189 protein-coding genes and 5 tRNA genes (2 of these 194 cut by a window edge) are annotated in these 230,686 nt (G+C 64.2%); 102 read left to right on the top strand and 92 right to left on the bottom strand.

Features of this window, described 5'->3' with window-relative positions; genetic code table 11:
• On the top strand, positions 1-577 hold the 3' portion of the coding sequence (locus IM738_RS08120) for an IS5 family transposase (RefSeq protein ID WP_236965368.1). It extends 377 nt beyond the left edge of the window; 577 of the gene's 954 nt are visible here — the last part of the coding sequence; the start codon falls outside the window, past its left edge; it ends in the stop codon at positions 575-577.
• A 136-nt stretch (positions 578-713) separates the two neighbouring features.
• Here IM738_RS08120 and IM738_RS08125 read toward each other — a convergent pair whose 3' ends face one another.
• The 4 genes from IM738_RS08125 to IM738_RS08140 form a co-directional block, all read right to left on the bottom strand.
• The gene (locus IM738_RS08125) at positions 714-1,928 is read right to left on the bottom strand and encodes a tyrosine-type recombinase/integrase (RefSeq protein WP_236965369.1); all 1,215 of its coding nucleotides are present in this window, start codon (positions 1,926-1,928) and stop codon (positions 714-716) included.
• Between the two features lie 191 nt (positions 1,929-2,119).
• Positions 2,120-2,209 (bottom strand) — tRNA-Ser (locus tag IM738_RS08130).
• A gap of 40 nt (positions 2,210-2,249) precedes the next feature.
• Positions 2,250-3,167: an SPFH domain-containing protein gene (locus IM738_RS08135; RefSeq protein WP_236965370.1), complete on the bottom strand. Its 918-nt coding sequence runs from the start codon at positions 3,165-3,167 to the stop codon at positions 2,250-2,252.
• Positions 3,168-3,244: 77 nt separating this feature from the next.
• Positions 3,245-3,670, bottom strand: a complete 426-nt coding sequence (locus IM738_RS08140; protein ID WP_236965371.1) for an NfeD family protein — start codon at positions 3,668-3,670, stop codon at positions 3,245-3,247.
• Positions 3,671-3,833: 163 nt separating this feature from the next.
• On the opposite strand from IM738_RS08140, the gene IM738_RS08145 reads away from it, so the two are divergent.
• Both IM738_RS08145 and IM738_RS08150 read left to right on the top strand, forming a co-directional pair.
• Positions 3,834-6,128, top strand: a complete 2,295-nt coding sequence (locus tag IM738_RS08145) for an arginine/lysine/ornithine decarboxylase (protein WP_236965372.1) — start codon at positions 3,834-3,836, stop codon at positions 6,126-6,128.
• Positions 6,129-6,156: 28 nt separating this feature from the next.
• Positions 6,157-6,372 carry a YdcH family protein gene (locus IM738_RS08150; protein WP_236965373.1) on the top strand — a complete coding sequence of 72 codons (216 nt, stop codon included), beginning with the start codon at positions 6,157-6,159 and terminating at the stop codon, positions 6,370-6,372.
• A 19-nt stretch (positions 6,373-6,391) separates the two neighbouring features.
• Here IM738_RS08150 and IM738_RS08155 read toward each other — a convergent pair whose 3' ends face one another.
• Both IM738_RS08155 and fabI read right to left on the bottom strand, forming a co-directional pair.
• Positions 6,392-7,270 carry a DNA ligase gene (locus IM738_RS08155; RefSeq protein ID WP_236965374.1) on the bottom strand — a complete coding sequence of 293 codons (879 nt, stop codon included), beginning with the start codon at positions 7,268-7,270 and terminating at the stop codon, positions 6,392-6,394.
• A 30-nt stretch (positions 7,271-7,300) separates the two neighbouring features.
• Positions 7,301-8,098, bottom strand: a complete 798-nt coding sequence (fabI, locus tag IM738_RS08160; RefSeq protein ID WP_236965375.1) for an enoyl-ACP reductase FabI — start codon at positions 8,096-8,098, stop codon at positions 7,301-7,303.
• Between the two features lie 77 nt (positions 8,099-8,175).
• Between fabI and IM738_RS08165 the strand changes: the two genes are divergently transcribed.
• The 14 genes from IM738_RS08165 (at position 8,176) to IM738_RS08230 (ending at position 25,361) form a co-directional block, all read left to right on the top strand.
• Entirely contained in the window at positions 8,176-9,981 is a 1,806-nt protein-coding gene (locus tag IM738_RS08165; RefSeq protein ID WP_236966268.1) for an extracellular solute-binding protein, read from the top strand.
• Between the two features lie 2 nt (positions 9,982-9,983).
• Complete coding sequence (locus IM738_RS08170) at positions 9,984-11,009, top strand: microcin C ABC transporter permease YejB (protein ID WP_236966269.1); 1,026 nt, start codon at positions 9,984-9,986, stop codon at positions 11,007-11,009.
• A gap of 5 nt (positions 11,010-11,014) precedes the next feature.
• Positions 11,015-12,043 carry an ABC transporter permease gene (locus IM738_RS08175; RefSeq protein ID WP_236965376.1) on the top strand — a complete coding sequence of 343 codons (1,029 nt, stop codon included), beginning with the start codon at positions 11,015-11,017 and terminating at the stop codon, positions 12,041-12,043.
• A complete protein-coding gene (locus tag IM738_RS08180; protein ID WP_236965377.1) occupies positions 12,040-13,638 on the top strand; it encodes an ABC transporter ATP-binding protein in 1,599 nt (532 codons plus the stop codon). The genes IM738_RS08175 and IM738_RS08180 overlap by 4 nt, the downstream gene beginning before the upstream one ends.
• A 76-nt stretch (positions 13,639-13,714) precedes the next feature.
• Positions 13,715-14,500: a DUF2189 domain-containing protein gene (locus IM738_RS08185; protein ID WP_236965378.1), complete on the top strand. Its 786-nt coding sequence runs from the start codon at positions 13,715-13,717 to the stop codon at positions 14,498-14,500.
• 18 nt (positions 14,501-14,518) lie between these two features.
• A complete protein-coding gene (locus IM738_RS08190) occupies positions 14,519-14,740 on the top strand; it encodes a DUF2788 domain-containing protein (protein WP_077330709.1) in 222 nt (73 codons plus the stop codon).
• A gap of 188 nt (positions 14,741-14,928) precedes the next feature.
• Positions 14,929-15,522: a ribosome maturation factor RimP gene (gene rimP, locus IM738_RS08195; RefSeq protein ID WP_236965379.1), complete on the top strand. Its 594-nt coding sequence runs from the start codon at positions 14,929-14,931 to the stop codon at positions 15,520-15,522.
• Between the two features lie 78 nt (positions 15,523-15,600).
• Complete coding sequence (nusA, locus tag IM738_RS08200; protein WP_236965380.1) at positions 15,601-17,100, top strand: transcription termination factor NusA; 1,500 nt, start codon at positions 15,601-15,603, stop codon at positions 17,098-17,100.
• 31 nt (positions 17,101-17,131) lie between these two features.
• A complete protein-coding gene (gene infB / locus IM738_RS08205; protein WP_236965381.1) occupies positions 17,132-19,993 on the top strand; it encodes a translation initiation factor IF-2 in 2,862 nt (953 codons plus the stop codon).
• A 3-nt stretch (positions 19,994-19,996) separates the two neighbouring features.
• Complete coding sequence (gene rbfA, locus IM738_RS08210) at positions 19,997-20,371, top strand: 30S ribosome-binding factor RbfA (RefSeq protein ID WP_236965382.1); 375 nt, start codon at positions 19,997-19,999, stop codon at positions 20,369-20,371.
• 2 nt (positions 20,372-20,373) lie between these two features.
• A complete protein-coding gene (truB, locus tag IM738_RS08215; RefSeq protein WP_236965383.1) occupies positions 20,374-21,363 on the top strand; it encodes a tRNA pseudouridine(55) synthase TruB in 990 nt (329 codons plus the stop codon).
• Positions 21,360-23,180 carry a translational GTPase TypA gene (gene typA, locus IM738_RS08220; protein WP_236965384.1) on the top strand — a complete coding sequence of 607 codons (1,821 nt, stop codon included), beginning with the start codon at positions 21,360-21,362 and terminating at the stop codon, positions 23,178-23,180. Before truB ends, typA begins: the two co-directional genes overlap by 4 nt.
• Before the next feature lie 43 nt (positions 23,181-23,223).
• The gene (locus IM738_RS08225) at positions 23,224-24,240 is read left to right on the top strand and encodes a DMT family transporter (RefSeq protein WP_236965385.1); all 1,017 of its coding nucleotides are present in this window, start codon (positions 23,224-23,226) and stop codon (positions 24,238-24,240) included.
• Between the two features lie 20 nt (positions 24,241-24,260).
• A complete protein-coding gene (locus tag IM738_RS08230; RefSeq protein ID WP_236965386.1) occupies positions 24,261-25,361 on the top strand; it encodes an enoyl-CoA hydratase/isomerase family protein in 1,101 nt (366 codons plus the stop codon).
• Positions 25,362-25,406: 45 nt separating this feature from the next.
• Here IM738_RS08230 and smpB read toward each other — a convergent pair whose 3' ends face one another.
• Complete coding sequence (gene smpB, locus IM738_RS08235; protein ID WP_236965387.1) at positions 25,407-25,901, bottom strand: SsrA-binding protein SmpB; 495 nt, start codon at positions 25,899-25,901, stop codon at positions 25,407-25,409.
• A gap of 103 nt (positions 25,902-26,004) precedes the next feature.
• Here smpB and IM738_RS08240 point away from each other — a divergent pair, with 103 nt between their 5' ends.
• Together IM738_RS08240 and IM738_RS08245 are read left to right on the top strand one after the other, a co-directional pair.
• Entirely contained in the window at positions 26,005-26,448 is a 444-nt protein-coding gene (locus IM738_RS08240; RefSeq protein ID WP_236965388.1) for a type II toxin-antitoxin system RatA family toxin, read from the top strand.
• Positions 26,445-26,777, top strand: coding sequence for an RnfH family protein (locus IM738_RS08245; RefSeq protein WP_336886558.1), 333 nt, complete (start codon positions 26,445-26,447; stop codon positions 26,775-26,777). Before IM738_RS08240 ends, IM738_RS08245 begins: the two co-directional genes overlap by 4 nt.
• Here the strand turns inward: IM738_RS08245 and IM738_RS08250 are convergent.
• On the bottom strand, positions 26,771-27,346 hold the full coding sequence (locus tag IM738_RS08250; protein ID WP_236965389.1) for a DUF4124 domain-containing protein: 576 nt from the start codon (positions 27,344-27,346) through the stop codon (positions 26,771-26,773). The genes IM738_RS08245 and IM738_RS08250 overlap by 7 nt on opposite strands.
• Before the next feature lie 153 nt (positions 27,347-27,499).
• On the opposite strand from IM738_RS08250, the gene guaB reads away from it, so the two are divergent.
• Positions 27,500-28,969 (top strand): IMP dehydrogenase, encoded by a 1,470-nt coding sequence (guaB, locus tag IM738_RS08255; protein ID WP_236965390.1) that lies wholly within the window; start codon positions 27,500-27,502, stop codon positions 28,967-28,969.
• Between the two features lie 71 nt (positions 28,970-29,040).
• Entirely contained in the window at positions 29,041-30,657 is a 1,617-nt protein-coding gene (gene guaA / locus IM738_RS08260; RefSeq protein WP_236965391.1) for a glutamine-hydrolyzing GMP synthase, read from the top strand.
• A 103-nt stretch (positions 30,658-30,760) separates the two neighbouring features.
• Here guaA and IM738_RS08265 read toward each other — a convergent pair whose 3' ends face one another.
• Positions 30,761-31,783 (bottom strand): saccharopine dehydrogenase NADP-binding domain-containing protein, encoded by a 1,023-nt coding sequence (locus IM738_RS08265; RefSeq protein WP_236965392.1) that lies wholly within the window; start codon positions 31,781-31,783, stop codon positions 30,761-30,763.
• 171 nt (positions 31,784-31,954) lie between these two features.
• Between IM738_RS08265 and IM738_RS08270 the strand changes: the two genes are divergently transcribed.
• From IM738_RS08270 to IM738_RS08285, 4 genes are all read left to right on the top strand, one after another.
• A complete protein-coding gene (locus IM738_RS08270; protein WP_236965393.1) occupies positions 31,955-32,560 on the top strand; it encodes a TetR/AcrR family transcriptional regulator in 606 nt (201 codons plus the stop codon).
• Positions 32,561-32,686: 126 nt separating this feature from the next.
• The gene (locus IM738_RS08275) at positions 32,687-33,262 is read left to right on the top strand and encodes a 2'-5' RNA ligase family protein (RefSeq protein ID WP_236965394.1); all 576 of its coding nucleotides are present in this window, start codon (positions 32,687-32,689) and stop codon (positions 33,260-33,262) included.
• A 34-nt stretch (positions 33,263-33,296) separates the two neighbouring features.
• Entirely contained in the window at positions 33,297-34,670 is a 1,374-nt protein-coding gene (tadA, locus tag IM738_RS08280; RefSeq protein WP_236965395.1) for a tRNA adenosine(34) deaminase TadA, read from the top strand.
• Positions 34,671-34,698: 28 nt separating this feature from the next.
• Entirely contained in the window at positions 34,699-35,640 is a 942-nt protein-coding gene (locus IM738_RS08285) for an LD-carboxypeptidase (protein ID WP_236965396.1), read from the top strand.
• Between the two features lie 4 nt (positions 35,641-35,644).
• Here the strand turns inward: IM738_RS08285 and IM738_RS08290 are convergent, their stop codons facing one another.
• Complete coding sequence (locus IM738_RS08290) at positions 35,645-35,977, bottom strand: hypothetical protein (RefSeq protein ID WP_236965397.1); 333 nt, start codon at positions 35,975-35,977, stop codon at positions 35,645-35,647.
• Between the two features lie 388 nt (positions 35,978-36,365).
• Between IM738_RS08290 and IM738_RS08295 the strand changes: the two genes are divergently transcribed.
• Positions 36,366-37,310, top strand: a complete 945-nt coding sequence (locus IM738_RS08295; protein ID WP_236965398.1) for an adenylate/guanylate cyclase domain-containing protein — start codon at positions 36,366-36,368, stop codon at positions 37,308-37,310.
• 38 nt (positions 37,311-37,348) lie between these two features.
• Positions 37,349-39,871, top strand: coding sequence for a penicillin acylase family protein (locus tag IM738_RS08300; RefSeq protein ID WP_442908496.1), 2,523 nt, complete (start codon positions 37,349-37,351; stop codon positions 39,869-39,871).
• A 6-nt stretch (positions 39,872-39,877) separates the two neighbouring features.
• Here IM738_RS08300 and IM738_RS08305 read toward each other — a convergent pair whose 3' ends face one another.
• The 6 genes from IM738_RS08305 to IM738_RS08330 form a co-directional block, all read right to left on the bottom strand.
• Entirely contained in the window at positions 39,878-40,651 is a 774-nt protein-coding gene (locus IM738_RS08305) for an EF-hand domain-containing protein (protein WP_236965399.1), read from the bottom strand.
• A gap of 129 nt (positions 40,652-40,780) precedes the next feature.
• The gene (locus IM738_RS08310) at positions 40,781-41,548 is read right to left on the bottom strand and encodes an ABC transporter ATP-binding protein (protein ID WP_236965400.1); all 768 of its coding nucleotides are present in this window, start codon (positions 41,546-41,548) and stop codon (positions 40,781-40,783) included.
• Between the two features lie 16 nt (positions 41,549-41,564).
• Complete coding sequence (locus IM738_RS08315; RefSeq protein WP_236965401.1) at positions 41,565-42,686, bottom strand: succinylglutamate desuccinylase/aspartoacylase family protein; 1,122 nt, start codon at positions 42,684-42,686, stop codon at positions 41,565-41,567.
• A gap of 15 nt (positions 42,687-42,701) precedes the next feature.
• Positions 42,702-43,418, bottom strand: coding sequence for an ABC transporter permease (locus IM738_RS08320; RefSeq protein WP_236965402.1), 717 nt, complete (start codon positions 43,416-43,418; stop codon positions 42,702-42,704).
• Complete coding sequence (locus IM738_RS08325; protein ID WP_236965403.1) at positions 43,418-44,119, bottom strand: ABC transporter permease; 702 nt, start codon at positions 44,117-44,119, stop codon at positions 43,418-43,420. The genes IM738_RS08320 and IM738_RS08325 overlap by 1 nt, the downstream gene beginning before the upstream one ends.
• Before the next feature lie 24 nt (positions 44,120-44,143).
• On the bottom strand, positions 44,144-45,010 hold the full coding sequence (locus IM738_RS08330) for a transporter substrate-binding domain-containing protein (RefSeq protein ID WP_236965404.1): 867 nt from the start codon (positions 45,008-45,010) through the stop codon (positions 44,144-44,146).
• A 385-nt stretch (positions 45,011-45,395) separates the two neighbouring features.
• Between IM738_RS08330 and IM738_RS25905 the strand changes: the two genes are divergently transcribed.
• Positions 45,396-45,521 carry a hypothetical protein gene (locus IM738_RS25905; RefSeq protein WP_272907823.1) on the top strand — a complete coding sequence of 42 codons (126 nt, stop codon included), beginning with the start codon at positions 45,396-45,398 and terminating at the stop codon, positions 45,519-45,521.
• A 39-nt stretch (positions 45,522-45,560) separates the two neighbouring features.
• Here the strand turns inward: IM738_RS25905 and IM738_RS08335 are convergent, their stop codons facing one another.
• Positions 45,561-46,610, bottom strand: a complete 1,050-nt coding sequence (locus tag IM738_RS08335) for a LacI family DNA-binding transcriptional regulator (RefSeq protein WP_236965405.1) — start codon at positions 46,608-46,610, stop codon at positions 45,561-45,563.
• Between the two features lie 231 nt (positions 46,611-46,841).
• Here IM738_RS08335 and IM738_RS08340 point away from each other — a divergent pair, with 231 nt between their 5' ends.
• From IM738_RS08340 to IM738_RS08370, 7 genes are all read left to right on the top strand, one after another.
• Positions 46,842-47,534 carry an amino acid ABC transporter permease gene (locus tag IM738_RS08340; protein WP_236965406.1) on the top strand — a complete coding sequence of 231 codons (693 nt, stop codon included), beginning with the start codon at positions 46,842-46,844 and terminating at the stop codon, positions 47,532-47,534.
• A gap of 40 nt (positions 47,535-47,574) precedes the next feature.
• A complete protein-coding gene (locus IM738_RS08345; protein ID WP_236965407.1) occupies positions 47,575-48,258 on the top strand; it encodes an amino acid ABC transporter permease in 684 nt (227 codons plus the stop codon).
• A complete protein-coding gene (locus IM738_RS08350; protein WP_442908497.1) occupies positions 48,255-49,001 on the top strand; it encodes an amino acid ABC transporter ATP-binding protein in 747 nt (248 codons plus the stop codon). The genes IM738_RS08345 and IM738_RS08350 overlap by 4 nt, the downstream gene beginning before the upstream one ends.
• Before the next feature lie 150 nt (positions 49,002-49,151).
• Positions 49,152-49,946, top strand: coding sequence for a transporter substrate-binding domain-containing protein (locus IM738_RS08355; RefSeq protein WP_236965408.1), 795 nt, complete (start codon positions 49,152-49,154; stop codon positions 49,944-49,946).
• A 47-nt stretch (positions 49,947-49,993) separates the two neighbouring features.
• The gene (locus IM738_RS08360; protein ID WP_236965409.1) at positions 49,994-50,536 is read left to right on the top strand and encodes a VOC family protein; all 543 of its coding nucleotides are present in this window, start codon (positions 49,994-49,996) and stop codon (positions 50,534-50,536) included.
• A gap of 69 nt (positions 50,537-50,605) precedes the next feature.
• A complete protein-coding gene (locus tag IM738_RS08365) occupies positions 50,606-51,883 on the top strand; it encodes a ribulose-bisphosphate carboxylase large subunit family protein (protein ID WP_236965410.1) in 1,278 nt (425 codons plus the stop codon).
• Positions 51,880-53,226 carry a four-carbon acid sugar kinase family protein gene (locus tag IM738_RS08370; protein WP_236965411.1) on the top strand — a complete coding sequence of 449 codons (1,347 nt, stop codon included), beginning with the start codon at positions 51,880-51,882 and terminating at the stop codon, positions 53,224-53,226. Before IM738_RS08365 ends, IM738_RS08370 begins: the two co-directional genes overlap by 4 nt.
• A gap of 86 nt (positions 53,227-53,312) precedes the next feature.
• On the opposite strand, the gene IM738_RS08375 is transcribed toward IM738_RS08370, so the two are convergent.
• The 8 genes from IM738_RS08375 to mltG all read right to left on the bottom strand — a co-directional run bounded on the left by IM738_RS08375 (position 53,313) and on the right by mltG (position 60,169).
• The gene (locus IM738_RS08375) at positions 53,313-54,824 is read right to left on the bottom strand and encodes a tripartite tricarboxylate transporter permease (RefSeq protein ID WP_236965412.1); all 1,512 of its coding nucleotides are present in this window, start codon (positions 54,822-54,824) and stop codon (positions 53,313-53,315) included.
• A 15-nt stretch (positions 54,825-54,839) separates the two neighbouring features.
• The gene (locus IM738_RS08380; RefSeq protein WP_236965413.1) at positions 54,840-55,328 is read right to left on the bottom strand and encodes a tripartite tricarboxylate transporter TctB family protein; all 489 of its coding nucleotides are present in this window, start codon (positions 55,326-55,328) and stop codon (positions 54,840-54,842) included.
• Positions 55,329-55,457: 129 nt separating this feature from the next.
• Positions 55,458-56,081: an ankyrin repeat domain-containing protein gene (locus tag IM738_RS08385; protein ID WP_236965414.1), complete on the bottom strand. Its 624-nt coding sequence runs from the start codon at positions 56,079-56,081 to the stop codon at positions 55,458-55,460.
• 58 nt (positions 56,082-56,139) lie between these two features.
• Positions 56,140-56,952 carry a TatD family hydrolase gene (locus IM738_RS08390; protein WP_236965415.1) on the bottom strand — a complete coding sequence of 271 codons (813 nt, stop codon included), beginning with the start codon at positions 56,950-56,952 and terminating at the stop codon, positions 56,140-56,142.
• 58 nt (positions 56,953-57,010) lie between these two features.
• Entirely contained in the window at positions 57,011-57,382 is a 372-nt protein-coding gene (locus tag IM738_RS08395) for a PilZ domain-containing protein (protein WP_236965416.1), read from the bottom strand.
• A 43-nt stretch (positions 57,383-57,425) separates the two neighbouring features.
• Positions 57,426-58,463 (bottom strand): DNA polymerase III subunit delta', encoded by a 1,038-nt coding sequence (locus tag IM738_RS08400; protein WP_236965417.1) that lies wholly within the window; start codon positions 58,461-58,463, stop codon positions 57,426-57,428.
• Complete coding sequence (gene tmk / locus IM738_RS08405) at positions 58,460-59,152, bottom strand: dTMP kinase (protein ID WP_236965418.1); 693 nt, start codon at positions 59,150-59,152, stop codon at positions 58,460-58,462. The genes IM738_RS08400 and tmk overlap by 4 nt, the downstream gene beginning before the upstream one ends.
• Before the next feature lie 6 nt (positions 59,153-59,158).
• On the bottom strand, positions 59,159-60,169 hold the full coding sequence (gene mltG / locus IM738_RS08410; protein ID WP_272907824.1) for an endolytic transglycosylase MltG: 1,011 nt from the start codon (positions 60,167-60,169) through the stop codon (positions 59,159-59,161).
• Positions 60,170-60,268: 99 nt separating this feature from the next.
• Here mltG and ygfZ point away from each other — a divergent pair, with 99 nt between their 5' ends.
• Both ygfZ and IM738_RS08420 read left to right on the top strand, forming a co-directional pair.
• Entirely contained in the window at positions 60,269-61,207 is a 939-nt protein-coding gene (gene ygfZ / locus IM738_RS08415; protein WP_236965419.1) for a CAF17-like 4Fe-4S cluster assembly/insertion protein YgfZ, read from the top strand.
• A 16-nt stretch (positions 61,208-61,223) separates the two neighbouring features.
• Positions 61,224-62,069 carry an NRDE family protein gene (locus tag IM738_RS08420; protein ID WP_236965420.1) on the top strand — a complete coding sequence of 282 codons (846 nt, stop codon included), beginning with the start codon at positions 61,224-61,226 and terminating at the stop codon, positions 62,067-62,069.
• Positions 62,070-62,077: 8 nt separating this feature from the next.
• Here the strand turns inward: IM738_RS08420 and IM738_RS08425 are convergent, their stop codons facing one another.
• Positions 62,078-62,947, bottom strand: a complete 870-nt coding sequence (locus tag IM738_RS08425; protein ID WP_236965421.1) for a YbgC/FadM family acyl-CoA thioesterase — start codon at positions 62,945-62,947, stop codon at positions 62,078-62,080.
• A complete protein-coding gene (locus IM738_RS08430) occupies positions 62,948-63,931 on the bottom strand; it encodes an alpha/beta hydrolase (RefSeq protein WP_236965422.1) in 984 nt (327 codons plus the stop codon).
• A 227-nt stretch (positions 63,932-64,158) separates the two neighbouring features.
• On the opposite strand from IM738_RS08430, the gene IM738_RS08435 reads away from it, so the two are divergent.
• Entirely contained in the window at positions 64,159-65,295 is a 1,137-nt protein-coding gene (locus tag IM738_RS08435; RefSeq protein WP_236965423.1) for an iron-containing alcohol dehydrogenase, read from the top strand.
• 57 nt (positions 65,296-65,352) lie between these two features.
• On the opposite strand, the gene IM738_RS08440 is transcribed toward IM738_RS08435, so the two are convergent.
• The 5 genes from IM738_RS08440 to IM738_RS08460 all read right to left on the bottom strand — a co-directional run bounded on the left by IM738_RS08440 (position 65,353) and on the right by IM738_RS08460 (position 68,581).
• Complete coding sequence (locus tag IM738_RS08440) at positions 65,353-65,859, bottom strand: hypothetical protein (RefSeq protein WP_236965424.1); 507 nt, start codon at positions 65,857-65,859, stop codon at positions 65,353-65,355.
• Positions 65,860-66,009: 150 nt separating this feature from the next.
• Positions 66,010-66,606 (bottom strand): DedA family protein, encoded by a 597-nt coding sequence (locus IM738_RS08445; RefSeq protein WP_236965425.1) that lies wholly within the window; start codon positions 66,604-66,606, stop codon positions 66,010-66,012.
• Positions 66,603-66,962, bottom strand: a complete 360-nt coding sequence (locus IM738_RS08450) for a hypothetical protein (protein ID WP_236965426.1) — start codon at positions 66,960-66,962, stop codon at positions 66,603-66,605. The genes IM738_RS08445 and IM738_RS08450 overlap by 4 nt, the downstream gene beginning before the upstream one ends.
• A gap of 93 nt (positions 66,963-67,055) precedes the next feature.
• Positions 67,056-68,033: a YcjF family protein gene (locus IM738_RS08455; protein WP_236965427.1), complete on the bottom strand. Its 978-nt coding sequence runs from the start codon at positions 68,031-68,033 to the stop codon at positions 67,056-67,058.
• Positions 68,034-68,125: 92 nt separating this feature from the next.
• Positions 68,126-68,581: a hypothetical protein gene (locus IM738_RS08460; protein WP_236965428.1), complete on the bottom strand. Its 456-nt coding sequence runs from the start codon at positions 68,579-68,581 to the stop codon at positions 68,126-68,128.
• Between the two features lie 156 nt (positions 68,582-68,737).
• Here IM738_RS08460 and IM738_RS08465 point away from each other — a divergent pair, with 156 nt between their 5' ends.
• The 3 genes from IM738_RS08465 to IM738_RS08475 all read left to right on the top strand — a co-directional run bounded on the left by IM738_RS08465 (position 68,738) and on the right by IM738_RS08475 (position 70,423).
• On the top strand, positions 68,738-69,289 hold the full coding sequence (locus IM738_RS08465; RefSeq protein ID WP_236965429.1) for a septation protein A: 552 nt from the start codon (positions 68,738-68,740) through the stop codon (positions 69,287-69,289).
• Positions 69,289-69,567: a BolA family protein gene (locus IM738_RS08470; protein ID WP_236965430.1), complete on the top strand. Its 279-nt coding sequence runs from the start codon at positions 69,289-69,291 to the stop codon at positions 69,565-69,567. Before IM738_RS08465 ends, IM738_RS08470 begins: the two co-directional genes overlap by 1 nt.
• A gap of 76 nt (positions 69,568-69,643) precedes the next feature.
• Positions 69,644-70,423, top strand: a complete 780-nt coding sequence (locus tag IM738_RS08475) for a peptidylprolyl isomerase (protein WP_236965431.1) — start codon at positions 69,644-69,646, stop codon at positions 70,421-70,423.
• 76 nt (positions 70,424-70,499) lie between these two features.
• On the opposite strand, the gene IM738_RS08480 is transcribed toward IM738_RS08475, so the two are convergent.
• Together IM738_RS08480 and IM738_RS08485 are read right to left on the bottom strand one after the other, a co-directional pair.
• Positions 70,500-72,458 carry a di-heme oxidoredictase family protein gene (locus IM738_RS08480; protein ID WP_236965432.1) on the bottom strand — a complete coding sequence of 653 codons (1,959 nt, stop codon included), beginning with the start codon at positions 72,456-72,458 and terminating at the stop codon, positions 70,500-70,502.
• Positions 72,455-74,575, bottom strand: a complete 2,121-nt coding sequence (locus IM738_RS08485) for an RCC1 domain-containing protein (RefSeq protein WP_236965433.1) — start codon at positions 74,573-74,575, stop codon at positions 72,455-72,457. Before IM738_RS08485 ends, IM738_RS08480 begins: the two co-directional genes overlap by 4 nt.
• 213 nt (positions 74,576-74,788) lie before the next feature.
• Here IM738_RS08485 and IM738_RS08490 point away from each other — a divergent pair, with 213 nt between their 5' ends.
• The 4 genes from IM738_RS08490 to IM738_RS08505 are packed head-to-tail and all read left to right on the top strand — an operon-like array spanning position 74,789 to position 78,398.
• Entirely contained in the window at positions 74,789-76,132 is a 1,344-nt protein-coding gene (locus IM738_RS08490; protein WP_236965434.1) for a glutamine synthetase family protein, read from the top strand.
• Positions 76,133-76,142: 10 nt separating this feature from the next.
• Complete coding sequence (locus tag IM738_RS08495; protein WP_442908498.1) at positions 76,143-77,543, top strand: aspartate aminotransferase family protein; 1,401 nt, start codon at positions 76,143-76,145, stop codon at positions 77,541-77,543.
• Positions 77,544-77,566: 23 nt separating this feature from the next.
• Positions 77,567-77,752, top strand: a complete 186-nt coding sequence (locus tag IM738_RS08500; RefSeq protein ID WP_236965435.1) for a hypothetical protein — start codon at positions 77,567-77,569, stop codon at positions 77,750-77,752.
• 1 nt (position 77,753) lies between these two features.
• Positions 77,754-78,398, top strand: coding sequence for a GntR family transcriptional regulator (locus IM738_RS08505; RefSeq protein WP_236965436.1), 645 nt, complete (start codon positions 77,754-77,756; stop codon positions 78,396-78,398).
• A 21-nt stretch (positions 78,399-78,419) separates the two neighbouring features.
• On the opposite strand, the gene IM738_RS08510 is transcribed toward IM738_RS08505, so the two are convergent.
• Positions 78,420-79,118 (bottom strand): heparan-alpha-glucosaminide N-acetyltransferase, encoded by a 699-nt coding sequence (locus IM738_RS08510; RefSeq protein ID WP_442908516.1) that lies wholly within the window; start codon positions 79,116-79,118, stop codon positions 78,420-78,422.
• 66 nt (positions 79,119-79,184) lie between these two features.
• Positions 79,185-79,943: an alpha/beta fold hydrolase gene (locus IM738_RS08515; RefSeq protein WP_236965437.1), complete on the bottom strand. Its 759-nt coding sequence runs from the start codon at positions 79,941-79,943 to the stop codon at positions 79,185-79,187.
• Between the two features lie 105 nt (positions 79,944-80,048).
• On the opposite strand from IM738_RS08515, the gene IM738_RS08520 reads away from it, so the two are divergent.
• Positions 80,049-82,037, top strand: a complete 1,989-nt coding sequence (locus IM738_RS08520; protein WP_236965438.1) for a peptidase U32 family protein — start codon at positions 80,049-80,051, stop codon at positions 82,035-82,037.
• 6 nt (positions 82,038-82,043) lie between these two features.
• Here the strand turns inward: IM738_RS08520 and IM738_RS08525 are convergent, their stop codons facing one another.
• Both IM738_RS08525 and IM738_RS08530 read right to left on the bottom strand, forming a co-directional pair.
• Positions 82,044-82,529 carry a hypothetical protein gene (locus IM738_RS08525; RefSeq protein WP_236965439.1) on the bottom strand — a complete coding sequence of 162 codons (486 nt, stop codon included), beginning with the start codon at positions 82,527-82,529 and terminating at the stop codon, positions 82,044-82,046.
• 88 nt (positions 82,530-82,617) lie between these two features.
• A complete protein-coding gene (locus IM738_RS08530) occupies positions 82,618-82,989 on the bottom strand; it encodes a hypothetical protein (RefSeq protein WP_236965440.1) in 372 nt (123 codons plus the stop codon).
• A 130-nt stretch (positions 82,990-83,119) separates the two neighbouring features.
• Between IM738_RS08530 and IM738_RS08535 the strand changes: the two genes are divergently transcribed.
• Both IM738_RS08535 and IM738_RS08540 read left to right on the top strand, forming a co-directional pair.
• Positions 83,120-83,491: a hypothetical protein gene (locus tag IM738_RS08535; RefSeq protein ID WP_236965441.1), complete on the top strand. Its 372-nt coding sequence runs from the start codon at positions 83,120-83,122 to the stop codon at positions 83,489-83,491.
• A gap of 69 nt (positions 83,492-83,560) precedes the next feature.
• Complete coding sequence (locus IM738_RS08540; protein WP_236965442.1) at positions 83,561-84,475, top strand: hypothetical protein; 915 nt, start codon at positions 83,561-83,563, stop codon at positions 84,473-84,475.
• Between the two features lie 7 nt (positions 84,476-84,482).
• Here the strand turns inward: IM738_RS08540 and IM738_RS08545 are convergent, their stop codons facing one another.
• The 5 genes from IM738_RS08545 to IM738_RS08565 form a co-directional block, all read right to left on the bottom strand.
• Positions 84,483-85,007: a hemerythrin domain-containing protein gene (locus tag IM738_RS08545; protein WP_236965443.1), complete on the bottom strand. Its 525-nt coding sequence runs from the start codon at positions 85,005-85,007 to the stop codon at positions 84,483-84,485.
• Positions 85,008-85,130: 123 nt separating this feature from the next.
• The gene (locus IM738_RS08550) at positions 85,131-86,096 is read right to left on the bottom strand and encodes a DUF808 domain-containing protein (RefSeq protein ID WP_236965444.1); all 966 of its coding nucleotides are present in this window, start codon (positions 86,094-86,096) and stop codon (positions 85,131-85,133) included.
• 78 nt (positions 86,097-86,174) lie between these two features.
• Entirely contained in the window at positions 86,175-86,993 is an 819-nt protein-coding gene (locus IM738_RS08555; RefSeq protein ID WP_236965445.1) for a phytanoyl-CoA dioxygenase family protein, read from the bottom strand.
• A 4-nt stretch (positions 86,994-86,997) separates the two neighbouring features.
• Complete coding sequence (gene purL, locus IM738_RS08560) at positions 86,998-91,017, bottom strand: phosphoribosylformylglycinamidine synthase (protein WP_236965446.1); 4,020 nt, start codon at positions 91,015-91,017, stop codon at positions 86,998-87,000.
• Positions 91,018-91,202: 185 nt separating this feature from the next.
• Positions 91,203-91,853: a hypothetical protein gene (locus IM738_RS08565; protein WP_236965447.1), complete on the bottom strand. Its 651-nt coding sequence runs from the start codon at positions 91,851-91,853 to the stop codon at positions 91,203-91,205.
• Positions 91,854-91,969: 116 nt separating this feature from the next.
• Here IM738_RS08565 and map point away from each other — a divergent pair, with 116 nt between their 5' ends.
• The 3 genes from map to IM738_RS08580 are packed head-to-tail and all read left to right on the top strand — an operon-like array spanning position 91,970 to position 96,332.
• Positions 91,970-92,791, top strand: a complete 822-nt coding sequence (map, locus tag IM738_RS08570; RefSeq protein WP_236965448.1) for a type I methionyl aminopeptidase — start codon at positions 91,970-91,972, stop codon at positions 92,789-92,791.
• Between the two features lie 16 nt (positions 92,792-92,807).
• Positions 92,808-95,504, top strand: a complete 2,697-nt coding sequence (locus tag IM738_RS08575) for a [protein-PII] uridylyltransferase (protein WP_236965449.1) — start codon at positions 92,808-92,810, stop codon at positions 95,502-95,504.
• Between the two features lie 51 nt (positions 95,505-95,555).
• The gene (locus tag IM738_RS08580; RefSeq protein ID WP_236965450.1) at positions 95,556-96,332 is read left to right on the top strand and encodes an SDR family NAD(P)-dependent oxidoreductase; all 777 of its coding nucleotides are present in this window, start codon (positions 95,556-95,558) and stop codon (positions 96,330-96,332) included.
• A 120-nt stretch (positions 96,333-96,452) separates the two neighbouring features.
• Here the strand turns inward: IM738_RS08580 and IM738_RS08585 are convergent, their stop codons facing one another.
• From IM738_RS08585 to def, 4 genes are all read right to left on the bottom strand, one after another.
• Positions 96,453-99,611 carry an efflux RND transporter permease subunit gene (locus IM738_RS08585; RefSeq protein ID WP_236965451.1) on the bottom strand — a complete coding sequence of 1,053 codons (3,159 nt, stop codon included), beginning with the start codon at positions 99,609-99,611 and terminating at the stop codon, positions 96,453-96,455.
• Positions 99,612-99,621: 10 nt separating this feature from the next.
• Complete coding sequence (locus IM738_RS08590) at positions 99,622-100,767, bottom strand: efflux RND transporter periplasmic adaptor subunit (RefSeq protein WP_336886560.1); 1,146 nt, start codon at positions 100,765-100,767, stop codon at positions 99,622-99,624.
• Positions 100,764-102,182 (bottom strand): efflux transporter outer membrane subunit, encoded by a 1,419-nt coding sequence (locus IM738_RS08595; RefSeq protein ID WP_236965452.1) that lies wholly within the window; start codon positions 102,180-102,182, stop codon positions 100,764-100,766. The genes IM738_RS08590 and IM738_RS08595 overlap by 4 nt, the downstream gene beginning before the upstream one ends.
• A 311-nt stretch (positions 102,183-102,493) precedes the next feature.
• On the bottom strand, positions 102,494-103,033 hold the full coding sequence (gene def / locus IM738_RS08600; RefSeq protein WP_236965453.1) for a peptide deformylase: 540 nt from the start codon (positions 103,031-103,033) through the stop codon (positions 102,494-102,496).
• Positions 103,034-103,146: 113 nt separating this feature from the next.
• Here def and IM738_RS08605 point away from each other — a divergent pair, with 113 nt between their 5' ends.
• Complete coding sequence (locus tag IM738_RS08605; protein WP_236965454.1) at positions 103,147-103,470, top strand: hypothetical protein; 324 nt, start codon at positions 103,147-103,149, stop codon at positions 103,468-103,470.
• 91 nt (positions 103,471-103,561) lie between these two features.
• On the opposite strand, the gene ligA is transcribed toward IM738_RS08605, so the two are convergent.
• The 9 genes from ligA to IM738_RS08650 form a co-directional block, all read right to left on the bottom strand.
• On the bottom strand, positions 103,562-105,640 hold the full coding sequence (ligA, locus tag IM738_RS08610) for an NAD-dependent DNA ligase LigA (protein WP_236965455.1): 2,079 nt from the start codon (positions 105,638-105,640) through the stop codon (positions 103,562-103,564).
• A gap of 107 nt (positions 105,641-105,747) precedes the next feature.
• A complete protein-coding gene (locus IM738_RS08615; RefSeq protein WP_236965456.1) occupies positions 105,748-106,893 on the bottom strand; it encodes a cell division protein ZipA C-terminal FtsZ-binding domain-containing protein in 1,146 nt (381 codons plus the stop codon).
• A 34-nt stretch (positions 106,894-106,927) separates the two neighbouring features.
• Positions 106,928-110,449, bottom strand: a complete 3,522-nt coding sequence (gene smc / locus IM738_RS08620) for a chromosome segregation protein SMC (protein ID WP_236965457.1) — start codon at positions 110,447-110,449, stop codon at positions 106,928-106,930.
• A gap of 80 nt (positions 110,450-110,529) precedes the next feature.
• Positions 110,530-110,985, bottom strand: coding sequence for an aconitase X swivel domain-containing protein (locus IM738_RS08625; protein ID WP_236965458.1), 456 nt, complete (start codon positions 110,983-110,985; stop codon positions 110,530-110,532).
• 61 nt (positions 110,986-111,046) lie between these two features.
• Positions 111,047-112,339 (bottom strand): aconitase X, encoded by a 1,293-nt coding sequence (locus tag IM738_RS08630; RefSeq protein ID WP_236965459.1) that lies wholly within the window; start codon positions 112,337-112,339, stop codon positions 111,047-111,049.
• A 33-nt stretch (positions 112,340-112,372) separates the two neighbouring features.
• Positions 112,373-113,176 carry an IclR family transcriptional regulator gene (locus tag IM738_RS08635; protein ID WP_236965460.1) on the bottom strand — a complete coding sequence of 268 codons (804 nt, stop codon included), beginning with the start codon at positions 113,174-113,176 and terminating at the stop codon, positions 112,373-112,375.
• Between the two features lie 113 nt (positions 113,177-113,289).
• On the bottom strand, positions 113,290-114,279 hold the full coding sequence (locus tag IM738_RS08640; protein WP_236965461.1) for a Bug family tripartite tricarboxylate transporter substrate binding protein: 990 nt from the start codon (positions 114,277-114,279) through the stop codon (positions 113,290-113,292).
• 30 nt (positions 114,280-114,309) lie between these two features.
• Positions 114,310-116,025, bottom strand: coding sequence for a dihydroxy-acid dehydratase (gene ilvD / locus IM738_RS08645; protein WP_236965462.1), 1,716 nt, complete (start codon positions 116,023-116,025; stop codon positions 114,310-114,312).
• 59 nt (positions 116,026-116,084) lie between these two features.
• Positions 116,085-117,533, bottom strand: coding sequence for an FAD-dependent oxidoreductase (locus tag IM738_RS08650; RefSeq protein WP_236965463.1), 1,449 nt, complete (start codon positions 117,531-117,533; stop codon positions 116,085-116,087).
• A gap of 155 nt (positions 117,534-117,688) precedes the next feature.
• Between IM738_RS08650 and IM738_RS08655 the strand changes: the two genes are divergently transcribed.
• The 8 genes from IM738_RS08655 (at position 117,689) to IM738_RS08690 (ending at position 126,595) form a co-directional block, all read left to right on the top strand.
• Positions 117,689-118,723, top strand: coding sequence for a Bug family tripartite tricarboxylate transporter substrate binding protein (locus IM738_RS08655; protein WP_236965464.1), 1,035 nt, complete (start codon positions 117,689-117,691; stop codon positions 118,721-118,723).
• A gap of 47 nt (positions 118,724-118,770) precedes the next feature.
• A complete protein-coding gene (gene dapC / locus IM738_RS08660; protein ID WP_236965465.1) occupies positions 118,771-119,994 on the top strand; it encodes a succinyldiaminopimelate transaminase in 1,224 nt (407 codons plus the stop codon).
• 55 nt (positions 119,995-120,049) lie between these two features.
• On the top strand, positions 120,050-120,874 hold the full coding sequence (gene dapD / locus IM738_RS08665) for a 2,3,4,5-tetrahydropyridine-2,6-dicarboxylate N-succinyltransferase (protein ID WP_236965466.1): 825 nt from the start codon (positions 120,050-120,052) through the stop codon (positions 120,872-120,874).
• Between the two features lie 150 nt (positions 120,875-121,024).
• Positions 121,025-122,185 carry a PilT/PilU family type 4a pilus ATPase gene (locus IM738_RS08670; RefSeq protein WP_236965467.1) on the top strand — a complete coding sequence of 387 codons (1,161 nt, stop codon included), beginning with the start codon at positions 121,025-121,027 and terminating at the stop codon, positions 122,183-122,185.
• Entirely contained in the window at positions 122,185-123,354 is a 1,170-nt protein-coding gene (gene dapE, locus IM738_RS08675) for a succinyl-diaminopimelate desuccinylase (protein WP_236965468.1), read from the top strand. The genes IM738_RS08670 and dapE overlap by 1 nt, the downstream gene beginning before the upstream one ends.
• A 5-nt stretch (positions 123,355-123,359) precedes the next feature.
• Positions 123,360-124,253 carry a 50S ribosomal protein L3 N(5)-glutamine methyltransferase gene (gene prmB, locus IM738_RS08680; RefSeq protein ID WP_236965469.1) on the top strand — a complete coding sequence of 298 codons (894 nt, stop codon included), beginning with the start codon at positions 123,360-123,362 and terminating at the stop codon, positions 124,251-124,253.
• Positions 124,250-126,259: an ABC-F family ATP-binding cassette domain-containing protein gene (locus IM738_RS08685; protein ID WP_236965470.1), complete on the top strand. Its 2,010-nt coding sequence runs from the start codon at positions 124,250-124,252 to the stop codon at positions 126,257-126,259. The genes prmB and IM738_RS08685 overlap by 4 nt, the downstream gene beginning before the upstream one ends.
• Before the next feature lie 87 nt (positions 126,260-126,346).
• Positions 126,347-126,595: a GlsB/YeaQ/YmgE family stress response membrane protein gene (locus IM738_RS08690; protein ID WP_236965471.1), complete on the top strand. Its 249-nt coding sequence runs from the start codon at positions 126,347-126,349 to the stop codon at positions 126,593-126,595.
• 98 nt (positions 126,596-126,693) lie between these two features.
• Here IM738_RS08690 and IM738_RS08695 read toward each other — a convergent pair.
• The 7 genes from IM738_RS08695 to tolB form a co-directional block, all read right to left on the bottom strand.
• Positions 126,694-126,769, bottom strand: a tRNA-Lys gene (locus IM738_RS08695).
• A gap of 75 nt (positions 126,770-126,844) precedes the next feature.
• Positions 126,845-126,920 (bottom strand) — tRNA-Lys (locus IM738_RS08700).
• A gap of 44 nt (positions 126,921-126,964) precedes the next feature.
• A complete protein-coding gene (locus IM738_RS08705) occupies positions 126,965-127,771 on the bottom strand; it encodes a tRNA threonylcarbamoyladenosine dehydratase (RefSeq protein ID WP_236965472.1) in 807 nt (268 codons plus the stop codon).
• Complete coding sequence (locus IM738_RS08710) at positions 127,768-128,880, bottom strand: YeeE/YedE family protein (protein WP_236965473.1); 1,113 nt, start codon at positions 128,878-128,880, stop codon at positions 127,768-127,770. The genes IM738_RS08705 and IM738_RS08710 overlap by 4 nt, the downstream gene beginning before the upstream one ends.
• 68 nt (positions 128,881-128,948) lie before the next feature.
• On the bottom strand, positions 128,949-129,722 hold the full coding sequence (ybgF, locus tag IM738_RS08715) for a tol-pal system protein YbgF (RefSeq protein ID WP_236965474.1): 774 nt from the start codon (positions 129,720-129,722) through the stop codon (positions 128,949-128,951).
• A 25-nt stretch (positions 129,723-129,747) separates the two neighbouring features.
• Positions 129,748-130,302, bottom strand: coding sequence for a peptidoglycan-associated lipoprotein Pal (gene pal, locus IM738_RS08720; protein WP_236966277.1), 555 nt, complete (start codon positions 130,300-130,302; stop codon positions 129,748-129,750).
• Between the two features lie 89 nt (positions 130,303-130,391).
• Positions 130,392-131,702, bottom strand: a complete 1,311-nt coding sequence (tolB, locus tag IM738_RS08725) for a Tol-Pal system beta propeller repeat protein TolB (RefSeq protein WP_236965475.1) — start codon at positions 131,700-131,702, stop codon at positions 130,392-130,394.
• A gap of 175 nt (positions 131,703-131,877) precedes the next feature.
• On the opposite strand from tolB, the gene msbA reads away from it, so the two are divergent.
• Positions 131,878-133,695, top strand: a complete 1,818-nt coding sequence (gene msbA, locus IM738_RS08730) for a lipid A export permease/ATP-binding protein MsbA (RefSeq protein WP_442908499.1) — start codon at positions 131,878-131,880, stop codon at positions 133,693-133,695.
• Positions 133,696-133,742: 47 nt separating this feature from the next.
• Here msbA and IM738_RS08735 read toward each other — a convergent pair whose 3' ends face one another.
• The 9 genes from IM738_RS08735 to IM738_RS08775 all read right to left on the bottom strand — a co-directional run bounded on the left by IM738_RS08735 (position 133,743) and on the right by IM738_RS08775 (position 141,579).
• Entirely contained in the window at positions 133,743-134,360 is a 618-nt protein-coding gene (locus IM738_RS08735; protein ID WP_236965476.1) for an outer membrane beta-barrel protein, read from the bottom strand.
• 66 nt (positions 134,361-134,426) lie between these two features.
• Complete coding sequence (locus tag IM738_RS08740) at positions 134,427-135,977, bottom strand: Rne/Rng family ribonuclease (protein WP_236965477.1); 1,551 nt, start codon at positions 135,975-135,977, stop codon at positions 134,427-134,429.
• Positions 135,978-136,015: 38 nt separating this feature from the next.
• The gene (locus tag IM738_RS08745; protein ID WP_236965478.1) at positions 136,016-136,633 is read right to left on the bottom strand and encodes a Maf family protein; all 618 of its coding nucleotides are present in this window, start codon (positions 136,631-136,633) and stop codon (positions 136,016-136,018) included.
• A 100-nt stretch (positions 136,634-136,733) separates the two neighbouring features.
• Positions 136,734-137,201 (bottom strand): 23S rRNA (pseudouridine(1915)-N(3))-methyltransferase RlmH, encoded by a 468-nt coding sequence (gene rlmH / locus IM738_RS08750; protein WP_236965479.1) that lies wholly within the window; start codon positions 137,199-137,201, stop codon positions 136,734-136,736.
• Positions 137,198-137,986, bottom strand: coding sequence for a ribosome silencing factor (gene rsfS, locus IM738_RS08755; RefSeq protein ID WP_236965480.1), 789 nt, complete (start codon positions 137,984-137,986; stop codon positions 137,198-137,200). The genes rlmH and rsfS overlap by 4 nt, the downstream gene beginning before the upstream one ends.
• Positions 137,983-138,657 (bottom strand): nicotinate (nicotinamide) nucleotide adenylyltransferase, encoded by a 675-nt coding sequence (gene nadD, locus IM738_RS08760; RefSeq protein ID WP_236965481.1) that lies wholly within the window; start codon positions 138,655-138,657, stop codon positions 137,983-137,985. Before nadD ends, rsfS begins: the two co-directional genes overlap by 4 nt.
• Entirely contained in the window at positions 138,654-139,568 is a 915-nt protein-coding gene (gene hemF / locus IM738_RS08765; protein WP_236965482.1) for an oxygen-dependent coproporphyrinogen oxidase, read from the bottom strand. The genes nadD and hemF overlap by 4 nt, the downstream gene beginning before the upstream one ends.
• A 14-nt stretch (positions 139,569-139,582) precedes the next feature.
• Positions 139,583-140,857 (bottom strand): phosphoribosylamine--glycine ligase, encoded by a 1,275-nt coding sequence (purD, locus tag IM738_RS08770; RefSeq protein WP_236965483.1) that lies wholly within the window; start codon positions 140,855-140,857, stop codon positions 139,583-139,585.
• On the bottom strand, positions 140,854-141,579 hold the full coding sequence (locus tag IM738_RS08775; protein WP_236965484.1) for a YebC/PmpR family DNA-binding transcriptional regulator: 726 nt from the start codon (positions 141,577-141,579) through the stop codon (positions 140,854-140,856). The genes purD and IM738_RS08775 overlap by 4 nt, the downstream gene beginning before the upstream one ends.
• Before the next feature lie 89 nt (positions 141,580-141,668).
• Between IM738_RS08775 and IM738_RS08780 the strand changes: the two genes are divergently transcribed.
• The 3 genes from IM738_RS08780 to IM738_RS08790 all read left to right on the top strand — a co-directional run bounded on the left by IM738_RS08780 (position 141,669) and on the right by IM738_RS08790 (position 144,512).
• On the top strand, positions 141,669-143,210 hold the full coding sequence (locus IM738_RS08780) for a helicase HerA-like C-terminal domain-containing protein (RefSeq protein WP_236965485.1): 1,542 nt from the start codon (positions 141,669-141,671) through the stop codon (positions 143,208-143,210).
• Positions 143,207-143,710 carry a DUF1499 domain-containing protein gene (locus IM738_RS08785; RefSeq protein WP_236965486.1) on the top strand — a complete coding sequence of 168 codons (504 nt, stop codon included), beginning with the start codon at positions 143,207-143,209 and terminating at the stop codon, positions 143,708-143,710. The genes IM738_RS08780 and IM738_RS08785 overlap by 4 nt, the downstream gene beginning before the upstream one ends.
• 184 nt (positions 143,711-143,894) lie before the next feature.
• Positions 143,895-144,512, top strand: coding sequence for a GDSL-type esterase/lipase family protein (locus IM738_RS08790; RefSeq protein WP_236965487.1), 618 nt, complete (start codon positions 143,895-143,897; stop codon positions 144,510-144,512).
• A gap of 69 nt (positions 144,513-144,581) precedes the next feature.
• Here the strand turns inward: IM738_RS08790 and clpA are convergent, their stop codons facing one another.
• From clpA to icd, 3 genes are all read right to left on the bottom strand, one after another.
• On the bottom strand, positions 144,582-146,918 hold the full coding sequence (gene clpA, locus IM738_RS08795) for an ATP-dependent Clp protease ATP-binding subunit ClpA (RefSeq protein ID WP_236965488.1): 2,337 nt from the start codon (positions 146,916-146,918) through the stop codon (positions 144,582-144,584).
• A 92-nt stretch (positions 146,919-147,010) separates the two neighbouring features.
• Positions 147,011-147,376, bottom strand: a complete 366-nt coding sequence (gene clpS, locus IM738_RS08800; RefSeq protein WP_236966279.1) for an ATP-dependent Clp protease adapter ClpS — start codon at positions 147,374-147,376, stop codon at positions 147,011-147,013.
• Between the two features lie 235 nt (positions 147,377-147,611).
• A complete protein-coding gene (icd, locus tag IM738_RS08805) occupies positions 147,612-148,865 on the bottom strand; it encodes an NADP-dependent isocitrate dehydrogenase (RefSeq protein ID WP_236965489.1) in 1,254 nt (417 codons plus the stop codon).
• Between the two features lie 229 nt (positions 148,866-149,094).
• Between icd and IM738_RS08810 the strand changes: the two genes are divergently transcribed.
• Positions 149,095-149,508 carry a DUF192 domain-containing protein gene (locus IM738_RS08810; protein WP_236966280.1) on the top strand — a complete coding sequence of 138 codons (414 nt, stop codon included), beginning with the start codon at positions 149,095-149,097 and terminating at the stop codon, positions 149,506-149,508.
• A 98-nt stretch (positions 149,509-149,606) separates the two neighbouring features.
• On the opposite strand, the gene IM738_RS08815 is transcribed toward IM738_RS08810, so the two are convergent.
• The 3 genes from IM738_RS08815 to xseA form a co-directional block, all read right to left on the bottom strand.
• Positions 149,607-151,847, bottom strand: coding sequence for an NADP-dependent isocitrate dehydrogenase (locus IM738_RS08815; RefSeq protein WP_236965490.1), 2,241 nt, complete (start codon positions 151,845-151,847; stop codon positions 149,607-149,609).
• A 230-nt stretch (positions 151,848-152,077) separates the two neighbouring features.
• Positions 152,078-152,659 carry a superoxide dismutase gene (locus IM738_RS08820; RefSeq protein WP_236965491.1) on the bottom strand — a complete coding sequence of 194 codons (582 nt, stop codon included), beginning with the start codon at positions 152,657-152,659 and terminating at the stop codon, positions 152,078-152,080.
• Between the two features lie 130 nt (positions 152,660-152,789).
• Positions 152,790-154,088 carry an exodeoxyribonuclease VII large subunit gene (gene xseA / locus IM738_RS08825; protein WP_442908500.1) on the bottom strand — a complete coding sequence of 433 codons (1,299 nt, stop codon included), beginning with the start codon at positions 154,086-154,088 and terminating at the stop codon, positions 152,790-152,792.
• 347 nt (positions 154,089-154,435) lie between these two features.
• Here xseA and IM738_RS08830 point away from each other — a divergent pair, with 347 nt between their 5' ends.
• From IM738_RS08830 to adk, 6 genes are all read left to right on the top strand, one after another.
• Positions 154,436-155,077: a MotA/TolQ/ExbB proton channel family protein gene (locus IM738_RS08830; protein ID WP_236965493.1), complete on the top strand. Its 642-nt coding sequence runs from the start codon at positions 154,436-154,438 to the stop codon at positions 155,075-155,077.
• 55 nt (positions 155,078-155,132) lie between these two features.
• Positions 155,133-155,570: an ExbD/TolR family protein gene (locus IM738_RS08835; RefSeq protein ID WP_236965494.1), complete on the top strand. Its 438-nt coding sequence runs from the start codon at positions 155,133-155,135 to the stop codon at positions 155,568-155,570.
• 19 nt (positions 155,571-155,589) lie between these two features.
• Positions 155,590-156,693, top strand: coding sequence for a tetraacyldisaccharide 4'-kinase (gene lpxK / locus IM738_RS08840; protein WP_236965495.1), 1,104 nt, complete (start codon positions 155,590-155,592; stop codon positions 156,691-156,693).
• Positions 156,674-156,874, top strand: a complete 201-nt coding sequence (locus IM738_RS08845) for a Trm112 family protein (protein ID WP_236965496.1) — start codon at positions 156,674-156,676, stop codon at positions 156,872-156,874. Before lpxK ends, IM738_RS08845 begins: the two co-directional genes overlap by 20 nt.
• Positions 156,871-157,656 carry a 3-deoxy-manno-octulosonate cytidylyltransferase gene (gene kdsB / locus IM738_RS08850; RefSeq protein WP_236965497.1) on the top strand — a complete coding sequence of 262 codons (786 nt, stop codon included), beginning with the start codon at positions 156,871-156,873 and terminating at the stop codon, positions 157,654-157,656. The genes IM738_RS08845 and kdsB overlap by 4 nt, the downstream gene beginning before the upstream one ends.
• A gap of 127 nt (positions 157,657-157,783) precedes the next feature.
• Positions 157,784-158,440: an adenylate kinase gene (gene adk / locus IM738_RS08855; protein ID WP_236965498.1), complete on the top strand. Its 657-nt coding sequence runs from the start codon at positions 157,784-157,786 to the stop codon at positions 158,438-158,440.
• A 66-nt stretch (positions 158,441-158,506) separates the two neighbouring features.
• Here adk and IM738_RS08860 read toward each other — a convergent pair whose 3' ends face one another.
• Positions 158,507-159,469 (bottom strand): asparaginase, encoded by a 963-nt coding sequence (locus tag IM738_RS08860; protein WP_236965499.1) that lies wholly within the window; start codon positions 159,467-159,469, stop codon positions 158,507-158,509.
• Positions 159,470-159,581: 112 nt separating this feature from the next.
• Here IM738_RS08860 and lexA point away from each other — a divergent pair, with 112 nt between their 5' ends.
• From lexA to IM738_RS08875, 3 genes are all read left to right on the top strand, one after another.
• Positions 159,582-160,262, top strand: a complete 681-nt coding sequence (gene lexA / locus IM738_RS08865; protein WP_236965500.1) for a transcriptional repressor LexA — start codon at positions 159,582-159,584, stop codon at positions 160,260-160,262.
• A gap of 136 nt (positions 160,263-160,398) precedes the next feature.
• Entirely contained in the window at positions 160,399-160,773 is a 375-nt protein-coding gene (locus IM738_RS08870; protein WP_236965501.1) for a hypothetical protein, read from the top strand.
• Between the two features lie 78 nt (positions 160,774-160,851).
• Positions 160,852-161,859: a D-2-hydroxyacid dehydrogenase family protein gene (locus tag IM738_RS08875; RefSeq protein ID WP_236965502.1), complete on the top strand. Its 1,008-nt coding sequence runs from the start codon at positions 160,852-160,854 to the stop codon at positions 161,857-161,859.
• Positions 161,860-161,878: 19 nt separating this feature from the next.
• Here the strand turns inward: IM738_RS08875 and IM738_RS08880 are convergent, their stop codons facing one another.
• Entirely contained in the window at positions 161,879-163,921 is a 2,043-nt protein-coding gene (locus IM738_RS08880; protein ID WP_236965503.1) for a hypothetical protein, read from the bottom strand.
• 76 nt (positions 163,922-163,997) lie between these two features.
• On the opposite strand from IM738_RS08880, the gene IM738_RS08885 reads away from it, so the two are divergent.
• The 7 genes from IM738_RS08885 (at position 163,998) to IM738_RS08915 (ending at position 170,202) form a co-directional block, all read left to right on the top strand.
• The gene (locus IM738_RS08885) at positions 163,998-165,518 is read left to right on the top strand and encodes a 3-hydroxyacyl-CoA dehydrogenase (RefSeq protein WP_236965504.1); all 1,521 of its coding nucleotides are present in this window, start codon (positions 163,998-164,000) and stop codon (positions 165,516-165,518) included.
• A gap of 21 nt (positions 165,519-165,539) precedes the next feature.
• Positions 165,540-166,319: an oxepin-CoA hydrolase, alternative type gene (locus IM738_RS08890; protein WP_236965505.1), complete on the top strand. Its 780-nt coding sequence runs from the start codon at positions 165,540-165,542 to the stop codon at positions 166,317-166,319.
• Positions 166,320-166,436: 117 nt separating this feature from the next.
• Complete coding sequence (locus IM738_RS08895; RefSeq protein ID WP_236965506.1) at positions 166,437-167,156, top strand: Crp/Fnr family transcriptional regulator; 720 nt, start codon at positions 166,437-166,439, stop codon at positions 167,154-167,156.
• Between the two features lie 34 nt (positions 167,157-167,190).
• The gene (locus tag IM738_RS08900; RefSeq protein WP_236965507.1) at positions 167,191-168,276 is read left to right on the top strand and encodes a phosphotransferase family protein; all 1,086 of its coding nucleotides are present in this window, start codon (positions 167,191-167,193) and stop codon (positions 168,274-168,276) included.
• A gap of 50 nt (positions 168,277-168,326) precedes the next feature.
• Positions 168,327-169,586, top strand: a complete 1,260-nt coding sequence (locus IM738_RS08905) for an acyl-CoA dehydrogenase family protein (RefSeq protein ID WP_236965508.1) — start codon at positions 168,327-168,329, stop codon at positions 169,584-169,586.
• 404 nt (positions 169,587-169,990) lie between these two features.
• Positions 169,991-170,067, top strand: a tRNA-Pro gene (locus IM738_RS08910).
• Between the two features lie 58 nt (positions 170,068-170,125).
• A tRNA-Arg gene (locus tag IM738_RS08915) sits at positions 170,126-170,202 on the top strand.
• Between the two features lie 34 nt (positions 170,203-170,236).
• Here IM738_RS08915 and IM738_RS08920 read toward each other — a convergent pair.
• The 3 genes from IM738_RS08920 to IM738_RS08930 all read right to left on the bottom strand — a co-directional run bounded on the left by IM738_RS08920 (position 170,237) and on the right by IM738_RS08930 (position 172,769).
• Positions 170,237-171,004 carry a WecB/TagA/CpsF family glycosyltransferase gene (locus IM738_RS08920; RefSeq protein ID WP_236965509.1) on the bottom strand — a complete coding sequence of 256 codons (768 nt, stop codon included), beginning with the start codon at positions 171,002-171,004 and terminating at the stop codon, positions 170,237-170,239.
• 202 nt (positions 171,005-171,206) lie between these two features.
• A complete protein-coding gene (locus tag IM738_RS08925) occupies positions 171,207-171,779 on the bottom strand; it encodes a hypothetical protein (protein ID WP_236965510.1) in 573 nt (190 codons plus the stop codon).
• A 24-nt stretch (positions 171,780-171,803) separates the two neighbouring features.
• Positions 171,804-172,769 (bottom strand): glycosyltransferase, encoded by a 966-nt coding sequence (locus IM738_RS08930; RefSeq protein ID WP_236965511.1) that lies wholly within the window; start codon positions 172,767-172,769, stop codon positions 171,804-171,806.
• 651 nt (positions 172,770-173,420) lie between these two features.
• Between IM738_RS08930 and IM738_RS08935 the strand changes: the two genes are divergently transcribed.
• The 6 genes from IM738_RS08935 (at position 173,421) to IM738_RS08960 (ending at position 180,728) form a co-directional block, all read left to right on the top strand.
• Positions 173,421-173,981: a polysaccharide biosynthesis/export family protein gene (locus tag IM738_RS08935; protein WP_236965512.1), complete on the top strand. Its 561-nt coding sequence runs from the start codon at positions 173,421-173,423 to the stop codon at positions 173,979-173,981.
• A 2-nt stretch (positions 173,982-173,983) separates the two neighbouring features.
• Positions 173,984-175,084: a hypothetical protein gene (locus tag IM738_RS08940; protein ID WP_236965513.1), complete on the top strand. Its 1,101-nt coding sequence runs from the start codon at positions 173,984-173,986 to the stop codon at positions 175,082-175,084.
• Positions 175,085-175,096: 12 nt separating this feature from the next.
• Positions 175,097-176,695 (top strand): GumC family protein, encoded by a 1,599-nt coding sequence (locus IM738_RS08945; protein WP_236965514.1) that lies wholly within the window; start codon positions 175,097-175,099, stop codon positions 176,693-176,695.
• Positions 176,696-176,709: 14 nt separating this feature from the next.
• The gene (locus IM738_RS08950) at positions 176,710-177,570 is read left to right on the top strand and encodes a CpsD/CapB family tyrosine-protein kinase (protein ID WP_236965515.1); all 861 of its coding nucleotides are present in this window, start codon (positions 176,710-176,712) and stop codon (positions 177,568-177,570) included.
• Positions 177,571-177,720: 150 nt separating this feature from the next.
• Positions 177,721-179,232, top strand: a complete 1,512-nt coding sequence (locus IM738_RS08955) for an O-antigen ligase family protein (RefSeq protein WP_236965516.1) — start codon at positions 177,721-177,723, stop codon at positions 179,230-179,232.
• A complete protein-coding gene (locus IM738_RS08960; RefSeq protein ID WP_236965517.1) occupies positions 179,229-180,728 on the top strand; it encodes an oligosaccharide flippase family protein in 1,500 nt (499 codons plus the stop codon). Before IM738_RS08955 ends, IM738_RS08960 begins: the two co-directional genes overlap by 4 nt.
• A 347-nt stretch (positions 180,729-181,075) precedes the next feature.
• Here IM738_RS08960 and galE read toward each other — a convergent pair whose 3' ends face one another.
• The gene (gene galE / locus IM738_RS08965; protein ID WP_236965518.1) at positions 181,076-182,080 is read right to left on the bottom strand and encodes a UDP-glucose 4-epimerase GalE; all 1,005 of its coding nucleotides are present in this window, start codon (positions 182,078-182,080) and stop codon (positions 181,076-181,078) included.
• Positions 182,081-182,753: 673 nt separating this feature from the next.
• Between galE and IM738_RS08970 the strand changes: the two genes are divergently transcribed.
• The 3 genes from IM738_RS08970 (at position 182,754) to IM738_RS08980 (ending at position 187,714) form a co-directional block, all read left to right on the top strand.
• Positions 182,754-184,208: an undecaprenyl-phosphate glucose phosphotransferase gene (locus IM738_RS08970; RefSeq protein ID WP_236965519.1), complete on the top strand. Its 1,455-nt coding sequence runs from the start codon at positions 182,754-182,756 to the stop codon at positions 184,206-184,208.
• Positions 184,198-185,079: a hypothetical protein gene (locus IM738_RS08975; protein WP_236965520.1), complete on the top strand. Its 882-nt coding sequence runs from the start codon at positions 184,198-184,200 to the stop codon at positions 185,077-185,079. The genes IM738_RS08970 and IM738_RS08975 overlap by 11 nt, the downstream gene beginning before the upstream one ends.
• 226 nt (positions 185,080-185,305) lie before the next feature.
• A complete protein-coding gene (locus tag IM738_RS08980; protein WP_236965521.1) occupies positions 185,306-187,714 on the top strand; it encodes an AMP-binding protein in 2,409 nt (802 codons plus the stop codon).
• An 88-nt stretch (positions 187,715-187,802) separates the two neighbouring features.
• Here IM738_RS08980 and IM738_RS08985 read toward each other — a convergent pair whose 3' ends face one another.
• From IM738_RS08985 to IM738_RS09000, 4 genes are all read right to left on the bottom strand, one after another.
• On the bottom strand, positions 187,803-188,918 hold the full coding sequence (locus IM738_RS08985) for a polysaccharide deacetylase family protein (protein WP_236965522.1): 1,116 nt from the start codon (positions 188,916-188,918) through the stop codon (positions 187,803-187,805).
• A gap of 124 nt (positions 188,919-189,042) precedes the next feature.
• Positions 189,043-190,257, bottom strand: coding sequence for a glycosyltransferase family 4 protein (locus tag IM738_RS08990; protein WP_236965523.1), 1,215 nt, complete (start codon positions 190,255-190,257; stop codon positions 189,043-189,045).
• Entirely contained in the window at positions 190,254-192,212 is a 1,959-nt protein-coding gene (gene asnB, locus IM738_RS08995) for an asparagine synthase (glutamine-hydrolyzing) (RefSeq protein ID WP_272907834.1), read from the bottom strand. Before asnB ends, IM738_RS08990 begins: the two co-directional genes overlap by 4 nt.
• Entirely contained in the window at positions 192,212-193,108 is an 897-nt protein-coding gene (locus IM738_RS09000) for a glycosyltransferase family 2 protein (RefSeq protein ID WP_272907835.1), read from the bottom strand. Before IM738_RS09000 ends, asnB begins: the two co-directional genes overlap by 1 nt.
• Before the next feature lie 1,142 nt (positions 193,109-194,250).
• Between IM738_RS09000 and IM738_RS09005 the strand changes: the two genes are divergently transcribed.
• Positions 194,251-196,428, top strand: a complete 2,178-nt coding sequence (locus IM738_RS09005; protein WP_236965526.1) for a PKD domain-containing protein — start codon at positions 194,251-194,253, stop codon at positions 196,426-196,428.
• Between the two features lie 963 nt (positions 196,429-197,391).
• Positions 197,392-199,746, top strand: coding sequence for a PKD domain-containing protein (locus IM738_RS09010; RefSeq protein WP_236965527.1), 2,355 nt, complete (start codon positions 197,392-197,394; stop codon positions 199,744-199,746).
• Positions 199,747-200,005: 259 nt separating this feature from the next.
• Here the strand turns inward: IM738_RS09010 and IM738_RS09015 are convergent, their stop codons facing one another.
• The 3 genes from IM738_RS09015 to IM738_RS09025 all read right to left on the bottom strand — a co-directional run bounded on the left by IM738_RS09015 (position 200,006) and on the right by IM738_RS09025 (position 203,613).
• Positions 200,006-200,746 carry a methyltransferase domain-containing protein gene (locus tag IM738_RS09015; protein ID WP_236965528.1) on the bottom strand — a complete coding sequence of 247 codons (741 nt, stop codon included), beginning with the start codon at positions 200,744-200,746 and terminating at the stop codon, positions 200,006-200,008.
• A gap of 23 nt (positions 200,747-200,769) precedes the next feature.
• Positions 200,770-202,056, bottom strand: a complete 1,287-nt coding sequence (locus tag IM738_RS09020) for an ArnT family glycosyltransferase (RefSeq protein WP_236965529.1) — start codon at positions 202,054-202,056, stop codon at positions 200,770-200,772.
• An 84-nt stretch (positions 202,057-202,140) separates the two neighbouring features.
• Positions 202,141-203,613 (bottom strand): UbiA family prenyltransferase, encoded by a 1,473-nt coding sequence (locus IM738_RS09025; protein ID WP_236965530.1) that lies wholly within the window; start codon positions 203,611-203,613, stop codon positions 202,141-202,143.
• Between the two features lie 98 nt (positions 203,614-203,711).
• On the opposite strand from IM738_RS09025, the gene IM738_RS09030 reads away from it, so the two are divergent.
• The 10 genes from IM738_RS09030 to IM738_RS09075 all read left to right on the top strand — a co-directional run bounded on the left by IM738_RS09030 (position 203,712) and on the right by IM738_RS09075 (position 227,788).
• Positions 203,712-204,044, top strand: coding sequence for an EamA family transporter (locus IM738_RS09030; RefSeq protein WP_236965531.1), 333 nt, complete (start codon positions 203,712-203,714; stop codon positions 204,042-204,044).
• A gap of 349 nt (positions 204,045-204,393) precedes the next feature.
• Entirely contained in the window at positions 204,394-205,293 is a 900-nt protein-coding gene (locus IM738_RS09035; RefSeq protein WP_236965532.1) for an ExeA family protein, read from the top strand.
• Positions 205,294-205,380: 87 nt separating this feature from the next.
• A complete protein-coding gene (locus tag IM738_RS09040) occupies positions 205,381-211,830 on the top strand; it encodes a type I polyketide synthase (protein ID WP_236965533.1) in 6,450 nt (2,149 codons plus the stop codon).
• Positions 211,831-211,850: 20 nt separating this feature from the next.
• Positions 211,851-212,819, top strand: a complete 969-nt coding sequence (locus IM738_RS09045) for a glycosyltransferase family 2 protein (protein WP_236965534.1) — start codon at positions 211,851-211,853, stop codon at positions 212,817-212,819.
• 32 nt (positions 212,820-212,851) lie between these two features.
• Positions 212,852-217,489 (top strand): MupA/Atu3671 family FMN-dependent luciferase-like monooxygenase, encoded by a 4,638-nt coding sequence (locus tag IM738_RS09050; protein ID WP_236965535.1) that lies wholly within the window; start codon positions 212,852-212,854, stop codon positions 217,487-217,489.
• Positions 217,489-218,274: a 4'-phosphopantetheinyl transferase family protein gene (locus tag IM738_RS09055; protein WP_236965536.1), complete on the top strand. Its 786-nt coding sequence runs from the start codon at positions 217,489-217,491 to the stop codon at positions 218,272-218,274. The genes IM738_RS09050 and IM738_RS09055 overlap by 1 nt, the downstream gene beginning before the upstream one ends.
• Before the next feature lie 23 nt (positions 218,275-218,297).
• Positions 218,298-219,350 carry a glycosyltransferase 61 family protein gene (locus IM738_RS09060; RefSeq protein WP_236965537.1) on the top strand — a complete coding sequence of 351 codons (1,053 nt, stop codon included), beginning with the start codon at positions 218,298-218,300 and terminating at the stop codon, positions 219,348-219,350.
• Between the two features lie 170 nt (positions 219,351-219,520).
• The gene (locus IM738_RS09065; protein WP_236965538.1) at positions 219,521-220,768 is read left to right on the top strand and encodes a glycosyltransferase; all 1,248 of its coding nucleotides are present in this window, start codon (positions 219,521-219,523) and stop codon (positions 220,766-220,768) included.
• A gap of 28 nt (positions 220,769-220,796) precedes the next feature.
• A complete protein-coding gene (locus IM738_RS09070) occupies positions 220,797-226,853 on the top strand; it encodes a non-ribosomal peptide synthetase (protein ID WP_236965539.1) in 6,057 nt (2,018 codons plus the stop codon).
• A complete protein-coding gene (locus IM738_RS09075; protein ID WP_236965540.1) occupies positions 226,844-227,788 on the top strand; it encodes a hypothetical protein in 945 nt (314 codons plus the stop codon). The genes IM738_RS09070 and IM738_RS09075 overlap by 10 nt, the downstream gene beginning before the upstream one ends.
• A 141-nt stretch (positions 227,789-227,929) precedes the next feature.
• On the opposite strand, the gene IM738_RS09080 is transcribed toward IM738_RS09075, so the two are convergent.
• Positions 227,930-230,686: the 3' portion of a sensor domain-containing protein gene (locus IM738_RS09080; RefSeq protein ID WP_236965541.1), read on the bottom strand. The gene runs 276 nt beyond the window's last position; 2,757 of the gene's 3,033 nt are visible here — the last part of the coding sequence; its start codon lies beyond the right edge, outside the window; it ends in the stop codon at positions 227,930-227,932.

A 230,686-nucleotide genomic window follows, 5' to 3' on the forward strand; every position in this document is an offset into this window, starting at 1 on the left:
AGTGGGGGAGGTGCTGCAGGCGCGAGGCTTGAAGGTGGGCACCGGCACCATCGTGGACGCCACCATCATCGGCGCGCCCAGTTCGACCAAGAACGCCGACAAGCAGCGCGACCCCGAGATGCACCAAACCCGCAAAGGCCAGCAGTGGTATTTCGGGATGAAGATGCACATTGGCGTGGACAGCCGCACCGGGCTGGCGCACAGCGCTGTGGTGACAGCAGCCAACGTACACGACAAACACCCGCTGCCCGATCTGCTGCACGGCAACGAGCAGCGTGTGTATGGCGACAGTGCCTACGCCAGCCAGAAAGCGTTGATCGGATCGAAGGCCCCCAAGGCCAAGGACTTCACCAACCAGCGCGTGCGCAGGGGTGGCGATATCGACGAGGCCGAGCGCTCCAGAAACCACAACAAGTCCAAGGTCCGCGCCCGGGTCGAACACGTCTTCGCTGTGGTCAAACGGCTCTGGGGCTTTGCCAAGGTGCGCTACCGGGGCCTGGCCAAGAACGCCACGCGCTCGTTCGTTGTGCTGGGTCTGGCCAATATCTATTTGGCGCGTCAGCGCCTCATGGCATGAGTGCGTCCGTTGCGCACGACGGGTGCGCGAGCACGGCTGGTATGTCCAGGGAACGCGGTCGAATCGCGCCGCTTGCCCGCGTCGGCAACCCTTTGCGTAGCGGGCCACTCAATTCGGCTACTTGTTCAGCGCAGCCCTAAGCCCGTTTCCCCCTGAATGGCACCACATTGCCAGCCACGCAGCCATCCAGATAGTTGCTCCAGGCCTGCATCATCTGGGCTCGCGGCTGCAGGTACATCGCGTGGTTGTATGAAGCACTGACCTGATTGCGCTCCTGATGCGCCAACTGCAGTTCGATGTGCTCGTGCGGCCAGCCCTGTTCGTGCAGCAGGGTGGAGGCGATGCCACGGAAGCCGTGGCCGGTCATGCGCCCCGCGTAGCCCATGCGATCCAGCGCGCCCAGTATGGTGTTGTTGCTCATCGACTTTTGATGGTCGCGCTCACCGGGGAAGAGCAGGGGGCTGTGACCGGTCAGGGTGTGCAGGCTCCGAAGCAGGGTCACCGCCTGGGTGGAGAGGGGCACCACGTGCGGCGTCTTCATCTTCATGCGCGAAGCGGGAATGTCCCAGCGTCCGCCGTCGAGGTCAAATTCTTCCCAGCGCGCGCCAATCAGCTCACTGGTGCGCACGAAGGCCATGGCCATGAGCTTGATGGCCACGCGGGTGACGGTACTGCCGTTGTAGACCTCGATCTTGCGCAGCAACTCGGGCAGTTCCTTGCTGTCCACCCTGGCGTAATTCTCCTTTTTGCGCGAGGCGAGCACGTCGCTCGGGCGAATCTCCACGGCCGGGTTGCGTTTTGCCAGCCCGTGGGCGATGGCGTAGCGAAAGATCTGAGAACAGGTCTGCAGGGCGCGTTTGGCGATGTCGAGGGCGCCACGCTTTTCGATCGTTTTCATCATGGCAACCAGTTGTGGTGCCTCGATTTCCGCGTCTGGCCTCTTTCCAATGGCTGGAAAAACGTCAGCTTCCAGCCAGCGCCACACGTAGACGGTGTGGCTGTCGCTGCGTGCCGCCTTCCAGCTTTCCCACCATTTCGTGGCCACAGCTGCGAACGTGTCTTCGACGGCCAGGCGGCGGGCAATCTTGTCGGACTTTCGGGCGGCCATCGGGTCGACACCCGTAGCCAGCAGCTTTCTGGCCAAGTCCGCTTTGTCCCGCGCCTGCGCGAGGGAAACATCAGGGTAGACGCCCAAGGCCATGAGCTTTTGTTTGCCCTCATGGCGATAGGCCCAGCGCCATAACCGGGAGCCTTGAGGCGTGATGTGCAGTTGGAGGCCGCGTCCGTCAGACAGCTTGAAAGCCGACTCCCGTGGCTTGCTGGAGTTGATGGCGATGTTGGTCAGGGCCATGTTCACCCCCGTTGGTAACAGAAATACCAACACGGCACCTCCTGTGTACCACCAAAAATACCAACAGAAGCCGTTGGATGGCAAGAACCGTTACGGGACGTCCAGAAACAAAAAAGCCCCGGAACACTTGGGTATTCCGGGGCTTTCAGGGTGTCTTGCGAGACGTCTTGGGACGCTCTGGGACGCATTTTTGGCGGAGAGGGCGGGATTCGAACCCGCGGTGGGGATTAGCCCACACACGCTTTCCAGGCGTGCGACTTAAACCGCTCATCCACCTCTCCGCGAAGCCCTCGATTGTAGCAGGCTGCAGCACCCATTTCGTCAGTCGCCCGTTTTGATGGTGCCGACCATCTTCATCGCCGAACCGATCAACGCCGAGACCTCGCTCATGTTGCCGGGGATGATGAGGGTGGTGGTGGCGTCGGCCGCCACCTTGCCATAGGCGTCCACCGCGCGCTCGGCCACCTTCAGCTGCACGGCCTGTTCGCCACCCGGTTGGCGGATCGCGATGGCGATGCGTTCGATGGCCTGCGCGGTGGCGTCGGCCACCGCAGTGATGGCGGCCGCTTCACCCTGGGCACTGTTGATGGCGGCCTGCTTTTCACCCTCCGAGCGCGCAATGAAGGCTTCACGCTCGCCGGTGGCGATGTTGATCTGCTCCTGGCGGCGCCCTTCGGACGCGGCGATCAGGGCGCGTTTTTCGCGCTCGGCCGTGATCTGGGCCTGCATCGCGTGAAGAATCTCTTTCGGTGGCGTCAGGTCCTTGATTTCGTAGCGCAGCACTTTCACGCCCCAGTTGAGCGCCGCCTCGTCGATGGCCTGCACGATCTGCGCATTGATGATGTCGCGCTCTTCAAAAGTCTTGTCCAGCTCCAGCTTGCCGATCACCGAGCGCAACGAGGTCTGTGCCAGCTGGGTCACCGCCACGATGTAGTTGGACGAGCCGTAGCTGGCGCGCATCGGGTCGGTCACCTGAAAGTACAGGATGCCATCCACCTGCAACTGCGTGTTGTCACGGGTGATGCAGACCTGACTGGGCACATCCAGCGGTATTTCTTTCAGACTGTGTTTGTAGGCGACCTTGTCAATGAACGGCACGAGAAAGTTCAGACCCGGGGCCAGCGTGGCGTGGTACTTGCCCAGGCGCTCGACCACCCAGGCGTTTTGCTGGGGAACCACCTTGATGGCACGAACAATGAAGATGGCCGCGATGATGAAAAGAAAGAGTGCGATTTCCATGGAGGGTTTCCCTGTTGGCTTGTTCGTTGATGGGGTTGTCGGGCGGGGTACCCGGCATCAAAAAATGAATGGGCGCTTCAGGCCTTGGCGACCATCAGGCGATTGCCGATCAGTTCGCTCACCTTGTACAGGCCCGGTTCGGGCGGCGTGCCGGGAGCCCGGACCACGGTCCATTGTGCGCCACGGTATTTGACGCTGGCGGTACCGTCTGGCTGCCAAACGTCCACCTGGATGGTTTCACCCACATCGAGGTTGACGCTGCGCAGCGACCGGGCCGACGGGTCGCCGGGCCGCCGGCGCTTGTTGAGGTAAAGACCGACCACGGCGGCCGAGCCGATCACCGCCGCTGCCACCAGCTGGGCCGAAGGGCTCCAGCCCAGGTGGGCCGCCAATGCCCCAGCGGTGGCGCCGAGCGCCAGCATCAGCAGGTAAAAGCTGCCGGTGAACAGCTCCAGCGCGACCAGCGCGCCGCCGAGCAACCACCACAGTGTGGATTCCGCCATTCGATCTCCTCCGTTGACTGAAGCCCAGCGGGTGTCTGGGTTGCGCCACATTCTGCGACAAAAGCCGGACCTGTAAATACAGCGTCGATCGATTTCCGTACACTTCCCCGCTTCCTTGACCCACCAACGCCGCCGGGGCGTTCCCTCTGGCTGGAGATACCCGATGAAATTCCGCTTTCCCATCGTCATCATTGACGAAGACTTTCGCTCGGACAACTCGTCCGGCCTGGGTATCCGTGCCTTGGCACAGGCGATCGAGGCGGAGGGATTTGAAGTGGTCGGCGTGACCAGCTATGGCGACCTCTCGCAGTTCGCACAGCAGCAGTCGCGTGCCAGCGCCTTCATTCTCTCGATCGACGACGAAGAGTTCAGCGTCGGCCCCGATCTCGACCCGGTGGTGCTGAACCTGCGAAAGTTCATCCAGGAGGTGCGTCGCAAGAATGCCGACGTGCCGATCTACATCCACGGCGAAACCAAGACCAGCCGCCACCTGCCCAACGATGTGCTGCGCGAACTGCATGGCTTCATCCACATGTTCGAGGACACGCCGGAGTTCGTGGCGCGCCACATCATCCGCGAAGCCAAAAGCTATCTTGAAGGTATCCAGCCACCGTTCTTCAAGGCGCTGCTGGACTACGCCGAAGACGGCTCCTATTCCTGGCATTGCCCAGGCCATTCGGGTGGCGTCGCCTTCCTGAAGAGCCCGGTGGGCCAGATGTTCCATCAGTTCTTTGGTGAAAACATGCTGCGCGCCGACGTGTGCAACGCGGTGGAAGAGCTGGGCCAGCTGCTGGACCACAACGGCGCCATCGGTGCGAGCGAGCGCAACGCGGCGCGCATCTTCAATGCCGACCACTGCTTCTTTGTCACCAACGGCACCAGCACCAGCAACAAGATGGTGTGGCACCACACGGTGGCGCCGGGTGACGTGGTGGTCGTGGACCGCAACTGCCACAAGTCCATCCTGCACAGCATCATCATGACGGGCGCCATCCCCGTCTTTCTGAAGCCCACGCGCAACCACTACGGCATCATCGGCCCGATCCCGCAGAGCGAGTTCGAGATCGACGCCATCAAGGCCAAGATCCGCGCCAACCCGCTGCTGGCCGGCGTGGACGCCGATGCGGTCAAGCCTCGCGTGCTGACGCTGACCCAGTCCACCTACGACGGCGTGCTCTACAACACCGAAGCCATCAAGGAGATGCTCGACGGCTACGTGGCCAACCTGCACTTTGACGAGGCCTGGCTGCCGCACGCCGCCTTCCATCCCTTCTATGGCAACTTCCACGCCATGGGCAAGAAGCGCGCGCGCCCGAAGGAGTCGGTGGTGTACGCCACGCAGTCCATCCACAAACTGCTGGCCGGCATCAGCCAAGCCAGCCATGTGCTGGTGCAGGACTCGCAGAACATCAAACTCGACCGCCACCTCTTCAACGAAGCCTACCTGATGCACACCAGCACCAGCCCGCAGTACGCGATCATCGCCAGCTGCGACGTGGCTGCGGCGATGATGGAGCCTCCCGGCGGCCGCGCGCTGGTGGAAGAAAGCATCTTCGAAGCGCTGGACTTCCGCCGCGCCATGCGCCAGATCGACGCCGAGTTCGGCGACGACGACTGGTGGTTCCAGGTCTGGGGCCCCGATGAGCTGGCCGAAGAGGGCATGGGCGAGGCCGGGGACTGGGTGCTCAACCGCGAGCGGCCCGACAGCACCGGTGAACGACCGACCCAGCGCGACTGGCACGGCTTCGGTGACATGGCGCCGGGTTTCAACATGCTCGACCCCATCAAGGCCACCATCGTGACCCCGGGCCTGAATATGGACGGGCGCTTTGAAGAATCCGGTATTCCGGCGTCCATCGTCACCAAGTTCCTGGCCGAGCACGGCGTGGTGGTGGAGAAGACCGGCCTCTACAGCTTCTTCATCATGTTCACCATCGGCATCACCAAGGGCCGCTGGAACACGCTGCTGACGGCGCTGCAGCAGTTCAAGGACGACTACGCCAAGAACCAGCCGATGTGGCGCATCCTGCCCGAGTTCTGCCAGAAGCATCCGCGCTACGAGCAGATGGGCCTGCGCGATCTGTGTCAGCACGTGCACCAGCTGTACGCCCGCTACGACATCGCACGCCTGACCACCGAGATGTACCTGAGCGACCTCACGCCGGCCATGAAGCCGAGCGACGCCTTTGCACACATCGCCCAGCGCACCACCGAGCGTGTGCCGATCGACGACCTGATCGGACGCATCACCACCAGCCTGGTCACGCCTTACCCGCCGGGCATTCCGCTGCTGATCCCGGGCGAGGTGTTCAACAAGAAGATCGTGGATTACCTCAAGTTCGCGCGCGAGTTCAATGCGCTGTGCCCTGGTTTCGAGACCGACATCCACGGCCTGGTCGAGCAGCAGGACGCGGACGGCAAGAAACACTACTTTGCCGATTGCGTGAAGGCGGCGTAAGCTGGCGCTCCACATCCAAGGAGCGCCCATGTTTCCAGAGTACCGCGACCTGATCACCCGCCTCAAGGGCCACGACCACCATTTCACCCGCCTGTTCGACAAGCACAACGAGCTGGATCAGACGATCAAGAACATGGAGGCGCACATCCAGCCCGCGACGGTGACCGAGATCGAGCAGCTCAAGAAGGAAAAGCTGGCGCTCAAGGACCAGATTTACGCCTTGCTTCGTCAGGCAGCCGCCTGATCGGAGCACCTGCCTGCGGTCAGGGCTGTGGCCCTGAGGCCGCTGGCTGAAAATCCGGGCGCTCGCGCACAAACGTGGCGAAGCGTGGCAGGCCACTGTCGTTGAGTCCCCGATAGCGGTAGGTGACCCACACGCCCTCGGCAGGAGGTTGCTCGCGCTGGGCATCGGTGAACCCTGTGCCGAGCCGGAAGCGCCGACCTTCTGGTGTTTCCACCAGCAGCGCACCCAGCCGGCCGCTGTGGCGCCCTTTGCCGGGCAGATGGCCCACGACCCTGGCCTCCGCGTCGTCGTGCGTCTTGAGTTTGATCAGGTCGTCGCTGCGAATGCCCCGGTACGGGGAGTCGCCCCGGTGCAGCATCAAGCCTTCGCCACCCGCACGCACCATCTGTTGCAGCCGGGCACCCAGCTCGGCATGGGTGGTGACCTTCTCCTGCGGCACTGCCACGACCCACGGCCGGTTCAAGCGGCGCACCAGATCCTGGTAGGCTGTCAGGCGTTCGTCGAAGACCCCGGGGTGTGTGGGCAGATCGAACACCATGAAGCGGATGCGGCGCCAGGCGGCGTCGTTCGGAACCTGCTGGCGCACGGTGGACGTGGCTTCTCCGAACCGACCACGTCCGGCCCAGAGCTCGCCATCCATGGGCACGGCCGGCCAGCCCTCGGTGAACCAGGCGGGCGGGCTCAGCACTTCGCCACCTCGGCTCAGCAGGCGCTGGCCGTCCCAGTAGCCCCGCAATCCGTCGAATTTTTCACTGACCCAGTAGGCGCCGAGATCGAGACCCGGGTGGTACTTCTCCGCCAGCATGAGGGCCGGCGCGGCACCCGCCGCTCGAAGCGTGGGCGTGAGCAGCAGACCGGCGACAGCCAGCAGCCAGCCACGCCTGCGCAGAACGGGCATGTGTGTTGACCGGTCCGTTCTGCTGGTGGATCAGGCCACCGATTCGCTGTCGCGGCTGATGCCGGCGGTCTGGCTGAAGCCCCCGTCCACATAGGTGATCTCGGAGGTCACGCCCGAGGCCAGGTCCGACAGCAGGAAGGCGGCCACGTTGCCGACGTCGTCAATGGTCACGTTGCGGCGCAGGGGAGAAGCCGCGGCCACCATGCCCAGCAGCTTGCCGAAGTCCTTGATGCCGCTGGCGGCCAGGGTCTTGATCGGGCCGGCGCTGATGCCGTTGACGCGCATGCCACGCGGTCCGAGCGATTCGGCCAGGTAGCGCACGCTGGCTTCCAGGCTGGCCTTGGCCAGACCCATGGTGTTGTAGTTGGGAATGGTGCGCAGGGCACCGAGGTAACTCAGCGTGAGCAGCGAGGCCTTGGGCGCCAGGAAGGGCAGGGCGGCCTTGGCCATGGCGGGAAAGCTGTAGGCGCTGATGTCGTGCGCGATGCGGAAGTTCTCGCGCGTGAGGCCGTCGAGAAAATCACCGGCAATGGCTTCGCGTGGAGCAAAACCGATGCTGTGCACAAAACCGTCGAACTGGGGCCAGACCTGGGACAGGTCGGCAAACAGCTTGTCGATCTGCGCGTCGTCGCCGACATCGCAGTCGAAGATGAGTGTCGAATTGAAATCGGCGGCGAACTCGGTGATGCGGTCCTTGAACCGTTCGCCCACATAGCTGAAAGCCAGCTCCGCGCCTTGCGCGTGGCAGGCCTTGGCGATGCCATAGGCGATGGACCTGTTGGACAGCACGCCCGTGATCAGCAATTTTTTGCCGGCAAGAAAACCCATTGTTCTGACTCCAAAGAAAATTCCAGCAGAATTGTCGCATGCATGCCCGCCCCCCCCGACTCCGCCGCGCTCTTGCGATGTTGCTGCTCTCGGCGATGGGGATCCCCAGCTGGGCTGCCCATGGCTACGCCTTGTGGGGCGAGCTTCGGTACCCGCCGGACTTCCCGCACTTCGCCTACGTCAACCCCGGTGCCCCCAAGGGCGGCGAGTTGCGTCTGGTCAGCAACCTGCGCGTCTCCACCTTCGACAAGTACAACCCCTTCACCCAACGGGGCAATGCACCGGCGTACCTGTCGACATTGATGTTCGACTCTTTGCTGACCAGTGCACTCGATGAAACCGGGGCGGCCTATGGCTTGCTGGCGGAAGACGTGGCCCTGGCGCCCGACCGCTTGTCCGTCACGTTCCGCCTGCGGCGCCAAGCCCGGTTCCACAACGGCGCGCCTGTGCTGGCGGCCGACGTCAAGCACAGCTTCGACACCCTGATCGGGCCGCACACCTCGCCGGCGTACAAGACCATCCTGGACGACGTGGCCGGACTTGACGTCATCGACGAGCGCACCGTGCGCTACCGCTTCAAAAAGGTCAACCGCGAGTTGCCGCTCACGGTGGGGGGCCTGCCGGTGTTCAGTCGCGCCTGGGGCAACGAGAAAGACCCGAAGACCGGTCAGCGCAAAGGCTTTGACCAGGTGGTGATGGATGTGCCCATCGGCAGCGGTCCCTACAAGATCGGGCCTGTGCGCTTCGGCAAGGACATCACCTATGTCCGGGACGCCAACTATTGGGCGCGGGATTTGCCGGTGAGGCGGGGCACGGCGAACTTTGACCGCATCACGGTCAAGATCTACAAAGACAACACCGCCAGGCTGGAGGCGCTCAAAGCGGGCGAGTTCGACCTGATGCGGTTCTTTTCGGCGGGCGACTGGGCGCGCCGGGTGAACGGCAAACGCTTCGACAGCGGCGAACTGGTGAAGGCCGAGTTCACACACCGCCTGCCCACCGGTTTTCAGAGTTACGTGCTCAACACCCGCCGTCCGCCGCTGGACGACATTCGCGTGCGCCAGGCGCTGGGTCTGGCCATCGATTACGAGTGGATGAACCGGCAGATGTTTTACGGTGCCTACCAGCGGGTGCAGGGGCTGTTCGGCAACACCGATTGCGCGGCCGAGGGCGCACCCGGTCCTGCAGAGCTGAAGCTGTTGCAACCCTGGCGCGCCCAACTGCCGGCCACCGTGTTCGGCCCGGCCTACCTCTCGCCGCGCACCGATGGCGAGCACTCGTTGCGCGCCAACTTGCGCCAGGCGCAGGCGCTGTTGCGCGAAGCGGGGTGGGAGGTCAAGGACGGCGCATTGCGCAACGCCCAAGGGGCTTCTTTCAACATCGAGTACCTAGACAGCGCGGAAACGGGCGCACGTGTAGTGGCGCCTTGGGTCCGCAACCTCGAAAAACTGGGCATCGAGCTGAAGTTTCGCCCGGTGGACTTCGCGCTGTACCAGGAGCGCCTCCGAACTTTCAATTTCGATATCACATCGATTGCCTATGGCGGTACGCACAACCCAGGGCCTGAGTACGCCGACCTGTTCGGCAGCAAGGCGGCTGACACGGAGGACTCCAGCAACCTCATCGGTGTCAAGAGCCCGGCCGTGGATGCTTTGATCGCCCGCATGGTCGATGCCGAGACACGGCCGGACTTCCTGGCCGCCTGCCGCTCGCTGGAGCGAGTGATCACGCATGGTCACTACCTGGTGCCGCAATGGTCGTCCAGCACGCACCGCATGGTCTACAACGCAAAGCGCTTGTCACGCCCCGAAAAAATGCCGCCGTACGCCGCTGGTGAAGACTGGGCCATCGACACCTGGTGGTCCCGGACAGGAGCCCCATGATCATGTGGGTCTACATCCTCAAACGCCTCTTGCTCATGATCCCGACGCTGTTCGGGGTCTTGCTGCTGACCTTCGTGGTCATCCAGTTCGTGCCCGGCGGCCCGGTGGAACAGTACCTGGCCGAGGCGCGCACGGCGGGCGGCAGCAGCGCGGAAGGTGGGTCGGTGTACCGCGGTGCGCAGGGGGTGGACCCACAGCGGCTGGAGCAGATCAAGGCCTTGTACGGTTTCGACAAGCCTGCGCACGAGCGCTTCGTCCAGATGCTCGGTCAGTTCGCCCGCTTTGACCTGGGCACCAGCTTTTTCCAGAACAAGGCGGTGTCGACGCTGATCATCGAGAAGCTTCCGGTCTCGGTCAGCCTGGGCCTCTGGACGTTTTTCATCAGCTACCTGGTCGCCGTCCCGCTGGGCGTGGCCAAGGCAGTGAGGGCCGGTTCGAGGTTCGATCTGGTGACGACGCTGCTGGTGCTGATCGGCTACGCCATTCCCGGCTTTGTGCTGGGTGTGGCGCTGCTGGTGGTGTTTGGTGGTCAGTTGCAGTGGTTCCCGCTGCGCGGCCTGACCTCGTCCAACTGGGAGGAGCTGAGCTGGGGAGCGCGCATCACCGACTACCTCTGGCACATCACCTTGCCGGTGACCGCCATGGTGCTGGGCAGCTTTGCCGTGACAGCGATGCTGACCAAAAACGCCTTCCTCGAAGAAATCCGCAAACAGTACGTGATGACGGCCCGCGCGAAGGGGCTGTCGGAACGGCAGGTGCTCTGGAAACACGTGTTCCGCAACGCGCTGATTCCCATCGTGACCGGTTTCCCCGCCGCGTTCATCGGCGCGTTCTTCACCGGCGCACTGCTGATTGAAACCCAGTTCTCGTTGGACGGCCTGGGCCTGCTGGGCTACGAGAGCGTGATCCGGCGCGACTACCCTGTGGTGATGGGCACGCTGTTTCTGTTCACCCTGATCGGTTTGGTGACCAAGCTGATTTCCGACCTGTGTTACGTGTGGGTCGACCCCCGCGTGAAGTTCGATTGATCGCCATGGCCTCGATGTCCCCTTCGCGCCGCGCCTGGCAACGCTTCAAGCGCAACCGCCTGGGCTACTGGAGCCTGGTGGCGTTCTGCACGCTGGTGGTGCTCAGCCTGTTTGCCGAGCTGCTGTCGAACGACAAGCCGCTGATCGTTCGCTACGAGGGCCAGACCTACTTCCCCATGTTGCGGGACCACCCCGAAACCACGTTCGGCGGTGACTTCGAATCGACCACCGACTACCTGGACCCGTTCGTTCACGAGCAGATCACGAAGGGCGACAACTGGGCGCTGTACGCGCCCAATCCCTACGGACCGAAGACCCTGAATTACTTCGCGAAAGAGCCCAACCCGTCTCCACCCACCCGGGACAACTGGATGGGCACCGACGACCGGGGGCGCGATTTGCTGGCGCAACTGATTTACGGCTTTCGCGTGAGCGTGCTGTTTGCGCTGGCGCTGACGTGCGTCGGCACCGTGCTCGGGGTGCTCACCGGTGCCATTCAGGGTTTTCTGGGGGGGCGGACCGATCTGGTGTTTCAGCGTTTCCTCGAGATCTGGTCGTCCATGCCGGAGCTGTACCTGCTGATCATCTTCTCGGCCGTGCTGTCGCCCAGCATCGGTCTGTTGCTGGTGCTGCTCAGCCTGTTTGGCTGGATGGGCCTGTCGGACTACGTGCGCGCCGAGTTCCTGCGCAACCGCCAGCTGGACTATGTGCGCGCCGCGCGGGCGATGGGGCTGTCCAACCTGCAGATCGTCTGGCGCCATGTGCTGCCCAACAGCCTGACACCGGTGGTGACCTTCCTGCCGTTTCGCATGAGCGCGGCCATCCTGGCGCTGACCTCATTGGATTTCCTGGGTCTCGGCGTGCCACCCGGCACACCGTCGCTCGGCGAGCTGCTCAGCCAGGGCAAGAACAACATCGACGCCTGGTGGATTTCGCTCTCCACCTTCGCGGTGCTCGTGATCACGCTGTTGCTGCTCACCTTCATGGGCGACGCCTTGCGCGATGCGCTCGACCCGAGAAAGGCCGAGCGATGAGTGCCTTGCTGGAGGTCAGGAACCTGCGCGTGTCTTTCAGCGGGCAGGAGGTCGTGCACGGCATCGACTTCTCGGTGGCGGCGGGTGAGAAGCTGGCTCTGGTGGGAGAGTCCGGCTCGGGCAAGACCGTTTCGGCCTTGTCCTTGCTGCGGCTGATGCAAGGTGCGCAAGTCTCGGGCTCGGCGAGCCTGAACGGGCGGGATCTGCTGACGCTGAGCGAACACCAGCTGCGGGCCGTGCGGGGCGACCAGGTGGCCGTGATCTTCCAGGAGCCCATGACATCGCTCAACCCGCTCTACAGCGTGGGCGAACAGATCGCCGAGGTGCTGCAGCTCAAGAAGGGCCTGACCGCGACGCAGGCCAGGGCGTCCACGGTGGAGTTGCTGGCCTCGACCGGCATCCCCGAGCCGGCCCGCCGGGCGGGCGCTTTTCCGCATCAGCTGAGCGGTGGGCAACGGCAGCGGGCGATGATCGCCATGGCGCTGGCGAGCGCCCCCCAACTGCTGCTGGCCGATGAACCGACCACCGCGCTGGATGTGACGGTTCGGGCCCAGATCCTGGACCTGTTGTCCGACCTGCAGCAACAACATGGCATGGCGGTGCTGCTGATCACCCACGACCTGAACCTGGTGCGCCGGTTCGCCGACCGTGTGGCGGTGATGGAGCAGGGCCATCTGGTGGAGCAGGGTGTGGTGTCGCAGGTGTACGCCTCGCCGCAACACGCCTACACCCAGCGCCTCCTGGCCAGTGAAGCGCGGCGCGACGTGGTCGACGCCGTGGCCTCGGACGCAGCGCCGGTGCTGCAAGCCAGCGGTTTGCGTGTCAGCTACCCGGTGCCGCTGCCCGGCTTCAGGGGCTGGTTCCGGCAAGGCGCCTTTGTTGCACTGCAAGGTGCCGACTTCGCCATCGCGCCCGGGACCACGCTGGGCGTGGTGGGTGAGTCGGGCTCGGGCAAGTCGACCCTGGCGCTGGCCGCGCTGGGCCTGCTGCCGCATGAAGGCAGTCTTCGCGTGATCGGCTCCGGCTGGACCGAGGCCCAGGCCGCAGGGAAAACAAGAGCCCTGCGACAGCGCGTGCAGGTGGTGTTCCAGGACCCCTTTTCCTCGCTGTCGCCCCGGTTGACGGTGGAGCAGATCGTGGGGGAGGGGCTGACCGTTCACGAGCCGTCGCTGGGAACATCGCAGCGCCGAGCGCGCGTGCAGGCGGCACTGGCCGACGTCGGTCTGGTGCAAGACCCGGCGCAGGCGGGCGACTGGCTGCAACGCTATCCCCACGAGTTCTCCGGCGGGCAGCGCCAGCGGCTGGCGATCGCCCGTGCCCTGATTGTTCAGCCAAGCCTGCTGGTGCTGGACGAACCGACCAGCGCGCTCGATGTCACGGTGCAGCAGCAGGTGTTGGCACTGCTGCAACGCTTGCAGCGGGAACGCGGGTTGAGCTACCTGCTGATCACCCACGACGTGGCCGTGATCCGCGCCATGGCCCATGAGGTCCTGGTGCTCAAGGACGGACAGGTCCTGGAGCATGGCAGCGTTGAACAGGTCTTGAACCATCCCCGTCACGCGTACACGCAGGCGCTCGTGAAAGCGGCTGCCTGAGCTTGCACTACGATCGGCGCCGACGCTTCAGCAGGCGTGCCCGGTTCACACCAACACGCAACCCAGATCCACTCCCATGAAACACACCACCCTTCCCGTGGCGTCCCGACCCATCCCCGTGGACATGATGTCGCCGACCCGGTGGATCGAACTCGGCTGGGAAGACCTGCGGGCGAACCCGCTGCCCGGCCTGATCCATGGTCTGGCCCTGGCGGTCATCGGCTGGATTCTGTTGTGGGCAGCCCGGGACCGGTTCTGGCTGCTCGCGGGTGCGTTTTCCGGCTTTCTCATCGTGGCGCCGGTGCTGGCCACGGGTCTGTACCACGTCAGCCGAGAACGCGCCGCTGGCCGGCTCGCCGACCTGGGCGATGTGGTGGCGCTCTGGCGTTCGTTTGACGGCAGGCTGGTGCGTTTCGGCCTTCTGCTGGGGCTGGCGGGCACCGGCTGGGTGCTCACGTCGGCCGGCTTGATCACCTTGTGGTCACCAGTCCCGATCCACAAGCCGGCCGACTTTCTCCGCCATGTGGTGCTGGTCCGGGACGTGGGCCTTTTCGAGGCCTGGCTGGTTCTGGGTGCCCTGCTGGCAGCGCCGGTGTTCGCGTCCAGTGTCGTCGCCATCCCGATGCTGGTGGACAAAAGCGTGCCAGTGAGCATGGCCGTCTCCGCCAGCTGGCGCTCCGTGGCCGACCACCCGGGGCCGCTGGTGTGGTGGGCGGTGCTGATCGCAATGCTGGTGGGACTGGGCATGATGACCGCCTTGCTGGGGCTGATCGTGGTCATCCCTCTGATCGCACACGCCAGCTGGCACGCCTACCGCGACCTCACCGCACCAAAGTCCCCTGTGCCGGTGTCGGCTCATTGAGCCCACCGGGTCCCTGTCATGGAAAACACGATTTTTGGCCTGACCGAAGGGCAGATTGCCCAATTTGGTCTCACCTTCGGTGTCGGCGCCTTCATTCTTTACATGCTGTTCATCGTCCTCAACTTGGCGCTGGAAGCCAAGGCTGGCAAGTTCGGCACCTTCATTCTGTTTCTGGTTTTGTCCTTTGGCATGCTGGGTTTTGTGGCCAAAAGCGTCATCCAATGGGTGCTGGGCATCTGAACAGTGCGAATCCCTGGCCCCAATCTTGCAAAGGCGCTTCTAAACGGGTTACAATGTGAGCTTCACGACCAAATGGGCGGGTAACTACCGGCCCATTTTTTTTGGCCGAACGTTTTTGATCTTTCGCCGGACGCTTTTTGCGTTGGGGTGGTGGTTCACCGAAATTCAACAAGGCAGATACCGTACAGATGGGCTGGCAAGACACCGTAACGCAAACCGTGACAGGACTGGGTTTTGACCTGGTGGACCTTGAACGTTCCGCCGGTGGCCTGTTACGTGTCACGATCGATTTGCCATGGTCGCCGCCCGAGCCCGGTCAGCCGGTCCCGCCCGAGCAGTTTGTGACGGTGGAAGACTGCGAGAAGATCACCCGCCAGCTGCACTATTTGCTGGAGGTGGAGGGGCTGGAGTACAGGCGGCTGGAAGTGGGCTCCCCAGGCATTGATCGGCCGTTGCGTCATGAAATTGACTTCATCCGGTTTGAGGGTCGCGTGGTGGATCTGACGCTCAAGGCGCCGATCGGTGTCACCGATTCGACGGTGTCGGCCAGTCGGAAAAAGTTTCGCGGCACGCTGGAGCGTGCTGCTGATGGGGTGATGTGGCAGTTGGTGTGGAGTGATGAGCCCGAGCCCAAGCCAGGTCAGCGCGTGAGCAAGAAGCGCGTGCCGGCACCCCTGCAGGCGCTGACGTTTGTGCTGGACGATATCCAGCAGGCGCGTCTGGCCCCGATTGTGAATTTCAAGGGCCGCCAGTCGGCACCCGTCGGGCCCGGCCCGGTGTGATGTCAGCGCTGTGTGTGTTGTTGTGGCAATGAATGTTTGTGACTCTGAAAATAGAGCTTCGGAAAGGTGGCGAGTGATATGAACCGCGAAATGTTGATGCTGATCGATGCCATCTCACGCGAGAAAAACGTCGAGCGTGACGTCGTGCTGAGTGCTGTTGAGCTGGCACTGGCCTCGGCCACCAAAAAACTCTACAAGGGCGATGTGGACATCCGCGTGGCCATGGACCCGGACAACGGTTCTTACGAAACCTTCCGTCGCTGGTTGGTCGTGCCCGATGAGGCCGGCCTGCAGAATCCCGATGCTGAAGAGTTGCTCACCGATGCCCGCGACGAAATTGCCGACATCGAAGAGGGTGATTTCATCGAGAAGCCGGTGGAAAGCGTGCCGATCGGCCGCATCGGCGCCATGGCAGCCAAGCAGGTCATCCTTCAGAAGATCCGCGACGCCGAGCGCGAGATGCTGCTCAACGACTTCATGTCGCGTGGTGACAAGGTGTTTGTCGGTACCGTCAAGCGCATGGACAAAGGCGACCTGATCATCGAGAGCGGCCGCGTTGAAGGCCGCCTCAAGCGCGGTGAAATGATCCCGAAGGAAAACTTCCGCACCGGCGACCGCGTTCGCGCCATCATTCTGGAGGTGGATCTGACGCTGCGTGGCGCGCCCATCATCCTGTCGCGTTCTTCGCCTGCTTTCATGATCGAGCTCTTCCGCCAGGAAGTGCCGGAAATCGAACAAGGCCTGCTGGAGATCAAGACCTGTGCCCGTGACCCGGGTTCGCGCGCCAAGATCGCCGTGCTGTCGCACGACAAGCGCATCGACCCCATCGGCACCTGTGTCGGTGTGCGGGGTTCGCGCGTCAACGGCGTGACCAACGAACTCGCTGGCGAGCGCGTGGACATCGTGCTGTGGTCGGAGGACCCCGCTCAGTTCGTGATCGGCGCGCTGGCCCCGGCCAATGTGGTGTCCATCGTGGTGGACGAAGAGCGCCATGCGATGGATGTGGTGGTGGACGAGGAAAACCTCGCGATCGCCATTGGTCGCGGAGGCCAGAACGTGCGCCTGGCCTCCGAGCTGACCGGTTGGCGCATCAACATCATGACGGCCGATGAATCGGCCCAGAAACAGGCGGAAGAAGCCGATGGCATTCGCAAGCTGTTCATGGCCAAGCTGGACGTGGACCAGGAAATTGCCGACATCCTGATCGAAGAAGGTTTCACCAGCCTCGAAGAAGTGGCCTATGTGCCGCTGCAGGAAATGCTGGAAATCGAATCTTTCGACGAAGACACCGTCAACGAATTGCGCACGCGCGCCAAGGATGCGCTGTTGACCATGGAGATCGCACGCGAGGAAAGCGTCGAAGCGGTTTCGCAGGATCTGCGCGACCTGGAGGGTTTGACCCCCGAACTGATTGCCAAGTTGGCAGACGGTGGCGTGCACACCCGGGATGAACTGGCCGATCTGGCCACCGACGAATTGACCGATATGACCGGCCAGACGCCTGAAGAGGCAACGGCACTGATCATGTTGGCCCGCGCTCACTGGTTCGCCGGTGAGGAAACGCCTGCTTCCCATTGAACCGCGCAGGCCCGAGCGGAGAAAAACACCTATGACCAGTACCACTGTCGCCGAATTGGCTGCCGAGCTGAACAAGCCCACCCATACCCTGCTGGAGCAACTCTCCGCCGCAGGGGTGCCCAAAACCGAGGGGACCGATCGGGTCACCGAGTCCGACAAGCAAATGCTGCTGGGCCACCTCAAGGCCAGTCACGGCACGGCCAGTGCCGAGCGCAAGAAAATCACGCTGGTGAAGAAATCCACCACCGAGATCAAGCAAGCTGACGCCACCGGACGTGCCCGCACGATCCAGGTCGAGGTTCGCAAGAAGCGGACTTTCGTCAAGCGGGACGACGAAGTGGCCACGCCCGAGGCACCGGCAGAGCCAGCTGAGCCGGCCGTGCCGGTGATCGACGCTGCCGAGCTCGCTCGTCGCGAAGAAGAAGCGCGCCATCAGGCCGAATTGCTGCGCCGCCAGGAAGAAGATCTGGCCCAGAAGCGCCAGGAGCGCGAGGCTGAAGAGGCTCGCCAGGCCGCCGAGCAGGCTCGCAAAGCCGCTGAGGCTGCGGAAGCTGCTGCACGTGCTCAGAAGGAAGCGGCGGCCGCCGCACCTGCGCTGGACGCACCGGGCTCCGCCGTCGCACGCATCGCCGAACAGGCCGAAGCCCATCACGCTGCCCTTGAGCGAGAGTCGGCTGCCCGTGTGCTGGCGGACAAGAAGGCCGAGGTCAAGAAAGCCGATGACCTGCGCGCGCAAGACCTGCTGGACCGTCGCCGCAAGGCCGAAGCCGAAGCAGCCAACATCCGCGCGATGATGGCGGCACCCGCGAAGACGATGGTGGCCAAGAAGCCTGAGCCGGTGCCCGATCCGAAGGCCATCAAAGGAACGCTGCACAAGCCAGCGGGTACGCCGGGCGCCAAACCCGCCGGCACGACCGCTGCTGCGGCGGGTGCCGGTGGCAAGAAGGAAGTCAAGTCCGAAAACCTGTCGTCGACCTGGAAGGACGACGCGGCCAAGAAAAAAGAAATCAAGACCCGTGGCGACACGAGTGCAGGCCGTTCCAACTGGCGCGGAGGCCCGAGGGGTGGTGGCCGTCGCAACGATCGCGACAGCCGTGACAACTCGGCCAGCACATTCGTGGCGCCGACCGAGAACAAGGTCATCGAAGTGCACGTGCCGGAAACCATCACGGTGGCCGAACTGGCACACAAGATGAGCCTGAAATCGTCCGAGGTCATCAAGCAGTTGATGAAGCTGGGGCAGATGGTCACCATCAACCAGCCGCTGGACCAGGACACCGCCATGATCGTGGTGGAAGAACTTGGCCACACGGCCGTGATTGCCGCGCTGGACGATCCGGAAGCCTTCACCGAAGAGGAAGGCACTCAGCAAACGGCCGAATCGTTGCCTCGTGCGCCTGTGGTGACCGTCATGGGTCACGTGGACCACGGCAAGACCTCGCTGCTGGACTACATCCGCCGCGCCAAGGTGGCCGCCGGAGAAGCCGGTGGCATCACGCAGCACATTGGTGCCTACCACGTGGAGACCCCGCGCGGCATGGTGTCCTTCCTCGACACCCCGGGTCACGAGGCGTTCACCGCCATGCGTGCCCGCGGTGCACAGGCCACCGACATCGTGATTCTGGTGTGCGCGGCCGACGACGGCGTGATGCCCCAGACCAAGGAAGCCATCAAGCACGCGAAAGCGGCCGGTGTGCCTCTGGTTGTGGCCCTGACCAAGATCGACAAGCCCGGCATCAACCTGGAGCGCGTGCGCTCCGAGCTGGTCGCCGAAGAGGTCGTTCCCGAAGAGTTTGGTGGCGATGTGCCGTTCGTGGGCGTGTCTGCCAAGACCGGTGAGGGCGTGGACGCTTTGCTGGAGCAGGTGCTGCTGCAGGCCGAAGTGCTGGAGCTCAAGGCGCCGGTCGACGCCATGGCCAAGGGTCTGGTGATCGAAGCCCGCCTCGACAAGGGCCGCGGTTCTGTGGCCACGGTGCTGGTGCAGAGCGGCACGCTGAAAACCGGCGACGTGGTGCTGGTGGGCCAGACCTCGGGCCGCGTGCGCGCCATGCTGGACGAGAACGGCAAGCCGATCAAGTCGGCCGGCCCGTCGATCCCGGTGGAAATCCAGGGTCTGGCCGAGGTCCCGCAGGCTGGCGACGACTTCATGGTGATGACCGACGAGCGCCGCGCGCGCGAGATCGCCACCTACCGCGCCGGCAAGTTCCGCAACACCAAGCTGGCCAAGCAACAAGCCGCCAAGCTGGAGAACATGTTCACCGACATCTCGGCTGGCGAGGTCAAGGTGTTGCCGATCATCGTCAAGGCCGACGTGCAAGGCTCGCAGGAAGCGCTGGGCGCATCGCTGCTCAAGCTGTCGACCGACGAGGTCAAGGTGCAGCTGGTGTTCTCTGGCGTCGGTGGTGTCAGCGAAAGCGACGTCAACCTGGCCATCGCCTCCAAGGCGGTCATCATCGGCTTCAACGTGCGGGCCGATGTGGGCGCGCGCAAGCTGGCCGAAGGCAACGATGTCGATCTGCGCTACTACAACATCATTTACGACGCCGTCGATGAGTTGAAGGCCGCCATGTCTGGCATGCTGGCGCCCGAAAAGCGCGAAGAAGTCATCGGCTCGGCCGAGATCCGCACGGTGTTCGTGGCGACCAAGATCGGCACCATCGCCGGTTGTATGGTCACCTCGGGCATGGTCACCCGAAACGCGCACTTCCGCCTGCTGCGCGAGAACGTCGTGGTCTACACCGGCGAGATCGACACGCTCAAGCGCCTGAAGGACGACGTGCGCGAAGTCAAGGAAGGCTTCGAGTGCGGTATCAAGCTCAAGAACTACAACGACATCAAAGAAGGTGATCAGCTGGAGTTCTTCGAGATCAAGGAAGTGGCTCGCACGCTGTAAACCATGGCCCGCAAAGCGTCCTCCGTTCCCAACCGCGGCTTCCGCGTGGCCGACCAGATCCAACGGGATCTGGCCGAGTTGATCGCGCGCGAGTTGAAAGACCCGCGCGTGGGCATGGTCACGATCAATGCGGTCGAGGTCACACCCGACTATGCGCACGCCAAGGTGTTCTTCAGTCTGTTGACGGGTGATCCCGAGGAAACCCTGCAGGGTCTGAACACGGCCGCCGGATTCCTGCGCAGCGGCTTGTTCAAGCGCCTGCACATCCACACCGTGCCCACGTTGCACTTCGTGTTTGACCGCACCACCGAGCGGGCGGCCGACATGAATGCGCTGATCTCTAAGGCAGTGGCCTCTCGGTCAAAGGACGAAAACTGACCATGCAGGGCCAACGCACAAGGGTGCCGCGGCGCCCTTTGCACGGGGTGCTGCTGCTGGACAAACCGCTGGGATTCTCCAGCAACCAGGCTTTGCAAAAGGCCAAGTGGTTGTTGCGCGCGGAGAAAGCGGGCCACACAGGCACGCTCGATCCGCTGGCCACCGGCGTGCTGCCACTGTGTTTTGGCGCAGCGACCAAGTTCAGCCAGTTGCACCTGGACGCCGACAAGACGTACGAGACCACGGTGCGCCTGGGTGTGAAGACCTCGACCGGCGACGCCGAAGGCGATGTGATCGAAACCCGCCCTGTCACCTGCACCCCCGGGCAGGTGGTCGAGGTGCTGGACCGGTTCATGGGGCCGATCACCCAGATCCCGCCGATGCACAGTGCGTTGAAGAAAGACGGCAAGCCGCTTTATGAATACGCGCGTGACGGAGAGACGGTGGAGCGCGAAGCTCGGCACGTGGTCATCCACGATCTGGAGCTGTTGGACATGCGTCTTCAGGGCGACGAACCTGAGTTGCGCTTGCGTGTGACCTGCAGCAAAGGCACCTACATCCGAACCCTGGGCGAGGACATTGCCGGGGCGCTGGGATGCGGTGGGCACCTGGTGGCGCTGCGCCGTGTGGCCACCGGTCCTTTCAGCGAGGCGCAGTGCATCACGATCAACGCACTGGAGGCCGCCAGCGAGGCCGAGCGGCAAACGCATCTGCTGCCGCTGGAGTGCCTGCTCGACCGTCACACACGACTCACGCTGGGCACGGAAGATGCAAAGCGTTTCCTCAACGGTCTTCGCCGTCGCGGGGACTGGACCGATCAACCGCAGGTGGCAGTGTACGGGCCGTCCGACGCCGTCTCGCCACACGAACCCATCTCTTCCGTCTTGCTGGGCAGCGCCCGCACCGAAGGCGGCGAACTGATCCCGGGGCGGCTGCTGAGCCCCATCGAAATACAGCACATCCTGGAAACCTCACCGGAACTCACATCATGAGCAAACAAATCCGCAACATCGCCATCATCGCCCACGTTGACCATGGCAAAACCACCATGGTGGACCAGCTGCTGCGCCAATCGGGCACCTTCGCCGAGCACGAAAAAGTGGTCGACACGGTGATGGACAACAACGCGATCGAACGCGAGCGCGGCATCACCATCCTGGCCAAGAACTGCGCTGTGAGCTGGGAAGGCACGCACATCAACATCGTCGACACCCCCGGCCACGCGGACTTCGGTGGTGAGGTGGAGCGCGCGCTGTCCATGGTCGACGGCGTGGTGCTGCTGATCGACGCGCAGGAAGGCCCGATGCCGCAGACCCGTTTCGTGACCAAGAAGGCCTTGGCCTTGGGTCTCAAGCCCATTCTGGTGGTCAACAAAGTGGACAAGCCGGGTGCCCGTCCGCAACACGTGGTGAACGCCGCTTTCGACCTGTTCGACAAGCTGGGTGCGACCGACGAACAGCTCGACTTTCCCGTGGTTTATGCCTCGGGCATCAACGGCTGGACCTCGCTGGAAGAGGGCGCTCCAGGCGAACAGTGGGGCCCCGACATGTCGGCCCTGTTCAACACCGTGCTGCAACACGTGCCGGCCCAGAAGGGTGACCCTGACGCACCGCTGCAGCTGCAGATCTCCGCGCTGGACTTCTCCACCTTCGTGGGCCGCATTGGCGTCGGCCGCATCAGCCAGGGCACGATCAAGCCACAGATGGACGTGCTGGTGATGGAAGGTCCCGATGGCAAGTCCATCAAGGGCCGCGTCAACCAGGTGCTGACCTTCCAGGGTCTGGACCGCGTGCAGGCCTCCGAAGCCGGCCCGGGTGACATCGTGCTGATCAACGGCATTCCCGAGATCGGCATCGGTGTGACCGTGACCGACGTGACCACCCCCGCACCGCTGCCCATGCTGAAGGTCGATGAGCCGACCCTGACCATGAACTTCTGCGTGAACACCAGCCCGCTGGCCGGCCGCGAAGGCAAGTTCGTGACCAGCCGTCAGATCTGGGACCGCCTGCAGAAAGAGCTGCAATCCAACGTGGCGCTGCGCGTGCGGGAAACCGACGAAGACGGCATTTTTGAAGTGATGGGCCGTGGTGAACTGCACCTGACCATCCTGCTGGAAAACATGCGCCGCGAAGGCTACGAGCTGGCGGTGTCCAAGCCGCGCGTGGTGTTCCGTGACGTCGACGGCGTGCGCCACGAGCCCATCGAGCTGGTGACGGCCGACATCGAAGAGCAGCACCAAGGCGGCGTGATGCAGGCCCTGGGCGAGCGCAAGGGCGAACTGGCCAACATGGAACCGGACGGCCGTGGCCGTGTGCGCCTGGAGTACCGCATCCCGGCCCGTGGCCTGATCGGTTTCACCAACGAATTCCTGAACCTGACCCGTGGCTCGGGCCTGATCTCCAACATCTTCGACAGCTACGAGCCGCACAAGGGCGACATCGCCAGCCGCAAGAACGGCGTGTTGATCTCCATGGACGACGGTGAAATCTTCACCTACGCCCTGGGCAAGCTGGACGATCGCGGCCGCATGTTCGTGAAGGCCGGTGACCCGGTGTACGAAGGCATGATCGTCGGCATCCACAGCCGCGACAACGACCTGGTGGTCAACGCCACGCGCACCAAGCAGCTGACCAACTTCCGTGTGTCGGGCAAGGAAGACGCGATCAAGATCACGCCGCCGATCGACCTCAACCTGGAATACGGCGTCGAATTCATCGAGGACGATGAGCTGGTCGAAATCACACCCAAGTCGGTCCGTCTGCGCAAGCGCTTCCTGAAGGAAAGCGACCGCAAGCGCAACCGCGACTGATGACTCCTTCAACACGGCCTCGCGCCGTGTTGTTGTGTCAGCCATGCCATTTCGCACCCTGAGCCGCCTGAGTCACACCCAGGCGGTGTTCATGATGATCGCGGTGACCCTCATGTGGTCGATCGCCGGCGTGGTGTCGCGCCAACTCGAATCGGCCGCGCGTTTTGAGGTGACCTTCTGGCGCAGCGCGTTCACCGCGCTGTCGCTGCTGATCATCCTGCCGGTCTGGCGTGCGGCCGACCGGGCCTCTGGCGTGCTCGACGCGCGCGCAGAGCAGAGCCGCCTGCAACGCCACTGGGGGGTGTTGGCCGCCTCGCGCGCGTTCTGGGTCTCTGGCGTCTGCTGGAGCGTGATGTTCACCGCTTTCATGCTGGCGCTGACCTTCACCAGCGTGGCCAACGTGTTGATCATCATGTCGGTCGGCCCCCTGTTCACCGCCTTGTTGGCGCGCTTCGCCATCGGTCAGCAACTGCCGCTGAGAACCTGGACGGCCATCGTGGCGGCCGGTGCAGGCATTGCTTACATGTACGGCAGCCAGATGCTTGAGGCCTTCGCAGAACCCAGCGCCAATTCGTCGGGTCTGTTGATCGGCTCCGTCGCTTCGCTGTGTGTGCCCGTCGCGGGCGCGATCAATTGGACCGTCGTGCAACGCAGCCAGTCGCACGGGCAGCAGATCGACCTTGTGCCTTCGGTCTTGCTCGGCGCACTCATTTCTTCCCTGGTGACCTTGCCGCTGGCTGCGCCCTTTGCCGCCACGGCCAACGACGTGGCCTGGCTGGCCATGCTGGGTCTGGTGCAACTCGCCATTCCCTGCGCGCTCGCGGTCGTCTGCGCGCGTTCGCTCAAGGCCCCCGAGGTCTCGCTGCTGGCCTTGCTGGAGGTGATCTTCGGCATCGTCTGGGCCTGGCTCTGGGCCCATGAAACACCCGGGCGCGAAGTGCTGCTCGGTGGTAGTGTGGTGATCATGGCGCTGCTGCTCAACGAGTTGCTGGCCTGGCGCGATCGCAACGCCAACCCGATGCCGACCCAACCCGACGAAAGCGGCGCCACGCCGCATTGATCTCTCCAGGAAACACCGCCATGAGCCCGACGCCCGTTGAACAGCACGTCATCACCGAAGTCCGTGGCCGTGTCGGCTGCATCACCCTGAACCGGCCCAAGGCGCTCAACGCGCTCTCGCTGGGCATGATCCGTGACATCGCCGCAGCACTGATCGCCTGGCGCGACGACCCCCAGGTGCTGGCGGTGGTGGTTCGCGGCATGGGCCGGGAAGGCCCGTTCGGTGCCTTTTGTGCCGGCGGTGACATCCGCTTTTTCCATCAGGCGGCGCTGGCGGGCAACCCCGAACTGGACGATTTTTTCACCGAAGAGTACGCGCTCAACCACCTGGTGCACACCTATGCCAAGCCCTACATCGCCTTGATGGATGGCATCTGCATGGGCGGTGGCATGGGAATCAGCCAGGGCGCTAGTCTGCGCATCGTCACCGAACGCAGTCAGCTGGCCATGCCCGAAACCGGCATCGGGCTGTTCCCCGACGTCGGTGGGGGCTACTTTCTGAGCCGGTGCCCGGGTCGGGTCGGTGAATACCTGGCACTCACGGGGCTGGTGCTCAAGGGCACGCAGGCCATCGGTGTGGGGCTGGCCGACGCCCAGGTGGACAGTGGCCGTTTGCAGAGCCTGTGGGACAGTCTGGGGCAGACCCCCTACGAGACCGGTGAGGCTGTGCAACGCTGGTGCCAGAACCATGTGCAGAAACACGTGGAGCCCAGTGGCTTGCCTCTGGCTGAGATCGACCGGGTGTTCGCACTGGACAGTGTGGGCGCCATACTGAGTGCTCTGGAACTGGGCGACAGCGACTGGTCACAACAGACCGCCGCGGTGCTGCGCAAGCGTTCGCCGTTGATGTTGCACGTGGTGCTGGAACAGATCCGTCGCGCACGGCACATGGGGCTGACCGACAGCCTGCGCATGGAGCGCGACATGGTGCGTCGCTGCTTTCACCTGCGGCCCGGTACCGCCAGCGAAACCGTGGAAGGCATTCGGGCGCTGGCCATCGACAAGGACCACGCACCGAAATGGAATCCTGTGAGGTCAGAAGATGTGACGCCCGCCATGGTCGCTCCGTTCTTCGACAGCCCCTGGCCGGCCCACGCCCATCCGCTCCGGGCACTGGGCTGACCGACGAGGCACCTCCGGCTGTCGGCCGGCAGTGCAGGGGTCGTGTCAGCGGGTGCGGCTTTTCATCACCCGCTCGACTTCGCGCTTGCCCTCACGCTCCTTGATGGTGTCGCGCTTGTCGTGTTCGGCCTTGCCTTTGGCCAGCGCCATTTCGCACTTCACCTTGCCGTTTTTCCAGTGCAGGTTCAACGGCACCAGCGTGTAGCCCTTTTGTTCGATCTTGCCAATGAGGCGGCGAATCTGCTCACTGTGGAGCAGCAGCTTCTTGGTCCGCACCGAATCGGGGCTGACATGGGTGGATGCGGTGTTGAGCGGGTTGATCTGGCAGCCGATCAGAAACAGCTCACCTTCTCGGATGACCACATAGCCGTCGGTGAGTTGCACCTTGCCTTCTCGGAGGGCTTTCACCTCCCAGCCCTCGAGCACCATGCCGGCCTCGAAGCGTTCTTCAATCGCGTAGTTGAAGAGCGCTTTCTTGTTGTCGGCGATGCGGCTGTCAACGCCCTTGATGGGCGCGGTTTTGCTGGGTTTGGTGGCCATGAGGTGTCAGTTGCGGCCGTTTCAGGCCAATACAATGGCAGCGAAGTAGCTGCCGGGCGGCGTGCCGAATGTGGCGTGTTGCCTTGAGAGCTCGCCCGATTGTATGAAAACGATTCAAAAGTCTGTTTTGCTCTGGCACAGCGCGCACGAAATGTTCGCGCTGGTGACCGATGTACATCACTACCCGCAGTTTTTGCCGTGGTGCGATCACAGCGAGGTGGTCGAAAGCGACGCTGCCGGCATGGTGGCCAAAGTGGGCATGTCCATCAGCGGCCTTCGTCAGAGCTTCACCACGCGCAACACCCATGTCGACGACCGCCAGGTGCAGATGGAACTGGTGGATGGGCCCTTTTCCCACCTCGAAGGGGTTTGGGACTTCACCCCGCTGGGGGATGGCACGCAACGGGCCTGCAAGGTGGAGTTTCGCCTGACCTACGGCTTTTCCAGTCAAGCACTCGCGACGCTGGTCGGCCCTGTTTTCGATCGCATCGCGGGTAGCCTGGTGGACGCTTTCGTCAAGCGGGCCGACCAGGTGTACGGCGCATGATGGACGTCGTGCTGGTGTTCGCTTCCGCAGTGCGCGAGGTGCACGAAACGCATCTGGCGGTGCCAGAGGGCACGACGCTCAAGGACGCCCTACATCTGGCGGGGTGGCTGGAGCGCTTTCCCGCCATCGAGCAAACGCCGTTGACGGTCGGCATCTGGGGCCGGAAAGCCTCCAGAAGTACCCTGTTGAGACAGGGTGACCGGGTCGAGATCTACCGGGAACTGCGTGTGGACCCGAAAGTGGCTCGCCGTGAACGCTTTGTGGGCCAAGGCTCCCGGGGAGCGGGCTTGTTTGCCCAGCGCCGCCCAGGGTCCAAAGCCGGCTATTGAACGGTCGGTTGCTGGCCCGCTGCCTGGGGCATCGGGCCGCAGTCGGAGCGGATGATCTCTTCCAGCCGCTTGGCTTCAGCACCTCGGGTCTTGTCGTCCATGATTTCGCGCTCGCCCTTGGCGTTGGTGGTCGCGATGCGGACCCCGGAGTCGAACGTGGTCTTGGCACGTTTGGCGCGCTCACAGTTCTCTGCACGTGCCTTGGCCAACTTTTCGGTCTCGGCTTTTTTCTTGGCTTGAGCGGCTTCTTCTGCCTGCTTCTCGGCTTGCTTTTTCTTGGCTTCGAGCTGTTCGTCCCGGCCCGTCACCTTGGGCGCAGGTGCAGCAGCGGGCGCACCGGCTGCCGCGTCTGAGGCGGGTTCCGACGTCTTGACCTCGGTTCGTGCGCCCGGCCTCTTGAGGATGTTCTTGTCGGGGATGCTGGGAGGAGGCGCCGTGTCACTGAACACTTTGGCACCAGAGCCGTCAATCCATTGCCATTGAGCATGCGCCCCACCGCTGGACAGGAAGGTCAGCAGGGCAAATGCGGCCGGGCGCCAGAGTGAGAGAGGTGTATGACGATGAGACATCGGGTCAGTTTACCCGTTGACCACCTCCAGCGCATCCATGTCGTGCTCCCTGGCGGTGAACAAGTTGTGTTTTGTGCAAATGAAAGCCTCACCCCGACGGGCCCATGAGGCTGGTTGGCCCCGGGTACAATCGGATTTTTGGAGCTTTACCCCATGCGCCTACTCGGCAAAGCGCTCACCTTCGACGATGTTTTGTTGGTGCCAGCGTACTCCCAGGTCCTTCCCAAGGACACCTCCCTCGCCACCCAGTTCTCCCGCAACATCAAGCTGAACCTGCCCCTGGTTTCGGCCGCGATGGACACCGTGACCGAAGCACGGCTGGCGATCGCCATTGCCCAGGAAGGCGGCATCGGCATCATCCACAAGAACCTCACGGCGCAGGAGCAGGCCGCCCACGTGGCCAAGGTCAAACGCTACGAATCGGGGGTGTTGCGCGACCCCGTGGTGATCACACCCCAGACCACCATCCGTCAGGTGATGAAGCTGTCCGATGACCTCGGTATCTCCGGCTTCCCGGTGGTCGAGGCGGGCCGGGTGGTCGGTATCGTCACCGGCCGCGACCTGCGCTTCGAAACCCGCTACGACCTGCCGGTCAGCGAAATCATGACGCCGCGCGAGCGCCTGATCACCATGCCCGACGGCACCACGCCGGCCGAGGCCAAGACCCTGCTCAACAAGCACAAGCTCGAACGTCTGCTGCTCGTGAACGACGCCTTTGAACTCAAGGGCCTGATCACGGTGAAGGACATCACCAAACAGCTCAATTTCCCCAATGCTGCGCGCGATGCCGCCGGCCGCTTGCGCGTGGGCGCTGCGGTGGGGGTGGGTGAGGGTACCGAAGAGCGAGTGGAAGCGCTGGTGAAGGCCGGGGTGGATGCCATCGTGGTGGACACGGCCCACGGCCACAGCAAGGGCGTGATCGATCGCGTGCGCTGGGTCAAGCAGAACTACCCTCAGGTGGACGTGATCGGCGGCAACATCGCCACCGGCAGCGCCGCCTTGGCGCTGGTCGAGGCGGGTGCGGACGGCGTGAAGGTTGGCATTGGCCCGGGCTCGATCTGCACCACGCGCATCGTCGCCGGTGTGGGCGTGCCGCAGATCATGGCCATCGACAACGTGGCCACCGCGCTGCAGACCACCGGCGTGCCCATGATCGCCGACGGCGGCATCCGCTACAGCGGCGACATCGCCAAGGCGATTGCCGCTGGCGCCAACACCGTGATGATGGGCGGCATGTTCGCAGGCACCGAAGAGGCGCCGGGCGAGATCGTGCTGTACCAGGGCCGCAGCTACAAGAGCTATCGCGGTATGGGCTCCATCGGTGCCATGCAGCAGGGCAGTGCCGACCGCTACTTCCAGGAAAGCAGCACCGGCAACCCCAACGCCGACAAGCTGGTGCCCGAAGGCATCGAAGGCCGTGTGCCTTACAAGGGTTCGGTCGTGTCGATCATCTTCCAGATGGCCGGCGGCATCCGTGCCTCCATGGGCTACTGCGGTTGCCCGACCATCGAGCACATGCGTGCCAAGGCGGAGTTTGTCGAGATCACCTCGGCGGGCATCCGCGAAAGCCATGTGCACGACGTGCAGATCACCAAAGAGGCGCCCAACTACCGGGCGGAATAAGCGCCCATGCGCCAGTGGCCGTCCAGATGGACGGCCTTTTTGCTTTCTGAACAGCCCAGCCACACCACGCCATGCAACACCAGAAAATCCTCATTCTCGATTTCGGTTCCCAGGTCACCCAGCTCATCGCCCGCCGCGTGCGCGAGGCCCATGTGTACTGCGAAGTCCATCCCTGCGACGTGAGCAGTGACTGGGTGCGCGAGTTCGCTGCCGACGGCCAGCTCAAGGGTGTGATCCTTTCAGGCAGCCACGCCAGCGTCTACGAGGTGGACGACAAGGCACCCGACGCCGTGTTCGAGCTGGGCGTGCCCGTGCTGGGCATCTGCTACGGCATGCAGACCATGGCGCAGCAGCTGGGCGGCAAGGTCGAGGCCGGCAAGACGCGCGAATTTGGTTACGCCGAAGTGCGCGCCCGTGGCCATACGCCCTTGCTCAAGGACATCGCCGACTTCCACACGCCAGAAGGCCACGGCATGCTCAAGGTCTGGATGAGCCACGGCGACAAGGTCACCGAAATGCCGCCCGGCTTCAAGCTCATGGCCAGCACTGACAGCTGCCCCATCGCCGGCATGGCCGACGAGGCGCGTGGCTACTACGCGGTGCAGTTCCACCCTGAGGTGACACACACAGTGCAGGGCAGGGCGCTGCTGGAGCGCTTCGTGCTGGAGATCTGCGGCACGCGGGCCGACTGGGTGATGCGCGACCACATCGAAGAGGCGGTGCAGAAGATCCGCGACCAAGTGGGCGATGAAGAGGTCATCCTCGGCCTGTCGGGCGGCGTCGATTCGTCGGTGGCCGCGGCCCTGATCCACCGCGCCATCGGCGATCAGCTCACCTGTGTCTTCGTGGACCACGGCCTGCTGCGCCTGAACGAGGGCGACATGGTGATGGACATGTTTGTCGGCAAGCTGCACGCCAAGGTGATCCGTGTCGATGCGGCCGACCAGTTCCTCGGCCACCTCGCCGGTGTGAGCGACCCGGAAGCCAAACGCAAGATCATCGGGCGTGAATTCGTCGAGGTCTTCAAGGCCGAAGCCGCCAAACTCATTTCAAGTGGTGCATCAACAAAAGGTGCCAAGTGGTTGGCACAAGGGACTATTTATCCGGACGTGATTGAGTCCGGTGGCGCCAAGAGCAAGAAGGCCGTGACCATCAAGAGCCACCACAACGTGGGCGGCCTGCCGGAGCAACTGGGCCTGAAACTGCTGGAGCCGCTGCGCGATCTGTTCAAAGACGAGGTTCGCGAACTCGGCGTGGCGCTCGGCCTGCCGCACGACATGGTGTACCGCCATCCGTTCCCGGGCCCGGGCCTGGGTGTGCGCATCCTGGGTGAGGTCAAGAAGGAATACGCCGACCTGCTGCGCCGGGCCGATGCGATCTTCATCGAAGAGCTGCGCTCCACCATCGACCACCCCAGCGGCAAGAGCTGGTACGACCTGACCAGCCAGGCATTTACCGTGTTCCTGCCGGTGAAGAGCGTGGGCGTGATGGGCGACGGCCGCACCTACGACTACGTGGTGGCGCTGCGCGCGGTGCAGACCAGCGACTTCATGACCGCCGACTGGGCCGAGCTGCCGTACGCGCTGCTCAAGAAGGTCAGCAGCCGCATCATCAACGAGGTGCGAGGCATCAATCGCGTGACCTACGACGTGAGCAGCAAGCCGCCAGCGACCATCGAGTGGGAATGAGAGCGCCTGCGCGAAGGACCATATGGCGGTCGTAGCCGCCTCATGGCCTCGAGTTCGTGCTCGGCTTCGCCTGGGGCTGGCCCACTTTGGCGATGCCAGCGCCTTATCCAGCCAAGGGCACCCCGAACAGCTGCAGCGCCGAGCCGTGCAGTGATCTGATCAAGTCCAGTGGGTCGACAGCTTCAGCCACCGCGAGCGCGCCACTGCGCCGGTACGAGGGCGCCAGCAGGCGCAGAGCGACCTCGGTCACGATGGGTGCTGTGACGGCGTAGATGTCCTGCCCTCGCACGCCCACCGTCTTGGTCCGGCCGTTCTGCACAAGGCGGACCACCAGCTCGAATCGCTGCGCCGAACGCCCGAGGTCGTCCGTTGCCGTCGGCGGGGGCGTAGAGACATCACGGATGTCGGCCAGGGCCGAGCGGTTCAGCAATGAGCGGACCTCTCGGACCTTGAGGTGATGGGCCAGTGTGATGACTTCGCTGAAAGGCATGTCGATCATGGCCTGCTGGCCCAGTGGCTTGGAGAAGACCCAGTCCGGTAGCTCGGCCGAGGGCTGCAACGGCACCAGGTGCCCATCCTTCACGACCAGCCGCGGCGCCTTGTTGCGCTCGCCAGTCTTGCGTGTCCCTTCGGTGGGCCACCAACGGTCTAGCGCGATCGCGACCGTGATCTCGTCAATCTCACCCTTGGTGGCCAGTGCGCTGGCAAGAAGATCGGCAAGACCGCCGTAGAAGGCCGCTGCCGGTATCACCACCCGGCCGGCTTCGCGCGCCGGCGCATCGAGTTCGGCAAAGCTCGCCTGCGCGCTGGGCTGCTCCGCTGTCACGTCGATGTAGTGACAGCCGGCACGCAGCGCCGCGCGCGCCACCGGAAGCGCTGTGTCCAGAAAAGGGCCCGCGCAGTTGATGACCACCGCGCAGCCCGCAAAGGCCCGTTCAAGGCTGGCCAGATCGTCGAGCACGGCAACGCGCCGGAGAACGGCTGCCGGCATGGTTTGCCCGAGCCGGGCGGCGCTTCGCCCGACGGCCACCACCGAGAGCCCGCGGCGCAGCACTTCGTTGACGACAAATTGACCGGTGTGCCCTGTGGCGCCCATCACCGCGATGACAGTATGGCTGGAAATCATGGATGCTCCTTGGAATAGATACAGACCTGTCTGTTCTTTTAAGATAACAGACAGGTCTGTAGCATGTCAAGAATGCGCACACCAGTTGTTCCCTCCCCATCGCAAGACACATCGCCTTCGGCCCATTCGGGCAAGACATCGAAACCCCGGGCCAAGCCGCTGCTCCACCCCTTGGGCGCTGAGCAGGCCGAGCCAGCGCCCGACGTCCGGGCGCGCATCCTTGACACCGCTTCCCGGCTGTTTTATGAGCGAGGCGTGCGCGCGGTCGGCGTCGATCTGGTGGTGCTGGAGGCCGCGGTGGCCAAAACCAGTCTTTACCGCCATTTCCCCACCAAAGATGACCTCATCGTCGCGTTCCTTGAGCGGGAGGACCTTGAGTTCTGGGGGCACTGGGACAGCGTGGCCGAGCAGTTTCCCAACGATCCCGCCGGCGAGTTGGACGCCCACATGCGCTGGATCGGTGAACGCCTGGCCCGCTCGAACTACCGCGGCTGTCCCCAGATCAACGTTGCCGCCGAGTTCGCCGAGCAGGACCACCCCGCTCGCCGGGTGTCGTTGCGACACATGCATGCACTTCGGGGGCGCCTGCTGAGGATCGCCCAGCGGATGGACGTCGCCCAGCCAGACCAACTTGCCGCACAACTCGCGGTGCTCGTGAACGGCGCCTTTGTCAGCTCGGGTCTGCTCGGCCCCGACGAAGCCACCGGTGTGCTGAGAGCGGCGGTGAAGGCTTTGCTCGCCGCTGCGCGGACCGGCCAAGGGCCGCTGCCGCCATGAGTGGGGTGGGCTGGCAAAGCCCGGCTGTCTAACGAAGGGCGTTGTGCAGACTGATGGCAATACTGTACATAACAACAGCATTGATGCAGAATGCCGCCATGTAAACGCAACCCAAGGAGGTGCTGCATGGGTATCCGCCACGATCTCTATGTCATGGTGCTTGTGCCGCATGACGTCGCCCAACAGATCGGGTGCCTTCAACGGCAGCTGAAAGCCTCGCACCCAGGCCTGTCCAAACCCATGGACCCGGACCGCCTGCACTCAACGCTGATTCCGCTGGGGTCCTACGAGCAGCGCATTCCGCTTGAGGTCTTGCAGGTGGCCCGAAAGACCGGCGCCTTGCTCGATGAGATGCCGTTCAGGGTCAGTTTTGACACGTTGCAGTCCCGTGGTCCGCAGCGCGAGTTCGGAACGGTGGAGCTGGCGGGGCATGACAGCGGGGTACAGCCCCTGCGCCGTCTGCGCCGGCAAGTGGTGGGTGCTCTGCAACAAGCTGGCTGGCCTCCAGCGTGGATCCGGCACAACTATTACCCACACATCACCGTGGATTACCGCCATGAGCCGGTTGGCGTGCGTCGCATCCAGCCCTTGACTTGGGCAGTGACCGAGGTCCAACTGATCGACAGCCACTACGGCGAAGGTCGCCATGAGGTGCTGGCGCGCTGGCCGCTGCAGAATCGGCAGCCGTCGCTGTTCGACTGAGCGATGCCGCAGGCGAGTGCGGGACAATGGCGCCATGAACGACGCCGACTACATGGGCCTTGCACTCCAGGAAGCGCGTGCCGCCGCCATGGCCGGCGAAGTGCCGGTCGGGGCCGTGGTCGTTCATCACGGCCGGGTGGTCGGTGTCGGCCGCAATGCGCCGATCAGCGCGCTCGATCCCACCGCCCACGCGGAGATCGTCGCCTTGCGCGCGGCGGCCCAGGCCCTGGGCAACTACCGCCTGGACGACTGCGAGCTGTTCGTGACGCTGGAGCCTTGCGTCATGTGCAGCGGTGCCATGTTGCATTCGCGGTTGCGGCGGGTCGTGTTCGGCGCACCCGATCCCAAGACCGGCGCCGCTGGCTCGGTGCTCCACCTGTTTGACGAAGCACGGCTGAATCACCAGACCACCGTGCAAGGTGGTGTGCGGGCCGAGGAGTGCGGGGCGCTGCTCAGTGGCTTCTTCCGGGACCGGCGCGAGGCGCAGAGGCGCGAGAGCCACCCGCTGCGCGACGATGCCTTGCGCACGCCCGAGGAACGCTTCAGCGGTCTGCCGGGCTACCCCTGGGCCCCCCACTACCTCAGCGACCTGCCGTCGCTCGCCGGGCTGCGTTTGCACCACATCGATGAGGGGCCCGCCGATGCGCCCCGCACCTGGCTTTGCCTGCACGGCAACCCGGCCTGGAGCTACCTCTATCGCAAGATGATTCCGTTGTTCACGGCCGCCGGTGACCGGGTGGTCGCGCCGGACCTGATCGGTTTCGGCAAAAGCGACAAACCCAAGAAAGATGGTTTCCATGGCTTTGACTGGCATCGGCGGGTGCTGCTGGAGTTCGTCGAACGCCTGGACCTGAAGAATGTGGTGCTCGTGGTTCAGGATTGGGGGGGCTTGCTCGGTCTGACCCTGCCCATGGCCGCACCCGATCGCTACGACGGCCTGTTGGTGATGAACACCACCCTGGCCACCGGGGACACGCCGTTGTCGCCCGGTTTTCTGGCGTGGCGCGAGATGTGTGCCAAACAACCCGAGTTCGATGTGGCCCGCCTGTTCGCGCGCGGCAACGGGCACATGAGCGCTGCCGAATGTGCCGCCTACAGCGCGCCGTTCCCGGACCGCGGTCATCGCGCCGCCTTGCGTGCCTTCCCGGCCATGGTGCCCGAACAGCCCGCCGACGAGGGGGCGGCGGTGTCGCGAGAGGCGCGGCATTTCTGGCGCGACCAATGGATGGGTCAGACCCTGATGGCGATTGGCCAGCGGGACCCGGTGCTGGGTGAAACGGTGATGCGTGCACTGCAGCGCGACATTCGCGGGTGCGGCGAACCTTTGCTCCTGCCTGAAGCGGGACATTTTGTGCAGGAACACGGCGAACGCATTGCACGCGAAGCCTGTACGTTTTTTGCGCGATGATCCAGCCCATCGCTTTTCAAGTCACTCCATGAGCCACATCTACATTTACTCCCCCTCCAGCGCCGTGCGCGACAAAGCGGCCTTCCGCCGTGGCGTGGCCCGGCTCAAGACCCTGGGCCATGAGGTGGAGATCGACGAGGCCGCGCTGAGCAGCCACATGCGTTTTGCTGGCGACGACGCCACCCGCCTGGCTGCCATTACCCGAGCAGCCGCCAGCGGGGCAGACGTGGCGCTGATCTCGCGTGGCGGTTACGGCCTGACACGCATCCTCCCCGGACTGCCCTACAAGAAAATCGCACAAGCCATCGAGCGCGGTACCCGGTTTGTCGGTCTGAGCGACTTCACCGCCTTGCAGTGCGCGTTGCTGGCCAAGACCGGTGCGGTCACCTGGGCAGGGCCGGCGCTGGGCGAAGACTTCGGCACTGAAGAGACGCCGGACGACATCATGGAAGCCTGTTTCGACGACCTGGTTTGCGGGCAAGGAGAGGGCAGTGGCTGGCAACTGCCGAGATCCGATCTTCCGGCGCTGTCAGCCCGGCAGAAGAATCCATCCGCGGAGGGGCCTGAACTGAGGGTGCGCAACGCCACGCTCTGGGGCGGGAACCTCACGGTGCTCTGTGCATTGGTGGGCACTCCCTGGTTGCCCCAGGTCAAGGGCGGCGTGCTGTTTCTGGAGGACGTCAACGAACACCCGTATCGCATCGAGCGGCAACTGACCCAGTTGCTGCTGGCCGGGGTGCTTGATCAGCAGAAGGCCGTGGTGCTGGGCGCTTTCAACCGCTTCAAGCTGGTGCCTCACGACAAGGGCTTCAAGTTGCAAACGGTGGTGGACTGGCTGCGAACGCAGACCCGAACCCCGGTGCTCACGGGTCTCCCATTTGGCCACGTCGCCACCAAGGTGGTGTTGCCCGTGGGGCAGAAAGTTGAGCTGATGGTGCAGGGCAGGGATGCCCTCTTGTATTGGGGTTGAGGCTTCAGCGCCCCATGCGGTGTGATTCCATCAGGCTTTTGGGAATCAGCCCTTCAAACACAGGCGTCAGTCCCCTCAAAGCGTCCCCCGCTTTGGCTTCGCCGTGCAAGCTGCTGAGCACGGCCATCATCTCGGAACGGGCGAACCACAGCGCGTGTGCGTCGTGAACGTACAGCAACCGGTGCTTGAGGCGCGGGTTCATTTCAGCCCCCTCGGTTCCCAGCGTGGCCAACATGGCCTGCCGAACCGGTTCCAGCGATTCTGGTGAGTGCTTGCGCACCTCCGTGCCCAGCAGAGCGGAGATGCTGTGGCGTAAAGCGGGCTTGATCCAGCGCATTTTGAAACCCTCAACGACGTTTTGTCTATGCACGCAGAATACGCCCTGACGCGGGCTGCACGCAAGGCGCTGAACCTGGGTAAAGTCAAGAAAACAACAGGCAAATCAAGCGTTTAACAAGAGTGTTTAAGATAGTGCCTGCAGTGATTGAGTACCTTGGAGATACATTCCGACACGCATGACGTGCACCGGGTGGTGGCGGTAAGTCCTTTGAACGTAATGTTTCGACGTGGCTGAATTGACTGTGAAACCACGGGAAATTTCACGCTTTGCTGCTCGAAAGTGTGTGATAAACCACACAATCGTGTGTCGCGAACGGCAGCCATTTTTGTATCGAATGAGCCTGTTTCACCGCATGTTCCCAACACGGAAGACCTGACTGACCCCCATGGCCGAACTGACGATTGCCTTTGTGGACCTGACCGGGAGCGTGTCTGTATTTGAAACACTGGGCAACGACCGTGCCGCCAAGGCCGTCACCAAACTCACCCAGTGGATCGGTGCCGTGGGTCTTGAGCACAACGGCAAGGTGGTCAAGATGCTGGGCGACGGTGTCTTGCTGTCGTTCACCAACAACCGGCTCGCGGTGGAGTGCATGAGCCTGATCCAGCAAGAGCATGCGCAGCGGGTGGCGCAGTGGCCGAACCGGCTCAAGCTCATGATGCAGATCGGCATGGCCCGCGGGCAAGTCGTGCAGGTGGACGGCGACTGTTTCGGCGATGCGGTGAACGTGGCCTCACGTCTCAGCGACCTGGCGGGTCCGGAGCAGATACTGGTCAACGAAACCGTGATCCGCAAGCTCGGCAAAGGCCCGAACGTTCGCAGCCGCAGCCTGGGGCCCATCCGTATCAAGGGGCGGGTCGAACCGGCGGAGGTGTTCCGCATCGAGTGGCAGACCGAAATGCTGTCGGAGTTTCTGACGCTCCCAGCCGACCTGCACGCCTTGCGCAAGACCGCCGAGTCGGTGTTCGGTGGCATTGAACTGGGCTGGCTGGACGCCAGCCAGTCGTTCAATCTCACCGACCTCCCGTTGAAAATCGGCCGCGTGCCCGAAGCGAGTTTCGTGGTCAACGACCCCCGCGTGTCCCGCCTGCACGCGAGCATTGACATCCGGTCTGGCAACTACCTGCTGGAAGACACCAGCAGCTACGGCACCTGGGTGCGCTTCGCTGGCGGCGAGAACACGATCGCTCTTCGCCGGCAGGAATGCCTGCTGCACAGCGACGGCGAGTTCGCCATGGGCGCCCCTTTCACCGACATCAGCGCCCCCACCGTCAGCTTCCGGCTGGTTGACGGCCAGATGGTGCTGGGCCACGGCCTGCCGCGCTCCTGAGGGATGTCGTTCGGCGGACACCGCAGCGGCGCTGTGGCATGGCACCATGCGGGCACGACAAGGAGTCCGATGTGCGCTGGTTGAAACGTTCTGCACGGTGGTTCGCTGGCTTGCTGATGCTCGCCCTGGTGGCATTTGCGCTGTATGTGTGGCGCAGCCTGCCCCAGGTCGACGGTGAATTGAAGCTGACGGGCCTGCGGGCGGCGGTGAAGGTGCAGCGTGACGCCAGCGACGTCACCCACATTCTCGCCAGCGATCCTCGCGACGCCTGGATGGGGATGGGCTATGTGCATGCGCAGGAACGCGGCTGGCAACTGGAGTTCAACCGCCGCGTCATGCGCGGCACGCTGTCTGAGGTGTTTGGCCCCTCAACGCTCGACACCGACATGCTGATGCGCACGCTGGGCATCCGCGAAGCGGCCAAGGCGCAGGTGGCCGGGGCCAGCGACGAAGCCAGGCAGGCGCTGCAGTCCTACAGCGATGGCGTGAACGCGTTTTTTGCGCACCGGAAACAGGCGTTGTCGCCCGAGTTCCAGATCCTGCGCATCGACCCACGCAAGGAGGCTGCCGAGGGACGCTATTGGGATGCCGAAGACAGTGCTGGCTGGGCGCTCATGATGGCACTGGACTTGGGCGGCAACTGGGGCAACGAGCTGGCCCGCCTGTCGGCACTGCAGGTGCTGGACACGCAGGCCCTCTGGCAACTCTTTCCCGCCTATCCGGGCGAGACACCAGCGGCCACGGCCGATCTGAGCCGCTTGTACCGGGAGCTGGGGGTGTTTCGCGCGGCACCGCTCAAGACCTCGGCGGCCAGCGATGCCAGTGCGTCGGGCTGGCACACCCAGCTCGCCTCGGGTATCCAGGAGTGGACCCGATCGCTGGGCGACATCGAAGGCAAGGGCTCGAACAACTGGGTCGTTTCCGGGGCACGCAGCGCCAGCGGCAAACCCTTGCTTGCCAACGACCCCCATCTGGGCCTGAGCGCTCCCGCGATCTGGTACTTCGCCCGGCTCCAGGCACCCGATGTGGACGGCATCAAAGGCATGGACGTCATGGGCGCGACCTTGCCCGGCACGCCTTTCGTGGTGCTCGGCCGCACCAGCGAAGTTGCCTGGGGGTTCACCAACACCGGGCCGGATGTGCAGGACCTGTACCTGGAACAACTGAACCCCACCGATCCCCAGCGCTACCGCACGCCCGCGCCTCAAGGCCAGGACGCCTGGGCCGATTTCACCCAGCGCACCGAGATCTTCAAGGTCAAGGGTCAGGCCGACGTGACCCACGTCGTGCGCCGCAGCCGCCACGGTCCGGTGCTCAGCGACATTCCCGGGCGCACGCGCAACCTCATCGACACCGATCGCTACGCGGTGGCGCTGCGCTGGACGGCGCTGGAGCCGGACAACCGCAATGTGATGGCGACGCTGGCATCGAACCGGGTGCGTTCGGTCGACGAGCTCATCACGGCGTACCGCGACTTCCATTCTCCGATGCAAAACGCCGTGATGGCCGACCGCAGCGGCCGCATCGCCTACAAGGCGGTGGGCCGCGTGCCCCTGCGCGCGGCAGACAACGACATCCGGGGTGTCGCACCCGCGCCCGGCTGGGACCCGCGTTACGACTGGACGGGCTGGCTGCCATACGAGAGCACGCCGCAAGACGACGGCAGCAAGGGCTGGATCGCCACCGCCAACCAGCGCATCCACGCACCCGACTACCCCCACTTCCTGACCCAGGACTGGGCAGCACCCTACCGGCAGGAGCGCATTGAGTCGCTGTTGAATCAGACGCCGAAACACAGCATCGAGAGTTTCCAGACCCTGCACGGCGATCAGTTGTCGGCGGCCACGGTGAAGCTGCTGCCGTTCCTGATGAATGCGCCGTCGTCCCATGCCCTGGCCGTCGCAGCCAGGGCGGAACTGGAGGCTTTCAAAGGCGAGATGCTCGCCGAGCGAGCCGCGCCGCTGATCTACAGCGTGTGGGTGGATGAGTTCGCCCGGGCGGTGATCGGTGGTCGCTTGGGCAAGGACAAGTTCGAGGGCCTCTACGGCAAAAGGCTGTTTCGCAACGCGGTGGAAGACCTGCTGCTGCGCGACGACAAGGACTGGTGCGGCGTCCAGGGGTGCATGGCGGCCAGTGGTGCGGCACTGGACAGGGCGTTGGACCGCCTTCAAGCGCAGCAAGGCAGCGACGTGAAGCGCTGGCGTTGGGGCGAGGCGCATCCCGCCATTTCGATCCACCGCCCGTTCAGCAACGTGGCCGTGCTGGCACCCTTGTTTGAGGTGCGGCGCGCCACGGGTGGCGACCCGTTCACTGTCAACGTGGGTCAGTACCACCTGGACAAGGCGGACGCGCCGCTGGCCAACCGTCACGCGGCCAGCCTGCGAACCATTTACGACCTCAGCGATCTGGAGAATTCACGGTTCATCTACCAGACCGGCCAGAGCGGCAACGTCTTTTCGAGCCGCTACCGCGACATGAGCGAGGACTGGGTCGCGGTCAGGTACCGGCCTTTGCAGATGCAACCCCAACGCTGGGCCAGCAGCCTGAGCCTGCTGCCCTGAGCGTGCTCAGGCCGTGGCGTTGAGGGTGCTGGCGCTGCTACCGCCCAAGCCGGCCAACGCCGTCTCGTTGTAGCGGCGGGTCGCGGCCTCTGCCTGGGCGCTGATCTGGGCCACGAAAGCGCTCAATTCGGCGCCGGTGATTTCTCCGTCACCATTGGCGTCCACCGAGCTCATCATGGCCTGCAGCTGATCGTCGCTCACTGCTGTCTGCGCGACGGCGGTGTGCTCGGCATCGGGGGGGGCTGCGCTGGCAACGGCGGGTGTTGCGGCGGCCACCGCAGTGGCACCCGCGGTCCCTGCGATCGGTTCGTGGATGGTGCTGACCACCGTGGTGGTCGTGGTGGTGGTCGTGCTCACCATGCTGCCCTGGGAGAGCGCGACCTCGGGGGTGATGCCAAACTCCGCCATCGAGATGCTGCCATCGGCGTCGACGTCCAGCTCGGCAAAACGCGCTTCATCGCCACGGGAATGGACGAAGGCCTGGGTGTCCGCCGGTGGGGTGAACAGCTGCTGCAGCAGCTGGCCCACCTCGCTGCCATCGAGCGAGCCGCTGCTGTCCGCGTCGAGGGAGGTGTACAGCTCTTCCGCGCCTTCACCCGCCTCGACGCCCAGTTTGCCTGCGAGCTTTTCCAGGGCGGCTTTGAATTCGGGCTGGTCAACGCCGCCGCTGCTGTCGGTGTCCATCTTCTTCAGCATCTTGTCCTGCAAGTGCGTGGACAAGGCCGAGCTGATGGACGACAGGGTCTTGGCCCAGGCGCTGGTGGATTCGACGGTGCTCATGGGGGTTCCTTTCTGGGGACTTGCCGTACAGGTGACGACACAATGGTCCGATAAAAAGAGCCCCCCCAAGCGGGGCAACAACGGGGTTGGAACCCCGCTGTTCCGGCGATTGCCGGTGCGGCCCCCCGGCTACTTGAGCTTGCCCGAGAGGAACTGCGCCAGCCGCTCGGACTTCGGGTTCACCAGCACCTCGCGCGGATTGCCCTGTTCCTCGATGCGGCCCTGGTGCAGGAACAGCAGGTGGTTGCTGACCTCGCGGGCAAAGCCCATTTCGTGGGTCACCACCACCATGGTGCGGCCCTCTTCGGCCAGGGTGCGCATCACGCGCAGCACCTCGGTCACCAGCTCCGGGTCGAGCGCGCTGGTGGGCTCGTCAAACAGCATCACCTCGGGCTCCATGGCCAGCGCGCGCGCGATCGCCACGCGCTGCTGCTGGCCGCCGGACATGTGGGCCGGGTACTTGCCTTCGACGTCTCGCAGCCCGACCTTCTCCAGGTACTTGCGGGCCGTGACCACAGCCTCTTCCTTGCCTTTGCCCAACACGTGCATGGGCGCCTCGATGACGTTCTCCAGCACGGTCAGGTGCGACCAGAGGTTGAAGTGCTGGAACACCATGGCCAGCTTGGCGCGGGCGCGCTGCAGTTGCTTGTCGTCGGCGGCCTTGAGCATGCCGTCTTTCGCGGTCACGAGCCGGAGTTCTTCGCCAGCCACGATGATGCGGCCTTGCTGCGGGCGCTCCAGCAGGTTCATGCAGCGCAGGAAGGTGGATTTGCCGGAACCCGAGGAGCCGATGATGCTGATCACATCCCCGGCCTGGGCCGTGAGCGACATGCCCTTGAGCACCTCGTGCGAGCCGTAGCTCTTGCGGATGTCGATGGCTTCGAGTTTGGTGGTCATGGCGGTGCTCTGAAAATCAGGGGCTCAGCAGGTTGCCAGAGCGGATGGGCGTGCGGCCGGCAACGCGGCAGAGTTCCAGGCCGGTGGTGGCCCAGCGCAGGTTGTGGCGCGCATACACGACGCCGGCGATCGCCGAGTGGATCGGTGTAGCCTGTCCGGACAGGGGGTCGACGACGCGTGCGAGCAACTGGCCCGCCTGCACCACGTCGCCCACGTCAGCGGCGAACACGATCACACCCGCGTGCGGGGCATGCAGGGACTCGGTGCCGGCCAGCGGCGTGGCTTCGCACAGGGGTTCGGGCAGGGCAGGGGCGGGCCCGGCCAGCACGCCGATGTGGCGCAGGTAGCCCACGATGGCCTGGCTGTCTTGCGCTGCGAGCGCATCGGACACGTCGGTCTGCCCGCGCAGTTCGACGGTGGTGCTGGCACAGGCCAGCGGCACCGGCGCTTTGTCGGCGAAATGTTCGCGCAGCCGCCACCAGGGGCCCGAGAGCGCTTCATCAAACGAGATCAATGGCCCGGAGCCCCGGGCCCAGAGCAGGGCGCGGGCCCCGAGCAGGCGCGCGAGAGGCGTCATCTGGTCCACCATGGGCTGCTCCACATACAGGTGCATCACCGCTTCGAAATCGCAGTGCAGGTCCAACACCACGTCGGCGTCGCAGGCCAGCGTCATCAGGACGTGGCGCAGGCTCTGCAGTTCGGTGGTCGGCGTCTGCGCTTTCAGCGCGCGGTGCATCGCGGCGCGGATCACCCGCTTGTTCGCGTCGGCATCAGGCCCCAGCTCGGTGGCGACCTCGTCTTTCACCAGCGCGAAAAAATCCGGGTAGTTCCGGTTGAAGTTCTCCATGCTGCCCAGTTCGAAGCGCCCCATCTGGTGGTGCATCAGGCTCTGGCTGAGGCCGATGGGGTTGCTCAACGGCACCAGCACCACTTCGCCCACCACTTCACCGCGTTGCTCCGCTGTTTCCAGCAGCGCGCGCAGGTGGTGGGCGGTCAGCATGCCTGGCAGTTCGTCGGCATGCAGACTGGCCTGCACATAGGCCTTGGGGCCGGTGCCCGGGGCGCCGAAGTGCAGGCTGGTGACCTGTCGCTGGGTACCGATCGAGGGGGAGAGAAGAGGGTGGTGAACCTGTTGCATCAGGCGAATGGAAGGTCAGTGCGTGCGGGGACGCAGGTAGGCGAGGAATCGGCGCTCCAGCAGGCGGAACACGTACACCAGCGCGAAAGTGAGAATGAAGTACAGCACCGCGACCACGATGAAGGGCTGGAACGCGAGGTAGTAGGTCTTGTAGATCGCATAGGCCGCGTTGGTCAGGTCGTACAGGGACGGCACCACGCTGGCCAGCGAAGTGGCGTGCAGCATCATCACCACCTCGTTGGAGTACCCGGGCAGGGTGCGCCGCAGGGCACTGGGCAGGACCAGCCGGAACATCATGTTCCATTTGCTGTACCCCGCCGCCTGGGCGGCTTCGATCTCGCCGGCGGGGGTCTCCTTGATCGCGCCGGCCAGCATCTCGATGGTGTAGGCGCAGGTGTTGAGCGTGAAGGCCAGCACCGCGCAGAAGAAGGGGTCTTTGAACCAGGTGAACGGCCAGTGGGTGTCCCACAAGCCTTGCACCCATTCGAGTTGGGCGATGCCGTAGTAGATGAAATAGACCTGGATCAGCAGCGGCGTGCCGCGCACGACATAGGTGAACAGCCAGACCGGTCCGTGGACCCAGCGGTTGCGCGACACGCGCATCAGCGTGAGTGGCAGGGTCAGCAGCCCCCCGGCGATCAGGCTGACCGCCAGCAACTCCATGGTGGCGACAAAACCGGTCCAGTACAGGGCCAGGTTCTCTGGCTGAAAAATGATGGCGAATTTGTCCATCAGAAGTCGCCCCGTTTCACGCCCACCGAGTAACGGGCCTCGGCCTTGCGCAGGAGGAGCAAGCTGATGGAGGAAATCAGGAGATAGAGCACACCGGCAAACGCCATGAACAGGATGGCCGCGCCCGGAATTTCGCCGCGCGCGGCCGCACCGGCCTGCTTGGCGAGGTTGGTGATGTCGGCCAGCCCGATCACAGACACCAGCGCTGTGGCTTTCAGCAGCACCAGCCAGTTGTTGGTGAAGCTGGGGAGGGCAAAGCGCACCATTTGCGGGAGCACCATGCGACGGAATGTGTAGAGGCGGCTCATGCCAAACGCCCAGCCGGCCTCCGACTGGCCCTTGGGCACGCTCATGATGGCGCCGCGAAAGGTCTCGGTCATGTACGCGCCGTACACGAAACCGATGGTCAGTACGCCGGCCACGAAGGGGTTGATCTGCGGCCCGCTGCGGTAACCCAACAGCTCCGCGATGTCATTGACCAGGATCTGCCCGCCGAAGTAAAGCAGCAGCATCCACACCAGGTCCGGGACGCCCCGGATCACGGTGGAATAGATGTCGCCGACCCAGTTGAGCCAGCGGTAGGGAGAGAGTTTGGCCGCCGCCCCGGCCAGGCCAAGAACGGCGGCGAACACCAGCGCGCCGAGCGCGACACCGAGGGTGACGAACAGGCCTTGAAGGATGTTCAGCAGGTAGGTCGTCATCGGTGCGCGCGCCGGCTCAGTGGATCAGGAACCCCAGATGTCCACGCCGGGGACGTGCTTCTCGGACAGCTCTTTCCACTTGCCGTTGTCGCGAATGGCCTTGATGCCGGCGTTCAGCGCGTCGCGCAGGGCCGTGTCTTCCTTGCGCAGGGCCACACCGGCGCCGGCGCCGAAGTACTTGGCGTCGAATTCCACCGGAATGCGGGTACCGGCGCAGCTGTAGTCCTTGCCATCGGGCGTGGACAGGAAACCGCCGTTGACCTCGACCACGTCGGCCACGGTGCCGTCCAGGCGACCCGACTTGATGTCGAGGTAGACCTGATCTTGCGCGTCGTAAGGCACGATGGTCGCACCGGCGGTCTTCAGTTCACCCATGGCGTACTTTTCCTGGGTGGAGGCTTTCAGGACACCGATCTTCTTGCCTTTGAAGTTGGCCGCTTCGGCACCCAGATTGAGCGCCGTCTTCACGACCACGCAGGACGGCGTGTTGTAGTACTTGCCCGTGAAGTCCACGGCCTGCTTGCGCTCTTCGGTGATGGACATCGACGAGATGATCACATCGTATTTCTTGGCCTGAAGACCGGGGATCATGCCGTCCCAGGCCTGTTCGACGAACACGCACTTGCTCTTGAGTTCGTCGCACAGGGCCTTGGCCACGTCCACGTCGAAGCCGGCAGGCTCGCCCGCGTCGGTCTTGTAGGTGAAGGGCTTGTAGGTCGGGTCGATGGCCACCCGCAGCTCAGGCCACGGGCTCGCGGGAGCCGGCGCAGCGGCGGGCGCTTCGGCGGTCGGCGCAGGAGCGGCTGGCGCGGGTGCAGGCGTCTCGGTCTTGCCGCAGCCGACGAGGGAAGCTGCGCCAATGAGGCTGAGCGAGAGGAACAGGTGTTTCATGTGTGTCCTTGAACAGGTTGAATGAAGGTGGCCGGATTGGACTCCTGCCGGTGGTCAACATTGTAGGTCTGGGCAGTCCAATTTCCGGATGCACCATGCTGGTGTTTCCCCGGATGCGGGGCAGTGGCCGGGATGCATATGCAACATTCGGGCCGTCCTTTTGATGTTCTTTTATTAACATAATATACATCGTGGAATATCACGGCAAAAGCGGCACCTTGCTCGGATTCAAATTGACACATTTGTTACCGCGCTAAACCCGAAGCAACTCAAGCCACGGACTGTTCATGCCGAACAGCTATGCAAGGAGCGCCGTGACGAACTTGGCATGTCGACACAGCTTCCGAGCCATTGAATGCTCCGTTTCAACCAGGAAGGTACCGCCATGATCAACATCTCCAACGGCATCGCCGCTGGTGTCGAGCTCCTGGTCTTCTGGGCCGTTGCACTGTCGCCTGTCTGGCTGTTCATGCAGCTGCTGATCTGGGCGGCGGGTCATCTGCCCACTTAAAAGCCCAGGGCTTCGCGAACCCGAACAAAGCCGGCCAAGCTACGGCAGGTTTTCGCGGAAGATCACCTGGCTTCGAGTCGTCTCCACCCCCCTGGTGGCTTCCCGACCATCCCGCAGGTTGGCAAAAATGCGCACGCAGTTCATCACGGCGCTCTGCGGGTTCTGGGTGATGACGGCGTCCATGGTGCCGTCGATCAGCATGGCACGCGTGTCGGGCGTGAGTCCGTGGCCGATGAAGACCATCCTGCGCTCGCTTCCGGCTTCTTTCAGCGCCCGGCCGATGCCCTCGGATCCGCCGCCGATGTTGTAGATGCCCGCGAGATCGGCGTGTTGCTCGAGCAGCGCGCGGGCCTGACGGTAGTTCTTCTCGGCGTCGTCCTGACCCTCGCGCACGCCCACCACCTGAACCAGGGGGAACTGCTCTTCGAACAGGTGCAGAAAGCCCGCTTCGCGCTCCTCGTGGGCACGGTAGCGCAGCGAGCCAGCGATCATCGCGACCCGGGCCTGGCCGCTCTGGGCCAGTGGTCCCATGAAACGGGCGATCAGGTAGGCGGCGGTGCGGCCCGCAGCCCGGTTGTCCAGCCCCACATAGGCCACCCGGCGCGAGCTGGACAGGTCGGAGATCAGGGTGACGGTGGGCACGCCCTGCTCTGCCAGCTGGGCCACCGCCTCTCGCACCACGGGGTGCTCCAGCGCCATGAAGGCGATGCCGTCGCAGCGCTTGCCGTGGTGCAGCAGCGCCTGTGCCAGGGCTTCGGGGTTGAAGCTCTCGATGTAGGCCGCCTGGCAGCGAACGTTGAACGGTGCCCAGTGGTCCTGTGCGTACCCGATGACGTCACCCAGCATCTGCAGGAAGCGGTTGCTGCCCTCCGGAATCAGCACCATCAGGCGCAGGGGCTGGGGTTGCAGCGCGGTGTGCAGTTCGGCCTGCGGCAGATAACCCAGTCTGCTGGCGGCCTGCAGGACCCGCGAAACGGTGGCCCGGCGCACGCCGGGACGGTGGTTCAGCACGCGGTCCACCGTGGCCGTGGAGACACCGGCCAACTGCGCGATGTCGGGAATGCGGGGGGTGGTGGGGTGTGAGGACATGGGAAATTCAATCAAAATACATCAGAATATCTGCTGGTATCTGATGTCTTGTCCGCATACTATCACTCTGCGTTCGATGCCGGAAGGCATCAGATCACATCAGTATTAACCCTAGGTTGTGGCGGCCATGACCGACCACACAGGAGACAAGACATGCCCCATCACTCCGCCTTTTCTGCCCTCTCCGCCCGTTTCAGGCTTGGCGCGCGCTGAAACCCCTGCATCGTCCCCATGAGCTACGAGTTCGACTTCGCCAGCGTGCTGGCCAGCTGGCCCCAGTTCCTCGAAGGGGCTTGGATGACCATCATGCTGTCCTTCCCCGCCACGGTCATCGGGTTTGTCGGCGGCACGCTGCTGGCCATCGGTCGCCGCAGCGACCAACGCTGGCTGGCCAAAGCCTGCGGCGCCTACGTGGAGGTGCTGCGCAACACACCGCTGCTGGTGCAGGTGTTTCTGGTGTTCTTCGGTCTCGCCAGCCTGGGCTGGAAGGTGTCGGCTTTCTCAGCCGCGCTGCTGTCGCTGGTGATCAACGTGGCGGCGTATTCCTGCGAAATCATGCGGGCCGGCATGGACTCCATCCACAAGGGCCAGATCGAGGCGGCCGAGTGCCTGGGCCTCACGCGCCGGCAGGTGTACTGGCACGTGGTGCTGCGTCCCGCGATGGAGAAGGTCTACCCCGCGTTGACCAGCCAGTTTGTGCTGCTGATGCTGGCCTCGTCCATCACTTCTCAGATTTCGGTGGAAGAGCTCACCGCTGCCGCCGCCCGTGTGCAGTCCGACACCTTTCGCCCGTTCGAGGCCTACATCCTGGTCGCCGTGGCCTACCTGATCCTGTCGCTGCTGATGCGTTTGGGGCTGTGGCTGTTCGGGCAGATCGTGTTCACACGCAAGCGCAAGCTCGGCGCATCGGGAGGCCTGCGATGAGCCCGCGCCTGTTCCGCCTCCACCACGCGGAGGTGATGCTGTGATCGAGGGTGGATTCAATGCCTACCACCTGCAGTACCTGCTGCTGGGTGCGCTGTGGACGATCGGCCTGTCGCTGATCTCTTTTGTTGGCGGTGGCCTGGCCGGTGGTGTGATCGCCCTGTGCCGCGTCAGCCCCAACCGCGCTGTGCGCTGGGCCACCATCGCCTGGATCCAGCTGATCCAGGGCACGCCGCTGCTGGTGGTGCTGTTCCTGTGTTACTTCGGTCTCTCGATCGCCGGCCTGGAGCTGCCCGGCATCGTCGCCGCCAGCATCGCCATGGTGGTGTACGTCAGCGCCTACCTGGGTGAAATCTGGCGCGGCTGCATCGAGTCGGTGCCACGCACCCAGTGGGAGGCAGCCGAGTGCCTGGCCCTCTCACGCGCCCAGCGCATGCGGCTGGTGGTGCTGCCGCAGGCGGTGCGCATCGCCACGCCGCCCACGGTGGGCTTCATGGTGCAGATCGTGAAGAACACCTCGCTGGCGTCCATCGTGGGGTTCATCGAACTGGTGCGGGCCGGCCAGCTCATCAACAACTCCATCTTCCAGCCCTTTCTGGTCTACCTGCTGATCGCCGTCATGTACTTCGCCATGTGTTACCCGCTGTCGGTCTGGAGCCGCAAGCTGGAACAGCGCCAGCAGTTCGGCCTCCGTGCAGCAACCCCTTCCGCGACCGCCCTATGAAGCCCGAAGACACCCTGAATCCCGTCGTCGATCTCAAAGACGTGCACAAACGCTTCGGCAGCAACCAGGTGCTCCAAGGCGTGTCCTTCGCCATCCCGAAGGGCCAGGTCGTGGCCATCATCGGCAAAAGCGGCTCGGGCAAAAGCACCGCGCTGCGCTGCATCGACCGGCTGGAGGTCATCGACAGCGGCACCATCCAGGTCTGCGGCCACGCGGTGCATTCGCCCGACGTCAACCTGCGCCAGCTGCGCCAGGACGTGGGCATCGTGTTCCAGAGCTACAACCTGTTCCCGCACCTGACGGTGGAGCAGAACATCACCCTTGCCCCCAAGGCGGTGAAGAACCTGTCCGCAGCCCAGGCGCTCGAGATCGCCGCCCGAACGCTCAAGCAGGTGGGCCTGGCCGACAAGGCGCAGGCCTACCCCGAGCAGCTGTCGGGCGGCCAGCAGCAGCGTGTGGCGATCGCCCGCTCGCTGGCCATGGAACCCCAGGTGATGCTGTTCGACGAGGTCACCTCGGCCCTCGACCCGCAGCTCACCGGCGAGGTGCTGCGCGTGATCGAGGCGCTGGCCGAAGGCGGCATGACCATGGTGCTGGTCACCCACGAGATGGAGTTCGCCGCCCGGGTGGCCGACACCATCATCTACATGCACGAGGGCAAGGTCTGGGAGACCGGCTCGGGCGACATGCTCAAACACCCGCAGACCGCCGAGCTGCGCGATTTTCTGTCCCACGGACTGTGAAATGAGTCCACCCCGTTTCTCGTGCACTTCCCCGGAATCGCACCAGCAGTGCGAGAACGCAAGTCACTCGCATCCCCCTCAAGGGGTGCCCGCGAACGACACATTGAATTTCAGCTTCCCGTTCCATCACCACCCCCAGGAGACAACACCATGACCAATTCACGCATCCTCCGCCGCACCCTGCTGGCCGTCAGCGCCGCCATCCTGTGCGTGCCCGCCATGGCCGAACTGGCCGACATCAAAGCCGCGGGCAAGCTGCGCGTCGGCATCGACTTCGGCGCGCCCTTCTACGGTTTTGTCGACGACAAGATGAAGCCCGTGGGCTCGGATGTGGAGGCGGCCGAACTGCTGGCCAAGGACCTGGGCCTGCAGGTGGAGATCGTCAACACCACCAACTCCGCACGCATCCCCAACCTGCTGTCCAACAAGGTGGACCTGATCATTTCCTCGCTGTCGATCACGCCCGAGCGGCAGAAGGCGGTGGACTTTTCCATTCCCTACGGCGCCATCCAGGCGGCGGTGGGCGCCCCCAAGGGCATGAAGATCACGGGCATTGAAGACCTGGCGGGCAAGACCGTGGCCGTCACCCGGGGTGGTCCGCAGGACAAGATCGTGAGCGAACGCGCGCCGCAGGCCAAGGTGGTGCGTTTCGACGACGAAGCCGCCTCCATCACCGCGGCCGCCACGGGCCAGACCGACATCGTGGCCATCACGCCGCCCATCATCGCGGCCATTGCCAAGAAGAACCCCGCGCGCGAGTTCGAAACCAAGTTCATCCTGCAGTCCTACCAGCTGGGTGTGGCCATGCGCAAGGACCAACCCGAGCTCATGAAGGCCGTGAACGGCTGGATCAAGACCAACCTGGCCAACGGCAAGCTCAACGCCATCCACGTGAAGTACGCGGGCGTGCCGATCCCCAAAGACATTGTTGACGGCGCCAAGTAAAGACACCAGCGTCTCGCCGCCCTGCCCCATCACCAAAGGAATTCCTCATGAGCCGTCATTTCGGCGCCATCCGCCAACTGGGCTACGTGGTCCACGACATCGAAGCTGCCATGGCGTACTGGAGCCGCACGCTGGGCGTGGGCCCCTGGTTCTACAACCCGCGCGTGCCGATTCAGAACTACCAGTACCGCGGCGAGGCCCACGAGCCGCACAACTCGGTGGCGCTGGCCAACTCGGGCTATGTGCAGGTCGAGTTGATCCAGACCCGCAACGACGTGCCGTCCATGTACCGCGACTTCCTGCAGGCCGGGCGCACCGGGCTGCAGCACGTGGCCTACTGGACCAGCGACTACGACGCCGACCTCGCGCGGCTGACGGCCGAGGGGTTCAAGACGGTGATGAGTGGCGAGGTCGGCGAGCGCGGCCGTTTCGTTTACTTCGACACCGAGTTCCACCCCGGCACCGTGATCGAGCTGTCGGAAGTGGCCGGCCCCAAGGGCCGCATGTTCGACCTGATCCGCGCGGAATCCGAAACCTGGGACGGCCAGACCGACCCGGTGCGCCCCTTCCCCGACCTCTCGAAGATCTGATCTTCAAGAAGCCTCGCCTTCCTGCGCCCGTCCCGAGTGCGCAGGAAGGTGGTCAACCCCACAGCAACCATGTCCCCAGACCGCTTTGAAGCCACCTACCTGATCGAGACCCCGCTGGACCCGGCCCACGTGGCCGAAGTGCTGGCGGGTGAACAATCGTGTGGCACCTTCACCCGCGTCGAGGGCGAGACCGATGCCTTGCGCGAGCGCGCCCGTGCCACCGTCGAGTCGGTCGAGCTGCTGGACGTGGCCCCCGCGCCGTCGCTGCCCAACGGCTGGATGCAGCGGCGCGGCATGTTCGACAGTCCCCAGACCTGGCAGCGTGCCCGCCTGAGGGTGAGCTTCCCCTGCGACAACATCGGGCCCAACCTGCCCACGCTGGCCGCCACCGTGTCGGGCAACCTGTACGACCTGGGCGAAGTCACGGGCCTGCGGCTGGAGGCGATGAAGCTGCCGCGCGCCTACCGCGCGCAGTTCGACCTGCCCCGCCACGGCATCGCCGGCACCCGCGCGCTGACCGGTGTGCAGGGCCGCCCCTTGATCGGCACCATCATCAAACCCAACGTGGGCCTGTCGGCCGAAGAAACCGGTGCGCTCGCGGGCCGCCTCTGCGCGGCCGGGGTGGACTTCATCAAGGACGACGAGGTCTGCGCCAACCCGGCCCACGCGCCGCTGGCAGAGCGCGTCAAGGCCGTGATGCGCCGCGTGCGCGCCCACCAGGACAAGACAGGCAAGCTGGTGATGGTCGCTTTCAACATCACCGACGAGACCGACGCCATGCGCCGGCACGCCGACCTGATCGCCGCCGAAGGTGGCAGCTGCGTGATGGTCAGTTTGAACTGGTGCGGGTACTCCGCCGTGCAGACCCTGCGCCGCCACACCCCGCTGGCGCTCCACGGCCACCGCAACGGCTACGGCGCGCTGTCGCGCCACCCGCTGCTGGGCTTTTCGTTCAATGCCTGGCAGACGCTGTGGCGGCTGGCGGGGGTGGACCACATGCACGTGCACGGCCTGCAGGGCAAGTTCTCGCAGACCGACGACGAGGTGATCGCCGACGCGCACGACACGCTGAGCCCGCTGTGTGAAGGCCTGGACGACCGCGTGTTGCCCGCTTTTTCCAATGGCCAGTGGGCCGGCACCGTGCCCGCCACCTGGGACAGCGTCCGCTCCAGCGACCTGCTCTTCATGTCGGGCGGCGGCATCCTGGCCCACCCGGACGGTCCCGCCGCCGGGGTCGCCAGCCTGCAGCAGGCCTGGGACGCGGTGCAGAAGGGTGAAACGCTCGCGCAGCGGGCCGTGCACGCCTCCGAACTGCGCCGCGCCATTGAATTCTTCGGCCGGAAATGACAGCGCCCTTGTTCGGCTGGTACGGCGACGACTTCACCGGCGCCACCGACACGCTGGCCGTGCTGGCACAGGCCGGCCTGCGGTCCATGCTGTTCATGGGGGTGCCCGGCCGCGCGGCCCTGACTGCGGCCGGACCCCTGGACGCCGTGGGCATTGCGGGGGCCGCACGCGCCATGGCGCCCGAGGCCATGCGCGCCGAGCTCACGGCGGTGGGCGGCTTCTTTCGGACGCAGGCGCCGCCCGTGCTGCACTACAAGGTGTGCTCCACCTTCGACAGCGCCCCGCACGTTGGCAACATCGCCTGCGCGATCCAGACCCTGCATCCGTTTGTCGATCACCGCTGGGTGCCCATCGTGGGCGGGCAGCCCAGCCTGGGCCGCTACTGCGCCTTCAGCAACCTCTTCGCAGCGGCCGGCACCGGCGGCACCGTGCACCGCATCGACCGCCACCCCACCATGCGCCAGCACCCGGTCACCCCGATGGGTGAGGCCGACCTGCGTGTGCATCTGGCGGCGCAGGGGCTGGGCAACATCAGCTCGCTGCATGGCCCGGCCTACGAGCAAACCACCGACGCGCTCGACGCGACGCTGCAAGAACTGCTCGCTACCGACGCCGCCCTGCAGCCCATGCTGCTGGATCTGAGTGAGATCCGCCAGCTCGCTGCGGTGGGCCGGCTGCTGTGGCAACAGTCCCAACAGGCCCGGCTGCTGGCCGTCGGTTCCAGCGCCGTGGCGCAGGCGCTGGTGGCGCACTGGGCCGGTTCTGCCGCACCCGCGTCGCGCTCACCATCTCGCGCAATGGCCGCCGCAGAGGGCCCTGTCTTTGCATGGGCCGGCAGCCTGTCGCCCCTGACCGCCGCCCAGGTGCAGGCCGCCACGGCCTATCAGCGCATCGCCGTGGACGCTCAGCGCCTCAGCGACGATGCGGCGTACGCCCAGACCACTCAGGACCGCATCTGTGCGGGACTGCAATCCGGACAGCACGTCCTGGCCTACACCGCCCCCACCAGCGGTCAGGTGCCCGACACCGCATCGGCGGCCCGTGTCGCCCAGGTCAGCGCCGAGCTGATCGCCCGCGTGGTGCAAGCCCAGACGGAGCATGGCGCACCGCTTCGGCGTGTGGGCATCGCGGGCGGCGACACCTCCAGTCACGCCGTGCAGGCGCTGCGGCTATGGGGCCTGTCCTACCTGGCCACCATTTGCCCTGGCGTCACCCTGAGCCGCGCCCACAGCGCCGACCCGGCCCGCGAGGGCCTGGAGTTGATGCTGAAGGGCGGGCAGATGGGGGGCGTGGATCTGTTTGAGCGCCTGCTGGGTGGCGTCGGGCCTGCTCAGACTTCCTAAAACGCTCAGGCCCGCTTGGTTTGCAGGGCCTGAAAAAAAAGCCGGCGGGCTTGGCGCTCGCCGGCTTGCTCTGGGGCTGAACCCGGTCAGTCTTCGACGAAGGCTTCTTCGCGCTTCTTCTTGATCGACGGCAGCAGCACGACCGTCAGCAGGATCGCGGCAATCGCCAGCAGCGAGGCCGACAGCGGACGGGTCACGAACACCGACCAGTCGCCACGCGAAATCAGCAGCGCACGGCGCAGGTACTCTTCCATCATCGGACCCAGGATCAGGCCCAGCAACAGTGGTGCGGGTTCGCAGCCCAGCTTGATGAACAGGTAACCGATGAAACCGAAGATGGCCACCATCCAGATGTCGAAGCTGTTGTTGTTGGTCGAGTACACACCGATCGCACAGAACAGCAGGATGGCAGGGAACAGCCAGCGGTACGGCACGGTCAGCAGCTTGATCCAGATGCCGATCAGCGGCAGGTTCAGGATCACCAGCATCAGGTTGCCGATCCACATCGAGGCGATCAGGCCCCAGAACAGCTCGGGGTTGCTGGTCATGACCTGCGGACCCGGCTGGATGTTGTGGATGGTCATGGCACCGACCATCAGCGCCATCACGGCGTTGGGCGGAATGCCCAGGGTCAGCAGCGGGATGAACGAGGTTTGCGAACCGGCGTTGTTGGCCGACTCAGGGGCCGCCACACCGCGGATGTTGCCCTGGCCGAACGGCACTTCACCGGGCTTCAGCTTGGTCTTCTTCTCGATCGTGTAGGCGGCGAAAGCAGACAGCAGCGCACCGCCACCGGGCAGGATGCCGAGCGCAGAACCCAGCGCCGTGCCACGCAGAACCGCCGGCACCATGTTCTTGAAATCTTCTTTGGTCGGCATGATGCCTTCGACCTTGCCGGTGAAGACCTCGCGGTGTTCTTCGGGCTGCGACAGGTTGTTGATGATTTCGCCGTAGCCGAACACGCCCATCGCGATCACGATGAAGCTGATACCGTCGGTGAGCTCGGGGATGTCAAAGCTGAACCGTGCCACGCCGGAGTTCACGTCGGTGCCCACCAGACCCAGCAGCAGGCCCAGCAGGATCATGGCCAGGGCCTTGATCAGCGAGCCGGAGGCCAGCACCACGGCACCGATCAGGCCGACAATCATGAGCGAGAAGTACTCGGCAGGGCCGAAGTTCAGCGCCATCTCGGTCAGCGGCGGCGCGAAGGCGGCCACGATCAGCGTGCCCACGCAGCCGGCGAAGAACGAGCCCAGACCGGCCGCCGCGAGAGCGGGGCCTGCCCTGCCCTTGCGCGCCATCTGGTAACCGTCGATCACCGTCACCACCGAGGACGATTCACCGGGCAGGTTCACCAGGATGGCGGTGGTCGAGCCACCGTATTGCGCACCGTAATAGATGCCGGCCAGCATGATGAGCGCGGCCACCGGCGGCAGGCCGTAGGTGGCTGGCAGCAGCATGGCGATGGTCGCCACCGGGCCAATGCCTGGCAAAACGCCGATCAGCGTGCCCAGCAGGCAGCCGACGAAGGCGTACATCAGGTTCTGGAGGGTGAACGCGACGCTGAAACCCAGCGAGAGGTTGTCAATCAATTCCATGGTCGGTCCTTGAGATCAGTTCGTCAGGAACGCAGGCCACACGGGGAACTGCAGGTTCAGCAATTTGACAAAGGCACCGTAGCTGCCGGCCGCCAGGATGGTGGCGAGAACCAGCGTGGCCTTGATCTTCATCCCCGGCTGCGCCATGCTGGCGATGAACACGAGCGCGTAGATGGCCACGATCAGGCCCATCGCGGGAAAGCCGATCGATGGCAGGCCGACGAGCAGCGCGCCAAAGGCCAAATTGGCCCCGAGCACGAAGCCCAGCGGGCGCCAGGCAAAGGCGCCGATCTTGTCGCCCCCGGGCCCTCCCTGTGTGAACGACTTGAACGTGATGATCACGCCCAGAACCGCCAGGATGATGCCCAGCATGAGCGGGAAATAACCGGGTCCCATGCGGGCGGCGCCCCCCACCTGGTAGCTTTGGGCTCCCCAGGCGAAGCTGCCACCGACGGCGGCGAACATGAGTCCCGAAAAAAAGTCTTTTTGACTGGCGATGGCCATGGCTTGTCTCCTCGGATAAATAACAAGCGCGATTCTGGGGGGCTTTGGCCTTGGCAGGCATGTGGGTTACACCTACAGCAGGCCCTCAGAATGGTGCGGTGGCGACAGCGTTTCTTCCCTTGTCCGGCTTCACCGCTGCTGGGGGCGCCGTGCGCGCAGTGCGGCCGCCACCAGTTCGGCCATGTCATCCCGCCCCGCCCGGCGGGCGAAGTCCACTGCGGTCAGTCCTTGTTCGTTGCGCAGGGTGGGATCGGCACCCTCCTCAAGCAGAAGGCGCACGACGTCGGCATGACCGTAGTGGGCGGCCAGCATCAGCGGCGTGCTCTTGTTCGGCGACTCGGCATCGATGTAGGCATGGTGCTGCAGCATGAGACGCACCATCTCCACACTGTCGGATTCGGTGCGCGAGGCGGCGTAGTGCAGGGGCGTCCAGCCCGTCTTGTTGACCTCGGCTCCGTGCTGGATCAACCGTTTCGCGGACTCCAGCTGGCCCATGATGGCAGCGATCATCAGTGGGCTTTCCCCCTGGGCATTGCGCGACTCCACTTTCACCGTGCCCTGGCTGAGCAGGAAATTCACCACCTTGGGCGAGTCTTCGCGCAGGGCCACGTGCAGCGCGTGGTCGCCTCGCTCGTTGCGGGTGTTCAGATCAAAGCCTCGCAGGGCCAGCTCGACCATGGCCGACTCGTTGTCCAGCTGGGCGGCTTTGAAAAAGTCGTCGAAAGAGCCCGCAGAAGCGGCAAAAGACGTCAAAAAAAGAACATACAGAACAATGTTCTTTTTCAGTTTTTTAAAGTGATGCATCTGCATTTCAGCGCACCACCCGGTTGAACAGCTGTTCAAAATTGCGGCTGGTCGCTTCACCCACTTCGTCCACGCTCAACCCCTTGATCTCGGCGATCTGTTGCGCCACGTGCGGCACGTACGACGGGTTGTTGGTCTTGCCGCGGTGCGGCACCGGCGCGAGATACGGGCTGTCGGTCTCGATCAGCAAGTGGTCCAGCGGCACGAACCGGGCGACCTCGCGCAGCTCGCTGGCGTTGCGAAACGTCAGAATGCCCGAGAAGGAGATGAAGAAATCCAGGTCCAGTGCTGCGCGGGCCACCGCTTCGGTTTCCGTGAAGCAGTGGAACACGCCGCGGGATGGCGGCAGCGCTTCACCACCCGCGCTGGAGGCGAAACCGCCCTCTTCTTTCAGGATGGCCAGGGTGTCGTCAGATGCGCTGCGGGTGTGGATCACGAGCGGCAGGTCGGTCCCACGGCCGGCCTGAATGTGGACCCTGTAGCGGTCTCGCTGCCATTCCATGTCGGCGAGGCTTCGTCCGTTGAGGCGGTAGTAGTCCAGACCGGTTTCGCCAATGCCCACCACGCGCGGGCGCGCCGCACGCTCCAGGAGGTCTTGGAGGCTGGGCTCCTGAACCCCTTCGTTGTCCGGGTGCACGCCGACCGTGGACCACAGGTTGGTGTGGTCGCGCGCCAGAGCATGCACCGCCTCGAATTCTTCCAGCGTGGTGCAAATGCAGAGCGCGCGGTCGACCTGGGCCGTATCCATGGCCGAAAGAATGGCCGGCAACTGGGCGGTGAGCTCGGGAAAGCTCAGGTGGCAATGGGAGTCGGTGAACATGCAGAGGAAACAGGTTCAAGGCATGCGGGCCACGTGGCCGGGCCTTGGAAACAGACGATCAGATGGTCTGGGTGGGGCGATCGGAACCCAGGCTCGTGCCCAGGATCTCTTCGATCTTGAGTTTGAGGAGCCTCGACTTCTCGTCGGCCGGAAATCGGATGCCCACGCCCTGGGTGCGACCGCCTTGCGCCTTGGCCGGCGTCACCCAGGCCACCTTGCCGGCCACCGGATACCGCTGGGGATCGTCGGGCAGGCTGAGCAGCACGTACACATCATCGCCAATGCGGTAGTCGCGCGACGAGGGAATGAAGATGCCGCCCTCGGTGAACAGGGGGATGTAGGCGGCATACAGAGCCGCTTTCTCCTTGATGGAGAGCTGAATCACGCTCGGCCGCGACGACGCTGGGGTAGGGACGGGGCTGGTGCTCATGGCGTCGAAGTTTAGCGGCAAACCCGGCCCGTGGCGCCAGGCATCAGGTTCGCTGGGACGTGCGCGCGAGCGCCTGTCGCGTCGCCGCGACCCAGGCCTCCTGCATCAGACCCGGGTTGTAAGGGTGCTCCACCGTTCGGGCGGCCTGCATCAGCGCACCCGACCAGCGCGCCAACGCCATCCAGCGCGGCGCGGGTGGAAGGCTGTCGGCAGGGAAAAACCGGGGCGATGCACCGGCGGCCACCGACATCAGGTCGTGACACAGTTTTTGCAGCAGCTCCAGCTGTTGCGAGGCGGTCCAGTCGGACAGCAGCGACCAGTCTCCCTTGGCCAGCGCGCGCGGCAGTTCGCTCCAGCGCGCCGCAGCCAGACCGCTGCGCCCCCAGGCCAGCGCGTCGTCGGGTCGCCCACCCGAGGCCTGCAGCCAGACCCTCGCCTGTTCAGCGCCCGGGTCTTTGGCGCCCTCTGCCCGAGCCTGCGTCTGTAGCCATTCAAGCGCTTCGGCTTCGGCAGGCCAGGTCATCACATGGGTCTGGCAGCGGCTGCGGATGGTGGGCAACAACTGGTGCGTGGCCTCGCTGGCGAGCACGAAGCGGGTGTCGCCGGCCGGCTCTTCCAGTGTCTTGAGCAAGGCGTTGGCGGTCACGTGGTTCATGCGCTCGGCCGGGTACACCAGCACCGCCGTGCCACGCCCGCGCGCGCTGGTGCGCTGCGCGAAAGCCACCATGTCGCGCATGGCGTCGACGCGGATTTCCTTGCTGGGCTTGCGCTTCTTGTCGTCGATCTCTTTCTGGGCGGATTCCGAGAGCGGCCAGCCGCGCTCCAGCAGCACCGTCTCCGGCATCAGCACCACCAGATCGGGGTGGGCGCGGCTGCCGACCAGATGGCAGCTTCCGCACGCGCCACAGGCGCCCGCCGGCGTGGGTTGCTCGCACAACCAGGCCTGCGCCACGCCCAGGCCGAGATCGTATTGACCCAGGCCAGACGGTCCTTGCAGCAGCCAGGCGTGGCCGCGCTGGCTGAGCAATTGCGACAGCTGCCGCTGAATCCACGGCGCGGCGATGGCAGGCGTGGCGCTCATCGGGGACCGCTGTTGGCCGCGACCATGATGGACAACCAGCCGCGCCGCACGAAGGTGCTGGTGAGCTGTTGCCAGACCTGGTGCCGGGGCTGATCGGCCTGGATGCGGGCAAACCGGCCGGGATCGGCCTCGGCCCGAACTGCGTAACCGGCGGCCACGTTGCGGAAGAAGTCCAGCGGCTGGGCCTCGAAACGGTCTGGCGCGCGCGCGTCGGCCAGGCGGGCGGCGGCCGTTTCGGGCGGCAGGTCAAACCACACGGTCAGGTCGGGCTGGCGCAGGGTGTTGGCCGGGGCGGCGGGCGTCGATTGCACCCAACGCTCCAGTGTCCCGAGCACGCCCAGATCAAACCCTCGTCCGCCGCCCTGGTAGGCAAAGGTCGCGTCGGTGAACCGGTCGCACAACACCACCTCGCCGCGCGCCAGCGCCGGCTCGATCACATTCATCAGGTGGTCGCGCCGCGCGGCAAACACCAGCAGCGACTCGGTGAGCGGGTCCATCGGATCGTTCAGCACCAGCGCGCGAAGCTTCTCGGCCAGCAGCGTGCCTCCAGGCTCGCGCGTCAGCGTGACGGTACGGCCTTGTCCGCGGAACGCGTCGGCCAGCCCGGCAATGTGGGTGGACTTGCCGGCACCGTCGATGCCTTCGAAGCTGATGAAGAGGCCTCGGGCCTGGGAAGTCGGGTGGGGCATGTTTGGTCAGCGCTGCAGCTGGTACTGGCGCACTGCCGCATTGTGTTCTTCCAGGGTGGCGCTGAAGACGCTGCTGCCGTCGCCGCGTGCCACGAAGTACAGCGCCGGCGTGGTGGCCGGCTGGACGGCGGCCTTCAGCGACGCCCAGCCCGGCATGGCAATCGGCGTGGGCGGCAAGCCGGCGCGGGTGTAGCTGTTGTAGGGCGTGTCGGCCAGCAGGTCGGCGCGGCGCAGGTTGCCGTCGAAGCGTTCACCCAGGCCGTAGATCACGGTGGGGTCGGTCTGCAGCCGCATGCCGATGCGCAGCCGGTTGCTGAACACGCCGCCCACCATTGCGCGATCGGCTTCGGTACCGGTTTCTTTTTCAATGATGCTCGCCAGGATCAGCGCCTCGTCGGGAGCACGCAGTGGCGAGGCCGGGTCGCGTTGCGCCCAGGCCTGGCCCAGCCGCTCTTCCATGGCCAGGGCGGCCTGGCGCAACACGCTGGAGGCCGGGGCATGGCGAACCATGCGGTAGGTGTCGGGGAAAAACCGGCCTTCGGGATGGCGACCGGGGAAGCCGATGCGCGCCATCACGCCAGCCGCGTCCAGCCCCTCCAGGTCTTGCGTCAGGTCGGGCGAGCGCCGCACGGCGGCCAGCAGCTCGCGAAAGTTCCAGCCTTCCAGCAGAGTGAGGCTGCGCAGCGCCTGCTCCCCCTTCACGAGCTGGTTCAGCAAGCCTCGCGGCGTGGTGCCCGGCTTGATTTCATAGGTGCCGGCCTTGATGCCCCGCGCCTGCCCCGAGACCCGGAACCACGCGTACAGCAAAGTGGGCGGCGTGTTCACCCCCGCTTGAGTGACCGCTTCGGCCACGCCTCGGGCCGACGACCCAGGGGCGACCTGAAACTCCAGTGGCGACGCCGCACTCGCCCCGGCCGGCAAGGGCAGCGGCTGCCCTAACCACCACCACGCACCAGCTGCGGTCAGACCGGCCAACAACATGGGCACCAGCAGGAACCAAGTAAAAAAACGTTTCACAGCAAGGAGGTCGGGGACTGGGCGCGGTCAGGCGCAGAAAGGGTCGGCGCATGATAATCGACCGCACTGTTTCACCCCACGGCACACGATGCCCCGCGCATGACCACCAGCCCCACCGGACTCCCCCTCGCCGCAGCCCTGAACGGCGTAGCACCCTTGCCCCACCTGGGCGTGATTCGCGCACAAGGTGAAGAAGCGGCCAAGTTCCTTCACGGTCAGCTGACCAACGACTTCTCGCTGCTGGGCCTCTCCGAAGCGCGCCTGGCCGGGTTCTGCTCGGCCAAAGGGCGCCTGCTGGCCAGCTTCATCGGATTCAAGCGGGCGCACGACGACGTTCTTCTGGTGTGCAGCGCCGACCTGCTGCAGGCCACGCTCAAGCGTTTGTCCATGTTCGTGCTGCGCGCCAAGGCCAAGCTCAGCGACGCCAGCGCGGAATTCCAGCTCTGGGGCCTGGTGGGCGATGCCGTGCCGGCCGCGCTGCCCACCGCCCCTTGGAGCAAGCTCGACGCCGATGGCGCCCAGTTGGTGCGCCTGCATCCGGGGTCGGGCGTGGGCCGTGCGATGTGGGTGGCGCCGGTCGCCACGCCGGCTCCGGGCGGCGAGCGGCTGGCCGATGCCCAGTGGCGCTGGCTGGAGGTGATGAGCGGCGTGGCCACGCTCTCGCTACCGGTGGTGGAGGCCTTCGTGCCGCAGATGCTCAACCTCGAATCGGTCGGTGGCGTGAACTTCAAGAAGGGTTGTTACCCCGGCCAGGAAGTGGTCGCACGCAGCCAGTTTCGCGGCACGCTCAAGCGGCGCGCTTACGTGGTGCAGGGCGACGTGGCCATGGCATCGGGCCAGGAGGTCTTCCACGACAGCGATCCCTCTCAGCCGTGCGGCACCGTGGTCGAGGCCGCGCCGAACCCCGAGGCCGGCTGGAGCGCCATCGTCTCCATGCAGACCAGCGCAACCGAGGGCGGTCGGTTGCACCTCGCCGCCGCCGATGGCCCGGCGCTGAACCTGCTGCCCCTGCCCTACCCGCTGCTCGCGGACATTTGAAACCACCGGCCCCGGCATGTGCCTGATCGCTTTCGCCATCGACGCCGACCCGGCCCGCCCGCTGCTGATCGCCGCCAACCGCGACGAGTTCTTCGACCGCCCCACCGAACCGCTGCACCGTTGGGCCCTGCCTGACGGATCGACGGTGCTGGCCGGGCGCGATCTGCGCGACGGTGGCACCTGGCTGGGTGTGGGTGAAAACGGCCGCGTGGCCATGCTCACCAACGTGCGCAGCGCCCAACCCGGGCCGGGCCGGCGCAGCCGGGGCGAGCTGCCGGCGCGCTGGCTCCTGGCCCACATCGACATGGACGACCTGATGGCCAACATCGATCCAGCACAGTACGGCGGGTTCAACCTGATCGTGGGTGACTTCCATGCGGGCCTCTGGGCCTGGATCACCAACCGCGATCCCGAGCGACCTCACGAGGACGGTGTTGCAACGCTGCACCGCCAAAGGCTGTCGCCCGGCATCTATGGGGTCTCGAACGCGGCGCTGGACACCCCCTGGCCCAAGACACAACGCTTGAAGTCAGCGGTCGCCGAAGCGCTGCGCACGTCGTCGATGCAGGACCAGCATCGGATGCTGAGCGAGGCACTGGCCGACCGCTCCACCGTCGCCGCTCAGGCTCTGCCGCAGACCGGTGTGCCGCCGGACATCGAGCAGGCGCTGTCCAGTCCGTTCGTGGACATGACGGGGCGCGGATACGGAACCCGCAGCAGCCTGATCGCCAGCGTGACGCGCCACGGCGATGCCGGCGGACCGTGGAAGGTGCAGCTGGACGAATGGACCCACCGGACGAATGGCGCCAACCAGCATCGCTGGTCTGGCAACGAACGCCGCACCCACCAACTGGTCTGGTAAGGCGCCGCTCACACCAGGGGCAAGAACATCTCCTGGTGCTCGATGCCCGCCTCGACAAACGTTTCGCCCCGTTTCTGGTACCCCAGCCGTTCGTAGAAACCCACCGCGCTGCGCTGGGCGTGCAGCATCACCTCGCGGTCTCCGCGCGCCCGGGCCGCATCCGTCAGCGCCTGCAGCACCTGCTTGCCGAGCGATCCCCCACGCAGCACCCGGTGAACCGCCATGCGGCCGATCCGGCCAACGCCGGGCTGCTCACTGACCATGCGCCCGGTGGCCACAGGACGGCCCAGGCGGTTGAAGGCGACAGCATGCAGCGCGTTGACGTCGGCCGCGTCGCTGACCAGCTCCTTGGGAATGCGCTGCTCGTCCACAAAGACATCCATGCGCAGCACCTGGGCGTCGGTGCCCAGCGTGGTCCAGTCGCCGAGTTTCACCGTGGTCATGGCCTCGCCCGCCTCAAAGCCGAGCAGGATGTGGCGCAGCGCCTCGGGCACGGGGCGCGAGGTCTGGGTGGCGGGGTCGGCGAACACGTAGATAAGCTCCCCGGTGATCAGATGATCGTCGCCCCGGAAGATGGCCCCGGTGAAGGTGATGGACGAGCTGCCAATGCGGCTGCACTTCATGGCGATGTCGATCTGATCGTCGAGTTGCGCGGAGGCGTGGAACTCGACCGTGGCCTTGACCACGTAGAGATCGCCTTCGAGTTGCCGCATCGAGGCCTCGTAGGGCAGTGCCAGCGCCCGCCAGTAGTCGCTGATGGCCGTGTCGAAGTACATCAGGTAGTGGGCGTTGAAGACGATTTTCTGCATGTCCACCTCGGCCCAGCGCACGCGCAGGCGGTGGAAAAAGCGGAAATCGGATCGTTTCAAAGTGGTCATTCAGGCAACTCCAAAAGCGTGTCTGAGGGCGCGGGCGGCGTCGTTGTGAGCGGTGAGCGCGTGCGGGATGGCGCGCCCGAACTGGATGAAGCCGTGCACCACGCCGGCGTAGATCTCGAGATCCACCGGCACACCGGCCATGCGCAGGCGGTCGGCGTACATCACGCCTTCGTCGGTCAGCGGGTCGCACTCGGCCAGGCCGATCCAGGCTGGGGCCACGCCGTCGAGCTCGCGCACCTGACCGTGCTCATCGACGCCGTCCAGCGGAGCGAAGCGCCAGTCATTCCGGTCTTCCGGGCTGCGCAGGTACTGGTTGAAGAAGTAGGTGATGTGCGGTTCTTCCAGCAGGAAGCCGTCGGCGAAGGTCTGGTGGCTGGGCGTGTTCTGGTGGCCGGCGGTGCCGGGGTAGAACAGCAGCTGCAGCGCCAGCGGCCAGCCCGCGTCGCGCGCGGCAATGGCGGCGGCGGCGGCGAGCGTGCCGCCGGCGCTGTCACCGCCGACCGCAAGGTTTGAGCCGTCCAGCCGCAGCGAGCTGGCGTGGTCGCGCAGCCAGGCCAGGCTGTCCCAGGCGTCGTTGGCGGCGGTGGGGAACTTCGATTCCGGCGCCAGCCGGTAGTCCACCGAGACCACGGCGCAGTGCGCCAGGTGCGCCAGGTGGCGGCACAGCGGCTCGTGCGTGGCCACGCTGCCGACCGTGAAACCGCCACCGTGGAAGTACAGCAGCACGGGCAGGGGATGTTCGGACGCCGGGGCGAACAGCCGGGCGTGCAGCTCGATGCCGTCGCGCGCGGGGATGGCCAGGTCGTCGATCCGGGCCAGTTTGTGCGAAGGGATGTCGAGCACCCCCGCACCCGCGGCGTAGGCGGCCTTGGCCTGGTCGGGCGTCAGGGCGTGCATGGGCGGGTGCCCGGCGCGGGCGATGCGGTCGAGCACGCCGCGCATGGCGGGCGACAACAGGGCTCTGGGGTTGCGGTGGTGCGACATGGGACGGCATTGTGGCTGTCTTTTGCGCGACCGGCTGCCGTGTGGGCGACGTTCGCCGCAGCGCCTCACGCCCGTATATTCGCTCCAGTGCTGCGCTGGGCAACACCCACACCCCCGAAGACACAGGCGCCACCCAGCGCACACCGTGGAACCGGCTTTGCCGGGTCACTGGTGTGGTCCCCCTGTGGGGGAAGACGCAAAGCGGCGCAGGGGGAGAGCGGAACCTTATGGCCCAAATCCTCTATGTGACCAACATCCTGATCGACTTCGGCGCGCTCTCGCAGCTGCAGGCCGAGTGCGAACGCGTGGGCATCCGGCGCCCGCTGATCGTGACCGACGCGGGTGTGAAGGCCGTGGGCCTGCTCGACAAGGCGCTGGCCGCCCTGCCCGGCCTGAAGCCAGCCGTGTTTGACCAGACCCCCTCGAACCCGAACGAAGCGGCGGTGCGTGCCGCGGTCGCAGTGTACCAGGCTGAAGGCTGCGATGGCCTGATCGCGCTGGGCGGCGGCAGCTCGATCGACTGCGCCAAGGGCGTGGCCATCGCGGCGGTGCACGAAGGCCCGCTCAAGACCTACGCCACCATCGAAGGCGGTTCACCCAAGATCACAGACCGGGTGCCGCCGCTGATCGCCATCCCCACCACCGCTGGCACCGGCAGCGAGGTGGCGCGCGGCGCCATCGTGATCGTGGACGACGGCCGCAAGCTCGGCTTCCACAGCTGGCACCTGGTGCCCAAGACCGCCCTGCTCGACCCGGAGCTCACGCTCGGCCTGCCACCCATGCTGACCGCCGCCACGGGCATGGACGCCATCGCCCACTGCATGGAAACCTTCATGGCGCCGGCCTTCAACCCGCCGGCCGACGGCATTGGCCTGGACGGCCTGGAGCGCGGCTGGGCCCACATCGAGCGCGCCACCACCAACGGACAGGACCGCGAGGCGCGGCTGAACATGATGAGCGCGTCCATGCAGGGCGCGATGGCGTTCCAGAAAGGCCTGGGCTGCGTGCATTCACTCAGCCACAGCCTGGGCGGCGTGAACCCGCGCCTGCACCACGGCACGCTCAACGCCATGTTCCTGCCGGCCGTGATCCGCTTCAACGCCGAAGCCGAGTCGATGAAGAAAGACCGGCGGCTGGAGCGCATGGCCCACGCGATGGGCCTGGCCAGCGGCAGCGACATCGGTGAAGCGATCAAGGACATGAACGCCCGCCTGGGCCTGCCCAGCGGCTTGGCCGCCATGGGTGTCACGCCCGACCTGTTTCACAAGGTGATCGAAGGCGCGCTCGCCGACCACTGCCACAAGACCAACCCGCGCCTCGCCAGCGCCGACGACTACCGGGCCATGTTGGACGCCGCCATGTGAAAAAAAGAAAGGGCCGCAGCGTGAGCCCCGGCCCTCTCCCTGTCTCGCGCAAAAGCCCTACTGGATGCGCTTGAGCGTGTAACGGCTTTCGTAGAAGGTGTTGGCGTAGCCTTCGGCATCTTCGGGGCCGTCCACGTCACCCAGTTGCAGGGTGTTGCCGTTGACGTACATGACCAGCTTGCCGTTCTTCTGCGCCGAGGTGCCGGAAAACTTGTCGACCGTCACGCCGCCCAGGGCCTTGGTGCCCGCGTGGGTCATGGCCAGGCCCGTCAACACCTTCTCGTCCCTGACGCTCGGACCAGAGCACGAGGTGCCGACATAGGCATAGGCGATCACGTCGCCGGTGAAGCTGGTGGCCGAGGTCTTGGTGAAATCGGCACGGGCCTTGGCGGAGGCGCCGCTGTCTTCGTAGCAGTCGGATTCCCAGGAACCGATGTATTTGGCCACCACATCGCCGGTCGTGTCGCCGGGCAACGGGTCTTCGTCACCTCCACCACAGGCGGCGGTGAAAGCGGCAACGGCCAGGCACATGGCGATCAGCTTGAAACGGGGATGCATTGTCATCGGGAGATGTCCTCGGAGTGGGGTGTCAAAAGTGCTTGTGCGGTCAGGCCGCGCAAGGGCTTGTTCCTGCAGCCTCGGCATTCTGCCCGAGAACCCTGGCGCACGAAGACTGTTACCCCAGACAACGCCCGGTTGCAGGGGTATCGGTGGTCAGCGCGCGGTGCCTTGTCGCTTCAATCGGCGAAGGCCCCATGCGCCGAGCGCCACCAGTGCCGCGCCCAGCAGCAGGCCGGCCGAGTCGTCGGCCCAGGCGCTCACCCGTTCCCAGCTCTGCGCGAACACATAGCCGAGCCCGCCGAACAGCAGCACCCAGGCGATTTCGCCCACGACCACCGGCAGCAGGAAGCGCGCCAGCGGGTACCGCGTGCTGCCCGCGAGCAGGTTCACGGGCAGTGCCAGCGGCGTCAGCAGGAAACGCGTGACCAGCACCGCCCACACGCCCCAGCGTGCGAACATGTCCGCGGCGCCCCGCCAGGTGTCACCCTGGCGCCAGCGCGCAGGCAAGCGAGCGCCCAGTCCGCGGCCGAGGGCGTAGCTGGCGAGGTCACCACTCGCGGCGGCCACCGAGCCGGTCAGGGCTGCCGTGAGCGGGTCCAGCACACCTTGTCTCGAGAACGCCCCGGCAGCCAGGAGCAGCATGCTGGCCGGCAGCGGGACACCCAGGGCCGCCAGAAACAGCACAACGCCCAGGAGCAACTGCCCGTGGTTGATGAGCGCGGTCAGCAGCGCGCCGGTGATGTCGGTCACTGCGGGTCGCTCGCGGGCGCATTGGAAGGTGCTTGGAGGATCAGCGCCTCAATCTTCTGCCGCCCTTGCACCGGGTCGATGCCCTGCAGCTCGAACCAGTCGCGCAGGCTGCGCTCGTCCCCCCCCTGCGCAGGCAGTCCGAGCGCAGCCCGCATCCGGGATTGCGGGACGCCATGTGCCCGTTCGATGTAGGGCAAGGTCATCCAGCCGCGCAGGGTTTCAACCTGCACCTGGCCCGACGCGAGCCGCTGCCCGTACTCGTGCTGTCGCCAGGCGCGCCAGGCGAACACGGCAGTGACCAGCAGGCCCGCCACCAGCGCCAGAACGGCCAGCACGCGCGGAACGCGGCTGCTCACTGGCTGCGTGGTTCTGGGGGATTTGGGCTGTGTGGGTTCGGGTGGCGCGGGCATGGCTGGCGATCAGGGCTGCGCCATGATGCCACCGGCGGCTCAGCGGCCCCCGCGCACCATGCTGAGCACCTTGCCCATGTCCAGCGTGCGCGAGAGGTCCTGCATCTGCGGCAGGTACTGCGCCTGCATCTGCTTGGCCGGCGCCAGCAGCTTCTGGAAACTCTCCTGCAGCAGCGCGGTGCTCATGACCCGGCCCTCGGCGTAGTAGCGCTTGGCGACATGGCCCAGCGCGTAGGTGGTGGCGAAGGACAACGCGACGCCGGTGGCTGCGCTGCCGATCCCGCCGATGGTGCGCCCGGCGACCTTGCCCAGCAAGCCACCCAGCAGCTTGCGACCGAACTGTTCGACATATTGCGAGGTCAGGCCCACGCCCACGGCGGCAATGAACTCCTTGATGTGGCCCTGGTCGAGTTCGATGCCATGCGCCTTGCCGATGTTGTAGACCATGCGCACCTGCAGCGGGATGATGGCCATCGAGGCCCACGACTGGGGCAGGAGCTCCAGCGCGCCGTTGAGCTTTGCCGCGCTCAGGATGAGGGCATCCAGCTCGGGGTCCTGCATTGAGGGGGCTTTCGGGATCGGTGTGGCCACGGGTGCCGCCACCACCGCCGGCAGCGAGGCGGGCGCGGCCGCCTCGGCGGCTTCGACCACCGCGTCCGCTTCGCGCTCGAACGCCGCCGCCTGGGCCGCATCGGGCTTCAGGCGGGCCTTCAGGTCGCTCAGGAAGACCGTCTCGGCCGGGCTCTGGCGCCCGTCGGCGTCGCACACGCACACCGCCATTTCATAGGCGAGTTGGCGGTGACTGGGGTCGTTCAGCGCGCCGACCGCGTCGGCCAGCGTCACGCGCTTGAGCAGCACGTCCTGGTACAGCCCGGCCAGGCCCGCGCCAGCGCTGTCGTGCCCCAGGGTGTCGGCGAGCTGACGGATGGCTTCGCGTTCGGTGTCGGCCTTATCGCCGTCAGCGAAGGCGGCCAGCAGCGCGATGGTGAGAATGGCTTTCTGTGCCTGGATGTCCATGGTGGTGATGCCCTTGTTGTGCGGAAGAACCGCACTGTAGAGCCAACCGGGTCAACCAAGTTCCGGCGCTCACCCGCCGGACCTCTGCGGGGTCAGCTGCGCGCCACGTCGATCGCGTCCTGCGTGGAGCGCAGCACGCCTCGCACCAGCGGGAACATGTCGCCGATCGCATCCAGCAGGCTGCCCACGGTCAGGCTGCACACGCCCAGCAAGTGGGTCTGGGCGAAGCTCGCGGTGCCGTCAGGTGCCGCGGCGTGCGACAAGCTCTGGCGGATCGCAGCAGACAACCCGTCGAGTTCCAGTATCTTCAGTCGGGCCGGCGTCGAGGTGGACGTCATGCCCATGCGGGACCAGTAAGCCAGGCCGACCTGTTCCACCAGCTCCGTCTGCATCGACGCAGACATCACCTCGCTCACCCAGGGCACCAGCGGCGCGAGGTGTGACTTGTGGGTTTCGTCGGACAACACCTTGTCCACCAGTGCGTGGGTCTGCTGCATGAACGCAGACAGGGACACTTTGAAACTCTCGAACTGGTCTTCGTCGGTCATGGCGCACACCTTGATACAGATGATGGAAGAAGGGCCGCGTGCCCGCCATGGCGAGCCCGGTGGCACAGGGGCTCTCCCTTTATCGGCAGAACGGCCGGGAACCTTGATCTCCCCCACGGGTTCTGATGCCTTGCCGACACCGCCGATAATCCCCCCATGCGCTTTCTGATCGACTTTTTCCCCATCGCCCTCTTCGTCGCGGCCTACAAGCTCGGCGACATCTACACCGCCACGGGGGTGCTGATGGTGGCCACGCTGCTCCAGACCGGTCTCATCTACGCCATCGACCGCAAGCTGCAGACCCTGCAGAAGGTCACGCTGGTGCTGGTGATCGTGTTCGGCGCACTGACCCTGGCGCTGCACGACGAGCGCTTCATCAAGTGGAAGCCCACCGTGCTGTACGCGAGCATGGCCATCGTGCTCGCCGCCGCGCTCTGGGTCTGGAAGAAGAACTTCCTTCAGATCCTGCTGGGCAGCCAGCTCTCGTTGCCTGAGGCTGTCTGGGCGCGCCTGACGGTGATGTGGGTCGCCTACTTCCTGTTCATGGCCGCCATCAACGCCTATGTCGCCGCCTACTACTCCACCGAAGACTGGGTGAACTTCAAGCTCTGGGGCTACGCGTTCCCGGTGGTCTTCATCGTGGGACAGGGTTTGTACATCTCGAAATACCTGAAAAGCGACGGCGAAGCCGGTACCGGATCCTCATGATGCCTTCCCAACCCTTTGCACCCACGGCCGGTGGATTGCAGGCCGCCCTTGACGCGGCGCTCACGCCCAGCCATCTCGAAGTGCTCGACGAAAGCGCCGCACATGCGGGGCATGCCGGGGCCAACGGCCTGGGTTACGGCACCCATTTCCGGGTGCGCATCGCCTCCCCGGCGTTTGCCGGCAAGAGCCGCGTGGCGCAACACCGCCTTGTGTATGATGCGCTGCAAAATTTCACGGATGCCGGGCTGCACGCGCTGGCCATCGAAATCATCACCTGAACCCCATCGAAGACGCTGTTGTGCCATCCACGCACCCGTTGAAGCGCTCAACCCTTTTTCACACCCGAGGATCACCATGAAATTTTCCCTGTCGGCCCTGACCGCGGCCGCCCTGATCGCCACCGCACCCTGGGCGGTGGCCCAGAACGTGGCCATCGTGAACGGCAAGGCCGTGCCCACCGCCCGTGTCGCGGCACTGGAGCAGCAGATCGTTGCCTCCGGTCGCCAGATCGACGAGGCCACCCGTGCGCAAATCAAGGAAGAAGTGGTGTTGCGTGAGGTCTTCATGCAGGAAGCGCAGAAGCGCGGCATCGCGACCACCGCCGACTTCAAGAGCCAGATGGAACTGGCCCGCCAGACCATCATGATCCGCGCCCTGTTCGCCGACTACCAGAAGAAGAACCCCGTCACCGACGACGAGATCAAGGCCGAATACGACAAGTTCACGGCGGCCAACGGTGGCAAGGAATACCGCGCTCGCCACATCCTGGTGGAGAAGGAAGAAGAAGCCAAGGCGATCATCGCGGCCATCAAGGGTGGTGCCAAGTTCGAAGACCAGGCCAAGGCCAAGTCCAAGGACCCGGGTTCCGGTGCCAACGGTGGCGACCTGGACTGGGCCAATGCCGCCAGCTACGTGACCGAGTTCTCCCAGGCCATGATCAAGCTCGACAAGGGCCAGATGACCCAGGAGCCGGTCAAGAGCCAGTTTGGTTTCCACATCATCCGCGTGGACGACGTGCGCCAGGCCAAACTGCCGGCCTTCGAAGAGTTGAAGCCGCAGATCGCTCAGCAGATGCAGCAGCAGAAGCTCGCCGAGTTCCAGCGGGCGCTGCGCGAGAAGGCCAAGGTGCAGTAAGCGCGGTACGCGCCTTCACACCAAAAGCCCCGCCATGGCGGGGCTTTTTGCTGGTCGGTCGGTCGGACAACCGGGCTCAGAGGCCGTGCACAAAGTGCAGCAGGTCCTCCCGGCGCACCTGGTCCAGGGCCTCGTAACGCTGGCGCACGGGCAGCGCCTCGCCCCCATGCCATCGGACCGCCTCGTTCACGGTGCGGGCTCGGCCGTCGTGGAGGAACCGGGCATTCGCCGAGGCGGCCACCAGGCCGATGCCCCAGAGCGGTGGCGTGCGCCACTCGCTGGGCTCGGCGCCCAGCTCCTTGACCCCGTCGTCCAGCTCGGCGCCCATGTCGTGCAGCAGGAGATCGGTGTAGGGGTAGATCAGCTGGTTCGACAGGCTGGGAAACGCGGTGCTGGTGCCGGTGCGCAACACGGGGCGGTGGCACTGGGCGCAGCCGATCTCGGTGAACACCTTGCCGCCCCGCTGAAACCGGGCCAGGTCGTCGTGCCGGCGCGCAGGCACCGACAACCCCGTCATGAACCGGGTCATGTTGTCCAGCGACTCCTCAGCGACTTCGGGGGTTCCGCCGTTGGCTTCGCTGTTGCACAGGGTCTGGTTCGCGGTGCAGTTTTCGGCCAGGTGCAGCGACGTGGTCAGGCCCATGTCCTGGTGCAGCGCGCCGGCGATCTGGTGGCGCAGGCTCTGGTTGATCGCCTTCCAGCCAAAACGGCCCAGGCTGCCGTCGGGCAGCCAGTGTGGCCGGCCTGAGATGCCGTTGCCGTCGGCGTCACTGGCGTCCGCGAACTCCAGAAGCTGGGTCTGCGGCACCAGGTCGAGCAGGCCCATGCCCATGAGGTGCGGTGAAAGGCGAGGTCCGAGGTGCATGCCCGCTTCCAGCGGCGTGCCGAGCACCGACAGCGCGAAAGCGATGTCGCCACCGTCGAGCGGGTCGCTCCAGGTGACGGTACCCTCGGGCGAACCAGCGGTGGAGCGGTCCTGCAACTGGCCACCGTAGGTCGCCGACACGCCACCCTCGCGATTGCCGATGCGAAACAGCATGCCGCGACCGATGGTGCCGCCGGCCACGAGGCTGGGTGCGCGCCCGTTCTCGACGTGGCACGCCGTGCAGGCGTCGGCGTTGAAGAGCGGGCCGAGCCCGTCGAGCACGGCACGTGCACCGGGTGCGGGCGTCCATTGCGCAACAAACAGCTCGCGGCCTTGGGACAGGCCCAGGCGTTCGCTGATGAAGAGTCCGGGCGAAAACTGCAGGAACGGCATGCCGCCCGCCCCGCTGGCGGCGGTGGCCGAGCCGCCCACCCCCTGCCACGGAACATCACTGGAGCCGAACACCGGGTAGGCCACGCCTTCGTAGCTGAAATCCCGCAGGTTGGCCGTGATATGGGCTTTTTCTTCTTCGCTGGCGGTGTAGAAGTGGTAACCCAGCCGGGTGTTGAAGAAGCGGTGCAGTGAGCGCAGCGTGGTGTGCGAGGTGGCGCCCACGTGGTAGGCCACGCCTTCGAAGGTGTAGTGCGGCAGGCTGGCCACGATCTGGCCGCGTTCGTCCTCGCTCGCGGTGTAGAGGTGGTAGCCGGTCTGGGTGTTGTAGAAGCGGTAGACCGGCTTCGTCTGCCCGCTGGCCGTCGCGTACGCGTGGAAGGCCGCGCCCTCGTACTGGTAGGTGTCCGACAGCTGGGCGATCACCGCATCGCGCTCCTCGACCGAGGCCGTGTAGAAGTGCCCCCCGCGCTGTTTGATGAAGAAGCGGTAGACCGCGACCCGGTCAAAGGACTCGGCGTAGAAGAACTGGTCGGCCTGGGTGCTGAAGGCCTTCGCGGCGGCGGCACCTGTGGTCCCGACACCCGCCCCCGGCGCGCCCGTCCCGCCCCCGTCGAGGAGCTCGGTCGCCGGGATGGCCTCCGCCCCGAATGCAATCGATGCGCCGTCGGCATGGCGCTCCACCGGCTCCGCGTCAGTGGCCGCCGAGCCGCCACAACCCACGACCCACCATGTCAATGCGGCCACCGCCAGCGCCGCGCGTCCCACGCGCCAGATCATGGGAACACCACGCCGATGGGTTCCACGTAGGCCCAGGTGTTGATGGTGCTGGGCCCGCCGCCGAGCGAGGCTTCGAAGCTCCAGCCCAGCGACGCGATGTCGCCTGTCGATTTCAGGACCACCCAGTGGGAAGCGCCAGCCCCGACATCCAGCACGCCCGTGAGCGTGCCTGAGACCAATTGCGGCGATGGCAGGTTGGCGGTCGGAAAGTCGGTGCCCGAATTGCCCAGGCGCTGGCCCCAGCGATAAGGAACGCCCACCTCCTTCATGACCCAGCTGGTGTTGCCGTTGGCCCAGACGCGCCGGGACGAACCGGCCGGCAGCGAAGGCAGTGCGGCCGGCGTCACCACCGGGGACGCCCAGTCGCTGGTGAGTTGTGCGCTGGCGTTGAGGCCCCAGCCGATGACCGCGCCGGACTCGGTGAGGGCCAGCACGTGGTCGCGGCCATTGGCCAGCATCACCACCGGGGCGCTCAACGGCACGAGCACGGGCGAGGTCTGCGCGGTGGTCGAGGTCGATACCGTGCCCAGCCCCAGGTTGCCGTACTGGTTGCGTCCCCAGGCCCAGACGCGGCCCTGGTCGTCCAGCGCGTAGGACGTGGCCGCGCCCGCAGCGACCTGGATCACCTGTGCGTCGGCCGGCAGCCCCTGCACCTGCACCGGGCAATCCTTGTCCGTCGTGCTGCCGTCACCGACCTGGCCGAGGCCGTTCTCACCGAACGCCCAGACCGTGCCGTCGCCCTTGAGTGCCAGACTGTGGTCGTATCCCGCCGCGATGGTGATCACGGACGACAGGGCCGTGACTTGCGTCGGAATCAGGCGGTTGGCCGTGTCCGGGGTCGGGCCGCAGGCGCCGACGCCCAGCTGCCCGGAGGCATTGGTGCCCCAGGACCAGACCGTGCCCGCGTCGTCGAGCATGAGCGAGAAGTTCTGGTTGAACACCAGCGACACGGGTGCCCCGGCCGCGTGCGGGATCTGGCGCATCGAGGTCGGGTGGATCGCCTCGCCCTGGCTCAGGGTCGAGGTGTCGCCGAACCCGAGCTGGCCCGCGTTGTTGCGGCCCACGGTGTAGAGCAGGCCGTTCCTGATCGCGCCGGAGTGGGAGCCGCCGCCCGCGACCCGCGAGCCCAGGTAGGCCGTCGCGGGGGATTCGAGGCGGTTGCCGGCGTGGTCTTCGGCCACGATGGTGTAGCTGTTCAGGCCGGCCTTGAGGGGCAGCTTGGCCGTGAACGTGCCGGCCGTGACGGTGGCGGGCACCGTCTGGCCGTCGATCCGCAGCGTGACGGATTTCACCGCCAGGTTGTCACCCACCTTGCCACTCACGTGGGCCTGCGTGGTGGGCACGCTCTCTCCAGCGGCCGGAAACACCTCGCTCAGCACCGGCGCCGAGGTGTCGGCCGATGGCAGCACGTGGTAGGCCGTGCCTTCGTAAATGTGGCTCGCGCCCGCCGCGATGAGCTGGTCGCGCTCGCTCTCGCTGCGGGTGTAGAAGTGCGTGGCGTTGACGGGGTTGTAGAAGCGGTACGCCGGCACGAAACCCGGGGTCGCCGTGGGGGCCGCGTAGTAGGCAACGCCTTCGGGAATCAGTTCAGGGATGTTGGCCTCGATGTACGCCTTCTCCGCTGCGCCCATGGTGTAGAAGTGGGTGCCGCTGACGGTGTTGAAGAAGCGGTGCACCGGGCTGAGCCCAATGACCTGCGCCGAGTGGGCATGGAATGCCGTTCCTTCAAAGACGTAGGTCGGCAGGTGGGCGATGACCGCGTCGCGCTCTGCGGTGTCGGCGGTGTAGAAGTGCGACCCCTGCGCCGGGTTCCAGAACCGGTAAACGGCTTTCTGGGTCCCCGTGCTGGAAAGCGCCTTGCGGGCGGTGCCCGTGGCCGCTTTCTGGGCCGCGGCCATCTCGGTCAGGTTCAACTGGCCGGCCACCGCCAGCCGCTCGGAGAGGCTGGCCACGGTTTGTCCGTCGGAGGCGCTGGACGCCGCGTCCTCGGCGGCGCTGCCTGATCCATGGCTGGTCTGGACCTCTTTGGACGTGGCGTCGTTGGGGCTTGATCCGCCTCCACACGAGGCGAGGACCACGCTGGCCAGCGCGGCCGACAAAACGACTTTGAGACTCATGGCTTGTGTTCCTTGGTTGCAAAAAATGGGGTTTGCAAGCAATTGTAATGCGACTTACTCTCATTCGTATTGCTTTGAAAAAACCGAAAGCCCCACAACCATCACGCCAACAGCGTCACGCCAATCGCATGGCATTTCAACGATTTGATCAAATATTCGACAAAAACTGCCTCATGGCAAATAATCGGCCCAACATTTGATCAAACAACAGCCATGCACCCGAAACAAGACATTCAGGCCTTCCTGGCCGAACACCGCATCCACGAAGTGGAGTGCGTGATCCCCGACATGACGGGCATTGCCCGGGGCAAGATCCTGCCCAAGGACCTGTTCCTCAACTCGGGCCACATGCGCCTGCCCAAGAGCGTGCTGCTCAACACGGTGAACGGCCAGCAACCCGACAACGCCGCCTTCGTGGGCGACACCGACCCCGACATGGTCTGCGTGCCCGACCTGACCACCGCGCGCATGGTGCCCTGGGCCGCCGAGCAGGTGGCGGTGATCATTCACGACTGCGAGGAGTTCGACGGCTCGCCGGTGGGGCTCGCCCCGCGCTCGGTGCTGAGGCGCGTGCTCGCGCTGTACGAGGTGCAGGGCTGGCAGCCGGTGGTGGCACCCGAGATGGAGTTCTACCTGGTGGCGCGCCACCAGAACCCGCACGAACCGCTGCAGCCGCCGCTGGGCCGCACCGGCAAGCCCGAGGCCGGGCGCCAGTCGTATTCCATCGACGCGGTGAACGACTTCGACCCTTTCTTCCTGGAGCTCTCGCGCTTCTGCGAGGTGCACCGGTTGGGCGTGGAAACGCTGATCCACGAGGCGGGCGCCGGCCAGATGGAGATCAACTTCACCCACGGCGACGCGATGGACCTGGCCGACCGGGTCTTCCTGTTCAAGCGCACGGTGCGCGAAACCGCGCTGCGCCACGGCATCTTCGCCACCTTCATGGCCAAGCCCATGGAGGCCGAGCCCGGCAGCGCCATGCACATCCACCAGAGCATCCTCGACGCGACGACGGGCCAGAACATCTTCAGTGACGAAGCTGGCGCGGCCACACCCGCCTTTCGCCACTACATCGCCGGCCTGCAGCGCTACGTGCCGCAGATCATGCCCATGCTCGCGCCCTACGTGAACTCGTACCGCCGGCTCTCGCGCTTCATGTCGGCGCCGATCAACGTGCAGTGGGGTTACGACAACCGCACCTGCGGCATCCGTGTGCCCGAGTCCGACCCCGCCAACCGCCGGCTGGAGAACCGCGTGCCGGGCGTGGACGTGAACCCCTACCTGGCCATGGCCGCGACGCTGGGCGCCGGTTACCTCGGCATGGTGGAAAAACGCCTTCCCTCCGAACCCATGAAAACCAGCGCCTGGGACATGGACTTCGAGCTGCCCAGCCACATGGAAGACTCGATCCGCCGCATGCGCGAGTGCGAGCCGGTGCGCGACGTGTTCGGCGGCGCCTTCATCGACGCCTTCCTGGCGGTGAAGGAGCTGGAATACGCCACCTACAACCGCGTGATCAGCTCCTGGGAGCGTGAACACCTGCTGTTGCTCGTTTGAGGATTTCGCCATGGACATGCACACCACGACCCCACAGCGCGCCAGCCGCCATGGCATTCACTGGCCGCGCGCCCTCGCCTTTCTCGCCCACGAACGCCGGTCGTTCGTCGAGCGCAACCCGGCCTCGGCCGCCCTCGCCGCACAGGCGAGCGAACACCTGCTGTTCGGCGTGCCGCTGCACTGGATGAGCGACTGGGGCACGCCGTTTGCGCTGCACGTCTGCCAGGCCAGCGGCGCTCAGGTCACCACCGTGGACAGCCACCGGCTGGTCGATTTCTGCCTGGGCGACACGGGCGCCATGTTCGGCCATTCGCCCACGCCCGTGGCTGCGGCTCTGACGAAACAAGCGACGCGCGGCTTCACGACCATGCTGGCCACGGCCGACGCCGCAGCGGTCGGTGCCCTGCTCGCCGAGCGCTTCGGCCTGCCCATGTGGCAGTTCGCCATGAGCGCGACCGACGCCAACCGCTACATCGTGCGCTGGATCCGCGCCGCCACCGGGCGCCAGAAGATTTTGGTGTTCAACGGCTGCTACCACGGCACCATCGAAGACGTGTTCGTCGATCTGGTGGACGGCAAGCCGGTGCAGCGCGGCAGCCTGCTCGGCCAGGTGCACGACCTGACCGAACACACCGTGGTGGTCGAGTTCAACGACCTGGCCGCACTGGAAGCCGCCCTGAAACAAGGCAATGTGGCCTGCGTGCTGGCCGAGCCGGTGATGACCAACATCGGCATGGTCCTGCCCGAACCCGGCTTCTGGGCCGAGGCGCAGGCCATCATCCGCCGCCACGGCACACTGCTGGTGATGGACGAAACCCACACCATCAGCACCGGCCCCAGCGGTTACGCCCGCGCGCATGGCATTCAGCCCGACGCGCTCGTGCTCGGCAAGCCGGTGGGCGGCGGCATGCCCTGCGCGGTCTACGGCATGAGCGCCGATCTCGCGGCCCGGGCCGTGAAAGCCAAGCAGGACGCCCCGCCCGGCCACAGCGGCATCGGCACCACGCTCACCGGCAACATGCTGGCCATGGCCGCCATGCGCGCCGCGCTGGGCGAGGTCATGACGCCCGATGCCTACGACCACATGCTGGCACTGGCCGAGCGGCTGGCCGCTGGCTTGCGCACGGTCATCGCGAGCCACGGTCTGCCCTGGTGCGTGACCCAGGTCGGCGCGCGCACCGAGTTCCAGTTCTGCGCCAGCCCGCCGCGCAACGGCAGCGAGGCCGACGGCGTGCTCGACGGTGAACTGGAGCACCTGATCCACCTCGGCCTGCTCAACCGGGGCGTGATGATCACGCCCTTCCACAACATGATGCTGGTCTGCCCGCAGACCACGACCGACGACGTCGCGCAACTGATCGGTGCGCTGGACGAGGTGCTGACCGAAATAGCTGCTTCTCATCAAACATGAATCGACCGCCAGAAAGTCAGCTCTTGGCCAAAGTCCTTCTGCTGGTGATCGCAGCGGGTGCAGGGGCCATCGCGACGCTCGCCCTGGTTCAAGAAGGGTGGAATCTGGGCTCGATCGTCTTCCTTCTCGTGGCGGCGACCGCTCTCTGGGGTGCTGTTTCGTCGTCGTCCGCCGTGCGGCAGTTCATCACCGACCTGTTCTCCGGCTGACATGAAAACGCCCGCACCAACCCAGCAAGACCAAACCTACGCGCGCCTGCGCCAATGGGTCACGGTGGGCCAGTTCCTGCCCGGCGAGCGGCTGAAGATCCACGCCATCGCCGAGAAGCTGGGCGTGGGCGTCATGCCGGTGCGCGCCGCGCTGCAGCGGCTGGCGGCCGAGGGCGCGTTGGTCAACGTCCCGCACGCCGGCATGACCGTGCCCAAGCTCTCGCTGGCCGAGTTCGACGACGTGCTGCAGACCCGGCTGCTGCTCGAAGGCGAGGCCGCCGAGCGCGGCGCGCACCGGCTGGACGCGGCCGGCGTGGCCGAGCTGCTGGCGCTGGAGCAGCGCATGCGCGACGCGCTCAGGGTCAACGACGCCAAGGGCTACCTCAACGCCAACGAGCTGTTCCACCTGCGCCTCTACCAGGCGGCGGCCTCGCCCACCCTGCTCTCGCTGATCGAAACCGTGTGGCTCAAGGTCGGGCCGCTGTCCAACAAGCTGTTCGAAGTGCCGGCCTCGCTGCGCGTGGTCAACGAGGCGCACGGCGACGCGGTCATGGCATTGCGCCTGAAAGACAGCGCGGGCGTGCGGCGCGCAATTGAAAAGGATTTGTTCGTCGCCGGGCAGTTTCTCAGGCCGTTCTGCGCCTGAACGCTCCGACCGACATCGGGCTCAGCCGCGCAACCAGATGAAGGCCGCCAGCAGGCCGATCATCACCGGCTGGTGGACCAGGTAGTAGGTAAGGCTCCAGCGCCCGAGCGTGACCAGCCCACGCCGCAAACCGGTCGACGGCGCATCACCCGCGCCCAGCCAGCCCGGCCTGTTCACCAGCGCCCAGCGCCCCGCCGCCACGCCCCACCACATCACGCCCAGCCAGGGCAGCACCGGGGCGTAGTCTTCGGTGATGGGCAACTGGCTGATGAAGCCCAGCGCGTTGAATCCCGGCTGGTTCAGGAAAACCAGCGACGGCAGCGCGCCGATCACCAGCGGCGCGACCCACTTCATCGAGATCGCCAGCGCGCCGAGCGGCCAGAGCCAGCCGCCCCACCCCGCCGTCAACCGCACCAGGATCAACATGGCAGCGACGCCGTGCAGGATGCCGAAGTAGATGAAGGTGTCCGGGAACATCAGCCAGGAACCGAAGCTCACCAGCAGCGCACCGCCCGCCACCTGCGCCCAACGTTTCCAGAAGCGCGCCCAGCCCAGCCCCTGGTGGAACGCCACCGCCTGCGACAGCCCGGCGGTGAACAGGAACAGGCTCACGATCGCCGACCGCTGCCAGGTCCAAAGCGGGTCGTTGTGGAAGTCCTGCGTGATGAACCCGAAGTGGTTGAGGTCGAAGCAGAAGTGGAATGCCGTCATCCACAACATCGCCGCTGCGCGCAGCAGGTCGATGCGGTCGAGGCGAGGCGACGGCAGCCTGGGCACCACCAAGCCTCAGCCCCGACTGGACTGGTGATGGATCGCCAGCAGCAGCTGGGCCAGCTCCCGCGGCGCACTGACCATCGGGTCGTGCCCGGTCGCCAGCTCGTGCACCTTCCAGCCCGGTTCGCTGCGCACCCGCTTTCTCGCCGCATCGATGGTCGGCAACGGTGGGTTCGTGCAGTCGATGAAGCTGTGCGGCACGGCCCACACCAGCGCCGGGTCGAAGTTCAGCGGCTCCTGATACAGCCGGAACGGCTGCGGTGTCTGGCGGCGGTTGACCCAGTCACGGTCGGCGCCTTCGAGGCCGAACACGCTCGCGTCCGGCGGCGGGAAGCTGAGGCCACCGCTGGCCTGGCCCTCGGCCACGCGTTTGGCCACGGTTTCGGGCGAATGGGGCGAGCTCCAGCTGCTGCCCGGCGTCGGGATGCCCGCGTCCAGATAAACCAGGTGCCGCAGCAAGCCGGGGTGCGAGCGCTGCAGACGGTCGGCCACGCAGGTGATCAGGTTGCCGGCGTAGCTGTGGCCGACCAGCACCACGCGCTGCAGCTCTTCGGCTTCGATCAGGCCGACCACGTCCTGAATGTGGGTCTGAATGCCGACGCTGGGGCTCAGCAGGTGCGCGCGCTCGCCCACGCCGGTGAGGGTGACGGCGTGGGTGTCCACGCCCGCGCCGCGCAGCAGCGGCAGCACGCGCTTCCAGCACCAGGCGCCGTGCCAGGAACCATGGACCAGCACGATGGCCGTGCTCGAAAGATCAAGGGGTGCAGACATGCGGGTTCTCCGGGACAATATCGGGCTGTTTTCAACGGGTGGTTTTCACCGATTGCTCGCCCGATTCTGCACTGTCCATTTGTCGATTTCATTTATCGATTCACCATGCTGCCCCATCAACTGGAACTGCTTGCCCCCGCCCGCGACGCCACCATCGGCATCGAGGCCGTGAACCACGGAGCCGACGCGGTCTACATCGGCGGGCCCAGCTTCGGCGCCCGCACCAGCGCCGACAACAGCGTGCAAGAGATCGCCCGTCTCGCAAAATACGCACACCGCTTCAACAGCCGCATCTTCGTGACGATGAACACCATCCTGCGCGACGACGAGCTGGAGCCCGCGCGCAAGCTGGCCTGGCAGCTGTACGACGCGGGGGTGGACGCGCTGATCGTGCAGGACATGGGCCTGCTGGAGATCGACCTGCCGCCCATCCAGCTGCACGCCAGCACGCAGACCGACATCCGCACGCCCGAAAAGGCCCGCTTCCTGCAGGACGCGGGCCTCTCCCAGATCGTGCTGGCGCGCGAACTCACGCTGCAGCAGATCGCCGCCATCGACGCCGCGCTGGGACCGAAGGACGCGCCCGGCCGCGCCATCCTCGAATTTTTCGTGCACGGCGCGCTCTGCGTGGCCTACAGCGGCCAGTGTTTCATCAGCCACGCCCACACCGGCCGCAGCGCCAACCGCGGCGACTGCTCGCAGGCCTGCCGCTTGCCGTATGAGGTGAAAGACAGCCAGGGCCGCATCGTCGCGCACGACAAGCACGTGCTCTCGATGAAGGACAACAACCAGAGCGACAACCTGCGTGAGATCATCGACGCCGGCGTGCGCAGCTTCAAGATCGAAGGCCGCTACAAGGACATGGCCTACGTCAAGAACATCACCGCGCACTACCGCGTGCTGCTCGATGACATCCTGGAAGAGCACCCCGAACTCGCCCGCGCCAGCAGCGGTGAATGCACCTTCAACTTCCAGCCCGACCCCGACCAGAACTTCAACCGCGAGTTCACCGACTACTTCGTGCAGGGGCGCAAAGAAGACATCGGCGCTTTCGACACCCCCAAGAACCCGGGACGCCCCATCGGCTTTGTCACCCAGGTCGGCCCCAACTTCGTGGAGCTGGAGACCGACGACATCGACACCGTGATCCACAACGGCGACGGCCTGTGTTACCTGGACCTGCAGAAGGAACTGGTGGGCCTGCAGATCAACCGGGCCGAAGCCACCGGCAAGAAGGGCATGTGGCGAGTGTTCCCCAAAGACCCGATGCCCGGGTTCAAGGACCTGCGCAAGGGCGTGCAGGTCAACCGCAACCGCGACATGGACTGGGTGCGAGGGCTGGAAAAGAAATCGGCCGAACGGCGCATCGGCGCCTGGATCACGCTGATTGAGGAGGCCGACGGCCTGCAACTGACCGTCACCGACGAAGACGGCCACAGCGGCAGCGCCATCCTGCCCTGCGCACTGGACAACGCCAAGGACCCAAGCCAGGCCGAGGCCAGGCTGCGGGAAAACCTCTCCCGCCTCGGCGACACGATCTTCCAGCCGCTGGACGTGACGCTGCACCTGAACGGCCCGCGCTTCGTGCCCGCCTCCCAGCTCAACGCCCTGCGCCGCGACGCCATGGCCCAGCTCGAAGCTGCCCGCGCCGCCGCCTGGCACCGCCTGCCCCGCGACACGCCGGTGCAACCGCCCGCGCCCTACCCCGAAGACACCCTCACCTACCTCGCCAACGTGTTCAACCACAAGGCGCGCGACTTCTACGCGAAGCACGGCGTCAAGGTCATCGCCGCAGCCTATGAGAGCCACGAAGAAGAAGGCGAGGTCAGCCTGATGATCACCAAGCACTGCGTGCGTTTCAGCCTGAGCCTCTGTCCCAAACAGGCCAAGGGCGTGACAGGCGTGCAAGGCACGGTGAAGGCCGAGCCCATGCAGCTGATCAACGGCAAAGAGAAGCTCACCTTGCGCTTCGACTGCAAGCCCTGCGAAATGCACGTGGTGGGCAAGATCAAACGCAGCGTGATGAACGCGGTGCCGGAGAGTCCGGTGAGGTTTTACCGGACACGGCCGGTGACGGCAGCCATAGGTAGGTGAGGCGAATCAGGTAGAGGTGCCCTGGTTCTTTGTGACCTGCTCTTGCACAAGATCGAGCAGCGCCTGCAACTCGGCCACCATCGGCTCCGCATCAGGAAGCTGTAAGCCATTGATTCCGTAAGAGTATCGGAGATGATACGGATGACCATGTATCGCCGCCAAACTCAAGGCCCATACGGGCAATTGCTGCGAAATCGGGAGCCCTTCGATTCGAGCCAGGTCCCAAAGGTGTTCAAGGTTGTGCCGGATCTCAAATTCCTTCTTCAGCTTCGAATCATCACCGTTTCTGGAGATGAAGGCTTTCAGCGTGCACTCCAACACATGCGCAGACACAAGGGCCAATGCAAGCCTCGACGATGACTGGGTGGCGAGAGTGTGGGCCCCACCGATCATTCCGTATGCCACCCCCAGATAGGTGTCCGGGGGTTTTGGGTGCACGATTTGCAGGCTACTGAGGTCGATTGCGAAGTTTGTTATTTGGGTTGTTGCCATCTTTCATCCTTCGAATTTGACCTCAATGATCTACAAATCAATCTGCGCAGGACATGAGTCAACCTGTTCTGGTGTCTTGCATACAAAGCTACTCGTCCTCCCGAGCCTCCACCACCAGCTGACGAACCCGCACCCCCTTAACCGCCGTCACAGCCCGCACGCGCAAGCCCTGCTCCGCTTCCAGCCGCACCCGCTGGTGGTACTCCAGCCCGTCGGTCTGACCCGGGTTGTGGGCGGGGATGCGGCGTGACCACTGGCGCTTTCCATCGAACTCCACCGTCAGCTCCAACCAGGTGCCCTCGCCTTGCGGCGGCACGTCCACCAGCAGGCTGGCATCCACGTCGAACACGCGGGCGCGGCCGTTGAGGCCGGGGATGTTCAGCACAGCGACGCTGTCGCTGCTTTCGACGCACCAGTGTTCTGGCGAATGGCGGGGTGGATGGTTGTGTCCAGATTTCATGTCGCTCGCACTGTAGTGCAAGCCCGAGCGCACACCCTCGAAACCGCCCATGTGTAAACAACCGTAGCCGCTGAAAAACCGGACTATCGCCTGCCTATACTTCCTTTTTCATTACTTCAGGGAGTTCTTGATGCGTCTCACCGGTCGTTCCATTGCGCTTGCCCTTTCCGCTGGCGGGCTCCTGGTCGCTCTGACCGCATGTGCTGCCACAGGCGGGCCAGCGGTCAATCAACCGGGCGAGTTCACGGGCAAGATCGTCGGCCCACTCGAATTCGGCCAGCCCGGTGAAGGCGCCGGTCTGAAGGCCTACGGCCTGGAATTGGCAACGCCCCTGACGCTCAACGACAAGGCCGAGTGCGGCGAGCAGACCACGGCGGTCCTGGCGGTGGAAAGTGCTGCGGTGGCTGCCTACGTCGGCAAAACGGTGGTTCTTCGCGCAACGCCGTATTGCCGCGTCAGTCGTTCGGGCAAATACCACCTAAAGGACGTCTCCGTCCGCTGACGCGAGCCGCCCCGGTTTCATGGCGGGTGGCGCGCATTGATCGCCACATTTCATCAGGGAGAGAACAACATGGGTGACCCCCACAAAATCACCGGCTTGATCCGGACCGAAGGCAAAACCCGCGTCTACCAGATGGACGACGGGTCGGTCGAGACGCGCGAAGGCGGCACCGTCTCCTGGCGCAACAACAACCCCGGCAACCTCAAGTTCGAGTACGCCAACAGCGCCGACAAGACCGTTCACACGGCACGGACCAAGGACGCCGCCCTGACGGCCGCTCAAGGGCGGTACGAGGGGATCGTGGCACTGGACCAGTGGGGCAATGCGGTGTTTGAAACGGAAGCCGCCGGCCGGGCCGCCAAGGCGCAGTTGCTGCGCAACAGCCACGGCGACAAGACCATTCCCGAGATGCTCAAGGGCTATGCGGTGGACGACTACACCGGCAAGGCCAACACCGACGCCTATGCCCAATCGGTCTACGCCGTGGGCGACGCCCAGGGGGTTGATCTGCGGGGCAAAAAGATCCAGGACCTCAGCGAGAAAGAGTTTGGGGCGCTGCTGGATGGCATGAAAAAGGTCGAGGGCTTTCAGGAAGGCACTGTGACGCGCACCCAGCCGCGCGCGGACGCCGGACCTGAAGCACTGAACCCCGGGCAGCAGAAGGTTCACCAGATGGCCTCCACGGCACTGGGGCTCCAACTGGGCGCCACGCACTCACCGGCACAGATCGACGCTCTCGCCCGTTCGGCCGCAGCGGTCGCGGCCGAAAATGCCGGGCGCGGTGACGTGCAGGGCGTGTTCTTGAGCAAAGACCAGCAGACCATTGCGCTGAAGCAGGCGTTCGGTATCAGCGAAATCGGCGTGCAGGAAGCGCTGAACCGTTCGCCCACCGATCCAGCCCCGAAGGCCGCCTCCAACGAGGGGCCGCAGCCCACCCTGCATGCGCAGCCGGACACGCCGCAGATGGCGGCGCAGTCGCGGTAGGCCCCGATCAGATATAGGCGGTCACCGGCTTGGCATGCCGCATGTGCAGGCTCAGCCCCAAGGCCGCCATGTGGTTGCTGTTGCGGCCCAGGATGGTTTCGGACAGGGGCAGGAACTCGGCCTCTTCGTAGGCCGCGTGGGCCGTGTATTCGGTCACCAGGCGCTGCAATTCGCTCACATCGAGGTCGGTGCTGTGGCCTTTGGCGACGGGCTTGAGGCCTTTTTCCAGCCGCTTCCACAGCGCTTCGACCATGCGGTGTTCTTCGGTGAGGCGTTTGATCATGCCTTTGACGCGTTCCATTTCTTCGCCGGGCTGGGCGCTGGCCAGGACGGCGGGGAAGAGCTCGCGCTCTTCTTCGAGGTGGTGCTCGAAGATGGCTTCGCGGAAAAACTCCAGCGAATCCTCCGCGATCTGGCGCGCGCGGGCCGCCGGAGCGAGCAACGCGGGCAACTCGTCGAGTGCGTTCAGGCGCTTGATGATGCCGACGTGGCAGTCGGTGAAGTTGTTGATGGGCGCATTGTCGTGGTTCATGGCTGTGTCCTCGAAGGTTCGTGGAGGCCGCCAGGGAACACCCTCAGCCCACCCACATGGAAGCCTTCAGTCTAGACAAGCGCGCCCTGAATGCCTTGACTCAGGTCAAGACGGCCCATTCATTCAGTGTGCTGATTTGCCGCGCAGGCGGTTGAAGGCATTGAACAGCACGACACACAACGCCCCCGCGATCAGGCCGGCCACGCCGCCCGCGAGGTTGTTGACGATGCCGGCCATCCAGCCCAGGCTTTCGGCGAAATGTTCGACCGCGTGGCCGAGCGCGGGCACGCCGTGCAGCAGGATGCCGCCGCCCACCAGGAACATGGCGGCGGTGCCGACGACCGAGAGGGTTTTCATGAGCCAGGGGGCGAAGGCCAGGATGCCGCGGCCGATGGCCTGTTGGGCGGCGGAGGCTTTGCGGGTGAGGTAAAGACCGAGGTCGTCGAGTTTGACGATGCCGCCCACCAGCCCGTAGACACCCACGGTCATGATGAGCGAGATGCCCACCAGCACGGCGACCTGGCGAACAAACGACGCGTCGGCCACGGTGCCGAGTGTGATGACGATGATCTCGGCCGAGAGGATGAAGTCGGTGCGGATGGCACCCTTGACCTTGTCTTTTTCGAACGCGACGAGATCGACCTTTTCATCGCTGGCCGCCTTGAGCAGCTCGGCGCGTTGCGCGTCGTCTTCGCTCTTTTTGTGGAAGAAGGCGTGCAGCAATTTTTCAGCACCCTCAAAGCAGAGGAACAGACCGCCCGCCATCAGCAGCGGGGTGATGGCCCAGGGCGCCACCGCGCTGATGAGCAGCGCCGTGGGAACGAGGATGGCCTTGTTCAGCAGCGAACCCTTGGCCACAGCCCACACCACAGGCAGTTCGCGGTCGGCGTTGACGCCGGTGACCTGCTGCGCGTTGAGCGCGAGGTCATCGCCGAGCACCCCCGCCGTCTTCTTGGCGGCCAGCTGGGTCATGGCGGCCACATCGTCTGCGGCTGACATGCCCTGGCGGGCGGCGACCTTGGTCATGACAGCGACGTCGTCGAGCAGGGTGGCGATGTCGTCGAGGAGCGCGAGGAGACTGGAGGCCATGTTGAATAAGCTCGGAAATGAAAGAGACAGCGCGACTCTAGCAGCGCGGCGTCGTGGTTGCAGGCCACGAGCCGACGGTCAGGCGATGGGCCAGACGGTGGGAAACAGCGGGTGTTCCATCGGCGCGCCGTCGGGCAGGACCGACTCCAGGCCCGGAAACGGCGGCGAGGTGCGCCAGCGGCGGCGCGCGTGCGTGGCGTCGTCACCCAGGTAGCGGGCGGAGAACACGCGGCGCCGTGCGCCGGGCCCGGTGCCGCTGCTGGCGTGCAGGCTCAGCATGTGAAAGGCCACGCAATCGCCGGGTTCGAGCGCCCAGGCCAGTTGCCGGTAGGCACCGGGCTCGGCATCGATGGGGGGCAACTCGGCCAGCGTGCCCTCGGGAAACCACTTGGCCTGCTGGTCGCGGAAGGTGCGTGGCATGTACCAGGTACCGCCGTGCGAGCCGGCCACGAAGCGCAGCGTGCTGGCCAGCGGCACGGGGTCCACGGGAATCCAGAAACTCACGTTCTGCATCCCGCCGACGTTGTAGTACGGCTGGTCCTGGTGCCAGGGCGTGGGCTGGCGCGTGCCGGCTTCCTTGACCAGCAGGTGGTCGTGGTACAGACGCACGGTCCGGCTCTGCATCAGCTGAGCCGCCAGGTGGGGCAAGGCCGAGTCTTGCAGGATGCGCTGGTAGGCCGGGTTGGTCTGCCAGGTGCAGAAGTCTTCAACGAAGCGTCCCGGGTCGTCGGGCTCGCTGGCCACCAGCGCCAGCGGGCTCAGGTGCGCCAGGTTGTGCTCGATGCCTGCTTCCAGCGTGCGCAATTCATCGGCATTGAGCACGCCCCGAAGCACGACCGCCCCGTCGCGGGCGTAAGCCTGGACGGTCTCGGCGGTCAGCGCGAGCTGGCGGGCCATGCGCTCAGCCGACGAACGTCCTGGCGTTGCGCCAGAGGCGCATCCACGGGCTGTGGGCGTTGAGGTCGCCGCTGGTCCAGCTCATCTGGATGTTGCGGAAGACGCGCTCGGGGTGCGGCATCATGGCCGTGAAGCGGCCGTCGGCCGTGGTCACCGCCGTGAGGCCGGCCGGGCTGCCGTTGGGGTTGAACGGGTACTGCTCGGTGGCGGCGCCCGCGTTGTCCACGAAGCGCATGGCGGCGATGGCCTTGGCCGGGTTGCCCCGGTGCTTGAAGTTGGCAAAGCCTTCACCGTGCGCCACGGCGATCGGCAGACGGCTGCCGGCCATGCCCTGCAGGAACAGGCTGGGCGACTCCAGCACTTCCACCATGCTCAGGCGCGCCTCGAAGCGCTCGCTCTGGTTGGTGGTGAAGCGCGGCCAGGCCTCGGCGCCGGGGATGATGTCGGCCAGCTCGGCAAACATCTGGCAGCCGTTGCACACGCCCAGGCCAAAGGTGTCCTGGCGCGCAAAGAAGCCCTGGAACTGCTCGGACAGCAGCGGGTTGAAGGTGATGCTGCGCGCCCAGCCGATGCCGGCGCCCAGCGTGTCGCCGTAGCTGAAGCCGCCGCAGGCCACCACGCCTTTGAAATCGGCCAGCTTCGCGCGACCGGTCTGCAAGTCGGTCATGTGCACGTCGTAGGCCTCGAAGCCGGCCTGGGTGAAGGCGTAGGCCATCTCCACGTGCGAGTTCACGCCCTGCTCGCGCAGGATCGCGACCTTGGGACGCGACAGGTTCAGGAACGGCGCGGCCACGTTGTCGGCGGGGTCGAAGCTCAGCGACACGTGCATGCCCGGATCGTCGGGCTGCCCTGCGGCGGCGTGTTCGCTGTCGGCGCAGGCCGGGTTGTCGCGCTGCTGGTTGATCTTCCAGCTCACGCTGTCCCAGACCTGGTGCAGATCGAACAAGGAAGCGCTGAACACGGCCTTGGTGTCGCGCCAGACCTGCAGCTGGCCCTTGCCCACGTCGATGGTGGACGACAGCGGACGGGTCTTGCCGACGAAGTGGCTGTGCTTGGAGAGGCCGTGCTCGCGCAGGGTCTGCATGACCGCGTTGCGCTCGGCGGTTTTCACCTGCAGCACCACGCCCAGCTCTTCGCTGAACAGGGCCTTGAGCGTGAGTTCCTCGCGGCGGGCGCTGACCTGGCTGGCCCAGTTCTTGGCGTCGCCCGTGTCCATGCGGCTGTCGGTGATGCCGTCGCCTTCGGTGACCAACATGTCCACGTTGAGCGACACGCCCACATGGCCGGCGAAGGCCATCTCGGCCGCCGCGGCCAGCAGGCCGCCATCGGAACGGTCGTGGTAGGCCAGGATCTGACCCTGCGCGCGCAGCGCGTTGACCGCGTTGACCAGATTGATCAGGTCCTTCGGGTCGTCGAGATCGGGCACGTCGTCGCCCGGCTGACCCAGGGTCAGGCCCAGCACGCTGCCGCCCATGCGGTTCTGGCCCTTGCCGAGGTCGATCAGCACCAGCGTGGTGTCGTCGGTGGTCGCGTCCAGCTGTGGCGTGAGTGTGCCGCGCACGTCGGCCAGCGTGGCGAAGGCGGTGACGATCAGGCTCACCGGTGAGGTCACCTTCTGCTTCCGTCCATCCGCGTCCCACTGCGTGCGCATGGACAGGCTGTCCTTGCCCACCGGCACCGAAATGTCGAGGGCGGGACACAGCTCCATGCCGACCGCTTTCACCGTCGCGTAGAGGTCGGCGTCTTCACCGGGCTCGCCGCAGGCGGCCATCCAGTTGGCCGACAGCTTGACGCGCGAGAGCTCGATGGGCGCGGCCAGCACGTTGGTGATGGCTTCGGCCACCGCCATGCGACCCGACGCGGCGGCGTTGATGGACGCCAGCGGCGTGCGCTCGCCCATGCTCATGGCCTCGCCCGCGAAACCGGCGTAGTCGGCCAGGGTCACGGCACAGTCGGCCACCGGCACCTGCCAGGGGCCAACCATCTGGTCACGGTGGGAGAGACCACCCACGGTGCGGTCGCCGATGGTGATCAGGAAGCGCTTGGAGGCCACGGTCGGGTGGCTCAGCACGGCGATGACGGCTTTTTCCAGCGAGACCCCGGTCAGGTTCATCGGCTGGAAGCTGCGCTGCACCGTCTTGACGTCTCGGTGCATCTTGGGTGGCTTGCCCAAGAGAACATCCATCGGCATATCGACAGGTGACTCATTGTCCTCATCAACCAAGGAGAGATGCCGCTCTTCCGTCGCCACACCGACGACCGAGAACGGGCAGCGCTCGCGCTCGCAGAAGGCCTTGAACTGTGGGAGCGACTCGGGCGCGATGGCCAGCACGTAGCGTTCCTGGCTCTCGTTGCACCAGATTTCCTTGGGCGCCAGACCGCTCTCTTCCAGCGGCACGGCGCGCAGATCAAAGCGCGCGCCCCGGCCGGCGTCGTTGGTCAGCTCGGGGAAGGCGTTGGAGAGGCCGCCCGCGCCCACGTCGTGGATGAACAGCACGGGGTTCTTCTCGCCCTGGGCCCAGCAGTGGTTGATGACCTCCTGCGCACGGCGTTCGATCTCGGGGTTGCCGCGCTGCACGGAATCGAAGTCCAGCGAAGCGGCGTTGGTGCCACTGGCCATGGAGCTGGCGGCGCCGCCGCCCATGCCGATCTTCATGCCCGGGCCGCCGAGCTGGATCAGCAGCGTGCCGGCCGGGAAATCGATCTTCTTGGTCTGCGTGGCGTCGATCTGGCCCAGGCCACCGGCGATCATGATGGGCTTGTGGTAACCGCGCTGCACACCGCCCACGTCCTGCTCGTATTCGCGGAAGTAGCCCAGCAGGTTCGGACGGCCGAACTCGTTGTTGAACGCGGCGCCGCCCAGCGGGCCCTCGGTCATGATCTGCAGCGGGCTGGCGATGTGCTCGGGCTTGCCGCCCGGCTGGTCGCTCAGGCCACCCCAGAGTTTGGACACCGTGAAGCCGGTCAGGCCGGCCTTGGGCTTGGAGCCACGGCCGGTGGCGCCCTCGTCGCGGATCTCGCCACCCGCGCCGGTGGCCGCGCCGGGGAACGGGGAAATCGCGGTCGGGTGGTTGTGGGTTTCCACCTTCATCAGGATGTGGTGGGTGGCGGCCTCGGCTTCGTAGGCGGGCGACGCGTCGGTACCGGCCCGCGCCACGAAGCGCTCCAGCTGGTGGCCTTCCATGATCGACGCGTTGTCGGAGTACGCGACGATGGTGTGCTGCGGCGAGGTCTGGTGCGTGTGGCGGATCATGCCGAACAGGCTCTTGTCCTGCGCCACGCCGTCGATGGTGAACTGCGCGTTGAAGATCTTGTGGCGGCAGTGCTCGCTGTTGGCCTGCGCGAACATCATCAGCTCGACGTCCGTCGGGTTGCGTTTCAGGCCATTGAACGCGTTGACCAGGTAATCGATTTCGTCATCGGCCAGGGCCAGGCCCCATTCGACGTTGGCTTTCTCCAGCGCTTTCCTGCCCATGTCAGGGCCACCGGTCAGCACGTCCACGTGCGCCATCGGCTCGGGGTGCAGTTCGGTGAACAGGGCTTCGGCCTGACTGCGCTCGGTGGTCACGGCCTCGGTCATGCGGTCGTGCAGCACGTCGGCCACGGCGCGCAACTGATCGGCGCTCAGGCTGGCTTTGCCCAGCAGGCCCGACTTGAGCCCGATGCGGAACTCGACCAGGCGTTCCACGCGGTGCAGCGTCAGACCGCAGTTGTGCGCGATGTCCGTGGCCTTGGACGCCCAGGGCGACACGGTGCCCAGGCGCGGCATCACCAGCAACGCGGGCGCGCCGGCCTTCTCAAGGGCCAGGTGTGCCTCGGTGGCGGGCTCGCCGTAGGTCATGAGCTCGCCCACGCGCTCCAGCGTGGCGGCGTCGGGCTCGGCATCGAATGACGCCAGGTGCACGAAACGGGCCGAGAGGCCGTTGATCTTGTCGGAAACCGCTTGCAGGCGGGGCAGGAGTTGCTGGACTTTGAAGTCGCTGACGGCGTTGCCGCCTTCGAAGAAGCGCAGGAGCAGGGTCACGGTGGGTGGCCTTGGGGCTGGCGGGCGCAGGGTGGCCCGGGGGATGGGTGGAAACCCGGGATTTTACCCGGGGTGTGCTGCCGAATCGCAGCAGAGCCACCGATCACCAGGCCAGCGCGGAACCGGCTTTGCCGGGCCGCTGCTGGCGCCCCCTGGGGGGTGACGCCGCAGGCGGCGCAGGGGGGTCAGAACTGATATCCGACGCTCACCTTGACCACCGGCAGCACGCGCGCGCTGTTCAGGTCGTCCTGCACCTTGCGCTCTTCGGCCGCGATGGCCGCGGAAGCGCCAGGCTGGGCCAGCAGACCGCCCGAACCCACCAGCGACACCTTGGGCTTGCCGATCGACACGCCCAGGTCCAGACCGAAGGTCCAGCCCGGCTCGTTGAAACGGCCGTGGCCCCAGCCCACGCCCACGTACGGCATGTTGTCCGGGTACTTGATGTTGGCTCGCAGCGAGTTGCCCGCCGCATCGAACCGCTGACCGTCGATGGTCACCGTGCCATCCCTGGCCTGGGCGTCCAGCGCCGCCGCCGAGCCGCCAAAGGTCACGCCGCCCACGAGGCGGAAAGTGCCCATGAACGGGCGGAAGTCGGCGAAGACGCCGTTGCCCTTGAGTTTCAGGTCGCCCTTGTAGGTGATCTGGTCTTCGGTGTAGGTGTCCGACTCGGTCAGGCTGGCCAGCTCGCCGCGCAGGCCAAAGGCCGGGCCGATCGGCAGGTTCAGGCCGACGCCGAGGCCGCCTGTGCCAGCCACGCCGTACACGCCCACGCCTTGTGCCATGGCCGAGCCCGACAGCAGTGCCAGAGACAACCCCACGGTATGCAGCTTGTTCATCGTCATCGCCTCACTTGAGTGTTGAAAGTGCGCGAGTATAGGGAGACACACCCTGAAACGGCCCGGTATTGACCCTTCGTTTCAAACCGTTTCGCCCGGCTGGATAATGGCGCCCCATGAGCATCACCTACAAAGACGAAGCCGGCATCGCTGGCATGCGCACGGCCTGCCGTCTGGCGTCCGAAGTGCTGGACTTCCTCACGCCCCACATCCAGCCCGGCGTGACCACCCTCGAGATCGACCGCCTGTCCGCCGACTACATGAAGCAGCAGGGCACGCGCTCGGCCACCATCGGTTACCAGCCCAGCGGTTACCCGCCCTACCCCGGCCACCTCTGCACCTCGATCAACCAGGTGGTGTGTCACGGCATCCCGAACGAGAAGCCGCTGAAAAAAGGCGACATCCTCAACGTGGACGTCACCGTGATCACGCCCGAGGGCTGGTACGGCGACAACAGCCGCATGTTCCTGATCGGTGGCGAAGCGGCCTGCAGCGTGCAGGCGCGGCGCCTCTCCCAGGTGACCTTCGAGGCCATGTGGAAAGGCATCGTGATGGTCAAGCCCGGCGTGCGCCTGGGTGACATCGGCCACGCGATCCAGACCTTTGCCGAGGGCAACGGCTACACGGTGGTGCGCGAGTTCTGCGGCCACGGCATCGGCCAGCGCTTCCACGAAGAGCCGCAGGTGCTGCACTACGGCCGCCCCGGCACGCTCGAAGAGCTCAAAGCCGGCATGACCTTCACCATCGAGCCCATGATCAACGCTGGCAAGCGCGACATCAAGGAAATGGGCGATGGCTGGACCATCGTCACCAAGGACCGCTCGCTGTCCGCCCAGTGGGAACACACCATCCTCGTCACGCCCACCGGCTACGAGGTGTTGACACTGTCGGCCGGCAGCCCGCCGCTGCCGGCGTTCGTCACCACCACCAGCTGCTGAACCGGGGAGACCGCGCATGGGTGACGCCAAAGGCGAAATCGGCGCCCTGCGCCTGCAGTACCGCAGCGACAAAGCCGCGCTGCTGGCGAATCTGGGCTTGCAGGGGTCGGCCACCCGCGGTGTGCGGCGGGCGCTGCAACAGCTGGCGCGCCTGACCGACCAGACCCTGCGAAAGCTCTGGGAGACGGCCGGCTTCGGCCCGGGGTTCGCGCTGATCGCCGTGGGCGGCTACGGCCGCGGCGAGCTCTTCCCCAACTCCGATGTGGACGTGCTGGTGCTGCTGCCCGAAGGCGCCTCGCCCGAGACCGACGCCACCCTCAAGGAGCGCATCGAAGGCTTCATCGGCTCGTGCTGGGACGTGGGCCTGGAGATCGGGTCCAGCGTGCGCAACGCCACCGAGTGCGTGGACGAAGCAAGCCGCGACGTGACGGTGCAGACCTCGTTGCTCGAATGCCGTCTCATCACGGGGTCCAGGCCGCAGTTCAACGCCCTCGTCAACCAGCTCGGCGAGGCCATGGACCCCAAGGCCTTCTTCGTCGCCAAGACGCTGGAGATGCGCCAGCGGCACAACAAATTCGAGAACACGCCCTACTCGCTGGAGCCCAACTGCAAAGAGTCGCCCGGCGGCCTGCGCGACCTGCAGATCATTCTCTGGGTGGCCAACGCCGCGGGGCTGGGCCGCAGCTGGGACGAGCTCGCCCGCAAGGGCCTGGCCACGCCGCTGGAGGCGCGCCAGATCAAGGCCAACGAGGCGCTGCTCAGCCTGATCCGCGCGCGCCTGCACCTGCTGGCCAACCGGCGCGAGGACCGGCTGGTGTTCGACCTGCAGACGGCGGTGGCCGAGTCGTTTGGTTTCAAGGCGGAAGTGCCGGCGGTGATCACCTCGGGCGGCGCGCAGGCGATGCCCCCCGTGCGCATGGCCCGCCGCGCCAGCGAACAGCTGATGAAGCGCTACTACTGGGCGGCCAAGGCCGTGACCCAGCTCAACCAGATCCTGCTGCTCAACATCGAAGAGCGCCTCAACAGCGACGAAATGGGCGTGGACCGCATGCGCCCGATCAACGAGCGCTTTTTCGACAAGGCGGGCATGCTGGAGGTCGCGAGCGACAACCTCTATGTGCAGCAACCGCACGCGATCCTGGAGACCTTCCTGATCTACCAGAGCACGGTGGGCATCAAGGGTCTGTCGGCCCGCACGCTGCGCGCGCTGTACAACGCGCGGCCGATCATGAACGCGAAGTTCCGTGCCGACCCGGCCAACCGCGCCATGTTCATGCAGATCCTGCAGCAGAACGACGGCATCACGCACGCCATGCGCCTGATGAACCAGACCTCGGTGCTGGGCCGCTACCTCTGGGTGTTCCGCCACATCGTGGGGCAGATGCAGCACGACCTGTTCCACGTCTACACCGTGGACCAGCACATCCTGATGGTGCTGCGCAATGTGCGCCGCTTCTTCATCGCCGAACACTCGCACGAATACCCCTTCTGCTCGCAGCTGGCCGCCGGCTGGGACAAGCCCTGGATCTTCTACATCGCGGCGCTGTTCCACGACATCGCCAAGGGCCGGGGCGGCGACCACTCCGACCTCGGCGCCAAAGACGTGCGCGCCTTCTGTCGCCAGCACGGGATTGACCGGGAAGACACGAAGCTGATCGAGTTCCTGGTGTCCGAGCACCTGACCATGAGCCGCATGGCACAAAAGGAGGACCTGAGCGACCCGGACGTGATCCGCGCCTTCGCCCAGCGCGTGGGCAACGAGCGCTACCTCACCGCCCTGTACCTGCTCACCGTGGCCGACATCCGCGGCACGAGCCCCAAGGTCTGGAACGCCTGGAAGGGCAAGCTGCTCGAAGACCTCTACCGCTACACCCTGCGCGCCCTCGGCGGCCGAGCACCCGACCCGGACGCCGTGGTCGAGTCGCGCAAGCGCGAGGCGCTGTCCATGCTCGCGCTGCACGCCCTGCCCTACCTGGCGCACAAGGCGCTGTGGGACACGCTGGACGTGGGCTATTTCATGCGCCACCAGGCCGACGAAATCGCCTGGCACACCCGCGTGCTCACGCGCCAGATCGCGATCAACGCGCGCGCCGAAGCGACGCCCCCCGATCCGGCGGCACCTGCCGAGCCCGACGCCGCCATCGTGCGCGCCCGCCTGTCCCCTGAGGGTGAAGGTCTGCAGGTGCTGGTGTACGCACCCGACCAGAACGACCTGTTCGCGCGCATCTGTGGCTACTTCGATAACGCCGGCTTCAGCATCCTGGACGCACGCATCCACACCACCATGACCGGCCATGCCCTCGACACCTTCCAGGTCGTGGCGCCCACGCTGTCGGACCACTACCGCGAGCTGATCGCGATGGTCGAGAACAACCTGGCCGGCACGATCGACCAGCACGGACCGCTGCCCCCGCCCAGCAAGGGCCGCCTGTCGCGCCGGGTGAAGAGCTTCCCGATCACGCCGCGCGTGGACCTGCGTCCCGACGAAAAGGCCCAGCGCTGGCTGCTGAGTGTCTCGGCCAGCGACCGTGCCGGCCTGCTCTATTGCATCTCTCGCGTGCTCGCGCGCCATGAGATCAGCGTGCAGCTGGCCAAGGTCACGACGCTGGGCGAGCGGGTGGAAGACACTTTCCTGATCTCCGGGCGCGAGCTGCAGATGAACAAGCGCCAGATCGAGATCGAGACGGAGTTGCTGGAAATTCTGGAGGGCTGAACGCCCCGACCGCAGCGCCTCCCCACAACCCCAACCACCCGGATACCTGTCATGGACCTCGGACTGCAAGGCAAGCGTGTGCTGATCACCGGGGGGAGCAAAGGGGTGGGTCTGGCCTGTGCCCGCGCGTTCGTGGCCGAAGGCGCCCGCGTCGCCCTGGTGTCGCGTTCCCAAGCCCACCTGGACGCCGCCCGGGCTTCGCTGGGCGAAGCCTTCACCGTGGCGGCCGACCTGATCGACCCTGAGGCCGCTGCGCACATGGTGCGTCAGGTCGAGGCCGGTTTCGGCCCCATCGACATCCTGGTCAACAGCGCCGGAGCAGCCTTGCGCACCAGCGCCGAAGCCCTCACACCCGCCGCCTGGCGCGCCGCGATGGACGCCAAGTTCTTCAGCTACATCCACGTCATCGACCCAGTGGTCAAGCTCATGGCCACGCGGGGCGCCGGCGTCATCGTGAACATCATCGGCAATGGCGGCAAGGTCCCCACACCCGTCCACCTGGCCGGTGGTGCGGCCAACGCCGCCCTGATGCTGGCCACCGCCGGCTTGGCCCACACCTACGCCTCGCGCGGCGTGCGCGTGGTGGGGCTGAACCCGGGCCTGACCAACACCGAGCGCGTGTCCGAGGGCCTGAAGGTGGAGGCCCAGCGGGCCGGCATCACCGAGCAGCAGGCGCTGGAAAAGGCCGTCAGCCGCCTCGCCATGGGGCGCCTGGCCGAGCCCGACGAAATCGCCGGCATCGTGGTCTTCGCCGCCTCGGCCCAGGGCACCTACCTCACCGGCGCCAACATCACGGTGGACGGTGCCTCGTCGCCCACCGTGGTCTGATACGGCTTCGCCTTCAAGCGCAGAACTGCGTTGCTTCGCCTTGCCGTGCTGTTGCACTGTCTGCGGTTTCGCGCCTTGTTCTGTGCTTGAAGGCGAAGCCGCATGAGCCTCCTGGGCCGCTCAGGCCTCGCTCAGCTGGGCGGGCACCGCCGGCGCCGGCGGCTTGCGCCGGAACATCCGGCCGAACCACAGCGACACATCGTCCACGATGGTGAACACCGCCGGGATCACCAGCAGACTCAGGAAGGTCGAGGTGATCAGGCCGCCGATCACGGCCACGGCCATGGGCGAGCGGAAGCTGCTGTCGGCCGCACCCCAGCCCACCGCGATCGGCAACATGCCGGCGCCCATGGCGATGGTCGTCATCACGATGGGGCGCGCGCGCTTGTGGCAGGCGTCCAGGATCGCGTCCAGGCGGTTCATGCCGTGCACGCGGCGCGCTTCGATGGCGTACTCCACCAGCAGGATGGAGTTCTTCGTCGCCACGCCCATGAGCATGATCAGGCCGATCAGCGACGGCATGGAAAACGCCTTGTTGGTCAGCAACAGCGCCACGAAGGCCCCGCCCAGCGAGAGCGGCAGCGCCGCCAGGATCGTGAACGGGTGCAGGAAGGCCTTGAACAGCAGCACCAGCACGATGTAGATGCACAACACGCCGGTCAGCATGGCCAGACCGAAGCTGGCGAACAATTCGCCCTGCACCTCGGCGTCGCCGATCTCCAGCACGGTCACGCCCGGTGGCAGGCTCTTGATGCTGGGCAGCGCGTCCACCGCGGTCTTCATGTCGCCCAGCGCGATGCCCGCGAGTTCGACCTCGAAGTTGATGTTGCGCGAGCGGTCGTAGCGGTCGATCACGGCCGGGCCGCCGCCGAAGGTCAAGGTGGCGACCTGGTTGAGCATCACCGGGCCCTTGGCGCCGGGCACGGCGAGGCGGCCGAGCACGTCCAGGTCTTCACGCGCGCCGGCGGCGAGCTTCACGACGATGGGCACCTGGCGCTGCGGCAGGTTGAGCTTGGGCAGTGCGCTGTCGTAGTCGCCCACGGTGGCGATGCGCAGGGTCTCGGCGATGGCGCTGCTGGTCACGCCCAGGTCGGCGGCGCGCTCCAGATCGGGCGTGACGATGATCTCTGTGCGCACCAGCGCGGCCGACGACTGGATGCTGCCCACGCCGCTGATGGTGCGCAGGTCGCGTTCGATGGCGCGCGCGGCGGTGGACAGCGCGTTGGCGTCGTTGCCCGTGAGCGTGAGGATGTATTTTTCCCCCGAACCGCCCAGGCCCACCTTGCTGCGCACCCCCGGCAGGTTGGACATGGCCTCGCGCAGCTGGTTTTCGATCACCTGCTTGCGGGGGCGTTCGCCCCGCGGATCGAGCTGGATGGTCAGCGCCGCCTTGCGCGACTCCTGCGCGCCCTGCGGGGCAAACGGGTCGGTGCCCGCCGAGCCGGAGCCGATGGTGGTGTAGACCGACTTCACGTGCTTCACGCCGATGACCAGCACGCGCGCGTGTTCGGCCGTGGCCACGGTCTGTTTCAGCGTGGCGCCGGGCGGCAGCTCCAGGTAGACCTGCGTCTGCGAGTTGTCGTCGGCCGGGATGAAGCCCTGCGGCAGCAGCGGGATCAGCATGATGGAGCCGACGAAAAACGCCCCGGCCAGGACCATCGTGATCCAGCGGTGGCGAATGCACCAGGCGGCCCAGCCCTGGTAGGTGTGCAGCCAGGCGGGTTCCTCCTGGTTGGTCATCCAGGCCCAGATGCGGCCCATCAGGGCGTTCTTGCGCGCCCACTGCGGACGGTCCTTGGCCAGCACGATGGGGCGCATGATGTACGCCGCCATCATGGGCGTGAGCGCGCGCGCCACGATCAGCGAGGCGAACACGGCGAGTGCCGCCGTCCAGCCGAACTGCTTGAAGAACTTGCCCGGGATGCCCGACATGAAGGCTGTGGGCAGGAACACCGCGATCAGCGTGAAGGTGGTGGCGATCACGGCCATGCCGATCTCGTCGGCCGCCTCCATCGAGGCCTGGTACGGTGATTTGCCCATGCGCATGTGGCGCACGATGTTCTCCACCTCGACGATGGCGTCGTCCACCAGGATGCCGACCACCAGCGAGAGCGCCAGCAGCGTCACCACGTTGATGGTGAAGCCGAGGTAGTGCATGCCGATGAAGGCCGGGATGGCCGACAGCGGCAGCGCCACGGCCGACACGATGGTGGCGCGGAAGTCGCGCAGGAACAGCCAGACCACCAGCACTGCGAGCAAGGCGCCTTCGTACAGCAGCGTCATGGAGGCGTTGAACTCGTCCTCCACCGGGGTCACGAAGTCGAAGGACTCTGTGATCTGGAGGTCTGGCCGGCTGGCCTGCAGCTCCTTGAGCTTGTCGCGCACGCCGTGGCCGACCTCGACCTCGCTGGCGCCCTTGCTGCGCGCCACCTCGAAGCCGACCACCGGCTTGCCGTCGAGGAAGGCCGCGGCCGTGGGCTCGGCGATGGTGTCTTTCACGCTGGCGATCTGGTCCAGGCGGATGCGCCGGCCATCGGAGAGCGACAGCTCCAGCGCCGCCAGCTCCTCGGCCGATTTCAGGGACGAGAGTGTGCGCAGCGGTTGCTGGCTGCCGCCGATGTCGGCGCGGCCCCCCGCGCTCTCGATCTGCACCTTCGCGAGCTGGCGCGAGATGTCGGCCGCCGTGGCGCCCAGCGACTGCAGCTTGAGCGGGTCCAGCAGGATCTGCACCTCTCGGTTCACGCCGCCCACGCGGTTGATCGCGCCCACGCCGCGCACCGACAGCAGCAGCTTGGCCACGTCATTGTCGACAAACCAGGACACGGCCTCGTCGTCCATCTTGTCCGAACGCACCGTGTAGGCCAGCACCGCACCGCCGGCCAGCTCCAGCTTGTTGATGATGGGCTCACGAAGCTCAGTCGGCAGGTCACCGCGCACCTTGGCCACGGCCGATCGCACGTCGTCCAGCGCTTCCTGCGTGGCCTTCTCGATGCGGAACTCGGCCGTGATCGACACCGTGCCGTCCTGCACCTTGGTGTAGATGTGCTTGAGGCCCTGCAGCGAGGCCAGGCTGTTCTCGATCTTGCGAGCGACGTCGTTTTCCAGCTGGTTGGGGGCCGCCCCCGGCAGGCTGGCGACGATGGTGATGTTGGGAACGTCCAGGTCGGGGAAGTTCTGCACCTTCATCGCCTGGAAGGAAAACAGGCCGGCGAGCGTGAGCATGACGAACAGCATCGCCGCCGGGATCGGATTCTTGATGGACCAAGCGGAAACGTTCATGACCGGTCCTTCACTGAACAATCTTCACGAGGTCACCCTCGTTCAGGAAACCCGCGCCCTGCACCGCCACCGATTCCTCGGCCTTGAGGCCCTGCAGCAGTTCCACGCGCTCGCCCACGCGGCGGCCGGTCTCCACCTTGCGCTGGGCGGCCTTGTTGTCGACACCGACCACGAACACGTAGTTGTGGCCGTCGCGCACCACGATGGCCTGGGCCGGCACGGTGAGCGCCTGGCTTTCCCCGAGCAGGAAGTGGCCGCGGGCAAAGGTGCCGGCCTTGAGCTCGTCGTGGCGCGGCAGGTCGGCAAACACCAGCACGTTGCGGGTCTGCGGATCGGCCGTGGGCGCGATGGCGCGCACCGTGCCCTTGACCTCCAGGCCGCTGGCCGCGGTCACGTCCACCTTCTGCCCGACCTTGATGCGGCCCACTTCGGCCGGCGTCACTTCGGCGCGCCATTCCATGCGGCTCTGGCGCACCAGCCGGAACAGCTCCTGCCCGGCACCGGCCACCGCGCCCACCGTGGCGCTGCGGGCGGAGATCACACCGTCGTCCGGGGCCAGCACCTGGGTGTTGCCCAGCCGCACCCGGCTGGCGGCGTACGAGGCCTTCGCCGCTTCCCACTGCGCCCGGGTGACCTTTTCCTGGGTCAGGTACTGCGCAATCTGCGACTGCGACAGGGCGCCCGTGTCCTGGATCGAGCGCGCGCGGTCCGCGTCGGCCTTGGCGTTCTCGAAGGCGGCCTCGGCCTGCATCACGCTGGCCTGGCCCTGCAGGCTTTCGGCGGCCGTGGTTTCGCGCGCGAACGTGGCGAGCACCTGCCCCTTGCGCACCGCGTCGCCGATGTTGACGTTCACCGTGGCCAGGCGCAGGCCCGGCAGTTCGGCACCCACGCTGGCCTCCTGCCAGGCGGCGATGTTGCCGTTGGCCTGCAGCTGCAGCGACAGCTTGTCGGTCGTGGGCTTGGCCAGCGACACGGTCATGGCCGGTTTGGGCGCGGGCGCCGCCGCGTCGGCCGACGCGGGCGCAGCGGCAGCGGAGGCCGCACCGGCCTCACCCTCGGCGGGCTTGCTGCAGGCGGCCACGATCAGGGCGGCGGCGACGGCCACCCAGCTGAGCCGGTGCAGACCGGCGGACGAAGAAGTGGGCATGGCGTTCATGAGGGTTTCCGGACGGGTTCTGGGGTGACCTGGGGATCGAAGCCGCCGCCGAGGGCGACGTACAGACCGATCCAGGTGTTGAGCTGTTCCAGTTGCAGCGCGACGGCGCCGCTGTCGGCGTTGAGCTTGAGGCGGCGCGCTTCTTCCAGCTCGTTGAGGTTGGCCAGGCCCACTCGGTAGCGCGCCTGCGTGGCGTCGAACGACCGGGTGTAGCCGGCCACCGCGTCGCGGTTGGACGACTGCTGTTGCTGCAAGGCCGAGAGCGCCACCAGCGACCGCTCCACCTCGGCCACGGCCTGGCGCAGCGTGGCGGCGTAGGCGAGGCCCGCCGCTTCGTAGCGCGCCTGCGCCGCGTCGGCGGCGGCGTTCAGCCCACCGCGCCCGGTCAGGGGCAGGCTCAGGGTCAGCGGGCCGACCGACCAGGTGTTGAACGTGGTGTCGCCCGCGCTGGTGGAAAAGCGGTTGCGCAGCCAGCTGCCCGACAGGCTGAGGCTGGGCCACAGCGCGGCGCGGGCCACGCCCACCCCTTCAGCGGCCGCCGACAGCTCGCGCTGGGCGCGCGCCACGTCGGGCCGCTGGCGGATGACATCGGCCGGCACGGCGCCGACGCTCAGGCGCTCGGCCATGCGCTGCGGGTCCGGCAGCGCGCTGGTCGCGCCCAGGCGCTCGCGCAACGCGGGCTCGGCCTCGCCCGTGAGCGCCACCATCGCCTTGAGCTGCTGCTCGCACTGGCTGGTCTGCTGGGCCAGGCGGCCCTCGGCGTCGGCGTTGCTGGCACGGGCCAGGGCCGACACGGCCGGCGCGGTGAGGCCAGCGCGCTCGGACACGCCGGCGCTGTCGGCGGTGGCGCGGCGCGATTGTTGGTCGCCCCGCGTGATCTCGAGTTGCACGCGGCAGGCACGGTGCCCCTGGTACAGGCGCGCCGTTTCAGCCGCCACAAGCACACGTGCTTCGTGCCAGCCAGCGTTGGCGGCGCCTTGCTGCGCGCTGGCCTGCCGCACGGAAGCGGCGTTCTGGCCCCACACGTCGAGCGCCCACGACGCCTGAAGACCCGCACCCACCGCGTTGCCCAACGGAGCACCTTGCTCCTGCAGGCGGGAGGCGCTCGCCACGGCGGCGAGTTGCGGGCCCGCCGCGCTGTCGGCACCGGCCAGCGCGGCGCGGGCCGCCGCCACCTGGGCGCGGGCCGCGGCCACGCTGGCGCTGCGCGCTTGCGCCTGTGCGATCAGGTCGGCAAGCACGGGGTCACCCAGCTGCGCCCACCAGTCGGTGAGCGAAGCCGCTTGCCCCTGGTGCGGCAGCGGAGGGGCGTACCAGGCACCCGGCAGCGGTTCGGTCAGATCGGACGGCGGCGGCGTCACGGCGCAACCGCCCAGCAAGGCCGCGCCGACCACCACGGCAAACATTCGTTTCATAAACTCCAGATCCTTGGTCGGTGGGGATAAGGGAAAACACTCTAGTTGATTTCCCACGACGAACATGTCGGTTTGTTTCAGACAGGTTTCGAACCTCGTCCGGTGACTTTTTTGCCACTGTTTCGGCGCCATCTGCCTGCGGCATCCAGGCCGTACCGGTTTTTCACGGTGCCAGAGCGCCACGCCGACGCATGAAAAGGTGCAACCCAGCGGCACCGCCGGGCCGGCTTTGCCGGACGGCAAGTGCCGCCCCCCTCCCGCCGAAGGCGAGAGAGGGGGGTGACGCGGAGCGGCGCGGGGGGTGTTTCACTTCAGTCGTCGTCGGCCGGGTCCAGGCCGGGAAACAGCACGTCCGTGTAGCCAAAGCGGCTGAAATCACGCACCCGCATCGGGTAGAGCACGCCCAGCAGGTGGTCGCACTCGTGCTGCACCACACGGGCATGAAAGCCCTCGGCCTCCCTGTCCACCCGATTGCCGTCGGGGGCAAAGCCCTGATAGCGGATGCGCTTCCAGCGCGGCACCACGCCGCGCAGGCCGGGCACCGAGAGGCAGCCCTCCCAGCCCTCTTCCTCTTCGTCGCCCAGGGGCGTGATCACCGGATTGATCAGCACCGTGCGCGGCACGACCGGCGCCTCCGGGTAACGGGGATTGGGGGCATCGGTGCCGAAGATCACCAGCTGCAGGTCCACACCGATCTGCGGCGCAGCCAGCCCGGCGCCGTGGGCGGCCGCCATGGTCTCTGCCATGTCGGCGATCAGCCCGTGCAGCTCGGGGGTGTTGAAGGCCGTGACGGGCTGCGCCTGCCGCAGCAGCCTGGGGTCGCCCATCTTGAGGATCGCGTGGATGGCCATGGGTGAAGGTGGAGGTTGGGGTTTTGCCCGGGTGGCGCGCGATTGTGGCGCAGCTACAGTGGGGTTCAATACCCGCCACCGTAATTGCTGACACCCCGTTGTCAGGAGGACCCATGAAATCGACACTGATTGGCACCGCGCTGTACGCCCTTGTGTTCTCCGGAGCGGCCAGCGCCCAGGGCGCCGACATCTTCAAGGGCGCCGATCTGGCGCTGGGCGAAAAAATGATCGCCGAACACAAGTGCGTGGCCTGTCACGCGAGCAAGGTCGGTGGCGACGGCAGTGCCATGTACAAGCCGCTGGGCAAGATCAACAGCGCCGGTCTGCTGCGCGGCATGGTGGAGATGTGCAACACCACCATGAACCTGGGCATGTTCCCGGAAGAGGTCAACGCCGTGGCGGCGGTGTTGAACCGGGACCACTACAAGTTCAAGTGAAAGACATGGCCCCCACACTCCGCCGCTTTGCGGGTCGTTGCCCCCCAAGGGGGCTGATCCGGCTTGGGGCGGCCCGGCGCCGGATCGGGTCTCAAGCCTCCAGCAGCGCCAGCATGCCCGCTTCGTCCAGCACAGCCACGCCCAGCGCCTGGGCCTTCTCCAGCTTGCTGCCGGCCTCGGCACCGGCCACCACGTAGTCGGTCTTCTTGCTCACCGAGCCGGCCACCTTGGCGCCAGCGGCTTCAAGCAGGTCTTTGGCCTGATCGCGGCTGAGCGTGGGGAAGGTGCCGGTCAGCACAAAGGTCTTGCCCGCGAGAGGCAACACCGCACGCTCGGCGGGCGCGCCCTCTTCCCAGGTCAGGCCGCAGGCGCGAAGTTGCTCCACCACCTCGCGGTTGTGGGGCTGTTCGAAGAAAGTGCGGATGCTCTGCGCCACCACCGGGCCCACGTCGTTGACCTCCGAGAGCGCCTCCACACTCGCATCCATGATGGCGTCGAGCTGGCCGAAGTGGCGCGCCAGCTCCTTGGCCGTGGCCTCGCCCACGTGCCGGATGCCCAGGCCGAACAGGAAACGAGGCAAGGTGGTCTGCTTGGATTTCTCCAGCGCGGCCACGATGTTCTGTGCCGACTTGTCGGCCATGCGGTCCAGGCTGACCAGCGCGGTGAAGCCCAGGCGGTACAGGTCGGGCAGGGTCTTGACCACGCCCGCGTCCACCAGCTGTTCCACCAGCTTGTCGCCCAGGCCCTCGACCTCCACCGCGCGGCGGTGGGCGAAATGCAGGATGGCCTCCTTGCGCTGGGCGCCGCAGAACAGGCCGCCGGTGCAGCGGTAGTCCACTTCGCCCTCTTCACGCACGGCTTCACTGCCGCACACCGGGCACACGTGCGGCATGGTGAACACTTCGGCCCCCTCGGGCCGCTTCTCCGGCAGCACGGCCACCACCTCGGGAATCACGTCGCCCGCACGTCGCACGATCACCGTGTCGCCCACACGCACGTCCTTGCGGCGCGCTTCGTCTTCGTTATGCAGCGTGGCGTTGGTCACCGTGACGTTGCCCACGAACACCGGCGCGAGCTTGGCCACCGGCGTGAGCTTGCCGGTGCGCCCCACCTGCACGTCGATGGCGAGCACCGTGGTGAGCTGCTCCTGCGCCGGGTATTTGTGCGCCACGGCCCAGCGCGGCTCGCGGGTGACGAAACCGAGCTGGCGCTGCAGCGCAAGTGAGTTGACCTTGTAGACCACACCGTCGATGTCGTAGGGCAGCTGCTCGCGCGCCGCACCGATGCGCTGGTGGAAGGCGATCAGCTCGTCGGCGCCCACCGCCACCGTGGTCTGCCCGGCCACCGGGAAGCCCCAGGCCTTGAGCCGCATGAGCAGCTCGAAGTGGGTGTCGAACGCCGGGCCGCCCTGCTCCGGCGGCGTGATCTCGCCCAGGCCGTAGGCGAAGAAGCTCAGCGGGCGCTGGGCGGCAATGCCCGAGTCGAGCTGGCGCACGGCGCCGGCCGCCGCGTTGCGCGGGTTCACAAAGGTCTTTTCTCCTTTGGCTCCAGCGGCGATTTTTGCGCGCTGTTTTTCGTTCAGTGCATCGAAATCATCGCGCCGCATGTAGACCTCACCGCGCACCTCCAGCACGGCCGGCGCATCGGCGGGCAAGCGCAAGGGAATCTGGCCGATGGTGCGGATGTTGTTCGTCACGTCCTCGCCCACCTCGCCATCGCCACGCGTCGCGGCCTGCACCAGCAGGCCGTCTTCATAGCGCAGGCTCATCGCCAGACCGTCGAACTTGAGCTCGGCCACGTAGGCCACCGGCGGATCGGCCTCGGCCAGCCCCAATGCGCGGCGCACGCGGGTGTCGAAATTGCGCGCGCCGCTGGGCTCGGTGTCGGTCTCGGTGTTGATCGAGAGCATGGGCACAGCGTGCCGCACCGGCGTGAAACCCTCAAGCACGGTCCCGATGACCCGCTGCGTCGGCGAGTCGGGCGTGCGCAGTTCGGGGTGCGCCGCTTCCAGCGCCTGCAGCTCGCGAAACAGCCGGTCGTACTCCGCATCCGGAATCTCCGGGTCGTCCAGCGTGTAGTAGCGGTGGGCGTGGTGGTGCAGCACCGCGCGCAACTCGGCCGCGCGCTCGGCCGGCGATGGCTCAGACGAAAAAAGATCAGAAGTGCTCATGCAACGAGAGAGGTGATTTCAAGCGAGAACGCCGCGGAACCGGCTTCGCCGGGCCGCCAGCGTTGCCCCCTGGAAGGGGGTGACGCGCTGAAAGCGCGGCGCGGGGGTCAGCTAAATAATCTTCGCGCCTGCGGAGAACCCGCCGACAGATCGTGGCTGTCCAGCGCGTCGTACAGGCCTTCGAGGTCGGAGCCGATCGCGTCCATGGTGTCGGTCGAGAGCATCTGGCCGGCGTCGTCGGTGATGACACCGTCCATGGCCTCCGCCAGCGCGGTGGCGGCCTGGCGCATGCGCACAAAGGGCTGCTCGCTGCGCGGCACGTGGGTGACCTCCAGCGAGAGCGCCACTTCGCGCAGGGCGCTCTGCTCGGGGTCTTCGGCCATGGCCGCCTGGGGGTCGAAGGCCAGGCTCAGGATCGGTGCCTGACCGGCCAGACTGCCGGGCAGCACCATGCGGCCGGGCAGGACACCGGCCACAAAACCGAAACGGGCGGCGTTCTGCGACACATAGCCCGGGCTCCAGGCGGCGCGCCGCGCGCGCAGGGTGAAACCGAGCTGGGCGTCGTGGCCGCTGGCGAACGCGTCGAGCTCGCGGGCCCGGGCGACCTCGCCGCGCATGTCGGGGAAGTCGGGCATGGCGCCCACCGCGTCGGCAAAGGCCTGCGCCTTGACCACGAACTCGGAGAACTCGATGTCGTTGAGCGCGCCGGCGCGGTTGGCCAGCTGCACACCGACCTGCAAGGCCCGGTAGCGTTGCCCGGGGCGCGGACTCTCCCAGTCGCCGCCTTCGTCGATCGACGCTTCGACGGCAAAGGGCTTGCTGCCCACGCGGCGCGTGCCGGGCAAGGCTGCCAGCAGGGCCTCACCGGACACCTCACCTTCGAGCTGCAACGGCGCGATCACGTCGATCAGTGCATCCAGGCCGGGCTTCTTTTCCGGCGTGCTCACCACGTGGTTGAGTGTCACGGCCACGGCAGGAATGGCGCGAGCCTCTTCGCGCACCCGGACCGCAGACACCGGGGCGTCCTGGAACACCGGGTCGATGCGCTCGTCATCCCCGGGCTCCCCTGCCACCGGGTGATCGTTCAGGGGCGGATCGTCTTCGCGGTTGGTCACGGCTGCGGGCGCTTCCGGGCCCGGTTGCTCGCGTGCCGTGCGCGGCGCGTTGCGGCTGGTGACCCAGGCGTTGTAGGCGACCACGCCCGCGAGGACAAGACCTCCAACAATGGCCAAGCTGATCTGCAAGGTGCTCATGGGGTGGTGACTTGCGATGGGATGGGTCGTGGGATCAGGCGGATTCGAGCATGCCGGCGGCAGACTCCATGTCCACCGCGACGATACGCGAAACGCCCTGCTCCTGCATGGTCACGCCGATCAATTGTTCGGCCATTTCCATGGCGATCTTGTTGTGGCTAATGAAGAGGAACTGCGTGCCCTGCTTGCTCATGCTGGTCACCAGGCGCGCGTAGCGCTCGGTGTTGGCGTCGTCGAGCGGCGCGTCCACCTCGTCCAGCAGGCAGAAGGGTGCCGGGTTGAGCTGGAAGATGGCGAACACCAGCGCGATGGCGGTGAGCGCCTTTTCACCACCCGAAAGCAGGTGGATGGTCTGGTTCTTCTTGCCAGGCGGTTGCGCCAGCACCTGCACGCCGGCATCGAGGATTTCTTCGCCGGTCATCACGAGCCTCGCGTTGCCACCGCCGAACAGCTCGGGGAACATGCGGCCGAAGTGCTCGTTGACGGTGTTGAAGGTGCTGCCCAGCAGGTCGCGGGTTTCGGCGTCGATCTTCTTGATCGCGTCTTCGAGCGTGGTCATGGCTTCGACCAGGTCGGCCGTCTGCGCGTCGAGGAAGGTCTTGCGCTCGCGCGAGGCGGTGAGTTCGTCGAGTGCCGCGAGGTTGACGGCACCCAGCGACTGGATCTCGCGGTGGAAACGGTCGATCTCGCTCTGCAGACCCACCAGCCGCACATTGCCTTCGGTGATGCTCTGCGCCACCGCGGCCAGATCGGCCTGGGCCTCTTCGAGCTGCTGGCTGTACTGCTCCACGCCCAGGCGGGCGGCCTGTTCCTTGAGCTGGAAGTCGGTGATGCGCTGGCGCAGCGGGTCGAGCTCGCGCTCCAGCTTCAAGCGGTGTTCGTCGCTGGCGCGCAGCTGGGCGGTGAGGCCGTCGTATTCGCTGCGCAGGGCGCCCAGCGCCTGTTCGCGTTCGAGCTTGATCGCCAGCACGTTCTGCAGCCCGGCCTGGGCCGCCGCGTCGCTCAGACGGGTGAGTTCTTCGGCGGCGCGCCGTTCTTCATCGGCCAGCGCCTTTTCCTGTGAAGCCGCGGTTTCGAGCGAGCGCTGCAGTTCGCCCTGCCGCGCCTGCAGGCTGCGCAGGGTGAAGGTGGCTTCCTGCGCCTGGCGCTCCAGACCACGCTGCTGCTCGCGCGCGGCGTTCAGCGCGCGCTCGGCGGCGATCACCTTGTCGTCAAGCTGGGCGTGACGCTCCTGGCTGTCGGCGAGCTGCATGTCGAGCTCTTCGAAACGGGCCTCGGCGGTGACACGGCGTTCCTGCAGGTCGTCCAGCTGGGCGTCGACCTCCGCCAGGTCGGCGGCGATCTGTTCGCTGCGGGCGCGGGTCTGTTCGGCGAGTTGGGTCAGGCGCAGGGTTTCCACCTGCAGCTCGTGCGCGCGACCGCGCGTTTCGGCGCCCTCGCGGCGGGCACTCACGAGGCGCTGAGAGGCGTCGGTGTAGGCGGCTTCGGCCCGGATCAGGGCGGCCCTCGCCTGCTCGGCGATCAGGATCTGGGCCTTGGCGCTTTTGTCGAGGTTCTCGATCTCCTGCGCCCGGGCCAGCAGGCCGGCCTGCTCGCTGTCGGGCGCGTAGAAGCTGACGCTGTGCGCGGTGACCACGTGACCCGCAGGCACGTAGATGGCTTCGCCGGGTTGCAGCTGGGCACGCTGGGCCAGGGCTTCGTCGAGGTTGGCCGCGCTCCAGCAACCACTCAGCCAGTCGGTGAGCAGCGCCTTCTGGCCCGCGTCGTTCAGGCGCAGCCAGTCGGCCAGCGGCTTGAGGCCCTGGCGGGCGGGTTGCGGCGCGTCGGCGGCCGGCGGGCTGTAAAACGCCAGCTTGGCGGGCGGGGCGTCGTTGCCGAAAGCCCGCACCATGTCGAGACGGGACACTTCGAGCGCCCCCAGGCGCTCACGCAAGGCCGCTTCCAGCGCGTTTTCCCAGCCGCTTTCCACATGGATGCGGCTCCACAAACCCTGCAGGCCGTCCAGGCCGTGTTTGCTGAGCCAGGGTTTGAGCTTGCCGTCGGTCTTGACCTTTTCCTGCAGCGCCTTCAGCGCTTCCATGCGCGCCGACAGGTCGGCCTGTTTCGCCGACTCCTGGTTGACGGCGGTTTGCGCGGCACGGCGTTGTTCGTCCAGCTCGGGCACACTGTCCTGCAGCTCGTGCAGGATGGCATCGGCCATCTCGGCCGCCTGCAGCGCCTGCTGCAGGTTGCTCTGGGACTGCAGCAGGCTGGCTTCGTCGGGTGCGGCCAGGGCGTTCCGATCGGCCGCCAGGCGCTCCCGGCGCTGGGTCAGCTGCCGGCTCTGTTCTTCGATGTTGCGTTGTTCGGCCGCCAGCACCTGGATCTGCTGCTGTACCTGGGTCACGCTGCCGCGCTGCTCATTGGCCGCGTTCTGCGACTGGCGCAGGCTGTCTTCCAGCGTGGGCAAGGCCCCGGCCTGCTCTTCGCCTTGCGCTGCCAGCACGACCGATTTTTCTTCGGCGTCCACCATGGCTTCGGCCAGCTGCTCCAGCTCCACGCCGGCGTCTTCACTGCGGGTGGACCAGGAGGCCATCTGTTCCTTGAGCTGCAGCAGTCGCTGTTCGACGCGGGTGCGGCCTTCGATCACGAAGCGGATCTCGGCTTCGAGCTTGCCCACCTCGGCACTGGCTTCGTAGAGCTTGCCCTGCGCCTGGTTGACCTGATCGCCGGCGGCGTAGTGCGCCTGACGGATGGTTTCCAGCTCGGATTCGACGCGGCGCAGGTCGGCGGTGCGCGATTCGAGGTCGTTGATGGCTTGCGCGGCATCGGTCTTGACCTTGATCTGGTCGGCCTCGGCCTCGCTGCGTTTCAGGAACCAGAGCTGGTGCTGCTTGAGCGTGGCGCCGGCCTGCAGGGTGTTGTAGCGCGCGGCCACCTCGGCCTGCTTTTCCAGCTTGTCGAGGTTGGCGTTGAGCTCGCGCAAGATGTCTTCCACCCGCGTCAGGTTCTCGCGCGTGTCGGTCAGTCGGTGGGCCGTTTCGCGGCGGCGCTCCTTGTATTTGGAGACACCGGCCGCTTCTTCGAGGAACAGGCGCAGCTCTTCGGGCTTGCTTTCGATGATGCGGCTGATGGTGCCCTGGCCGATGATGGCGTAGGCGCGTGGGCCGAGGCCGGTGCCGAGGAACACGTCCTGCACGTCGCGGCGGCGCACCGGCTGGTTGTTGATGTAGTAGCTGCTGGTGCCGTCGCGCGTGAGCACGCGCTTGACCGCGATCTCCAGGAACTGGCCCCACTGGCCGCCAGCGCGATGGTCGGCGTTGTCGAACACCAGCTCCACGCTGGAGCGGCTGGCCGGCTTGCGGTTGTTGGTGCCGTTGAAGATCACGTCCTGCATGGACTCGCCACGCAGCTCGGACGCCTTGCTCTCGCCCAGCACCCAGCGCACCGCGTCCATGATGTTGGACTTGCCGCAGCCGTTGGGGCCCACCACGCCCACCAGCTGGCCCGGCAGCAGGAAGTTGGTCGGTTCGGCGAAGGACTTGAAGCCCGAGAGCTTGATCGAATTGAGACGCAAAAGGGGACCCTGACGAGTATCGGATGAAGGCCCGAAATGTTACTCCAGCCATCCTCCCACCCTTCGGGGGCGCCGCTCCCTCAGGCGCGCTTGGTGATTTCCACCACGCCGGCGTCGGCGTCGACCCGCACCCAGTCGCCTGTTTCGATGCAATCGAGTGGATCGCGGTCGAAATCCGTCATGGCCGGCGCATGGGTGACCACGGCGCCCAGCGCCATCTTGGTGGTCATTTCATTGAACAGGAATGCGGCCGGAGCGCTGTTGAGCAGACGGGTCATGTGAAACATGGCCGACCAGCCAGAAGACCCCTTGGCGCCGGGAAACACCAGCACCTTGCCCGCAAAACTCTGGCCCCTCAGCTCGTGGCGGGTCTCGATCACGCTACCGGTACGGGGGTCGATACCTCCCCAGCCCGAGATGCGGTCGTGGGTGACCAGCGCTTCACCTTCGCACACGCCGCCCACCACCTTTCGGCCACGGATGACGATCACGGGGGCTGGGGCCGCAGCAGAAGGAGACACCTTGGTCGCGCTCATGGGGCAACCCTCCTTGCTGGGCACTGCGGGATTGAGCGCCTTAGGAACGGCCGGGTGGCGCTCATTGCAGTCCCCCTGTCCAGCGGCCCGTGCAGGCCGCGTCGATGCATTCGCTGGTCGTGCCGAACCAGGCCTGTATACCGAGGATGGCCGGCAGGTAGTGCGCCTGCTTGGCAGAATCCAGCGCCACGGTTCGTGTGCCTTTGGGCACGGCACGGCTCATGGCCGAACAACTGTCTGACATGAGGATGCCGCCTGCCTCCTCGATGATGCGGGTGTAACCATTGCGGTCGGCCAGGGCCTTGATGGCGCGCGGCGTGAAGATCCAGAGTTCGCAGTCTGGGTGCACCTTGCGCCCTTCCAGCAATTGGGCGGCTTCCCAGATCTGTTCGATGGTGTAGTGCGGGCAGCCCAGCATCACGTATTGAATGTCGGCCGAGGTCGCGGTGGTGTTGAGCTTCTCGTAGGTCCGGCGGCGGTCCGCCTCGCCGTAGCGCAGCACTTCGCGCGGCGTCTGGCCGCCCAGCGCCTGCTGCAGTGTCAGCGCCTCGGGCGTGACGCCGACGATGTGGTACATCTCCACCCCGCCCGAGGTCGAGGCGGCCGCACCGAAGTGCTTGAGCCGGGGCAAATTGGGCACCCGGGCAATGCCACGGCGGCTGTGCACCACGGGCACCCGCTCCTGCACGTGCTCACCGATGAAATAGCCCAGCAGGCCCCAGTCCTGCACCGATTCGATCTCGACATCGAGCTCCACCACATGCGTGGCGAGGCGGTGGTCGGGCAAGTGGTAGCCCCAGTAAGGAATGCGCCCGGTCAGCATGGCCGCGCCGCAACTCTCACGCCCCTCGGTGTTGGTGCGCGCCCCCAGCACCGAATTGCAGTAGATCACCGCAGAGGACTCCATCCACGCGCAGTGCTCGCCCCGGGTCGGAATGTTGCCCAACTGGTACGGGGTGCAGGTGTTCATGATCTGGGCGCCCAGACCCGCGGCGTGGCGCTCGCTCTTCTCATAAAAACGCACGGTTTCCTCGCTCACCCCCATGCGCTCGGGCTGGCCCGGGTCGAAGCCGAGCTGCAGGTGGCTGGTGAACACCTTGAACTTCGGGATCTCAACCACCTCCTGGCTGTCCAGGCTGAACTCGGAGAACACCGCGTCCATGCCGCCCTTGGCTTGCGCGAAATCGCGCTGGAACGGCGTGGTTGAGGTGATGGTGGCGCAAACATTGTTCGTTTCGACCAAACGCTCGGCGTCCAGCGCTTCGCCGTAGCGAACCAGCAGGTCCATCGCCTTCTGCACGGCCGGGCCGTCGCGGCCGTCGTACATGGCTTTTTCTTCGTCGCTCAGGTGCATGGCAGGGTTTCGATGAAGTTCAGGGGGATGGGGCTATGGCAACGCGGGCAGGTGCCCACCGATGGCGTGTGCGATGGCCTGCGCGATGGTGCGCAGCCGTGGGGCGAGTTCCTCACGCAGCCGTTGTTCGGTGAACATGAAGGCCGCGCCGCCGCAATTCAGCGCCATGACCTCACCGCTCGGACCGATCAGGGCGACCGACACCGAGTTGATTTCGCGGTGGAACTCACCCAGCGAAAGGCAGTAACCCAGGTTGCGCGCCTCGTCGATGGCGCGATGCATCGCGGGCGCCACGCTGTCCCATTCAGGCCCGCGCTGCAGGCGCAGCGAGTCGATCAGTTGCTGGCGCTGAGGCTCATCCACCGCGGACAGGAAGGCTCGGCCCAGCGCAGACACCGGCAATGGTGCGCGCGAGCCGACGTCGAGCCGCGCCGCCAGCATGGACGTGCGCGGCCGGCAAGCCTCGATGATCACCATCTCCATGCCATCGCGCACCGCCAGGTAGGTGGAGACACCCACCTCTTCGGCCAGCGACTGCAGGTAGGGCCGCGCCACGCCGCGCACGTCCAGGCTCCCCAGGAACACGCGCGCCAGCGACACCACGCCAGGCCCGAGCATGAAGCGGTCGGCCACCGGCGCGGGCTTGAGCATGCCGGCGCCCACCAGCGTGGCCACCAGGCGGTTGACGGTCGGTCGCGGAATGCCGGTCAAGAGCACCAGTTCGGCATGGCCCAGCTGGGGGCGGTCTTCTGAGAAGCTGCGCAACACCGCCAGGCCGCGCTCGAGGGCGCTGACGGTGTCGGCGCTCTTGGCGCGTGGAGTGTGGGATGCGGTCATGGTCGGGCGATTGTGCAACGAGGCAGGGCGGCTGCGCGGCGACCGCATGGCCTTGAACGGCCCCTCCCCCGCTGCCATCGACGCACCCTCGCTCATGGTATTTCCTGCGCGGTTCACTCGAACTTGACGTTGTTCTCGCGCACCGTGGTCGTGAAGGCGTCCCACTGTTTGCGATGGAAGGCCGCGAATTGGGCCGACGTCATGCCGTAGCCCGAGAAGCCTTGCGCCACCAGTTGCTCGCGCACGTCGGGGCGACTCAGCACCTGGCGCAGCATCTGGCTCAGCCGCTCGGTGATCGCGGGCGGCATTTTCGCGGGACCGAAGAAGCCTGCCCAAGGCGCGATCGTGACCGCGCCCAGCCCCAGCTCTGCCGCCGTGGGCACCTCGGGCAGCAGGGGGCTGCGCTCGGGCAACAAGGTCAGCAACGGGCGGATTTTCTTGTCCTTGGCGAAGCCGGGAACCAGCGTGCCGGTGGAGAACATCATTTGGATCTGTCCTCCCACCAGGTCCGTCATGGCCTGGGCGTCGCCCTTGTAGCGCACGTTGACCACCTTGACGCCGCGGTTGGCCAGCAGTTGCAGCATCGCCAGTTCCGAAGCGCTGTTGCTGGAGCCAGAGTTGAACTTGTCGGGGTTCGCCGCCACGTGGTCGAGGAATTCCTTCAGGCTGCCCGAGGGCAGCGCGGGCGAGACGGCCAGGAACATGGAAAACTCACCGGCCGTGGTCAGCGGCGTGAAGGCCGTAAAGGGGTCGTAGGGCGGATTGGGGCGCAAGGCCGGCACGGCCACCATCGCCGTGTTGGAGCCCAACATGAAGGTGTAGCCGTCGGGCGCGGACCGCATCACCTCCTGTGCGGCGATGATGCCCTCGGCGCCGGGTTTGTTGTCCACCACCACCGGCTGCCCGGCCTGGGCCGCCAAGCCCTTGGCGATGACGCGCGCAATCGTGTCGGCGCCACCGCCCGCGGAGAAGGGCACGACCAGGCGGATGGTTTTGTCGGGATAGGTCTGCGCCGAGGCGGTCGTGGGCAGGACCAACGCAGCGGCTGCGCCGATCAGCGCCAGCAGGGCGCGACGGTGCATGACGGAAGTTGCTTTTTTCATGGTGTGTCTCCTCGGTTGAATCACGGTCACTCACTTGACCAGCACGGCCCCCCGGGCAGGCGTACTGACGTTGTTGCGGTAGATCTGCAGCCAGCCACGGTCGAACTGCGGTGGCGCGGGGGTCCAGGCGGCGCGGCGACGCTGCATCTCGGCGCTGTCCACCAGCAAGTCGCAGCACCGGGTATCCAGGTCAATGGCGATCGGGTCGTCATTGCGCACCAGCGCCAGCGGCCCGCCGAGCGCCGCCTCGGGCGCCACCTCGGCCACCACCAATCCCTTGCAGACCAGACCCGAAAGGTGGCCATCGGTCACCAGCGCCACCTGATCGCCCAGCCCTGCGCCGTCGATGGCGAAGACCACGCGCGAGGCACCGCCGCCCATGGCCGGACCGCCGCGCGTGCCGGCTCCGCGCATGACGACCACGTGGCCGGGCTGGATGCGGCCCTCGTTGAGGGCCGCGAGGGCCGCGTCGCTGGTGTCGAAGCAGATGGCCGGCCCCTCAAAACGACGCGTCTTGCGCTCCAGGATGCCTGTCTTGACGATGCCCGTGTCGGGGCACAGGGAACCGCGCAGCACCACGATGGCCGGGAGCGCGGCCACGGGGCGGTCCAGCGGGCGGATGATCTCCGGGTCGCGCACCGACACAGCGTCCAGATCGGCGGCCAAGGTGCGGCCCGTCACGGTGAGCACCCGCGTGTCCAGTTGCGGCACCAATTGCTTGAGCACGGCCTGGCAGCCGCCGGCTGCCTCGAACTGCTCGATGCTGTGCACCCCCACGGGACGCACGCCGGCCAGCACCGGCACCTCGGCACCCAGCTCCTCGAAGAGGCGGTACACATCCAAGTCCAGCCCCGCCTCGGTGGCCACCGCCTGCAGGTGCTTGACGCAGTTCACCGAGCCTCCCACGGCCAGCACGGCGCGCACGGCGTTGGCGAAGGCGCCCGGCGTCAGGATCGCGCGCGGCCGCAGGTCCTCCCAGACCATCTGCACGATGCGCGCGCCGGCACGCCGCACGTCGGCCATCATGCGCTCGCTCATCGCGGCCACCGGCGCGCTGCCCGGCAGCGCCATGCCCAGCGCCTCGCAGACGATGTGCATGGAGTTGGCCGTGCCCATGCCCGAGCACACGCCCGGCGAGCGGATGGCCTCGCGGCTCATGCCCACCAGCGTGTCGCGATCCAGCGCGCCGGACACCACGTGCATGGCGCCGATGAACACCTCCTCGATGTCGCAATGGTGCCCCTGGTAGTTGCCGCTGGCCTGGTACCCGCAGGGCACCAGCAGCGCTGGAATGTCCAGCCGGGCCGCGGCCATCAACTGGCCGGGCACGGTCTTGTCGCAGGAGGTCAGGCAGACCATGCCATCAAGCTGCGCGCCTTCCACCGCCACCTCGATGTCGTTGGTGATGAGGTCCCGCGCCGCCAGCATGTAGGCGCCACGCGCGCCGGCGCCGGTGATGAAGTCGCTGGGCGCGGCGGTGCGGATCTCGAAAGGCACGGCCCCGGCCGCGCGCAGGGCTTTCTTGAGCTCGGCCGCCACCTGATCGAGATGGCTGAAGCAACTGGCCAGCTCGCTGCTGGAGTTGACGATGGCAATCTTGGGCTTCTCGCAATCCTCCTCGGGAATGCCGAGTGCGCGCCACTGCGCATTGCGCACCGACCAGAGATAGGAGCCGCGGGGGAAATTGCTGCGCAGTGCGCGCGCGGGCGTTGGCCAGGTACTGGCAGGTGATGCAGGGGCGTCCATCAATGTCTCCTTGCTTGGCTTACGGGCGGGTACGGTGCAGCGGCGAACCGGGGGGCGATTCAGGCAGCGAGCGCGGACGGCGTGAGCGTGACAGTCGCGCCCGGTCGCAGGTACACACCCTGCGCCAGCAAGCCCTGTTGCAACCGCGCGATGTCCACCGCGCGCGGCTGCAGGCCCCCCGCCACGGCCAGCGCAGCCGCCACGCCCGCGGCCTGGCCGGTCAGCCAGCACTGCGGAATTTCGCGCATGAAGCCATGCGAGTTGCGGTCGCAGGAGATGTGACGACCGCAGGCCAGCAGACCGTCGAGCGCCTGGGGCACCAGCGCGCCGTACGGAATGGAGATGTTGGGAAATTTGGGCGACACCGCTGGCGACACAGCCACCTCGTCCGGCAGGGCCCGGCCATCGGGCCAGCGGTGGCGCCAGACACCGTCCGTGCCCACCAACCGACGGGCGTGGCGCACGCCGATTTGTGGCGCACTCTGTAGCAGATAGGCGTCTTCAAAGCCGGGGGCATGGGCCTTGAAATAGTCCAGGTGGGCGGCCATTGCCCGGTGCGAGCGCACCTCCACCGCCGTCAGGTCGTCCACGTCCAGCGCCGAATAGCCGGACTGACGCGGCCCCATGAAGAGCGCAATGTCGTTTCGCCAGGACACGAAGGGCCGCTCAAACAGTTTGAGCGCCTCGCGGCCACGGGCCATGAAGGCGGCATGCTCGTCGGGTCGCTGGGTTTTGAAGTCGATCCAACGGTTCATGTTGACGCCGCCGAACAACCAAGAGGTGTTCATGCAGTGGTGCACGTCGGCCTGCTCAATGTCGTTGACAAAGGCGGCCCCGGCGCGCGCGAACAGGTCGCCGTCGCCGGTGGCGTCCACCACCACGTCGGCCATGATCGCCATGCGGCCTTCCTTGCTTTCGAACACCACGCCCTTGACCGTCCCGCCCTCAACGATGGGGGTGGCCGCCCAGGAGTGGTAGATGAGCTTGACGCCGCGCTCGATCACGATTTCCTGCGAAAGCAGCTTCAGGCGTTCCGGATCGATGGTGGGCGACCAGGTCACGACGCCGTGAAAACCGGCGGTGCGGTGCGACCAATACCCGGCTTTGTCCGTGTTCTGTGAACCCCAGTCCTCGCGGGCCGGGCCGGCAACCGCCTCGGCCGGCAGGCGTTCAAACAGCTCCTGGGCGAAACCTCGCACCACCAGATGCCCTTCCCAGTCGGTCATGCGATCAATCCAGATCACCAGTCCACCGGTGGACAGACCGCCCAGGTGGTTGTAGCGCTCCAGCAGCGCCACGTCCGCACCGGCGGCCGCAGCCGCCGCTGCAGCCGCCGTGCCAGAAGGCCCACCACCGACCACGAGCACGCCACAGCGGTGGTAGATCGGTATGCGTTTGCCCGGCTCGTCCCAGTCACCGTGGACGGGGCGCGGCACGCGCTGGTCGCGGTCAAACACGTCGGACGTCAGAAAGCGCTCATCGGTGCGTGTCAAGGTCTGTGTTGCCACTTGGCTCTCCTGTGAATTTCGTTGAATTATGGACTTGCTTTCCATTTTTATTCTGTTTTTTTAGAGTTATTGGGGTAAGTACCGATAAAAATCGGTTGATTACATTCTTTATGGACATACAGTTCAATATACAAACAACCCGACCAGGAGACTCCATGTCCAAACCCACGCGCCCCTCTGCAACCATTGCCCCAACCCGCACGGGTTCGCGCACCCGCCGTCAAGCCCTGGCCCTGCTGGGCGCGACCGCCCTTCTGGGCACCTCTCTGCCGACCTGGGCACAGGACTTCCCGCAAAAGGGCCGTTCGATCCGCATCGTGGTCGGTTTCACCGCCGGTGGGGGCACCGATGCCCAGGCACGTGCCGTGGCCCAGAAACTGGGCGAGGTGCTGGATGCGAATGTGATCGTGGACAACCGCCCGGGCGCCAGCACCATGCTGTCGGCCAGCGAGGTGGCGCGCGCCGCGCCTGACGGCTACACGCTGATGTACGCCCCCTCTTCGACCCTGACTCAGAATCCCCACACCTTCGCCAAAGTGCCCTACGACCCGTTCAAGGACTTCACCCCCATCACCGTGGGTGGACGGGGACCGCTGGTGCTGTCCATGAGCACCACCGTGCCCGCCAACAATGTGCGCGAACTGGTCGCACACATCAAAACCCTTCCAGGCCAGACCAGCTATGCCTCGTTTGGGCTGGGCACGTCATCCCATATTTATGGAGAGGCCTTCACCCGGCAGACGCAGATCGACTCTGTGCACGTTCCCTACAAGGGCGGTTCTGACGCGGCGAAAGACTTGATTGGTGGGCGAATCCAGTACATGTTCGACTCGGCACCCTCAGCCATCATCGCGTCGCAAACCGGCAAGGTGAAGATACTGGCCATCGCTGCGCCGCAGCGCATCAGCGCCCTGCCCGACGTACCGACCTTCGCCGAACAGGGATACAGCGGTCTCGACCTGCCCAGCTGGCTTGGCTTTTATGGTCCGGCCAACATGCCGCCAGCCGTGTTGAAGAGGCTGAACGATGCGCTCGTCAAGGTGTTGGCCATGCCCGAAATCGTCAAGTTTTACCGGGATGGCGGCTATGAGGCGGGCGGCAACTCTCCCCAGGCGTTCGCGACCCTGACCCAAGTCACCTATGACCAGTGGGGCGGGATGATCCGCAATCTGGGCCTGCCAAAACAGTGACGCGGGTGGAAGCGGCCCGAGAGGGGCATGGCCGATAATCTCGGCCCATGAATCCCCTGCTTTCCCGCCTCCAGCCCTACCCCTTCGAGCGGCTGCGCCAGCTGTTCGCGGGTGTCACGCCCTCCCCAGCCCACCGCCCGATCAGCCTGGGCATCGGCGAACCCAAACACGCCACGCCCCAGATGCTGAAAGACGCGCTGGCCGACGCGCTCGACACCGGCCTGACCGGTTACCCGGCCACCGCCGGCGAGCCGTCGTTGCGCCAGGCCTGCGCTGACTGGATGCAGCGGCGCTACAGCGTCACGGTGAACCCGGCCGCCCAGGTGCTGCCGGTGAACGGCTCGCGCGAGGCGCTGTTTGCCTTTGCGCAGACGGTGCTGGACCCGACCCAACCCGGCGCCACGCTGGCCTTTCCCAATCCGTTCTATCAAATCTACGAAGGCGCGGCGCTGCTGGGCGGCGCCCAGCCGTACTACGTGCCGAGCGTGCCCTCGCGCAACTTTGCGGTGGACTGGGACAGCGTGCCCGACGACGTCTGGTCGCGCACGCAACTCATCTTTGTCTGCTCACCCGGCAACCCCACCGGCGCGGTGATGCCGCTGGACGAGTGGCAGAAGCTGTTCGAGTTGAGCGACCGCTTCGGCTTCGTGATCGCGTCCGACGAGTGCTACAGCGAGATCTATTTCCGCGACGAGCCACCCTTGGGTGGACTGGAAGCGGCCGTGAAGCTGGGTCGCCCTGACTTCAAGAACCTGATGATGTTCACCAGCCTGTCCAAGCGCAGCAATGTGCCCGGGCTGCGCAGTGGCTTCGTGGCCGGCGATGCCGCGCTGATCAAGGCCTTCCTGCTCTACCGCACCTACCACGGCGGCGCCATGAGCCCGGCGGTGCAGGCCGCGAGCGTGGCCGCCTGGAACGACGAAGACCACGTGATCGACAACCGCCGCCAATACCGCGAAAAGTTCGCGGCCGTCACGCCCCGGCTCGCCGCGGTGCTGGACGTGGCCTTGCCCGACGCAGCGTTCTATCTGTGGGCGGGTGTCCCGGCCTCCTTTGAAAGCCGCGTGCCCGGCCTGAGCGCCGACGAGGCCTTCGCTCGCGAGCTGCTGGCTCAATACAATGTCACGGTTCTGCCCGGCAGCTACCTCGCCCGCGAGGCCCAGGGCCTGAACCCCGGTCGGGGTCGGGTTCGCATGGCGCTGGTGGCCGAGCCCGTCGAATGCCTGGAGGCTGCGGACCGCATCGTCCGGTTCTGTCAGACACACCGCTGAGTGACCGCCTGGTCGCTCTCTGCTCAACGCACACCCTGCAACTTCACTTCGCAACATGACCCAACAACTGCAAGCCCTGATCGAAACCGCCTGGGACAACCGCGCCGAACTGTCTCCCGCCTCCGCGCCCAAAGAGGTGCTGGACGCCGTTGAGCACGTCATCAGCCAGCTCAATGGTGGCCAACTGCGCGTGGCCACGCGCGAGGCCGTGGGCCAGTGGACGGTGCACCAGTGGATCAAGAAGGCGGTGCTGCTGTCCTTCCGCCTGAAGGACAACGTGGTCATGAAGGCCGGCGACCTGGCTTTCTTCGACAAGGTGCAGACCAAGTTTGCCCACCTGAGCGAAGCCGAGATGAAGGCCACCGGCGTGCGCGTGGTGCCCCCCGCCGTGGCGCGCCGGGGCAGCTACATCGCCAAGGGCGCGATCCTGATGCCCAGCTACGTGAACATCGGCGCCTATGTGGACGAAGGCACGATGGTGGACACGTGGGCCACCGTGGGCTCCTGCGCCCAGATCGGCAAGAACGTGCACCTCTCCGGTGGCGTGGGCATTGGCGGCGTGCTGGAGCCGCTGCAGGCCGGCCCCACCATCATCGAAGACAACTGCTTCATCGGCGCGCGCTCCGAGGTGGTCGAGGGCGTGGTGGTCGAGGAAAACTCGGTGATCTCCATGGGCGTCTACATCGGCCAGAGCACCCCCATCTACGACCGCGCGACCGATACCGTGACCTACGGCCGCATCCCGTCTGGCTCGGTGGTGATCAGCGGCAGCCTGCCCAAGGACGGCGGCAAGTACAGCCTGTACGCCGCGATCATCGTCAAACGCGTGGACGCGCAGACGCGTTCGAAGACCAGCTTGAACGACTTGCTGAGGGACTGACCCCCCGGGCTTGTGGATCACCCCCGTCGCTGCGCTCCGCCCCTCAAGGGGCAACACCTGCGGCCTGGCAAAGCCAGTTCCGCGGTGTTCTGGGTTCAGGCGCGGTCGTCGACGAGATTTTCTGTTTCTGAAATCCTTTAAGGACATGGCATGAGCAGCGGAACGATGGAGCGCATCCTGCGTCTGATGGCCGAGAAGAAGGCATCGGACGTGTACCTGACGGCGCATGCGCCGGCGATGATCAAGATCAACGGTCAGACCATCCCGATCAACAGCCAGGTGCTGCCGCCGGATGCGCCGCGCAACCTCCTGTCCGAGATCGTGCCGCCGGCCCGCATCGAAGAGCTGGTGGACACGGGCGAGCTCAATATGGCCGTGCCGCTGGAGGGCATCGGCAACTTCCGTGTCAGTGCCATGCGCCAGCGTGGCAACTACGCTCTGGTGGTGCGCTACATCCCCGCCGACGTGCCGACGCTGGACTCGCTCAACGTGCCACCGATCCTGAACGACATCGTGATGGAGAAACGTGGTCTGGTGCTGATGGTGGGGGCCACGGGAGCCGGCAAATCGACCACGATGGCGGCCATGATCGACCACCGCAACGAGAACGCCACGGGCCACATCCTCACGATCGAAGACCCCATCGAGTTCGTCTACCGCAACAAGCGCTCGGTGGTGAACCAGCGCGAGATCGGCAACGACACGGCCTCGCTGCAGATCGGCTTGAAAAATGCGCTGCGCCAGGCACCGGACGTGATCCTGATCGGCGAAATCCGCGACCGCGAAACCATGTCGGCGGCCATCGCCTACGCGCAGTCGGGCCACCTGTGCATGGCCACACTGCACGCCAGCAACAGCTACCAGGCGCTCAACCGGATCCTCAACTTCTACCCGGTGGAAGTGCGCTCGACCATGCTGGGCGACCTGGCCGCCGCGCTGCGCGCCATCGTGTCGCAACGGCTGCTGCGCACCCACACCGGTGGCCGCGTGCCCGCCATGGAGGTGCTGCTCAACACCGCCCTGATCGCCGACCTGATCCAGAAAGCCGACTTCTCTGCGGTGCGCGAAGCCATGGAGAAGTCGCTCGCGGTGGGCTCGCAGAGCTTCGAACAAGACCTGGCCCGGCTGGTGAGCGATGGCCTGGTGTCTCGCAACGAAGGCCTGGCGCATTCCGACTCGCCCAACAACCTGCTCTGGCGTTTGCAAAACGACTTCAACGCGTCCAAGTCGAACCAGAACGCCACGCCGAGCGAAGACGACCAGAGCGACGCCGCCACCTTCACCGAGTTCACGCTCGACGTCAAATTCTGATGACCGCCACGTTGCGCCTGACCGAAGAACTGATCGCCCGCCCCTCGGTCACGCCCGCCGACGAGGGCTGCCTGGACGTGATCGCCGGTCGGCTCGCGGCCATCGGGTTTCACTGTGAACGCGTCGACAGCGGCCCCGCCGACTTCCGGGTCAGCAACCTCTGGGCGCGTCGCGGCACCGGTCAGCAGCCCACGCTGGTGTGGGCGGGTCACACCGATGTGGTGCCCACCGGCCCGCTGGACGCCTGGGCAAGCGACCCGTTCGTGCCCTCGCACCGCAACGGCAAGCTGTTCGGACGGGGCGCGAGCGACATGAAAGCCTCGCTGGCGGCCATGGTGGTGGCCTGCGAAGAATTCATCGCGTCGAACCCGAACCCCGCCATCGACATCGCCTTCCTGCTCACCAGCGACGAAGAAGGCCCCGCCAACGACGGCACGGTGATCGTCTGTCAGGAGCTTCAGCGACGCGGCGAGCGGCTGGACTGGTGCATCGTTGGTGAACCCACATCGGTCGAGCGCACCGGCGACATGATCAAGAACGGCCGCCGCGGCACCATGAGCGGCAAGCTGACGGTCAAGGGCATCCAGGGCCACATCGCCTACCCGCACCTGGCCAAGAACCCGATCCACCTGGCCGCGCCCGCGCTGGCCGAACTGGCCACCACCGTCTGGGACCAGGGCAACGCCTACTTCCCCCCCACCAGCTGGCAGGTGAGCAACATCCACGGCGGCACGGGCGCGAGCAACGTGATCCCCGGCAGCGTGGTGATCGACTTCAATTTCCGTTTCAGCACCGAGTCCACGCCCGAGGGCCTGCAGCAACGCGTGGTGGACATCCTGCAACGCCACGGCCTGCAGGCGGGCGCCGACCACGAGCTGCTCTGGACCATTGGCGGGCGACCTTTCCTCACCGCGCCCGGCACGCTGGTGGACGCGGTGCAAGCCGCCATCCACACCGAGACCGGCATCAAAACCCAGCTCTCCACCACCGGCGGCACCAGCGACGGGCGTTTCATTGCCCAGGTCTGCCCGCAGGTGATCGAGCTCGGTCCGCCCAACGCCACCATCCACAAAATCGACGAACACGTGGCCGTGGCCGACATCGAGCCACTGAAGAACATCTACCGCCGCGTGCTGGACAACCTGTCGCAACAGGTCGCCAGCCGCTGAACCCCATGACCCTGCAAGACCTTCTGGCCGGGGCCACGGCGCGTCTCGAAGCCGCTCAACTCGCCTATGGCCACGGCACCCACAACGCCCGCGACGAAGCGGCCTGGCTCGTGCTCTGGCAACTTCACCTGCCGCTGGACAGTGACCTGGACGAGATGGCCGAGACCCCGGTCAGCGACGAAGAGGCGCTGGCCGTGGCCGACCTGATCACGCGCCGCATTCAAACCCGACGACCCGCTGCCTACCTCACGCAAGAAGCCTGGTTGCAGGGTGTGTCGTTCTACGTCGACGAGCGCGCCATCGTGCCGCGCAGCTTCATCGCGGAGCTGATCGTCGACGGGGGCTTTGACGCCTGGTTGTCCGATGACACACGCAACGTGCTCGACCTGTGCACCGGCAACGGCAGCCTGGCCGTGCTCGCGGCCATGGCGTACCCCGATGTGCAGGTCACCGGCGCCGACATTTCCGCCGACGCCCTGGCCGTGGCCCGCATCAACGTGGACCGGCACGGCCTGCAGGACCGCATCACCCTCATCGAGTCCGACGGGCTCAGGGACTGCCCCGGCCCCTACGACCTGGTGCTGTGCAACCCGCCCTATGTCAACGCGCAGAGCATGAGCGCCCTGCCCGCCGAGTACCTCGCCGAGCCCGAACTCGCGCTGGCCGGCGGAGCCGATGGCATGGACTTTGTCCGCCATCTGCTGCGCGATCTCCCCTCCCGCCTGGGCCCGAAGGGCGTGCTGGTGCTTGAAATCGGCAACGAACGCGAACACTTCGAAGCTGCGTTTCCGCAACTCGATGCCGTGTGGCTGTCCACCAGCGCCGGCGACGACCAGGTTCTTCTTCTCACCTCCGATTCCCTTTCGGCACTGGCTTCCCAGCCAACGCCCCTCCCATGATCACATTGAAAAACCTGGTCCTTCGTCGCGGCACGAAGGTCCTGCTCGATGGCGCTTCCGCCACCATCAACCCCGGTGAAAAAGTCGGCCTGGTCGGGCGCAACGGCGCCGGCAAGTCCAGCCTGTTCGGTCTGCTCAACAAGACACTGCACGAAGACAAGGGCGACTTCTATGTGCCCGCCCAGTGGCGCATGGCGCAGGTGGCACAGGACATGCCCGAGACCGACATGCCCGCCACGCAGTTCGTGATCGAAGGCGACGTGACACTGCTTGCCGCGCAGCAGGAAGTGACCGCATCGGAAGACAGCAACGATGGCGAGCGCATGGCCCACGCCTACATGGCGCTGCATGACGCCGGCGCGCACGACGCCCCGGCCCGTGCGCAAGCCCTGATCCTCGGTCTGGGGTTCCGCATGGACGAACTGGACCGCCCGGTCAACAGCTTTTCGGGCGGCTGGCGCATGCGCCTGCAGCTCGCCCGCGCGCTGATGTGTCCCAGCGACCTGCTGCTGCTCGACGAACCCACCAACCACCTGGACCTGGACGCCCTGGTCTGGCTGGAGGCCTGGCTGCAACGCTACAGCGGCACCATGCTGGTGATCAGCCACGACCGCGAGTTTCTGGACGCTGTGACCAATGTCACCGTCCACATCGAACGCGCCCAACTCACGCGCTACGGTGGCAACTACAGCAAGTTCGAAGACATGCGCGCCGAACAGATGGCGCTGCAGGCCACGGCGTACTCCAAGCAGCAGGAAAAGGTCGCGCACCTGCAGAAATTCATCGACCGCTTCAAGGCCAAGGCCAGCAAGGCCAAGCAGGCTCAGAGCCGGGTCAAGGCGCTGGAGCGCATGGAGAAAATCGGCCCGGTGCTGGCCGACGCCGACTTCACTTTCGAGTTCAGCGAGCCGCAGAACCTGCCCAACCCGATGCTGGCCATGCAGGACGTCAGCTTTGGCTACCCAGCGCCGGAAGACGGCGGTGAACCCACCGTGATCGTGCGCAACGTCAGTCGCTCGGTGCTGGCCGGGCAGCGCATCGGCATCCTGGGTGCCAACGGCCAGGGCAAATCCACCGTGGTGAAGACCATCGCGCGCGACCTGAAGGCCATCAGCGGCGAGATCATCGAGGGCAAGGGACTGAACATCGGCTACTTCGCCCAGCAGGAACTCGATGTGCTGCGCCCCGCCGACACCCCGCTGGAACACATGATCCGCCTGGTGCGAGAGTGCACGGCGCAGAGCCGCCTGAGTGGTCAGGCCACGCGCGAGCAGGACCTGCGCAGCTTCCTAGGCAGCTTCAACTTCACCGGCGACCAGGTGAAGCAGGCGGTGGGCAGCATGAGCGGCGGGGAAAAGGCCCGCCTGGTGCTGTGCATGATCGTCTGGCAGCGCCCCAACCTGCTGTTGCTCGATGAGCCCACCAACCACTTGGATCTCGCGACGCGTGAGGCCTTGTCGATGGCGCTCAACGAATTCGAAGGCACTGTCATGCTGGTCAGCCACGACCGCGCGTTGCTGCGTGCCGTCTGCGACGAGTTCTGGCTGGTCTCGCGCGGCGGCATCGGCCCGTTCGATGGCGACCTGGACGACTACCAGCGCTACCTGCTGGACGTGGCCAAACAGGCCCGAGAAGCCCAGCGACAGGAACAGAAGGACCAGCGCAACGCGCCAGCGGCTGCACCCGTTGTCGCCGTGGCAGCGCCTGCACCTGCTCCGGCCGCCAATCGCAGCCCGGAACAACGCAAGCAGGATGCCCAACGCCGGCAGCAACTGACCGAACAGTTGCGCCCTTTGAAGAAGGAGTTGGAACAAAACGAAAAACGCATGGCGGCACTCTCCCAAGAAAAATCAGGTTTGGAAGCCGTACTGAGCCAGCAGACCACTCCGTCAGCCATGGCCGATGCCGGGCGCAAGCTCAAAGCCATCAACGACGACATCGAGGCACTGGAAGCGCGCTGGCTGGAACTGACCGATGCCATCGAATCGGCCAGCAGCGTTGCATGAACCTTGAGCGACGGCGAAGGCGCCTTCAACATCGCGCTACAGTCCAGAGGCATTTTTCAACCGCCCATTTTGAAAGGTAGACCCCACATGATGTCCATTCTTGGAACTCTGTTCATTGGCCTGATCGCGGGCTTTGTCGCCCGTGCCATCAAACCCGGCGACGACGGCATGGGCTGGATCATGACCGCGGTGCTGGGTGTGGCGGGTTCGTTTCTCGCCAGCTACGGCGGTGCTGCGCTGGGTCTGTATGCCCCAGGCCAGATCGCTGGTTTTGTCGCGTCTGTTGTCGGCGCCGTGATCCTGCTGGTGATCTACGGTTTTGTGAAGAAAAAGTAGACCTTGAATCGGCTCACTGAGGTTGGCGTTCCAAGGACCTCACCGAAACACAAAGAACCATGAAAAAAGCCCCGATCGAAAGATCGGGGCTTTTTATTTGGTGGGACGTGCGGGGGTCGAACCCACGACAAACGGATTAAAAGTCCGCTGCTCTACCAACTGAGCTAACGTCCCATCAACTGGGCACTCCAGCAGACTCACATCTACCGGAACAGATTCACACTTGCGAGACCCGAACCATGAATTTCATGGTGGGGCGTGAGTGACTCGAACACTCGACCTACGGATTAAGAGTCCGCTGCTCTACCAACTGAGCTAACGCCCCTTTTGGTCCCGCAGTGTCAGACTTGCATCCTGCGAAGCCTCAAATTATAGCGTCCTTTTTGTGTGATTTGAGGTGGAAGCAAAAGCTTTTCCAGAATTTGCCAGAGCGTTCATCACCCACCCTGCGGCACACAGTCCAAAGGTGGCCGTGACACTCACGACGGAGCCGTATCCATGGCAATTCAGTGATCCGTCACCCGATTCAATTTCACAGGATTCATCCGGTGGTGCCACCGCTTCGCGGCTGAACACGCATGCTGTGTCCATCCGCCCGCTTCTGGAGGCGCCATGCTCTTTGCGCAAACGGTAGCGAAGCTGGGCCAGCAAAGGGTCGTGGGTGACATCGGACAGATCCTCCACCTGCACGGCCTGCGCGAAACGTTTGCCACCCGCCGCACCGACCGTGACAAACGGCACCTGCTGGCGCTGTGCCCAAGCGGCCAGTGAGGTCTTTGCGCGCACCTGGTCGCAAGCGTCGATCAATGCGGAGGGCATGCCTTCGCTGGCCGGCAGCAGCGCCGGCCAGTTGTCTGCGGTGACAAAATCGTCGATCACACTCACCTGGCAATCCGGGTGAAACAGCGCGATGCGCTCGCGCATGGCCTCGGCCTTGGACTGACCCAGCGTGGGCTCCAGCGCGTGTATCTGGCGGTTGATGTTGGATTCGGACACATGGTCCATGTCGATCAGCGTGAGGCGTCGCACGCCACTGCGCGCCAGCGCTTCAACCGCCCAGGAACCGACGCCACCGATACCGACGACGACCACATGAGCATCAAAGATGGCCTGTGCGCCGGACACACCGTAGAGGCGCCGCAACCCACCAAAGCGGCGCTCGAATTCAACACTCATTCGCGCTCCAACAGCCAGATCTGGAAACGGAATCCCAGCCATGCGCCAGCCATGATGCCCACCACGGCGATCGCACTGGTGAGACTGAGCGTTGACAGACCCGACAAACCTTGTCCGATCGTGCAACCGAGGGCCGTGACACCGCCCACGCCCATGCACGTCGCGCCAACGAGGTGCAGCGCTGTGTCCTGCGTGTTGCGAAAGCCTTCCCATCGAAAACTGCGGGACATCAGGGCTTCGATGAAGGCGCCCACCACCACACCGGCCACCGACACAACGCCCAGCGTGAGCACCTTGGAGGTGTCGCTGAAATGGATGAGCCAGTCGAGTGTGTAGGCCATGGGCGCTGTGAACGTCAGCGATTCCATGCGCCCGCTGTTGGTGGCTAGGTACACCGCGTCGAGTGTCTCGGGGTGCTCGGCCACGAAACCCAGGTGACCGCTGATCCACCACATCAACGCAATCACCGACCCAAGGCCCAAACCACCCAACAGGCTGTTGGCGCTCCTGAAATCGGCGCTGGCCAGCGCCCACACCACCAACGCCCCGCCGATCAACAGCGCTGCCAACAGCCCTGTTGTGGTCGGTGCCATACCCGTGAACTGTGTGAGCCACATGGGAAGTGTCCCACCCGAAGCGATGTCGAAGGCCACCAGGTCGACGGTATTGACCCGCAGCACAGCGAGAACACCGCGCAACGTGGCAAAGGCCGCGAACCCCATGACGAAAAACACGACCAGTGATTTCAGGCTGCCCGTGCCGATGCGCACCAGTGTCTTGCTGCCACACCCGGAGGCCAGCACCATGCCGAATCCAAACAGCAATCCACCCAAGATGGCCGAGAGCCAGACGATACGGCCAGAGGCGTAAATGGTCTTCCCGGTGTCGATCCACCCGAGCCAGCCCATTCCGTAGAACCCGATCGACGCCACGCCGACCGCCATCCCCCACATGCGCATGCGGGTCCACGAGCCCATGTTGACGATGTCGCTGACCGCGCCCATCGTGCAGAACTGCGTGCGTTGTGCAATGAATCCAAAAAGCAGTGAGGCCGCGAAAGCGGCCCACAACACAAGCGTTTGCAGTTGTTGAAAGTCAGCGATGTCCATGCCGCCATTGTAGAAGCTGGCCCCACTATCTACCGGGCAGGCGAGTGGGAGCGAGCCTCAGTGCGCACTCAACGCAAACGCGCGAGCCGCTCGCGTCCTGCTGCCGCAGCCTCGGACTGCGGGTAGCTTTTCACCAACGTTTCCAGTGTGCGCTGAGCGGCTTTGCCATCCTTCAACTCCACCTGGCTGTTGGCCATGGCGAGCATGGCCTCGGGGGTGCGCAAATGCGTAGGAAACTGGGCCACCAGGCGCCGGTGGCTGTCGATCGACTCTTTGTAGGCGCGGTTGGCGTACTGTGCATTGCCCAACCAGTACAGAGCAGAAGCCGTGTAGCCGCTGCTGGGGTACCTGCGCAGCAAACCACCGTATGCCGCCGAAGCCGCGCCAAACTCGGATTTGCGCAGCAGTTCCATTGCTGCATCGAAATCGCGCTTCTCTTCGGGCGTGGCCACAAACTCTGCACCGTCGAGCGATACCCGCACGGGCTCAACCTGCTTCAGCCGCGCATCCACGCCAGCCTGCACGTCTTTCTGCAGGCGCTGCAACTCAGACACATCGCGGGCCAGCTGCTCGTTCTGACCACGCAGCCGGGCGATCTCAGCGCGCAACTGCTCGTTCTGGTTGGACAGTTCCAGCAGGCTGCGCTGGCTCGTGGCGCTGTTTTCACGCAACTCGTTGATGAGGCGACCCAGGGCGGCATCGTTCGATTGCTTGTAAGCATCGAACTTCTGGCGCACGTCCAGAATGGCCTTGCGCGCCTCATCGTCGTCAAACAGGGCATGGGCCTGCAGGGGCCACAAACAGGCGCCCACCAGTGCCAGGGCGCCCCACAACGAGTTCAAGGATGCAGGTGAGCGCAAGGTCATGTCAGCGGTAGGTGACTTCAACGCGTCGGTTCTTGCCGTAGGAGGTTTCGTCCATGCCCATGGCGGCCGGCCGCTCCTCGCCAAAGCTCACCGGCTCCATCTGCGATTCGGACACGCCCAGCAAAGCCAGAGCGCGACGCACCGCCTCGGCGCGTTTCTGTCCCAGCGCGATGTTGTACTCGCGGCTACCGCGCTCGTCGGTGTGACCCTCAAGCCCCACCCTGCGGTTCGGATTGGCCTTGAGGAAGCGGGCATTGGCTTCCAGCACAGCCGTGGAATCCGCGCGAACAGCAAAGCTGTCGTAGTCGAAATACACCACACGCGACAACGCGGCCGGCTGCGGAACGTCAATGCCGGGAACCTGGACTTCGGCCACATTGCGCGGATCAACACCTGTCGTGCCGTCGCCCGACTGTCCGGTGCTGGTGTTCCGGTCTTCCACGGGTGCGTCTTCGAGCTTCACGCTGGAGCCGCAGGCAGCGAGTGCGGACACAAGCATCAGGCTCGCGAGACGGGTTGCCCAGGTGCGGCTGGTGGGCGTTTGGTGTTGTGGCATCGAAGTCGTGTTTTTGAACATGTAACGGTCCCTTTCTGGATCGGTGTAAAAGCTAGAGTTGAAAGTGTGAGGTTTTGAAAAGGCAGGCATCAGCGCACGAAAGGCCCCCAGTCGGGCTCACGGATGTCGCCCTGAGGGGTGGCCAGGCGCGTCTTGACCCGTCCGTCCACGGTGGACGTCATCAGGGCCTCGCGACCACCGGCACGCGTGGCGTAAAGAATCAGGCGGCTGTTGGGTGCAAAACTCGGGTTTTCGTCGGAGCCGGTGTCACTGACCACCGTCACCTTGCCGCTGGCAAGCTCCATCACGTGCACGCGATCACCACCAGCGACCCTGGAAATGAACGCCAGCCAACGACCATCGGGACTGGGCGCCGGAGAGGTACTTTCACTGCCTACAAAGGTCAATCGCTGGGGGTTGTCACCTTGCGCACCCATGCGGTAGATCTGCGGGGACCCGCCGCGGTCGCTCACGAAATAGATGGAGCGACCGTCTGGGCTGTACACCGGTTCGGTGTCGATGCTGGCGGACTGTGTCAGTCGCCTCGGCGCACCGCCGTTGGTGTCCAGGACATGGATCTGGGTATTGCCTGTGACAGCGAGGGCGGCCACCAACTGGCGGCCATCGGGCGACCACGAAGGAGCGCTGTTGGAGCCTCGGAAGTTGGCCAGCAACCGCCTCCTGCCGGACGCCACGTCGTGCGAATAGATCACTGCCTTGCGCGCCTCAAACGACACATAGGCCAATTGGGCGCCGTTGGGCGACCAGTTGGGCGATGACAGCGGCATCGACGAGGAGAAGGCCGATTGCGCCCCCTCGCCGTCGGAATCGGCCACGTTCAGGGTGTGACGCTGGCCGACCTTGGTGACGTAAGCGATGCGCGTGGCAAACACGCCTTTTTCGCCCGTCAGCTTTTCGTACACGTAATCTGCGACCTTGTGTGCCGCAAAACGCAGCTCGCGAGCCGAAGCGGGAAAACTCAGCCCGCCCATGTCCTGGGCTCGCACTGCGTCCCACAGCCGGAAACGCACATCAAAACGCCCATCGGCCAGGCGCGACACGCTGCCTGTCAACAAGGCGTCGGTACCTTTCTCGCGCCACGGAGCCAGATCGGGCCGGGTGTTTTCGTCGATCTGGACGGGCAAGGGTTCCACGAACCGGAACTGTCCACTGCGCTCCAGGTCGGCACGGACGATGGCCGCGATGTCCTGATCCACCTGGCTGTTGCCCCGGAAGGCGGCCGTCGAAATCGGGATCTGGGTCATGCCGGCGCCAGAAACTTCAACCCTGAACTGGGCCAGCGCGTCTTTCAGGGGCAGCGCCATCAGCGGAAGTGCGGCGGCATGGGTCAACAGATGCCGCCGGGACGGCAGCCATTCGGGTCGATTCAAATCCTGCATGCGTTGTTTGTGGGTGGTGATGCCTGTGCCAGCGCTGAGGCAGCGCCGCTTCGATAAGGCCAACGGATAATACCGGATGAGCAAGCGCCAGCCGTGACAAGATGTGCCATATCCTTGTCGCCCGGCGCCGTGCTCTTCGGCCCGCTTTCTTCAGACGACCCCAGGCCCCGCTGCTTTGATCTCCACCCAAGCCCCAACACCTGTTCCAGAGTCCAGCATCCGGGAGCGCTTGTTGCGCTTCTGGCCCTATTTCCGTTCGGCCAAAACGGGCATCGTGATGGCGGCCATGTGTACTCTGGTGGGGGCGTTGACCGAACCCATGATCCCGGCGCTGCTCAAGACGCTGCTGGACCGCGGGTTCGCACAGGGCAATGTCGCGCTCTGGATGGTCCCGGCGGCCCTGCTGGGGCTGTTTGGTGTGCGCGGCCTGGCGGGGTTTCTGGCGCAGTACGCGCTCTCGTACACCGCGAACCTGGGTTTGCTCAACCTGCGGCGCGCCATGTTCGCCAAGCTCAACGACGCACAGATGACGCTGTTCGCCCGCCAAAGCGCGAGCAAGCTGTCCAACACGCTGGTGTACGAAGTGCAAACGGGATCGACCATGCTGGTCAATGCCTTGCTCACGCTGACCAAAGACAGCCTGACGTTGCTGGCCCTGCTCGGCTACCTGATGTACCTGAACTGGAAGCTCACCCTGATCGTGCTGCTGCTGTTCCCCGGCCTGATTGTGGTGATGCGGGTGCTCTCGCGCAGGCTCTACCGGCTCACCCGCTCCAGTCAGCAGGCCACCGACGAGCTGGCGTACGTGGTGGAGGAAAACGCGCTGGCCCACCGCATGGTGCGCCTGCACGGTGCCCAGCAGCGCCAGTCGGAACGGTTTGAAGTGCTCAGCGTGGGCCTGCGCCGCCTGGCGCTCAAGTCCACCATCGCACAGGCGGCCATGACACCACTCACGCAGATGCTGGCGGCCGTGGCCTTGTCTGCCGTGATCGCCGTCGCTTTGTGGCAAAGCAGCAGCAGCGGCGTCACGGTGGGCAACTTCGTTGCGTTCGTGACCGCCATGCTGATGCTGGTCGCGCCGATCCGCCACCTCGCCGAAATCGCCGGCCCGATCACGCGTGGTCTGGCAGCCCTCGAACGTGGTCTGGAACTGATCGAAGAGACACCCGAACAATCCAGCGGCGCTCACCAGATCGAGCGGGTGCGAGGCGCCATCGAACTGAACGACGTGTGGGTCCGTTACCCCTCACGCGACGACACCCCCCAATCCGGAGACGACGACCTCAACCGAACCGCTCTGCGAGGCATCTCCTTGAGCGTTCGTCCGGGTGAAGTGCTGGCGCTCGTGGGTCCGTCGGGGTCGGGCAAGACGACGCTGGCGAACCTCCTGCCCCGTTTTGTCGAGGTGTTGCGCGGCGAGGTGTTGCTGGATGGGGTCGCCCTGCCCTCGTGGGATCTGAAGTGCCTTCGACGGCAGTTCGCCATGGTCAGCCAGGACGTGATCATGCTCAACGACAGTCTGGCAGCCAACGTGGCCCTGGGTGCGGCCGACGGTGCGCTGGACGAACACCGCGTGCACGCGGCCCTGTCGTCAGCCAACCTGGGAGACCTCATCGCGCGCCTGCCCCGGGGCATCCACAGCAACGTGGGGCACAACGCGGCCGAACTCTCGGGCGGCCAGCGCCAACGGCTGGCCATCGCCAGGGCCATCTACAAAGACGCGCCCATCCTCATCCTGGACGAAGCGACATCCGCACTGGACAACGAGTCCGAGCGGCTGGTTCAGGAGGCCCTGGCCAGACTGATGAAGGGGCGGACCACGCTGGTGATCGCCCACCGGCTCTCCACGATCGAACACGCGGATCGGGTGGTGGTGCTGGCCAATGGACAGATCTCTGAACAGGGATCACACAGCGAGCTGCTCAAGGCCAACGGACTGTATGCGCGCCTGCATGCGCAAGGTTTCAAGAGCGACGTGGCCACGCCCACCTGAACAGTCCATCAGGGTCAACTGCCGGGGACGCCGTCAGTGCGTCCACCTCAGTAGCGGTACTGCAAGCCCAGCCCGAAATAGTCGAGGTTGCCCCACCCGGTGTCTGTGTCGTTGCGCCGCTGGAAGACATGATCGGCATCGGCCCGCAGGGCCAGACGGTCCGTCAGCCGGTAGGTCAGGCCAAAACCGAGTAGCGCGCGGGACTGGCGGTTGCTGTAGCCCTGGCCTTCGGCCGCGGCGCCCCACTGGGCGCGACCACTGTGAACCACGCGCGCGAGGCCGGCCTTGCCAAACAGCCGCAGCCGGTCCGTGACGTCACCGCCCAGTGTCAGGCGAGCGCCGAAGGTTCGCACGGCCTGCGCCTGAAGCTGGCCGCTGGCGGCCACATACCCATGCCGCTTGCCGCCCTGAACGAATCCTTCCACACCCAGCAGCTCGTTGAACTGCATGCCCGCACCCAGCTGCAGGGCCGTCCGGCTGTCGCTCGCCCCCACGCTCTGCCCCGGGTCACCGGCGATGTGGATCACGCTGTCGTGCGCGGTGCCCACCGATCCGAAGAGGTACGGTGTCATTCGGGCGGCGGGAGCGTTCATCGGTTGCGCGTGGGCTGACAGCGTCAGCATGGCGCAGCCCAACAACTGCAGCAGGAAACGGGTGTTGACCATGGACATTCACATCCCCCAAGAACACATTGGCACAGCATGACACAGCAAAGATAGACATCCCCCGGTTCACAGCAACACGATGTCGTACTGCTCCTGCGTCATCGAACCCTCGGACTGGAGCGAAATCGGCTTGCCAATGAAGTCGGACAGACCGGCGAGGTGCTGACTCTCCTCGTCGAGGAACAACTCCACCACCTGTGCCGACGCCACGACCCGAAACTCCCGCGGGTTGAAAGCTCGCGCCTCACGCAGGATCTCGCGCAGGATGTCGTAGCAGACACTGCGCGCCGTCTTGACCACGCCCTTGCCGCTGCAGGCCGGACAGACCTCGCTGAGCATGTGGGCCAGCGATTCGCGGGTGCGTTTGCGCGTCATCTCCAGCAGGCCCAGCTGGGAGAAACCACCGGTCATGGTTTTGACCCGGTCACGGGCCAGCTGTTTACGGAACTCGGTGAGCACGGCATCGCGGTGGTCTTCCCGGACCATGTCGATGAAATCCACGATGACGATGCCGCCGAGGTTGCGCAAACGCAGCTGACGGGCAATCGCCTGGGCCGCTTCAAGGTTGGTGCGGAACACCGTGTCGTCGAAATTGCGGGCACCGACAAAACCGCCGGTGTTCACATCGACCGTGGTCAGCGCTTCGGTCTGGTCGATCACCAGGTACCCGCCCGACTTCAGGTCCACCCGACGACTGAGCGCGCGGGCGATGTCCTCGTCGATGTTGAACAGGTCGAAGATGGGCCGCTCGCCGGTGTAGTGCTGCAGCTTCTTGCCGGTGTCCGGCATGAACTCTGCGGCGAAGGTTTGCAGCAGGCCAAACTGCTCTTTCGAGTCGATGCGGATGGACTGCGTCTGGGCGCTCACCAAGTCGCGCAACACACGTTGCATCAGGTTCAGGTCTTCGTGCAGCAGCGAGCCAGGCGGTTGGCGCGAGCCCGCCTCCTTGATGCGCCGCCAGGTCTTGCGCAGGTACGCGATGTCTTCTGACAGCTCTTCGTCGCTCGCGTCCTCGGCGTTGGTGCGCAGGATGAATCCCCCGGTGGCACTGCCGTCCTTGGGCGCGGCCAGTCCCATCACCCGTTGTCGCAAGGCCTCGCGCTGGGCGGGAGGGATCTTCTGTGAAACGCCAATGTGGTTGTCTTGCGGCAGGAACACGAGCAAGCGGCCCGCGATGCTGATCTGCGCTGTCAGGCGCGCGCCCTTGGTGCCGATCGGGTCCTTGAGCACCTGCACCATCAGCGCCTGGCCTTCGAAGATCTGCCGCTCGATCGGCTGGACCGGGTCGGGTGCCAGCACGCGGTTGTTGTGCCCATTGGCAACCTCCCCTGCTCTGTCAGCGGGCGCCGCAGGGGCCTTGTCGCGTGGCGCGGCGTGTTTGGCCGCGATGTTGGGCATGAGGTCGGCCACGTGCAGAAAAGCCGCCCGATCCAGACCGATGTCGATGAACGCCGATTGCATGCCAGGCAGCACGCGGGACACCTTGCCCAGGTAGATGTTGCCCACCAGACCGCGCTCGAGCGTGCGTTCGAGATGCACTTCCTGGACAGCGCCCTGCTCCACCACCGCGACACGCGTTTCCTGGGGCGCCCAATTGATCAAGATGTCCTGGCTCATGGCGTCGTGGCTCTCCGATTTTTGTTGTTACCGAGGCGTCACAGCAGCCTTATGCCGGCAGCGCCCAGCACCTGCGCCGTCTCGTGCGCGGGCAAGCCCATGATGCCCGAATAGCTGCCGCTGATGTGCCGGGTCCACAGTGCCGCCTGACCCTGGATGGCATAGGCCCCGGCTTTGCCCATGGGTTCACCGCTGTGCACGTAACGGCGGATCTGGGCGGGGGTGAGCGGCGCAAAGGCCACCCACGCCGTGGACAGAGCGGTCCACTGGCGGTCTTTGCGTGCCCCCGGCAGACCCACGGCCACGGCGGTCAGCACGCGGTGGCGGCGCCCCGCCAGATCGGCCAGCATGGCGCAGGCATCGGCCGCATCGGCCGGCTTGCCCAGGATGCGCCGCCCCAGCGCCACGGTGGTATCCGCACACAGCACGGGGGCTGGCGGCAGGCCCCGGCGCTTGAGTCGCGCCAGCGAAGCCTGCAGTTTGAGACCGGTCACGCGTTGCACGTAGGCGGCCGGCGCCTCGCCGGGCAGCACCGCTTCCAGCGACTCGGCATCTTCGTCGGCGTCGGGCAACAGCAACTCGCAGCGCACGCCCCACTGTTCCAGCAGCTGTTTTCGGCGTGGACTCTGGGAGGCGAGGTAGATGAAATCGGTCATGTCAGGAATGAAGGTGCGTTGTGCCGCTGGACCGACCCACGCCAAAACAGCCCGCCCCCTTGGGGCAACGACCCGCACAGCGGAGGCGAGAGAGGGCCATTCACTCGCGGTGGTAAGGGTGATTGGCGTTGATCGACCAGGCGCGGTAGAGCTGCTCGATCAGCAGCACCCGCACCATGGCGTGGGGCAGCGTCAGGTCGGAAAGCCGGATGCGCTGGTGGGCCGCGGCGCGGAACGCCGGCTCCAGGCCGTCAGGTCCACCGATCACCAGCGCCACGTCGTCTCCACCCAGTTGCCACTGCTGCAGTTGCTGGGCCAGGGCCTTGGTCGTGAGCGTGGTGCCGCGTTCGTCGAGCACCACGGTGCGACAGCCTTTGGGCAGGGCCGACACGATGCGCTCGCGCTCGGCGGCCATGACCGTTTCCACGGTCTTGGAGCCGCGCGGCTCGGTCTTGACGGTCTTGATCTCCACCCGCAACTCGGGCGGAAAGCGCTTGGCGTAATCGTCGTAGGCGGTCTGGGCCCAGTCGGGCATGCGTTGCCCGACCGCGACGATCACCAGCTTCATGCCCTCTTCTTGGGAGCCGACTTGGCCGCAACCTTGGTCGCAGGGGAAGCGCGCTTGGCCGTGGGTTTGGCCGCTGATTTGGCGGCCGGACGGGTGGCCGACTTGGGCTTGACCACCACCGTCTTCAAGGGCGCCTTCGTGGGCGCTGCCTTGGCTGCGGGCTTGCGCGTGGTGGTGGATGCGGCGGTCTTTGCAGTGGGTTTTGCCGCGGTCTTGGCCACGGCCTTCACACCGGTTTTGGTGCCAGGCTTGGCCGCGGTTTTCGCCGGTGCGGCGGCCGCAGCGGCAGAAACCGCCTTGGCGGCCTTGCGGGCCACCGACTTCGCATCCACCGGCTTCACGTCCTTGACCACGCCCTTTTTGGTCGTCTTGGTCGCGGCCTTCTTCGCCACAGGCTTGACCTCAACGACCTTGTCGTCGCCATGCTTCAGACGCACCGGCTTGGCGCCCCAGATTTCTTCGAGACGGTAGTACTGGCGGATCACGGGCTGCATCACGTGCGCCACGGCAGCGCCACAGTCCACGATGATCCATTCGCCGTTGTCTTCGCCTTCGATGCGGGGCTTGTCGAAACCGGCCTCGCGCACGGCATCACGCACGCTGGCGGCGAGCGCCTTGGTCTGGCGGTTGGAGGTGCCGCTGGCGATGATCACGCGCTCAAACAGGGGCGACATCGACTCGGTGTTGAAGACCACGATGTCTTGTCCCTTGACGTCTTCCAGTCCATCCACGATGGCCCGCTGGAGTTTCTGGATGTCTTTTTTGGCGGTGGTTTCGCTGGTCATGGAGGCTTTTGATAGAGGGAATGTTGTGAAATATAGCTTGCGACGGCTTCGGGCACCAGAACCGCCAGCTCACTGCTGCCGCTGACGGGCTGGCCCACATGGGCGCGCACGGCGGTCGCACTGATGTTTTTGAGGGGCATGGCCAGCCGCCGGAACGGCAGGTCAACGCCCGACAGGTCCATCTCTTCGCCGTCGTCGTGCACGGCGTCGGCGCCGATCTGGGTGGCGCGTTTGGCCACAGCGAGTGTGGCCTGGGCCAGCACTTCGGGCCAGCGCACCCAGCTCTTGAAGGCGAGCAGCTGGTCGGCCCCCAAGACCAGAAACAGCTCAGCGCCCGGGTACTCGGCCCCCAGCTCCTGCAGGGTGTCGGCGGTGTAGCTCGGGCCCTGGCGGCGCACTTCCCGGCTGTCGATCCGGGTGTTCGGCAGGTCGCCAAAGGCCAGCTGGCACATGGACAACCGGTGTTCGGCCGGCGTGAGCACACGCGATTTGTGCCAGGCCTGCCCGGTGGGCAGGATGTGCAGCACGTCCAGCCCCAGCTGGGTGAGCGCCGCTTCGGCCAGCGTGCGGTGCGCCCGGTGGGGCGGGTCGAAAGCGCCACCGAACATGCCAACCCGCAGCGGTCTGTCGGCCGTGTCAGCGCCCTGCGGCGCCTCGGGGTGCGGTGTCAAATCCAGTCCTTGCGCACGAGGAAATCGCTGATCAGGCGCGCTTCCGGCGAGCCTTTGGCGCTCTGGCGCTGATAAGACCAGCTCACCAGCGGTGGCATGGACAGCAAGATGGATTCACTGCGCCCGCCCGACTGCAGGCCGAAGTGCGTGCCCCGGTCCCAGACCAGGTTGAACTCCACATAACGGCCACGGCGGTAGAGCTGAAAGTCGCGCTCTCGCTCCCCGTGCGCGGTGGGCTGGCGCCGGTCCACGATGGGCAGGTACGCGTCCAGGAACGCATCACCGACCGAGCGCAGCATGGCAAAACTGCCATCGAAACCGAACTCGGCAAAGTCGTCGAAGAACACGCCACCCACACCGCGCTGCTCGTCGCGGTGCTTCAAATAGAAATACTCGTCGCACCACCGCTTGAAGCGCGGGTACTTGTCCACACCGAACGGGTCGAGCGCGGTCTTGCAGGTGCGGTGAAAGTGCACCGCGTCTTCTTCAAAACCGTAGTACGGCGTGAGGTCCATGCCACCGCCGAACCAGCACACCGGTTCGCCACCTTTCGGTGTGGCGGCAATCATGCGAACGTTCATGTGCACCGTGGGCACATAGGGGTTGCGCGGGTGAAACACCAGCGAAACGCCCATGGCCTCGAACGGCGCGCCCGAGAGTTCGGGGCGGTGCTGCGTGGCCGAGGGCGGCAGGCGCGGGCCGGTCACGTGCGAAAAACCGCAGCCGGCGCGCTCGAACACCGCACCGCCCTCCAGGATTTGCGTGATGCCCCGGCCCTGCAGGGTTTCGCCGGCGGGCTTTGTCCAGTGGTCCACCACAAACTGACCGCCATCGACCAAGGCCACGGTGGAGGTGATGCGGTCTTGCAGGCCGGTCAGGTAGTCGCGCACGCGCTGGGTCTGTTGGCTCATGGTGTCGAGGGTGCTCAAAGTGCCCGGAAGCCGATGTCGCGGCGGCACTGCATGCCGTCGAACCGGATGCCGTTCACCACGCCGTAAGCGCATTGCTGCGCCGCGGCCACGGTGTCGGCCAGCGCGGTGACGCACAGCACCCGGCCGCCCGAGACCACCACCTGGCCGTTGGCATCGGCCGTGCCAGCGTGGAACACCATGGCATCGGCCGCGTCGGCCGGCAGACCCGTGATGGCATCGCCCTTGCGGGGGTTCAGCGGGTAGCCGGCCGCGGCCAGCACGACACCGAGCGCCACGCGGGGGTCCCAGTCCAGCGTCACCTGGTCCAGCTCAGCGCGGGTGGCCGACAACAGCACCTGCGCCAGATTGCTCTTGAGACGCATCATGATGGGCTGGGTCTCCGGATCGCCCATGCGGCAGTTGAACTCCAGCGTCTTCACGCGCCCGTCGGGCGTGATCATCAGGCCGGCATAGAGGAAGCCGGTGTACGGAATGCCGTCGGCCGCCATGCCGCGCAGCGTGGGCAGGATCACCTCGTCCATCGCGCGCTGGTGCACTGCGGGCGTGACCACCGGCGCAGGCGAGTACGCGCCCATGCCGCCGGTGTTGGGGCCCTGGTCGGCGTCGAGCAGCCGCTTGTGGTCCTGGCTGGTGGCCAGCGCGAGCGCGTTCACGCCGTCGCACAACACGATGAAACTGGCCTCTTCGCCTTCCAGAAACTCTTCGATCACCACGCGCGCACCGCCCTCGTTGTGCGCCACGCCCAGGGTGTTGTCCAGCAGCATGAAGTCGATCGCTTCGTGCGCCTCGGCCAGGCTCATGGCCACGACCACACCCTTGCCCGCCGCCAGGCCGTCGGCCTTGATCACGATGGGCGCCCCCTTGGCATCCACGTAGGCGTGCGCCTGCACCGGGTCGGTGAAGGTCTGGTACTCGGCCGTGGGGATGCCGTGGCGCTGCATGAAGGCCTTGCTGAACGCCTTGGAGCTTTCCAGTTGTGCGGCCTTCTGCGTGGGGCCGAAGATGGGCAGACCGTGGGCAAGGAATTCGTCCACCACGCCGGCCGCCAGCGGTGCTTCGGGGCCGACCACCGTGAGCGCCACGCCCTGGGCCTGCGCCCATTCACGCAGCGCCACCTTGTCGGTGATGGGCAGGTTGATCAGTTGTGCATCGCGCGCGGTCCCGGCGTTGCCAGGCGCCACGAAGACCTGGCTCACGCCTTCGGACTGCTTCAGTTTCCACGCCAGCGCGTGCTCGCGGCCACCGCCGCCAATGACCAGGACTTTCATTCGGAGATTTCTGCGTTGTGGAACACGTCTTGCACGTCGTCCAGGTCTTCCAGCACGTCCAGCAGCTTCTGCATGCGGGCCGCGTCTTCGCCACCGAGCTCGATGGTGTTCTCCGGTCGCATGGTGACTTCGGCCACTTCCGGCTTCAGGCCCGCCGCTTCCAGCGCGTTTTTCACCGCCTCGAAATCCGTGTACGCGGTCAGCACCTCGATGGCACCATCGTCGTCGGTGATCACGTCCTCGGCGCCGGCTTCCAGCGCCACTTCCATCACCTGGTCTTCCGAGGTGCCGGGGGCAAAGATGATCTGGCCGCAATGCTTGAACTGGAACGCCACCGAACCGTCGGTGCCCAGGTTGCCGCCGTACTTGCTGAACGCGTGGCGCACTTCGGCCACGGTGCGCACCTTGTTGTCGGTCATGGTGTCCACGATGATGGCCGCGCCACCGATGCCATAGCCTTCGTAGCGGATCTCTTCCAGCGCCTGCCCTTCGAGTGCGCCCGAAGCCTTGTCCACGTTGTATTTGATGCGGTCGGCCGGCATGTTGGCGGCCTTGGCCTTGTCGATCGCCAGACGCAGGCGCGGGTTCATCGCCGGATCACCGCCTCCGGTGCGCGCGGCCACCGTGATCTCACGGATGACACGTGTCCAGATCTTGCCCCGCTTTTCGTCTTGACGGCCCTTGCGGTGTTGAATGTTGGCCCATTTGCTGTGTCCAGCCACGAGTGAGTCCTTTTTTTTGACCAGAATTTGGTCTAATGACCGGCGATTTTACGATTCCCCACCCACCGCACCCGACGAGGATGACCACCATGGCCGAACCGATGCTGATTGCCCAGAACCAGAACGTCCAGTGCCACCTTCTGCCCGGTCTCGCGAACCGCCACGGCCTGATCACCGGCGCGACCGGCACCGGCAAGACGGTGACGCTGCAAACTCTGGCCGAGCAGTTCTCCAACATCGGCGTGCCGGTGTTCATGGCCGACGTCAAAGGCGACCTCACCGGCATCAGCCAGGCAGGCAACCTGCCGGAGAAGATCGTCAAGGTGCTGGCCGACCGCGGCCTCACGCCCACCCCATCCCAATCCTGCCCCACCACGCTGTGGGACGTGTTTGGCGAGCAGGGGCACCCCGTGCGGGCCACCATCTCCGACATGGGCCCGCTGCTGATCGCGCGCATGCTCGACCTCAACGACACCCAGGCCGGCGTGCTGAACCTCGTGTTCAAGATCGCCGACGACAACGGTCTGTTGCTGCTGGACATGAAGGACCTGCGCGCCATGTTGCAGCACGTGGGTGACAACGCCAAACAGTTCACCACCGAGTACGGCAACATCAGCGCAGCCAGCATCGGCGCCATCCAGCGCGGGATGATGCAAATCGAGCAGCAAGGCGGCGACAAGTTCTTTGGCGAGCCCATGCTCGACATCAACGACTTCATGCAGACCGAGCGCGGCAAGGGTGTGATCAACATCCTCGCCGCCGACAAGCTGCTCAACGCACCTCGCCTGTACGCGACCTTCCTGTTGTGGATGCTCTCCGAACTGTTCGAGAGCCTGCCCGAGATCGGTGACCCGGAAAAGCCCAAGCTGGTGTTCTTCTTTGACGAGGCTCACCTGCTGTTCGACGAAGCGCCCAAGGTGCTGGTCGAGCGCATCGAGCTGGTCGTGCGACTGGTTCGGTCCAAGGGCGTGGGCGTGTATTTCGTGACCCAGAACCCTCTGGACATTCCCGACAGTGTGCTCGGCCAGCTGGGCAACCGGGTGCAGCACGCGTTGCGTGCCTTCACCCCGCGTGACCAGAAGGCCGTGAGGTCCACCGCGCAAACCATGCGCCCCAAGGCCGGGCTGGACATCGAAGCCGCCATCACCGAACTGGCCGTTGGCGAAGCCTTGGTGAGCCTGCTGGACACCAAGGGCCGCCCGAGCGAAACCGAGCGCGTGTTTGTGCTGCCGCCGGGCAGCCAGCTGGGCCCGATCACCCCCGAGCAGCGCCAGGCCCTGCTCCAGAACTCGCTGGTGGCCGGCGTGTACGAAAAGGTGGTGGACCGGGACAGCGCCTACGAAATGTTCCGCAAGCACGCGGGCGCCACCGACGAAGCCCCGGCCGAAGCCGACGACGCCCCCAAGGCACCGCGTATCCCGGGCGCCGCCAAGAAGGAGGCAGAGGCCCAAGGCGGCGGTATCGGCGGCATGCTCAACGAAGCCCTGTTCGGCCGCACCGGCCCACGAGGTGGCCAGTACGACGGCCTGGTGCAGACCATGGCCAAGACGGCGGCGCGCAGCGTGGCCAGCGGCATCGGCCGCCAGATCGTGCGCGGTGTGCTGGGCAGCTTGCTGGGTGGCAAGCGTTGAAGCTCGTCAAAGTGCTGGTTTACGCGCTGCTGACCCTGATCGTGGCCTTCCTGGCAGCGGCCCAGATGGGGATGCTGACGGGTCGGCAACCCGCCGACCTGGGCGTGAAGCAAGGGCGCCTGAAAGCACCATCGAACACCCCCAACAGCGTGTCGAGTCAGGCCGATCTGTTCCCGGATCACCCGCTACGGTCCGACGCGCTGATCGAGGCGCTGCCGCTCAAACATGGCGATGCATCTGCGTCTGTCCAGGCACTGGTCGCCGCGCTGTCTTCGCTGCCAGGCGTCTCGGTCGTTGAACAGCGGCACGACTATGTGCATGCCGAGGCCCGAACGCCCTGGCTGAAGTTTGTCGATGACATGGAGTTCTGGGTGAACCCAGAGCGCCAGGTCATTGAAGTCCGCAGCGCCAGCCGGATGGGACGCAAGGACTTTGGTGTCAACCGCCAGCGCGTCGAGACGCTGCGCAAGGCTTACCTGGCGGGTCAAGCCAACGCCTGAACCGATCACCCCCCTAAAAGGATTTCACATGCCCGTGCTCCGCCCTCTCCTTCCCAGCGTTCTTCTGGCTGTGACCGCCTTGCTGTCAGCGTGCGGTGGCGGCAGCAGCAGCGACGACGCCGGAAGCGGGACGACCGCCCAGAAAGTGGCCAGTTGCGGAACCGAAGGCGGAGCCCTTCGCATCATGCCGATGGGCGACTCGATCACCGAAGCCGAAACCGGCCACAACAGCTACCGCCGCGTGCTCTGGCAGCGCCTGAACGGCGCAGGTTGTGTGGTCGATCTCGTGGGCAGCAAGTCGGGAGTGTCCCGTGGGTTTCGGGACAGCGGCTCCACGGCGCCCCCGAACGCCGACTTCGACCAGGACCACGAGGGGTACTGGGACTACTCGGTGAATCAACTCCTGCCCCGGATTTCCGGTCTCGTAGGCCAGTCCAACCCCGATGTGGTCCTGATCCACCTGGGCACCAACGATGTGCTGGCCGGACAAGGCGCCAGTGGCATCGCCCAGGAGCTGGGTGGCGTGATCGACGCGATCCGCGCCAGCAAGGCCGACACCCACATCCTGCTCGCGAAGATCATTCCCGCCAGCCCCGACCCGTCGGGCACCGCGGCGCTGAACAGGCTGGTGGATGGCATCGCCACATCGCGCTCCAGCGCCACCTCGCCCATCGCGGTGGTCAACCAGGCCGCTGGATATTCGGTCGGCGACAACTACGACGGTGTGCATCCCAGTCCGACGGGTGAATCGAAGCTCGGCAACAAGTGGGCGGATGCGGTGCTGGCCTGGCGCACACGCTGACACCGTCAGCGAGCAAAAAAAGCCCGGCATGCCGGGCTTTTTTTTGGTGGGGACGCACGAAGCGTGCGTTCAGCCCGTGGTGGCCTCTTCCGGCTTGGCCTTGCCTTCTTTCTTGGGCACGGGGAGGATGTCCAGCTTCACTTCCTGCGTCTCTTTGCCGTCTTCACCTGTCTTGGTTTCCAGGTCCACCGTCAGGCGTCCGCCATCGACCAGGCGACCGAACAGCAATTCGTCGGCCAGCGCACGACGGATCGTGTCCTGGATCAGACGCTGCATCGGGCGCGCTCCCATGAGCGGATCGAAACCCTTCTTGGCCAGGTGCTTGCGCAGCGCGTCGGTGAACGTGACTTCCACCTTCTTCTCGGCCAGCTGGCCTTCGAGCTGCAGCAGGAACTTGTCCACCACGCGCATGATGACGTTTTCGTCGAGCGCCTTGAAGCTCACCATCGCGTCCAGCCGGTTGCGGAACTCGGGCGTGAACAGGCGCTTGATGTCGCCCATTTCGTCACCCGATTCGCGTGGGTTGGTGAAGCCGATGGTGGCTTTGTTCATGGTCTCGGCACCCGCGTTCGTCGTCATGATGATGATGACGTTGCGGAAGTCGGCCTTGCGCCCGTTGTTGTCGGTCAGCGTGCCGTGGTCCATGACCTGCAGCAGCACGTTGAAGATGTCCGGGTGCGCCTTCTCGATCTCGTCAAGCAGCAACACGCAGTGCGGCTTCTTCGTGATGGCCTCGGTCAGCAAGCCACCCTGGTCAAAGCCCACGTAGCCCGGAGGGGCGCCGATCAGGCGGCTGACCGCGTGACGCTCCATGTACTCGGACATGTCGAAGCGCAACAGGTCGATGCCCATGATGTAGGCCAGCTGCTTGGCGGCCTCGGTCTTGCCGACACCCGTGGGGCCGCTGAACAGGAAGGCGCCGATCGGCTTGTCGCTCTTGCCCAGGCCGGAACGCGCCATCTTGACGCTCGCCGCCAGGACTTCCAGCGCCTTGTCCTGACCGAACACCACGCTCTTCAGGTCGCGTTCCAGGGTCTGGAGCTTGCCGCGGTCGTCGTTGGAGACGTTGGCCGGCGGGATGCGCGCGATCTTGGCCACGATCTCTTCAACTTCGGTTTTGCTGATCGTCTTCTTGCGCTTGGAGATCGGCAGAATGCGCTGCGCGGCACCGGCTTCGTCGATCACGTCAATCGCCTTGTCGGGCAGATGCCGGTCATTGATGTACTTGGCGCTGAGCTCGGCCGCGGCCTGCAGGGCGGCCAGCGCGTACTTCACGCCGTGGTGCTCTTCGAAACGCGACTTCAGTCCCTTGAGGATGTCCACTGTCTCCTGCACGGTGGGCTCCACCACGTCCACCTTCTGGAAACGGCGGCTCAGCGCGGCGTCTTTTTCGAAGATGCCGCGGTACTCGGTGAAAGTGGTCGCGCCGATGCACTTGAGCTGGCCACTGGACAGCGCGGGCTTGAGCAGGTTGGACGCGTCCAGCGTGCCGCCCGAAGCCGCACCCGCACCGATCAGCGTGTGGATTTCGTCGATGAAGAGGATCGCGTTGGGCTTGTCCTTCAGCGACTTGAGCACACCCTTGAGGCGCTGCTCGAAGTCTCCGCGGTACTTGGTGCCGGCCAGCAACGCGCCCATGTCCAGCGAATACACGCTGGATTCGGCCAGGATTTCCGGCACATCACCCTGCGTGATGCGCCAGGCCAGGCCCTCGGCAATGGCGGTCTTGCCCACGCCGGCCTCGCCGACCAGCAGGGGGTTGTTCTTGCGGCGGCGGCACAGGATCTGGATGACGCGCTCGACCTCGTACTCGCGGCCGATCAGCGGATCGATCTTGCCGTCTTTGGCCAGCTGGTTGAGGTTCTGGGTGAACTGCTCCAGAGGCGAAGCCTTTTCATTCTGCTTGGCTTCGCCAGCCTCTTCGTTTTCGGCCGCGCTCTCGCCCGGCTTGCTCGCCTCGGGGGGATCGCTCTTGCGAATGCCGTGGGCGATGAAGTTCACCACGTCCAGGCGCGTCACGCCCTGCTGGTGGAGGTAATAGACGGCGTGGGAATCTTTCTCACCGAAGATCGCCACCAGCACGTTGGCGCCGGTCACTTCCTTCTTGCCGTTGCCGGTGGACTGCACATGCATGATGGCGCGCTGGATCACGCGCTGGAAACCCAACGTGGGCTGGGTGTCCACCTCGTCAGAGCCGGCGACCTGGGGCGTGTTGTCCTTGATGAAATTGGTCAGGGACTTGCGCAGGTCGTCGATGTTGGCCGAACAGGCCCGCAACACCTCGGCGGCGCTGGGGTTGTCGAGCAAGGCGAGCAGCAGGTGCTCGACCGTGATGAATTCGTGTCGCTGTTGCCGGGCCTCGACGAAGGCCATATGCAAGCTGACTTCAAGTTCCTGGGCAATCATGGACGCTTCCTTTGGGCTGGGGGTGGTCTGAAACGCGAACGTCTACGGGGTGATTTAAAGGGAAGAGACCATCAAGTGGGGCGGATACGTCTTTATTCAACTGGTTCGCTCAGGCATTGCAAGGGATGGCCGGCGCCACGGGCCGCGGCCAGCACCTGATCGACCTTCGTGCCGGCCACATCGCGGGAATACACACCACAGATGCCCTTGCCTTCGAGGTGGATCTTCAACATGATCTGGGTCGCCGTTTCACGGTCCTTGCTGAAAAACTCCTGAATCACGTGAACCACGAACTCCATGGGCGTGAAATCATCATTGAGCAGCACCACCTGAAACATCTGCGGCGGCTTGGTGCGCTGAGTGCGACGTTCAAGCACCACCGAGTCGTCGCTGCCCACGCCGGGAGGCAAGACGGGAGTGGGAGGTTTTTTCGGATTCTGGGTCGCCATGAAAACCATTCTAGCGGCGTGAGACCGACCCCAAGGCCCTGGGGGGATCGCAACCACACAACAACCACCAGCACAGACACGGGGCGGGGGCATCCTGCACCGGCAGCCTCGGCGCGGAATCCCTTGTTTGACAAGGCCCATTGTGCGGCGCTGGCGCAAAAGAAAACCGCCGAGGAAGCACGCTTCCCGGCGGTTTTTCCCAGTTTCACCGTTCATCCGCTCGACGAAGGGCAGATCGCAAAGGCTACATGTTGTCGATCATCACCTGACCGAAACCGGAGCAGGACACCTGCGTGGCGCCTTCCATCAGGCGGGCGAAGTCGTAGGTGACCTTCTTGCTGGCGATGGATTTCTCGATCGAGCTGATGATCAGGTCGGCCGCCTCTTTCCAGCCCATGTGGCGCAGCATCATTTCGGCCGACAGGATTTCGGAACCGGGGTTCACATAGTCCTTGCCGGCGTACTTCGGCGCTGTGCCGTGGGTGGCTTCAAAGCAGGCCACCGAGTCGCTCAGGTTGGCGCCGGGCGCGATACCGATGCCGCCCACCTGAGCGGCCAGGGCGTCGGAGATGTAGTCACCGTTGAGGTTCAGCGTGGCCACCACCGAGTACTCGGCCGGGCGCAGCAGGATCTGCTGCAGGAAGGCGTCGGCGATCACGTCCTTGATCACGATGTCCTTGCCGGTCTTCGGGTTCTTGAACTTGCACCACGGGCCGCCGTCGATCAGCTCGGCACCGAATTCGGTCTGCGCCAGGCCATACGCCCAGTCGCGGAAGCCGCCTTCGGTGTATTTCATGATGTTGCCCTTGTGCACGATGGTCACGCTGGGCTTGTCGTTGTCGATGGCGTACTGGATGGCCTTGCGCATCAGCCGTTCGGTGCCTTCGCTCGACACCGGCTTGATGCCGATGCCCGAGGTGTTGGGGAATCGGATCTTCGTCACACCCATCTCGTCGATCAGGAACTTGATGAGCTTCTTCGCTTTGTCGGACTGGGCTTCGTACTCGATGCCGGCGTAGATGTCTTCCGAGTTCTCGCGGAAGATGACCATGTTGGTTTTCTCGGGCTCTTTCACCGGGGAAGGCACGCCCTTGAAGTACTGCACCGGGCGCAGGCACACGTAGAGGTCGAGTTCCTGGCGCAACGCCACGTTCAGCGAACGGATGCCGCCGCCCACGGGCGTGGTCAGCGGACCCTTGATCGACACCACGTACTCCCGCAAGACCTTCAGGGTTTCTTCCGGCAGCCACACGTCCGGGCCATAGACCTGAGTCGATTTTTCACCCGCGTAGACCTCCATCCAGTGGATCTTCCGCTGGCCGCCATAGGCCTTGGCGACCGCGGCATCGACCACCTTGAGCATCACGGGCGTGATGTCCAGACCGGTGCCGTCCCCCTCGATGTAGGGAATGATCGGCTCGTCCGGCACCTTCAGCGACATGTCGGCGTTGACGGTGATCTTCTGGCCCTGGGCGGGCACCTTGATGTGCTGGTACATGAGAGCGGGACTCCGGTTGGAAGAAAGGGCAAGAGGCGTGTGAACCTTGCGATGACGGCGTCATCTGAGGATCAGACCGACAAATTCTAGTGCTCATTTTTTGGCCGTATGCCCCTCATTTCAAGGGAAAACCCGTCTGTTGAATGAAGCACAATGCCTCCAACCCCGTGACCATCACCCGTTCCCCATGAACCGACTGCTCGCCCTTCTCGCCGCCCTGCTCGTGACCATGTCGGGGCCCGCGTGGTCCCGTGACGGGCCGCAAACAAACTTGCCCCGCGTGACCCTGACCGCCGGCATGCACCTGATCCAGGCCCAGGTGGCCACCACCCCGGAGCAGCGATCGGTCGGGCTCATGTTCCGTCAGGACATGCCCGCCAACGAGGGCATGGTCTTCGTCTTCGAGGAACCCGCCGGGCAGTGCTTCTGGATGAAGAACACCTTGCTGCCGCTCACCGCGGCTTTCGTGGCCGACGACGGCACCATCGTCAATCTGGCCGACATGAAGCCGCAGACCGAGGACTCGCACTGTTCGGCCAAGCCCGTGCGCTACGTTCTGGAAATGAACCAGGGCTGGTTCGCCAAGCGGGGATTGAAAGCAGGTGCCAAACTCAGCGGGCCGCTGTTCGAACCACGTCGCTGACTTCGCGCCCATGAAACAAAACAGCCCGGACCGCTGACGCGGATCCGGGCTGTTTTCCGTCGGGTGTTCCGCCCGCCGGGCGAAGCACCTGTGGCCGATCAGGCCTTGGCCGCCGCCTCCAACGCTGCGTTCAGCGTCTGGCTGGGACGCATCACCTTCGCAAGCTTGTCGAAATCCGGCTTGTAGTAACCGCCGATGTCCACCGGCTGACCCTGAACGGCCGCGAGTTCAGCCACGATGGTCTGCTCGTTGTCGGCCAGCTGCTGGGCCAACGGCGCAAACCGGGCCGCCAGCGCCGCATCGTCGGTCTGCTCCGCCAAGGCCTGGGCCCAGTACAGGGCGAGGTAGAACTGGCTGCCGCGGTTGTCGAGCTGACCGGTCTTGGGCGACGGGTTCTTGTTGTTGTCCAGCAGCTGGCCGGTGGCAGCGTCCAGTGTCTTGGCCAGGATCTTGGCCTGGTTGTTGCCCGTTTTCAGCCCCAGGTCTTCCAGCGACACGGCCAGCGCCAGGAATTCACCCAGCGAGTCCCAGCGCAGGTGGTTTTCTTCCACCAGTTGCTGCACGTGCTTGGGTGCGGAGCCGCCGGCGCCCGTCTCGTACATGCCGCCACCCGCCATCAGGGGCACGATGGACAGCATCTTGGCCGAGGTACCCAGTTCCATGATGGGGAACAGGTCGGTCAGGTAGTCGCGCAGGATGTTGCCGGTGGCGCTGATGGTGTCCAGACCGCGGATGACGCGCTCCAGCGTGTAGCGCATGGCACGCACCTGGCTCATGATCTGGATTTCCAGCCCGGCGGTGTTGTGCTCGTGCAGGTACATCTTGACCTTGGTGATCAGCTGCGCCTCGTGCGGACGGTACTGGTCCAGCCAGAACACCACGGGCATGCCCGAATTCCGCGCACGGTTCACGGCCAGCTTCACCCAGTCGCGGATGGCGGCGTCCTTGACCTGGCACATGCGCCAGATGTCGCCTTGCTCCACGTTCTGGCTCAGCAGCACTTCGCCCGTGGCGAGGTCGGTGATGTTGGCCACGCCGTCTTCGGAGATCTCGAAGGTCTTGTCGTGTGAGCCGTATTCCTCGGCCTGCTGGGCCATCAGGCCGACGTTGGGCACGGTGCCCATGGTCTTGGGGTCGAAGGCGCCGTGCCACTTGCAGAAGTTGATGATCTCCTGGTAGATGCGGGCAAAGGTCGACTCGGGCATCACAGCCTTCACGTCCTTCAGGCGGCCGTCGGCGCCCCACATCTTGCCGCCGTTGCGGATCATGGCGGGCATGGAAGCGTCCACGATGATGTCGTTGGGCGAATGGAAGTTGGTGATGCCCTTGGCCGAATCCACCATGGCCAGTTCGGGGCGGTGCTCGTGGCAGGCATGCAGGTCGCGCTTGATCTCGTCCTGCTTGCTTTGCGGCAGCGTGGAGATCTTGTCGTACAGGTTGGCCATGCCGTTGTTCACGTTCACGCCGAGTTCTTCAAACAGCTTGGCGTGCTTCTCGAACGCTTCCTTGTAGAAGATCTTGACGCAGTGACCGAACACGATGGGGTGCGAGACCTTCATCATGGTGGCCTTGACGTGCAGCGAGAACATCACGCCGGTCTTGTAGGCGTCTTCGATCTCTTTCTCATAGAACTCCATGAGCGCCTTCTTGCTCATGAACATGCTGTCGATGACCTCCCGGTCCAGCAGCGACACCTTGGGCTTGAGCACGATGGTTTTGCCACTGGTGGTGATCAGTTCCATCTTGACGTCACGGGCCTTGTCCAGCGTGATGGACTTTTCACCGTGATAGAAGTCGCCGTGGTGCATGTGAGAAACGTGCGACCGGGAAGCCTGGCTCCAGTCGGCCATGCTGTGCGGGTTCTTGCGCGCAAACTCTTTCACGGCGCGCGGCGCGCGACGGTCGGAATTGCCCTCACGCAGCACGGGGTTCACGGCGCTGCCGATGCAGCGGGCATAGCGCGCGCGAATGGCCTTCTCTTCTTCCGTCTTGGGCACTTCGGGGTAATCAGGAACGGCATAGCCCTTCTCCTGCAATTCCTTGATCGCAGCGATCAGCTGGCCCTGGGAAGCGCTGATGTTGGGCAGCTTGATGATGTTGGCGCTGGACTGCAGCGTCAGCTTGCCCAGCTCAGCCAGGTAGTCGGGCACCCGCTGCTCCTCGGTGAGGTAGTCCGGGAAAGTGCCCAGGATGCGCGCAGCCACCGAGATGTCGCTGGTTTCCACATGGACACCGGCCGGCTCGGTGAACGTGCGAACGATGGGCAGGAAAGCGCTGGTGGCCAACAGCGGTGCTTCGTCGGTCAGCGTGTAGATGATGGTGGAGGGCTGGGTGCTCATGAAATGGCTCCTGATGTCGTTGTTGGAATCCCGCTGATCCGCACGAGGATCGGCCGAACCGGAAGATGGTGTGAGATTTTGCTTTCAGTCCTCTGACCTCAAACCCGAAATTTGAATCGTTATCCCATATAGCGAAAATAACGGGAAAATAGTCCGACTTTTTTTCACCACCAAAAGAAAAGGGCCCGAAGGCATGGCCTTCGAGCCCTTTGCTCAACCAGGAAATCCGATCAGGCGAAGTTGGCTTCGGCGAAGGACCAGTTGACCAGCTTGTCGAGGAAGGTTTCAACGAACTTGGGACGCATGTTGCGGTAGTCGATGTAGTAGGCGTGTTCCCACACGTCCACGGTCAGCAGCGCCTTGTCGGCGGTGGTCAGGGGGGTGCCAGCGGCGCCCATGTTGACGATGTCCACCGATCCGTCGGCCTTCTTCACCAGCCAGGTCCAGCCCGAACCGAAGTTGCCCACGGCGCTCTTGACGAAGGCTTCCTTGAAGGCGGCATAGCTGCCGAACTTGGCGTTGATGGCCGCGGCCAGTGCGCCGGAAGGCTCGCCGCCGCCATTGGGCTTCATGCAGTTCCAGAAGAAGGTGTGGTTCCAGATCTGGGCCGAGTTGTTGTACACGCCGCCGCTGGATTTCTTGATGATGGACTCGAGGTCCATGGCTTCAAACTCGGTGCCCTTCTGGAGGTTGTTGAGGTTGACCACATAGGCGTTGTGGTGCTTGCCATGGTGAAACTCCAGCGTTTCCTGGGAGTAATGCGGCGCCAGGGCGTCGATCGCGTAAGGCAGTGCGGGAAGGGTGTGTTCCATGTGGGGTCCTCTTGTATGGAAAGTGAAAAAGGGTCGGTCGGCGAGACGTCCGGCCGAAGGGCGCTGAGGCATTGTAGGCAAGACAGAGCCGGGTTGCAGGCGGCGGCGCGCCGAAGCCCACGAAGCGGTCTCAACGATCGACCGTGACACCCAGTTCGCCATCGGCCAGCGTGGCACGCAGCGGTTGTCCGGGGCGGGCTTGGCTCGTCCGTGTGATGGCCAAACCCTGCGCATCGGTCAAGAACGCATAACCGCGCTCCAGCACCAGCCGCGGATCGAGCAACGCCAGAGCGGCCCCGCAGTGCTCGATCCGCCGCGCGTGAACCTCCAGCGCCCGGTGCGCGCTCAGCGGCAGAGACCGCTCCAACACGTCCAGCTGGTGGTTCTGGCGCTGCCGGAACAGCAGCATGGCGCTCTGCATGCGGTGCTGGGCACCGGCGAGCTGCTGGCGGCTGTCGTGCAAGCGGCCGGAGGGCCTGCCCAGCCGTTGCGCCAACCGGTCCAGGCGCTGGGCGCGCTGATCGATGGCGCTGTAGACGGCTTCGTCGATGCGCTCCTGAAGGTAGGCCAGTTCGCCACGCCGGGTCTCACGCGAGGGCGCGCACAGCTCGGCCGCAGCGGTCGGCGTGGGCGCACGCAGGTCGGCCACGAAATCGGCCAGGGTGAAATCGGTTTCATGGCCGACACCACACACCACCGGCATCGGTGCTCGCGCCAGGGTGCGCACCAGCGCCTCGTCGTTGAACGACCAGAGGTCTTCCAGCGATCCACCGCCCCGCACCAGCAGCAGCACCTCGCTCTCCCCATGCGCCTGGTGACGTTGGTACGCGGTTTCCAGGGCGCTGCACAGCTCGGCAGGTGCCTGCGCACCCTGCACCGCGGCGGGGTAGATCAACACCGGGATGTGAGGCACGCGGCGCCGCAAGGCCGTGACCACGTCCCTGAGCGCTGCGGCCCCGAGCGAAGTGACCACCCCAATGCTGCGCGGCTGGGGGGGCAGCGGGCGCTTGCGTACCGCGTCGAACAGCCCCTCGGCCTCCAGCTTCGCCTTGAGGCGAAGGAATTGTTCGAACAGCGCGCCCTGCCCCGCGGGCTTGAGGCTGTCCACGATGAGCTGGAGATCACCTCGCGGGCCATACACATCCAGCTTGCCTTGCGCCTCGACCATCAGGCCATCACGAGGGACGAAATTCAGTTGCTCGGCCGCGCGCCGGAACATGGCACACCGCACCTGACCACTGTCGTCCTTCAACGAAAAGTAACAATGGCCACTCGCCGCACGTGAAAAACCTGAAACCTCGCCGCGCACCGCCACGGGATTGAATCTCGCCGCCAAGGTGTCTGCAATGGCGCGCATCAGGGGCCCAACCGCCCAGACACGCCGCGTCAATGAAGCCTCTGCGGCCGAAAGCGGCTCAGACACAGGCATCTCCGGGGTGATTGTGTCCACAGACGGCGCAAACACTGGGGTTGTCGCACCCAGTACGGCATTCGTCCAAGGCAAACGAGCAAGCCGTTGATTTCAAAGGATTTTGCACTGCCTGTTTTGTCATCGAATTGTGGAAGCCCAGTCGGGCTGCGGGATCGGAGCGGGTCGGGTGGGGGTTCTGCACAAAGTTATCCACAGAATCTGTGCATGGCAAGGGCCTTGCTGGAACATGCGATTCACCGAGGTAACCGGGCCTGCCGCCGAACGGACAGGGCCGAGGCCTGAGACATAATCCCAGCGATTGCACTGGAGCCGCGACAGCGCGGCTTTTTGTCTGGAGCCCTGATTTGTTTTCCATCATACAAGCCGCTGGCTGGCCGATCTGGCCGCTCATTTTCTGTTCCGTGGTCGGTCTGGCCCTCGTGATCGAACGCTTCATCAGCCTCAAAGCCGACAAGATCCTGCCGCCCAAACTGCTGGACGAAGCGATCATGGTGTCGCGCAACGGCATTCCCGGGCCCGATGTGGTGACACAGCTGGAACAGAACTCCGCCTTCGGCGAGGTGCTGGCCAGCGGTTTCCGTGTCCTCACCAGCAACCCCCGCGCCAGCGAGGACGATCTGCGCTCCAGCCTGGAAGGCGCGGGGCGCATGGCGGCCGCCAAACTGCAGCGTTACCTGGGCGCGCTCGCAACCATCGCCTCGGCCGCACCGCTGCTCGGTTTGCTGGGCACGGTGATCGGCATGATCGAGATCTTCGGCTCCCAGGGCGGCGACGGTGGCATGGGCGCGGTGCCCGGCGGCGGCAATCCGGCCCAACTGGCCAACGGCATTTCGATCGCGCTCTACAACACCGCCTTCGGCCTCATGGTGGCCATCCCGGCCTTGATCTTCTGGCGCTACTTCCGCGCGCGGGTGGACGACTACCTGCTGGGCATGGAACTGGCTTCCGAGCGCTTCGCGCGCCACCTCGTCACGCTGCGCAAATGATCTGCTCGGACCAGCGAATGGGGACCAAGAACCCGCCGACGTCAAGGAAGCCAGCATGAATTTCCGCCCGGGCACCCGCGATGAACCCGAGATCAACCTGATCCCGTTCATCGACATCCTGCTGGTCGTGTTGATCTTTCTGATGCTCACCACGACCTACAGCAAGTTCACCCAGCTGCAGGTGAACCTGCCCGTGGCCGATGCCGAGGCTCAGCGCACGACACCCAAGGAAGTGATCGTTTCGGTGAGCAGTGACGGCCGCTATGCCCTCAACCAGGACGTCCTGGACGGTGTGAGCGTGGAGGTACTCACCCGCGCCTTGCAGCAGGCCGCACAGGACACTCGCGACGTCGTGATCATCATCAGCGCCGATGCAGCGGCCACCCACCAGTCGGTCATCAATGTGATGGACGCGGCACGCCGTGCAGGGCTGGTGCAGATCACCTTTGCCACCCAGCAGTCAGGCACGGCTCCATCGCGCGGCAAGTCCTGACCTTTACAGCGACCCCCTCATGAGTCGCTCCGATGCACCAGTCCGCTGGCACTCCATCTGGGCGCGGCGCGGCTGGCAGGCGACGCTCCTGTGGCCCCTGTCGCTCGTCTACCGGGCGCTGTCCAGCGGACGACGATGGCTTTATTCCGTCGGCATCCTGCGCACCGAGCGGTTGCCCGTGCCGGTCATCGTGGTGGGCAACGTGGTGGTCGGAGGCGCCGGAAAAACCCCCACCGTGCTCGCGTTGCTCGAGCACCTCAAGGCGCGCGGCTGGACGCCTGGCGTCGTCTCCCGCGGCCATGGTCGCCAAGGCCATGAAACAAGGGAGGTGCTGGTCGACACTCCGGCCGACGAAGGTGGCGATGAGCCCACCCTGATTCGTCGTTCCAGCGGCGTTCCAGTGTTCGTGGCAAGAAAGCGGGTGCTGGCCGCGCGGGCCTTGTTGGCCCGTCATCCCGAGGTGAATGTGCTGCTCTGCGACGACGGTCTGCAGCATTTCGCGCTGGGGCGCGACATCGCCATCGCGGTGTTTGACGACCGGCGCACCGGCAACGGCTGGCTGCTGCCCGCCGGCCTGCTGCGCGAACCCTGGCCACCGAGGCCGGGTCAGGCCCACGTGCCCGACCTGGTGCTGCGCCAGCAGCGCGAGGGCACTGGCGAGCCCGCTCCATTGGCACTGCCCGACGGCGTTCCCGCGTTCTGGGCCCCGCGGCGGCTGGCCGACGAGGCGCTGGGCCCCCACGGTGAACGGTGCGCGTTGACGGCACTGCAAGGCCAACCCCTGACGGCGGTGGCAGGCATTGCCCGCCCAGAGGTTTTTTTCGAGATGCTGCGTGAACGTGGGTTGAGCCTGAATCACACGGTGGCCCTGCCCGATCACGCCGGACCAGAGCACTTCCGCAGCCTCCTCTCCACGTTGACGGGGACCGTGCTCTGCACAGAAAAAGACGCCGTCAAGCTGTTCGCCTGTTTGCCCGCCGCCGGCGCGCCCCACGCCCTGTTGTGTTGGGCCATACCACTGCAGCTTCACCCCGATCCGGCCTTCTTCAATGCGCTCGATCAGCGGCTGACGGCGCTACCGCACGCGCGACTATCATCAACGCATGGACACCAAACTGCTTGAACTTCTGGTCTGCCCGGTCACCAAAGGCCCGCTGGTTTTTGATCGCGAGAAACAGGAGCTGATCTCGCGCAGCGCGCGTCTGGCCTATCCTCTGCGCGATGGCATTCCCATCCTCCTGGAACACGAAGCACGCCCCTTGACGGACGAGGAAGCTGCGCGCCCCCCCGCACCCGCAGCATGAACCGAAGCGCAGCGGAGGGCGCTGGTTTTTGCGTGCTCATCCCGGCTCGCATGGGTTCCAGCCGACTGCCCGACAAGCCACTGGCCGACATCGGAGGCGTGCCCATGGTGGTTCGGGTGGCCCGGCAAGCTGAAAAGAGTGGCGCGTCACGCGTCGTGGTCGCGGCCGACGATGAACGCATCCTGCAAGCTTGCGCCAGGCACGGGGTCGTCGCGCTGCTCACACGACCCGACCATGCCTCCGGCAGCGATCGCCTGGCCGAGGCCTGCGGGTTGCTGTCCCTCGGCGATGAGGCCGTGGTAGTGAATGTGCAGGGAGATGAACCGCTGATCGACCCGCAGCTGATTCGGGCAGTGGCAGACGAACTCGAACGGCGGCCTGACTGCGCAATGAGCACCGCAGCCCACGCCATCGACCGGGTGGCCGACTTCATCAACCCGAACGTGGTCAAAGTGGTGACCGACCGGCGTGGCACGGCTCTCTATTTCAGCCGGGCGCCCATTGCCTGGTGGCGCGATGGAATGTCCGGCGGAACGCCGCCAGAACTCCCCTCCCCTGCACCCTTGCGCCACATCGGCGTGTACGGTTACCGGGCAGGCTTCCTTCGCCGTTTCCCGACGCTGGAGGCTGCGCCGATGGAGCATACCGAGGCGCTGGAGCAGCTTCGCGCGCTCTGGCACGGCGAGCGCATCTCCGTGCATCTCGCGACCCATGCACCTGGCGCGGGCGTAGACACACCCGAAGATCTGGAGCGGGTGCGCGCACTGATCGCCGGCCGTTGACCTCCCTGGCTGTAAGCCAGCGGCGAGGTGGCCCATGCTATCCTCAAATGGTCGCCCCTCCCTGTGAAGCAGGGAGCCGCTGCCGGAGACCGGCGGTCCCGATTGAAACGCTGAAAAAAGGAAGACGATGAGACTGATTCTGTTGGGCGCTCCCGGTGCCGGCAAAGGCACGCAAGCCACCTTCATTTGCCAAAAATACGGTATCCCCCAGATCTCCACTGGCGACATGCTTCGTGCCGCAGTGAAGGCGGGCACGCCGTTGGGCCAGCAAGCCGATGCCGTGATGAAATCCGGCGGACTCGTGAGCGATGACCTGATCATCAATCTGGTCAAGGAGCGCATTGCCCAGGCCGATTGCGCCAATGGCTTCCTGTTCGACGGATTCCCCCGCACCATCCCCCAGGCCGACGCAATGAAAGCCGCCGGCGTGAAGCTCGATTACGTGCTTGAAATCGACGTGCCTTTTGACGCCATCATCGAGCGCATGAGTGGCCGCCGCTCGCATCCCGCTTCCGGGCGCACCTACCACGTCAAGTTCAATCCGCCCAAAACCGAGGGCCATGACGACGTCACCGGTGAACCGCTCATCCAGCGTGAAGATGACAAGGAAGAGACCGTGAAGAAGCGCCTGGAGGTGTACAGCGCCCAGACGCGTCCGCTGGTGGACTACTACAGCAACTGGGCCAAATCCGACGCTGGCGCCGCCCCCAAATACAGAGCCATTGCAGGCACGGGCTCGGTGGAAGAGATCACCGCCCGGGCATTCGAGGCTTTGTCGCGCTGACCAAGCCTTGTGCTACAAAAAAACCGGCCTTGGCCGGTTTTTTTGTGATTGCGGGTGGGTTCTGTCTCATTCGCTCAGGAGATCCAGTGCGAGTGCAAGGCGGGCCTTGACCGGTGACAGCCCGGCTGAGTCGTGCAAGGGGTTCGCGGCGTCGGGGATCACACGCCCCCTGGCACAACGGGTGGCGCGTATCACGCGCACGCCCCGCTGCTGCGCCTCGCGCAATGCCGCCTCCAGCGCCCGGTGAACGGTGCCGTTGCCTGTCGCCGCCACCACCAGGCCACGGGGCAGATGTGCAGCGTCCACGGCGCTCGCCGCCAGCAACGCACGAACCATCCCTCCATCGGCATCGGCATGGCTCGTCACAATGTCCACACGAGGCATTGCTTCAGCCGCTAGGACTTGGTGCAGCAACGTTGTGTCACCGGCTGAAGTCACAGAGGTCCGCTGGGGTGGATGAAACCAGCGCACTTCGCCTTCTTCAACACAGGCCATTGGGCCAGCATCGCCCGAGTCAAAGGCGTCCACCCGATAGCTGTGCACCTTGGCCACATGCTCCGCACGGTGAACCAGGCCCGCGCAAACCACGACCACCCCTGACAGATCAACACATCCCGCTGCGTTCACCGCATCCAGCAGGTTCTGTGGCCCATCTGGCACCAGCGCCGTGGAAGGACGCATGGCACAGGTGATCACCACAGGCTTGACCGGCCGAAGCACCCGCTCTAAGAAATAGGCCGTTTCTTCCAGCGTGTCAGTACCGTGCGTGATCACCACGCCCGCGACGTCCTCTCGCGCCACATGGTGGGCTACCCGCTCGGCCAAACGCTTCCACAATGCAAAGCCCATGTCCTTGCTGTCGATCTGATCAAGTTGCTCCACCTCCAGACACATGCTGGACAGCGCGGGAACGCTCGCCATCAGGTCTTCTACCCGCACTTCCCCCGCCACATACCCCACATTGTCGCTTTGACGGTTCGATCGACCGGCGATGGTGCCGCCCGTACCCAGGATCACCCGACGCTTCACTTCTTTTGTCGTAGCCACTTGTCAAGCCCTTGAAACTGGTTAAAAATACAGATACTGGATAAGAAAACAGTAACGCAACCTGCACCGCAGTCGGCCCAACCACGAGGTTCTCATGATCGAGTCGTTCCCCCCCAAACTCACTGCCCGTCAACAGCAGATTCTGGAATTGATCCAGAACGCCATTGCGCGCACCGGCGCTCCACCAACCCGTGCAGAAATCGCTTCCGAGCTGGGGTTCAAGTCAGCCAACGCGGCAGAAGAACACCTGCAGGCGCTGGCGCGAAAAGGTGTGATCGAACTGGTCAGCGGAACTTCCCGTGGCATCCGCCTGCGCAGCAGCGACCTCAGATCAATCAATGAGCAGCGGGCGCAGCAGCTTACACTGCCGCTGCCCAGCCTGACACAGCTGATGTTGCCCCTGATTGGACGTGTGGCAGCAGGTTCCCCCATCCTCGCTCAAGAGCATGTGGATCAGACCTATCACGTCGAGCGCAGCCTGTTTCAGCGCACACCAGACTACCTGCTCCGGGTCCGCGGAATGTCCATGCGGGATGTGGGCATCATCGATGGCGATCTTCTGGCGGTGCAGTCCTCAAAGGACGCAAAAAATGGCCAGATCGTGGTCGCACGCCTGGGTGATGACGTGACGGTGAAACGGTTCATGCGGCGCGAGGACCAGATCGAGCTGCACGCCGAAAATCCTGAGTACAAAACCATTCTGGTTCAACCGGGCGAGCCATTTGAAATCGAAGGCCTCGCCGTGGGCCTGATTCGCAACAGCTTTCAGATCTGACCCAGCGGGTCGATGCTGTCTCAGCAGGTGGCGGGCGTTTGGTCCATCCGGCATTGGTGTCGGCGGGACACATCCCTGTGCAGACGGCCATTGTTTTGAATCCTGCCTGTGTTCAAACCCCTGACAGGAGTTTCGCATGGGAATCCGCATCAACACCAACACTTGGCGCGCGCCGCTTCAGCTGATCGACAGCTGGTTACCAGCCCCCGAGCACAGAACCTCCGCCCACCGAGGCATTCCATCACTGTTTCAACGATTTTCCAGAGCGGGCTGGCTGGGTGGGAACCGTGTTACGTCGCCCATTGCCACCACTGCCATGGGTGGAAGCGCACCACCTGTTGCGACAGCACCTGCCCGAGTCCGTCAGGTGCAGATCATGCAAGCATCCAACGGTGGCCTGCGCACGGACGCACGGTTGGTGATTTCCGGTCGCATGGCGGACGTGTGTGCTGAACTGGATCGGCTTGCGGCACAAGAACACCCTCCTGCTGGAACCGAGGCTTGCATCTGAAGCCAACGATAATTTGTATGGCATTGGCGACCGCTTTGTCGCCCCGGATTGACGGTCCTTGCGGGCACAATAGCTCCCATGAACATTGTCATTCTCGACGACTATCAAGATGCCGTGCGCAAGCTGGATTGTGCTGCTCGGCTGGAGCCCTATCCCGCCAAGGTCTTCACGAACACCGTAAAAGGCGTTGGCCAACTCGCGGTTCGCTTGCGCGATGCCGATATCGTGGTGTTGATACGGGAACGGACACAGATTTCACGCCTGTTGGTTGAGAAGCTGCCACGGCTCAAGCTGATCTCCCAAACCGGACGTGTCGGTCAACACATCGACGTGAGTGCTTGTACCGAGCGCGGCATCGCGGTGGCCGAAGGCAATAGCTCGCCGATTGCCACCGCTGAGCTCACCTGGTCTTTGATCATGGCCTCCATGCGACGCATTCCGCAATATGTTGCCAACCTCAAACACGGTGCGTGGCAACAGTCTGGGCTGAAGGCGTCCTCCATGCCCGTCAACTTTGGACTCGGGTCGGTTCTGCACGGCAAGACCCTGGGAATCTGGAGCTATGGCCGCATCGGGAAGCTGGTCGCAGCCTACGGTCGGGCATTCGGCATGCGGGTGATCATCTGGGGAAGCGAAAGCACCCGGGCGTTGGCTGTGTCGGATGGCTACGAAGTGGCGGAGAACCGCAAGGCCTTGTTTGAGCAATCTGATGTGCTCAGCCTGCACTTGCGTTTGAGCGAACGCAGCGCAGGTTGCGTGACGCTGGACGATCTGTCTCAAATGAAGCCCACTTCGTTGCTGGTGAACACTTCGCGCGCTGAACTCATTGAGGCCGAAGCGTTGTTGACTGCCCTGAACCGGGGTCGCCCAGGCATGGCTGCCGTCGATGTGTTTGAGTCCGAACCCATTCTTCAGGGCCATGCCCTGTTGCGGCTGGAGAATTGCATCTGCACTCCGCACATTGGCTATGTTGAACTTGACAACTACGAAACCCTGTTTTCGGCAGCTTTCGATAACGTCGTCAATTACATCAAGGGAACGCCCACGAACATCGTCAATCCTGGCGCATTGCAAGTTCGCCGTTGACCCGTTCACTCAGAACGCCTTACTTGCTGCCGTCCTTGACGTCCGGGGCATCGTCCGGTGGCATGAAATCCAGCACCTCGAAGTCGATCAGATTTCCTTCGGGCACCGCCAACGGCCGAGTACCGGGTGGCGGCGCAGGCTTCGCTGTGGCCTCGACCGGAACCGCCACGTCGGGAAGCGAAGCCTCGAAAGCCGACATTTCTGACAATGCATCCAGATCCACATCGAGTCCGAGGCGATGTGAAGTGTGGGGCAATTCGTCAAGCGGCTGTGTGACACGCCCCTCCCTTGATTCGTTGGCAACGGTCGCGGCCATTGCCTTGTTGCCCGCCGCCTTCAATGGCTTGATGGCGGTGTGCTGGAAGTCAGCTCCAGCGGGCACACCATCGGAGTCACGCTTGATCATGTCCTTGGCGATGGCGTGCAGCAACAGCAGTTCGCGGTAAGCCTCCAGATCAAACACCTCTGCCTCGGTGTCATTCGAATCCCTGAAGATGGACTGCTCAATGACATCCAACACCTTGGGTTGAGGCCACAGCGCCTGGATTCGCCCAAAGGCGGTTTCATAGGCCTCCAGTCCATGGCTTTCGTCGCTGTATTGGTCAAACAGGGGCGCCCCCGCATTGAACTGTTGGTTGAACTCTTCCCTCAGCTTCTGGTAATCGTCCCGGCGTCCCAAGTCGTGATAGAGCTTGAAGAGGTCGAGATAGGCCAGCGCACTGGGCTCCTGGCTTTCGCTCAAGTGGTTTTTCAACACATCAATGGCTTGATCGTACTCACCGAGCGACACGAAAAAGTCCGACTGTTGCTGAATATCGAACAACTCTTCGGTGGCCACGGACCTCGACATACCAGGTTGACTGGGTGGGAAATCGCGCCGGTCTGCCGAAGAGAGCACCACTCCCCCTCGTGCAGGGCTGCTGTTGTGCAGGGGCCTCAAATCATCAAAACCGGATTCACTGTCCAAGCTGAGGTCGATGTCGACACCATGGGCCGAGGTGGTCGCAACACTGGTCTTCAACGTGGAGGCAGGGGGTCTTTCGACTGCTCCTGACCCCCACCAGTTCTTGGTTCCCGAGGCGGCCGGAGCGCTTCCGCGACGACGCCATGCATACAGCGCGCCCAGAAGGCTCAGCAACAAAAGCCCGCCCAGGAGGTAGGCCAACCACGTTGTGTAACGCGTTTGCTGCAACTGCGCTTGCAGCTCCTGGAGAGCGACCTTGTTGCGGGTCTCGATCTCACGCAGCCCCTTGACCTCCTCTTCCAGAACAGACAGCTTCTGCGCATCGCGCAGCACGTCCTCTGGAGAAGCATTGATGGCTTTCCACAACTGGGCCGCTGCGGAGCGCTCCTGCTCGCTGGTGGTGGGCTCGCTGAGCAAAGACAAAGACAACTTGAGCGCTGGATCCCGCTCGATCGCCAAGGTCAGATCCACAGGATCCAGCTGAAGACGTGGCGTGCTGTCCTTGGGGGGCTCCACGGGACGTCGAACCACACTGCCGGGCTTGTTTGGGGTGGCAGCGCGAACCTCTTCTCCAGTTCTGGGCGGCACATCGGCCCTGACGCTCCCATTGACCGGGTTCGCAGCGCCACGGCGAACGGAAGGCTTGGGTACCAGCGCTGGCAAAGGTGGAAGCCTGTCCGGGTTGGCGGTTGCCACCGGTTTGGACTGCAATCCGGGTATCACGGCGGGCTCGGACAATGGATCGGCCAACAACACATAACGACGCGAAAACGCGGAAACGCAGCCAACGCGCACCACCACACTGACGAGGGGCTCATTCACCGCCACGGTGGTCTGGATGCGCACACTGGCTTCGGCATCGGGTGCATTGCGCTGTGTCGACGTGCGGACGGAAGACGGCGCCAGCTGGGCATCTCCGAAGAACACATCGGCCTGAATGCACAAGGAGGTCACATCCTCGTCGGGACCACCCACCGCCTGCACGCGAACATCAAGCGGACGGCCAATCACCACTGCGCCGCTGTGCCGGCCCAACGTGGCTGCGGTAGACCCCAGAGCAGTTGATAGCAAAATAGAGCCAATCCAGATCTGGCGCACGTCATAGCCCCTTCGTTTCTTCGTAGGAACATTCTGTCATAGCTTGATGCTCACCCCCTTTGAATACAACTTTCATATGCAACCCACTTTTCAAAACGTCGGCGTCGTTGGAACCGGTGCCATGGGTCGGGGCATCGCGCAGATGGCCGCACAGGCCGGTAGCTCGGTGCTGCTGTTTGACATGCAACCCGGTGCGGCCGACACCGCACGCCAGGCCTTGGCCGACACCTGGCAAAAGCTGACGCTCAAAGGCAAGCTGACACCGGAGGAACAGGCCGAGATGCTGGCCCGCGTGTCTTGTGTGGAAACGCTGTCCGCGCTGGCGCCATGTCAGTTGGTGATCGAGGCCATTGTCGAAAAAATCGAGATCAAACAACGGCTTTTTTCTGAGCTGGAGTCGATCCTGGCAACCGAAGCGGTGCTGGCCACCAACACCTCCTCGCTTTCGGTGACGGCGATTGGCGCGACGCTCAAGCGTCCCGGGCAACTCGCCGGCTTCCACTTCTTCAACCCGGTCCCATTGATGCGGGTGGTCGAGGTGATCGCCGGGCTGAAAACCCATGCCGAGGTGTGTCAAAAATTGACGGAATTCGCGCGACAGTTTGGTCATACACCCGTATCGGCTCAAGACACCCCCGGCTTTATCGTGAACCACGCTGGTCGCGGCTACGGCACGGAAGCGCTGAGGGTGGTCGGTGAGCGGGTGGCCGATTTTGCGACCATCGACCGCATCCTCAAGGACCAAATGGGATTCCGGCTCGGCCCCTTCGAGTTGATGGACCTGACCGCGCTGGATGTGTCGCACCCCGTGATGGAGTCGATATACCGCCAGTACTACGACGAACCGCGCTATCGCCCAAGCGTGATTACTGCGCAGCGGCTGGCTGGGGGCGTGGTGGGGAAAAAAGTGGGCGAAGGGTTTTATGCCTACGACAACGGCGTGGCCCAGGTGCCCGCCGAGCCTCCTGTGCCCACCATGGTGGCGCTGCCGCCGGTCTGGGTATCGCCCAAGGCGGCGCGCCGCCCCGAGCTGTACCAATTGCTCAAGAACCTCGGTGCCAGCATTGAAACCGCAGCGCAACCATCCAGCCAAGCGCTGATCCTCGTGGCGCCGCTGGGGCTGGACGTGACCACACTGGCGGCCGTCGAGCGGCTGGACCCCACCCGCACCATCGGCATCGACATGATGCTGGACGATGCTGCCACCAAACGCCGCGTGCTCGCCACCAACCCCGCCACACGCCCGGACATGCGCGACGCGGCACACGCCCTGTTCGCCAAGGACGGCAAAGCCGTGAGCGTGGTGCGTGACAGCGGCGGCTTTGTCACCCAGCGCGTGGTGGCCACCATCGTCAACATCGCGGCCGATATGTGCCAGCAAGGCGTCTGCAGCCCCAAGGACCTGGAAGTGGCGGTGACGCTGGGGCTTGGCTACCCCATGGGTCCCCTGGCCATGGGCGATCGCATCGGCCCCACCAATGTGCTTGAGGTTCTCTTCAATATGCAGACCGTGTACGGCGACCCGCGCTACCGCCCATCCCCGTGGCTGCGCCGCCGTGGCGCCCTGGGCTTGAGCCTGATGCATGAAGAAGACTGAACCCTCGCACACGGACACCGCATGACCGCCAGCCTCAAAAGCCACAGCCATGGCCAGACCATGGTGCTGACCATCAGCAACCCCGAGCACCGCAACGCCCTCGGACCCGACATTTACGCCGCTGGCGTGGAAGCACTGAACGTCGCGGAGAACAGTCCTGACGTGCGCAGTGTGGTCATCACCGGGGAGGGCAGCCATTTCTGCGCCGGAGGCAATCTGCAGCGACTGCTGGCCAATCGTCAGCAGTCGCCCGAGGTTCAGGCACAGAGCATCGAGGGTCTGCACAACTGGATCGAGACCATCCGCGTGTTCCCCAAACCGGTGATCGCCGCCGTCGAAGGTTCTTGCGCCGGTGCCGGCTTTTCGCTGGCCCTGGCCTGCGACATGGTGGTCGCCGCGCACAACAGCGTCTTCGTGATGGCCTACAGCAACGTGGGCCTGTCGCCCGACGGCGGTGCCAGCTGGAGCCTGATGCGCACCCTGCCCAGAGCCACCGCGCTGCAGTTGCTGATGTGCGGCGACCGGATCGATGCCACTCGACTGCATTCGCTGGGTGTGATCACGGCGGTGTGCGAGGCGCAGGACGCGCTGCTCGCGGCATTGGCGCTGGCCGAGCGACTCAATGCGCGCGCACCGAATGCCATGGCCAGCATCAAGGAACTTGCCAACGACGCCGTCGATGCATCGCTGCACACACAACTGGCGTCCGAGCGCGACCATTTTGTTCGCAACCTGCACCATGCCAACGCAGGGGAAGGCATCGCCGCGTTTCTGGACAAGCGTCCGGCCGTGTACCGCTGAACACCCCGCGTCACCGCGGCTGGACGCCTGCGGGACACCCACCACGCAAACCCTGATGTGTCGCCACGGTCCCAGTGGTGACAATCTTGAGCAACCCAGTCACTCATAAGACAGCCGATGGATGAACCAATTCTGACAATGGAAGAACGTGAGGCGATCAACAGTGGTCGCTGGTTCTCCAGTCTTTCCCCTTCCCTGCGACACGACATACTTCGATGCGCCTACGTCAAGCGATTCAAGGACGGCGACCTGATCGTCGCCCGCGGCGAGCCGCCCACCGAGTGGACGGCCGTGGCCAAGGGTGCGGTGCGCGTGAGCTCGACCTCGCTCTCGGGCAAGCAGATCACGCTGACCTATGTGGAACCGGGCGTGTGGTTCGGCGATGTGGCGATGTTCGACGGAGACCGGCGCACGCACGATGCCTACGCGCATGGTGCCACCACCCTGCTCTGCGTGGCACGCACCGATTTTCAGAAGATCCTCAGCGCGCACGTGGAGCTGTACGAAGCGCTGATGCGGCTTCAGGCCCGGCGCATCCGCACGCTCTTTGGTCTGGTGGAAGACCTGAACACCCTGCCTTTGCGCGCCCGGCTGGCCAAGCAGTTGCTGCATCTGGTTCGCAGCTACGGCGTGCCCTGCCTGTCGGACGGCAACGAGATGCGCATCGGACTCCAACTGGCGCAGGAAGAACTCGCGCAGTTGCTCGGCGCGTCGCGTCAGCGCGTCAACCAGGAACTCAAGTCGATGGAGCGCGAGGACGCCATCCGCATCGAGCAGGGAGGGCTGGTGGTGCGCAACCGCGACATGCTGATGCGCATCGCCGAAGCAGAAACCTGAGCCAAACGCTCCAGCACCAACCGCCCGCAGCCGAATGACAGATTTTCAGAACTTCACCGGCACGCGGCCGGTGGCCGACCAGCACACTTTCGACATCGCCGCGCTGCAACACTGGCTGGCTCAGCACATGCCTGGCTTTGCCGGCCCGCTGTCGGTGGAGATGTTCAAGGGCGGTCAATCCAACCCCACTTACAAGCTCATCACGCCGCAGCGCGCCTACGTCATGCGCGCCAAACCCGGGCCGGTGGCCAAGCTGCTGCCTTCGGCGCACGCCATTGAGCGCGAATTCCGGGTGATGGGCGCGCTGCACGGCACCGGCGTGCCGGTGGCGCAGATGCATGTGCTGTGCGAGGACGAATCGGTCATCGGGCGAGCGTTCTATGTGATGGAGTGCGTGGAGGGCCGCGTGCTGTGGGACCAGTCCCTGCCCGGCATGGGCAAGGCTGAACGCGGTGCCATCTACGATGAAATGAACCGCGTGATGGCGGCGTTGCACAGCGTGAAGCCGGCCGACATCGGCCTGACCGACTACGGTAGGCCTGGCAACTACTTCGAGCGCCAGATCGGTCGCTGGAGCAAGCAGTACGTGGCGTCCATCACGCAGCCCATTCCAGAAATGGACCGGCTCATGGAATGGCTGCCGCAGAACATCCCGGCGATGGCGCGTGACGAATCGCTCACCTCGATCGTGCACGGCGACTACCGGCTCGACAACCTGATGTTCCACCCCACCGAGCCGCGTGTGCTGGCCATCCTTGACTGGGAGCTCTCGACCCTGGGCCACCCGCTGGCCGATTTCAGCTACCACTGCATGGCCTGGCACATTCCGCCGGGAGCGTTTCGCGGCATCGGCGGACTGGATGTGGCAGCGCTGGGCATTCCCACCGAGGCCGAGTACATCGCCCGCTACTGCGAGCGCACCGGCTTCACCACCCCAGACCAGCTCAAGGCCGACTGGAACTTCTACCTCGCCTACAACCTGTTCCGCCTGGCGGCCATCTTGCAGGGCATCGCCAAGCGGGTCGAGGCGGGCACCGCGTCCAGCGCGCAGGCGGTGTCGTCGGCGGCGGGCGCCCGCCCTCTGGCCGCGATGGCGTGGCGCTTCGCGCAGCAGGCCTGACGTCCCCTCCTCCCACCGCACTCACAACCGTCACAGCTCCAAGGAACCTCATGAACTTCGATTACACCGACAAAGTCAAGGACATGCGCGAACGCCTGCTGGCGTTCATGGAAGAACACATCTACCCCAACGAGGGGCGCTTCTTCGCCGAGATCGCAGCCAACCGGGCACAAGGCAACCCCTGGATCCCCACGACCATCATCGAAGAACTCAAGCCCAAGGCACGCGCCGCTGGCCTCTGGAACCTGTTCCTGCCGCGCAGCCCCCGTGCGCCCGAAGGGCTGTCGAATCTGGAATACGCGCCGATGTGCGAGATCATGGGCCGTGTGCCGTTCGCGGCCGAGGTGTTCAATTGCTCCGCGCCCGACACCGGCAACATGGAAACCCTTGAGCGCTACGCCAGCGAAGCACTCAAGGACGAGTGGCTGGAACCGCTGTTGCGCGGCGAGTTCCGCTCGGCCTTCCTGATGACCGAACCCGAAGTCGCTTCGTCAGACGCGACCAACATCCAGTGCCGCATCGAACGCGACGGCGATGAATACGTGATCAACGGCCGCAAATGGTGGTCGTCGGGTGCGGGCGACCCGCGCTGCGCGGTGTACATCGTCATGGGCAAGACCAACCCGGACGCGGCGCGCCACTCGCAACAAAGCATGATCGTGGTGCCCTCCGGCGCCAAGGGCGTCGAGGTGGTGCGCCCGCTCTCCGTGTTCGGCTACGACGATGCGCCGCACGGCCACATGGAAGTGGTGCTGAAGAATGTGCGTGTGCCCGTGGGCAACCTGCTGCTCGGCGAAGGCCGTGGCTTCGAGATCGCTCAGGGCCGCCTCGGCCCGGGCCGCATCCACCACTGCATGCGCTCCATCGGGGCGGCCGAGCGTGCGCTGGAACTCATGTGCAAGCGCTTGAACAGCCGCGTTGCCTTTGGCAAGCCGGTGTCGGCCCAGTCGGTGTGGCACGAGCGCATTGCCGACGCGCGCTGCAAGATCGAAATGGCGCGCCTGCTCACGCTCAAGGCGGCCTACATGATGGACACCGTGGGCAACAAGGTGGCCAAGGCCGAGATCGCGATGATCAAGGTGGTGGCGCCCAACATGGCCTGCGAGATCATCGACATGGCCATCCAGGCCCATGGCGGCGGCGGTGTGAGCGACGATTTCCCGCTCGCCTACGCCTATGCCAACCAGCGCACCCTGCGCCTGGCCGACGGTCCGGACGAGGTGCATCGCCAGTCCATCGCTAAGCTGGAGTTGGCCAAGCACATGGCCCTGAAACCCGAGATGGAGATGCCCGTTACCCGTGGCTGCTGATCGTCGGATCAAGGTGCGTGCGTCCGGTCAGTTGCATGGCTCGGGCGCTCAGGGAAAGAAGCGCTGCAAGTGGCGAGAATAGGTTGCTTCAGCAGCCAACCATCCCGCTCAACCAGGACGGTTGCCGGACGACGCGTTCGGCTGATGAAGCGACCCCTCGCCCAATGGACCACGAGACCATCCAATGGGGCCGACGTGGTCTGTCCACTCGGGGTACTCCTGAGTCGCTCAAACATGCGGCGCAGGCTTGACTCAATGGTCATTCGTCGCACTTTTTCGCCCTTGAAGGTGACACAGCGAGCCGGACAACCCTTCTTGAGGGAGACGAGCGAGCTTATTTTGGTGTCCTAAACGTGACGGCGCTCAAGATGGACCACATTCGCAGGGTATACTCGTCGGCTAGTCGGAGCGTAGCGCAGCCTGGTAGCGCATCTGCTTTGGGAGCAGAGGGTCGCGAGTTCGAATCCCGCCGCTCCGACCATCGTTGAAGTACAAAAAAGGCCCACAGTGTGGGCCTTTTTTGCATCTGCTTCACCCATCTGCCCGTAGCTCAACCGGATAGAGCAGCTGCCTTCTAAGCAGCAGGTCGGGGGTTCGAGTCCCTCCGGGCAGGCCAATAACACGTTTCAAGAGGTCTCGGGAAGAGACCTCTATGGCTTCTCAACGGTCTGATTGCCCTTCCTCAGAGATCTTAGGCAGTCCTTGACCAGCAAACCGATGCCAGCCGGGTAGTGAACGAGGTAACGTTTCCATAGGCGACCGGGCTCCTTCATCAGCCGAAACAGCCACTCCATCCCTGTCCGCTGCATCCACTTCGGAGCACGGCCGCCTTGCGGACCGAGGATTTCAAAGCTGCCGCCAATGCTTGTGATGACCAGTTCCGGCATCAAAGACCTTATCTTGAAGGCAAGTCGGTCCCCTTTCGGAACGTTCAGCGCCAAGAACACCACGCGCACCTGCAGTTCACGCAGAGTGTCGACGAACTGTTGCACTTGTTCGTTGCTCAGGTCCACCTTGCCGGTGAACAGATAACGGCAAGCTTGCTGTGCCGCACCACCATAGCGTGCCACGGTGACGGCTGGGTCCACTCCTCCAATGATGGCGTAGGCCGGCAACTGAGGCAGGCGCAGAAAGGCGTCTACCAAGTCGACGCCAGTGGTCCGCTCAGGAATGGCCCGATTCGCACCCATGAATCTAGAGGCCCAGACCAGCGGCATGCCATCGGCGGTAATGATGTCGGCTCGGGCGACGAGATCCCGATAGCCGGGGTCTCGCGTGAAGCGAGAGAGCATCTCGGTATTGAGTGTGAGCAGCCATGCACCCTCCCCTCGTGCAATGCGGCCAAGAAGGCCGTCAAGTGTTTGTTTCATTCTGGCGCGGGAGACCGGCAGCCCGCACAACATACAGTGCTCATTCATGATTGGGTGGTCCAGCGAGGCAACACCATGCCGACTGGACTTGAGAGATCGTTCAATGCGTACAAGAGGGGATCTTCGATCATGGCACTTGGCCCAGGAGACAACATCGATTCAGCCCGTTGGACCAGCATCCGGAGCCACCGAAAATGTGAAACAGTGAAAAAAGGCAGTGTTGGGAAACCGTCAGACGCCGCATGAGTCTTCATGAAAAAGATTGTCGTCGCCGCCGCATAGCGCTGCCAATGATCACCAGCAGCGCCCCCATTTCCAATAACCAGTTGATGCGAAGTCCGGAAAGGTGGTGTCCCAGTACCGCGTCGACATGGTGGAAAGACGCTGCCCGGATGATCACGAACATCAGCAGGCCGGTTCCGCCCAGCAGCGCCCAGAGCGTCGACGCAGGAGCACCCCAAGTCAGGTGGAGCGTGACGGCAAACAGGGTCAATCCCAGCATGGCGATCCCGGCGATGAAAGCCATCTGAAGTTGGCGTCGATCAGCGTACCAGCCTTGTCTATCCGCCAAGATGCGACCGACTTCGGTGAGGGCGCTCTGCAGGTCGAGTTGTTTGTTGATGCCCAGCAGGGCAAGCCCAATGAGGAGCCCTTTCCAGAACCAATGTTCGGAGCGAGCGGTGCATGCGTGCGTCTCCTTCCATTCGCGCAGCAACCGCCATATGGTCCATCCTGCAACCATGTACAGAAAAACGGTCAGCCATCCTCCCAAGCTGGGGTCTCCGATACCCGGCGACCAGTGGACAACAAAACCATGGTTCAACGACGTTGGCTCCCTTCTGGCGAACTACTTGTACTCGATGATAGTGCCGGCCACGCCACGCAGACGGGCAATATGAAACTTCAGCGCCCCCAGGGCCTCAGGAAACTTGCCAATGACCAAGAAGGTGCTTGATCGAGCTGAGCCATTGCGCCAGAACAGGCGCAACCATTGCAGCGGGTAGGCCAGTGCCAGAAGCGCAGCCCAAGGTCCCAAGCCGATCATGGCAATTGCGATCGAAAGCGGTAGGAGGATCCCCCAGAACCAGGACCGGCGAGTTTCCCAGACCCAATGTCGCTCGGGTGGTGCGCCGTGAAGCCAGGCGCCAGCAGCAAAGGCATGACCAGACCGCACCGTACGCTTCCACCACTGGCTGAAACGGGTGATTGCTGCATCGTGCAGAGTCATCTCATGATCCAGTCGGCGGATGAGCCAGCCCTGCTGACGCAGTCGGACACACAACTCGGGCTCTTCACCGGCGATCATGCTGTCTCGGTAGCCTCCGACGGCCTGGAGTGCCGTCACTCTCATCATGGCGTCGCCGCCGCAGGACATGGCGTCGCCGATCGGCGTGTTCCACTCCTCGTCGCACAGCCGGTTGTAGACGGAGCGTTCCGGATACCGCTCGCGACGCCTGCCGCACACCACGGCGTGAGACGGGTGTTTCTCTAGAAACTCACTTGCGGCCGCCAGCCAGCCTGGGACAATCTCACAGTCTCCATCGACAAACTGCACGAAGTCGATGTCGGGGTGTCGCAGCATCAGCCAGTGCAAGCCCTCGTTCCTGGCCCGTGCCGCAGTGAACGGCCGTGAGAGATCAAGGTCAATCACTTCGGCGCCCATCTCTGCTGCCATCCGGTTCGAACCGTCATTGGAGCCCGAATCGACATAAACGGTTGCCTGCACAACGGGCAGAACCGAACTTAGGCAGCGCCGCAGCCGTTCGCCCTCGTTGCGCCCAATCGCCACCACACCCAGCTTGTTGTCATGCATGCGAACGGTTCCCCGACTAACTGGCAGCTGCGCGCCCGAGCACCCAGCGCTTTGATGAAACAGCAAGTCTATCTCCCGAAGCGGCGCCGAAAAACGGCGATGCACGCTTCACTGGCCGCCCAGCGGTGTCACAGCCCCCGCATGTATTGCAACCCTTTGCTTTTCTCCCGCTCATACAGTCGCGGATGTTCAAGGCCCCAAGCGGGTTTCCTTGCTGTCAACCGATGGCATCCGCGGCTGCTACTTGTGCCTTGCTTAAAACCAATACCCATCAGCGCACCTTGGAAATGAATCCTGCGCCCCCCCCCCAGAGGGCAAAGTTGACTTGATCGAGATGCCCCCCGCTCCGCAAGAGGCACCGGGGTGCTCGGGCGGTCATAATGTGATTTTTCTGTACCCCAATGGTTCAAAGCCTCGTGTCGATCGTGTCGACGGCGCACCGGCCGGTACTACTTATCACAACCATAAGTAAGCAGTGCGATGTACCTCGAAGAGATGATGATAGGGATGGAACGGAGGCGTGCTTCGCGTAAGATGCATGTTGTAAAAAATTGAAACCTCCAAGCGTAAAACAAGAAATTGATGGTAATTGGCTCCCGAACAGCAAGTGCTTGGGAAGCCTGTAACGACTCTAGTCTTTGGAGACCGACCATGACCATTTTTTCGCGCGTCACGATGACGTTCCTGTTGGCGGCAGCTTGTGGATCAGTGATGGCCCAAACGGACTCCGCGTACAAACTGCGGCACGGAGATGCCTTGATGGTGTCTGTCTGGCGTGACGATGCATTGCGGATGCAGGTGCGCGTGCTGCCTGATGGCAGCATCACCTTTCCGTTGGCTGGGCGCGTCGAGGTGGTGGGGCTGAGCACGCCAGAGGTCGAAGCCCGCGTGGCAGAAAAGCTCAAAAAATACATCCCAGTACCGGTCGTGACGGTGGCCATAACGGCAACCGATGGCAATCAGGTCTATGTGCTCGGCAAGGTGGTCCGCCCTGGAGCAGTGACCTTGACCTCGCCAGAGACCACTGTTCTGCAAATGCTCAGCCAGGCAGGGGGGCTGGATCGCTTCGCTGACGGCAATTCGATCCGTGTGCTGCGCAGTACGCCGCAAGGCAACCGGATCTTGCCGGTTCGATACGACGACTTGGTCAAGGGCAACCAGCTCGACACCAATGTGGTTCTGATGCCCGGCGACACCATCTTGGTGCCTTGACCATGAGTTCGCGGATCTCCACTCCCTTGGTCCTTGCCTTCCAGGCGCTTGCTTGGTTGCCAGCGATGGCGCAGAACACGCTGACGGTCCCCATGGAAATCGTGCGTGTCAGCAATCCTGACCTGGCGGCAGAAAGCCGCGGCAGCGTCACGCTTTATCGCTTTCACCCGCAATACACTCTTCAAACGATTCAAGGGGATTCGCGCACAGAGCTGTCTCTTGGCGGCATGATTGAAAGGTCTGGAAACACCGATTTGAGCGCCAGTCGCACCCTGCCAAGCGTGCGTGCGCTTTGGGAGAACGCTAGCCCGGTCGCGGTGTTTGGTGTGAGAGCTTCGTTAGAAGAAGCGTCTACCCGGGAGACCGAATTCGCCGAGTTCGGCAGGGTGACTCGGGACAGCACACAGCGCACCGGAACGCTGGGCGTTTCATGGACCCGCAATCTGACGGCTGATTCTTCGGTTGAACTGGCTGCGTCACATGCACGCTTGAGCTACGACACACCATTGCTTGTTGATTACAGCGAAACGCTAGGGTCAGTGGCTTATCGCTTCGAGTCGAGCGCCAATTCTCGCTATTCGCTGTCTGCCAGCGCTTCGCGCCTGAATCCGGACGGGGTTGGCGAGAGTTCATCGCGTGGCGAACTCGGACTGGGATACGAAGTCGACCTCAGTGAAGGGTTTAACCTGAACGCGACGGCAGGCGCTGTTCGCACCAACGCGTTGCGCAGCAAGACCGACCCCGTGGGTGCTTTGCGCCTGACCTTCACGGGTGAACGGCTCGACTACGCTGTGGCCTGGTCCAGGTATGTCAGCGCGGGCGGCTCGCTGGGAGCGTACACCCGTGCCGAGAGCCTCGAAACCTCATTGACGTATCCGTTCACTGTCAACACGTCGCTGTCCCTCGGAATTGCACGCGCCCGATCCCTGGAGACGAATGGCGATGCCGGTGTCAGTGCGTTTGCGCGGATCCGATCAGAGCTCACCCGTTTTTGGGCGTTTACATTGGGTTTTGAGCAAAGGCGAGCCAAGCCTTTCGGCGGTCCCACAGCGCGTGGAAATTCAGTGGCCGTGGGGCTGGTGTACGCGCACCCCAACTTCTAACTCAACAACCTCATGTCGGCCGACTACCAACTTAGCATCCAAGACTACCTGTCCATCGCTCGGCGCCGAGCGACGGCCATCATCCTGACCATTGGTGTTGTCCTGACCACCTCTGTGGTGGTGGCGATGCTGTTGCCGAGGGTGTACGAGTCGACTGGGACGTTGCTGGTTGAGGGCCCCCCAATCTCGGGTGACGTGGTGCGTTCTGCTCTGCCTGGAAACGGCGAGCAGCGGGTTCAAGCCTTGGGCCAGCGAATCATGACCCGTGAGAGCCTGTTGCGCATTGCGGCGGAGCATCAAGTGTTTGATTCCAAGTCCGGGGTTGTATTGAAAGACACGGACATGGTCAACGCCATGCGAGCGAGCATTGGTGTGAATGTGCTGATTGGCAACATGCCGAGTTGGGAGCGACCTACCAACAATTTTGCGTTCAACGTGTCTTTTCAGCATGGCCAACCGGAAAAAGCACTGGAGGTTGCAAACGCGTTGATTCAGTTGTTCCTGGAAAGCAGTGTTCGGGAAAGGGTGGATCAGGCTTCTCGCGCGAACGAGTTTTTGAGTCAGGAGGCCGACCGAGTCAAGGCTCAACTGGAAGATCTGGAGCGTCGCATCGCGGTCTACAAACGCACACAGGGCAGCACCACAGGAGATGGGCAGGTGGTAGCGGCAAGCATCCAAGCGCTTGAGAGTGACCTTCGAGCCGCTGAACGAGAGCACCGTTTGGCACTGGACGAATTGCAGACGCTGGAGGTGGATTTGGCAGGCGCCCGCGCCGGCGTCTTGTCGCCTGGCACCGTGACCCCGGCGGGTCCCAGCGTTGCTGAGCAGGATCTGGAACGGGCTCGATCCGAGTTGGCACGCATCCGGGGTGTTTCCACAGAGGACCATCCGGATGTGCAAGCGCAGCGGCGAAAAATCGATCTACTGGAGAGGGCTTTGCGGACAGAGACTTCGGTCAGCAGCCCAACGCGTGATGCTATTGCTGCACAAGCAAGGCTGGCGGTGTCCCGCCTGGAGGCCCAACGCAGCACAGCACGCGCGCGCGCCAACTTGTTGGCAGACCAACAGCGGAGCCTTCGCAATGCCATCAATCAACAGCGCTCTCAAGTGACGCGTGCGCCGCAGGTGGAACGTGATCTGGCCGCGCTTCAACGAGATCACGATGCTGCCCGAGCAAAATATGAGGACCTGCGGTCCAAGCAAATGTCGGCGCAGATCGTTCAAAACCTGGAGGGTGATCAGCAAGGGGAACGCTTTACGCTGCTTGAGCCCCCCTTGATGCCCGAATACCCCCTGAAGCCGAATCGCAAGAAACTTGTTGCACTCGGTTTTCTCCTCTCGCTCGCCGCAGCCGCAGGCGTGGTTGTATTGCTCGAAATGATCTTTGCCCGTGTCAGAGGGGTAAGCGCCGTGACCGCACTGACCGGTCAGCGACCCATGGTGGTCATCCCGTATATCCCCTCAGCCGCCGAACTTCACTCGTCGCAGCTGCTGCGCAAACGGTTGATTGGACTCATGGCGGGATTGGTGCTCATTGCACTTGTGGTGGTTCATACCGTGGTCCAGCCCCTGCATACCCTGCTGATCTCATTGTTCTCCCGTCTGGGCTGAAGGTAATTTGCCACATGGAACGCATCAAGCTTGCGATTGAAAAGGCCAAAGCAGCCGAAGTTGATTCGGCCAGGTCAGATGCTCCTCTGCTACGCAGGGTCCGTGGCTCGGAAGCATCCATCGGTGAATCCAGTTCCGCGATCAGACGAGAAGTGCCGCTCGGAGACGCCAGTCCCGTGCACTACACGCAAACGGCTGTGGTCTCGATGGACGCTGCGCACCTGGATCGCCATAGAGTCGTCTCCCATCAGAAGACGCATCCAGCCAGTTGGGCATTCGACGTGCTGAGAACCCAGGTTTTGCAGAAGATGGATGAGAACGGCTGGCGGACACTGGCCATCACGTCTCCAAGCGTGGAGTCAGGCAAGACAGTGGTGGCGATCAATTTGGCCATGAGTATCGCCCAGCAGACCAACCGCACGGCCCTGCTGGTTGATTTTGACCTGCGCCGTCCCAGCGTTGCCCGCTACCTGGGCTTGAACCGCTCATTGTCGTTAAATGACTTTTTGGATGGGCGTGCAAACGTTGGTGACGCCCTTGTCAATCCAGGCATCGAGCGTTTTGTTGTGTTGCCAACCAACCAACCGGTCACCGGCGCTTCCGAGGTGCTGTCTTCTTCGAAGGTGGGCCACCTCATCGACGATTTGCGTGAGCGGTACAGCGATCGCATCGTGATATTCGATCTGCCCCCCGTTCTGGCGGCTGACGATGTGATGTCCGTGCTCCCGCGCATCGACTGTGTGCTGATGGTTGTTGGCAGCGGGGTGTCCACCGAGAACGAGGTCGAGGAGGCCATGAGCCGCCTTTCAAAGGCCAATTTGCTGGGCGTGGTGCTGAACAAAGACGAGGCACCCGTCCAGAACGCTTACTACTAGTCTCGCACTGGATGATGAAGGTGTGTGCCCGTAGCTACTCTATTCGCATCGCTGTGTCCCCCCCCTCCTTGCAGCTGTTCCTTCGGTCTGTCACGAATCGCCCTCACTGCTTTAGCCCTGTCATTGATCTGAGCTCGGTGCTTCACCGCAATGGCTGAGCATGTGCGCGCCCTGCTGGTGTTGATGGTGCTGGGCATAGGCTATTTCTATGCCGCCCGGGGTGTGTTGTCGCAACTCGTGCCAGAGGCAACGCTCAAACGCTGGCGCAATCTCTGGGTGTTGAGCACGGTTGTGCTGTTCCTTTCGCACAGCATCCTGCTTTACTTCCTGATGCTTGGTGCGATTCTGCTGGCTTATCGACGCCGCGAAGCGCATGTGATGGGTCTTTATTTCGTTTTGCTGTTTGTGTCGCCGCCAGCGCCTGCGGAGATTCCTGGTCTGGGGATTGTCGATCATCTCTGGGTACTCAACCACTACCGCCTTCTGGGCGTGGTTTTGCTCCTGCCCGCTGCCCTTTCTCTTCTTCAACGGACAACCTCGGCCCGTCTGGGCAGTTCGCCGGTGGACTGGATGGTGCTGGGCTATCTTTTTCTCATGTCGTTGCTGGCATTTCGTGAGGGCAACGTCACCAGTGGATTGCGATCGGTGTTGTCGCTTTGGGTCGACATCTTCCTTCCGTATTACGTGGCGAGCAGAAGCATTCGCAGCGAAGATGGCTTCAAACAAGCCATGACAGGCTACTTGATCGCTGCAATGATTCTGTCAATTGTTGCCATCTTTGAAGTGCTTCGCACGTGGAAAATCTATTCAGCGGTTCTGGGCGCATTGGGCGTACATCAAGGCATGTTCGGCGGCTATCTGATGCGATCTGGCCTGTTGAGACCCAATGCATCCGTAGGTAACTCAATTGTTCTTGGCTATGTATTGGTGGTAGCCCTAGGGTTCTTTTTTTACCTCAAAGAATTCGTTTCCAAGCCATTGCACCGGTTTCTGGGAGGGGCACTCTTGACCGCGGGTATTCTTGCGTGTTTGTCTCGGGGCCCATGGGTGGGCTCGGCGTTTCTCGTGGTCGTGCTCATCCTGATCGGGCCAAAGTCCGTCAAGCGCCTAGCAGGTCTGGGATTGGGTGCGGTGACGTTCTTCTTGGTGTTGAGTCTGCTACCAAGCGGTCAACTTCTGATCGACATGTTGCCTGTCGTCGGCACTACCGAGCAGGGAAATGTGGAGTACCGCGCCAATCTGCTCACATCGGCGTTGCCAGTGATTGCGCGCAATCTATTGTTTGGATCATATGATTACCTCGACGCGCCAGAATTGCAGGTCATGATTCAAGGAGAGGGGATTATCGATGTGGTGAACACCTATGTCAGCGTGGCGCTGTATTCAGGTCTGCTGGGACTTGCGCTTTTTGTTGGAGCCTTCCTGTGCGCGCTCCAACAACTGCGGAAAGGCATGCGAATTTCGCGACGGTATGACCCCCGTTCCACATTGCTTGGGCGCGCCCTGTTTGCCACAGTATCGGCCATCATGCTCATCATCTATACCGTGAGCAGCATCAGTGCAATACCTGTGGTGTATTGGTCGGTGCTTGGTTTGAGTGTGGCCTACGTCACCTTGGTGAGCGAGTGGGCTCGCAAACCCAAAGAGGCCCCTGTACTGTGACCATCAACACCCCCTCCATCGCATCCGTGTCTGCCCAGAACCGGTCTGCGCTGAATGCCAAGGCCCGCTCCGGCACAACCTGGATCTTGATTGCATTCGGTTCGGGACAGGTGATTCGCCTCGGCATGAATATCATCTTGGCGGGGTTGCTGTTCGAAGAGGCGTTTGCCCTCATGGCGCTTGTCAATGCCGTGATGATGGGCTTGGCGATGTTCTCTGACATCGGACTTCAGCAGAACGTGATCCAAAGCTCGCGCGGCGACGAACCGGACTTTCTGAACACGGCCTGGACCATGCAGGTCATCAGGGGCGTTGTTCTCACTTTGCTGGCGGCGCTGTTGGCCTGGCCAATGGCCGCATTCTATGGAGCCAATGACCCTGGTGCCCTTGAACTGCGGTGGCTGATTCCACTCGTCGCGCTGACGGCGTTGATAGAAGGGCTACGGTCGCCCCGCGTGCTCAGCGCTGCCAGGCACATGCGCGTGGCACAGATTACGCGTATTGAAATTGCTGTGACGATCGTGAATACGACGGTGCTTTTGAGTCTGGCCTGGTACTTGCGGTCGGTATATGCCTTGGCAATAGCCGCAGTGGTGTCGGCATCATTGCATTCGGCATTGACCTATTGGTTCTTGCCCGGCGCGCGTGCGCGCTTCGTGCTTGAGGCCACTGCAGTGCGATCCATTTTCTCTTTCGGCAAATGGATCTTCTTATCTACACTGCTGACCTTTTTGTCAATCCAGATCGATCGTCTGGCATTTTCAGCAATGTATCCACTGGTGGAAGTAGGCGTCTACTCCATCGCATCCAGCTTGGCGTTGATGGTTCCAAGCCTGATAGGCAGCTTGCAAGGTGCCGTTGTCTTCCCATGGTACGCGCGCATGCTTGAAGACGGTATGAAGCTGCCTGAAGCCTTTCAAAAAGCCATGACGCCAGTGCTGGTGATGTCAACGTATGTGGTCGTGTTGTTGATCATTGGAGCCCAGAGCTTTTTTGCCTTGGCTTACGATGACCGCTATTCTCAAGCTGCCGTGTTTTTACCAATACTGGCTGCGAGCGCTTGGTTCAGCAACATTGGCGGCCTGTACGGATCAGCCTTTCTTGTTAAGGGGCGGCCCCAGTGGCTGGCATTTGCAAGTGCGGTGAAGGTGCTTTCTTTTCTGTTGCTTTTGGCCTTGCTTTCTCTTATTAAAAGCACGATGCTCATGGCGACTGCTGTAGTCTTGGCCAGCGAAATCATCACAGTGATCATCAGCCGCTATTTCGGATGGCAACTGGGCCTAAAGAATCTGCGTATTGAATCCGCAATGTTCGGAATGCTGATATTTTCATCGGGCCTTTGCCTCTTATTGCTTCATAAATTTCAATTCATGGCCAAACTGCATCCCGCATTGCAGTTGCTGGTGCTGGGTATATTGGTGACAGCGCTTTTTGCGCCGCTATTTGCAAAGGTTATATACCCGTTTTTCAAACAGCGTTCTTTGCCTGTTTCCTGACATAACCGCAGCAACGGCATGACCAAAATCAACCTGCCTCGAACTGCCAGGCAGTTCGAGTTCAGCGACAAGCATTTTGCCGGGCGCTGATTCCGGAGTTTGCACCAGCAGAGAACTCCGCCTCTGCTCGGCACGCAGACCCCAACGAGCGGCAGTGTCGTCTGCTCGCTCATGCTGACCCGGTGCTCGTCTGACCGCAGAGTGGCAGGCTCCCACCAAAAGATCCACGATGGTAGCCAGCGATTGGAATCGGTTCACAGACAGTGACTGCTCCGTCGACAAGAAGTTGACTCCATGATGAGCACGGCGCGAGCAGTTGTGCGAGAACAGACTCGCTAAGAATGGCGTCATTCAGTGGACAGGCGGCTTTGAAAGAGCCATGAGCTTGAGCACATGTCTTCGAGGGACCGCGTTGCCTTCCAGTTCAATTCAAACGTGGCTGCCTGGACATCTGCATAAGAGCAAGCAACATCCCCCTCACGTCTCGCAACCAACCTGTAAGGAACAGTGCGGCCAGATTGCCGCTCAAAAGCACGAATCATTTCAAGCACGCTGTAGCCTCTCCCGGTTCCCAAATTGAAGGCATGCCAACCGCTGTTCGAAGACAGATATTTCAAGGCTGCCATGTGACCCTCAGCCAAATCCATCACATGAATGTAGTCTCGCACACCTGTCCCATCAGGCGTGGGATAGTCCGCGCCGAAAACGTTCAGAAACTCCCGTTCACCGCATGCAACCTGTACGACGTAGGGCATCAAGTTGTTGGGAATTCCCCTGGGATGATCTCCGATCAGTCCGCTCTGATGAGCTCCAACAGGATTAAAGTAACGCAGGCAAACGGCTCCTAACGAAGGGCGAGAGATACAGATATCCCTCAACATGTCCTCAATGTGCAACTTGCTGCGCCCATACGCATTAATGACGTGTTTGGGATGCGCTTCATTGACAGGGAGATACTGCGGATCGCCGTAGATGGTGGCACTGCTGCTGAACACAATATTTGATATTGACTCTGCCTCCATCGCTTGAAGCAAGCCCAAGGCGCCACAGACGTTATTCTGGTAATACATGAGAGGCTGCTGTACGGACTCGCCAACTGACTTGAAACCTGCGAGGTGAATAACGGCATCTATGCGATGTCGGCGAATGATGTTTCGAACAAACGCTACCTCACCCACGTCACCCTGATAAAACGCAGGAGATCGGCCAACGATTTCTGCGACCTTGTCGACAATCGTCTGATGACTGTTGGATAGATTGTCAACCAGTACCGCCTCATGTCCCGCTGACATGAGCACCACCGCCACGTGGCTTCCGATGTATCCACAACCGCCCGTCAACAATACATTCATATGAAATCTCTCGATAATTAACACCACCCTCAATCACCTGCCAATGAAATCCCTCCAGAGGATCGATCGCCAAAATGATTGCCCAATGAAAATTTGCATCTGGCAAAGTGGTGGCAATTGACTCCCGTGCTCACAACTCGACCGTAGAGTCGCATACAACCAATCCTTGAGCCCAAGCACCACCTCACCGTGCTTACAATCTGCCTTACTCCGACGTCACCACATGACGCCAAGCATGCACATATTTTGGCGCTCAAACACTTGGCGTCTGCGTTTTGAATCATCGCGACCCTTCAATATCGGCTCGGCTGCTTGCCAATTGGCAGGGGTATATTCAGAGCACCCTCAGACACAGAACTGGAGTTGACCCACATTTGTGGACGGGAAGGTATTGGTTTGCCCTTCAAACGGCATCCCACGTTGGCCGGACACAAAGGTCGCGTCTTCGACAACATTAAATGAGGCCCTTCAGTGGTAAGAGATAGCCCAGACAGATAGCCCAGACCGCAGACAAGACGAAAAGCTCTGTGTTGAGGAGGGGATGTGCATGATTGACGCGGCCACCTCCATCGTACCGTCAGGAGCGTGAACATCGGCATGGCCGTGACGGTACAGTTGCGTTTGAGCGTCTCTGTCCAGTTCTGAAATCATCGGACACCTTTACACTTTCGCCATGGTCCTCCCCAAGCGACCCCCCAGATCCATCCTCAAACGCCGAGGCAGCATCTCCACGGCCGTACAGACCGTCTTGGATCTGGTCGCGGTCTTGGGCTTGGCCCTGCTGCTGATCCGCCAACAAGTCGGCGGTCTCACGGCCGACTACTCCATGATGCTGCTGCTGCTGGCCATCGGCATGCTGTTTGCCTACGACCAGTTCGGCGTATACCGCAGCAACAGCAGTTTTACGCGCAAGGCCCTGACCCACTTCAAGGCCTGGTCGCTGGCCTTTGGGTTCCTTCTAGTGGTCGGTTTCGCGACCAAGCAGACCGACACCTTTTCCCGCCTGTTGCTCGGGCAGTTGTATGTGGCAGGCTACCTGCTGCAGGTGCTGCTGCAATACCTGAGCCGCCAGGCGCAGACCCGCGTCATGCGCCATGCGGTGCCTGCTGAAAACGTGCTCATCGTGGGCACTGGAAAACTCGCACGCTACCTGCAGAACAAGGTATCGGGCAATCCCTGGTTGAACCAGAACGTGGTGGGCTGCCTGCAACTGCCCTCGGCGGCGCAAAGCCGCAGTGGGAAGACGGGGGCCACCCTCTACGAAACCTCAGACTTCGGCACACTCAAAGAACCCAACATCATCGGCCCGCTGGGCGAGATGTTGGCCATCATCGACCGACACGACGTGCGCACGGTCTATTTCGCCATTCCCCTGGGTGAATCGGACCTCATTGAGGACATGTATTTCCAGCTGCTGGACCGCCAGGTAGCGGTTCACTGGGTGCCAGACATCTTTTCGCTGCTGCTGGTCAATCACAGCGTGCGGGAGATCGCCGGATTGCCAGTCTTGACCCTGTCGGAAACCCCCCTCACAGGCACCCGTCTGTTGCTGAAGGCCTTGGAAGATCGCGTACTGGGCACCCTCATCCTGCTCCTGATTTCGCCCGTTCTCCTGCTCATCGCCCTGGCCATCAAGTTGGACAGCCCCGGACCGGTGTTTTTTCGCCAAGCGCGCAAGGGCTGGAGCGGCCGGGTCTTCCACATCTGGAAGTTCCGCAGCATGTTCGTGCACCAGCCAGAGGCTGGCGTGGTTCAGCAGGCCACCCGCAACGACCCTCGAATCACCCGGGTCGGTGCCTTTCTGCGCAAGACCAGTCTGGACGAACTGCCTCAGATCTTCAACGTGCTCAAAGGGGAGATGTCGCTGGTGGGGCCACGGCCACACGCGGTACAGCATGACGAGCAGTACTCCAAAGGGATTGACGTCTACTTCGCGAGACACAACATCAAGCCCGGCATCACTGGCCTGGCTCAGGTGCGGGGGTTGCGCGGCGAAACCAAGGAGATCGAGCGCATGCAGCAGCGCATCGAGGCGGACATCGAGTACATCAACAACTGGTCACTTTGGCTCGACTTCACCATCTTGCTGCGCACCCTGGGTGCGCTGACGGGCAAGAATGCCTACTGAACTGGTTCGTCCGGTTCCCGGCGCCCACACGCACTGGAACTACGTCCCCAGCCCTCCACGCTGGAGCATCGTGTTGCGTCGCTGGGCAGCCCGCCAGACCCGCTTGGACGCTCCGGCGTGGAAGCTGCTGACACCTCCGTCTACCACCGGCCAGTGGCTGCTGTACTTCATGTACCTGCCCCAAGGGCAGCTGTCGCCGCAGCACCGCTTCACGCTGGAACGTCTGGCTGCAGAAAGCGCCCGGCTCATGATCGTGTGCGCCTGTCCGCCCGATCACCCGGTGCTGGCAGAACTCAAGAACCATTGCGATGCACTTTGCTGGAAGGCGGTGAAAGGCTTTGACTTCTCGGCATACGCCATCGGCATGACCGAACTGGCAACACATGCACCGGACTCGGATGTGCTGGTGTTCAACGACTCGATGCTGGGCCCCTTCGCACCGTTGACGCCCTTCATCGAAAACGCCCGGTGGCGACTTTCCGGGTTGAGCGCCAGCTCGCTGGAGGAAAACCACCTGCAGTCCTTTGCCCTGATCGTCCGCCAGCTCAACGCCGAGTTCCTGCAAGCGGTCGCGCCCGTGATATCCACCGAATGGTGCTACGACGCCTCAGGGCCAGTCATTCTGCTGCAGGAAACCCGTCTGGCCCGCGTTGCCAGCCATCACATGAGCGTGGGCGCCTTCTGGTACACAGACGGCTCGCGCCACCAGGACCTGTGCCTGAACTGCCCGGAACAGATGCTGGACGCTGGATTTCCGTTGCTCAAACGATCCTTGTACGGGAAGTTCGCCAGTGTGTTTCAGGACCCCTCGGTGATGCAAGCATTGCTGCGTCGGTTGGGGCACCCGGAGCTGCTTGGCGCCAAGGCCTGAACAGCGTGAGCGGCCGTTGCTGAGGTGTTCGGCTTCAGGCATCGGCCGGTCGCGGAGCGGGTGCTGCTGATCAGGTGATCTCTACTTTGGTTGGGGACGACGACAGGGAGCCTCATCGCATACTGTGTAGAACAATTGATCAATCTTTGCTTTTGCCTGGAGCAGGAAATCGGGCAGGCCTCAGAGGTGACTTCAGTTTTTTATCGCCCCGTAACGAGAACCCAAGATGAACGACAAAAACCTACAGGCCACCGCAGTGGTCGGCAAAAATTCGATTGCCTTCGTCGAGCAGGTGTTTTCGCTTTACGAAGCACGTCGGCCGCTGGTGACGGTGAAGAACGAAGCTCAAGCCGGGAACCTGTCAGGCATCACCATTGATCGCTGCATCGTTCCCGCGGAGCAGTCGGGCTGGTTTGCGGCTCAACATCCCCTGATTCACGACTATCTCCCCGCGCAGGTCACCTACACCTCAGGAACCGAAGGCCAACCGAAAGGCATCCTGCTGACCTACGCCAACCTGGCTGATGCGGCTGAGCGAATCATCGATCAAATGCAGATGACCGCAGACATCCGTGAATACGTGGGCGTACCCGCCACTTTCAGCTTCGGCATGGCTCGCTACCGGGCCATCAGTGCCGTTGGCGGGCGGGCCTACCTGTCTCCGCGCGGTTTCGATCCCCTCGAACTGGCACGCATGCTCACCGCCGGTGAGGTCAATGCACTCTCTGCGGTGCCCACTTTGCTTCGCATCCTGCTGGCAGCCCCCGAAGTCATCGGTGAGGCGGGCCAGCACCTGCGCTGGATGGAAATCGGCTCGCAGCACATGACCGCAGAGGAAAAGCGTCGCGTTCGAGAGCTCTTCCCCCATGCGCTGATCGTGCAGCACTATGGACTGACAGAGGCCTCGCGCAGCACCTTCCTTCAGGTTTCCGACGCGCCCATGGATCTGCTGGGGTCCGTTGGACGCCCCGTGGGGCAGACCGAGGTTCAGCTCAGCGCGGACAGCCGCATCCGGATTCGCGGACCGCATGTCGCGAAGTCACGCATCGATGCCGACGGTTTGCACGACTTGCTGGACGCGGACGGCTGGCTGCAGACAAACGATCTGGGACACATGAGGGATGGTCATCTGTTTTTCGATGGCCGGGCGGACGACCTGATCAATTGCGGCGGCCTGAAGATCGTTCCCGATCAGCTTGAAGAGCGTATTCGTTCCCGTCTCGAACCGGGTGCACAGATTGCGGTGGCGAAAATTCCTGACGCTCAACGTGGCGAGGGCATCCTGGTCGCGGTGCAAACCGATCCCTCTGAGACCAAGCGAATGCACGATGTGGCGATGGCCGCGTTGAGAGACATGGGGATCGAGGCCGGCAGCTCGCTGCAGGTCATGGCGGTGGACGCCATCCCCGTCACGGGCACCGGCAAAGTGCAGCGGAGCGTGCTCGCGGCGCAGTTCATCTCGCAACGGCCTGCCGCGGGCTCTACCGACCCCCACTTGTCCACCGGCAAGATCAGCGACGTGGTCTCACTGTTCAGACACGAATTCCCCGGTCAAACGGTTCAGCCGGAAGACACCTTCGAATCCCTTGGGGGGGACTCGCTGCATTACATTCAGTTCTCCCTGAGTTTCGAGCAGCGGTTTGGACCGTTGCCGATGGATTGGGAGAAACTCAGTGCCGCAGAGTTGCAGCGCCACATTGGCACAGGAAGCAAATCCATTTGGCGCCAACTGGAATCGATCACGTTTGCGCGCGCGTTTTTCATCGTCTGCATCGTGGCGTTGCACACAGATGCATTTGTCTACAGCCCCAACTGGGGGGCAGCGTACTTTTTGGTTTTGCTTGCGGGCTACTCCGTCACCCGTTTTCAACTGCCGGAGATCATCCGCACCGGCAGCATCCGAACCTTGTTGGGAACCATTCAGCATGTCGCCATACCGACCATTCTCATGGTCGCATTTTTGCAACTGGTCACCAGAAAATTTGAATTTTCACAGCTGCTGCTGATCTCCAACTTCCTCGACCCTGAGACGCTAAAGGGGTTTCTCTTTTACTTCATTGAGATATACACACAGTTGTTGTTGCTCGCTGCGTTGATGTTCTCTTTCTCAAGAGTGCGAGAGTCGTTTCGCGTGCGGCCGATGGTCAGCGCACTCGTCTTGCTCGTGGCAGCCGTCGCTTTTCGTCAATTCGTCGAAATGCTGTGGAACGCCGACTACAACTACAGGCGGACTCCATGGAATTATGCGTGGGCCTTTTCCCTAGGAATCGTTCTGGCGATTGCGAATGATTTGCGCACCCGGCTTTTGGCTGTGACCGTGTCGATCATGCTGGCGTTGTTCTTCTGGGGTCCAACCTCTGCAACCTTCTACGTGGGAGGCGGTTGTGCACTCGTGTTGTTCGTTCGGGCCTTTTCCGTGCCTGCTCCGGCAAAGGTGGTGATCTCCGAAATCGCCGGTGCTTCGCTGTTTATTTTTCTCAGCCACGAAGTGATGATATCCATCGTGACCAAATTGTTCGGCGAGAACAAACCATGGTTGTCGCTGTTTTTGGCAATCGCTGCTGGTGTCGCCCTGACCCATATGTATGCGTGGTCAAAACGCAGGTTCGTGCGACTGGTGCGTTGGGCCCGATAAAGGAAAGGCCGCAATGGCAGTCGCTACCGGCGTTGGCCGCCGATGGTGCGCCGCACGGCCTCTTCGTTTGACGGGTCACAGACCTTCGTCATGCAGACGCTCTGCCGTACGGATCCTGTTTTGTTCCGGTGAGTCCGGGGTGCCAACCACTCATCCGCCAGGCGAGGCGAGCTTCAGAGAAGCGGCCCCGGCGGTCTTGTGCGTGTTTCGCGTTCATGTTGAATCGCTGCAACGTGTACAGACCGGCTTCCCGGGCATTGCTGCCCCACTGGGTGGTGACGGCGGCGCGATAGCCGGCCTCGCGCACCAGGGCCACTGATCGCTGATCGGTCGAGCCATTGGGATAGCAGAACGTGGTGATGGGCGTCCCCAGAGCGGATTCAAGCTTCAGTTTGGAGCCTGCAATCTCGGCCTGCAGCTCGTCAGCCGTGCACTGCGGCAGGAGTGCATGGGAGTGCGAATGGCTGCCGATCTCGTGGCCGCGAGCAATCAGGTCTTTCATTTGCTCCACCGTCATGAAACCGTCCCAACTGTGCCGTACAGGGCACGGCAGCAAGGTTTGGGCTCGCAGCATCCAGTCTTCGCGTTGCGCAGGGCTCCACCGCTTGGTCGCTTCAAGCGCCGCTTCGACAGTGGTGTGGCCGGCCGTGCGTTCAAGGTCTCCTCCAGGATGCAAGTCGGCCAGCAACTCAACCGCGCCCTTGCGCTGTGAAGGGTCAGGCAACACGGTTGGATGGGTCAGATGAGCGGTCAGCCAGGCGACCGAGGTCGCCATCACGTCATGCCACAGCGGCGCGGTGTTCTCCAGGGTTTGACTGGGTATATAGAAACTGGCTGTCACCCCGTTGCGCTCCAGGACGGGCAGCGCGTTCTGATAGTTGTCGAGTTGCCCGTCATCAAAGGTGATGGCCAAAATGGGTGGGCCGGCGTAGCGGTCCTGGCCCCAGAGGTCGAGGGCCGAGTTGAGCGACAGGCACCGAAAGTGACGGGTTGCGAACTTCAGGTGGGCGTCCAGCTCGTCCGGTGTAACGGCCAGTCCTGGCAGTGGATAGAGTTGTCGCTGTGGCTCAGTGAGCACCCGGTGAAAGGTGATGATGGACAGCCGCTGATGCAGTCGCGCTTCGGGCGCCGTCAAACCCAAACGAGAAAGAACTTGACCACAAGTGTCGCGGGCCAAGGCCTTGAATGAGGTGATGGGACTCATGGCGCGACGACCTTCGATTGAGCTTGCCCGTCGTGGACACGCAGGCTCCAAAAGCGCATGCGGTTGTCTGACCTTCTGTGGAATGCTGCTGTGCTCAAGCGCGGCCAGAAATCGATGTTCGCGATCATGCCTTTGCCCCGGAGAATGGTTCGAAGATCTGCTTGAGCTGCTGCGCTGAACGGTCTACATCGTGCCTGTCGAGCGCTCGCGTTCGGGCCGCTTGCCCCATGGATTGAAGCTGTGGCACACCTGCCTCAAGACACCGTCGCATCGCAGCTGCCAGCTCCATCGCGTTGCCCGGCGCCACGAGCCAACCGTCCTCCCCGTCACGCACCAGTTCAGGCACCCCCGCCACACGCGTCGCGACGACCGGCCTCGAACAAGCCATGGCCTCCATCAGCACCACCGGCAACCCCTCAGCGAAACTGCTGAGCACGAGTGCGCGAGAGGCTTCAATTTCCTTGCGAACGGTGGCACCCGAAATCCACCCCGTGATTCGGACCAGGTCTGCGACGCCGCACTGTACGCAGTGACGCTCGATCGCCGATCTCAACTCCCCGTCTCCCGCCAGCACCAGTTCGGCTTCCACGCCTTGACGACGAAGCTCACCCAGCGCGTCGATCAGCACGAACTGCCCCTTCTCCGAGCTCAGCCGCCCCACACAGACGAAACGCCGCACCGGATTGAACTCCAGTGCCGGAGCCTCGCGATAGCCCTCATCAAGTCCGCAGTGCACCACCGAAATCTTCTTCCAGTGAGCCGGCTCCACCCAGCGACACAGCTGACTCCGCCCATATTCACTGACTGCGACGACGTGCGCAGCGCGACGGACCTTTTCGGGGATTCCAATGAACTGCGCGGCATCCGTCTCCACCGTGCCGTGTGCCGTGAAGCTGAACGTACAACCATTCAACTGCGCGGCAAGCATTGCAACCGTTGCGGGGTTGGAGCCGAAGTGCGCATGAAGGTGCGGTACTTTGCTCGCTTCCATCCAGTTCCCGACAATGCAGGCTTCGACGAAATAGGCGATGTGATGGACCAGGCCGCGATCAGCCCGACGGGACAATCGCAGCGCACTGAACGCAGCACGACCAAAAGCCACCGGACGCCGCACCAGCGCCTGCAGGACATGTACAGCCGTGGCCGCCAAGCCTGCACCAAGCACATAGCGTGTGCGGTTCAACTCCTCGACATCGGCTGAATCCGGGCTCCCGTCAGAGGGGCCACGGATCGCGAATCGAAGCACTTCGACACCCTGTCTCTCCAGCGCCGCAATCTCACGACGGATGAAGCTGTGACTGACCTTCGGGTACTCGCTGATGAGATACGCCACCCTCATGGTGCAAGCTCCATCGAAAGACCCTGTCGACGCGCCCACACCGCCAGTGCGTAAAGGCACCAGATGCGCGTCCAGTACAGACCCGGCGCGCCAGAGCGATAGGCTTGCCAGAGGTCGGCCACCCCCTGCGGCGAGAGGCCGACGCTCGCCATCAAGTTGCGGTCGGTCAGCACCGCATCCACCTCTGCGCCAAGCGCACCACGCAACCAGTGATCGAACGGCAGCTCAAAGCCCGACTTCGGCCGATCGAACAGCGCCGGATCCAGCCCTCGGAGCCCCGCACGGCGCAGCATCGCCTTGGACCGCACCGGGTGGAACCGCGTGTCGTCCGGCACGGTGGCAACGGTTTCGAGCAACTGCTGATCGACCAGTGGCAGGCGCATCTCGATCGACGCCGCCATGCTCGTCGAGTCGGCGTCTCGCAGCAGGCGCTCCCCGAGAAACAGTCGCTGCTCAAGCGCTGCGATCGACGCCAGATCGGTCCGTCCCGCGGTCTCCTCGCGCAGCAAGGCGACCATCTCTGACGGCAAACCGATATAACCGTCCCCCAATCCGTCTGCGGCGGCTCCCAGCAAGCGGCGATGTGTTTCGGGCAGGAACAACGCGTACGCACACTGGTAAAGCGCGAGCCGGTCGTCTCGCGCGGCCACCATCGTCGGCAGTTTGGCCCAGCGCGTCTGCGGCGGGAATGGGCCATCGGCGGGCGCCTTCCACGCCGCGAACGATCTCGCTGCCATGTTCCTCAATCCCTCCGGCATGAAACCAAGGCGACGCGACCACGCCGCCATCGCAGGAAGGTCGCGAAATGACGTGTATCCACCGAACATTTCGTCGCCACCGCTGCCCACGAGCGCCACCTTGAACCCGGCCTGTGCAACCGCCTGCGACATGAAGAACGAGTTCAAGCCGTCGAAGCTCGGTTGATCCAGGCTGCCGACCGCCTCATCCAGTCGGTCGAGGAAGTCTTCCTGTCGCAGCACGATCTCATGATGCTGTGTGCCGATCGCCTTCGACACGGCACGCGCGATGTCACCCTCGTTGCGCTCCTGCTCGGTGAACGCCAGCGTGAAGGAGTGGACCGGGTCACGCGACACGCGCTTGGCCACATTGGTGACTGCGGATGAGTCGACCCCACCGGAGAGGAACACCCCGAGCGGCACGTCAGAAGCGAGATGGCGTCGCACGCTGTTCTCCAGCGCCAAAGACACATCCTCGTCGGTCGCAGAACCAGCGCGAGGAAGTTCGGCCTGGGTCCAGTAGCGTTTCCGCTGCAGCTCAAGGCCACCCTGCGCATAGACGCGCATCTCGCCCGGCAAGAGCGATTCGATGCCTTCGATGATGGTCTCGGGTGCGACGGTGAAACCGTTCCAGACCACGCTCGCCACGGCCGACGACCGCAGTCGCGGCTTGTGCAGCAGACCCGAGCGCAGCAACGCGCGAACCTCCGACGCGAACGCGAAAGACCACTCGCCCGCAGGATCAGGATTGCGCGCAAAATAAAGCGGCTTGATCCCCAGCGCGTCGCGCGCCAGCAGCAGCTCGCAGCGCCTCGGGTCCCACAACGCGATCGCAAACATGCCGCGCAGCTCCCGCACCGCGTCGAATCCGCGCAGGCTCAAAAGGCGCAGCATCGCGGCCGTGTCGCCGGTCGACCAAAGTGTATGACCCTGCGCTTCGAGAGAGCCCCGGATGTCGACGTAGTTGTAAATCTCGCCGTTGAGCACGGCGACATCGCCACGCTGCGGATCCACCATCGGTTGCGAGGCGGCCGTCGACAGATCGAGGATCGACAGTCGCCGATGCCCCAGCATGGCGCCCCAGCCACGCGCGTCGGCCGGTCCCATCCACAGGCCGTCGCCGTCAGGTCCCCGATGCGCCATGGCATCCGTCATGCGTCGCAGTGCAGCGCGATTCGCCTCACCAACGCGGCCAACAATTCCAGCCAGGCCGCACATCAGGACCGCCCCATCAGTTCACGGGTGGCACGTGACTTGCCCACCAGCAGTGCGCGTTGCTGATAGGCGCGCAGGAAACGCCGAAACTCGGGGTTCTCGTAACGCGGCTTGCGTTGCAGAGCCGCTTTCAGCCAACCCCACAGCATCGCAGCGCTGCCCAACACATAAGGCTTCTGATTCACCCGGGACAACGCGCTGGCGGCCATGAAAAGGAAACCGGTGCCCATGAAGTACTGACCGTAGCCGTGGCGCATGCGGCCCGTGAAAATGCTGTCCTGGCTCGACCCCATGGGCCGCAAGTGCACGAAACGCAATTCCGGATCGTCCCAGCTGCAGGCTGCCCAGCCCTTCATGCGGCATTGATGGCAGTCGATGCCATCCCACATCACCTCACGCACGAACCCGCCGATCGCCTCGAAACAACTGACGCGGTAGAACTTCGTCATGCCGAGCGAGGTTTCATCGCCGTGGCGCTCAGGAATGAGTTCACCGCCCTCCTCCACGTAGGCCTTGCCGCTGCAGGTCGCGATGCGCGGGTCCTGGGCCATGCGTTGCATCAGGATCTCGAAGTACCTCGGCGGCAGTCGCAGATCCAGATCGAGCTTGCAGACGAACTCGTATTCACCCGGATTGATTGCCCCATACCCGGAATAGAACGCGTCAACGACACCCGGCCCCACGGCGCGATGGCCACGATCCTGGCGCGTGACGATCTCAATCCAATCATGTCGAGCCGCGTATTCCGCCAAGATCTGAGGCGTGGCGTCGCTTGATCCGTCATCGACGATGACCCACTTCGTGGGAAGCTGGGACTGGCGGACGACGGTATCCAGCGTCTGGCGCATGTACTGCGCCTCATTGCGGCACGGCGAGATCAGAACATATCGCTGGGTCATATCAATTCAGGTCGCAGTACGGTGGAAGGACTCAGCATGCACCCAAGCCGCCCTCTTGCAAGAGTAAGCCCATAAAGATGCATCCTGAAACACAAGAATGCCAGATGGCATAGAAACGGCCCTCCGAGACCGGGCCGTGAATCGGTCGACGGGTGGGTCCGATGCCCACTGCCGCCGCAGGCCCAATGGTAAAGGCAACAGTTTTCTTGCTTCCCAGGCGTCAAATAAGCAGAAAGCATGCCTGACTTCGACGATCACGACCTTTCAATCGCTGGGCATCGCCTTGCATGGGTGTCCGCCCAAGACCATTTGAACCAAGGCACGCGCTTGGAAGATGCACTTCAAGGCATTGATCAAGCATGCCAATGCAAAACAAGTCCTACCGATTGCATGCCACAGACGGCCAATGAATCGGCCCATTGCGATCTGATCCTGAGCAATACCTGCGAGCACCTTTTTCGCACAGGCGAAGCACCAGGCCAAGACGGTCAGAGGCCGAGGTGATTCGGCGCTGGTACCGGCTGACCCGAGTTGCCAACAGAAATCATCAGGAAGCTTCTGGAGGTGTCTGACTTCAATCAACGGACTTCCACCACACGCGCGCTCCGGCGAACTTGTGCGCGGGGCACCGGGTGGAGCCACCCGCTGGCTCGGGCGGTGTTCGCGTACAAGAGGCCTTCACGCCATGACAAATAGTTACGCAGGTTAACCAATTGTGGTGAAGCACCCGTTTGCGCGCGCCCCGCTTACGCATTGATACCCCGCTGAATCGGTGGTTTCCGCCGCCTGTCCTTTACGATCTTTACGGTCGATGGCCTAGCGAGTGACACTGATTTCCGATCCTGCGCTTCAGCCGGCTTGCCTGGAGGTTTGAGCGACGGGTATGGCACCCAACAATCAACGAGCAACCTCCTGATCAATTCCATGAACAAGCCATCGATTTCTGTGACTGCTTCGCAATCATTCATTTCTGTCGATTTGTTCGCGTGCATTCTCATGTCTCCCATGACGGAGTGGTGGCGTTGACGCTGCTCCTGGTGAGACCCCCCACTCCCGGAATCGTGATGAGGCGGCTGAGAAGCCGCCTTCACTTTGTACCCATGCCCGCGACAAAGCCAGTCAACACGCTGCAAGAAACAAGCATGACAACACCTGACAACCGCTGGGCTAGGGCCAGTCTCGCCTGCACCTTGGCCCTGTTGCTGGCGGCCTGCGGCGGTACCAACACCGCTGATACGTCGGCCGATGGTGCACAGACCCTTTCCGTGCCCGTGAACCCAGACCGCAACGAGGCAGACGATTCAACGGCGCCGAACGCCCAGCTGACGGCCCAGTCCCTGGCACAGGCAGAGTCCCAAGCACAGATCACAGACGCTTCGCAGCCGCTGGAGAGCCTGCCACCGGGCAGCATCGGCGCAAAAGAGGCCTACCTCTCAGGCGCCATCGCTCGCAAAGCCGCCGTGGTGGGCATCCCGGCCTACCGCTTCTACAACCCCGGCACCGGCGCGCACTTCTACACCATCAGCACCACCGAGCGAGACAATGTGGTGGACGACTTCTTGTCTCCCTTCACCTTGGAAGGCCCGGCTTTCTGGGTGGCCGGCGCCTACTCGCCGGGTTTGTCGCCGGTGCACCGTTTTTTCAACACCCGAAGTGGCGTTCACTTCTACACCATCAGCGAGGCCGAGCGAGCCAACCTTGTGGCAACCTCGCCGCACTACACCTACGAAGGTGTGGCCTATCACGCCAGCCAGGTGGCCGGACAGGGGCTGGTGGCGTTCCACCGCTTTTATGTACCCAGCAAAGGTTTTCACTTCTACACGGCCAGCGAGAGCGAAAAAGTCAGCATCCAGGCCAACCTGAGCAGTTCCTACCGCTATGAGGGCATCGGTTATTACGTCTTGGACAGCGGCACGGAGCCAGACCTCCCCCAACCGGGTCCCGCAACGGGGACTTCCCGATCGATCGTGGTCCAGCTTGCCGCAACACGACTCAGCGGCACAGCACCGCTGGCAGTTCAATTTGATGCCACGGGCACCACTTCCAGCCTGACCCATCAGCATCCGTTTCACCACGTACGCTATGCATTCAATTTTGGTGATGACCGGGGTTTGAGCTGGCCCGTATCGGGTCTCCCGAAGAACTCACAGACGGTGGGACCACTTTCCGCACATGTGTTTGATCTTCCCGGCACCTATCAGGTACGGGTTCGTGCAACCGATCTGGCAGGAGACTATTCTGAAAGGTCGATCACCGTTCAGGTGCTCGATCCCAATGCAGTGTACGCCAGTGCTGGAACGGTTTGCGTGTCTGCTGCTGCAAACTTCTCCGGTTGCCCTGCGGGAGCCTCTCAAGTGACGGCGCTACCCATTTCTGCAACATTCAATGGTCGCCGTGTTTTGCTGCGCAGAGGTGAAACGTTCGGCTCCATCTCCATTCCGCATGGAAGCCAGAATGTGCAGGTGGGGGCCTTCGGAACTGGCGCAAAACCGCGCGTCAGCAGCATCGTGGTTGGCACGGTTCGCCCCACGTCGACCGCTTTCCCGCGCGATGTCTCCATCATGGACCTCAACATCCTTCAAGGATTTGAACAGTTTTCAACGATGTCCCGACTGCTGCTGTATCGAAATACATTCGACCCGCCAACCGGCTCAACGATCGTCGCACAGATCAATATTGCCAGTGCACTGGGCTATGTTGTTCAGAGCAACACGCTGCCTCCCAGCCAGTACTTCCAGCCCAGAGAGCTTTTCCTTGTGGAGAACCAGATCCGGGGAAGCACAACCAACCCTCAAATGGGCATGGCAGGTTTAGGAACTCGCTTCGTCATCATGGGCAACGACATGGGAACGGCTCAGCAACACACGGTTCGCCTGTGGGCAATGCACAAGGGATACATCGCGCACAACGCACTTCGTGGTCGATCTTCCGATGGCATCCGACATGCGTTGAAAGTTCACTCTGGAGGATTGGGCGATTTCAATGACAACTATGCCATTTCAGGGAGCACCTGGGCCTCAAGGCAGATCGTCATTGGAAACAATCGCCTCGGAGATGCCACGGACAACAACTCGTGGACGGGCGTTGCCGGACCTCAAAACAATGGCTCCGACAGCCGTGAAGGCCTGGAAGACGTGATCCTCGAAAGCAATGTGTTTCACCGTGGGCCCAACACCAACACCGAGTTCATTCTCATGGGACGAAGAATGACGTCTCGTGGCAATACGAGAGCTGACGGCGGATCTCCAAACATCAGTCAATACAACAATTCCTATCAGCTACTGCCTGCCGAATGGGTGGGTCCGTTTTACTACCAGTGAGCGGATGCCGATTCAGATGAGTTTGAGGAATATTGATTCAATGCCGCAAACGCATCGAGCTTTGTAAGCAGGGCATCGAAATCCACGCATTGCAACTCTGCATCCGCCAGCGTTCGCTATTGCCCCCACGACCGCGAGAGCTTCAATCGCCTGTCGCAAGCACACGATGACATTGCCGTTGGTATGTCTGGTTGTGCAACCTCACCCACCTGAGGGCTCAGCCCCGGCTTTCAGCAAGCCACGGCTGAAGAAAAGGTGTCTTCAGAAGCCAGGGCAGCCAACCCGGAGACACGTCTTCGGTGCATCTGTCTTTTTCACTTTTCCCCGTGAACCGATCCACATCCATGCCGCCAGCCTGCAGCGGCTGATCGAGTGTGACTCCGTGGGTCGCCCCCTCGGCCCAGAGACTGAGAAGTGATCTCGGGGTTGCACATCTGAAACCAAGGTAACACCACATTGCATTTGGCCGCAGGACGGGCGGAAAGTAATGCAATTGCGGTACGGAGAATGCAAGCCAGAATTATTTGGCTACATGACGATGCCGCCACGGCACTAAGATTGAAAGCACTCGGCCTGCTTCGATCCCGCAATGCTCCAAATATTCCCCAAAAGGCTGACATATTCCATATTCACACCAGGGCATGAAGCACCCTCAACCCTTTGGGCTATTTCAAGATTCCAGGATAATTAAATCGGTTTATTTGTTTCCAGTTGTGAGCTGAGTAACAATAACAAACCAAAATGAAATCTCTGCCGCATGTCGCCTGACAGCAGCAGCTCATCGAATTCAAGTCAATGTATCGGCAAGGCAATCGATATATTTGCAGCACTTGAACACCTCAATACGCCCGGAGGTGGACTGAAGAAACTTAATTATCAACCAACATTGGCTGTGCTTTTAGTTTCACCAGACCACCCCACCCACCCTAAAACTGTATGCCAACGTACTCCAAGAGTCTCGAGATGAATTATTCTGATTTAATCCCCCCGTCAGGGGTATCATCCAACCCGAAGAACAACCAGCATTCTGGTTCGAAGCCAGGCCCCTCTATGCTTCTGATAGCGTTGGTCAGCGCACTTGGATTGACCGCCTGTGGCGGCAGCAGTGAAGAGGTCACCACCTCGGAAAAGGCCGCAGTCACTGCTTCCGGCTTGGAACCAGCAGGTGGCGAGGACGTCAACATTTCGGAAACAGGCGAGGCAACTGCCTCTGTCTCGGAACGAGCTGGCGGCGGGGATGTCTACGCGTTGGCAACCACCTCTGACCAGGAACCAGCGGGCGCAGGCCTTCTCCAAAAAACAGCGCCTGCACCTGGCACACGGATCATCAATGGTCAGTCGTTCAGCAGCACAGCCTGCGCCACGGAAGGCAAGGTATGCAGCTTTTCGGGGTCGCGATATGTGGCTTACGGCGCCGCTGACCGATTTACGGTCAGGCTGCTCACCGGCCCGGTAAGCTGCTCGAACGGCATCTTTGGCGATCCCATCCCGCTTACTGTGAAGTCGTGCTTCCTCTCTACGACAACTGCACCTGCACCTGCACCTGCACCTGCACCTGCTCCTGCTCCTGCTCCTGCTCCTGCTCCTGCTCCTGCTCCTGCTCCTGCTCCTGCTCCTGCTCCTGCTCCCGGCACGCAGATCATCAATGGCGAGTCATTCAGCACCACGGCCTGCGCCACTGAAGGCAGCTCATGCAATTTCTCAGGCCTGCAGAATGTGGCCTACGGTGCTGCTGGCCGATTCAGTGTCAGGCAGCTCACCGGCCCGGCAAGCTGCTCGAACGGCACCTTTGGCGATCCCATCCCGCTGACCGCCAAGTCATGCTTTCTTTCCGTAGCTGCTGCACCCGCACCCGCACCCGCACCCGCACCTGCACCTGCACCCGCACCCGCACCTGCACCTGCACCTGCACCCGCACCTGCACCTGCACCTGCACCCGCGCCCGCAGCTGGAACCTCCCAGTCGATCGTTGCCCAACTTGAAGCAACCCGACTCAGCGGCACCGCACCGCTGGCGGTTCAATTTGATGCGACAGGTACCACTTCCAGCCTGGCCAGTCAGCACCCGTTTCATCACGTACGTTATTCATTCAATTTTGGTGATGACCGGGGTTTGAGCTGGCCCGTATCGGGTCTCCCGAAGAACTCGCAGACGGGGGGGCCACTTTCTGCACACGTATTTGACCAGCCCGGCACCTATCAGGTACGGGTTCGCGCAACCGACCAAGTGGGCGGCTATTCTGAAAAGTCCGTCACCGTTCAGGTGCTCGACCCCAATACCGTGTACTCCGGTACTGGAACCGTCTGCGTATCTGCTGCTGCAAACTTCTCCGGCTGCCCTGCAGGAGCCTCCCAAGTGACGGCGCTGCCCAGCTCCGCAACATTCAATGGCCGCCGTGTTTTGCTGCGGAGCGGTGAAACGTTTGGCTCCATCAACATTCCGCATGGAAGTCAGAGTGTGCAGGTCGGTGCCTTCGGAACTGGCGCAAAACCGCGTGTCAGCAGCGTCGTGGTTGGCTCTGTTCGCCCCACGTCGACCGCGTTCCCGCGTGATATATCCATCATGGATCTCAACGTTCTCCAAGCATTTGAGCAGTTTGCGACGATGTCTCAGTTGCTTCTGTATCGCAACACATTCTCACCACCCACGAGCGGCGCTGTGACGCAGATCAATATTGCAAGTGCTTTAGACTATGTTGTTCAGAACAACGCTCTGTCCCCTAGCCAATACACCCAGCCCAGAGAGCTGTTCGTTGTGGAGAATCAGCTCCGTGGAAGCACATCCTACTCTCACATAGGCATGGCGGGATTGGGAACTCGTTTCGTCATCATGGGCAACGACATGGGAACGGCTCAACAACACACCGTTCGCCTGTGGGCAATGAACAAGGGGTACATCGCACACAACGCACTTCGTGGTGGATCTTCCGATGGAATCCGGCATGCATTGAAAGTGCATTCTGGAGGATTGGGCAGCTTCAGTGACAACTATGCCATTTCAGGGAGCACCTGGGCCTCAAGGCAGATCGTCATTGGCAACAATCGTCTCGGAGATGCCACGGACAACAACTCGTGGACGGGCGTTGCTGGCCCTCAGAACAACGGTCCGGACAGCCGTGAAGGCCTGGAAGACGTGATCCTCGAAAGCAACGTGTTCCACCGCGGCCCCAATACCAACACCGAGTTCATTATCATGGGACGCAGAATGACGTCGCGTGGCAATACAAGAGCTGACGGCGGCACACCGAATATCAATCAGTTCAACAACTCGTACCAATTGCTGCCTGCCGAATGGGTTGGTCCGTTTTACTACCAGTAAACGGGACAGATTCAAGTGAATTTGATGCCCAAGAAAAATCACAACAACGTTCCGAGTGTCACCACGTTGAAATTGACGAAACTCTTGAGTCGGCGTTGTCCGTGATTTAGTGCCGGCGGGAAGAGGAAACTGCTGGCATCATTGAAATCGCCGCTGCAGGCAATTGCCTGCAGCGGCGATTTTATTTGTTGGGCGCCACGTCGAAACCTCCACTCATGCGGCTCCGCAGGGGCCCCTGCGGGTCCAGTTGTTGAATCAACTATTCTTTTTCAGTTGCCGTCGAATGGGAGGACTCGCCAGTGTTTTCGCTGCTCCGGAGCGGCGAGAGATGTGCTGATTGCTTCTCTAAAACAAGCAGCCAATGCCCGTACCACAGCGTATTGAATGTGGCGCGCCTGGCAACGCTCAGGCCCTGCTCAGTCGCCCATGCCTCAACCTTCTCCGGTCCCATTTGTTCGACCCATTGCCTGGCCATGACAAGATCGTGAAGCAGGTTGGCGGTCGCGCGCCAGCGTGGCTTGACGACCATGTCCTTGATGATGAGGCGCCCTCCCTCAGGCAAAGCACTGCACAAAGCCTCAACAAACGATTGCTTGTGGCTGTCGGGGATATGGTGCAGAACGTCAATGACGGTGACCACTTCATATCCCAGATGGGGTATGCCTTTCTCGACCGACCTTGCCTCAAACGCGACAGTGGACGAAAACGAATGGTTAGAAGCCACGCGACTGGCGATCTCTATAGCGGGTCGGGCCATGTCAAACCCATACCCTCGTCGAATTCGCCCGAGGTGAACGAGCAAATTCAACAACAAACCATGCCCACACCCCACATCCAGCACTGACGACTGCGGCGGAATGTCGCGAATGACTTCATGCAAAGGGCATATGTACGAACGGTACTGTTGCATCAGCCTGGTCTTGACGCTTCCAACGTCCGCATAAAGCATGGTGGCCATCCGTTTGATGGCCGCAGGGCCGATCGCGATATCGTCGGGCATGTGGCTGGCTTCTTTCTAGTGGGTTACGGCAAAGCCGACGAAGACTGATCGGAGCTTCGCTTACGCCGCCAAGCCAGAAACTCAGTCGCCCCAAGCGCGGCAAAAATCGCCAACTGCCCTGCAAAGGCCAGGTGATATCGATCCTGCGAAACCACGACCATGTGTATGGCAGTGAAGTAAAGAATGCTCAGTGTCAATGGCGAGGCCAACGCCTTGACCCAACCGACGCGGCGCATGGATGACCAGATGCCGGCCAAAGCCAAAACAAAGATCAAGGCCCAAGATGCCTGGGTCGCTCTCTTGAGCCTGAGTTCCCAGGATGGTCCAAAAGTCTGGCTGATTCCCTGGGCGTTCCAGCTCACGCCCACTGACTCATTCGAATAGAGAATCACGAGCTTCCTGACCGCTCGAACCAGGAAGGCGGCGGGATCCTGCACGATGTAGTTTTTGGCTTCTTGCGCAAGCACCCTGGCCTTTTCGTTTGCTGGCAAATGGCTGACTGTCTCCGGCATGGCCATGTACCGCCCATCAGTGCCCGGCGTGTTGCCCATCCACAAGGTAATCCCCCCATTCGTCGAGATGAGCACGGGCTCGCCGTAAAGCAGGTGATTTCTCCAAACCCAGGGCGCAACCACAAGAGCCATCACGAGACCTGCGAGCGCAACGCACTTGAACTGACCCTTGACTTCGGAGAAGGTCGGTCGCTGGGTCAGGACGGACGCAACCGCAAAGACCAAGGGAAGCAACAGGGCCTGAGGCCGAACGAGTGAGGCCAACCCCAGGACCAGCCCCACAAGCAGTGCCCTGGGCGCCAGTGCTTGTTTAGGGTTGAACCATAAATCCATGGCCAGAAGGGTCAGAAACAGAAACGGCAACTCGCTCGCCAGGATGGTCGGGTACATGACCAGAGTCGGCCACACTGCCAAGATCACTGCGCTGATCAGCGCGACCTGCTGGCCCCAGAAACGCGCTGCCAGCCGCGCTGAAATCCAGATGATTCCCAGCGACAGGGCTATGTTTATCGCGATGATCGGTTCGTATCGAATACCGAACAACCAGAACAAAGCGGCGTGCATGAAGGTGGTCCCTGGTGGCCAGAAAGCCGTGGGTTCTTCAGCTGTCCAACCGAAAGTGCCATGCTGCACCAGCGTTCTGGCAAACACGTCATAGGCCTCGCCATCTGACAAGGGAATCACCGGAATCCACCAAGCCCAGACCAAGCGCAGGACCAAGGCCAGTGTGAATACAAGGACAAGAGACTTGGTGAGGTGCAACTCGCCGCTCTCGCTGCAAGGATTGATGGGGCTCATGGACATCCAGTCACGAGGTAGAACTTAAAAAAAGCCCGTCCTTCGGGTCGTTGCGGGCACCTGCGAAAGACCCGCCCAGTGGTCTCACAATTGCATCACGGTTGCGGCGATCAGGATGCCCACAACCATGGCGCCTGTGGCCCAGGTTTCCGGATCCTTGACAGCAAAGAAAATCGGATCTTCATCCATGTACCCCCTGGCGGTCACCATCCAAAGCCGTGTGACCCATAGCAGCATCAGAGGTGCAATCAACCAGAGCAACTCGGGCGTGCGATAAAGCTCCGTCACCTCGGGGCTGTGGATGTACAGCGCGAGCACCAGAACAGAGAGATAACCGCTGGCCGCGCCCAGGCCTTGGAGCATCATGGTGTCTTCGGTGGCATATTCGCGGCCGCGCAGCTTGCCCAGCACTTTGCCAATGATCTGCTCCTCCTTTCGCACTTCCACCAACTCTGCCACCCGCTTGACCATGGCCAGCGAAAGAAAGATGAACATTGAAAAGGCCAGCAACCAGAATGACAGGCTAATGCTCGCAGCAAACGCGCCTGCGATGATCCGCAAGGTGTAAAGACCGGCCAGAACGATCACGTCCAGACTGGCAACGCGCTTCAGCCGCAGGGAATACAGAAGAGTGACGACCAGGTAAGCAACCAACGCAACCTGAAAGCCACCAGGCAACAGCAAGGAAAGGCCCAGCCCTGTCAGCAACAGCAGCGATGCCGCCGCAATGCCCGCACGAATATCAATGGCCCCTGCCGCAAAAGGGCGGTTGCGCTTCTTGTGGTGGTGCCTGTCGGCATCAAGATCAAGCAGGTCGTTGATGATGTAAGTGGCCGAAGCACAGGCTCCGAAACAAACAAACGCCAGCGCTGCGGCAGCGAGCGCTTCCCAGTTCAGCACTTCATGGGCGGTCATGACCGGAACGAACAAGAGGAGGTTCTTGAGCCATTGCTGTAGCCTGATCGCCCGCAGCCAGGTTCGCCAGTCCGTGGGAGGCTGCGGGATGTCCCGATGTGGTATGCCCATTGCAGCCACCTCACGGACAACTGACCGAGGGGCGTTGACTGTCACGGCGCCCCCCGCCCTGACCCAGACAGCAATGTCCACCCTTCCGTTGGCAACATACTCGAAGCGACCCGCCCCGAACTGGCGCTCCAGCAACACCGCTTTCTGTCCCCCGATCAGGTTGCAGTCAGGCGTGGACCCCAACACGTCATCAAACAAGCCAACGTGATCTGCGACCTTTTTCGCCAGCCCGATGTGGCTACCCGTGACGAGGAGCACACGGCGACCATCCTGCCTTGCTTGCCTGATCAGTTCAATGACCTCTGACCGGTACGGCAACACCGCAACATCCGGCTGGGCATGCTTGGCCAGTTGGGCCTTCATGTGGCTCCGGCCCTTCAGCATCCACCAGGGAAGCAGCAGGACCAACCAGGGACGCCCCTTCACAGCAGCGAGAAGTGACTCAAACGTCAGATCTGAACGAATCAATGTTCCGTCCAGATCAACGCATAAAGCGGTTGCAGCCCGCCCACAATCAGATTCTCGTTCCATAGGAGAAGTATATTAGTGGCTTGCGAAGACTCCCCCTACAAACGGATGACAAACTCGTGACCCGATCGACAGTCCTGCTGATTCTGGCGAATGTGGCCATGACTTCGCTTGCCCAGATCATTCTCAAGTTTGGGATGAGTTCTCCGGAGGTGGCTCGTGCGCTCTCCGGTGGAATTCGACTGTCTGGTGTAGCGAGCGCGCTCTTCCACCCGTGGGTGATTTCAGGCCTTGTGCTGTATTTCGCTGCAGCCTTGGTCTGGTTGCTCGTCCTCTCTAAAGTCGACGTGAGTCTGGCTTATCCGTTTGTAGGTTTGGGCTTTGTGATCACCATGGCTCTTGCCTGGGCCTTCTTGGGCGAAGCGGTCACAGCCACTCGGGTGACGGGAACGCTTTTGATTGCAGCGGGGGTCGCACTGCTGGCAATGCACTAGTGAATTTATTGGGTTGATCCACTTTCGTGGTTGGGGCGGCACCCAGGGTTTTGCAGCCCATACACCGATCTCGAATGCACCTTTCGATGCAGGATGCCCGAGTGAACCAAAGCGCAGTCACAGACAGGCGCCGCAAAGAGCACATCCTCTTTTTTCAACAATCCACAGCGAGTCAAAGCCATCTCCCAAGATTTGTTCGACCAGGACACCGATTGAGACTGTTTGAGCGCCGGATCAACAGATGAACCGATTTCTCGTGCGGCGACAAGCGCTCGCCTGGAGGTTGTATCGAAATGGGTGATTCCGACACCCCCCGGCCATATCGGCGGCAATAACCAGCAGACAGAACATGTACGAATCCTTTTACGAATTGAAAGAAAAGCCTTTCTCCATTCAGCCGGACCCCACCTTCCTTTACATGGGGAAGCGTCACTCGCTCGCCTACACCATGCTGGAGTATGCGATCCTTAACCGGGCGGGATTCACGGTGATTTGTGGCGATATCGGTTGTGGCAAAACCACGCTGATTCGCCGCCTGCTCGACGAACTGGGAGATGAGGTCAAAGTGGGGCTGGTGACCAATACACACCCCGACCTGGCCGATCTGACCGAGTGGATCATGCTGTCCTTTGGCCTGCCCTACGAGGGGCTTTCGCCCATCGCCCGATACGATGCGTTCCAGCGCTTCCTGATCAGCGAATATGCAAAGAACCACCGGGTGGTGCTCATCGTTGACGAGGCTCAAAACCTCAGCCCCGCCGCCATGGAGTCGCTGCGCATGCTCTCCAATATCAATGCCGACAAGGATCAGCTGCTGCAGATGGTGCTCGTCGGCCAACCCCAGCTGCGCGATCTGCTCAGGCGCCCGGAAATGCAACAGTTCGCCCAGCGGGTAGCGGCCGATTTCTATATTTCCCCACTGAATTCGGTGGAGGTCGGGGACTACATCCAGCATCGGCTGAAAGTGGCGGGACGGGATCGTCAGCTGTTCACGCCATACGCCACGGCCAAGATCGCCCGGGCAGCCCATGGCATTCCCCGCAGCATCAACATTCTTTGCGATATGGCCCTTGTCTACGGGTATGCCGCTGAAGCCCCTCTGATCGACGTTCACGTGGTCGATGAAGTGCTGCGCGACCGCAGTGAGTTCGGTGTACTCGGTGACACCAATTTCAACATCGTCCAACCCGGGGACAGCCAGTGGGGAGACAACCCCGTTTCCAAACCATTCGATCCCCCAAAAGTGTGACGTTACCCACGTCTGGTAACAAATTGTTGAGTCATAATGGTTTACCCGATGGGAGTAAGACCGGGTGTCCATACCTGAGAGATCTGTGTGACCACGCCTTCAGCCGCTTCGAACGACATTGCCATTGTCGGCATGGCAGCGCACCTGCCAGGTGCCGCCAACCCGACGGCCTATTGGTCCAACCTGCGCCAGGGGCTCGAGTCCATCCGGCGATTGACCGAGACCGAATTGCTGGCAGCTGGCGAAAGCCCGGAACGCATGCGGCACCGCAACTATGTGCCAGCGGCGGCGGTGCTTGACGGGTTTGAGCAGTTCGACGCCGATTTCTTCGGTTTCAGCCCCAAGGAAGCGGCCATCATGGACCCGCAGCACCGCCAGTTTCTGGAGGTGGCCTGGGAGGCTCTGGAAAACGCCGGGCACCCGCCCGAGACCTTTGCCGGCCCGATCGCGGTCTACGCCGGTTGCGGCATGGGCAGCTATTTCTACTTCAACATCTGCTCCAACCCCGACCTGGTGGCCAGCACGGGCATGTTCCTGCTGCGCCACACCGGCAACGACAAGGACTTCCTGTCCACCCGGGTGAGCCACATCTTTGACCTCAGAGGCCCGAGCGTCAACATCCAGACGGCCTGCTCGACCTCATTGGTGGCGGTGCACCATGCCTGCCAGTCCTTGCTGCTTGGCGAGTGCGACATGGCCCTCGCCGGCGGGGTGACGATCGAACTGCCCCATGCCCGCGGCTACATCTTCCAGGAGGGCGAAATTCTCTCGCCTGACGGACATTGCCACGCCTTCGACCACCGGGCCCAGGGCACCGTGTTCGGCTCTGGCGCGGGTGTGGTGGTGCTGCGCCGCCTGGAAGACGCTCTCAAGGACGGTGATCACATCTGGGCCGTGATCAAGGGAACGGCCGTCAACAACGACGGTGCGGCCAAGGCCGGCTATCTGGCCCCGAGCGTGGATGGTCAGGCCAAGGCGATTGCGGAGGCACAGGCCGTGGCCAGCGTGAGCGCCGACACCATCGACTACGTCGAATGCCACGGGACCGGCACCTACCTGGGCGACCCCATCGAGGTGGCCGCGCTGACGCAGGCCTTCCGCGAGACCACGCCGGACACCGGTTTCTGCCGGATCGGTTCGGTCAAGACCAACATCGGCCACACCGACACCGCCGCAGGCGTGGCCAGCCTGATCAAGGTCGCGCTGGCACTCAAGCACCGGGAGATTCCGCCGAGCCTGGGTTATGAACAGCCCAACCCGTCGATCGACTTTGACACCAGCCCTTTCCAGGTCAACCACACCCTGAGCCCATGGGTTTCGCACAAGGGGCCACGCCGCGCCGGGGTGAACTCCCTGGGCGTGGGCGGCACCAATGCGCACGCGGTGCTGGAAGAAGCCCCTGCCCGAGAGGCTTCCGATCCGTCCGACTGGCCATTCCAGCTGCTCGTGGTGTCGGGCCGCTCACGGGCGGCGCTCGACGCCAACGCCAAGGCCTTGGCCGCCCACCTGCGAGCCCACCCCGAACAGCCCTTGGCCGACGTGGCCTACACGCTCAAGCAAGGGCGCCGGGCCTTTGAGCACCGGCGCGTGCTGGTGGCGGAGAGCCATGAAGAGGCCGCCACCTTGCTCGAAGGCAGCGACACCCGCCGCGTGTTCAACCACAGCCACCTGGACGATCCCGAAGTGGTGTTCCTGTTCCCGGGCGGGGGTGCGCAATATGCCGGCATGGCGCGTGAACTCTATGCCACCGAGCCCGTGTTCCAGGACTGGATGGACCGCGGGCTGGACGTGCTGCAGAAACGACTGGATTACGACATCCGGGCCTTGTGGTTGCCGGAGCCTGAGCAGCATGCCGCAGCGGTCGAAAAACTCAGACGGCCTTCGGTTCAGCTGCCACTGATCATGATCGTGGAACACGCGCTGGCGCAGCTGTGGATGTCATGGGGGGTCAAGCCCGCTGCCCTGCTGGGTCACAGCATGGGCGAGAACACCGCCGCCTGCCTGGCGGGCGTGATGTCGTTCGAGGACTGCATCGGCCTGGTGCTGTTGCGCGGGCAACTCTTCGACACCGTGCCACGGGGAGGCATGCTCAGCGTGCCCCTGTCAGCGGATGAGGTGCGCGGCCTGCTGGGCCAGGAACTGGACATGGCCAGCGTGAACGCACCCGAGCTGTGCGTGGTGTCCGGGCCGCAGGATGCGCTGGACCGGCTGGAGGCTCAGTTGCGCGAACGCGAGATCGAGCCGCAACGGGTCCAGATCGACATCGCTGCGCATTCGCGCATGCTGGAACCGATCCTGGGCCGTTTCGAGGCCTACCTGCGCAGCATCCGCCTGAGCGCACCCAAGCTCCCCATCATTTCCAACCGCGACGGGCAGCCGCTGAGCGCTGCCGACGCCACCGATCCGATGTACTGGGTGCGGCACCTGCGCAGCACGGTGCATTTTGCCGATGGCCTGGCCACGCTGAAGAAGGAGAGCCACCGGGTGTACCTGGAGGTGGGCCCGGGCAAGGCGCTGGGTTCCCTGACACAGGCCAACGGCGTTCCTGCCTCGCAAGTGATCAACTCGCTGCGCCACGCCGACCATGCGGTGGCCGACGACGTGTGGTTCCTGGGCACATTGGGCCGGCTGTGGGCCACGGGCGTCCAGGTGGACTGGGAACCCATCTGGGGCGAAGCGCGCCGGCACCGCGTGCCCTTGCCCACGTATGCCTTTCAGCGCAAGCCCTACTTCATCGAGCCAGGCACGGCCCGCTCAGCGCCGGAGGCGGCGCCCCAGCTCGTGCGCACCGACGACATCAGCGCATGGGGTTACCAGCCGCGCTGGCGCCCTCGCCAGGCCAACATCGAGATCGATGTCACCCAGGACCTGGCCAGCACCGAACCACAAACCTGGCTGGTGTTTGCCGATGAGGCCGGCCTCAGTGACAAGCTGGTCGAACGCCTGCGCAGCGCTTCACACCGGGTCACGGTGGTGCGCTCGGGCGACCTGTTTGCGCGGTTGAACGAGTTCGAGTACCTGCTGGCACCGGAGCGAGGACGCGAAGGCTACGACGAACTGTTGCGCGATCTTGTCGCCACGGGCAACACGCCGCAGCAGATCGTGCACGCCTGGCTGGTCACGCAGGAGGAGCGCTTTCGCCCTGGCAGCAGCTTCTTTCACCGCAACCTGGAGCAGGGCTTTTTCAGCCTGCTCTTCCTGGCGCAGGCCATGGCCGGCGAAAACCTGCCCAAGCCCCAGCACCTGACCGTGTTGAGCTCCGGGGCCGTGCGGGTGCGCGACGAAGCCCTGCCCTACCCCGAAAAAGCCACGCTCATGGGCCCGGCCCGGGTGGCTCCGCGCGAACTGCCCGGCCTGACCTGTTCGGTGCTCGATGTGGTGCTGCCTGCCGTGGACAAGGGCTGGCGTGCCAGACCGGATGTGAATGCATTGAACGGTCTGGCCGACCGAGTGCTGGAAGACCTGTTTGCTGCACCCGACAACCGCGTGGCCGCCTTGCGGGCCGACAAGCGCTTCGAGCTGGGCTTTGCCCCTCTGCCCCTGGCGCCCACCGAAGGGCTCGCAGGGATCTCGCCAGGCTGCGTCTGCCTGGTCACCGGCGGCCTGGGTGGCATTGGCCTGACGCTGGCCGAGCGGTTGGCGCGAGAAAAACAGACCCGACTGGTGCTGATCGCACGCCAGGCCTTGCCCGGGTCCGACACCTGGGACGCGCGGCTGCGCAGCGGCGACCCGCTGGACCCGGTGGTGCAGCGCATCCTGGCGGTGCGCCGCTTGGAGAGCCTGGGAGCCGAGGTGCTGGTGGTTGCCGCCGACGTGTGCAACGTCAAGGACATGCGGGCGGCCGCCGATCAGGCGAAGCAGCGCTTCGGACGCATCGAGGTGGTGATCCACGCTGCCGGTGTGGTCGATGACGGCCCGCTGATGACCAAGACCTCGGGCGGCGTGGAAGAGGTGTTTGCGCCCAAGGTGCACGGGGTGCAAATCCTTCACGACCTGTTCCCCGACGGCAGCATCGACCGGCTGGTCCTGTTCTCCTCGACCAGCACGGTGACCGCACCGGCGGGTCAGGTCGACTATGTGGCCGCCAACGAATACCTCAATGCCTATGCCCGAAGCCGCGCGGGGGGACGAACCCAGGTGCTGGCGATCGACTGGGGCATCTGGAACGAGGTGGGCATGGCCGCGAAAGCGATGGCCAGCCGCCTGGGCGAAGCGGCACCGCTCCCCCGCCACCCGGCCGGCAGCCCGCTGCTGGACGAGGCCACCTTCGACGCCACCGGCCACCGGATGTTCACCGCCACCTGGCAAACCGAAGGCCGCTGGATTCTCGACGGCCACCGCACCAAGGCCGGACAGGCCTTGCTGCCCGGCACCGGTTACCTCGAACTGGCCGCCGAGGCCCTGCGCGGCAACGGCGAAACAGGGCCGTTCTCGATCAAGGACCTTTACTTCTTCCGCCCCCTGGAGGTCCACGACGGTCAGACCCGCGACGTGCGCGTGAAGCTGGCGCGCAGCGACGAAGGTTATGCCCTGGAGGTGCGCAGTGACGTGCTGTTTGAAGGCCGCAAGGGCTTCCAGCTCAACGCACAGGCCACGCTGGTCCCCGGTGCACTGCCCGGCGCCGGACGGGTGGACACTGCCGCGCTGCAGGCCCGCTGCCCGCATCACCGTGCCGAGGACGCCGATGGGCTGCGCTCGCCTCAAGAGGAACACCTGAACTTCGGCCCACGCTGGCGGGTGTTGCAGTCGGTGGCCTACGGGGAGGGCGAAGGCATCGCCCGCCTGAAACTGCCACCGGCTTTCGACAACGACCTTGCGGAGGGTTACCTCCTGCACCCGGCGCTGCTGGACCTGGCCACCGGCTGGGCCATGCACCTGATCGATGGCTACAAACCCGACCACCTGTGGGTGCCGGTGTCGTACCGGTCGGTGAACGTGCACCGGCCCTTGCCGGGCACCGTGTGGAGCTGGGTCCGCAACGCGCAGGACAACCGCTCCGACGCACCGTTCGCGGTCTTTGACGTGACGCTGTGTGACGCGCAGGGCGAGGTCTGCGTGGAGGTGCAAGGCTTCTCGATCAAGCGCCTGGAAGAAGGCGGCTTTTTGGCCTCGGGCAGCCGGCTCGATGCGCGCGAACTGGTGTTCGAGGACACGGGCGGAGCCGGAGCGCACACCAAGCTGTCCCCGGCCGAAGAGCAACTCCAGTACAGCATGTCGCAAGGCATCCTCCCGCACGAAGGCGCAGACGCGTTCGGGCGCGCGCTGGCCACCGGTCTGCCGCAGGTGGTCATTTCCTCGATGAACCTGGACGCGCTGGTGCGAAAGGCGGGCGAGGTCGCCGCGAACGACGCAGGCTCCGGACAGAAGTTCCAGCGCCCCGACCTCGACAGCGACTATGTGGCGCCAGGCAACGATGTGGAGCGCACGCTGGTGGGCTTCTGGGAAGAGCTGCTCGGCGTCGATCAGGTGGGCGTGCAGGACAGCTTTTTTGATCTCGGCGGGCACTCGCTGATCGCGGTGCGCCTGTTCGCGATGATCAAGAAGGCCTACCGGGTCGAGTTCCCGATCTCTGTGTTGTTTGAAGCGCCGACCATCGCGCTGTGCGCGGCGATGATCCGGGAGCAGATCGGCGACAGTGGTTCAGAGGACGCGGCGCCTTCCGCCGGGAGCGGCGGCGCAGCACCGCAAGCCCGGCGCCGCTTCGTCCACTTGGTCCCCATGCACGACGGTGAAGGCGGTGAGCGCACGCCCTTCTTCCTGGTGGCGGGCATGTTCGGCAACGTGCTGAACCTGCGGCACCTGGCCCGCTTGCTGGGCGCCGACCGGCCTTTCTACGGCCTGCAGGCTCGTGGCCTCTACGGAGACCAGGCGCCCCACGAGACGTTTGAGGAAGCGGCGGCCGACTACATCGCTGAAATGCGCCAGGTCCAACCGAACGGCCCCTACCTGCTGGGTGGTTTCTCGGGCGGAGGCATCACGGCCTTTGAGATCGCCCGTCAGCTGGAGTCCGCCGGTGAGAAAGTCAGCCTGCTGGTGCTTCTGGACACGCCGCTGCCTGTGAGTCCATCGATCAACCGCGTCGACAAGACCATCATCAAGTTGGCGGAATTGCGCAAGAAGGGCGCAGGTTTCTTGTGGACATGGGCGCTTGGACGCGTCCGGTGGGAGCTCAACCGGTTTCGCAACAGAAATGTGCCGCCCATCCAGCCCCGGACCAACCAGCTGAACAACGAAGCGATCCAGGCGGCCTTCCTGGCCGCCCTTCCCCGCTACAAATTGCACGTCTGGAACGGGTCTGCGGTGCTGTTCCGCCCGCCTCTCGACCTGCAATGGAAGGTCTCTGGTGGACGCTGGGTCAGCGCAGAAAGGGCATATGTCCATGCCGACAACGACTGGACCCGCTTCATGCCGGCTCTGCGCGTGCTGGAAGTGCCGGGCGACCACGACTCCATGGTGCTGGAACCCAATGTGCGCGTGATGGCCAGCCTGCTGAAGGGCTGCATCGAAGAAGCCCAACGACCCGGGACACACGCATGAACCAGCCATTGGGTCCAAGCGTGCTGACCATCGTGCTCAACTACCGCACACCCCTGCTGACGTTGCGGGCGGTGGAGGCGGCCCTGAGGGAAATGGAAGGGCTGGCCGGTGCTCTCACGATCGTCGACAACGATTCGGGAGATGGGTCGTACGAGACCCTGACGCGGGCGGTACAGGAACGCGGCTGGAGCCGGGTGCGGGTGCTGCAATCGGGTCACAACGGCGGTTACGGGGCCGGCAACAACTTTGGCATCCGCCAAGGGCTGCCCGATGGATCACCGCCCGACTACATCTACATCCTCAACTCCGACGCCTTTCCTGAGCCAGGTGCCATTCGAGTATTGGCCGAGCATCTGCAGGCCCATCCCCAGGTGGGTTTCGCCGGCAGCCGCTTGCACGGGGAAGACGGCGTCTACCACCAGACGGCGTTCCGGTTCCCGACCGTTTTCAGCGAGTTCGAGGGGGCGGCGGTGACCGGCCCCATCTCCCGCCTGCTTCGGCGCTACATCGTGGCCCTGCCGGAACCCACGGAAGCGCAGGAGGTGGACTGGATGGCCGGTGCGAGCCTGATGGTGCGCCACCGTACTTTCGAGGAGGCCGGTGGATTCGATGAGCGTTTCTTTCTCTATTTCGAAGAAACCGATCTGTGCCTGCGCGCACGTCGAGCGGGCTGGCTGTCCGTCTACCTGCCACAAAGCCGCGTCATGCACATCGGGTCGGTCTCCACCGGCATGAAGACCTGGAAGCGGATGCCCCCTTTCTGGTTCGATTCGCGCCTGTGGTACTTCACGAAGAACCACGGCGTGCTCTATGCAGCCACCGCCACGGTGGCCTACGTCGCTGGCGCGGCGATCTCAAAGGCGCGTCAGGTTGTCGGGAGCAGGGGCAACGGCCAGCCTCAGCACTTCCTTGGGGACCTGGTCTCGCACGCCCTGCGCTGCGCCTGGCACCGCCGTCTCGTCGGGCGCACCAGCGGCACATCCGTCTGACCTCTCAGTTTTCGCGATTTCCGGAGTTTTCCATGAGCAATTTTTCCTGTGTGGTGATGGGCAACGAGTCTCTGCTGATTCAGTGCGTGGAACGGCTGCTGCAAGGCGGCGACCGGGTCCACGCGGTGATCACGCGCAATCCGGACATCCGCTCCTGGGCGATGGGCCGCGACCTGCGCGTGGAAGCCCCCGGGGAGGGGCTCGCCGAACGGCTGGCCGGCGTGGGTTTCGACTGGCTGTTCAGCATCGCCAACCTCTCGGTCATTCCCCAGGCGGTGCTGGATCAGGCGGCACGCGGCGCCATCAACTTCCACGACGGCCCCCTGCCGCGCCATGCCGGCCTGAATGCGCCGGTGTGGGCGATCCTGGCGCGCGAGAAACAGCACGGTGTGACCTGGCACATGATCGAAGGCGGCATCGACGAGGGCGACATCGTCAAGCAGCAGCTGTTCGAGATGGCACCCAACGAGACCGCGCTGACCCTGAACACGCGTTGCTACGAAGCCGCCATGGAGAGCTTCTCCGAATTGCTGGTCGATCTGCACGGCCCCGGCCCGCAGCGCCAACGGCAGGACCTGAGCCAGCGCAGCTACCACGCGCGGCTGGACCGCCCTGCTGCTGCCGCCCGCATCGACCTGGCTCGGCCCGCCGACGAGGTGGTGGCCCTGGTGGGTGCGCTGGACCACGGCAGCTACTGGAACCCGATGACCTGCCCCAAACTGGTGGTGGGCGAACGGGTTCTGCTTGTGTCCGCCGCGGCCACCGAGGCCGGCTTGGCAGCGGCAGAACCGGGCGAGGTGCTGGAAGCAAGCATGGGAGGGCTGGTGGTGGGTACCGGTTCGGTGCCGGTGCGCCTCACGGGTCTGAGAGACCTCCAGGGCGTTGCCGTGTGCCCGACGACCGTGGCGAAGCCAGGGGACCGCTTGCCCCTGCTCGACGCCGACACGGCCAGGACACTCACCGAGGCCATGGCACGCGTGGTGGGCGGGGAAGCCACCTGGCGCCGCTGCCTGCAGGCGCCGGAAGGCATCGATCTGCCATTCGTGGCTTCCGCCTCGGGCCCCGCTCGCTGGCAGGCCATGTCCATGACGGCGCCCGCCAGCCTGTCGGGCGATCGCCTGCTGGCCGCGGTGGCCGCCTGGGTGGCGCGCGTCAGCGGCAAAAGCAGCTTCGACCTGGCCTTCCGCGATGCCGAGGCCCCACGGGCGAGTGGTTACCTGTCGACCTGGGTGCCGCTGCGCCTCACGGCAGCCGGCGACGCTCCCTTCTCCGCCCTCGCGGCGCAATGTGCCGAAGCCCTGGTGGCGGCCCGACGAGCACCCGCCTTTGCGCTCGATCTGGTCGCTCGCGACCCGGCGATCAAGGCGCTGACCGTGCCCCAGGTCGGGCTGGCAACGGGCGGAGAAGCAGCGGGTGTCGAGGGCACCGCGATCACGGTCCAGGTCACCGCCCCCGGCGCGCTGACCGTGTGGCACGACGAAGCCCGTTTGACCGGCGAAGCGGCATCGACCCTGGCCCAGCGCCTGCAGCGCGTGCTGGACGCCCTGGGCGATCCGGCGGCCCAGGAGACCGCGCTCGGCAGCCTGCCCGTCATGAGCCCGGACGAGCGCGAACAGGTGCTCTACGGCTGGAACGACACCCGTTGCGACTACGAACGCCAGACCTGCGTGCACCAGTTCTTCGAGCAGCAGGTGCAGCGGACACCCGATGCCACGGCGGTGGTGTTCGAAGGAGAGGCCCTGAGCTACGCGCAGCTCAACCGGCGCGCCAGCCAGGTCGCCCATCGCCTCATGTCCATGGGCGTCCTGCCCGGCACCCTGGTCGGCCTGTACACACCCCGCTCGCTGGACCTGCTGGTCGGCGCCCTGGCGATCCAGAAGGCGGGCGGCGGCTATGTGCCGCTGGACCCGGCCTACCCGCCCGACCGCATCGCCCTCTACATCGAGGACAGCGGTGCCCCGGTGATCATTGCCCAGTCCACACTGGTCGACAGCCTGCCGCCCCACCAGGCGAAGGTGCTGGTGATCGACGACGATCCGGCCATTGCGCAGCAGCCCGACACCGATCCGGCCAGCGGCGTCAGCCCGTCCGACATCGCCTACATGATCTACACCTCGGGCTCCACCGGCCGCCCCAAGGGCGTGATGGTCGAGCACCGCAATGTGGCCAATTTCTTCCGAGGCATGGACGACCGCATCCGCCACGACCCGCCCGGCGTGTGGCTGGCCGTCACCAGCCTGTCGTTCGACATCTCGGTGCTGGAGTTGTTCTACACCCTGGCGCGCGGCTTCAAGCTCGTGCTCTCCAGCGACGAAAACCGCGCGCTCGTCTCCAGCGGCACGATGCCGATCTCGGCGCAGAAGATGGACTTCAGCCTGTACTACTGGGGCAACGACGACGGCGCCGGCCCCAAGAAATACGAATTGCTGCTGGAAGGCGCCAAATTTGCAGACCAGCACGGCTTCTGCGCGGTGTGGACGCCCGAGCGCCACTTCCATGCCTTCGGCGGCCCCTACCCCAACCCCTCGGTGACGGGCGCTGCGGTGGCCGCGGTCACGAAAAACATCGGTGTGCGAGCGGGAAGTTGCGTGGGCCCCCTGCACCATCCGGCGCGCATCGCCGAAGAATGGGCGGTGATCGACAACCTCACCAACGGGCGCGCCGGGCTGGCCATCGCGTCCGGCTGGCAGCCCGACGACTTCGTGCTGCGTCCGCAGAACACCCCGCCGAACAACAAGAAGGCCATGTTCGAGACCATCGAGCAACTTCGTCGCCTCTGGCGCGGCGAGGCGGTGGCCTTTCCTACCGTCAGTGGCGAGCCGTTCAACGTGGTCACCCAGCCGCGTCCGGTCTCCACGGAATTGCCCATCTGGGTCACCACCGCCGGCAACCCCGAGACCTGGAAGGAAGCCGGCGCCATCGGCGCCCACGTGCTGACCCACCTGCTGGGGCAGACCGTCGAAGAGGTCGGTGGAAAGATCAAGATCTACCACCAGGCGCTGCGCGACGCCGGCCACGACCCGGCGAACTTCACCGTCACCCTGATGCTGCACACCTACGTGGCGCGCGACCGCGAGCAGGCTCGCGAAACGGCCCGTGGCCCCATGAAAGACTACCTGCGCAGCGCGGCCGGCCTGATCAAGCAATACGCCTGGGCCTTCCCGGCCTTCAAGAAGCCTGTGGGCGTGAGCAATCCGTTCGAGCTGGATCTCCGGTCACTGACCGAAGACGAACTGGAAGGCATCCTGGAGTTCGCCTTCCTGAGGTACTTTGAAGACTCCGGCCTGTTTGGCACCGTGGACGACTGCCTGAAGCGGGTGGAGGAACTCAAGGCCATTGGCGTGGCCGAAGTTGCCTGCCTGATCGACTACGGCATCCCTGTCGAAAAGGTCATGGAGGCCCTGTACCCCCTGGCCGAGGTGCTGCGCCGCTCCAACGAACCCACGGCCGTGGCCCATGACGATTTCTCGATCGCCGCACAGATCGTCCGGCACGGCGTCACCCACCTGCAATGCACGCCCAGCATGGCGCGCATGATCGCCATGAACGACGAGGCCAAGGCCGCACTGTCGCGGGTGCAGCACCTCATGATCGGTGGCGAAGCGCTGCCCGGCACGCTGGTGGCGGAGCTGGGTCTGGTCACCCAGGCCTCCATCGAAAACATGTACGGCCCGACCGAAACCACCATCTGGTCGTCGACCGAAACCGCTGGCGCCAACGAGTCGGTTGTCAACATCGGGCGACCCATCGCCAACACCCAGATGTATGTGCTCGACGAGCACCAGCAGCCGGTGCCCGTGGGCGCACCCGGCGAGCTTTACATCGGTGGCGACGGGGTCACTCGCGGCTACTGGCAGCGCGCCGACCTGACCGCCGAGCGCTTCCCGGCCGACCCCTTCGTGCGCCCTGAAAGCATGGCGCCAGGCGGCGCGCGCATGTACCGGACGGGCGATCTGGCTCGCTGGCGCCCGGACGGCCGCATCGACTTCCTCGGCAGGGCCGATTTCCAGGTCAAGATCCGTGGCTACCGCATCGAGCTGGGCGAAATCGAGGCCGTGCTCGAATCGGCAGACGGTGTGCGGCAGGCGGTGGTGGTCGCTCGTGAAGACCAGCCGGGTGACGTGCGCCTGGTGGCCTACCTGCGTGCCGACGCCGGCCTGTCGACCGAGCGCCTGCGCGAGTGGATCGCCACCCGCCTTCCCGAGCACATGGTGCCCGCCCACTTCGTGACGGTCGAGGAGTTCCCGCTCACGCCCAACCGCAAGGTCGATCGCAAGGCCCTGCCCGCCCCCACGCAGACCACGCAGCGCGAACGCACCGAGGTGTTTGTCGAACCCGGAAACGAAATCGAACAGCAGATCGCCACCATCTGGTCCCGCATTCTGGGCGTGCCACAGATCGGCTCGAAGGACAGTTTTTTTGCACTGGGCGGCCACTCGCTGCTGGCGGTGCAGGCCCATCGCGAAATCAAGCAGGCCCTGAACACCACGCGGTTGAGCATCACCGACATCTTCCGTTTCCCGACCCTGGCCGCGCTGGCCGCGCACCTCGACGACAAGCCCCGAGACACTCCGGAAGCGGCAGCCGAATCCGCCGAACGGGCCCAGATGCGCACCGATGCCATGTCACGCAGGCGTGCCATGCGGGCGGTCAAGCAGCCGCAGGATTGATGCGCTCCCCAGACCAGGCCAACGCCATGGGGCATGTGCAGGCATCCATCGCCGCCTTGCTGGACCCCCGCTTGGGCGTGGTTTGCACCGCCGTCGACGGTGACCCGCGGAATCTGTACCCGGAAGAGCGGAGCTCGATCATCCAGGCGATACCACGCCGACAGCGCGAATTTGCTGCAGGTCGGGCTGCCGCGCGGGAGGCCATGGCCTGCATCGGGGTCGAGTGCGGTCCTGTGCCCAGTGGCCCAGACCGTGCGCCCATCTGGCCCTTCGGCCTGGTGGGCTCGATCTCCCACACCCGGCAGATTTGTATCGCCGCCGTGGGGCGCGCGAAAGAGGTGGGCGCGATCGGCATCGACGTGGAAGAGCGCCTGCCGGTCGGCCCGGACCTCTGGCACAGCATCTGCACCCCCGAAGAACAGACCTACCTGCAAAGCCAGCCCGAGGAGCAACGGGGCGACATCGTCACCCAACTGTTTTCCGCCAAGGAAGCCTTCTACAAATGGCAGTTCCCCTTGACGAGACGTTTGCTGGACTTCCAGGACGTTCAGGTGAACCTGGAGCCGGGAGGTGGTGGTTTTTCGGTTCGGCCTGTTGATGCGCTTCGATGGCCTGATGTTCTCGCACCGGTGACTGGCGGCATGTTCTCCGACCAGAAATGGGTCATCGCGTGGGTTTGTGGGCACCCCGGTCGACCTCGGGTGTCGCAGGGCATGCGCCCAGGCCACCTCCAAGCCGCCCTGCCCCACCACCCGCCATCGAACCACCCCGAGGTCCTGCCATGAGACTCCAACGGTTGAACCCTCTCGTGAATTTTGGACTGAAGCTTCTACGGCAGGCCACCGACCTGAATTTCGACCGCATCAAGGCCGAAGTGATTTGCCCTGAAGAGACCCAGCCCTGCAAACCGCTCGCGTACCTTGAGGGGCAACTGGACAAAGCCACGGCACCCATCAAGGGCTTCGACACCCTTGCGAATGAACTGGCCATCCTCAGAATCACCGAGGTGCGACACGCCCCGACCATCCGCTACACCTTGTCCAACTGCATCGTGCACGACGCAGGTTTCGATGTGCTGGGTGGTGCATGGCGCAAGAAGGGCATTGATCGGCCGGATTTTTTGATCCAGCCCATCACCGAATTGGCATCATTGAGCTATTGCATGTCCAGCGTGAGCCACCGGTACTTCGGCCACTGGTTGCAAGACGCGTACACGAGCGCTTTGCTGGCCCAGCCGAATGAAGGCCTGCTTCTCGATGTGCGAACCGACGGTGGCCATGCCACAGACTATGTGAAGGCAGCCGGACTCAGCCCCTTGCCCGCCGGCGTGTACCTCGCTCATGAACTGCACTGCTACCAAGACCACGGCCAGGGTCCCTCCAAGCGAGCACGCATTGCCGAATTGCGAGCCCGGCTTGCAGCGGCCATTCCCGATGGCGATCGCTATGCACCGGGCAGCGCCGTGTACTTCCGACGTGGACACAGCGGTGTTGCCAGGCTGATTGAAAACGAAGACGAACTCATGCGGGCACTCACAGCCAAGGGGTTCGAGGTTTTTGATCTCGAAGGGGCCAGCGTCTCCGACATTCAGCAGCGGTTTCGACATGCGCGCACCGTGGTCAGTATCGAGGGCAGTCAGCAGTGTCATCTCACCTTCGCCCTCCCCCCAGGGGCATCCCTTATTTCACTGATACCGTCCGATCGCTTCTCAGTGGTTTTGCTGGGCTATGCCAGAGCAATTGAACTTCAATGGGGCTGCGTGGTGATCGACCGCGTCGAACATGGCTACCACGTCAACGTGGACGATGTTCTCAGAACCCTGGATCTTGCCGAGCGCCAGAGAGAAGGCAAATGCGAATGATCCAGGACCCCATGGCCTACTCATTGGCCCAACCGTGAGATCAATCGCTGGGGACAAGTTGGGCCAGCTGCTTGATGCGGCGTTTGAGTTCACGCTCAAAGTTGTGTTCTCGCGCGAACGACGACTCGAGGACCACGGGTCCGCACTGGGCGTTTGTCTGGATCAGCTGCATGAAATTCAACGAAAGAACTGAGATGTCGATACCTGGCAACAGCTTGCTGCTGTACGCACCTGTTCCGATCTACCCCGGCAAAGGTGGTTACCTGCTTGAGGACCAGGCATGCAATGGTCTGCGGCTCTGGGCGGAGAACTTTGAACGGGTGATCGTGATGCATCCACTCGAACACGGTGAAGCACCGCCCAGTTGGATCCCCGTTCAATCATCTGGCATTGATCTGAGCCGCGTGGAAATGGTGGCGCTGCCCACCGCCTACCGTCCCGATCAGTTTCTCATCCACTACTGGTCGGTTCGAAAGCAGATCGCGCAACTCATTGACCGTGCCCACTACCTGTCGTTCTCTATCGGTGGCCTGTTCGGCGACTGGGGCTCCGTCGCTGCCATCGAAGCCCATAGAAAAGGGAGGCGCTTTGCCGTCTGGACAGACCGAGTGGAATCAGAGGTGGTCCGCCACCAAGCGCAGACTGCTCAAAGTGCCAAGGCACGCCTGAGAGCATCCCTGTATCACCGTCCAATGGCGATGCTGGAGCGCGCCATCATTCGACGAGCCACCGTCGGCCTGTTTCACGGCGCGGAAACCCACGCCGCATACGCCCCCTACACCAAAACCGCCGAAATCGTTCACGACATCCACTTGCGGGAGCAGGATCGAATTCCCGCCGACGAGCTCAATCGCAAGCTTCATCGTGTCCTGGACGGTCCCCTGAACATCTGTTATCTCGGTCGTGCCGACACCATGAAGGGAACGGATGATTGGATCGAAGTGATGGCCGGTCTCAAATCGGCAGGCATCGACTTCCATGCAACTTGGTTGGGTGAGGGAGAACGCCTGCAGGCCATGAAGGCAGAAGTGGACCGTTTGGGGCTGGGGGAGCAGATCACGTTGCCCGGCTTCGTGAGAGACCGAACGGCCATTCTGAAAGCACTCCGAGAGGCTCACCTCTTCGTGTTTTGCCACAAAACGCCGGAGTCGCCGAGGAATCTGATCGAAGCGCTGGTGTCCGGTACCCCGATCATCGGGTACAACAGCCCGTTTCCCCAAGACCTGATCTCGGCGAACGGAGGGGGTCTGCTGTCTCCCAAGGATGATGTCAAGGCCCTGGTGGCATCGCTGGTTGGCTTGGCGGGTGACCGCAAGCGCCTGTCCCATTTGATCGGTCAGGCCGCGCTGGATGGCAGCGCCTTCAACGATGTGGAAGTGTTCAGACATCGAAGCGAAGTGATTCGCACCTACCTCTGATTTCCAGCTCCAAACGAATCACGGGACCATGCACCGGGTAGAAACCATGTCGCCGAAAGACAGTTGCGACGCTCAAACACCGATAGCCCAGGGCATCAATCTTCGAGAACTGCTGCGCGTGCGGGCAGCGGACCTCGGAGATCTCCCGGCCTACGTGTTCCTCGGCAACGATCTTGAGCCCACCCACACGCTGAGCTACGCCGGGCTGGGCCAGTCTGCCGAAGCCATTGCACGGAAGCTGCGCGTGCTGACCCGGCCCGGTGACCGGGTTTTGCTGGCGTTCAGCAACGACCTGGAGGCGGTTCAGCTGTTCTGGGGCTGCATCCTGGCCGGCGCCATTCCGATTCCGGCACCGGCACCGGACACCAGGAATGGACGGACCAGTGAGGCACGGCTTCGTGGCATCGCCGTCGATGCGAACGTGGTTTTGGCCCTGACCCATGCAAGCCACATCGACACCGGACACACCCAGCTCCCCGACGTGCCGTGGCAATCGCTTCAGACTTTGCTGGCCGTGCCGAGAACGGCCGACCCTGCCGACCCCGACGCCAAAGGGGGAGGTCCGGCGGACATCGCCTACCTGCAATACACGTCCGGCTCCACCAGTGCCCCGAGAGGTGTCGAGATCACCCACGGGAACGTGTTGGCGCAATGCAGCGCGTTGATGAGCGGCCTGCAAACCCAAGGCAAGAAAGGGCTGATCTGGCTGCCCTGGTTCCACGACTACGGGCTGGTGCATGGCCTGATTCACCCCCTCTACTCGGCGGCCACCTCGTTCCTGATGTCCACGTCGCAGTTCCTGCTGCGCCCCCTGAGATGGCTGGAGGCCATCGAGAAACACGGTGTGACACACAGCGGTGCCCCCGATTTCGCCTACGTCGCCTGCGTGAAGGCCCTGGCCCGCGCGCCCGGATGGACCGCCCGACTGGACGGCTGGCAGCAGGCCAGCTGTGGCGCGGAGCCCGTCCGGGCCACCACACTGGACGCCTTCGCCACCGCGTTCGCTCCCTTTGGCTTCAACCAGGCGGCACTGGCGCCCTCCTACGGTCTGGCCGAAGCCGTCCTGGCGGTCACCGTGCGGGACACCCGTTCCCCTTTGCTGCAGGTCACCATCGACGCGCAAGCCATCGAACGCCATGAGGTGCGGCACGCCGCTCGCGGGACATCCGGAACCAGAACCTTGGTGGGGTGTGGTCCGGCGCTCCCGGGGTTTCAACTGTGCATCGTCGACCCCGACACCTCCTTGCCCTGCCCGCCCCATCGCATCGGCGAAATCTGGGTGGCAGGGCCGAGCGTGGGCCGGGGGTATTGGGGGCAGCCTGAAGCATCGGCCGAGCACTTTGGCGCCACCCTGGCCCCTGCGGGCGCCGACCCAACGCAGCATCTGCGCACAGGTGACCTGGGTTTCATGCACGGAGGCGAGCTGTTCATCACAGGCCGGCGCAAGGACCTGATCCTGTTGAACGGGCGCAACCTGTACCCGCAAGACCTGGAGCAGACCGCCGAGGCGACGCACCCGAACATCCGTCCAGGCGGTGTCATCGCGATCTCGGTCGACAGAGGTCTCAAGGAAACCGCGGTCCTGCTGGTCGAATGCAGCCGACGACCCACGCCCGATGTGGTGCGTGAGCTGCTCGATGGCGTGCAGAAACAGGTGGGCATCGAGCACCAACTGGACCTGCACGACACCGTGCCCCTGCCAGCGGGCGCCCTGCCGCGCACGTCCAGCGGCAAGCCCATGCGCGGCGCGGCGCGGCGACTCTACCTGCAGGGGGCGCTGGAGCCACTGAGACTGGCAGCCAAGGCGCCGACGCTTCTGGCGCCGCCGCAGGAGGATGAGCCGGATGCTCCACTCATCGACACCCTGATCCAGCTGTGGTCCGAAGTCCTCGAGCACGAAGGGGTCGAACCCGACGAGAACTTCTTTGACCTGGGCGGTGATTCCCTGCTGGCCACGCAGCTGGTGTCGCGCCTGCAAACGCGGCTGGGCGTGGAACTGCCCATCAGCTCCCTGTTCGAAAGCCCCACGGTGCGCGGACTCGCACGCCGGGTGGGTCAAGCACTGGAGAAGCTGGCCGATTCGTCCCCCAGCCAGAGGGCGGCGCCAACAGCGCTGTCGGTTTCGCGCGCGCCGGGAGCCCGGGTCACGCTCTCCTACTCACAGGAGCGCATGTGGTTCATGCACGAGCTGGCGCCCGAGAGCAGCGCATACAACGTTCCGCTGGCCATTCGTTTCCGGGGTCTGCTTGATGTGAGCGCTCTGCAAGCAGCGCTGGCGCGCGTGGTCGAACGCCATGAAATCCTGCGAACCCGCTTCGTCAAGTCACCTGATGGCGTCTGGGGTGAAGTGGTGTCGGCCCCTGCTCCGCTGATCGACGAGGTGCGGCTGGCCGAGCACGGAGGCCCCGTGTCCGAGGACGTGTTGCATCGCCACCTGGCCAAGGTCACTGGCCTCCCGTTCCAGCTGGATCGGTGTCCGCTGCTGCGCGCACAGGTCGTGCACATCACCGAACAGCATGCCGTGATGCTGATCGTGATGCACCACATCGTCAGCGACCAATGGACGTTCGCTGAACTGGGGCGGGAACTGGCCGCGCACTACAACGCCATTCAGTGCGGGACGCCAGCCGCTTTGCCCAGCCTCCCGATCCAGTATGCAGACCACGCGAGCTGGCACCGGAGCTGGTTTGAAGGCGATCGGCGAGCAAACGAAGTCGCCTACTGGTCGCGCCGACTGGACAGTCTGGAGCCGTTGCCGCTGAACCATGACTTCCCACGGCCGCTGACACAGAGTTTTCGGGGTGCCGCGCTGCGCTGGCCCCTAGACCCCGACCACATCGCGGCGTTGCGTGGCCTCGGCGCGGCGCATGGCGCCAGCCTCTCGATGGTGCTGATCGCCGCGCTCAACGTGTTGCTGCATCGGCACACCGGCAAGACCGACATCGGCATTGGCGTGCCGATCGCCAACCGCCACCACCTGGCGTCCGAAAACCTCATCGGCAGCTTCGTGAACACCCTGGTGTTCCGAACCGACTTGGGAGGAGATCCGGATTTCCGCACCGTGCTGTCGCGGGTGCGTGAAGTCTCCCTGGAGGCCTTCGCGCACCAGGACATGCCGTTCGAACTCTTGGTCCGTGAACTGGCGGCAAGACCCGACTGCAGACGACAGCCGCTGTTCAACGTCATGTTCAACATGGTGAACTCGCAGGCCCGCGACTGCGAGTTCGAGGGACTGACCTGGTCCCGGCTCAATTTCGACCGGGCGTCGACGCAGTTCGACCTGACATTCGTCGCCGACCTGCTGTACGACCAGGCCCTCGTGATCGAATACGCCACCGACCTGTTTGCGCCAGAGACGGTGCAGCGCATGGGGGAGCACCTGCAGCAGATCCTGCGCGCCGCCGTGAACGAACCAGGAGCCCGTGTGGCCACGCTCCCGCTGCTGGGCAGTGCCGAGCGTGAATGCCTGACGCAGTGGTCGCTGGGGCCCGTCGAAGCGCCAGCGGCCCCCACGGTGGCCGAGTGGGTGGCCCACGGACTTCGGCCATCCGCACAACAGGCGGCCCTGGTCTTTGGCACCGTTCAATTGAGCCACCAGGCACTGGACGCAGCGTCGAACCGGCTGGCCAGGTTGTTGCGCCAGCGCGGCATCGCGCGCGGCAGCCGCGTGGGGGTGTGCCTCCCTCGCAGCCACGAACTGGTCATCTCGCTGCTGGCCATCCTGAAAGCCGGTGCAGCCTACGTGCCACTGGATCCCGACCACCCCCGAGAGCGTCTGAATGACCAGATCGCCGATGCCGACCTGGCGCTGCTGGTCACCCACAGTTCGGTGGTGCTGGCATGCGAGCAGCCCCCCCAATGGAGGGTCGATCTGGACAGCTCGCTGATCGCATCCACATCCGCCGATCCACTGCCAGCCGATCCCCTGCTCGATGCCTGTCCCGAAGATCCCGCGTACCTGATCTACACCTCGGGATCCACCGGGCGGCCCAAAGGGGTGGCTGTGCCACACCGCGCGGTGGTGAACCTGTTGGCCAGCATGGCGCGCACGCCTGGTTTCACGGCGCAAGACCGTCTGCTGGCCGTGACCACCCCCGGTTTCGACATCGCGGTCCTGGAACTGTTTCTGCCCCTGGGCACGGGCGGCACCGTGGTCGTCGCCAGCGAAGCACAGGCCACCGATGGTCGCTCGCTGGCCGAGGTCATGGCGCGCGAGAAGATCACGGTGCTGCAGGCCACGCCTTCGCGATGGCATTTGCTGCTGGAGGCCGGCTGGGCCGGAAACCCTCAGCTCAAGGCGCTGGTGGGCGGAGAGCCCCTGACGCCCCACCTGGCCGCCCAGTTGCTGGCCCGCTGTGGCGAGGTCTGGAACATGTACGGACCGACCGAAACCACGGTGTGGTCGAGTTGCTGGCGGGTGTCACCGGACGCCGTGCAGGCCATTGATCTGGGGCGCCCGGTGCTGAACACCTCGATCCAGGTGCTCGATCAACACCTTCAGCCCTGCCCGATCGGTGTTCCCGGGGAGATCTACATCGGGGGCACCGGCGTCGCCCTCGGGTACCACAAGCTCGCGGCGCTGACCGCAGAACGTTTCATCGAGCGGGCGGGACCGCAGGACCCTGTCAACACGCGCATCTACCGCACGGGTGACCGCGGGCGCTGGCGGCACGACGGGTCGCTGGAGCACGGCGGCAGGCTGGACGATCAGATCAAGTTGCGCGGGTTTCGGGTGGAGCTCGGCGAGATCGAAGCCCGGCTGCTCAGCCACGCGGCCGTGGCTCGCGCGGTGGTGGCTTTGCGCGAAGATGCGCCTGGCCAGGCCCGGCTGGTGGCCTACGTGGTGCCCTCCGGCCCCATGCCTTCGCGCGAAGAGCTGCGCGAGCACTTGCGCCGCTGGCTGCCCGATCACATGGTGCCCGCCCTGTTCGTCGAGGTGGCCGCCATTCCCGTGTTGCCCAACGGCAAAACGGACCGCCGGGCCTTGCCGGTACCGCAGAACAGTCAAACGGGTTCGAGCGCACCACCCGCGTTGCCCCGAAACGCCACCGAGGCCACCATCCTGGCGATCTGGCAAGCGGCGTTGCAGACCGACCGGCTCGGCATTCACGACAATTTCTTCGATCTCGGCGGGCACTCGATCCTGGCCGTGCGCGTGATCAGTCGCATCGAAGCGGCGCTGGAACGCCCCTGTGCACTGGGCCTGCTGTTCGAACACCCGACGGTGGCGGACCTGACCGCGGCTCTTGAGCAAACACCGTCAGAGGACACGGAGGACATCCCGGTGGCCGTGCTGCAGCCCCATGGGAGCGGGCCAGGGCTTTTCCTGCTGGCAGGCGCGGAGATGTACCGCCGTCTCGCGCAGCAACTGGACCCGGCGATGCCGGTGTACGGCGTGTTCTCGCAAACCGAAATCGACTTGCTGCAATGGCCGGCAGACGTTGCGCCGCCTGAGGTGTCGGTGGAGACGCTGGCGCTGGAGTACCTGGCGCTGATCCGCGGCATTCAACCCCATGGCCCCTACTTCCTGGGCGGCTTTTCGATCGGCGGCCCGCTCGCCTTCGAGGTGGCTCAGCGGCTGCAGCAGGAGGGTGAAGAAATCGGCCTGATCGTCCTGCTCGACTCCAAGCTGCCCGGGCGAGGCTTCAAGCACCTGGTGGCGGGCGTGCTCAGACGCCTGCGCCTGCTCCGCCGCCAGGGTGTGGCGCACCTCCTGCACATCTACCGCGTCTATCGACACCAGACCGAGCACCGCCACGAGCCCGGGAGCCGGCGCATCCAGGCGTACGCGCAGGCCATCCGTGCCTACGACGCCGTGCCCAGCGACCTGCCCGTGGTGTTCCTGCAGGCGGGTGACGATGCCTCCACCGCGCCGGCCTACGGCTGGCGTTCACTGGCGCCAGGCTTGACCGTGGAGCGGGTACCCGGTAAACACATGGACATCCTGGAGCCGCCGAATGTCGATGTGTTGTCGTCCTTGATGCGCCAGCACATCGCCAAGGCCAAAGCCAGGTGCTCTCGCGCCGCGGCGCCGGCCCCTACCGCACCACCACACCCCACCTCCGCGTCCACCTCATGCTCCTGAGACATTCGTTGAAATACATCCTGGCCTTCCTCCTGACCGCCTGCGGCTGGCACAAGACCCTGGACCCGGCCGAGCTCTCCGCGCTGTACACGCAGCCGCTGCCGCCCCCGGACAAGCCACTGCGGGTGTTCCACATCGGCCACAGCCTGGTCAACAAAGACATACCGATGATGCTGGAACAGCTGGCGGGAAAGGGCCATGATCACCGCTCCCAGCTGGGGTGGGGCGCCTCGCTGAGATCGCACTGGGAACCCGACGTGCCCGTCAACGGATTCGACGTGGAGAACGCCCATGCACGCTATCAGGATGCCCGTGAGGCCGTCGACAGTGGTCAATTCGATGCGCTGGTGCTGACCGAGTCTGTGGAGATCAAGGACGCGATCAAGTACCACAAGAGCCCCAAATACATCCGCCAATGGGCACGGGCGGCCCGGGCGGCCAATCCCAAGAGCCGCGTGTATCTCTACGAAACCTGGCACGAACTGAACGACCCCAAGGGGTGGCTGGAGCGCGTGGACGAAGACCTGGGCCTGTACTGGGAGGGCGTGCTGCTGGCGCAGGGACTGGCGCACGGAGACACGGGTGGTCCGGTGTACGTCATTCCTGCTGGACAGGTGATGGCCCGCCTGGTCCGCGAGATTGAAACCCGAGGGGGCGTTGATCGCCTCCGGTCGCGTGAAGATCTCTTCTACCTCAACGACAAGGGTGAGCGCGACATGATTCATCTGAGTCCACTGGGCAACTACCTCGTCGCCCTGACCCACTATGCCGTGCTCTACCACCGCCCGCCCCCTGCGGAGCCACTCGATCTTCAGCTGGTCGACGGCACGCGACTGCCGCCCATTTCAACCGAGTTGGCGCAGCTCATGAGCCAGGTGGTCTGGTCGGTGGTGACCAGCTACCCGAAGACCGGCGTCTCGCAGAGCAAGCGCTGAGTGTGCGGTGGAGGCCAGCGCTGGTCACGGTCTCGAACAAGGAAGAACCCCGTCATGATCATGGCTGCCGGCAACGGAGCGCGTGTTCTGGGTGACATCAACATCGGCCTGGCGCTCCAGCGTCTCGCGCCGAACATGGCCTCATCCTGCCAACATCATGTCGGATGACGGGTTGCGCAGGAACGCCTCCAGCGTTTCGATGGGCAGCGCCGGCGCAAACAGGTGACCCTGGAACTGGTCACACCCCTGGTAGGCCAGAAAGTCCCTCTGTTCATGCGTCTCCACACCCTCGGCCACCACCTGCAGACTCAGGCTCTGCGCGAGCGCAATGATCGCGCGTGAGATGGCCGCGTCGTTGGGGTCGGTCAGTACATCGGCCACGAAGCCCTTGTCAATTTTCAGCTGGTCCAGCGGCAGGCGCTTCAGGCACGACAGCGACGAATAGCCCACGCCGAAGTCATCCAGCGACAGGGTGACACCCAGGTCTTTGAGCATGCCCATCTTCTGGATGGTGATTTCCATGCGGTCGGCGAGCAGGCTTTCGGTCAGTTCAAGCTTGAGTCGGTGTGGACGAATGCCGGTGCGTTTGATGGAGGCCATCACCATGTCCACAAAGTTCGGGTGACGGAACTGGTACACACTCACATTGACGGCAACGCTCAGGTGAGCCGTTTGCTGCGAGTTGGCCCAGATGGCCAGTTGCTCGCAGGCGGTTTCCAGTACCCACATGCCCAGCGGCAGGATGAGGCCGGTATCTTCAGCCACCGGAATGAAGTCGGCGGGCTTGATCAACCCCTTTTCGGGGTGTTGCCAGCGCACCAGTGCCTCCACACCCGTGATCACCCCCTGGCGATCCACCTGCGGCTGGTAGTGCACCACAAACTGCTTCTCACGCAGGCCGACCCGCAGGGCTGCACCCACAGCGGCATTGGCGCTCACGGTGGCTTGCATGTCGGGGTCGAAATAGCACAGCGTATTGCGGCCCAGGCTCTTGGCCTGGTACATGGCCAGGTCGGCTTGTTTCAGCAGCTCGCTCACATCGCTCTGTTCGCCGCTGAACGAGGTCACACCAATGCTGGGCGTGGCGAAGTGCTGGTGCCCCGCAATCTGGAACGGCTCGCGCAGCATGTTCAGCACCTTTTCAGAGAGCGCGCGCGATTTGCTGGCTGCGGCGCCGCGGTCGGTGCTGAGGTCGTCCACCATCACCACAAATTCGTCGCCGCCCAGGCGCGCCACGGTGTCGGTCTTGCGGACACTGTTTGTCAGGCGCCGCGCCACTTGCTGCAGCAGCTGGTCGCCCATGTGGTGCCCCAGCGTGTCGTTGAGGATCTTGAAGTTGTCCAGATCAATGAACATCAGCGCGCCATGCTGCCCGGTGCGGGCGCTCTGCGAAAGCGCCTTTTGCAGCCGGTCCAGCAGCAGCTGGCGGTTGGGCAAGTCGGTCAACGGGTCGTAAAACGCCAGGTGCCGAATCATGTCTTCTGCATTCTTGCGCTGGGTGATGTCACGGCCCACCGCCACCCAGTGCGTCACCTCTTCTGCACTGGCCTGCACCGAGACCACCTCCAGCTCGACCCAGAATGACGCACCGTTTTTCCGCTGCACCATGAGTTCGGTGCGCGCTTGCCGGGTCACTTTCAAACCCTTGGCCAATTCGAGCAGTTTGACCATGGCCGGGTCCAGCTCCAGCAGGATGCGCGGGCTCTGTCCCAGCACCTCGGCGCGGCTGTAGCCTGTCTGTTTTTCAAAGGCGTCGTTGACGAACACCATGCGAGGTTCGTCATCCGGGCCCGAACCCGCTTCTGCAATGGCCACGATGTCGTTCAGCCGGGCCACGCTGGTTTCCAGCAACATCAGCTGTTCTTGCGAGCGTCGGCGCTCGGTGACGTCGCGGAAATACACCGCCAGTCCCTCGGCGAAGGGATATGCCCGAACCTCCAGCCATTTGCCCAGGGAAGGGAAAAAGTCCTCCAGCTCAACGCGCCGGTTGGTCTTGAGCGCGAGACCGAGCTGCATCCGCAGCCGTTGCGCCAAGCCGGTATTGAAATCGTGCCAGACCTCCTGGCCCAGCAGCTCGGCCGTGGTCTTTTGCAGAAGACGCTCGCTTTCCTGGTTCAGGTAGGTGAAGCAGCACTGCCGGTCGAGCGTGACAAAAGCTTCGGTGATGCTGGCCAGTGTGGTGGTCAGGCGCATGGCCAGTCGCAGGGTCTCCTGTTGCGCGTGCTTTTGCGCAGAAATATCTTGCACCGCACCTTGAATGCGCAGGATCTGCCCGTCTGCATCGCGCACGGCATTGCCCACGGTGCGAACCCATTTGGGGCTCATGCCCGGCACCTGCACCTGGATTTCTTCGTCAAATGCCTCGCCGGTCTGGGCACAACGCTCCAGCCGTTGGCGGATGCCCATGCGCCATTCGGGCGTGTAGCGCTGCACCATGGCCGCCAGGTCGTCAACCGTTTCACCGGGCATCAAGCCCAGGATGCTGGCGTATTCGTCGGAATGCTGGATCTGTCCGGTGGTGATGTTGACCGACCAACTGCCCACACCGGCCGTGTGTTCGGTCAGGTTCAAACGGCTCTCACTCTCGTGCAGCGCTTTGCCCAGGCGCTCTTCCCGTCCTTGGGTCAGGTGGGCCGACCGCTGCTGCTGGCGTATCAGCTCTTGCAGGTGCCCGGCGTGGGAAGCCAGTGTCTGCAAACCCGGCAAGCATGCCGCCAGTTCGGCGGGGCTGCGCGGCGCAGCGTCGAGCAGCGCCAGCCAGGTGGGGTTTTGCTGGCCGCCCGACGGCAGCGGGAGCACGAAACAGAACCGGACGTGGGGCAATGAGCCCACCAGCGGGTGTGCCGCCCATGCGGGGTTCGCCGCGGCATCCAGCAGACACCCTTTCAGCACCGTGTC

The organism is Hydrogenophaga sp. SL48 (genome assembly GCF_021729865.1).
Lineage (GTDB): Bacteria > Pseudomonadota > Gammaproteobacteria > Burkholderiales > Burkholderiaceae_C > Hydrogenophaga.

What these genes read in the sequence shown, in the direction of transcription:
- IM738_RS08575 (WP_236965449.1), top strand. Translation starts at nt 92,808, where the DNA reads ATGGGTGACGCCAAAGGCGAAATCGGCGCCCTGCGCCTGCAGTACCGC.
- IM738_RS08670 (WP_236965467.1), top strand. Translation starts at nt 121,025, where the DNA reads ATGAGCAGCGGAACGATGGAGCGCATCCTGCGTCTGATGGCCGAGAAG.
- tmk (WP_236965418.1), bottom strand. Translation starts at nt 59,152, where the DNA reads ATGCCCCACCCGACTTCCCAGGCCCGAGGCCTCTTCATCAGCTTCGAA.
- infB (WP_236965381.1), top strand. Translation starts at nt 17,132, where the DNA reads ATGACCAGTACCACTGTCGCCGAATTGGCTGCCGAGCTGAACAAGCCC.
- nusA (WP_236965380.1), top strand. Translation starts at nt 15,601, where the DNA reads ATGAACCGCGAAATGTTGATGCTGATCGATGCCATCTCACGCGAGAAA.
- IM738_RS08685 (WP_236965470.1), top strand. Translation starts at nt 124,250, where the DNA reads ATGATCACATTGAAAAACCTGGTCCTTCGTCGCGGCACGAAGGTCCTG.
- IM738_RS08265 (WP_236965392.1), bottom strand. Translation starts at nt 31,783, where the DNA reads ATGATTTCCAGCCATACTGTCATCGCGGTGATGGGCGCCACAGGGCAC.
- IM738_RS08615 (WP_236965456.1), bottom strand. Translation starts at nt 106,893, where the DNA reads ATGAGCACCTTGCAGATCAGCTTGGCCATTGTTGGAGGTCTTGTCCTC.
- IM738_RS09035 (WP_236965532.1), top strand. Translation starts at nt 204,394, where the DNA reads ATGTACGAATCCTTTTACGAATTGAAAGAAAAGCCTTTCTCCATTCAG.
- IM738_RS08295 (WP_236965398.1), top strand. Translation starts at nt 36,366, where the DNA reads ATGGCCGAACTGACGATTGCCTTTGTGGACCTGACCGGGAGCGTGTCT.
- IM738_RS09075 (WP_236965540.1), top strand. Translation starts at nt 226,844, where the DNA reads ATGCTCCTGAGACATTCGTTGAAATACATCCTGGCCTTCCTCCTGACC.
- IM738_RS08310 (WP_236965400.1), bottom strand. Translation starts at nt 41,548, where the DNA reads ATGACCACCAAACTCGAAGCCATCGACATCCGCAAGAGCTACGGCTCG.
- IM738_RS08530 (WP_236965440.1), bottom strand. Translation starts at nt 82,989, where the DNA reads ATGAAATCTGGACACAACCATCCACCCCGCCATTCGCCAGAACACTGG.
- IM738_RS08170 (WP_236966269.1), top strand. Translation starts at nt 9,984, where the DNA reads ATGTGGGTCTACATCCTCAAACGCCTCTTGCTCATGATCCCGACGCTG.
- IM738_RS09000 (WP_272907835.1), bottom strand. Translation starts at nt 193,108, where the DNA reads ATGACCCAGCGATATGTTCTGATCTCGCCGTGCCGCAATGAGGCGCAG.
- IM738_RS08400 (WP_236965417.1), bottom strand. Translation starts at nt 58,463, where the DNA reads ATGAGCGCCACGCCTGCCATCGCCGCGCCGTGGATTCAGCGGCAGCTG.
- IM738_RS08125 (WP_236965369.1), bottom strand. Translation starts at nt 1,928, where the DNA reads ATGGCCCTGACCAACATCGCCATCAACTCCAGCAAGCCACGGGAGTCG.
- IM738_RS09065 (WP_236965538.1), top strand. Translation starts at nt 219,521, where the DNA reads ATGAAATTCAACGAAAGAACTGAGATGTCGATACCTGGCAACAGCTTG.
- IM738_RS08970 (WP_236965519.1), top strand. Translation starts at nt 182,754, where the DNA reads ATGGTCCTCCCCAAGCGACCCCCCAGATCCATCCTCAAACGCCGAGGC.
- IM738_RS08155 (WP_236965374.1), bottom strand. Translation starts at nt 7,270, where the DNA reads ATGCCCGTTCTGCGCAGGCGTGGCTGGCTGCTGGCTGTCGCCGGTCTG.
- IM738_RS08705 (WP_236965472.1), bottom strand. Translation starts at nt 127,771, where the DNA reads ATGAGTGTTGAATTCGAGCGCCGCTTTGGTGGGTTGCGGCGCCTCTAC.
- fabI (WP_236965375.1), bottom strand. Translation starts at nt 8,098, where the DNA reads ATGGGTTTTCTTGCCGGCAAAAAATTGCTGATCACGGGCGTGCTGTCC.
- ilvD (WP_236965462.1), bottom strand. Translation starts at nt 116,025, where the DNA reads ATGGACGCCCCTGCATCACCTGCCAGTACCTGGCCAACGCCCGCGCGC.
- IM738_RS08380 (WP_236965413.1), bottom strand. Translation starts at nt 55,328, where the DNA reads ATGGCCATCGCCAGTCAAAAAGACTTTTTTTCGGGACTCATGTTCGCC.
- prmB (WP_236965469.1), top strand. Translation starts at nt 123,360, where the DNA reads ATGACCCTGCAAGACCTTCTGGCCGGGGCCACGGCGCGTCTCGAAGCC.
- truB (WP_236965383.1), top strand. Translation starts at nt 20,374, where the DNA reads ATGCAGGGCCAACGCACAAGGGTGCCGCGGCGCCCTTTGCACGGGGTG.
- IM738_RS08455 (WP_236965427.1), bottom strand. Translation starts at nt 68,033, where the DNA reads ATGGACATCCAGGCACAGAAAGCCATTCTCACCATCGCGCTGCTGGCC.
- IM738_RS08870 (WP_236965501.1), top strand. Translation starts at nt 160,399, where the DNA reads ATGGGAATCCGCATCAACACCAACACTTGGCGCGCGCCGCTTCAGCTG.
- IM738_RS08655 (WP_236965464.1), top strand. Translation starts at nt 117,689, where the DNA reads ATGTCCAAACCCACGCGCCCCTCTGCAACCATTGCCCCAACCCGCACG.
- IM738_RS08240 (WP_236965388.1), top strand. Translation starts at nt 26,005, where the DNA reads ATGAAAACGATTCAAAAGTCTGTTTTGCTCTGGCACAGCGCGCACGAA.
- IM738_RS08900 (WP_236965507.1), top strand. Translation starts at nt 167,191, where the DNA reads ATGACAGATTTTCAGAACTTCACCGGCACGCGGCCGGTGGCCGACCAG.
- IM738_RS08225 (WP_236965385.1), top strand. Translation starts at nt 23,224, where the DNA reads ATGCCATTTCGCACCCTGAGCCGCCTGAGTCACACCCAGGCGGTGTTC.
- IM738_RS08630 (WP_236965459.1), bottom strand. Translation starts at nt 112,339, where the DNA reads ATGCACCTGAGCGACGAAGAAAAAGCCATGTACGACGGCCGCGACGGC.
- IM738_RS08885 (WP_236965504.1), top strand. Translation starts at nt 163,998, where the DNA reads ATGCAACCCACTTTTCAAAACGTCGGCGTCGTTGGAACCGGTGCCATG.
- IM738_RS08290 (WP_236965397.1), bottom strand. Translation starts at nt 35,977, where the DNA reads ATGCGCTGGATCAAGCCCGCTTTACGCCACAGCATCTCCGCTCTGCTG.
- IM738_RS09015 (WP_236965528.1), bottom strand. Translation starts at nt 200,746, where the DNA reads ATGCCCGACGATATCGCGATCGGCCCTGCGGCCATCAAACGGATGGCC.
- IM738_RS08175 (WP_236965376.1), top strand. Translation starts at nt 11,015, where the DNA reads ATGGCCTCGATGTCCCCTTCGCGCCGCGCCTGGCAACGCTTCAAGCGC.
- icd (WP_236965489.1), bottom strand. Translation starts at nt 148,865, where the DNA reads ATGTACCAGCACATCAAGGTGCCCGCCCAGGGCCAGAAGATCACCGTC.
- IM738_RS08525 (WP_236965439.1), bottom strand. Translation starts at nt 82,529, where the DNA reads ATGGCAACAACCCAAATAACAAACTTCGCAATCGACCTCAGTAGCCTG.
- IM738_RS08395 (WP_236965416.1), bottom strand. Translation starts at nt 57,382, where the DNA reads ATGAGCACCAGCCCCGTCCCTACCCCAGCGTCGTCGCGGCCGAGCGTG.
- clpS (WP_236966279.1), bottom strand. Translation starts at nt 147,376, where the DNA reads ATGGTTTTCATGGCGACCCAGAATCCGAAAAAACCTCCCACTCCCGTC.
- IM738_RS08340 (WP_236965406.1), top strand. Translation starts at nt 46,842, where the DNA reads ATGAGCTACGAGTTCGACTTCGCCAGCGTGCTGGCCAGCTGGCCCCAG.
- purD (WP_236965483.1), bottom strand. Translation starts at nt 140,857, where the DNA reads ATGAAAGTCCTGGTCATTGGCGGCGGTGGCCGCGAGCACGCGCTGGCG.
- IM738_RS09025 (WP_236965530.1), bottom strand. Translation starts at nt 203,613, where the DNA reads ATGGAACGAGAATCTGATTGTGGGCGGGCTGCAACCGCTTTATGCGTT.
- IM738_RS08945 (WP_236965514.1), top strand. Translation starts at nt 175,097, where the DNA reads ATGTCGGCCGACTACCAACTTAGCATCCAAGACTACCTGTCCATCGCT.
- IM738_RS08365 (WP_236965410.1), top strand. Translation starts at nt 50,606, where the DNA reads ATGTCCCCAGACCGCTTTGAAGCCACCTACCTGATCGAGACCCCGCTG.
- IM738_RS08820 (WP_236965491.1), bottom strand. Translation starts at nt 152,659, where the DNA reads ATGGAACACACCCTTCCCGCACTGCCTTACGCGATCGACGCCCTGGCG.
- IM738_RS08230 (WP_236965386.1), top strand. Translation starts at nt 24,261, where the DNA reads ATGAGCCCGACGCCCGTTGAACAGCACGTCATCACCGAAGTCCGTGGC.
- IM738_RS08320 (WP_236965402.1), bottom strand. Translation starts at nt 43,418, where the DNA reads ATGGACAAATTCGCCATCATTTTTCAGCCAGAGAACCTGGCCCTGTAC.
- rbfA (WP_236965382.1), top strand. Translation starts at nt 19,997, where the DNA reads ATGGCCCGCAAAGCGTCCTCCGTTCCCAACCGCGGCTTCCGCGTGGCC.
- IM738_RS08285 (WP_236965396.1), top strand. Translation starts at nt 34,699, where the DNA reads ATGAGCCACATCTACATTTACTCCCCCTCCAGCGCCGTGCGCGACAAA.
- IM738_RS08325 (WP_236965403.1), bottom strand. Translation starts at nt 44,119, where the DNA reads ATGACGACCTACCTGCTGAACATCCTTCAAGGCCTGTTCGTCACCCTC.
- def (WP_236965453.1), bottom strand. Translation starts at nt 103,033, where the DNA reads ATGGCCATCCACGCGATCCTCAAGATGGGCGACCCCAGGCTGCTGCGG.
- smpB (WP_236965387.1), bottom strand. Translation starts at nt 25,901, where the DNA reads ATGGCCACCAAACCCAGCAAAACCGCGCCCATCAAGGGCGTTGACAGC.
- IM738_RS08355 (WP_236965408.1), top strand. Translation starts at nt 49,152, where the DNA reads ATGACCAATTCACGCATCCTCCGCCGCACCCTGCTGGCCGTCAGCGCC.
- IM738_RS08425 (WP_236965421.1), bottom strand. Translation starts at nt 62,947, where the DNA reads ATGACCACTTTGAAACGATCCGATTTCCGCTTTTTCCACCGCCTGCGC.
- IM738_RS08190 (WP_077330709.1), top strand. Translation starts at nt 14,519, where the DNA reads ATGGAAAACACGATTTTTGGCCTGACCGAAGGGCAGATTGCCCAATTT.
- IM738_RS08335 (WP_236965405.1), bottom strand. Translation starts at nt 46,610, where the DNA reads ATGTCCTCACACCCCACCACCCCCCGCATTCCCGACATCGCGCAGTTG.
- asnB (WP_272907834.1), bottom strand. Translation starts at nt 192,212, where the DNA reads ATGTGCGGCCTGGCTGGAATTGTTGGCCGCGTTGGTGAGGCGAATCGC.
- IM738_RS08185 (WP_236965378.1), top strand. Translation starts at nt 13,715, where the DNA reads ATGAAACACACCACCCTTCCCGTGGCGTCCCGACCCATCCCCGTGGAC.
- IM738_RS08990 (WP_236965523.1), bottom strand. Translation starts at nt 190,257, where the DNA reads ATGAGGGTGGCGTATCTCATCAGCGAGTACCCGAAGGTCAGTCACAGC.
- IM738_RS08935 (WP_236965512.1), top strand. Translation starts at nt 173,421, where the DNA reads ATGACCATTTTTTCGCGCGTCACGATGACGTTCCTGTTGGCGGCAGCT.
- rimP (WP_236965379.1), top strand. Translation starts at nt 14,929, where the DNA reads ATGGGCTGGCAAGACACCGTAACGCAAACCGTGACAGGACTGGGTTTT.
- IM738_RS08150 (WP_236965373.1), top strand. Translation starts at nt 6,157, where the DNA reads ATGTTTCCAGAGTACCGCGACCTGATCACCCGCCTCAAGGGCCACGAC.
- IM738_RS08360 (WP_236965409.1), top strand. Translation starts at nt 49,994, where the DNA reads ATGAGCCGTCATTTCGGCGCCATCCGCCAACTGGGCTACGTGGTCCAC.
- IM738_RS08145 (WP_236965372.1), top strand. Translation starts at nt 3,834, where the DNA reads ATGAAATTCCGCTTTCCCATCGTCATCATTGACGAAGACTTTCGCTCG.
- IM738_RS08505 (WP_236965436.1), top strand. Translation starts at nt 77,754, where the DNA reads ATGAAAACGCCCGCACCAACCCAGCAAGACCAAACCTACGCGCGCCTG.
- tolB (WP_236965475.1), bottom strand. Translation starts at nt 131,702, where the DNA reads ATGCAGGATTTGAATCGACCCGAATGGCTGCCGTCCCGGCGGCATCTG.
- IM738_RS08890 (WP_236965505.1), top strand. Translation starts at nt 165,540, where the DNA reads ATGACCGCCAGCCTCAAAAGCCACAGCCATGGCCAGACCATGGTGCTG.
- guaA (WP_236965391.1), top strand. Translation starts at nt 29,041, where the DNA reads ATGCAACACCAGAAAATCCTCATTCTCGATTTCGGTTCCCAGGTCACC.
- IM738_RS08430 (WP_236965422.1), bottom strand. Translation starts at nt 63,931, where the DNA reads ATGTCGCACCACCGCAACCCCAGAGCCCTGTTGTCGCCCGCCATGCGC.
- IM738_RS08735 (WP_236965476.1), bottom strand. Translation starts at nt 134,360, where the DNA reads ATGGTCAACACCCGTTTCCTGCTGCAGTTGTTGGGCTGCGCCATGCTG.
- IM738_RS08490 (WP_236965434.1), top strand. Translation starts at nt 74,789, where the DNA reads ATGCACCCGAAACAAGACATTCAGGCCTTCCTGGCCGAACACCGCATC.
- IM738_RS09005 (WP_236965526.1), top strand. Translation starts at nt 194,251, where the DNA reads ATGACAACACCTGACAACCGCTGGGCTAGGGCCAGTCTCGCCTGCACC.
- IM738_RS08165 (WP_236966268.1), top strand. Translation starts at nt 8,176, where the DNA reads ATGTTGCTGCTCTCGGCGATGGGGATCCCCAGCTGGGCTGCCCATGGC.
- dapC (WP_236965465.1), top strand. Translation starts at nt 118,771, where the DNA reads ATGAATCCCCTGCTTTCCCGCCTCCAGCCCTACCCCTTCGAGCGGCTG.
- IM738_RS08545 (WP_236965443.1), bottom strand. Translation starts at nt 85,007, where the DNA reads ATGAACCACGACAATGCGCCCATCAACAACTTCACCGACTGCCACGTC.
- IM738_RS08690 (WP_236965471.1), top strand. Translation starts at nt 126,347, where the DNA reads ATGATGTCCATTCTTGGAACTCTGTTCATTGGCCTGATCGCGGGCTTT.
- xseA (WP_442908500.1), bottom strand. Translation starts at nt 154,088, where the DNA reads ATGCCTGTGTCTGAGCCGCTTTCGGCCGCAGAGGCTTCATTGACGCGG.
- lexA (WP_236965500.1), top strand. Translation starts at nt 159,582, where the DNA reads ATGATCGAGTCGTTCCCCCCCAAACTCACTGCCCGTCAACAGCAGATT.
- IM738_RS08835 (WP_236965494.1), top strand. Translation starts at nt 155,133, where the DNA reads ATGAATTTCCGCCCGGGCACCCGCGATGAACCCGAGATCAACCTGATC.
- IM738_RS08985 (WP_236965522.1), bottom strand. Translation starts at nt 188,918, where the DNA reads ATGAGTCCCATCACCTCATTCAAGGCCTTGGCCCGCGACACTTGTGGT.
- IM738_RS08315 (WP_236965401.1), bottom strand. Translation starts at nt 42,686, where the DNA reads ATGCAACAGGTTCACCACCCTCTTCTCTCCCCCTCGATCGGTACCCAG.
- IM738_RS09030 (WP_236965531.1), top strand. Translation starts at nt 203,712, where the DNA reads ATGACTTCGCTTGCCCAGATCATTCTCAAGTTTGGGATGAGTTCTCCG.
- IM738_RS09010 (WP_236965527.1), top strand. Translation starts at nt 197,392, where the DNA reads ATGAATTATTCTGATTTAATCCCCCCGTCAGGGGTATCATCCAACCCG.
- IM738_RS08495 (WP_442908498.1), top strand. Translation starts at nt 76,143, where the DNA reads ATGGACATGCACACCACGACCCCACAGCGCGCCAGCCGCCATGGCATT.
- IM738_RS08845 (WP_236965496.1), top strand. Translation starts at nt 156,674, where the DNA reads ATGGACACCAAACTGCTTGAACTTCTGGTCTGCCCGGTCACCAAAGGC.
- clpA (WP_236965488.1), bottom strand. Translation starts at nt 146,918, where the DNA reads ATGATTGCCCAGGAACTTGAAGTCAGCTTGCATATGGCCTTCGTCGAG.
- ygfZ (WP_236965419.1), top strand. Translation starts at nt 60,269, where the DNA reads ATGACCACCAGCCCCACCGGACTCCCCCTCGCCGCAGCCCTGAACGGC.
- dapE (WP_236965468.1), top strand. Translation starts at nt 122,185, where the DNA reads ATGACCGCCACGTTGCGCCTGACCGAAGAACTGATCGCCCGCCCCTCG.
- IM738_RS08975 (WP_236965520.1), top strand. Translation starts at nt 184,198, where the DNA reads ATGCCTACTGAACTGGTTCGTCCGGTTCCCGGCGCCCACACGCACTGG.
- pal (WP_236966277.1), bottom strand. Translation starts at nt 130,302, where the DNA reads ATGCCACAACACCAAACGCCCACCAGCCGCACCTGGGCAACCCGTCTC.
- IM738_RS08895 (WP_236965506.1), top strand. Translation starts at nt 166,437, where the DNA reads ATGGATGAACCAATTCTGACAATGGAAGAACGTGAGGCGATCAACAGT.
- IM738_RS08370 (WP_236965411.1), top strand. Translation starts at nt 51,880, where the DNA reads ATGACAGCGCCCTTGTTCGGCTGGTACGGCGACGACTTCACCGGCGCC.
- ligA (WP_236965455.1), bottom strand. Translation starts at nt 105,640, where the DNA reads ATGAGCACTTCTGATCTTTTTTCGTCTGAGCCATCGCCGGCCGAGCGC.
- IM738_RS08515 (WP_236965437.1), bottom strand. Translation starts at nt 79,943, where the DNA reads ATGTCTGCACCCCTTGATCTTTCGAGCACGGCCATCGTGCTGGTCCAT.
- IM738_RS08275 (WP_236965394.1), top strand. Translation starts at nt 32,687, where the DNA reads ATGGGTATCCGCCACGATCTCTATGTCATGGTGCTTGTGCCGCATGAC.
- IM738_RS08440 (WP_236965424.1), bottom strand. Translation starts at nt 65,859, where the DNA reads ATGACAATGCATCCCCGTTTCAAGCTGATCGCCATGTGCCTGGCCGTT.
- dapD (WP_236965466.1), top strand. Translation starts at nt 120,050, where the DNA reads ATGACCCAACAACTGCAAGCCCTGATCGAAACCGCCTGGGACAACCGC.
- IM738_RS08350 (WP_442908497.1), top strand. Translation starts at nt 48,255, where the DNA reads ATGAAGCCCGAAGACACCCTGAATCCCGTCGTCGATCTCAAAGACGTG.
- IM738_RS08940 (WP_236965513.1), top strand. Translation starts at nt 173,984, where the DNA reads ATGAGTTCGCGGATCTCCACTCCCTTGGTCCTTGCCTTCCAGGCGCTT.
- IM738_RS08585 (WP_236965451.1), bottom strand. Translation starts at nt 99,611, where the DNA reads ATGAACGTTTCCGCTTGGTCCATCAAGAATCCGATCCCGGCGGCGATG.
- tadA (WP_236965395.1), top strand. Translation starts at nt 33,297, where the DNA reads ATGAACGACGCCGACTACATGGGCCTTGCACTCCAGGAAGCGCGTGCC.
- IM738_RS08475 (WP_236965431.1), top strand. Translation starts at nt 69,644, where the DNA reads ATGAAATTTTCCCTGTCGGCCCTGACCGCGGCCGCCCTGATCGCCACC.
- IM738_RS08330 (WP_236965404.1), bottom strand. Translation starts at nt 45,010, where the DNA reads ATGAAACACCTGTTCCTCTCGCTCAGCCTCATTGGCGCAGCTTCCCTC.
- IM738_RS08180 (WP_236965377.1), top strand. Translation starts at nt 12,040, where the DNA reads ATGAGTGCCTTGCTGGAGGTCAGGAACCTGCGCGTGTCTTTCAGCGGG.
- IM738_RS08930 (WP_236965511.1), bottom strand. Translation starts at nt 172,769, where the DNA reads ATGCATGACAACAAGCTGGGTGTGGTGGCGATTGGGCGCAACGAGGGC.
- IM738_RS09050 (WP_236965535.1), top strand. Translation starts at nt 212,852, where the DNA reads ATGAGCAATTTTTCCTGTGTGGTGATGGGCAACGAGTCTCTGCTGATT.
- IM738_RS08640 (WP_236965461.1), bottom strand. Translation starts at nt 114,279, where the DNA reads ATGAAAAAAGCAACTTCCGTCATGCACCGTCGCGCCCTGCTGGCGCTG.
- typA (WP_236965384.1), top strand. Translation starts at nt 21,360, where the DNA reads ATGAGCAAACAAATCCGCAACATCGCCATCATCGCCCACGTTGACCAT.
- IM738_RS08790 (WP_236965487.1), top strand. Translation starts at nt 143,895, where the DNA reads ATGCCGATGGGCGACTCGATCACCGAAGCCGAAACCGGCCACAACAGC.
- rlmH (WP_236965479.1), bottom strand. Translation starts at nt 137,201, where the DNA reads ATGAAGCTGGTGATCGTCGCGGTCGGGCAACGCATGCCCGACTGGGCC.
- IM738_RS08390 (WP_236965415.1), bottom strand. Translation starts at nt 56,952, where the DNA reads ATGTTCACCGACTCCCATTGCCACCTGAGCTTTCCCGAGCTCACCGCC.
- IM738_RS25905 (WP_272907823.1), top strand. Translation starts at nt 45,396, where the DNA reads ATGATCAACATCTCCAACGGCATCGCCGCTGGTGTCGAGCTCCTGGTC.
- IM738_RS08465 (WP_236965429.1), top strand. Translation starts at nt 68,738, where the DNA reads ATGCGCTTTCTGATCGACTTTTTCCCCATCGCCCTCTTCGTCGCGGCC.
- map (WP_236965448.1), top strand. Translation starts at nt 91,970, where the DNA reads ATGAGCATCACCTACAAAGACGAAGCCGGCATCGCTGGCATGCGCACG.
- IM738_RS08550 (WP_236965444.1), bottom strand. Translation starts at nt 86,096, where the DNA reads ATGGCCTCCAGTCTCCTCGCGCTCCTCGACGACATCGCCACCCTGCTC.
- IM738_RS08920 (WP_236965509.1), bottom strand. Translation starts at nt 171,004, where the DNA reads ATGAATGAGCACTGTATGTTGTGCGGGCTGCCGGTCTCCCGCGCCAGA.
- IM738_RS08480 (WP_236965432.1), bottom strand. Translation starts at nt 72,458, where the DNA reads ATGATCTGGCGCGTGGGACGCGCGGCGCTGGCGGTGGCCGCATTGACA.
- IM738_RS08305 (WP_236965399.1), bottom strand. Translation starts at nt 40,651, where the DNA reads ATGAGCACCGTCGAATCCACCAGCGCCTGGGCCAAGACCCTGTCGTCC.
- IM738_RS08590 (WP_336886560.1), bottom strand. Translation starts at nt 100,767, where the DNA reads ATGAACGCCATGCCCACTTCTTCGTCCGCCGGTCTGCACCGGCTCAGC.
- rsfS (WP_236965480.1), bottom strand. Translation starts at nt 137,986, where the DNA reads ATGACCAGCGAAACCACCGCCAAAAAAGACATCCAGAAACTCCAGCGG.
- IM738_RS08510 (WP_442908516.1), bottom strand. Translation starts at nt 79,118, where the DNA reads ATGTTGTGGATGACGGCATTCCACTTCTGCTTCGACCTCAACCACTTC.
- IM738_RS08710 (WP_236965473.1), bottom strand. Translation starts at nt 128,880, where the DNA reads ATGGACATCGCTGACTTTCAACAACTGCAAACGCTTGTGTTGTGGGCC.
- IM738_RS08435 (WP_236965423.1), top strand. Translation starts at nt 64,159, where the DNA reads ATGGCCCAAATCCTCTATGTGACCAACATCCTGATCGACTTCGGCGCG.
- IM738_RS08810 (WP_236966280.1), top strand. Translation starts at nt 149,095, where the DNA reads ATGTCGGGGCCCGCGTGGTCCCGTGACGGGCCGCAAACAAACTTGCCC.
- IM738_RS08420 (WP_236965420.1), top strand. Translation starts at nt 61,224, where the DNA reads ATGTGCCTGATCGCTTTCGCCATCGACGCCGACCCGGCCCGCCCGCTG.
- IM738_RS08955 (WP_236965516.1), top strand. Translation starts at nt 177,721, where the DNA reads ATGGCTGAGCATGTGCGCGCCCTGCTGGTGTTGATGGTGCTGGGCATA.
- IM738_RS08555 (WP_236965445.1), bottom strand. Translation starts at nt 86,993, where the DNA reads ATGGCCCGCCAGCTCGCGCTGACCGCCGAGACCGTCCAGGCTTACGCC.
- IM738_RS08245 (WP_336886558.1), top strand. Translation starts at nt 26,445, where the DNA reads ATGATGGACGTCGTGCTGGTGTTCGCTTCCGCAGTGCGCGAGGTGCAC.
- hemF (WP_236965482.1), bottom strand. Translation starts at nt 139,568, where the DNA reads ATGAGCCAACAGACCCAGCGCGTGCGCGACTACCTGACCGGCCTGCAA.
- IM738_RS09070 (WP_236965539.1), top strand. Translation starts at nt 220,797, where the DNA reads ATGCACCGGGTAGAAACCATGTCGCCGAAAGACAGTTGCGACGCTCAA.
- galE (WP_236965518.1), bottom strand. Translation starts at nt 182,080, where the DNA reads ATGAATGTATTGTTGACGGGCGGTTGTGGATACATCGGAAGCCACGTG.
- IM738_RS08625 (WP_236965458.1), bottom strand. Translation starts at nt 110,985, where the DNA reads ATGAGCGCGACCAAGGTGTCTCCTTCTGCTGCGGCCCCAGCCCCCGTG.
- IM738_RS08135 (WP_236965370.1), bottom strand. Translation starts at nt 3,167, where the DNA reads ATGGAAATCGCACTCTTTCTTTTCATCATCGCGGCCATCTTCATTGTT.
- IM738_RS08740 (WP_236965477.1), bottom strand. Translation starts at nt 135,977, where the DNA reads ATGAGCCAGGACATCTTGATCAATTGGGCGCCCCAGGAAACGCGTGTC.
- IM738_RS08300 (WP_442908496.1), top strand. Translation starts at nt 37,349, where the DNA reads ATGGCACCATGCGGGCACGACAAGGAGTCCGATGTGCGCTGGTTGAAA.
- IM738_RS08470 (WP_236965430.1), top strand. Translation starts at nt 69,289, where the DNA reads ATGCCTTCCCAACCCTTTGCACCCACGGCCGGTGGATTGCAGGCCGCC.
- IM738_RS08780 (WP_236965485.1), top strand. Translation starts at nt 141,669, where the DNA reads ATGGCCGAACCGATGCTGATTGCCCAGAACCAGAACGTCCAGTGCCAC.
- IM738_RS08950 (WP_236965515.1), top strand. Translation starts at nt 176,710, where the DNA reads ATGGAACGCATCAAGCTTGCGATTGAAAAGGCCAAAGCAGCCGAAGTT.
- IM738_RS08745 (WP_236965478.1), bottom strand. Translation starts at nt 136,633, where the DNA reads ATGACCGATTTCATCTACCTCGCCTCCCAGAGTCCACGCCGAAAACAG.
- guaB (WP_236965390.1), top strand. Translation starts at nt 27,500, where the DNA reads ATGCGCCTACTCGGCAAAGCGCTCACCTTCGACGATGTTTTGTTGGTG.
- IM738_RS08375 (WP_236965412.1), bottom strand. Translation starts at nt 54,824, where the DNA reads ATGGAATTGATTGACAACCTCTCGCTGGGTTTCAGCGTCGCGTTCACC.
- IM738_RS08250 (WP_236965389.1), bottom strand. Translation starts at nt 27,346, where the DNA reads ATGTCTCATCGTCATACACCTCTCTCACTCTGGCGCCCGGCCGCATTT.
- IM738_RS08635 (WP_236965460.1), bottom strand. Translation starts at nt 113,176, where the DNA reads ATGACCGCATCCCACACTCCACGCGCCAAGAGCGCCGACACCGTCAGC.
- IM738_RS08140 (WP_236965371.1), bottom strand. Translation starts at nt 3,670, where the DNA reads ATGGCGGAATCCACACTGTGGTGGTTGCTCGGCGGCGCGCTGGTCGCG.
- IM738_RS08595 (WP_236965452.1), bottom strand. Translation starts at nt 102,182, where the DNA reads ATGAAACGAATGTTTGCCGTGGTGGTCGGCGCGGCCTTGCTGGGCGGT.
- kdsB (WP_236965497.1), top strand. Translation starts at nt 156,871, where the DNA reads ATGAACCGAAGCGCAGCGGAGGGCGCTGGTTTTTGCGTGCTCATCCCG.
- adk (WP_236965498.1), top strand. Translation starts at nt 157,784, where the DNA reads ATGAGACTGATTCTGTTGGGCGCTCCCGGTGCCGGCAAAGGCACGCAA.
- IM738_RS08605 (WP_236965454.1), top strand. Translation starts at nt 103,147, where the DNA reads ATGAAATCGACACTGATTGGCACCGCGCTGTACGCCCTTGTGTTCTCC.
- IM738_RS08565 (WP_236965447.1), bottom strand. Translation starts at nt 91,853, where the DNA reads ATGAACAAGCTGCATACCGTGGGGTTGTCTCTGGCACTGCTGTCGGGC.
- IM738_RS08460 (WP_236965428.1), bottom strand. Translation starts at nt 68,581, where the DNA reads ATGACCGACGAAGACCAGTTCGAGAGTTTCAAAGTGTCCCTGTCTGCG.
- IM738_RS09055 (WP_236965536.1), top strand. Translation starts at nt 217,489, where the DNA reads ATGCGCTCCCCAGACCAGGCCAACGCCATGGGGCATGTGCAGGCATCC.
- IM738_RS08580 (WP_236965450.1), top strand. Translation starts at nt 95,556, where the DNA reads ATGGACCTCGGACTGCAAGGCAAGCGTGTGCTGATCACCGGGGGGAGC.
- IM738_RS08980 (WP_236965521.1), top strand. Translation starts at nt 185,306, where the DNA reads ATGAACGACAAAAACCTACAGGCCACCGCAGTGGTCGGCAAAAATTCG.
- lpxK (WP_236965495.1), top strand. Translation starts at nt 155,590, where the DNA reads ATGAGTCGCTCCGATGCACCAGTCCGCTGGCACTCCATCTGGGCGCGG.
- IM738_RS08875 (WP_236965502.1), top strand. Translation starts at nt 160,852, where the DNA reads ATGAACATTGTCATTCTCGACGACTATCAAGATGCCGTGCGCAAGCTG.
- IM738_RS08535 (WP_236965441.1), top strand. Translation starts at nt 83,120, where the DNA reads ATGCGTCTCACCGGTCGTTCCATTGCGCTTGCCCTTTCCGCTGGCGGG.
- IM738_RS08905 (WP_236965508.1), top strand. Translation starts at nt 168,327, where the DNA reads ATGAACTTCGATTACACCGACAAAGTCAAGGACATGCGCGAACGCCTG.
- IM738_RS09020 (WP_236965529.1), bottom strand. Translation starts at nt 202,056, where the DNA reads ATGAGCCCCATCAATCCTTGCAGCGAGAGCGGCGAGTTGCACCTCACC.
- IM738_RS08520 (WP_236965438.1), top strand. Translation starts at nt 80,049, where the DNA reads ATGCTGCCCCATCAACTGGAACTGCTTGCCCCCGCCCGCGACGCCACC.
- IM738_RS08540 (WP_236965442.1), top strand. Translation starts at nt 83,561, where the DNA reads ATGGGTGACCCCCACAAAATCACCGGCTTGATCCGGACCGAAGGCAAA.
- IM738_RS08815 (WP_236965490.1), bottom strand. Translation starts at nt 151,847, where the DNA reads ATGAGCACCCAGCCCTCCACCATCATCTACACGCTGACCGACGAAGCA.
- IM738_RS08485 (WP_236965433.1), bottom strand. Translation starts at nt 74,575, where the DNA reads ATGAGTCTCAAAGTCGTTTTGTCGGCCGCGCTGGCCAGCGTGGTCCTC.